Origin of the sequence: Streptomyces sp. NBC_00016 (assembly GCF_045040885.1) — a bacterium.
In the GTDB taxonomy this organism is placed as follows: Bacteria; Actinomycetota; Actinomycetes; order Streptomycetales; family Streptomycetaceae; genus Streptomyces; species Streptomyces coriariae.
The window spans coordinates 1256297-1483922 of the sequence record NZ_CP108304.1; the positions used below are offsets into that span (position 1 = coordinate 1256297).

Here is a 227626-nt window from a genome sequence, read left to right on the forward strand (position 1 = left end):
CGTTCTTCAGCAGCGACCAGTACTTCTTGGCGGTCGTGGTGGTCATGTTGACGCAGCCGTGGGAGCCCGGCGGGTTCCACATGCTCAGACCGACCGAGTGGAAGGCCTGGCCGCCGTCGAAGAACTGGCTGTAGGGCATCGGCACGTTGTAGATGGTCGACACGTGGTCGATGTTCCGCCAGTAGATCTTCTTCAGACCGGTGCGGGTCTCGTACCCGTTGCGGCCGGTACGGACCGGGACGGGCCCGTAGACGAGCTTGCTGCCGTCCTGGATCCAGCTGATCTGGAGGGTGAGGTTGACGCAGGCGATGCGGCCCTTGTTGGTCGGGCACTTGCCGGCCTTGTTGGGCTTGTTGCCGACCGCCTTCTGCTTGTTCATGAGGTCCATCACGCCCCAGGTGACGGGCCCGGCGTAGCCGATGTTCGGGGTGATGCCGTGCTTGGTCTGGAAGGCCCGGATGGCCTTGCAGTCGGTGGTCGACTGCTTGCCGTCGACGGGCCGGCCGAGGAACTTCTCGACCTGCTTCTGGTATGGCCCGGCCGTCGTCGTACAACTGGCGGCCTGCGCCGGCCCGGCGCCCAGCGCCAGCGTCAACGGCGCGACCAGGCCCGTGAGCCCGAGCACGACGGCCCCTCGTCTGCGTATGTCCCCCATGGCTGCCCTCTCCCTGGCACATCAGTGGCGATCTCACCCTCCTAGACAGCTCTCCGGGGGCGTCGGTTGTAGTCCGATCCGGGCTGTGACGAAACAGTGAACTTCGCGTCAGTTCGCCGGACACTCGCGCAGCAGCCGCACCGCGCGGCCGAGCGCCTCCGGGGTGGCCGTGAACGGCAGCCGCAGGTGGTGGACGAGAGTCGTCCCGTCCACGGCGAAATGCGGGCCCGGGGTCACGGCGAGTCCGCGGGCGGCGGCCCGGGTCGCGAGGTCGGCGGCCCGGGTGGCCGTCCCCAGGTGCAGCCACAGGGTCAGTCCGCCGTGCGGGAGCTCGTAGGTCCATCCGGTGCCGTCGAGGAGTTGTGCCAGATGGTCGCGCTGGGCGCGCAGCCGGGCCCTGCGGTCGGCGAGAACGCCGGCGAAGCCGCTGTCGTCGGCCAGCAGCTCGCAGGCGATGAGCTGTTCCAGGGGCGGCGGGGACAGCAAGGTCTGGAGGGGGTTGGCGCACAGGCTCCCCACGAGGTCGGCGCTCGTGCGGATCCAGCCGATGCGCAGGCCGCTCCACACGGTCTTGGCGGCCGAGCCGATCTGGATCACGCCGGGTCCGGCGAGGTACGGCTCGGTGCCGGGCGGGGTGCGCAGGTCGAGGTCGCGCATCGTCTCGTCGGCGAGGACGGTCAGCGGGAGACGGGCGACCCGGGCGCGGGTCGCCCCGGTCATGTGGGCGCCGGTGGGGTTGTGGAAGTCCGGTGTCAGATAGGCGAGCCGGGCGCCCCGGCTGCGTACGGCGTCCTCTAGGCGGTCGGTGTCCCAGCCGTCCGACGCCGAGACGGGCAGCGGCAGCAGCCGGGCGCGGCGGCGGCGCAGCACGGCCAGGGCCCCGGGGTAGGTGGGGCTCTCGACGGCGACCGGGCGGCGGCGGTCGGTGTGCAGCTGGTCGAGGAGCAGGGTGAGCGCGGACTGGGCGCCGGAGGTGACGAGGATCTGCTCCGTGCGGGTGGGCAGCCCGGCCCGGGTGTAGCGGTCGGCGAGAAGTGCGCGCAGTCGGGGCAGCCCCGGGCCGGCCGTGCCCGCGTCGACCAGAAGGGTCCCGGCGCGTTCGGTGGCGCGGGCCAGGGCGGCGAGGTAGGCCTCGTGCGGGGCTGCGGTCACCGCGAGGGTGAGGTCGAGTGCGGTGTCGCCCGCTCCGCCGCGGTCCTGGGACCAGGGGGCGGTGCGTTCGGTGAGGCGGCCGGGCAGCCGCACGGTACTGCCGCTGCCGTGCCGGGTGCGCAGCCAGCCCTCGTCCCGCAGGAGGGCGAGGGCGGCGACGACCGTGCCGCGGCTGAGCGGCAGGGCGCGGGCCAGGTCGCGTTCGGAGGGCAGCCGGGTGCCGGGCGGCAGTCTGCCGTCGACCACCGCCTCGCGCACGGCGTCGGCGAGGGAGCGGGCCAGCGGTCCGGGGCGCTCGCGCCAGGCGCCGAGGGCGGCGGCGAAACCATCGTGCATCGATCCAGTTTCCCTCAGGTGGACCAGTCGCCGCCCGGCGCCCCCGTCCTAGGCTCGCCGTATGCATCGCACTCTCGCCGACGATCTCTCCCGGCTGCCCGACCTCCTCCAGTGCGCCCGTGACTTCGCCGTCCGTGAGGTGACCGGCCTGGCGGAGCGGCCGGTGGTCCGCCTCGACGGGGCGCCCGACCGGGTGGCCCTGCCCGACGAGGGGACCGGGGCCGAGGGCGCTCTCGCGCGGTTCGCCGCGCACTGGGCGCCCGGGTTCTCCGGCTCGGCCGGGCCGCGCTACCTCGGCTTCGTCACGGGCGGGGCGACGCCCGCGTCGGTCGCCGGGGACTGGCTGACCGGCGCGTACGACCAGAACGTCTCCGGGGCGGGCGGCTCGTGGGCGGCGGCGCTGGAGCGGGAGACGGTGGCCTGGCTGCGTGAGCTGTTCGGTCTGGGCGAGGCGCACAGCGGGGCGTTCGTGACGGGCGCGACGGTCTCCAACACCGTCGGGCTCGCCGTCGCCCGTGAGTGGCTGGGCGAGCGGCTGGGGGTGGACGTGTCGCGTGAGGGCGTGGCCGCGCTGGGGCCCGTGGAGGTGCTCTCGGGCAGCCCCCACTCCAGTGTCGCCAAGGCGCTCTCGGTGCTGGGCATCGGCCGGGACCGGCTGCGGCAGGTGCCCGTGCTCGACGGCCGGGAGGCCGTCGACGTCGAGGCGCTCGAGACGGCGCTGGCCGCGCTGGACGGGCGGCCGGCGGTCGTCGTGGCCAACGCGGGCACCGTCAACACCGTCGACTTCGATGATCTGCGGGCGATCGCGGCCCTGAAGGAGCGGTACGACTTCTGGCTGCACGTGGACGCGGCGTTCGGCGGTTTCGCCGCGCTCTCCCCCGCGTACGCGCACCTCGTGGACGGGCTCGACGCGGCCGACTCGGTCTGTGTGGACCTGCACAAGTGGCTCAACGTGCCGTACGACGCGGCCGTGCAGTTCACCCGCCGCCGCGACCTCCAGGTGCGGGTCTTCCACAACGCCTCGCCGTATCTCGGGCTGCCCACCGGCGAGCCCGACTTCGTCCATCTCACACCGGAGAACTCGCGGCGGCTGCGGGCGCTGCCTGCCTGGTTCTCGCTGGTGGCCTACGGGCGGGCCGGGCACCGCGAGATCGTCGAGCGGAGCGTGGACCTCGCGGCCCGGCTCGGTGCGGGGGTCGCCGCGCTGGACGGGCTGCGGCTGCTTGCCCCGGTGCGGCTGAACGTCGTCTGCTTCACCCTCGCCGACGACCCGACGCAGGAGCGGGTCGGCGCGCTCGGGGAGGCCGTGGCCGCGTCCGGGGAGGCGTTCCTGACGCCGACGGTGTACGGCGGGGTGCCGGCGCTGCGGGCGGCGTTCAGCAACTGGCGTACGTCGCCGGCGGACGGGGAGCGGGTGCTGAAGGCGCTCACCGCGGCACTTTCCGGCTGATCGCCGCCGTGCCCCGCTGGTGCGGAAGTTCGCGGCGGGCGCGGACCGGGGAGAGGAAGACGGGCAGGAAGTTCACCGCCAGCAGCGCGCCGCCCACCCAGAGGGTGGCCCGCACTCCGGCCAGTTCGCCGATGAGGCCGGAGACGGCGGCGCCCACGGCCAGCGCCCCGGTCAGGAGGAAGCGGAAGGTGGCGTTCATCCGGCCCAGGAGGGCGTCCGGGGTCATCCGCTGGCGCAGGCTCACGCCGAGGACGTTGTCCACGCCGGTCTTGAGCAGGGTCAGCACCCAGGCCGCCCCCGCGATCCACAGCCAGGGCCCCCGGCCGACCAGGGGTACGAGCAGGGCCGCGGGTGCCAGGGCCAGGCCGGTGAGGCCGAGTGCCCTGCCGTGTCCGAGGCGTGCCGCCAGCGGGCGGGCGCACCACGCGCCGAGCAGCAGCCCGAGCCCGCCCGCTCCCCAGAACAGACCCAACGCGCCTGCGGAGAGGCCGAGTTCACGGACGAACAGGATCGGCAGCATGGTGGTGACGATCTGCGAGCCGAAGTTGCTGAGGGCGGCGGTGAGCGCGAGCGCCCGCAGCTCCCGGTCGCCGAGGACGTGCCGTACGCCCTCCGCGATCTGGGCGCCCAGCCGGCTCTCGGGCGCCGGGCGCGGCGGTTCGTCGCCCGGCCGCAGCGCGCAGAGCTGGAGCGCGGAGACGAGGTAGGCGCCGGCCGCGCAGAGCACGGCCACGGGTGCGGTGAGCAGTTGGACGAGTCCGCCGCCCGCGCCGCGTCCCGCGATGTTGCCCGCGGCCTGGAGGCTCACGACGGCCGTATTGGCCCGCACCAGGGCGGCGCGGTCGACGAGCCGGGGCAGCACGCTCTGCGAGCCGACGTCGAAGAACACGGTCGCGCACCCGTTGAGCAGGACCACCGCGTACAGCTGGGCGAGGGTGAGCGTGCCGGACCACCAGGCGACGGGCACGGAGGAGAACAGCACCGCCCGGCCCAGGTCCGCGCCGATCAGGATGCGGCCGTGCCGCATCCGGTCCACCCAGACCCCGGCCGGCAGCCCGATGAACAGGAACGCGACCGTGCTCAGCGCGGCCAGGGCACCGACCTGTCCGGGACGCGCATCGAGCGCGGTCACCGCGACGAGAGGTACGGCGACGTAACTCACGTTCGTGCCGAGTTGGCTCAGCGCGGTGGCCGAGAACAGGACGCGGAAGTCGCGGACGCGCCAGGGTGAGGCGGTCGGCTCGGTGGGGGTGTGCACGGTTGCACGCTGCCCGACGTTCTCCGGGCGGACAAGTGAAAAGATCTGCACGGGCGGTTAAGCGCCTCTACCACGTCAACAGGACGGAGACCGTGCGGAGATGTCCGCTTTCCTCCAGCAACTTCCCGCTCTCATAGGTGTCGTGGTCGGTGCCCTCGGCTCGTATCTGGCGATCGTGCGCAGCGACGGGGCCCGGTTCCGGCGCGAGACGGCGGCCCGGTGGGAGGAGCGGCGGCTGAGCGTGTACGGCGACTACGCGCGGGCGCTGAAGAAGTCGGTGAACCTGACCTACCGCGTCGCCTCCCACCTCGGCAACGACCCGCACCCGCACCCCCTGTCCCCCGCGCAGGCCGAGCCGCTGCTCGCGGAGGCGACCGACGGACGCGACCCGGCCGGAGAGGCGCTGATCATGCTGGGCAGCCGGGAGGTGGTGGATCGGGCGCGGGTGTGGGTGACCACGGTGATGGACATGGAACGGTTCATGCGCGAGGGGACGCACGACCCGCGGGCCTGGCAGGCGCTGCTGGAGCGGCAGCGGGCCGGCCGGGAGGGCTACTACGCGGCCGTGCGCGAGGATCTCGCCCTGCCGCCGGGGCACCCGGCGCGCTGGGCGACCGCTCCGCTCTCCGGCGCCTGAGCGCTCAGCGGTAGCCGGTGGTGTCCGCCGCCTTCCCTGGGTCCTGCACCTCGACCATGTAGCGCCAGGCGTCCGGGCGGCTGCCGTCGAGGTCGGTGAAGCCGTACACCGGGGCGAGGCCTCCGCTGGACAGGGACCGCCCGTTGAAGCGGGCCACGTCGGGGTCGGCGGCCAGGGCGGCGACCGCCCGGCCGACGTAGCGGGGTGTCTCCGAGATGGCGAAGTGGGGGAAACGGTCCAGGGCGTCCCGCCAGTTGTCCTCGCGCACACCGAAGTTCTCGAGCATCAGCTCCGACCGCAGCCAGCCGGGGGTGAGCGCGAGGGCGGTGGCGCCGCGCGGCCCGAGTTCGTGGCCGAGGGCGAAGGCCATGCGCAGGACGGATGTCTTGGCGAGGTCGTAGAAGAAGTTCACGCGATAGGTGTCGCGGTTGTACTCGGTGGTGCCGTCGGTCATCTCGACGACCAGTCCGCCGGGCCGGCGCAGCAGCAGCGGCAGCGCGTGGTGGCTGGTGATCGCGTGGGTCTCGACGGCGAGCCGGAGCAGCCGGAGCCCGTTGTCCAGGTCGTGCTCCCAGACCGGGGTGTCCCAGGCGAAGAGGTGCTCGGCGCCCCAGATGTCGTTGACGAGGACGTCGAGGCGGTCCTGCTCGTCCGCGACCCGGTCGACGAGGGCGCGGACCTGGGCCGCATCGAGGTGGTCGGTGGGCACGGCGATGCCGTGACCGCCCGCCTCGGTGACCAGGTCGGCGGTGTCCTCGATCGTCTCGGGGCGGTCGCTCTCGGAGCGCCGGGCGCGGGTGGTGCGCCCCGTCACGTAGACGGTGGCACCTGCCGCCCCCAGTTCCACGGCGATGCCGCGTCCCGCACCCCGTGTCGCCCCGGCGACCAGGGCGACCTTGCCTTCCAGCGGACCGGACATGTCCGACCTCCTGCGCGTGTTCCGTCGGTGTCGTCATCGAGGATCGATGGCGTGAACGAGGATCGCGCGGAAGCCGGACATCTCCTGTCGGCTTTTCCCCGCCGGGTCACCCGGTCGGGCGCGGGCCGCGGTCGCTCTCAGTGCCCCCGGGCGATCCACTCCTCCAGATGGGGGGCCTCCGCGCCGATGGTCGTCGTGTCGCCGTGACCGGTCAGCACCTTCGTCTCGGGCGGCAGGGCGAGCAGCCGGTCCTTGATGGAGGTGATGATCGTCGGGAAGTGGGAGTAGGAGCGACCGGTGGCGCCGGGTCCGCCCTGGAAGAGGGTGTCGCCGGTGAAGAGCACCCCGAGGCCGGGGTCGTGGAGGCAGACCGCGCCGGGCGCGTGCCCGGGGGTGTGCAGGACCGTGAGGTCGGTGCCGGCGGCCTCGATGACCTGGCCGTCGGCCAAATGGGCGTCGGGCTCGCGGTCCGGGTGGGTGAGCTTCCACAGCGGCAGGTCGTCGGGGTGCAGCCAGATCGTGGCGCCGGTCGCGTCGGCGAGGGCGGGCGCGGCGTCGATGTGGTCGTTGTGGGCGTGGGTGCACACGATGGCCGTCAGCCGGCGGTCGCCCACGGCGGCCAGGATGGCTTCGGCGTCGTGCGCGGCGTCGATGACGATCGCCTCGTGGTCGTCGCCGACGATCCACACGTTGTTGTCGACGTCCCAGGTGCCGCCGTCGAGGCTGAACCGGCCCGAGGTGACGAGGCGTTCGATGCGCGCGGCCATCACAGCACCACCACCGAGCGAAGGACGTCTCCGTGGTGCATCCGCTCGAACGCCTGCTCCACCTCGTCGAGTCGGATGGTCTCGGTCACGAACGCCCCCAGATCCAGGCGGCCTTGCAGATGCAGGTCGATCAGCATCGGGAAGTCACGGGAGGGCAGACAGTCGCCGTACCAGGAGGACTTCAGTGCCCCGCCGCGCCCGAAGACGTCCAGCAGGGGCAGCTCGAGCTTCATCTCCGGCGTCGGCACGCCGACCAGGACGACCGTGCCGGCCAGGTCACGGCCGTAGAAGGCCTGCTTGTAGGTCTCCGGACGGCCGACGGCCTCGATCACCACGTCCGCGCCGAAGCCGCCGGTCAGCTCACGGATCGCCTCGACGGGGTCGGTCTCCTTGGAGTTGACCGTGTGTGTGGCGCCCATCGTGCGGGCGGTCTCGAGTTTGCGGTCGTCGATGTCGACGGCGATGATCTTCGCCGCGCCGGCCAGGTTCGACCCGGCGATCGCCGCGTCGCCGACACCGCCGCAGCCGATCACCGCGACCGTGTCACCGCGGCCCACGTTGCCGGTGTTGATCGCCGCACCGATACCGGCCATCACCCCGCAGCCCAGGAGCCCCGCCACCGCCGCCGACACCGACGCGTCGACCTTCGTGCACTGCCCGGCCGCCACCAGGGTCTTCTCCGCGAACGCCCCGATGCCGAGCGCCGGGGACAGCTCGGTGCCGTCGGTCAGGGTCATCCGCTGCTTGGCGTTGTGGGTGTCGAAGCAGTACCAGGGCCTGCCGCGCAGACACGCCCGGCACTGCCCGCACACCGCACGCCAGTTCAGGATGACGAAGTCGCCGGGAGCGACGTCGGTGACGCCCTCGCCGACCGACTCCACGACACCCGCCGCCTCATGGCCGAGCAGGAAGGGGAACTCGTCGTTGATCCCGCCCTGCTTGTAGTGCAGGTCGGTATGGCAGACCCCGCAGGCCTGCACCTGCACCACGGCCTCGCCGGGACCGGGGTCGGGGACCACGATCGTCTCCACCCGTACCGGCTCGTTCTTCCCCGGCGCGATCACTGCGCGCACTTCCTGCGGCATGGTGCTGCCCCTTTCGTCGGCGGTCGTCCGTCCCGCTGCCGACCCTACGCGTGACTGATCGGTAAGGGCACGGGCGGCGGGGCCGACGCCCGCCCTGAACACGCCCTTCCCGGCCGCACCGCGCTGCGGCCCACGTAGCCTGAGGCCTGCGACCCGACCTCCCGAGGAGCCCCGTGACCATCGCAGAGACCGCCGGCGACCGGCCCCCGTGGCGGCTGTTGCTCGACTACGTACGGCCACACCGACGGTCCCTCCTGGCGGGTGCGGCGCTGTCCCTCGTCACCGGCGCCACCGGGCTGCTTCTGCCCCTGGTGGCACGGAAGTTGATCGACGACCTGGGCCAGGACCGTTCGATATCCGGCGCGTTGCTCGCGCTGACGGCACTGGTCGTCGCCAACTCGGCGGTGGGCGCGCTGGGTTCGTTCGTGCTGCGGCGCACCGCGGAGTCGGTGGTGCTCGGCGCGCGGCGGGCGCTCTCCTCGTATCTGCTGCGGCTGCGGATCACGGCCGTCGACCGGAGCGAGCCCGGCGATCTCATGGCCCGGATCACCTCCGACACGACGCTGCTGCGCGAGGTGACCACCGACTCGCTGGTGGGCCTCGGCACCGGCGGGCTCACGCTGGCCGCCACGGTCGTGATGATGGGCCTGGTGGACCCGGTGCTGCTGGGGGTCACGCTGGCCGTGATCGTCTGCGCGGGGACGGTCCTGGGCGTGATCGTGCCGCGGATCAACCGGGCGAGCCGCCGGGCGCAGGACGCCGTCGGCGTGATGGGCGCCTCGCTGGAGCGGGTGCTCGGCGCGCTGCGCACGGTGAAGGCGTCGGGCGCCGAGCACCGTGAGGAGGAGACGCTGCACGCGGCGGCCGAGGAGTCCTGGCGGCAGAGCGTGCGGGCCGCCAAGTGGTCGGCGGCCGCGGGGAACACGGCCGGCCTGGCGATGCAGACGGCCTTCATCACCGTCCTCGCGGTGGGCGGGGCGCGGGTCGCGACGGGCGCCATCGAGATCGGCACGCTGGTGGCGTTCCTGCTGTACGTCTTCTATCTCATGTCGCCGATCCAGCAGGTCGTCGGCGCGATCACCCAGTACCAGACGGGTTCGGCGGCCCTGAGCCGCATCCAGGAGGCCCTGCGGCTGCCCGCCGAGCCGGCGTCCCGGCCCGAGCCGCTGCCCTCGCCCGCCGCCGAACCGGCCTCGCTGGGCTTCGACGACGTCCGGTTCCGGTACGCCGACGACCTGCCGTACGTCCACCACGGGGTGACGTTCACCGTGCCGCCCCGGGGCATGACCGCGTTCGTCGGCCCTTCGGGCGCGGGCAAGACCACGGTGTTCTCGCTCATCGAGCGGTTCTACGACCCGGAGTCCGGCACGATCGCCCTCGACGGGCGCGACCTCGCGGACTGGGACCTGTCCCGGCTGCGCTCCTCCATCGGCTATGTCGAGCAGGACGCCCCCGTGCTGTCGGGCTCGCTGCGCGACAACCTGCTGCTGGGGAACCCGTCGGCGGACGACGACGCCGTGCGGGGCGTGCTGAAGACGACCCGGCTGGAGGGTCTGGTGGAACGGCTGCCGCAGGGGCTGGACACCCTGGTCGGGCATCGCGGGACGAAGCTCTCCGGCGGTGAGCGGCAGCGGGTGGCCATCGCCCGCGCGCTGCTGCGCCGCCCGAGGCTCCTCCTCCTGGACGAGGCGACCTCCCAGTTGGACGCGGTGAACGAGGCGGCGCTGCGCGACACCGTCGCCGATGTCGCCCGGACGACCACCGTCCTCGTCGTCGCGCACCGGTTGTCGACGGTCACCATGGCCGACCGGATCGTCGTCATGGACGCGGGCCGGGTCCGCGCGGTGGGGACGCACCGTGAGCTGGTGGCGGGCGACCCGCTCTACGCGGAGCTGGCGGCCACGCAGTTCCTGGCGACGGTCGAGTGAGCGGGCCCGGACGCGCGTAGGGGCCGCCCGGTCGCCGGACGGCCCCCTGGGGGAAGGACGAGACGCTCAGACGTCGATCGCGGGCAGCAGCCCGGCCACAGGAGCGGCGAGGTCGGTGACCTGGTGCAGCTCGCTCAGGTTGTCGAGCTGGTTCACCTTGCCGAGCTCACGCAGTTGCGTGGAGACCGGCGGGAGGTCGGCCCGGTACTCCGCGGGAATCTGGCTCGCGGCGAGCGAGTCCAGCACGGTCATCGGGTTGATTTTGCCGGTGGCCGGGGCTTCGGCCGCGCTCGCCATGGGCGCCGCGAGGCCCGTGACCCCGGCGGCGAGTGCGGCGAGAGCGGCGATGCGTCGAGTGGAGATCATGCCTACAGCAACGCCACCGGTGCCCTCGCGGACACGGGTGGGCGGCGGCGCTCACCCGACAGGCGGAGGTGACCGGCTGCGCTTGCCGAGCCCGGCCTGCCGGAGGAGCCTCGAAGGTGAGGGTCGGGCGGCCCGACCTCCCCACGGCCGCGGCCCTCCGAGGAGGTCACCATGGGCACCGCGGCAGGCTCCGCCTTCGACACCGAGACCCTGCGCAGGAGCGTGGAGGGCAACACCGCGACGGCTTTGCTGTCGCTCTACGCCGACGACGCGGAGATACGCGTCATCGACCACAACTCCCAGCCCAGCCAACCCAAAGTGCTGCACGGCCGGGACGAGATCGGCCGGATGCTGGAGGACGTCTACAGCCGGGACATGACCCACAAGCTCGAGGAGTGCATCGTCCAGGGCGACCGTGCCGCCTTCAGCGAGTCGTGTCGGTACTCGGACGGCGTGCGCGTCCTCGCCGAGTCGATGATCACGCTGCGGGACGGCAAGATCGTCGAGCAGACCATGATCCAGGCATGGGACGAGTAGGCAGGAAGACCGCAGGGGTCCAGGTCACCTCCCGGCTGACCTGGACCTTCTCGGTGCGGGCGGTACGGGGGCGGTCGCGTCCCGCCCGGTCCGCGCTGCCGGTACCGGTCTCCGCGGCGGGTCGGCGCGGGTCCGTGGCTCTGCTGCGGACGGCGCTGCGAGCCGTGCGGTCCCGCCCGCGTCGTGTGACACCGCCGCCCGCCGTTCGAACGCGGTGCGGCCGGCGCCGGTGAGCCGTACCCGCACGCGCCGCAGCTCGCCGCTGTCGTGGGCACGGGCGATCAGCCCGCGCCGCCCGCCGGGGCGGAGCCGACCTCGGACCGCGCCGCCCGCCGCGGTACGGCCGGCCTCAGGCTCGCGCGGACGCGCTTCCCGTGCCGGCCGGGGTGTCCTCGGCGGCAATGCGCCCGAGGCGCCGGATCACCGCGCTCAGCCTCGCCAGTGCCACCGCCGTGCCGGCGCAGACGGGAACGGCGGGCCAGTACGGGAGGATGTTCCCGAAGGCCGCGTCGACGAGGAGCGCGAGCAGCGCCGCCATGCCGACGGCCGCCCCCAGCGCACACGGCCCGAAGCGGTCGTCGCGGCTCGCCCGGACCCGGCCCGTCCTGGCCGCCAGGAAGGCGGCGGCGGACACGGCGAGCGAGATCAGATAGGCCGTCGTCAGCGGGGCCAGCACGATCAGCGTCACGTCCAGCGTCCCGAAGTGCCAGCCGGGCCAGACGTCCTGACCGTCGATCTCCACGACCCGGCCGTGCCACAGGCCGAGCACGACCCGCTTGCCCACCCAGAGGTCGTGCCCGACCTGGTCCGCGACCTTGTCGACCCTCTTCTGCCCTTCGCCCAGGGCGAGTCGGACGGTGTACTCGGTGTGGGTGAAGTACGTGCCGCTGCCGCCGGCCTGGCCGCCGCCCGAGTACCCGGAGACCGTGTGCGAGGTCAGCCCCGTCACGCTCGCCGCGGCGGTGTGCAGGGATCCGTCCGACCGGGCGAGCGCAACGGCCGTCTCCTGGTAGGTGCGTCCGGCGAGCAGCAGGATCAGGGCGGCCATGACGAGGCGGAACACCGCGCGCCGGACGCGCCCGCCCCCGCTCCCGGCCGGCTCGGCCTCGCTGGTGTCCGACATGGTCCCCCCTGGTCCCGCACGTCGACTGGTCCGGCATGTCGACAGACACGGGAAACGCCCGGCCGGTTCCCCGAAACCGGTGCTCGGACGCCTCTGCCCGGGGGGTGGCGGGGCCCCGGCCCGTTGGTCGGGGCCCCGGTCCGCAGGGTCAGGTCAGCGTCCACTTCTGGTTGTCGGCGGTGCCGCAGGTCCAGAGCACGATCGGGGTGCGGTTGGCCGTACCCGCCCCGTTGGCGTCGAGGCACAGCCCCGCGTTGACGTTGGTGATCGTGCCGTCGCTGTTGACGTTCCACTTCTGGTTGTTCTGGCCGTTGCAGTCCCAGATGACGACCTTGGTGCCGTTGGTGGTACCGAGGTTGTAGGCGTCCAGGCACTTGTTCCCGTACACCACGAGTTCCTTGCGGGAGGTGTACGTCCAGGCCTGGTTGGAGCCGCCGTTGCAGTCCCACAGTTCGGCCTGGGTGCCGTTGGTGATCGTGCTGTTGTACAGGTCCAGGCAGCGCCCTGACTGCTTGCCGACGACGAGGGTGCCGTTCGCGCCGGCGAGGGGCTTGACCGTGATGTCGGCGAGGGTCGGGGCGCCCGTGAAGGCGAGCGTGTTGGACGAGCCCTTCGACAGGGCCACCTGGAGGGAGACGGTTCCCTGCGCGGAGCCCGTCGGCGGGAAGGAGACCGTCGTCGCGGTCTGGCCGTTGACCTTCAGCGTCGCGGTACGGGCGGTGGAGGCCGTGTTGGTGTAGGCGACGTCGACGACCTTCAGGCCGGTGTTCCCGGCGACCACACCGGAGAAGCTCGACGTGCCGGTGTAGGTGCTGCCCGACGCCTCGGTGCCGCCGGTGACGGTGAGCATGACGGAGCCGCCCGCCGGGACGCTCGCCGTGTAGCTCGTGGCGTACGAGCCGACGTCGGCGCGGGCCCACAGGTCACGGACGGTGGCGGAGGCGTTGGTCAGACCCAGGTCGGACCAGCGGACGGTGATGTTCTGGGCGGCGGAGGTGCGGTTGAGCAGGACGACGGCACGCTTGCCGCTGCCGGCGAGGACCTTGCCGTACACCTGCGCCCCGGAGGTGTCCTCGGCGACCTTGACGCCCTGGAGGCCGCGCGCGTCCTGGTCGACGGCGATGACCTCGGGGTTCTTGAGGATGTTCGCCGTCTCCGTGGTCATCGTGGTCAGGTCGTTGCCGGCGAGGAGCGGAGCGCCGGAGACCGCCCACAGGTTCATGTGGGTGCGGTTCTGGGCGGCGGTGAAGCCGGTCATGCCGACCATCAGCATGTCCGGGTCGTTGTAGTACCCGGTGTGCTGGGAGGTGGGGTGCAGGCCCTGGTCGAAGTTGGACAGCAGGTTCGTCATCGACGGGTTGTTGCCGTAGTAGATGATGTCGGTGCTGGTCCGGAACATCGGGGCGAGGCCGGGGGCCCAGTTCCAGGTGTTCTGGTAGCCCCAGTTGCAGATGGAGAGGGTGAGCGGGCGGCCGGTTGCGGCCGTCGCCTTCGTGACGGCGCCGCTGATCGCGGTGTACGCCGTCGCCGCGTCGAGGCCCTCGGCGTCACCGCCGCACCAGTCGACCTTCACGAAGTCGAAGCCCCACTGCGAGAACTGGAGCATGTCCTGGTCGTAGTGGCCCTCGCTGCCGCTGCCCGGGGCTGCGGGCCGGCCGGTCGGGTAGTAGTAGCCGCAGCCGTCCTTGCCGGCGTCCGTGTAGATGCCGGCCTTGAGGCCCTTGCTGTGGATGTAGTCGGCGATGGCGCTCATGCCGCCGGGCCACTCGGACTCGTCGACGGTGATGTTGCCCCCGCTGTCGCGGGTGCCCTGCCACCAGCCCTCGTCGATGTTGATGTACTTGTATCCGGCCGCCGGCAGTCCCGCCGCGACGAACGCGTCGACCTGCTGCTTGATGACGTTGTAGTCGATCTTCGCGGCGAAGCTGTTCCAGGACGCCCAGCCCATCGGGGCGGTGGGCACGGCGATCTGCCGCGAGGTCGCGGCCTGGGCCGGGCCGGGCTGGGCGAACACCAGGGCGGCGGTCACCGTCAGCAGCAGGGCGAGTACCCGGGCGGCGGCGGATCTCCAGCGCCGGGCCGGGTGCGCGGGGGGTGGGGGAAACATACGGGCGGCTCCAAGCTTCGAAATATCGAACAAGGGTCGGCAAACCGAACGCGTTGCGCGCCGAAAGTAGAGCCGCCGGAGAGTGAAGTCAACGGCTGCGACAGAAGTGATGTGACCGCTCTCAACGACGAAGTGGCCACTTTCGCAGGGTCGTTCACCACGGACCGCGCACCCGCCCCCATACTGTCCGTCGTGCGAGTGGCGATCATGACAGCGGGCTCCCGGGGTGACGTGGCCCCCTTCACGGGGCTGGGCCATGGGCTGGTGCGGGCGGGACACGAGGTCACCCTGGTCACCCACGCGCGGTTCGCGCCGCTGGTGGCCGGCTCGGGGGTGGGCTTCCACGCGCTGCCGGTGGATCCGCGGGCGGAGCTGGAGTCCGAGCGGGGCCGGGGGCTGCACCGCAGCACCACCGGTCCGGGCAAGCTGCTGCGGGTGGCCCGGATGGCGCGGTCACTGGTGGGGCGGATGACCGACGACCTCCTGACCGCCGCGCACGCGAGCGACGTCCTGCTGCTGTCCGCCTCGGTGGCGCCACTGGGGCACACGATCGCCGCGGGACTGTCCCTGCCGAGCCTCGGCCTCTACCTCCAACCCGTCGCCGCCACCAGGGAGTTCGCGCCACCGTTACTGGGCGGCGGCTCCTGGGGAGCGGTCGGCAACCGGCTCGCCGGGCACGGGGTCGCGATGGCCGTCGAGCAGATCTTCGCGCCGGTCGTACCGGCGCTGCGGGCCCGGCTGGGGCTGCCCGCCCTACGCCGTCCCGGCACCGGTCCGCGGGGCCGGCCCCGGCACGGCTGGCCGGTCCTGCACGGTTTCAGCCCGCTGGTGGTGCCCCGGCCCCGCGACTGGCGGGCGGAGCTGGACGTCACCGGGTACTGGTGGCCGTACGACCGGGAGACCCGACTCCCTCCCGCTCTGCGGGAGTTCCTCGACGCCGGGCCGCCGCCGGTCTTCGTCGGGCTGGGCAGCGCGACCGTGCCCGACCCGCGGCGGCTGAGCGCCGAGATCGTCCGGGCGCTGCGGCGGGCGGGGCTGCGCGGGGTGATCCAGCGCGGCTGGGCGGGCCTCGCGGCCGACGGCGACGACATGCTGACCGTCGACGACGTCCCGCACGCGCTGCTGTTCCCGGAGACGGCCGCGGTGGTGCACCACTGCGGGGCGGGGACGACGGCGGCGGGCGTACGGGCCGGGGTCCCCGCCGTACCGGTGCCGATCCAGTTCGACGAGGCCTTCTGGGCCGCCCGCCTGGTCCACCTCGGCGTGGCGCCGAACCCGGTGCCCCTGCGCCGGCTGACCGCGCAGACCCTGACCGCCGCGCTCCTGCGGGTCACCCGGGAGCCCGGCTTCCGCGAGCGGGCCGGGGAACTGGGGACCCGGGTGCGCGCGGAGGACGGGGTGGGACGGGTGGTGGAGGCCGTGGGGCGGCTGTCGTCCGGCCCGCCCGGCCGGCCGGGCAAATGCGGCTGGGCCGGGAGCGGCTAGGCCGGCTCGGGCGCCCACCCCGGGGGGCGCAGGATCCCCAGCAGTTGGCGCACCAGTTCGTCGACCACCTCGTCCAGGGTCGCGTCCACCCACCCGGCGCTCCAGTCGTGCAGGAGGCCGTTGACACTGCCGATGAAGGCCGTCGCCGCGAGGCGGTAGTCGCGGGGGGCCGCCTCGCCGCGGGCGGCGGCCGCCGACGCCTCGGCGCAGATGAGGTCGACCCAGCGGGCGCGGCGGGCCAGTCGTTGTTCCTCCAGCCGGGGGCTGACCCCGACGATCTCCACGAAGGTGATCCGGATGCGGCGCGGGTCGGAGGTCACGTCGGCCGCGTAGGCGCGGAAGATCGCGGTGACCCGCTCCAGGAGCGGCATGTCCTGGGCGGCGGCGAAGGCGGCCAGGACCGCCTCCTCGGCCCAGTCGTTGACCTGGAGGTGCAGCGCGGCCAGGACGTCCTCGAGGGTGCGGAACTCCTCGTAGAACTGGCGGGTCGACAGACCTGCCGTCTCACTGAGCGACGCGACCGTGGTGCCGCGGTAGCCGGGAATGTCCCCGAACAGCTCCAACGCCGCCGCCAGGAATCTCCCGCGCCGCTCGGCCTGCCGCTGCTCGGCGGTCTTGCCGCCGTAACGGCCGGTCGGCGCCCTGAGCCTGCCCGCCACTGACCCTCCCTCGTCGTTCCGTGCTCCCCCGCCGCCAATTTTGTCGTGTACGGAGTCTTGTGGCGAAGGGCCCCCCTTCCTTACTTTCCAGTAAGTAAAGTCTGAATGCCTCCGTGTTCAGACTGGGCGGACCTGTTCCGCCCTGCCCCCACACCTGCGCCCCCAGAGGAGAGAGCAGCCATGCCTGCCTTCAGATCCAGGCACCTTTGCTCCGTAGCCGCCGCCCTCGTCCTGACCGTCACCGCCCCCGCCACCGCCGCCACCGCCGTCTCCGACGCCCCGACCGCCGCCGCCCTGCGCGAGGTGCTCTTCGTCGGCAACAACTGGGAGGGCACCGCGGACGTCATCAAGTCCGGTGGTGACTTCGCCAAGGTCGGCCGGATCAACGTGATCCCCGACAAGAGCGCCCGGATGGCGGAGATCAACGCCGACCCGATCAAGTGGATCTACTTCCAGGCCATCCGCAACGGTGTCGGCGAGGGCCACGACCAGTTCGTCGACGACATGTACACCACGCCGGACGGCTCCTCGGTGGTCGTCTCCCGGCCCAGCTTCGCCGACGTCGTCTCCATCGACCTGGCCACCGGGAACATCAACTGGCGCTTCCCGGTGTCCGGTTACCGCTCCGACCACATGGCCGTCTCGCCCGACGGCACCCGGGTCGCGGTCTCCGCGTCGATCTCGAACACCGTGCACGTCCTGAACATCGGCACCGGCAGGCAGCTGGGCTCGTTCAAGACCGGCGACAAGCCGCACGAGAACATCTTCACCAAGGACGGCAAGTACATCTACAACATGTCGATCGGAGACGTGAACACCTCGCAGGACGCCCCGTGGCAGGACTTCACCAAGGGCGACCGGCGCATCACCGTCGTCGACGCGACCACGTACCAGCAGGTCAGGGTCATCGACATGCGGCAGCGACTGGACGCGATCGGCCTCACGGACTACTCGGACGCGGTGCGTCCGGCGGTCTTCTCACCGGACGAGTCCAAGCTGTACTTCCAGGTCTCGTTCTTCAACGGCTTCTTCGAGTACGACCTCGCCACGGACCGCATCACCCGGACGAAGACCCTGCCGAAGAACCCGGCGACCAGCGACGACCGCACCACCTTCGTCAACGACTCGCGCCACCACGGCATCTCGATGAGTCCCGACGGCAGCAAGCTGTGCGTGGCGGGCACGATGGACGACTACGCGACGGTCGTCGACCGCGCGACCCTCCAGGAGGGCCCGCTGGTCACCGCCTCCAAGCCCTACTGGGCCACGGTCAGCGGCGACGGCAGGAGCTGTGTCATCTCCGAGAGCGGCGCCGACCAGGTCACGGCGATCGACTTCGCGACCGGGCAGAAGGTCGTGTCGGTGCCGGTGGGCGACCATCCGCAGCGGGTCCGGATCGGCCATGTCGCGGCGAACTGGAGCGGAACAAGCGCCGGCTGACGACTTGTCGGACACGGGGGGGGTGGGTGGCGGTCACCGCCACCCACCCCTGCTGTCGTGCTGTCGTGCCGGTGGGGCTACCCCACCTTCTGGGTCACCCACGCCGACAGCTCCGTGCGGGCGGCGGCCAGCAGGGTCGCGGACGGTGCGGTCGCCCCGTTGGTGACCAGGGCGTAGTGCACGGTGCCCGAGTCCGGCGCGCTGAGCAGCAGGCGCCGGCTGCCCGTGCCGCCCGGTTCGGCGGCCGCGGCGATCTTCGTGGTCGTCGTGTACGCGGGCGGGGCGTACACCGTGCCGAGGTCGGAGACGACGGTCGTCGTGGCGGTCGGGAAGGAGGCCGGCAGGTGCAGTTCGGTGGGTGCCGTGCCGCCGTTCGAACGCCACACCAGCAGCCCGTACTGGCCGGTGCCGACGAGTTGTTTCGTGTTGGGCAGGGAACTGGGGACCGGATTCCAGGTGAGGGTGGTGGAGCCGTCGCGGGAGCGGTCCTCGTAGGTGAAGGCGACGGTGGTGCCGGAGGTGGCGCTCGGGTAGACCCGGTCGAGCAGCCGGGCGTCCTGACGGAGGGTCGCCGTGCCGCTGTCGTCCAGGCGTACGGCGGACATGTCCTCGTCGTTCCAGGCGTCACCGGTCGTGAGCACCTTGTCGGCGTTGCCGTTCATCAGCTCGTGGTGACGGCCGCTGTAGATGTCCCACTGCCACTGCGAACCGGACAGGACCGGACCCGAGGCCGCCGGGGTGGTCCACCAACCGGCGCCCTTCACCCGGGAGTCGAGCGCCTGGTACATCGCCTTCACGACGGTCGGCGCCTTGCCGGCGGTCGTGCCGTTCAGGGGGTGGCCGAACTCGCTGACGATCGCCGTGGTCCCGGCCGCCGACGCCCGGTCGCGGACCGTGCCGAAGTCGGTCACGTACTGGCCGTCCTCCGCGTTGCCCCACATCAGGACCCCGGAGATCGCCTTCTGGTCGTAGAAGTGGGTGTTGAAGACATAGCGGGATCCGAGCGTGCCCGCGTCGAGGAGGCCGCCCTCCTCCTTGCTGACGTTGCCGTTCCAGAAGAGGTTCGGTTCGACGAAGGCCGGCTTGTCGGTCCAGCCGGCCGCGTCCATCCGGGCCCGGAACTTCACGTAGAAGGGCCACAGCAGGTCGCGTTCCCAGGTGCGGCTGTTCTGGCCGGAGTCGTAGGTGCCGGCGTAGGGCTCGTTGTAGGGGTCGAAGCCCAGGACGCCGTTGAACTGCTCGGTGGTGAGGTTCGCCTTGAGGTACGCCATGGTCTTCTGGGCGGTGGCCAGGAAGAAGTCCTGGAGACCGTGATTGTTGTGCCAGAAGTCGTACTGGGCGGCCTTCACCGCGCCGTTGTTGGTGATGTTCTGGCCCCAGAGGAAGCAGATGCCGCAGGACTCGGCGGGGTAGCCGCCCAGTGCCACCGCCCACGCGGGGGCGCCGTCGCCGGTGTACCAGCTGCCCGAGTTGAACAGGTAGCGGGAGTAGAGGTCCTGGTGGAAGTCGGGGTAGACCCGGATGCCCGCGTCCAGGAAGGCACCCATCTGTGCGGTGGCGGCGGCCAGGTAGGTGGTGTCGACCTGGCCGCGCACCGGTTCGGCGTAGGCCCAGGAGAGCAGGAAGCGGACGGAGTTGCCGCCGCCGAGGGCGCGCAGGGCCGTGGCGGACTTCTTGGCGTCGGCGACGGAGGCGAAGGGCAGGCCCTTGTTCTCCGCGAGCTTGGTCTCGCCGGAGACGTTGTAGCCGCGCAGTACGACCTCGCGGCCGCTTGCGTCGAGGAAGCGGCCGCCCGACACGGTGAGCGCCGTGCCGTCGAAGGAGAGGGAGTCGGGGAGCGTGGCCGCGCCGGCGGTCGGGGAGCCCGCCACCGTCAGGAAGCCACAGAGTCCGCAGAGGACCACCAGAACAGCGAGCAGACGTGCCCGGATATTCGGCATGTCCACTACAGTCCGGTGATTTCCGGACACCGTCAATACCTTCTGACCCGCGAGTAAGTTCATTCCCCGTCAACCCAGTTGGCAACCCGGCTCCGCCGCTTCACCAGGTGTCCCGCGCGGTGCGGACCGGCGGGCGGCACAGCGGCGGATTACCGTTCAGGGGAAACGGCCGATTCGGCCGTCGCGGCCGGAAGGAAACCGATCGTGCGCGAGATTCTCCCGGTGCTGAACGGGTGGTACGCGGCCGGTGCGCCGTTCGGGCTCGCCACCGTGGTCGCCGTCAGCCGCAGCACGCCGCGCGATCCGGGCGCGGCGATGGCGGTGGGGCCGGACGACGAGGTCGTGGGCAGCGTGTCCGGGGGCTGCGTGGAGGGCGCGGTGTTCGAGCTGGCCCGGGAGGTGGTGGCCGACGGGGCGGCCCGTCTCGAGACCTTCGGCTACAGCGACGAGGACGCCTTCGCCGTGGGACTGACCTGCGGCGGCGAGATCACGCTGCTCGTCCGCCCCGTCACGCCCGGCCTCGACCCGTCGTTCGGCGCCGTCGCGGAGTCGGTCGCCGCGGGCGAGCCGGTGACGGTGGCCACGGTGACCGACGGACCCGCACCACGCGGGGCCACCCTCGCCGTCTGGCCGGACCGGACCCGCGGCACGCTGGGCACGGAGGGGCTGGACGCCGCCGTCACGGCCGACGCGCGCGGCGAGCTCGCCCTCGGCCTCACCGGCGTCCGGCACTACGGGCCGCGCGGCCAGCGGCGGGAGGACGCCGTCGCGGTGTTCCTGCACTCCTTCGCACCGCCGCCGCGCATGCTGGTGTTCGGCGCGATCGACTACGCGGCCTCCGTGGCCCGGATCGGCGACTTCCTGGGCTACCGGGTCACGGTGTGCGACGCCCGGCCGGTCTTCGCCACCCCGAAGCGTTTCCCGCCGGGCGTCGAGGTGGTCGTCGAGTGGCCGCACCGGTATCTGCGCGACACGGACACCGACGGCCGCACGGCCGTCTGCGTGCTGACCCACGACCCGAAGTTCGACGTGCCGCTGCTGGAGGTGGCGCTGCGCCAGCCGGCCGCGTACATCGGGGCGATGGGCAGCCGCCGCACCCACGACGAACGCCGGGCGCGACTCGTCGAGGCCGGCCTCACGGACGCCGAGCTGGCCCGGCTGCGCTCACCGGTCGGGCTGGACCTGGGGGCCCGTACGCCCGAGGAGGTGGCGGTGTCGGTGGCCGCCGAGATCGTCGCGCTGCGCTGGGGCGGCAGCGGGGCTCCGCTGACGGCGACGGCCGGGGCGATCCACCGCGCGAGGTGAGGTGAGCCGGCCGCCTTTCGCTCCGGTTTACCGCGAGGAGGTGTGAGGCGCGCGCGGACGGGGTACGCGCCCATAACGGACAGGCATGCATGTCCTCTGTCCTTCGTCTCGCGAAGGAAGGAGGTCCGTTGAAGCAACGCACACTCGCAAGTTCCGGGCCGCCCCCGACCCTCTTGGCCGGGCGCGGCCCGGTTCTGTGTCATCGGCGCGGTGGCAGCCGGTGCAGGACGAGGTCCGTGAGCCGTCCGTCGGCCGCGGTGGCGGTCAGGTAGGTGCAGTGCGGCTGACGCCGCCGGTCGGTAGGGGAACCCGGGTTGAGCAGCCGGGGTCCGCCGGGGGCGGTGGTGTCCCAGGGGATGTGGCTGTGGCCGAAGACCAGCACGTCCAGGTCGGGGAAGCGGGCGGCGCAGCGGGCCTCGCGGCCCTGGGCGGGACCCGTCTCGTGGACGACCCCGAAGCGCAGTCCGCCCAGTTCGGCGAAGGCGACCTCGGGCAGCCGGGCGCGCAGCTCGGGCCCGTCGTTGTTGCCGTACACGCCGACGACCCGGCGGCTGCGGCGCTCCAGCAGGTCGAGGGTGTCCGTGTCGACCCAGTCGCCGGCGTGGATCACCACGTCCGCGTGCGGGAGCTCGTCGAGCAGCGGGGCGGGCAGCGCCTTGGCGCGCTTGGGGAGGTGGGTGTCGGACATCATCAGCAGGCGCACGGCGTCAGACTACAAAATCCCCGACTCGGACCAATCCGGACAGGTGGGGCGTCGGCGCCGGGGTTAGCATCGGGCCACGCGCACCCTCCGTCCCGCGCACGGCAGAGCGATCCAGCAAGGGGGCCAGGAGCCCGATGCCGGTCAAGGTCAGCGTCATCGTCCCCGTCTACAACCCCGGTCCCTACATCGAGGACTGTCTCGCCTCGCTGCTCAGGCAGTCGCTCCCGCCGGACGAGTACGAGGTGATCTTCGTCGACGACGGCTCCACCGACGCCACCCCCGCGCTCCTCGACGCGGCCGCCGCGGAGGACCCCCGGATCCGGGTCGTGCACCAGGAGAACTCCGGCTGGGCGGGCAAGCCCCGCAACGTCGGCATCGACGTCTCCCGGGGCGAGTACGTGATGTTCGTCGACAACGACGACCACCTCGGCGACGAGGCCCTGGAGCGGATGTACGCCTACGGGGTCGCGAACGACGCCGACGTCGTCGTCGGCAAGATGGCCGGCAAGGGACGCGGGGTGCCGGTGGAGCTGTTCCGCGTCAACCGCCCGCACGCCACCGTCGACAACGCGCCGCTGATCGACAGTCTCACCCCGCACAAGATGCTCCGCCGGGCCTTCCTGGACCGCACCGGCCTGCGCTTTCCCGAGGGGCGGCGGCGCCTGGAGGACCATGTCTTCGTCACCGAGGCCTATCTGCGCGCGGACAACGTCTCGGTGCTGAGCGACTACGTCTGCTACTACCACGTCCGACGCGACGACGCCGCGAACGCGGGCTTCCAGCGGTTCGACCCGGTGGGGTACTTCAAGAACCTCCGGGAGGCCCTCGACGTCGTCGAGCGGTACACCGAGCCGGGTCCGCTGCGCGACAAGCTGTTCCGGCGGTGGCTGCGCGTGGAGATGGTCGAGCGGCTGCGCGGCAAACGCTTCCTCGGCCTGCCCGAGGACTACCGCAGGGAGCTGTTCGAGGAGATCCACTCGGTCGTCGTCGAGCGGTTCGGGCCGGGGGTGGCGGCACCGCTCCAGCCCACCCAGCGGGTCGTCGCCGCGCTGGCCGCCGACGGACGCTACGACGACGTCGTCGCCTTCGCGGAGTGGGAGGCGGGCGTCGGGCTCGCCGTCGACCCGGAGGACGTCACCTGGCAGGGCGGCGTGCTGCGGATCGCCTTCGCCGCCGAGCTGACGCACGACGGCGGGCCGATGACCTTCCCGTCCGCCGGGGGTTCCCCGCAGTGGCCGCCGCGGGACGTGGCCGAGGCGGTCCGGTGGCTGGGCGCGGACACCGTGGGCCGGTTCGACCGGGCCGCGCCCGACCTGCTGCTGCGGGAGCGGGCCAGCTCGGCGCAGTACTTCCAGCCGGTGGACGTGGTCCGGGAGACGGTCCCGGCCGGCGACGGCAGCCGGGTGCGGCTCGTCCTGCGGGCGACCGCCACCATCGATCCCACCACCGCGCTGAGCGGCGGGCCGGCGGGCGAGGGGCTGTGGGACGTGTTCGTGCGCGTCGGCCTGGGCGGCTGGACGAAGGAGCTGCGGCTGGGCCCGGCGCCCCGCCACGGCCGTCCCGTCCCGCCCGCCGGGGTGGTCGCGGGGCGCGTGGTGCTGCCGTACTGGACCGATCGGTACGCGAGCCTGGCGCTGGACGTCGGGCACGCGGGCCGGCGGCTGGGCCTGGGCCGCGTGGCGGCCGAGGACGTCGCCGTCGCGGAGGACCGTCTGCACGTGGTCCTGCCGCTGCACGTGCCCGAGGCCGCCGATGTGCTGCTGCGGCTGACGGGGGCGAAGTCCGGCGGCTCGCGCGAGGTCTTCGGGACGCTCTCGCCGGGCGGCCGCCTCGCGGCCGTCCTGCCGGTCGGTGATCTGCTGGGCAGGACCTGGCTGACGACGGTCTGCCTCACCCCGGACGCGGAGGGGGCGCGCTTCCACCCGCTGCCCTTCGCCCTGCACGTCGCGTCGGACGGCGTCCTCGTGGTGCCGGCGCCCCAGCCCGCCGGTGTGCGACGGCTGGCCCGCAGGGTGCGACGGGCGCTGTACCGGGCACTGCAGAGCATCACTCCCCGGAGGAAGTGACGACATGCGGCCACTGGACATCGAGGGCGCCTGGGTGCTGGAACCCAAGGTCTTCCCGGACGGGCGGGGCAGCTTCCACGAGTGGTACCGGACGCCGGAGTTCCGGGAGGCCACCGGGTACGACCTGGGGATCGCCCAGGCCAACTGCTCCGTCTCCCGCCGGGGCGTGCTGCGCGGGGTGCATTTCTCGGACGTGCCGCCGGGGCAGGCCAAGTACGTCACCTGTGTCCGCGGGGCGGTGCTCGACGTGGTGGTCGACCTGCGGGTGGGCTCCCCCCGGTTCGGGCGGTGGGAGGCGGTCCGGCTGGACGACGACACCCGGCACGCGGTGTTCCTCGCCGAGGGCCTCGGCCATGCCTTCCTCGCCCTCACCGACGAGGCCACCGTGGTCTACCTCTGCTCGACCGGATACGCGCCCGAGCACGAGCACGGGGTGCACCCGCTCGACCCGGCCCTGGGCATCGACTGGCCGCGGGGCGTGGAGCCGGTGCTGTCGCCGAAGGACGCGCAGGCGCCGTCGCTGGCCCGGGCGGAGGCGTCGGGGCTGCTGCCGTCGTACGCCTCCTGCCGGGCCCGCTACCGGGAACTGAGGGTCAGCGGCTGACGGTCACCCGCTCCAGCGCTCCGCGCAGCGGTTCCCAGCCCCGGGAGCGGTCGAGACCACGGTTGCGGGCCCGTACCAGGGGCTTCCAGAAGCCCGCCCGCAGCAGGGTCTCGGGGCGCACCGCGCGCACCCGTTCCAGGACCGCCTCGGGGACCTTCTGCGGGTCGGGGACGTCGAACTCGGCGATGATCTCGTGGTACTTCTCGCGCAGCACCGGGTTGCGGGGGTCGGCGCCGAAGACGACGAGCTGTCCGGTCGGCTGGGTGTCGACGGGGACGGCCACCAGGTCGGGGCGGTAGCGGGACAGGATCTCGATGAGCTTGTAGACGTCACCGGTCCAGGCGGTGGTGTGCCGGTCGCGGGCGGCCTCGTCGACACCGCGGGGCAGCATGTCGTCGAGGACGATCACGCTCGACCAGTCGGAGTGCCGCTCGACGTTGATGAAGTCGCGCAGCGCGTACTCGAACAGGTGCATGCCGTCGATGAAGGACAGGTCGAGGGTGGTGCGGCGCCAGTGACCGAGGGGGTGGCGAGCCCGGGCGAGGTTGCGCAGCGGGTGGCGGCCGCCCTTGAGGTGGGCGAGGGGGTTGCGGCGCGCGAAGAAGTCGTCGCTGGTGGCCTTCACCAGGTGGACGTCGCAGCGGATCTCCGTGGTCACCTTGAACGCGGGGTCGACCGCGATGCTGGGCACCCGGGACAGCCGCAGGCTGCGGCCGTCGTTGACGCCGATCTCCAGGTAGTTGCGGTTGGCGGTGGCCTTGTGCAGTTCCCGCAGGAACTCATGGCGTTTCACGAAGGGACTCCTTGAGGGACACCGTGTCGAAGGACGCCTTGCGGATGAGGGGAAGTGCCTGCCCCAGGGCGGTGCGCCAGTCCCGTGGCGGCGACAGACCCACCTCCTGCCACCGGCCGTGCGCGAGGACGCTGTAGGCCGGCCGGGGCGCGGGCCGGGGAAAGGCGTCGCCGGTGGTGGGGCGCACCCGGTCCGGGTCGGCGCCGAGCGAGCGGAACACCTCGCGGGCCAGGTCGTACCAGGTGGCCTCGCCGGCCGCGGTGGCGTGGAAGACGCCCGTCGCGCCGCGGCCGGCCTTCGGCCCCAGATCGGCGATACGGGCGGCGACGTCCGCGCTCCAGGTGGGCTGGCCGCGCTGGTCGTCGACGACGTCGACGGTGTCGCGGCGGGCCTGGAGTTCCAGCATGGTGCGGACGAAACTGCGGCCGTGGACGCCGTAGAGCCAGGCGGTGCGCACGATCACGCCGGCGTCGGGGAGCACGGCGCGGACGGCCCGCTCGCCGGCCAGCTTGGTGCGGCCGTAGGCGGTGCGGGGTGACGGTGGACCGTCCTCGCGGTAGGGGGCGCGGGCCGCGCCGTCGAAGACGTAGTCGGTGGAGACATGGACCAGCCGGGCGCCGTGCGCGGCGCAGGCGGCGGCCAGCAGCCGGGGCCCCTCGCCGTTGACCAGCAGCGCGCGGGCCTCGTCGGTCTCGGCGTCGTCGACGGCCGTGTAGGCGGCGCAGTTGACCACCAGGTCGGGCCGGTGCGCGGCGAACGCCCGGGCCACGGATCCGGGCCGGGTGATGTCCAGGCCGGTGCGGTCGAGGCCGGTCACGTCCTCGCCGCGCCGGGCCAGTTCCTCCACCGTGTCCCGGCCGAGCATGCCGCCCGCGCCGGTGACCAGCCATCTCATGGCAACCGCGCGGTGCGTTTGAGGGGTTCCCACCAGTCGCGGTGGTCCCGGTACCAGGCGACGGTCTCGGCGAGACCGGTGGCGAAGTCGTGGCGGGGCCGGTAGCCGAGCTCGGTGCGGGCCTTCGTCCAGTCGACGCAGTAGCGCAGGTCGTGGCCCTTGCGGTCCTCGACGTGCCGGACCCGGTCCCAGTCGGCCCCGCAGGCGTCGAGGAGCAGACCGGTCAACTCGCGGTTGCTCAGCTGGGTGCCGCCGCCGATGTTGTGGACCTCGCCGGGGCGGCCCACGGTACGGACGAGGTCGACGGCCGCGCAGTGGTCCTCGACGTGCAGCCAGTCGCGGACGTTGCGTCCGTCGCCGTAGAGGGGGACCTGCTCGCCGTCCAGGAGGTTCGTGACGAAGAGCGGGATCAGCTTCTCGGGGAACTGGTGCGGGCCGTAGTTGTTGGAGCAGCGGGTGACGCGGACGTCGAGGCCGTGGGTCCGGTGGTAGGAGAGGGCGATCAGGTCGGAGGAGGCCTTCGAGGCGGCGTACGGGGAGTTGGGGCGCAGCGGGTGGTCCTCGGTCCAGGCGCCGGTCTCGATGGAGCCGTACACCTCGTCGGTGGAGACGTGCACGAACGGGCCGACGCCGTGCCGCAGGGCCGCGTCCAGCAGCGTCTGGGTGCCGAGGACGTTGGTGCGGACGAAGGCGCCCGCGCCGTCGATGGACCGGTCGACGTGGGACTCGGCGGCGAAGTGGACGACCTGGTCGGCGGCGGCCGTCAGCTTGTCGACGAGGTCGGCGTCGCAGATGTCGCCGTGCTCGAACTCCAGCCGGGGATGCCCGGCCGGCAGGTTGGTGCGGCTGCCGGCGTAGGTGAGTTTGTCCAGGACCGTGACGCGCACGTCGGGGTCGCGGGCCAGCAGGCCGCGCACATACGTGGAGCCGATGAATCCGGCGGCCCCGGTGACGAGGAGGTTCATGTGTGGATCTGTACCTTGCTGTGGTCGCCGAGAACCAGCCGGTGGGCGCTGGACACACCGGCCGCCGGGGTGACCTCGACGTGCCGGCCGATCAGGGAGTTCTCGATGCGGCCCACCCCGTCGATGGAGGAGTCGCGCAGCACGATGGAGAACTCCAGCTCGCTGTCGGTGATCCGGCAGTTCTCGCCGACGGAGGTGAAGGGGCCGATGTAGGAGTCGCGGACCTCGCTGCCCGCGCCGAGGACGACGGGCCCGACCACGCGCGAGTTCACGACCCGGGCGCCGGCCTCCACGACGACCCGGCCGACCGTCTCGGAGGCCTCGTCGACCTCGCCGTCGATCCGGCGCTCGACGCCCTCCAGCACGGTCCGGTTGACCTCCAGCATGTCGACGACGTTGCCGGTGTCCTTCCAGTAGCCCTTGATGATCGTGGACCGCACCCGGGCGCCGGTGTCGATGAGGCGCTGGACGGCGTCGGTGATCTCCAGCTCGCCGCGCCGGGACGGTCCGATGGCGCGTACGGCGTCGTGGATCGCGGGGGTGAAGAGGTAGACGCCGACCAGGGCGAGGTCGCTCTTGGGGTGCGCGGGCTTCTCCTCGAGGCCCACGACCTGTCCCGCGGGGTCGAGTTCGGCGACTCCGAAGGCGCGGGGGTCGGGGACCCGGGTGAGCAGGATCTGGGCGTCGGGCCGGGTCCTGCGGAACTCGTCGACGAGGTCGGTGATGCCGCCGACGATGAAGTTGTCGCCGAGGTACATCACGAAGTCGTCCTCGCCGAGGAAGTCACGGGCGACGATCACCGCGTGGGCGAGGCCGAGGGGCCTGTCCTGCGGGATGTAGGTGATGTCGAGGCCGAACCGGGAGCCGTCGCCGACGGCCTCCCGGATCTCCTGCGCGGTGTCACCGACGATCACACCGACCTCGGTGACACCCGCGGCGGCGATGGACTCCAGGCCGTAGAACAGCACGGCCTTGTTGGCGACCGGTACGAGCTGCTTGGCGGAGGTATGGGTGATCGGTCGAAGGCGTGTCCCGGCGCCGCCGGACAGCACGAGAGCCTTCATCAGCCTCACTCCAGCCCCGGCCGCCCGGCGGCAACCGATTCATTCGCTCACGCCGACCGTCTGCCGGTCAGTCCTCACCCCTGACAATGTTCCATTCCGGGCCGGACTGCATCCCGGCGACCGGCCCGGGGACGGCCACGGCCGCCAGACAGGTGCGCGGCGCGGACGCCGCGCGGCGCAGCCGACGGGCCGTTGCCCAGCCGGTCTCGGCCCGGCGGGTCGCCGGTTTCTCCTGGACGTACGCGGTCACGACGGTTCATCCCAACGGGGGCGGTGCTGGTCGGCGCTGTCCCGGCTGCCGGTGGGCCGCAGCTCGTGCGGGGTGAGGCGTTCGCTCTCGTCCGTCGCCCGCGGCATCTCGTTGGGCTCGCGGGCGCGGCGCGTCTCGTGGGCCGGGCCGGAGCCGGGCCTGCGGGGCTGTTCGTGCGGCTTGGGAGGCGCGGGCTCGCGGGCCCGGACCTTGATACCGAGCCGGAAGGCCCAGATCAGACCGCCGACGAGCACGATCCCGACGACGATGAAGACGACGGTGGCCAGCACGGACTTTCCGGATGCCGCGAGGACGGCGGAGGCGAAGGTGTCCATGGGCGGCGGGTACCCCGTTCGTGCTCCGGGACACGCGGCCGCGCGGCGGGTCAGTGGTCCAGCGCCAATTCGCTCCACACCTGCTTGCCGCCGCTGACCGGGACCGTCCCCCAGGCGTCGGACATGGCCTCGACGAGGAGGATGCCCCGGCCGCCGGTGGCCTCCCAGCCCAGACTGGTCGGCTTGACGGGGGTGCGGGGCGAGGCGTCGGTGACGGCGACGCGCAGCCGGTGGCCGATCAGGACGAGGTCGAGGCGGACCCGGCCGTCGGTGTGCACCAGCGCGTTGGTCACCAGTTCGGAGACGACGAGCAGGGCGGTGTCCATGGCCTCGGCGGGCACGCCCCAGGTGCGCAGGGTGCGCCGGGTGAAGCGGCGGGCCTGCCGGGCCGCCTCGGGCACCCGCCACACCGTCCAGCCCTCGCGCAGGGGTTTGACGGCCATGCCGTCGTAGCGCATGAGGAGCAGGGCGACGTCGTCGCCGCGGTGGGCGTTGCCGAGCAGGGCGTCGGCGACGAGACCCAGGTGGGCGGGGTCGGACACGGCCAGTTCGTGGGCGAGGCGGTCCAGGCCGGTGTCGATGTCCATGTCGGCGGACTCCACGAGGCCGTCGGTGGTGAGGGCGATGACGGTGCCGGGCAGCAGGCGCAGCGGGGTCATCGGGAACTCGGCCCGGGTCACCACGCCGAGGGGCGGGCCGCCGTCCGTCTCGGCGATGTCGGTCGATCCGTCCGGGTACCGCAGGACGGGTGGCGGGTGTCCGGCCCGTACGCACCAGGCGGTGCCCTCCTCCATGTCGACGTCGACATAGCAGCAGGTGACGAAGAGGTCGGTCTCCAGCTCCATCAGGAGCCGGTTGGAGTGGGAGACCACGACGTCCGGCGGGTGGCCCTCGGCCGCGTAGGCGCGCAGCGCCGTGCGCATCTGGCCCATGAGGGTGGCGGCGCCCGCGCTGTGTCCCTGGACGTCACCGATGACGAGGGCCACGTGGTGGTCGGACAGCGGGATCACGTCGTACCAGTCGCCGCCCACCTCGAGGCCCGCGGTGGCCGGCAGGTAGCGGGCGACGGCGACGGCGCCGGGGAGTTCCGGCAGGCGGCGCGGGAGCAGCTGGCGCTGGAGCATGCCGACGAGTTCGTGTTCGGCGTCGAAGGCGCGGGCGCGCGTCAGGGCCTGGCCTGCGAGGCCGGCGGAGGCGGTGAGCAGGGCGCGTTCGTCGGGGCCGAAGTCGTGCGGCTCGTCCCAGCCGATCAGACACACGCCGGCCATCCGTCCCCCGGCGGACAGCGGCAGGACGGCGAGGCCGCCGGGGCCGACCTCGGCGAGGGCCGGTTCCAGGGCGGTGCCGGCGGGCCAGATCCGGGCGCGGCCCTCGCGCAGGGCGGCGGCGAGGGTGGGCATGGCGCGCACGGGCGCGTCGGGCCACTCGGCGCGCCACTCCAGCTGCCACAGCTCGGGCCAGGACTCGGGTTCGGGCGGGTCGAGGACGGTGACCACGAGCCGGTCGTTCTCCAGTTCGGCGAGCGCGATCCGGTCGGCCCGCAGCGGCTTGCGCAGCGCGGCGACGACGGCCTGGCCGACGTCGCTGACGGTGCCCGCGGTGGCGAGCGCGGCGGCCAGCCGCTGGACGCGGGCGACGTCGGTGACCTCGCCGCGCAGGGTGGAGGCGTCCGTGACGGTGCCGACGAGCCGCGCCGGCCTGCCGTCGCCGGGCAGCAGCCGGCCGCGCAGCCTGAGCCACCTCGGCGGCCCGGTGGGCTGCAGGACGCGGAACTCCAGCTCGCGCTCGCCGATCGACATGTGACCGGCCTCGACGACGGACATCAGCGAGGGCAGGTCCTCGGGGACGGTGAGCCCGAGCAGCGTCTCCACCCGGCCGTCGAACCGGTCCCGGCTCAGCCCGAACAGTTCCAGGAGCGCGTCGCCGACCTCGACCCGGCCGGTGTCCATGGCCAGGCTGAAGGCGTGGGGACGCAGTTCCCCGTCCTCGGCGGGAAGGGCGGGTGCGGGCAGGGCGACGGCTTCGGCGACGAGCTCCAGGCAGGCACGTTCCTCGGCGCCGAAGCCGCCGGGGCGCTCGCTCACCGCGAGCAGGCAGCCGCCCGTGCCGCCGTGCACGGGCAGGACGGCCAGGTGGACGTCGCGGGCGGGCATCCGGCGCGCCTCCGCGCAGTCGGCGAGCTCCGCCGGGCCCAGCCAGATCGGCCGGCCGGCGCGGTGGGCGTCGGCGGCCGGCGAGTGGCCGTCGAGCGGGTAGCTCTCGCGCAGTCCGTACAGCGTCCTCGGCACGCCGGCCGAATCGACCAGCCGGAGCGGGTCGCCGTCCCCGCCGGGTGTGTAGACCGCGGCGAGGACCGCGCCCGCGAAAACGAGTGCCTGTTCGAGCGTGCGCCTCACCCGTTCGGGTGAGATTGGATCGGCTGTGATCGTTTTCAGCGCGATTTCGGCACGCAGGGGCCCCGTTCTGCGCTCCGCGGCACCCTCATCGACCACGTCCGCCATTACAGCGCCAAAGGTGCCCCCGCGCAGCCCCTGCGGCCGCTTCGTGCGGGCGATCCGGGGTAAGGGCGCCGGCCGTGCTCGAAACGGACCGAACATGTCTTTACGCGTGCGTTCCGCACAGGGATGTCGTGACAGGCGTGACTGTCCACGACCCTCGTCCGCTTGCGAGTCTCTTGGCCTGGCCACGAAAAGGGCCACGGAAGGGGACGCATGGACAAGCGGTACGAGGTGTACGCGCTGGCGGACGCGCACTTCTACGAGACACCCGACCGGCTGACCGGCGACGGTCCCGCTCCGCAGTTCGACACGGCATGCCGCCCGGTCCCCGAGGGCTGGGCCTCGGCGCGGACCGGCGACTGGCTGACCCTGACACCGCTCGACGCGGACGGCTCCCCGGCACCGGGCCCCGCCCAGGGCTGGAAGATCCACGCCTCGGCCACCCGGGCGAACGCGGAGCGGATCGCCGCGATCGTGTGGGACTACTGCGTCCCGCGCCGCGTCCCTTTCAAGTTCGTGCCGGGCCCGCACCTGCTGCATCTGCGCAACACCAAGTACGCGGGCCGCGACACCAGCGGCAAGTTCGTCACCGTCTACCCGACCGACGAGGAGCAGCTGCACACGGTGCTGCGCGAGCTGGGCGCGCTGCTGGAGGGCTTCGAGGGCCCGTACATCCTGACCGACCTGCGCTGGTCCGACGGCCCGCTCTACGTCCGCTACGGGGCGTTCGCCCGCGCCTACGTCGTCGACGACCGGGGCTCGCTGGTGCCGGCGGTGCGCGACGGCGCGGGAACCCTGGTCCCGGACCGGCGGGCGCCCTCCTTCCAGGTGCCGGAGTGGGTGACGCTGCCCCCGTTCCTGGAGCCGCACCTGGCGGCCCGCAACACGACGACCGTGGGCGAACTGCCCTACCGCATCGAGAAGGCGCTGCACTTCTCCAACGGCGGCGGGGTCTACGCGGGCACCGACACCCGGGACGGGCGCAAGGTGGTCCTCAAGGAGGGCCGCCCGCACGCGGGGCTGGCCTCGGACGGGGCCGACGCGATCACCCGGCTGGAGCGGGAGAAGCGGGCGCTGGAGGCGGTGGCCGGGACCGGCGTGGTGCCCGAGGTGCGGGACTGGTTCACCCTCGGCGACCACCGCTTCCTGGTCATGGACCTCGTCGAGGGGCGTCCGCTCAACTCCTTCTTCGCGGAGCGGCACCCGCTGCTCTCCCCCGACCCCGATCCGCGGGCCGTCGCCGCGTACACGGCGTGGGCGGTACGGATCCACGGGGCGGTGGAGCGCGCGGTGCGCAAGGTGCACGCGCGCGGGATCGTCTTCAACGACCTGCACGTCTTCAACATCATGGTCGCGCCGGACGAGGAGTCGGTGTACCTGATCGACTTCGAGGCGGCGGCCCCCGCCGGGGAGAACGGCCGCCAGGTCGTGGCGCACCCCGGCTTCTTCGCACCGCCCGACCGCCGGGGCGCCGACGTCGACCGGTACGCGCTGGCCTGCCTGCGGCTGGCCCTGTTCCTGCCCGTCACCACGCTGTTCGTGGTGGACCGGGGCAAGGCGGCCCATCTGGCCGAGGTGATCGCCGAGCAGTTCCCGGACGTACCCGGGGAGTTCCTGGACGGGGCGGTCGCGGAGATCACCCGCGACGTCCGCGCGGACGGGCCCGCCCCGGACGGCGGCGGGTCCGGCGCGCCGGTGCGGGTCGCCGCCCGGGCGCCGTCGGCGCCGGCCTTCCGGGTGGAGCCCGGTGACTGGCCGCACAGCCGTGACTCGATGGTCAAGGCGATCCTCGCGTCGGCGACTCCGGAACGCGACGACCGGCTCTTCCCCGGGGACGTCGCCCAGTTCTCCGACGGCGGCGGTCTCGGGCTCGCGCACGGCGCGGCGGGCGTGCTGTACGCGCTGGCGGTGACCGGCGCCGAACGCCACGACGACGGCGAGCGCTGGCTCCTCGACCACACCGCCCCGGCCCCGACGGGCACCCCGCTCGGCCTGTACGACGGCCTCGCGGGCGTCGCCCACGTGCTGGACCTGCTGGGTCACCGGCAGCGGGCGCTGGACCTCGTCGACGGCATCCTGCGCGAGCGGTGGCAGAACCTCTCCTCGGACCTGCACGGCGGGCTGGCCGGACTGGGGCTCGTCCTCGGCGACCTGGCGCGCCGGACGGGTGAGCCGGGCCTTCGCGAGCGGGCCGCCGAGGCCGCGGACATCGTCGTACGACGACTCGCCGAACCGGTGCCGGACACACCCCGGCGGCGCCGGGCCGGGCTGCTGCGGGGCGCGAGCGGACCCGCGCTGTTCCTGCTCAGGCAGTACGAGCAGACCGGCGAGCGCCGGTTGCTGGAGGCGGCCGGCATCGCCCTGCGCCGGGACCTGGCGGTATGCAGCGAGCGCGAGGGCGGTGCGCTGGAGGTCGACGAGGGGTGGCGGACCCTGCCGTATCTCGGGGACGGGAGCGTCGGGGTGGGGGCCGTGCTCGACGACCACGCGGCCCATGCCGGGGACGCCACGGGGGAGTTCGACCGCGCCCGCGCCGGCATCCTCACCGCGGCCACCTCACGCTTCTACGCGCAGCCCGGCCTGTTCCAGGGCCGCGCCGGGATGATCCTGCACCTCGCCCGCACCAGCACGCCCGGCGCCACCCGGAGCCGGCTCGACGAGCAGATCGCCGCGCTGGGCTGGTTCGCGATGCCCTACCAGGGCCAACTCGCCTTCCCCGGGCACCAGATGATGCGGCTCTCCATGGACCTCGGCACCGGCACGGCGGGCTGTCTGCTCGCCCTCGCCGCCGCCCTCGACCCGGACGGCACGGGCGCCACCGCGCACCTGCCGTTCCTCCCGCCGCCGCACCGGCGGCCCTCATGACGCGGCTCCGCGCAACCTACGGAGTCGTGACGCAACCCGTCCCCACGGGACGTGACATCCCACCGATGAACCGATGAGAGGACACACCATGGCCCTGCTCGACCTTCAGACGATGGAATCCGACGAGCACACCAGCGGCGGCGGCAACAGCACCGTGAGCCTGCTGTCCTGCATCAGCGCGGCCAGCGTTCTGCTCTGTCTCTGACAGCCGCGGCGCGCACGACACACTGACGGCTCCGGGCGGTCCGCTCCCCAGGGAGGGGCCGCCCGGGTCCCGTTTTCCCCCTGTCCTTAACCTCCGAGGAAGCGCGGGAGCAGGATGCCGATGGACCGGACGACCGGTGAGCTGCTCGGCGCGGCCACCCGGCACAGCGGAGCCCGCTGCGTGGCCCTGGCTCTGGTGAGCGTGGCGGCGACCGGCGCCCAACTGCTGCTGCCCGCGGCCCTCGGCCGGGCCCTGGACCTGCTGCTCGCCCATTCCCCCGCGACCCGCTGGGTGCTGTGCTGCGCGGCCCTCGCCCTGCTGCTCACCCTGCTCGACGCCTGCGAGACCGTCCTCGGCGGCACACTCGACGCCCGGACCACCGCCTTCCTGCGTCGCCGGGTCACCGGCCACGTCCTGGCCGTGGGCCCGCGCGCCACGGCCCGTTTCGGCGCCGGGGACCTCGTCGCGCGGGTCGTCGGCAGCGCCGCCCAGGCCGGTACGGCGCCCGGCGCCCGCGCCGCTCTGCTGGCCGCGCCGGCCGGCCCGGTCGGCGCCGTGGCGGCGCTGGCCCTCATCGACCCGTGGCTCGCGGTCGTCTTCCTGACCGGTGCGCCGGTCCTGACCCTGCTGCTGCGGTCCCTCGCCCGGGGCACCTCGGCGTGCGTGGCGGACTACCAGCGGGCGCAGGGGCGGATCGCGGACGCGCTCACGGAGGCGGTCGGCGGAGCCCGCACGATCCGCGCGGCGGGCACCGCGGACCGGGACGCCGCACGGATCCTGCGGCCGCTGCCCGAACTGTCCCGGGCGGGCCGACGCATGTGGCGGGTGCAGGGCCGGGCCGCCGCGCAGGCGACCGCGGTGGCGCCCCTGCTGCACCTCGCGGTCGTCGCCGTCGCGGGCCTGCTGCTCACCCGGCACCGGCTGTCGCCGGGCGACGTCCTCGCCGCGTCGCGCTACGCGGTGCTCGCCACCGGCGTCGGCGTGCTGGTCGGGCAGCTCTCCGGCCTGGTCAGGTCCCGCACGGCGGCCGCCCGCCTCGGCGAGGTCCTGACCGAACCGGCTCCCCCCTACGGCGACCGCCGCCTGCCACGAGGCGGCCCGGGCCGCCTCGAACTGCGCGGCGTGACCGCCCGCCGCGGTGACCGTACGGTGCTGGACGGCGTCGACCTGGTGGTACCGGGCGGAACGACCCTGGCCCTGGTGGGCCGCTCGGGCACCGGCAAGTCACTCCTGGCCGCGCTGGCGGGCAGGCTCACCGACCCCGACGCCGGAGAGGTCCTGCTGGACGGCGTGCCGCTGCCCGCGCTCCCCCGGGCCGAACTGCGGGCCGCGATCGCCCAGGCCTTCGACCGCCCGGCCCTGCTGGGCACGACGATCGAGGACACCGTCTCCCTCGGCCTCGCCTCCCCGGCCCGGGTCCGGGAGGCCGCCCGCACGGCCTGCGCCGACGACTTCGTCCGCCGCCTGCCCGACGGCTGGGCCACGCCCTGCGCGGACGCCCCGCACTCCGGCGGCGAGGCCCAACGTCTCGGCCTGGCCCGCGCGTTCGCCCACGGCGGCCGGCTCCTCATCCTCGACGACGCCCTCTCCAGCCTCGACACGATCACCGAACGCCAGGTCACCCGGTCCGTGTTCGGCCGCACCACGACCGCCACCCGCCTCGTGGTCGCCCACCGCGCCTCCACGGCCGCCCGCGCCGACACGGTGGCCTGGCTGGACGGGGGCCGGGTGCGTGCGGTGGGGACGCATGAACAGCTGTGGCGTACGGCGGGGTATCGGGCGGTGTTCGGGACGGCCGAGGAAGCCGGCGCCGGTGCGCGGGCGGGTACGGCGGCGGGCGCGCGGACGGGTACGCGGACGGCGGCCGAGTCAGGCCCGGAGGCACGGCGGTGAGCCGGGCGGCCGGCGGGGACGGGCTGGGTGCCAGGGGACTCCGCTTTCTGCTGGACCGTCGGCGGGCCCTGGGCCGGCTGACGGGCTGGTCGGTGCTGGAGACCGGGCAGACCTTCCTGCTCGGCTACGCCCTGGCGCGGGCGTTGGACGACGGGTTCCTGGCCGGGCGGGCCGAGGCGGGCCTGCGGTGGCTCGCGGTGGCCGGGCTCGGGGTGCTCGTGGGCGCGTACGGGACCGGGCGGGTGTACGGGGCGGTCGCCGCGCTGGTGGAACCGCTGCGGGACCGGCTGGTCACCCGGGTGGTGCGGCGGGGCGTACGGGAGGCGGACGGCGGGGCGCTGTCCGGGCTCACCCAGCAGGTGGAGATCGCGCGGGACAGCTTCGCGGGCCTGGTGATGGTCTCGCGCTCGTTCGTGTTCACGGCCGCCGGGGCTCTGGTCGGTCTGTGCGCGCTCGCGCCGCAGCTCCTGCTGGTCGTCGTACCGCCGCTCGCCGCCGGCGTGGGCCTGTTCGCGGTGACCCTGCGTCCGCTGGCCCGACGGCAGGAGGCGTTCCTCGCGGCCGACGAGGCTCTGGCGGGGCACCTGGGCGTCGTCTGCCCGGGGCTCAGGGACGTCACGGCGGCCGGCGCCGAGGACCGGATCGCCCTGGACACCGGCGCCCTCGTCGACACCGAGCTGCGCGCGGCCCGCGCCCTGGCCCACTGGGGCGTGGCCCGGGTGGCGTGCCTGGCGCTCGGCGGCCATCTGCCGCTGGTCCTGCTGCTGGCCGGCGCCCCCTGGCTGCTTGACCACGGTGTGACCCCCGGCGCCCTCGTCGGCGCCCTCGCCTATGTCACCCAGTCCCTGCTCCCGGCCCTGACCGCCCTGGTCCACGGCCTGGGCACGAGCGGCTCCCGCCTGACGGTCGTCCTGCGGCGACTGGCACCGCGCGGCGAGGCACCGGTACTCCCGGCCGACCACGAGGACCGGACGGCGACCCGGCACCACCGGCCGCCCGACCCTCACCGGCCGCAAGCCGACCGGCGACCGGCGGACACCGACCCGACCCAGCCCCGGAGCCGGCCCCGCGAAGCGCCGGACCACTGGTACGCCGACCACCGCCCGCGCACCGGCCGCACCCCGCCGACCGGCCACACCGCGCCCACCGACCGTCCCCGGCCGAGCGCGGCCCGGCAGGGTCCTCCCCTTCGGTCCGCCCCGCCGGTGGTCCCTCCGGTGGCGTCGCCGAACCCCGCACCCCCCGCGCTCTCGCTGACCTCCCTCACCTTCGCCTACGGTCCCGCCTCCGCGCCGGTCGTCGACGGCCTCACGCTCACCCTGCCCGCCGGGGCGCAACTGGCCGTCGTGGGTCCGAGCGGGGTCGGGAAGTCCACGCTGACCGGGCTGGTCGCCGGGCTGCTGACGCCGGTGCGCGGGGAGATAAGGATCTGCGGCCGGCCGGTGCCGAGCGGTGACGCGGCCGCTCGGCGCGTGCTCATCCCGCAGGAGGCGTACGTGTTCAGCGACACCCTCGGCGCGAACCTCACGCACCTGCGGCCGGACCCCGTGCCCGAGGAGGAACTGCTCGCGGCGGCCGAGGCGGTCGGTCTGACCCCGCTGCTCGACGCGCTGGGCGGACCGGCGGCGAGGGTGGATCCGGCGGCGCTGTCGGCCGGCGAACGCCAGTTGATCGCCCTCACCCGCGCCTACCTGTCGCCCGCCCCGCTCGCCCTCCTCGACGAGGCGACCAGCCACCTGGACCAGGAGGCGGAGGCCCGGGCCGAGCGCGCCTTCGCCGCCCGGCCGGGCGGCACCCTGGTCGTCGTCGCCCACCGCATCAGCTCGGCCAGGCGCGCCGGCCGGGTGCTGGTCATGGACGGGCCGCGGACCACGTACGGGACCCACGACGAGGTGGTGCGACGCTCGCCCCTGTACCGCGATCTCGTCGGCGGCTGGGAGGAAGGAGGGGCCGTGGCCGGGCAAGGAGGGAAAGCGGGGGGCGGCTCAAAGCCAGCCCTGCCCCTGGGAGATACGGATGGCGTCGACCCGGTTGCGGGCGCCGGTCTTGCGGGTGATCGCCGCCATGTAGTTGCGCACGGTCCCGTGGGACAGGTGCAGGTTCCCGGCGATCTCCGCGATGGAGGCGCCCTCGGCGGCGAGGGTTAACACGCTCAGCTCCCGCCGGGTCAGCGGCATCTCGGCGGCCTTGAGGAAGCCGAAGCCCAGCGAATCATTGACGAAACGTTCCCCCTGGGCGACCTGCCGAATGCCGCGCAGCAACTGCTCCGGCGTGCCCGCCTTGTCGACATAGCCGAGCGCCCCCGCCTCCAGGGCCCGTTTCAGCAGGCCAGGTCGATTCGCACTGGCGAGGACCAGCAAGCGGGGCGGCACCGGACCGCCGCCCCGCCGGCATAAGTCGCCCAGGGGTGGGAGGCCGTAGGCGTCGGAGCAGTCGAGATCCGCCGCGCACACGTCCGGGCGCACCGCCCCGACGCGGCCGGCCGCGCTGCGCCAGGGGACGTCCTCCACCCGAAGATCGGGTTCCCGGGCCAGCCACTGTGCAAGGACCGATCTGACCAGACACGCGTCGTGCACCAGTAGTACGCGGATCACTGCCGCCCCTTCAGCTCTCGCCGTACGCCGGTTCCGTGGTGTTGTCCGTGGTGTCGTTCTTGGTGTTGAACGCGTGCCCATTCTTCGGCCCCGGGACCTTTTCTCAGCGCGAAGATCCGGCCATCGGGATGCGCGGGGGCGCACGCGGGGCGCCCGTACGCCGTCGCGCGCTTCGACCGAGGGGGCATGAGGGTGGTCCGAAGGGGTACGGGGGCAGCCCTCGGCGGGCGCGTCGCTCGCCGTGCGCGCCGGGCCCCCAGGGGGCAGATTTGGACCCTGAGGCTCGCGCGGCGCCGGGCGAGGAGGTGGTCGCCGTGTCGGACGGACAGATGTCGTCCGGTCAGGCACCTGCGACCGAATGGGCGCCGGTCGGTCAACCGCTGCTCTCACTGGCGCTGACGTCGATGATGGACGCCGTCGGTGCGCACTCGGGTGCCGTGTACCTGCGTCCGGGCGACGAGCCGCTGCTGGAGATGGCGGTGATGGCGGGGCTGCCCCGGTCCTTCGCGGCACCCTGGGAGCGGGTGGGGCTGAGCGCGCCGATCCCGGTCGCCGAGGCGGTGCGCGAGCGGCGGCTGGTGTGGGTGGGCGGGGTGGAGGACATGGCCCGCCGCTATCCACGGATCGCCGTCGTGCTGCCCTATCCCTTCGCGCTGGCCGCGCTGCCGGTGCTGACCGCGACCCGGGTGTACGGCGCGGTCTTCGTCACCTGGCCCGGCTCGCACCCGCCGGATCTCTCCGACCGGGAGCGCCAGGAGCTGACGGCGGCCTGTGAGCGGCTCGCGCTGCGGCTGGAACGCGCCGCGTCGAAGAACCGTTCGGTGCGGGCCGAGACCGATCTGCCGGGCATGGGCCCGCTGGGCGGCGTCGCCGACACGCTCGGCACGCTCGAGGCGGCACGGATGGTGTCGCGGCTGCCGTACGGAATGTGCTCGCTCGACGTGAGCGGACGGGTCGGGTTCGCGAACGAGGCGGCCTCCGAACTGCTCGGCGTCCCGGTGGGCGGGCTGCTCGGTTCGCAGCTGTGGGCGACGGTTCCCTGGCTCAACGATCCCCTGTACGAGGAGCGCTACCGGGCCGCGCTGCTCAGCCAGGAGGCCACCTCGTTCGTGGCGCTGCGCCCGCCCTCGCAGTGGCTGTCGTTCCGGCTGTATCCGAGTACCACCGGGATCAGCGTGCGGATCAGCCGGGCCCGGGCGGTGTCGGAGATGAGCCCGAGCGGTCCCCGCTCGGAGGACGCGCCGACCCGGCTGGTGTCGATGTCGCAGGCGCTGAGCATGGCCGGGGCGCTCACCGAGACGGTGAGCGTGCAGGACGTGGTGGGGCTGGTGGCGGACGAGATCGCGCCGGCGGTGGGCAGTCAGGCGCTGGCGCTGCTCGGCGCGCGGGCCGGGCGGCTGCACGTGCTCGGGCACCACGGGTACCCCGACCCGCATGTCGTGGAGCGGTTCGACCGGACGCCGCTGTCCTCCCCCACGCCGGGTGCGCACGCGGCCGCCACTGGCGTCCCGGCGTTCTTCGACTCCCGGCAGGACCTGGAGCGGCTGTACCCGGCCCGGCACTCCACACCCGACGGGTTCGCCGCCTGGGCCTTCCTGCCGTTGATCGCCTCCGGCCGCCCGGTGGGCGCCTGTGTGCTGGCCTACGCCGAACCGCACCCGTTCTCCACGCACGAGCGTGCGGTGCTGACCAGCCTCGCCGGGCTGATCGCACAGGCCCTGGACCGCGCCCTGCTCTACGACGTCAAACACCAGCTGGCGCACGGGCTCCAGGCGGCGCTGCTGCCGCACTCGCTGCCGTCGCTGCCCGGGATCGAGGCGACCGCCCGCTATCTGCCCGCCACCCGGGGCATGGAGATCGGCGGGGACTTCTACGACGTGGTGCCCTCGCACCCGCACGCGGCGGCCGTGATCGGGGACGTGCAGGGGCACAACGTGACCGCGGCCGGGCTGATGGGCCAGATCCGTACCGCCGTCCGCGCGTACACGACGGTGGGGCAGGAGCCTGCGGAGGTCATGCGCAGCACCAACCGGCTGCTGATCGACCTCGGCTCCGACCTGTTCGCGAGCTGTCTCTACCTGCGGCTGGACCCTGCCCGGGGGCGGGCCGTCATGGCCCGGGCGGGGCATCCCCCGCCGCTGCTGCGCCGGGCGGACGGCCGGGTGCGCGTCCTCGACCTCGCGGGCGGTCCGCTGCTGGGCATCGACGCCTCGGCGACCTATCCGACGACGGAGGTCGAGCTCACCGACGGCTGTGTCCTCGCCCTCTACACCGACGGGCTCATCGAGACGCCGGGGGTGGACATCGAGGACGCGGTCGCCGACCTGGGGCGGCGGCTCGGCGAGGCCGGGGACCGTCCGCTGGCGGAGCTGGCCGACGAGCTGGTGGGTGCCTACGCGGCGGCGGACGAGCGGCGGGACGACGTGGCGCTGCTGTTGCTGCGGGCGCGGGGTGACGCGTGAGCACCGCCGCCGGGCACCGACACGAACGGTCCGACCCCCGCCGGAGGGTCGGACCGTTCAGCTGATGCCGGATCAGTGCGACTCGGTCACACCCGAGCCGTCCGCCGCGCCGTTGTCGTTCTGGTCGTGGCCGCCTGCGTTCTCGTCCGCGCCGCCGTCGGCGTTCTCGTCCGCGCCGCCGACGATGGCCTCGCCGGTGTTGTCGTCGATGCCGTCACCGTTCTCGTCCACCGCACCGGCACCGGCCTCTTCGCCGCCGCCCTCGATGGCCTCGCCGGTGTTGTCGTCGATGCCGTCACCGTTCTCGTCCACCGCACCGGCACCGGCTTCCTCGCCACCGCCGACGATGGCCTCGCCGGTGTTGTCGTCGATGCCGTCACCGTTCTCGTCCACGGCGCCCGCGCCGGCTTCCTCGCCGCCGACCGCGTCACCGGCGCCGATGCCGCCGTCGCCGAGGGTCGCGCCGACCGCCTCGAGCGCGGTGGTCACCGGCTGGAAGAAGGTCTCGCCACCGACGGTGCAGTCGCCGCTGCCGCCCGAGGTCAGGCCGATCGCCTGGCCTTCCTGGGTGAAGAGCGAGCCGCCGCTGTCGCCGGGCTCGGCGCAGACGTCCGTCTGGATGAGGCCCGTGACGGTGCCCTCGGGGTAGTTCACGGTGGCGTCGAGGGCGAGGACCTGACCGTCGTTGAGACCGGTGGTGCTGCCCATCCGGAAGACCTGCGTGCCGACCGTCGCCTCGGCGGCCTCGGTGATCGCGAGGGTCTGGTCGCCGAGGTTGACCTCGCTCGCGGCCACGGTGGCGGCGTCGTCGTACTTCACGAGCGCGAAGTCGCCGTCCCCGGGGAAGGTCGCCTGGTCGACGGTGGCGATCGGCTCGCCGTCCTCGGAGTCGGACCACTGCTCGGCCGCCACCCCGCAGTGACCGGCCGTCAGGAAGGCCGGGGAGCCGTCGCCGGCCGTCACGTTGAAGCCGAGGGAACAGCGTGCCCCGCCGCCGAATATCGCGTCGCCTCCGGCGACCTTCGTGGTGAAGGTGCCGGCCGACTTCTGGATCGTCGCCATGCCCGTGCCGAGGGTCTTGACCGTCGACTCGATCTGGTCCCACTTGGTGCCGGTGACCGTGGAGTCGGCGGTGACGAGGATCTTGTTCGTCTTGGGGTCGACGGCCCAGGCGGTGCCCGGGATGGTCGCTTCCTTCTTCAGCGTCTTCGCGGCCGCCTCGAGTTCGGCGGTGCTGTTGTCGACCTGGCGGATCTTGGCGCCCGCCTTCTTGGCCTGCACGATGACCTGGTTCTCGTCGCCGTCGATGTTGATGTCATCGCCCTCGACGTTGATGACGTTGACGACGAGTTGCTTGCCCTCGCTGTCGTAGTACGAGCCGGCGAAGGCGTCACCGAGCAGCTTCTCGAGCTGTGCGGCGAGGTCCGAGGCGTCGCCCGCCTTGAGCGTCTTCACCGTGGCGGCGTTGTCGGAACCGCCGTCCTGGGAGGCGTTGGCCTGGGGAAGCAGGATGGCTGCCGCTCCGAGCGCAGCCACACCGCCTGCGGCGATGATGGCCTTGCGCTTCGTAACTCGCTTGTGACTCAAAAAACTCGACCTCCTGGGGGACGGGGTCTGGCTGCCGGGGTTCGGCAGCTCCGTACAGCGGCGCCTGGTTGGCCATGAGTACGCAGGGGTCGAGGGGTGCGTTCAATCGCGTTTGCCAACTTCCTTTGCTCAAACGTGAATCGGCCATGACCGGAGTCCGACCTCGCGGCCGCGGGAACAAACGCCCATATGGCGATGACGACCGCCGAAGCCGACAAGATCCTTTCGGCCGCCTCCGCGCTCCGGGCGCTCGCTCCGGGCCCGTGGGCCGAAGTCGCCCACGACTCCCGCCGGTTCGGCGTCTCCCCTGGTCAGGGGCGTCGACACGGAAGGGCGGAGGACTGCCGGGGGAGCTGTCGGCGGCGGCCACGGACAGGACTGCCGTGCTCGCCGCCCCGCCCGTCCGAGAGACCCCGGAAGAACGAAGACGGCATGCCGGCCGACTTCGTTCCGGTGGGCGGTGACCGATTCGGATGTCCTGAACCGAGCGGTACCGACGAAGCCCGGCCACCGAAAGCGGTTGCGGATCTGTGCGTCAGCTATGTGCCCCGTCGGCCTGCCGCCGACGGACCCACACGCCCCGCAGTCGAGCGGTGACGCTGCGTTCAGATCCGCGGGCCGAATCCCCGCTTCAGAGAATCTGCACATCGAATGCCCAAGCGGGTCACCGCGAGCAGGGGTTCTGCACAACTGCCCGGCGCCCGCCACGCCTTTGGTGCGGGAGTGTCGGATTCGCCGCGAGACCGCCCCACGCTCATCCGAGCAGATCCCGCCCATGGTGTGAAGAAGTCGCCGACAAGCAGTGGGCGCGCCTGCACCGTTTCACGCTCCCGTGACACAAGTTCCCAGGTGAACGCGGTGATTGATTGGCTGCGCCGACCGCGGACCTGCTTTGATCCAACGCACCGCAGGGTCATCGCGGCCTCCCGGAAACGGGGTGCCCGGTGCCCGTGCTCGCGGCCGTCATCTGTCCCCAGAGGGGGCCGCTCCCCCCTTATGAGATATCCATGTGAAGGGAAGTTCCACCATGAACTCCACCCCCCAGGTTGAGACCGTCGAGATCTCCGACGCCGAGCTGGACAACGTCTCCGGCGGTCTGTCCCTGAACGCCGTCGGCACCGTCACCGGCCTGGTGGACGGCATCGCCCCGGTCTCCGGCCTGGTCAACACGGCCGTCGGCACCGTCGAGGGTGTCACCGGCCTGAACACGGCCCCGGTCACCAACCTGGTCGCCGGTCTCTGATCGCACCTTTCGTGACCCCTTTGAGTCCCGGAGCCGTCACCCGGCTCCGGGACTCATCGGCGCCCTGAAACTCCCTAGGTAGGCCCGTGCAGTTCCGCCAACAGGCCCTCGCCAAGCTCCAGTCGCCGGAGGAACTCGACCTGCCGGTGCGTTTCGCGCGCCCCCAGGGCTGGCTGGTGCTGTCCGTGACCGTGGTCGTCATGGCGGCCGCCTCCGTGTGGGCGGTGACCGGTTCGGTCGCCTCCACGGTGAGCGCGCCCGCCGTCCTCACCCACGGCGAGGGCAGCTACATCCTCCAGAGTCCGGCCGCGGGCCAGGTCACCGCGGTCCTCGCCGAGGAGGGCGAGCGGCTGCCCGCCGGCTCGCCCGTGCTGAAGGTGCGGACGGCGGAGGGCGACGCCGTGGTGCGGACGGTCGCCGCGGGCCGGATCACCGCACTCGCCGCCACCATCGGTCAGATCATCTCCACCGGCGCGAACGTCGCCGCCGTCGAGAAGGTCGCCGACGCCGACGATCCGCTGTACGCCACGGTGTACGTCCCCGCGGAGAACGCGGCCTCCATCCCGTCCGGCGCGGCCGTGGACCTGACCGTGCAGACCGTGCCCTCGCAGGAGTACGGGGTGCTGCGCGGTCATGTGAAGTCGGTGGACCGCGCGGCCCAGTCGGCGCAGGCGATCGCCGCGTTCCTCGGCGACAGCCAGTTGGGCGAGCAGTTCACCGAGGACGGCCGCCCGGTGGCGGTCCTGGTCCGCCTGGACCGGTCCTCGGCGACGAAGAGCGGCTACCGGTGGTCGTCCGCGGACGGGCCGCCGTTCGCCCTCACCTCCATGACCATGGCCACGGGTTCGATCCGGCTGGCCGACCAGCGTCCCGTCGATTGGCTGCTCCCGTGACCACCACCGAGCAGCCGCGGACCCGGCGGCGTGCCGCACCGCCCCGACGCACGGTTCCCAAGAGCCGGACGAAGACCGTCCGCACGCCCACCGTGCTCCAGATGGAGGCCGTGGAGTGCGGGGCGGCCTCGCTCGCCATGGTCCTCGGGCACTACGGCCGGCACATCCCGCTGGAGGAGCTGCGCATCGCCTGCGGTGTCTCCCGTGACGGCTCGCGGGCGAGCAACCTGCTGAAGGCGGCCCGCAGTTACGGCCTCACGGCCAAGGGCATGCAGATGGACCTGGCGGCCCTCGCCGGGGTCAGGTCGCCCGCGATCCTCTTCTGGGAGTTCAACCACTACGTCGTCTACGAGGGCCTCGGCCGTCGCTTCGGCCGCCGGGGCGTGTACATCAACGACCCCGGCAAGGGCCGGCGTTTCGTGCCGATCGAGGACTTCGACGGCAGCTTCACCGGCGTCGTGCTGGTGCTGGAGCCGGGCGAGGACTTCGAGCGGGGCGGACGCAGGCCGGGTGTGCTGGGCGCGATGCCGGCCCGGCTGCGGGGCACCGCGGGCACCCTGCCGGCAGCCGTGCTGGCGAGTCTGCTGCTGGTCCTGGTGGGCGCGGCCGTGCCGGCGCTCAGCCGGACCTACATCGACATGTTCCTGATCGGACGGCAGACCTCGCTGCTGGGCGTGCTGTTCGTCTCGATGGGCACCTGTGTGGCCCTCACGGTGGCTCTGACCTGGCTCCAGCAGGCCAACCTGCACCACGGCCGGATCATCTCCTCGACCCTCTCCAGTGCCCGCTTCCTGCGCCATCTGCTGCGGCTGCCGGTCACCTTCTTCTCCCAGCGCAGCCCGGCCGACCTGGTCCAGCGGCTGCAGTCGAACGACGCGGTCGCCGAGACACTGGCCCGCGACCTGGCGTCGGCGGGCGTGGACGCGATCGTCGTCGTCCTGTACGCCGTCCTCCTCTACACCTACGACCCGCAGCTGACGGCCGTCGGGATCGGCGTGGCGCTGCTGAACATCGTCGCCATGCGGATCGTCATCCGGATGCGCGCGACCCGGACGGCGAAACTGCGCGCGGACAACGCGCGGCTCACCAACACGGCGTACACCGGGCTTCAGTTGATCGAGACGATGAAGGCGACCGGCGGCGAGGAGGGGTACTTCCGCAAGTGGGCCGGGCAGCACGCCACCACGCTGGAGGAGCAGCAGCGGCTCGGGGTGCCGAGTGCCTGGCTGGGCGTGGTCGCGCCGACGCTCGCGACGCTCAACAGCGCGCTGATCCTGTGGATCGGCGGTATGCGGGCGATCGAGGGCCATATCTCGGTGGGTCTGCTGGTCGCCTTCCAGGCTCTGGTCACCCGTTTCACCGCCCCGCTGACCCGCCTCAACGGGGTCGCGGGCCGCATCCAGGACTTCGCGGCGGACGTGGCCCGGCTGAAGGACGTGGAGAACTTCCGCGCCGACCCGCTCTACGACCGCCGCGCCGGCGGGGACTCCACGCGCCGGCTGCACGGTCATGTCGAGCTGGAGAACATCACCTTCGGTTACAGCCCGCTGGACAAGCCGCTGCTGACCGGCTTCGACCTGACCGTCGGACCGGGGCAGCAGGTGGCTCTGGTCGGCGGTTCGGGCAGCGGCAAGTCGACGGTGTCCCGGCTGATCTCGGGTCTGTACGCGCCCTGGGAGGGCGTGATCCGGGTCGACGGGCAGCGCCTGGAGGACATTCCGCGCGGGGCGCTCGCCTCCTCGGTGTCCTTCGTCGACCAGGAGGTGTTCCTCTTCGAGGGCTCGGTGCGGGACAACGTGGCGCTGTGGGACCCGTCGATCCCGGACGACGCCGTCGTCGACGCGCTCAGGGACGCGGCGCTCTACGACACGGTCGTACGGCGGCCCGGCGGCATCCACAGCAAGGTCGAGCAGGACGGCCGCAACTTCTCCGGCGGTCAGCGCCAACGCCTGGAGATCGCACGGGCGTTGGTGCGCCGGCCCAGCATCCTGGTGCTGGACGAGGTGACCAGCGCGCTGGACGCGGAGACCGAGCAGGTGGTGATGGACAACCTGCGCCGACGCGGCTGCGCGTGCGTGGTGATCGCCCACCGGCTCAGCACGGTGCGCGACAGCGACGAGATCGTCGTACTCCAGCACGGCACGGTCGTGGAGCGCGGGCGGCACGAGGAACTGGTGGCACGCGGCGGCTCGTACGCGGCGCTGGTCAGGGAGCGATGAGATGACTGCCGTGTCCGAAGGCGACGTCGTGCTCGCCGCGCTGGGACAGCTGGGCGCGCGGATCGACTGCGCGGGCTTCAGCCGGCTCGACCTGGAAGGGCCGCAGGTGCTGTGGCTGGTCGCGTCGGGCGCACTGGACCTGTTCGCGGTGGATGCCGAACAGCAGGGCCACTGGCACCACTTGGGCCGACTGGAGGCGGGCTCCCTGCTGCTCGGTCCGGTCACCGGACCCCACCACACGCTCGTCGCGCGCCCGTTGCGCGACTGCGTCGTGCACCGCATCGGGCTGCGTGAGCTGTACCAGCCCGCGAACACCCAGACCTGGTCCTACGACGAGTACGGCAACCCCCAGTACGTGCCGCCGACTTCGAGCCCGCTGGAGTACGCGCTCGCCCTCGGCGTGGGCCGCGGTCTGTCGATCCTCTTCCAGGCACCGATGGCCACCGAACGGGCGGCCGAGGTCACGGACGACGACGTGTTCTGGATGCAGGTGCCGCCCGGCAGCGTGCAGTACGGCTCGTTGTACGGCGCGGAGGCGGCCGCCGACCTGCTGATGGACCCTGCGGTGTGGCAGAGCATGGTCGACCAGCAGTACCGGCTGCTGACCACGCTGGACCGCTGGATCGAGCAACTCGAGCACACCCACGAGACCCGCACGGCCGCCGGGATCAAGGCCGGTGAGGCGGTCCGCGCCCAGGCCGACCGGACTCTGCTCGCGTCGATCGGCAAGAGCGGCCGGGGCGACAGGAACGGCAGGGGCACGGACAAGCGCGCCACGGCCGCCGACGCCGACGCCACCTACGCGGCGTGCGGGCTCGTCGCCCGGGCCGCCGGGATCACCCTCGCCGAACCCTCGCAGATGGGCGCCGACAGCGACCGGCTGGACCCGGTGGAGCGGGTCGCCCTCGCCTCGCGGGTGCGCGCCCGGGCCGTACGTCTGGACGGCCACTGGTGGCGGGACGACGTGGGGCCGCTGGTCGGGCACCGGGCCCTGTCCGGGGCGCCGGTCGCGCTGCTGTGGCGGCGCGGCGGCTATGTCGCCGTGCACCCGGCCACCGGGCGGGAGACCCCGGTCGAGAAGGCCAACGCGGCGGAGTTCGAGCCGCGTGCGGTCATGTTCTACCGCCCGCTGCCGGAACAGGGCCTCGGCCCCCTCGGGCTGCTGCGCTTCAGCATGCGGGGCACGGCAGGGGACCTGACGAACCTGCTGCTCAGCGGGCTGGTGACGGTGGTGATCGGGGCGCTGGTGCCGATCGCGACCGGCAAGGTGCTCGGCGAGTACGTGCCGAAGGCCCAGCAGGGGCTGATCGTGCAGGTGTGTCTGGCGGTGATGGTCAGCGGCGTGGTGGCGGCGGCGTTCATGCTGCTGCAGAACCTCACCATGCTGCGGCTGGAGGGCCGGATCGAGGCAACGCTCCAGCCGGCGGTGTGGGACCGGCTGCTCAGGCTGCCGACGAAGTTCTTCGCCGAGCGTTCGACGGGCGAGCTGGCGAGTGCCGCGATGGGCATCAGCGCGATCCGCCGGCTGCTGGCGGGACTCGGTCCCTCGGTCGCGCAGTCCGTCACCATCGGTGCGATGAACCTGGGGCTGCTGCTCTGGTACAGCGTGCCGATGGCCCTCGCCGCGATCGGCATGCTGGTCGTCATCGCGTCCGTGTTCCTGGCGCTCGGGCTGTGGCAGGTGCGCTGGCAGCGACGGCTCGTGGTGCTCTCCAACAAGCTCAACAACCAGGCCTTCCAGACCCTGCGCGGACTGCCGAAGCTGCGGGTGGCGGCCGCCGAGAACTACGCGTACGCGGCCTGGGCGGCGCAGTTCGCGCGCAGCCGGGAGCTCCAGCAGCGCCTCGGCCGGATCAAGAACCTCAACACGGTGCTGGGTTCGGTGTATCTGCCGCTGTGTTCCCTGCTGATGTTCATGCTGCTGGCCGGTCCGGCGCGGGGTGCGCTGTCGGCGGCGGACTTCCTCACCTTCAACACGTCGATGACGATGCTGCTCACCTCGGTGACCTCGTTGACCGGCGCGTTCGTCTCGGCGGTGGCCGCGCTGCCGCTGTTCGAGGAGATCCGGCCGGTGCTGGAGGCGACGCCTGAGGTCCGCACGGCGAACACCCGCCCCGGCCCGCTGACCGGCGCGCTGGAGGCCCGCCGGCTGTCCTTCCGCTACTCCGACGACGGTCCCCTCGTCCTCGACGACGTCTCCTTCGAGGTGCGGCCGGGCGAGTTCGTGGCGATCGTCGGCCCGAGCGGCTGCGGGAAGTCGACGCTGCTCCGGCTGCTCATCGGCTTCGACAAGCCGGTCTCGGGCAGTGTGCTGTACGACGGCCAGGACCTGGCGGCCCTCGACCAGTCGGCGGTCCGCCGGCAGTGCGGGGTGGTGCTCCAGCACGCCCAGCCGTTCACCGGCTCCCTGCTGGACGTCATCTGCGGCACCGAGGCCTACACGCCGGAGGAGGCGATGGCGGCGGCCGAGCTGGCCGGCCTCGCCGAGGACATCAAGCGCATGCCGATGGGACTGCACACGATCGTCTCGGGCAGCGGGTCGGTCTCGGGCGGCCAGCGTCAGCGCCTGATGATCGCCCAGGCGCTGATCCGCCGGCCGCGCATCCTGTTCTTCGACGAGGCGACCAGCGCCCTCGACAACGAGACCCAGCGCACGGTCATCGAGAGCACCCGCAAGCTCAACGCCACCCGGGTCGTCATCGCGCACCGCCTGTCGACGGTGATGGACGCCGACCGGGTCGTGGTGATGGAGAACGGCAAGGTCGCCCAGCAGGGACCGCCCGCCCAGCTTCTCGCGGACACCGGCGGCAGGCTGCACGAGCTGGTGCGACGGCAGTTGGCCTGAGCCCCCGGACCCACCCGTCGGCACCGCGCCCGACGCGGCCGCCACTAACGAAACTTTGCCGTTTCGCAGAAACTGGTCTAACCTCCAGGTGTACGAAACCGTTTCGTTTACGTGTTCTTTGCCCTCACGTCCCTGGAGTGGTTCCCCATGTCTCCGAAGACCCTGACGGACGGCACCCGCACGGGCGCCGACCAGGGGCCGTCCGCAGCGTCCGCCAAGAAGTGGTGGATCCTCGCGGTCGTCGCCCTGGCCCAGCTGATGGTGGTGCTGGACGCCACCATCGTGAACATCGCCCTGCCCTCGGCCCAGGCCGACCTCGGTTTCTCCGACGGCAACCGGCAGTGGATCGTCACCGCGTACGCGCTGGCGTTCGCCTCCCTGCTGCTGCTCGGCGGCCGGATAGCCGACCTCTTCGGCCGCAAGACGGCCTTCCTGATCGGGGTCGTCGGCTTCGCCGCCGTCTCCGCCCTCGGCGGTGCCGCGACCAACTTCGAGATGCTGGTCACCGCCCGCGCACTCCAGGGCGCCTTCGGCGCGCTCCTCGCGCCCGCCGCGCTGTCGCTGCTCAACACCACGTTCACCGACGCCAAGGAACGCGCCAAGGCGTTCAGCGTCTACGGCGCCATCGCCGGCGCGGGCGGCGCGGTGGGCCTGCTGCTCGGCGGCATCCTGACCGACGCGCTCGACTGGCGCTGGACGCTGTACGTCAACGTGGCCATCGCCGTCGTCGCCTTCGCGGGCGGCTGGCTGCTGCTGTCCAACCACCGTGACGCCGAGAACTCCAAGCTGGACGTGCCGGGTACGGTCCTGGTCGCCGCCGGTCTGTTCTCCCTGGTGTACGGCTTCTCCAACGCGGAGACCCACGACTGGGACTCGCCGCAGACCTGGGGCTTCCTGCTCGCGGGCGGGGCGCTGCTCGTGGCCTTCACCTGGTGGCAGACCCGGGCCGCGCACCCGCTGCTGCCGCTGCGCATCCTCCTCGACCGCAACCGGGCGGCCTCGTTCCTGGCCGTGCTGATCTCCGGCGCCGGCATGTTCGGCGTGTTCCTCTTCCTCACCTACTACCTCCAGCTGAACCTGGGCTTCAGCCCGACGAAGACGGGTGTGGCGTTCCTGCCGATGGTGGGGGCGCTCATGGTGGCGGCGCAGATCGGCACCACGACCCTGGTGCCGCGCCTGGGCCCGAAGGCGGTCATCCCGCTGGGCTTCGCGATCGCCGCGGTGGGCATGGCCTGGCTGACCGGGATCGGCGTCGGCTCCCACTACCTGAGCGCGGTGCTGCCGCAGCTGGTCATCACCGGTCTCGGCCTCGGCCTGGTCATGCCGCCCGCCATGCAGATGGCCACCGGCGGAGTCGCCGCCGAGGACGCGGGCGTGGCCTCCGCCACGGTCAACGCCATGCAGCAGGTGGGCGGTTCGATCGGCACGGCCCTGCTGAACACCCTGGCCGCGAGCGCCACCGCCGACTACCTGGTCGGCAAGAACCCGGCGAACAAGCTGGTCCAGGCGCAGGCGACCATCGAGAGCTACACCACCGCCTTCTGGTGGTCGGCCGGCTTCTTCGCCGCGGGCGCGGTCATCGCGTTCCTGCTCTTCCGCCGCGGGGTGCCGCAGCAGGACGCGGGCGCGGCACCGGTGGTCCACATGTGACGGGCCCGCCACCCGCCGCACCAGGGAGACACCAGGGAGAGGGGCCGCCGTCCGCGAGGGACGGCGGCCCCTCCGTGTCATGTCCGCAAGGGCGGGGCTCCCGCAGGTTTGGCCCTGGGTACTCGCGGTCCATGAGAATCAGCGTGCTCGACGTGGGCTCGAACACCGTGCGGCTGGTGGTGGCGGACGCGGCGGGCGGGGTCCCTCTGCCGGTCCACACGGCCAAGTGGCGGTTGCGGCTGGCCGAGCAGGTCGCGCCCGGTGACCCCATCCCGGAAGAGGCCGTGGAACGCCTCGTCCGAGCGGTCGCCGCGGCGGCCCGGACCGCGGACCGCTGGGGTGCGGCGGGCCCGCTCGCCTTCGCGACCGCCGTGGTGCGCGCGGCCCCCAACCGGCGCGAGGTACTGCGCGAGGTCCGGTCCCGGACCGGCGTGGCGCTGTGCACCCTGCCGGGCGAGGTGGAGGCCGAGCTGACGTTCCTCGGGGCCCGCCGCTGGATGGGCTGGCGCTGCGGCCCGCTCGCCCTGCTGGACATCGGCGGCGGCTCCTTCGAAGTGGCCTTCGGCCGGGGCCGGTTGCCGGACTTCGTGGCCTCACTCCCCCTGGGGGCGGGCCGGCTCACCCACGACTTCTTCGCGGACCACGACCCGCCCTCCCCCGAAGCCCTCCGTGCGGCCCGGCGCAGGATCCGCCACCAGCTCAGGGACGTGGCGGCCCGGGTCCGCTGGGAGGGTCCGCGTACGGCGGTGGCCACCTCCCGCACCTTCCAGCAGCTCGGCCGACTGTGCGGGGCCGCACCCGGACGGCACGGCCCCTTCATGGACCGCACCCTGCGCCGCGGCGACCTGCGCGAGGCCATCACCACCCTGGCCGCCCTGCCCGCCGCCGAACGCGCCCGGCTGCCCGGCATCTCCGCGCCGCGCGCCGCGCAGAGCCTGGCCGGCGCGGTGATCGGGCACACGGCGATGAAGCTCACCGGACTGACCTCGGTCACCGTCTGTCCGTGGGCGATCCGCGAGGGCGTCATGCTGCGGCACATGGAGGACGGCCCGGCCTGGTGGGCCGAGGTCAGCCGGCTCATCGACAACGAGGAGGCGGCACCCCTGGAGCCGATGCCCCTGCGCCTCACCCAACACGTCCCCTCCCCTGCCCGGACACCGTCCGGAACCGCCTCGCACCGCCCGCCGGAAGAACCCGCCACAGACCGAGCACGCTGACCCCCACCCCGCCCCCCTGGCGCGAGCCCCAGCCAAGGAAAACCACCGCCCGACGCACTCCGAAGGAGCCGCAGGACGACTGAGCGGGGGGGGCTGAGCCGCCAGGGGGCTGAGCCGAGGGCTGAGCTGGGGGGGGAGCCGGGGGCTGAGCTGGGGGGGGTGAGCCGGGGGGCTGAGCCGGGGGGCTGAGCCGGGGGGCTGAGCCCGGGGCATCCGGTCGGCCGGCCGCTCGGGTGCCGGACAGAGTCACACGTCGGCGGGCTCGGCGCCCGCCCGGTCCCGGCGGCAGTGCCTGGCGCGAGCAGAAGGCGACCTCGACTCGCTCGGGCCGCTCCCAGCGGCCGCCCCGGCCGACGCTCGCGCGGACCCGAGCAGGCGGACGGCCATGGTCCGGTCCGGTCGGGTACCGGCCGCGTGGCCGCCCGAGGGACACTCGGGCGGACCCGGAAGGGTGCCGACAGCCACGGCCAGGTCCGGCCGGTACCAGTCACAGCGGCTGCCCGGCCGACGCTCGGGGTGATCGGGCCAGGTGGGCGCGGATCGACGCAGCCGGGCCGCCCAAGCCAGGTCCGGCCTGCGGGGACCGCAGGACCGCAGGACCGCAGGACCGCGGGACCGCAGGACCGCGGGACCGCAGGACCGCAGGACCGCAGGACCGCAGGACCGCAGGACCGCAGGACCGCAGGACGCCGGGCCGCAGGACCGCGGGAGCGCAGGACGCCGGGCCGCGGGAGCGCAGGACGCCGGGCCGCGGGAGCGCAGGACGCCGGGCCGCAGGACCGCCAGGACCGCAGAACCGCCAGGACCGCCAGGACCGCCGGATGCGGAGTGTCGCTCCGCGTGGTGTGCGGGTCCCGGCGGGTGGTCCGGCGTGCGTGGGGTACCCGGCGCGCATGGCACACGACCCCCATGGACCACAGCTGCCGGCCGCCCGGGGCCCGGTGTCCGCGGCCGTCCGCGGATATCTGGCGGGCGCGGACGCGCTTCCGGCGGCGGAGACGGTCGCGGTCGCGTCCCCGTACGGCGACGACCTCCAGCTGGCCCTGTACCTCTGCTACGAGCTGCACTACCGCGGTTTCGCGGGGGTGACCCCGGACCGGGAGTGGGATCCCGGCCTGCTGCGGGTGCGGGCCGCGCTGGAGCACCGCTTTCTGACCGCCCTGCGCGAGGACACACCGGTCCACGACTCCGTCGAGGACGCGCTCGCGGAGCTTCTCGTCGAGCCCGTCGAGGGCTCGGGTGTCAGTCATTTCCTCGCGGCCGAGGGCGAGTTGTGGCAGCTGCGCGAGTACGCGGCCCAGCGGTCCCTCTACCACCTCAAAGAGGCGGACCCGCACGCGTGGGTGCTGCCGAGGCTGTGGGGCCGGGCCAAGGCGGCGATGGCGGCGGTGGAGTTCGACGAGTGGGGCGGCGGCCGCCCCGACCGCGTCCACGCACGGCTGTTCGCGGACCTGATGACGGACCTGGGCCTGGACACCACCTACGGCCGCTATCTGGACGCCGCCTGCGCCGAGACGCTGGCCACGGTCAACCTGATGTCCCTCTTCGGCCTGCACCGGGCCCTCAGGGGCGCCCTCGTGGGCCACTTCGCGGCGGTCGAGATCACCTCTTCGCCCGGTTCCAGGCGGCTCGCGCAGGCGATGCGCCGCGCGGACGCCGGGCCCGCCGCCGTGCACTTCTACGACGAGCACGTCGAGGCCGACGCCGTGCACGAGCAGGTGGTACGCCATGACGTCATCGGCGGTCTGCTGGACGAGGAACCGCACCTGGCCCCCGACATCACCTTCGGCCTCGACGCCACCGGGCACCTGGAGGACCGCCTCGCCGCCCGCCTGCTCAGCGCCTGGCGCTCGGGAGAGTCCTCCCTGCGCGCTCCACTCCCCGATCAGGAAAAAGCCCATATTTCGTGATTGTCTGGGTACTTGGTCGGCGTGAATCCTCTCGTACTCCCGGGCGTGTACGCCCCGCAGGAGGACACCGCCCTGCTGGCCGGGGCACTGTCCGAAGAGCCGCTGCTCCCGGGCGCCGACGTCCTCGACGTGGGCACCGGCACCGGCGCGCTGGCGCTGGAGGCCGCACGGCGCGGCACGCGGGTCACCGCGGTCGACGTGTCCTGGCGCGCGGTCTACTCCGCCCGCCTCAACGCCTGGCGGGAACGGCTGCCGGTGCGCGTGCACCGCGGCAACCTCTTCGCCCCGGTGCACGGCCAGTCCTTCGACCTGATCCTGACCAACCCGCCGTACGTGCCCGCGCCGGCCGGCCACCGCGTGGGCCGCGGGACGGCCCGGGCCTGGGACGGCGGCGGTGACGGCAGGCTCCTGCTCGACCGGATCTGCCGGGAAGCGCCCCTGCTGCTGCGGCCCGGAGGTGTGCTGCTGATGGTCCACTCGGCGCTCAGCGACCCCGCGAGCACCCTGACGGTCCTGCGCGCGTCCGGGCTGAAGGCGTCCGTGACGCGACGCCGCAGCATTCCCTTCGGCCCCGTCCTGCGCGAGCGCAGGGACTGGCTGCGGGAGCGGGGTCTGCTGTCCGCCGACGACGAGAACGAGGAACTGGTGGTCGTCCGTGCCGAACTCCCCAGCTGACAGGCCCTGTCGGATCACCGTCCAGCGCCGGGGCCCCCTGCTCGTCGAGGGACCGGTCGAGGTGGAACTGGAGGACGGCACCACGGTCGCCTCCGACCGCTTCCGGGTCGCCCTGTGCACCTGCCGGCGCAGCCGCCGCTATCCCTGGTGCGACACCAGCCACCGGGAGCGGTCCTAGGGATTGCGGGGGACCCTCCCGCGCGTCCTTCGTGAAAACGGGTGCACCGGAGGCCGGCGGACAGCCCCACACTGTCCTCCGGCCTCCGGGTACGGAATCACGCTGCTCCCGTGTCAGGGGCTCGCACTCCCCACCTCACGAGCCTCTCTCGGTGTCCACGGGGACCACGCGATCCCGGTCTCAGAACGCGAAGAGGCTGCTCCCGGCAGCGTTCTTCACGCACTCGTTGGAGAAGGCGCGCTCGAAGGAGACGCGCTTGCCCTGCCATACGCCGTCGACGGTGACGACCACCGGGTCGTACTGCCTCGTACAGACGGCGTCGCCCGGTCCCGCCAGGGCGTCCAGATCGCCGCCGGCGGCGCGCAGTTCGGCGCAGGCGCGAGCGGCGGCGGGATGGGTGCCGGAGGGCGTCGGGGCGCAGTTCAGGGTGACGGCCCGGGCCGCGTTGACGGTGGCGGCGGTCTCTCCGTGGCCCACGGTCAGCACGAGGGCCGACGGGGCGTAGAGGGAGGTCGGCGCTGCGGCCGGGGCGGCGAGCGCGGATCCGGTGAGGGATCCGCAGACGGTGGCGGCGGTGAGGCCGAGGGTCGCTGCCCAGCGCGCGGTGTTCCGCATTGTGTGCATCCTTCCGCTCGATTCGGGGGTGTGCCGGTCCGGCTCGGTCGGTGTCGAACGCGGCGAGCGCGAGTCTGCCGAGTCCACCGCCGAATCTCACATCGACCCCATGGGTTTCAGTAACCTTGCGTATTGAATCAGTGGCGTGAAGTAACTGAATTCGAACGTTCCAACGCCGAAAGCAAGCGCTTCATGATCCCTTCGGTCGACTCGATGACCGGTTTCCATAGCTTCGTTAATCGGCCTGAAACATTCCGCCTCCGCCTCCGGATCCCTCCGAGATCCCTCCGCGATCCCTCCGCGCACCCCTCCGTTCCGCTCTCGGCGGACTTCTTCTCGACCACTTGTGTTCATGTACCTGCGGAGTAATCGTCATTACATGATTACGACCGAGCAGAAAGAGAAGCTGAGGGGCTGGTTCGCCGGCCGCCTGCCGGACGACCTCTTCGAGGAACCCGCCGAGGTGACGGTCGACCGCGAGGAGATCACCGTGATCGGCCGCATCCCCGCGCCCCGGCTGGCCGAGGACGTTTCCGCCGCCGAGCGGGAGGCGGCGGTCACCGCCCGGATCCAGGAGTTCCGGGAGCGCACCCGGGAGACCCGGATCGCCGTGGCCCGCGACGCCGAACACCGGTTCCGCCGGAAGGTGTCCTGGGGTGTGGTGTGCGACGGGGAGCGCGCCCTGTTCACCCACGTGGCCGCGCCCGTCATGACCCGGCTGCGGCAGCCCGAACGCCAGGTCCTCGACACCCTGATCGCCGCGGGAGTGGCCCGCAGCCGCAGCGACGCGCTCGCCTGGTGCGTCCGGCTGGTCCAGCGCCACACCGACGACTGGCTCGTCGAGCTGCGCGACTCCCTCGAACAGGTCCAGCGGGTGCGGGCCCAGGGACCGGACGCGGCCCCGGACTCCAACTCCGCCTCCGCCTCCGCCTCCGACCCCGACCCCGATTCCGGCCCCGGTCACGGAGAGGTGGCGGATTCGTCCACTCCCGACGCGGAAGAAGGATGATTCACCCTCTGGTCGGGGTCTTGCCCACGCCGTACGTTCGGCAGACCCCGATCAGTGACGGCACCCGCCCGCGTCGCCCACCCCGCGACCGGACGGCCGTTCACCGTGCCGCGCCACCCCGCGCTCCACCGTCGACCGCCTGTTGCTGGAGCTCCCTTGACCCCGCCGTCCCCCGAACCCGCGCCGTCCGCCTCTCCCCCGTCGCTCACCGAGGTCGAGTCCCACGGTGTGGACCGCATCCCCGACGCCGAGCGCACCGCGACCCCCCTCGACCTGTTCCGGCTCGCCTTCGGCGGCGCGAACACCTTCTCCACCTGCGTGCTCGGCGCCTTCCCGATCCTCTTCGGCCTGTCCTTCTGGCAGGGCCTCGCCGCCACCCTCCTCGGGGTCTTCGTGGGCGCGCTGATCCTGTGCCCGATGGCGGTGTTCGGCCCGGTCAACGGCACCAACAACGCGGTCTCCTCCTCCGCGCACCTCGGAGTGCACGGCCGTGTGGTCGGCTCGTTCCTCTCCCTGCTGACGGCGATCGCCTTCTTCTCCATCTCCGTGTGGAGCTCCGGCGACGCCCTGGTCGGCGGCGCCCACCGCCTCTTCGGCCTCTCCCGCGGCGACCTGACGTACGCCGTCGCCTACGCGGTGTTCGCCGGGCTGGTGCTCGCGGTGTGCGTGTACGGCTTCCGGTTCATGCTGTTCGTCAACAAGGTCGCGGTCGCCTCGGCCACGGTGCTGTTCCTCCTCGGCGCGATCGCCTTCGCCGGCGACTTCGACGCGTCGTACGCGGGCGTCTTCACCGACTCAGCGGACGCGGCCACCGACGCGCTGTTCTGGCCGTCGTTCATCGGCGCGGCGCTGATCGTGCTGTCCAACCCGGTGTCGTTCGGAGCGTTCCTCGGCGACTGGTCCCGCTACATCCCGGCCACCACCCCGCGCCGCAGGGTGGTCGGCGCCGCGTTCCTTTCGCAGATCGCGACCCTGCTGCCGTTCGTCTTCGGCCTGGCGACCGCGAGCATCATCGCGTCGAAGGCCCCGGAGTACGTCGACCCGGCCGCCCCCGACTTCGTGGGCGGGCTGCTGGCGATCTCACCGTCCTGGTTCTTCCTGCCGGTGTGTCTGCTCGCCCTGATCGGCGGGATGTCCACGGGCACGACCTCGCTCTACGGCACCGGTCTGGACTTCTCGTCGGTGTTCCCGCGGCTGTCGCGGGTGCAGGCGACCGTGCTGGTCGGTCTGCTGTCGATCGTGTTCATCTTCGTCGGCCGGTTCGGTCTGGACCTGGTGCAGTCCATCTCGACGTTCGCCACGATGATCATCACGTGTACGACGCCGTGGATGGTCGTGATGATGCTGGGCTTCTTCACCCGGCGCGGCTGGTACGACCCCGAAGCCCTCCAGGTCTTCAACCGCCGTCAGCGTGGCGGGCGTTACTGGTTCGCGCACGGCTGGAACTGGCGCGGCATGACCGCCTGGTGGGTGTCGGCGCTGCTCGGTGTGCTGTTCACGAACATCCCGGGCCAGTTCGTGGGCCCGCTGGGTGATCTGGCGAACGGCATCGACATCGGCCTGCCGCTGTCCCTGGCCGTCGCCGCCGTGCTCTACCTGGCGTTGCTGCGCCTGTTCCCCGAACCCCGGGCGGTGTACGGGCCCGAGGGGCCGCGGCTGGCCAGGACCGTGGAGGTGGCGGTGCCGCCGATCACCGGTCCGGGCACGGACGCCGGCGAACCAGCCGCCGTACCGTCCGGGTCGGCCGTCGACTGAACCGCCGGACCGGCGCGACCGACCCGCCGGTATGGTCGCCCTGCGACGGCGACGACGCCGGACCGCGGGACGGCGAGAGGCGGGACGTACGGATGGCGAAGCACTGGGCGGACTTCCAGTACGAGATCTATCTCAACGGGATGACGGGCGCGGTCCCCCGGCTGCCCACCGACCTGACCCGGCTTGAGGAGCTCACCGAACAGCGCCTCGGGCCGGGGCCGGTCGGCTATGTGGCGGGCAGCGCGGGGGACGGCAGCACGGCGCGGGCGAACCGTGCGGCCCTGGAGCGTCGCCGGATCGTGCCGCGCATGCTGCGGGACGTGCACGAGCGGGACCTGTCGGTCGAGGTGCTGGGCCGTGCCCTGCCCGCGCCGCTCGCCCTCGCGCCCGTCGGCGTGCTGTCGATCATGCATCCGGAGGCCGAGTCCGCTGCGGCCCGGGCGGCGGCCGCGCAGGGGGTGCCGTTCGTCCTGTCGTCGGCGTCGAGCACGCCGATCGAGCAGGTGGCCGAGGCGATGGGGGACGCCGAGCGCTGGTTCCAGCTGTACTGGTCCAAGGACCGCGAGGTGACCCGCAGCTTCCTGCGGCGGGCGCGGACGAGCGGGTTCACGGTGCTCGTCGTCACCCTGGACACCCCGCTGCTGGCGTGGCGGCCCCGCGACCTCGACCAGGCCTATCTGCCGTTCCTGCACGGCGTGGGCACCGCCAACTACTTCACCGACCCGGCCTTCCTGGCAGGCCTGGCCAAGCCGGTGCACGAGGACCCGAACGCGGCCGTACTGCACTTCGTGAGTCTGTTCGCGGACCCCGGCAAGACCTGGCCGGACCTGGCGTTCCTGCGGGAGAACTGGGACGGGCCGATCGTCCTCAAGGGCGTGCTGCACCCCGACGACGCCCGGCTGGCCGCCGACGCCGGGATGGACGGCGTGGTGGTCTCCAACCACGGGGGCCGCCAGGTCGCCGGTTCGGTCGCGGCCGCCGACGCGCTGCCCCGGGTGGCGCGGGCGGTCGGCGACCGGCTGACGGTGCTGTTCGACAGCGGGGTGCGCACCGGCGACGACGTCTTCAAGGCACTCGCCCTCGGCGCGCGTGCGGTACTCCTCGGCCGCCCCTACGTCTACGGCCTCGGCCTGGACGGACAGCCGGGCGTCGAGCACGTGATCCGCTGCCTGCTCGCCGAGTTCGACCTCACCCTGGCACTGTCCGGCCACGCCGGGCCCGGGACCGTGGGCCCGGCGGACCTCGTCGAGGACGCCGGGTGACGGCAGGCGGGTGACGCGGTCGGGTGACGGCGGTCCGGTAGCCGCGGCCACCGGTCACCGCCGTGCCCGCGGGCCCGCCGGGGCGCGCGTACCTCGTGCCTCAGGCGGTGCCGTCCGCCAGGTCGACCGGCTGGGCCGACGCCGGCGCGTCCGTGCCGGTGACCGCGAGCGAACCGGGCGTGGCGGAGGCGACGTCGGTGAGCCAGCGCTGGCCGGTGGAGTGGTCGCGGACCTTCACGACCACGTCCGCGCCCGGCTCCTCACCGGCCGGTGCGAGGGCGAGCGCGTCGTCCCAGCGGGGCAGCAACTCGCCCTGCACGGTGAGGTCGTAGCGGACGTCGTCCCCCCGGGCGTCGGTCTCGTCCACGCACGCACCGAGGATGACCACCCCGGCGTCCGCGTGCGAGTCCACGCACAGGCCGGGCCCGGCGACGCTGCGCAACTGTCCGTCGTCGTCGTACGACCACTGCTGGGTCGCGTCGGAGGAGCAGTCCGCCAGTTCGACGGAGGCGCCCGCCCTCGCCTCGCCCCGGACGTCCAGGCAGAGGTCGGCGGCTGCGTTGCGCAGCCTGGTCTGCCGGGGCGCGGTGGGCAGTTGGGCGGTGTCCGGGGCGGTCGGCGAGGCGGTGGCGGCCTGCGAGTCGATGCCGGGGACGCTGCCGCTGGTGGAGGCGGCCGGGTCGGCGCCGCCGTCGTCGGACCACATGCCGGCGGCGAGCAGGGTGGTCAGCAGACCCGCCGAGGCCAGGCCGACACCGGTGAACAGCGCGCGCGGTGAACGGCTCTCCCCCGACGACCGCCGACGGGGCGAGGGGATGCGCGAGAACAGGTTGCCACCCCTGCCGCGGGTGCCTCGGCCGCCACGGCCGCCGTGCCGTGCGGAGCCCTTGATCCGCACGGTCTGCTGCCTGGCGCGGCCGGGGCGGGTGTCGTGGTAGCGGCGGGCGCCCCAGCCGAGCACCGCCTCGGCGAGCAGCACACCGAGGCCGCTCTCGAAGTGGCCGAGCTGTTCGGCGGCGGCACGGCAGTAGCGGCACTCGTCCAGGTGCTTGCGCACGTCCGGCAGGAGGTCGCCGCCGCGGCGGATCGGGACGTCGAGAAGCCGGTTGTAGAAGCGGCAGTCCTTGCTCGGCGCGAGTTCCCGGTGGGCCCGGACGACTCCCTCACGCAGTTTGTCCCGGGCCTGCTCCAGGACCGCGGTCACGGTATCGGTGTCCATACCGAGCAGACCGGCGGCGACGGTGACGTCTTCGGCCTCGACCTCCACATGCCACAGGACGCACCGGGCGACCGCGGGAAGACCCTGGAACGAGCGTTCCGCCAGCACCCGGTTCTCCGGGATCATGGACTTCGCGGCCCGCATCCCCCGGGCGCCGGCCGGCTTGCGCAGCACCGGCAGCACGCCGGACAGTTCCTCGTCCGCGGACCACAGCCGGGCCATGTCCCGCACGGTCACCAGCAGTCGGGGCCGCAGCGCGGTCCCCGGCTCGCCCAGCTTCAGCCGGTCGAGGACCTGGTGGAAGGCACCCGCGGTGACCATGGACGCGACGCTCCCGGAGGAGGCGAGGCAGATGACCGCGTACTCGTGCACCGGCCGCCAGTGCCGGGCGATCAGCAGAGCGGTGGACTGGGCGACCTCGCTGTCCGCGCCGCCGCGTATACCCGCGGCGAGTGACTCGTCGGATTCTCCGGGACCCCCGCCCTGCGGAGGGTAGGGCGGACGAGGAGGCTGAGGGGTGGGCACTGAGCGCATTCCTTTGGTACGTACCTGTCCGGTGCGGCAGGGAGCGTGAATTCGCCTCCGCCGACGAACGCGGGGGGTTTGGTCATGACCCCCCGCACGGGCGGTTCACCTTTGCACAACTGAGTCGCGCACAACAAGGCGACGGCTGAAGCTGCGCCTTGTTGATAAAAAGTCGATAGGCAGGGCCGGCTCGGACCGGGCATCGCGCCTTTCCACGACCTCTGCCGGCCCGGCCGGAATTCGCCCCTGCGCCCCGTGTGAAACACGCGCACGCGGCAGGGCGCCGCGCACTCTCCCGCCGCACCGGCCCGTGCAGTTGGCTGGAACCGGCCACTTCCTCGGAGGCCCCGCGCAGGACGGCGGCTCTCCTGCGCGAAACGGCCGCCGGCCTTGTTCCTCCCGCCCTCGGCCGGCGGCCCTGAACGCTTTGCGCTTTGCCTATATCTGCCAGGACCGCAGCCGGTCCGCCGCGCCGTAGACGTCCGTCTTGCCGTCCAGCAGATCGCGGGCGAGGTCGACGAGCGCGCCGTACGGCGGATCGATACCGACCCCGCTGGTGAACATGTACGCCACCGCCGTCGCGCAGGCGAAGCGGGCGTTGGCCGAGGGCAGGGGCTTGAGCACGGTGAGGGTGTGCAGCAGCGCGGCGGCCCGCCAGGCGGGGTCGGAGTCCACGCCGAGCTTGGGCGGATCGACCCGGTGCCGGGCGACGGCGGCGACCAGCGCCGAGAAGTCGTTGACGGTGGGCTGCTCCGGCAGAACCTCTTCGTGGCGCTGGAGCAGCCAGGGCACGTCGATGTGGATGACGGAGGTCATCGGTCAGGCGACCCGCCCCTCGCCCCGCACGGAGCGTTCGTCCTCGGGGAAGGCGGCGGCGAACTCGTCCGCGTGCGAGGCGAAGAACCTGCGGAAGGCCTCCGCGCCCTCCTGGAGCGCCCGGTGCCGCGCGATGTCGGCGGCGGCCGCCTCCCGCACGAGTGCCTTCATCGACGTACCGCGTTCCTTGGCGATCTGCCGCAGGTCCTCCAGCTCGCGATCGCTGAATTCCACATTGAGGGCTGGCATGCCCTTCACGGTACCGCGCGGGTACTTACTCGTAAATATCCCCAGGTCAAACTGATGACCGCGCGGTACCGGAAGGTGTTCGACCCTGCACACTGCCGATCAGGCAGGGCCTATTGCCGATCCGTTTGCCGATCCGGTGGCCGATCCGGTTGCCGATCCCGTCCTATCCCTGGTCCGCCACAAAGGAGGCCAGTCGGGCCAGCGCCGCGTTCCAGTTGATCGCGGTCTCGTTCGTGGACCAGGACTGGATGTCGTCGATGTAGCAGAACTGGCCCACGCAGCCCTGGAGCTTGCCCTGCGCGTAGGGGTCCTGAATGCTCGAGTTCGCGCCGCCCGCCAGGGTCCCCCGCGGCGGGTCCGGCAGGTTCGGGTCCAGCTGGCGCGCGTACCAGCGGCTGTGCTGGTGGTGGGCGTTCACCTCGCCGTAGCCGGTGACGTACGACAGGTTGAGCGCGTTGCGCCCGAGCACGTAGTCCATGCTCTGGACGGCCCCCGCCCGGTACTTCGAGGCGCCGGTGAGGTCGTAGGCCGTGGCGATGACCACCGCGTTGTTGAGGACCTGGTGGCTGGAACCCCAGTCGTAGCGGTTGCCGTCGGGGGCGTAGGGCATGCCGTACGGCTGTCCGGCCAGCGTGGCGAGATACGTGTCGGCACCCCGCACGACCGATCCGCGGACCTTGTCGCGGCCGGGCAGCCGGTTCGGGACGGTCGCCAGGTCGAGGCGGCCGGCGGCGGCCGTGCGGGACCAGTCGAAGCCGTTGGGGACGAAGATGTCGGCCGTGTGCACCGGGGAGTTCACCACCTTGTCGGCGAACTGCTTCTCCCCCGTGCTGAGGTACAGCTCGGCGGCCGCCCAGTAGAACTCGTCGGTCGCGTCGTCGTCGTTGTAGGCGCCGCCGCCGATGCCGTCGTTCGGGTCGGCGTACACGTCCGGATGCGCGAGGGCCGCCGCGAAGGCCTTGCGCGCGGCCGTCAGCGCCTTCGCCGCGAAGGCCTTGTCGTAGGGCCGGTACAGGCGGGCCGCCTGGGCGGCCGTGGCGGCCAGGTTGAGGGTCGCGGTGGTGGTCGGCGGGTGCAGTTCGCGCTTCTGCGGATCGTCGCCCGGCAGCAGCGGCAGGCCGGTCCACTGCTCGTCGTGGATCTTGTGGTGGGCCATGCCGGCGAGCGGCTGCCCGTCCGGCACCTGCATCTTCAGCAGGAAGTCGAGCTCCCAGCGGGCCTCGTCGAGGATGTCCGGCACCTTGTTGCCGCTCTCCGGGAGGGCGAGCGTTCCGTCGCCGAGAGCGGCCGGGTCGCCGGTGCGGGCGAGCCGGGAACGCTCGTAGGTGCTCAGCAGCTCCCAGGTGGCGATGCCGCCGTTGACGACGTACTTGCCGTGGTCGCCGGCGTCGTACCAGCCGCCGGTGACGTCGAGGGTGTAGTCGCACACCCCGGGCTGACACGGGACCGCGGAGTCGCCCTGGTTGGGGGCCGCGTTCACGTGACCGGCCGCCCTGCCGTACCCGGGCCGCAGGTCGTCCCGTATCGCGATGCCGCTGCGCTGCGTGTAGTAGTACTTGACCGCGTCCAGCCGCAGCCGGTCGTAGTCGGCCGTGCCGATGTCGAAGGGGCGACTGGTCTCGCCGTCGGCGACCAGCGTGAAGCCCGTCCCACGCGTGCGGTAGCCGCCGAAGTCGATGGAGTGGACGTTCTGTCCGGAGGAGACGTCGAGTCCGCGCGGCACGCTCCAGCCGTGCGCGACCGTCGCCCCGGAGCCGTTCTTGAGCTGCCAGGGCAGCTTCGCGCCGGCGTCGGTGACCAGGGTGGCGTTCTTCGGTCCGGCCGGCAGATAGCCGACCTGGTTGACGCGCACGCGTGGCCCGGTGTCGGGCTGGTACACCTCCGGCGGCACCCCGCCCAGCAGCGACACGTCGTCCAGACAGAACCGCCAGGGATCGGCGCTCCCGCCGACCTGGAAGGCGACCTGGCCCTGGGTGCTGTCGACCGGCGAGGTGAACGTGTACGTGTAGGCGTCTCCCGACTCGTTCAGCACCGGGGTCGCCTCGTACCAGGTGTCGTACGGGGAGGCACCGAGGCCCACGATCGCCCGCACCACATGCCCCTCGGGCACCCCGGAGGCGCTGAAGGAGAAGCGGTACGACGACCCCTTCACCAGGGTGATCGCGTCCTGGCCGATGGCGGAGTCCCAACGGTTGACGGTGCCGCCCGGCACGTCCGCGCACAGCCGGCCGTCGCTGAGACCGGCGGTGACGTTGCTGGTCCACCACGGGTCGGCGGAGGTGCCGAAGCCGCCGTTCCTGACCTGTTCGACCTCCTCGGCACCGGCCTGCTGCGCGGGCAGCGCGGTGAGCGCCGCGCCCAGCAGGGCCGCGAGGGACAGCAGGGTGGTTCTGCGTCGTTTCACGTCCGGGCTCCTCGGGGAGGTGCGGGACGCTCCGTACGGGATGCGGGTGCCATCTCGTGGGAGCGCTCCCAGAGCGGGGTCGCAGGACATGGTTGTTGGAGTCATGACACTCCGTCAACGGTCCGGACGAAATGGCTTCGAGGTCGTCGTCAGTGGCGCGTCCTAATGTGGACCGTCCGAGCACCGATCACCCATGACGAGGAACCGGAGTTCTCCATGACCACCCTGCCCGACCGGCCGAACACCGCCCTGCTCGTGATCGACGTCCAGAAGGGCGTGGTGGCGGGCGCGCCCCGGCGCGACGAGGTGATCGCGAACATCCACACCCTGATCGACGCGGCCCGCGCGCAGGACGTGCCGGTCGTCTGGGTACAGCACTCCGACGACGACCTCGAACGGGGCAGCGAGAACTGGGAGTACGTCGAGGAACTGGTCCGCCTCGACGCCGAGCCGCTCGTCCACAAGACCTACCAGGACTCCTTCGAGGCCACCGAGCTGGAGTCGGTGCTCGCGGAGCGCGGGGTGGGCCGGGTCGTCGTCACCGGGGCGCAGACCGACGCGTGCATCCGCTCGACGCTGCACGGCGCCTTCGTGCGGGGATACGACGTGACGCTGGTCGGCGACGCGCACACGACGGAGGACCTGAGCAAGTACGGCGCTCCGGCGCCGGAGCAGGTGATGGCCCACACCAACCTGTACTGGTCGTGGCAGAGCGCACCCGGGCGTGCCGCGGGCACCGTGGACACGGCGAAGGTGACCTTCGAGGCGGCCGACGCGCGCTGAGGCGTCCTGGGCGCGGGGTGACCGGACGGCACCAGCACCGGCCGGCCCGTACCGCCCGGACTGGTCCGGGCGGTACGGGCCGGCCTCTTCAGCCGGTTCAGCCGGTTGCGCTGCTCCGGCCGGGTCGGCCGGTCAGGATTCCAGCTTGGTGATGCGGACCGCTCCTTGGGGTGTGCCGGGTGCGCTGCTGGTCAGGGTCAGCCGCAGCCTGGAGCCGCGGACCGGGTCGAAGGTGAGAGCCGTCGGCGTGTCCGAGGCGGTGGCCCAGTCGACGGTCGCCCCGGTGACCGGCGTATAGCGGTCGCCGTCCCAGACCTCCGCCTCGACCGTCGCGGGCAGGCTGTGCGTGGCGTCGACGGTGAAGGACACCTCCACCCGGTCGAAGTCCCGGGTGCGCCCGTAGTCCACCGAGACCCAGTCCCGCGGCCTGGCCCCGTTGAAGGCGGGCAGCAGGGCGGTGGCCGACTTGGCGAAGGCGTTGGACCAGCCGGTGGCGGGGTCACCGTCCAGCAGGGCGGCGGGCAGTGTGTCCGGACGGCCGGAGTAACTGGCGTCCGCGTAGGGGTGGTTCACCGGCGCCGGCAGGTCGGGAGTGAAGGCGGCGGGCGGTGTGGTCGCCTTCGAGCGGGCGGGCGTGGTGCGCACGGTGGCGGTGCCCTTGCGCAGCCCCTCCACGCGGGCGGTCACCCTCAGGGCGCCGGCCCCGGTGCCGGAGCGCACGATGGCGAGGGCCTTGCCGTGGAAGGCGGTGCGTGTGCTGGCCTGATAGCGCTCGGCGCTCTCCTCGCGCCCGTTGTCGAGACCGGCGAGAGAGCCGCCGCCGACCTCGAAGGAGATGAGGTGCTCGGCGTCGGGCACCACGGTCCCGTGCGCGTCGACCACGTCGGCGGTGACGAAGACCAGTGACCGCCCGTCCGCGGGAAGGGACGTGCGGTCCGGGGTGAGGCGTACGGCATGCGGGGCGCCGGCCGTGCGCAGCACGTCGGTGGCGACCGTCCTGCCGCCCCGGCGGGCCACCGCCTTCAGCTCGCCCGGCCGGTAGGGCACCCGCCATGTCAGATGCAGCTTGCCCGCGCTGCCGTTCGGGCTGGTGTAACTGCCGGGATAGGGGCCGGTGGTGAAGGTCTTGTCGTCGCCGGTGGCCTCGGTGGTCTCCAGGTAGGAACGGCCGTCGACGGTCTTCTTGGTGTCGAACTTCCTTACGCCCAGGGACTTTCCGTTGAGGTAGAGCTCCACGGTGTCGACGTTGGAATAGGCCCACACCTCGACCGTGTCGCCCGCCTCGTGGTTCCAGGTCGTCGGCAGCAGATGGACCATCGGCTCGTCGACCCACTGGCTCCGGAAGAGGTGGTACATGTCCTTCGGGAACCCGGCCGTGTCGACCGCGCCGAAGAAGGACGCCTTCACCGGGAAGACGTTGTACGGGGTGGGTTCACCGATGTAGTCGATGCCGGACCACAGGAACTGACCCGTGAACCACTTCCGGTCGCGGTCCTTCTTGTGCCCGTACTCGCCGCTCATCGTCCAGGAGGCGAGGTTGTTGTCGTAGGAGGAGGTCGCCCGCCTGCCGGGGGTGTGGTTCTCGCCGGTGTTGAGGTGCTCGGGTTCCTGATAGGCGCCGCGGGTCGAGGTCTCCGAGGACGACTCGGACTCGAAGAGGAAGAGGTGCGGGTAGGTCGCGTGCAGGACGTCCACCGACTTGGCGGTGTTGTAGTTCAGGCCGAGGCCGTCCAGCTTGGCGAGCATCAGGTCGGCGGCGGAGCCCTTGGCGGGCGGGGTGCGGTACTTGTCCGAGCCGATGATGAGCGGACGGGTGTCGTCCGCGGCCCTGATCGCGGTGATGATCCGGTCCGCCATGGCGAGACCGGCGGTGGACGTGGAGTCGGTGATCTCGTTGCCGATGGACCACAGCAGGACGGCGGGCGAGTTGCGGGCCGCGAGCACCATCTCGGTGGCGTCCCGCTCGCACCACTCGTCGAAGAACCGCCCGTAGTCGTACCGCGTCTTGCCGGTCTTCCAGCAGTCGAAGGCCTCCACCAGCATCACGATGCCCAGCTCCTCGCAGATCCGGATCATCTCCGGGGACGGCGGGTTGTGGGAGGTGCGGAAGGCGTTGACGCCCATGGACTTCATGATCGTCATCTGTCTGCGGACGGCGTCGACGCTGATCGCGGCGCCGAGCGCGCCGAGGTCGTGGTGCAGGTCGACGCCCTTGATCTTGGCGTGGCTGCCGTTGAGGTGGAATCCCTCGTCCGGGTCGAAGCGGAAGGTGCGGATGCCGAACGGGGTGCGATAGGTGTCGGTGACCCGGCCGGCGACCCGCAGCTCGGTCTCCAGGGTGTAGCGGCGCGGGGTCTCGAAGTCCCATCGCTGCGGGTCGGTCACGGTGAGTTCCTGGGTCTGCGTGGCCCGGTCGGCGACGGCGACCGTGGAGGAGGCGCGGGCGACGGTGCGGCCGTTCGGGGCGAGGACGCGTGAGACGACCTCGACGTCCGCGCCCGCGCCGGACGCGTTCGCCACGGTGGTCGCGACCCGGACGACGGCCCGTTCGTCGGTGACCTCGGGGGTGGTGACGTACGTGCCCCAGCGCTCCACGTGCACCGGTTCGGTGACCACCAGGCGGGCCTCGCGGTAGATGCCGCTGCCGGAGTACCAGCGGCTGCTCGGGAGCCGGTTCTGCACCTTGACCGCGATCACGTTCTCGGTGGTGCCGTCGGTGTGCAGCAGGTCGGTGAGGTCGAAGGCGAAACCGGTGTAGCCGTAGGGGTGGTGGCCGACCTCGGTGCCGTTGCAGTAGACGTACGAGTCCATGTAGACGCCGTCGAACTCGACCGAGATCCGCCGGCCCGCATGGCCGGGCGGCAGGGTGAAGGCGAGGCGGTACCAGCCCAGGCCACCGGGGAAGAAGCCGGTGCCGCTGGTCGTGCCGTTCTGTGTGGTGGGCGTCTGCTCGATGCTCCAGTCGTGCGGGACCGCCACCGCGCGCCAGGTCGAGTCGTCGTAGCCGGGGGCGGCGGCGTCCGCGTACTGCCCGGTCGGGTCGGTGATCCCGCCCGGGTTGGCCAGCGCGAAGCGCCAGCCGTCACGCAGCGCGACCGTGCGGCGGCCGGATGCGCGCACGGCGTCCGCGGCGGCCTGTGCCGCCGGTGTGCCGAGGAGCGCTCCGGCGGCCGGTGCGGCCGCGGACGCGAGAAGGACCGATCTGCGAGTGACCGTCATGGTCGGCTCTCCCTCATCAGGAACCAGAAGTACTCACAACTGATCGTTAACAAACAGAATCTGACGACGGGCCGCTCCTGCCCGTCAAGGGGCCCGACGCGCCCGCCCGCTCCGGCGGCGGACCGGGGCTCCCTCACCCGGGGATCGCGCAGGGATCGCACGGGATCGGCCGGTTTTAGCTCTTGACCCCGACGGGAACTCGCTGTTCAGCCGAGCCCTGGGGGTTCCCGTCCGCCGGGGAGCGGGACACACTAGGCTGGAACGGAAGTGACGTGCCTGTTCACTGTGAGTGTCCGCGATGGAGTGCCGAGATGAGCCCGGAGTATCCGTTCGACGAGGCCGCGACGGCCCGGGCGGTCGTCGACGACTCCGGCGCGCTGATCGGGTGGAACGAGGGCGCCCGGGCCCTGCTGGGCTGGACCCCGGCGGATGTCCTGGGCCGGCCCGCCACGGAACTGCTGGCCGACGGGACACCCGACTTCACCGGTACCCGCTGGGACGGAACGGTCACTTTGCGCCATCGCGACGGCCGCCCGGTCCGGGTGTGGCTGCTCGCCCACCGTCTCCCCGCCCGGGCCGACGACCCGGGGCAGTGGCTCGTCGTCACCCCGCTCGCCGGGGGCGGCGCCGACCCGTCGGACGCTCTCCTCGCCGCGGCGGGCCTCGTCCAGTCCCCCTGCGCCGTGGCCGTCTACGACGAACGGCTGCGACTGCGGCGGCTCAACGACGCGATGCGCGAGGTCATCGGACTGCCCGAGGAACGGGTCCGGGGGCTCCGGCTCGCAGAGATCGGCGGCGGACCACAGAGCACGGAGCTCGAACAGCACATGCTGCAGGTGCTCACCAGCGGCCGGCCGCAGGACGTGCAGACGTACATCCGCACCGGCGGCGAATCGCGGGCCCACGCCTGGCTGGCCCGGATGGCGCCGGTCGTCGACACCGACGGCCGGGTCCGGGGCGTGTGCCTGTCCGCCCACGACTTCACCGAGAACTACCTCGCACGCGAGCGGCTCCAACTGGTCAACGAGGCCAGCGTGCGCATCGGCAGCACCCTCGACGTCATCCGGACGGCTCAGGAACTGGCGGAGGTCTGCGTGCCCGCGCTCGCCGACTTCGTCAGCGTCGACCTGCTCGACCCGCAGGACGGCGGGGAGCTGCCGAGCCGGTTCAGCCCGCCGGTGGGGCTGCGGCGTGCCGCGCACCACTCGGTGCACGCCGGCAGCCCGGAGGCGGTGGCCAAGCCCGGCGAGGTACAGCAGTACCCGACCGGGTCGCCGCAGGCCGACTCGCTGGTCGCGGGACACACCATCATCGGCTCCCTGGCGGGGGGCGGTCTGGACGCCTGGCTCGCCTGGGACCCGGCGCGCGGCGCCCGGGTGCGCGAGCTCGGCATCCACTCCACGATGTCCGTGCCGATCCAGGCGCGCGGCATGACGCTCGGCGTCGCCGTCCTCACCCGGTTCCGCCGGCCGGACCCGTTCACCCCGGACGACGTGCTGCTGGCCGAGGAGATCACGGCCCGGGCCGCCGTCTGCATCGACAACGCCCGCCGGTTCTCCCGCGAGCGTGAGACGGCCCTCGCCCTCCAGCGCAGCCTGCTGCCTCGCTCCCTGCCCCGCACCGCCGCCGTCGACGCCGCCTCCCGTTATCTGCCCGCCGCCCGCGCCGGGGTCGGCGGCGACTGGTTCGACGTGATCCCGCTGTCCGGGATGCGTGTCGCCATGGTCGTCGGGGACGTCCTCGGGCACGGCATCCAGGCCTCGGCCACCATGGGAAGGCTGCGCACCGCCGTGCGCACCCTCGCCGACATCGACCTCGCCCCCGACGAGCTGCTCACCCACCTGGACGACCTGGTCGTCCGGCTGTCGGAGGAGGCCGGCGGCGACGGCGACCCCGGCGAGGTCGGCGCCAGCTGTCTGTACGCGGTGTACGACCCCGTGTCGCGACGCTGCACGCTGGCCCGGGCCGGGCACCCCCCGCCCGTGGTGCTGCGGCCGAACGGCCCGGCCCGCCGGGTCGAGCTGCCTGCCGGTCCCGCGCTGGGCCTGGGCGGGCTGCCCTTCGAGTCGGCCGAGCTGGAGCTCGCCGAGGGCAGCGTGCTCGCCTTCTACACCGACGGCCTCGTGGAGTCCCGCGAGCGGGAGGTGGACTCCGCTCTCCGGCTGCTGAGCGAGACGCTGGCGGCGTACTCGGACTCCCTGGACGAGACCTGCGACCGGATCCTGCACGCCCTGCTCCCGCCCGGCGGCGCCGCCGACGACGTGGCCCTGCTGCTCGCGCGCACCCGGGGCCTGCCCGCCTCCCAGGTCGCGACCTGGGACATCCCCGCCGACCCCTCGCTGGTCGCGCCGATCCGCAAACAAGCGGTCGACCAGCTCTCCCGCTGGGGACTGAGCGAGGCCTCCTTCACCACCGAGCTGGTGGTGAGCGAACTGGTCACCAACGCCATACGCTACGGCGCCCATCCCATCCGGCTCCGGCTGATCCACGACGCGGCCACGCTGATCTGCGAGGTGTCCGACACCAGCCACACCGCCCCGCACCTGCGCCGGGCGAAGACCTGGGACGAGGGCGGCCGCGGTCTGCTGCTGGTCGCCCAGCTCACCCAGCGCTGGGGCAGTCGGCACACCCCGGAGGGCAAGACGATCTGGGCGGAGCTGAGCCTGCTCGACGAGGAGTGAGGCGGCCACCCGGGCGCTTGGCCGGCGCTTTACCCCCGCGTGTTTTCATGGATGGACACCCGGACCAGTCAGATGGGCGGGCATCACCGCACCCCGCTCCCGGAGACACACATCAACTCCCCGCTCGCCGAAACGCTGTCCGTCGTCCTGCTCGCCGCCGCCCTGGGATGGGCGGTGCTGCGCCCCGCCGGGCGGTCCGAGGCGCTTGTCGCCGTCCCCGCCGCCGCACTGGTGATCGCCCTGGGCGCGGTCTCGCCGGAGCACGCGCTGGCGGAGGCCGAGCGGCTCGGACCGGTCGTCGGCTTCCTCGCGGCGGTGCTGGTGCTGGCGCACCTGTGCGACGTCGAGGGTCTCTTCACGGCGTGCGGGGCGTGGATGGCCCGGAAGTCGGCGGGCAGCCCCCGCCGCCTGCTGGTCGCGGTGTTCGTGCTGGCCTCGGTGATCACCGCCGTGCTCAGTCTGGACGCGACCGTGGTGCTGCTGACGCCGGTGGTGTTCGCCACCGCCGCCCGCATGGGCGTGCGCGCCAGGCCGCACGTGTATGCCTGCGCGCACCTGTCGAACACCGCTTCGCTGCTGCTGCCGGTCTCCAACCTCACCAACCTGCTGGCGTTCGAGGCGAGCGGGCTGAGCTTCACCCGGTTCGCCGCCCTGATGGCCTTGCCCTGGGTGGTCGCGATCGGCGCCGAGTACCTGGTCTTCCGGCGTTTCTTCGCCGACGACCTGCCGGCCGCCGAGCCCGCCGCCGACGACGGCCCGGCGCCCGAGCTGCCGCTGTTCGCGCTGATCACGGTCGCCTGCACGCTCGTCGGGTTCGTGGTGGCGTCCGCCGTCGGGATCGAGCCGGCCTGGGCCGCGTTCGCCGGCGCCCTGGTCATGGCCGGTCGCGCGCTGGTGCGGCGACGGGTGACACCGGTCGCCGTGGTGCGGGCCGCCGCGCCGGGGTTCCTGGCGTTCGTGCTGGCGCTCGGCATCGTGGTGCGCGCGGTCGTCGACAACGGACTCGCCGACGCGCTGCGGCAGGTCCTGCCGGACGGCTCGGGCCTGCTCGCCCTGCTCGCGGTCGCCGCGCTGGCCGCCGTCCTGGCCAACCTGATAAACAACCTGCCCGCGGTGCTGGTCCTGGTGCCGCTCGCCGCCCCGGCCGGGACCGGGGCGGTGCTCGCGGTGCTGCTCGGGGTGAACATCGGCCCGAACCTCACCTACGCCGGATCGCTGGCGACGCTGCTGTGGCGACGCGTGGTGCAGGCGCGTGCGGAGCGTGTCGGGCTCGGGGAGTTCACCCGGCTGGGTCTGCTCACGGTGCCGGCCGCGCTGGTCCCGGCCGTCGTGGCGCTGTGGGCCTCGCTCCAGGTGGTCGGCGTCTGACCGCCCGGGTCAGTTGCGCCCGCCGCCGAACCCGGAGCCCGAGCCGTATCCCCCGGAGCCGCCGCCGTACCCGGAGCCGCCGTAGCCGTACCCCGAGCCGCCGGACGAGCCCGACTGGCCGCCCCAGGAGCAGTAGTAATAGGTGTAGTACGAGCAGGACGTGGTGGTGGAGCCCGAGGAGGAGCCCGTCGGGCTCGTGGTGGTCGGGGTGGCGGACGGCGTGGGCGCCGGGGGCTTCGCGGCCTTGGGCGTCGGGGTCGGCGCCGGGGTGCCCGAGGAGGTGCTGTCGGCGCCCCAGTTGACGAACTGCATCTGCGGGTCGGGCTGCGAGGTGTCGATCACCCAGCGCTGGGCCGCGCTGTCCACCCGGTTCTTCAGGACGAGGGCGCCCGATCCGTCGGTGGCGGCGGGCGCCAGCGCGAGGTTCTGGCCCGAGCGCGGGACGAGCGTGCCCTGGAGCGTGAAGTCGTACCGGACGTTCTTGGGGTCGGGCTGGGAGGCTCCCGCGCACGGGGCCAGCCGCACCGAGAAGCCCAGGTGGGAGTCGAGACACAGATCGGCGTTGGCGGCGCTGCGCACCAGCCCGTCCGGTTCGTACGACCACTGCTGGCCGGCCACCGAGGAGCAGGCGGCGAGTTCGGTCTCGGCGCCGCTGACGGCCTTGGTGCCGACGATGCCTATGCACAGCCCGGAGGCCACGTTGTGCAGCCGGCCGCGCAGGGTGCCCTGGGCGTCCTCACCGACGTCGACCCAGGACGGGTCGGAGGTCGCCGTGTCCGTCCCGGGGGCCGGGGTCTTCGCCGACTCGCTGCCGGCGCCGGGCGCTGCTCCGTCCCCGGAGCCGATGGCGGCCCACACGCCGAGCGGCAGCACGACCAGCCCGCTCACGGTCAGCACGGCGGCGGCGAGATTGCGGCGGCGGGCGCGGCGGGCCGCCTTCTGGGCCGAACGGCTCCCACCGGGGCGGGAGTCGGCGCCGGATCCGGCCCCGGTGCGTGCGGCGGCGCCGACCCGCGATCCGATGCGGGCGATCGCCCCGGCACGCAGCCCGGCGCGGGGGTTCGCTCCTGCGTCGGTGCCGGGCGCCGCGAGGGCGGGGGTCCCGTCGGTGAAGGCCTCGCCCGAGTAGCTCCGGGGCCGCTCCGCGGGGGTCTCACCGGATTCGCCGTCGCCGGCCATCCTGACCTCGACGTAGGCCGCGGCGGCCCAGCCCAGGATGCCCTCGGCCAGGGCGGCGCCGAGCAGACCCTCGAACTGCCGCAGCTGGTCGGCGGTGTGCAGGCAGTGCCGGCAGCGCTCCAGGTGACCGCGCAGATCGGGGTCGAGGTCGGCACCGCCGCGGCGGCAGGTGACGTCCAGCAGCCGGTCGTAGCGGTGGCACTCGTCGTCGGTGGCGAGTTCGCGGTGCACCTGGAGGCACTCCTCGCGCAGCCGCTCGCGGGCCCGGCGCAGTTCGACCCGGGCGCCCTCCTCCTCGAGCCCCAGCAGTCCGGCCGGGACCGCCAGGGGCTCGGCCTCGACCTCGATGTGCCAGAGCAGGCAGCGCGCGGACTGGGGCAGCCGCTGGAACGCCCGGGACAGGATGCGCCGGTTCAGCGGCGGCAGCAGCCGGGCGGCGGCGCGGTCGCCGTCCTCGCCCTCGGAGCGCAGCGCCGGGTGCAGCAGGTCACGACGGCCGTCGGCGTCCCATTCACCGGCGATGCGGCGCACGGTCACCAGCAGATGGGGGCGCCAGGCGGCGGTCGGCCCGTTCTGGCGCAGGCTCTCACCGAACAGCCGGGTGAAGGCGGCCGTGGTGAGCATGCCCGCCGCGCGCTCGCCGTCGGTGCACAGCCGTGCGTAGGCGAAAGCGGCCGCCCAGTGGCGGTCCAGCAGCTCACCGACGGGATGCAGTGCGGGTGACGCCCCCGTCCACTTCTTCAGCTCGGAGCTCAGCTGTTCGTCCGTCGCGTCGAAGCGGCGCGCCGAAGGGGAATTCGACAGGCCTGCGTCATTCACGGTCTGCATTCCTTCCGGGGGCATGCGGCATAAAGTCCATACCATCGGGTATGCGATCCCGCCCACGAAGCGGGATCGGCTCGCACAGGGTTCGGCACCTCTGACGTCCGCGGGGGGTACCGCTCTTTTGAAGCGTGGGGGGTGTGAACGGGAGGTGTCTCGCGCGCATCGGGGAAATCGTTGTCCGAGCGCCGACAGGGCTCACCTTTGCACAGCCGGACCAGGCGGAACAAGGGATCTCGCGGTTTCGTGCATTGCGTGTGGGCCGAATAATTTTGACGAAACGTCAACCGCGTAACCGCTGTGGGGTGGTCACGGTATCGGTGTCCCTTTTGGCGCCCCTTTCGACGTGCCTTTCAGGACGGTAATTGCCGGCCGCATTCCGTCCCGGTACGCGCCCGGCGGAGTGCCGTGGCGGGCGCGGAAGACGCGGCTGAAGTGGAACGCGCTCGCGAAGCCCGAGGCCGACGCCACGCGTTCCACGGACAGGTCGGTGCCCTCCAGCAGCCGGGCGGCATGGCTCAGTCTCGTCTCGAGCAGGTCCCGCATCGGGGAGCGGCCGACCTGCTCCGTGAAGAGATGGGCGAAGCGCGAGGGCGACAGCGCGACCTCCGCGGCGAGCGAGCGGACGGTGTGCGGGGCGCCGGGATCCGCCGCCATCCGCGCCTGTGCCCGGCGCACCCGGTCGTCGAGGCCGGGCGGGGAGGCGGGAGGCCGGGCCGAGGCGGCCGCCACGAGGAGGGCCTCCTCCAGCCCGCACAGGGCGAGTTCGCGGGCCGCGGAGCCCTCGGCCACCACGATCCCCAGGTCACCGGTCGGCAGTTCGGCATCGCCCGGTGCGCCGCGCGCTGTTCGTGGGTGGCCTGGAGAAGCACCGGTCCACCGGGCGTCCGCGTGCAGGCGTCGCCAGGCTCCCGCCATCCGGTCGTGCAACGCGGCCGGGACGGGGCCGACGGCGTACAGACCGTCCGGGCCGTCGCCGGTGGCGTAGGGGCGGAGCCAGGGTGTCCAGGAGGGCCGGGCCTGGCAGTGCGCCCACCAGAACCGCCAGTGCCGGGAGCCGGGTTCGACGGCATAGGTGTGCGGGACGCCCGGCGCGAGCACCACCAGGTCTCCGGCGCCGGCCCGTACCTCGCTCCCGCCCTGCCGCAGCCGGCCGCGTCCGCCCGTCGTCCAGGTGAACAGCCAACTGTCCGAGCCCTGGGGACGGTTGACGCCGTACCCGGCGTCCTCGTCGAAGTGTCCGACCACCACCAGGCCGGGTGGCGGGGACGGGTCGGCGGGCCCGGCAGTCCTGGGCAGGTCGTCAGCACGCATGGGCATCCTCCCGGGGGGTGCGTCGGCCTAGCGTGGCGGTCGAGACCAGTGGACCGAGGAGGGCAAGTATGACCGTCACGGACACCGGCGCCGCCGGGGCACCCGTCCTGACCCGCGCGGGGCTGCGGCAGTACCGGGAGGACGGCTTCACCGTCGTACGCGGGCTGTTCGGGTACGACGAGGTCGAGCGGCTGTGTGCCGAGTTCACGGAGCTGCACGCGGCCGGGCGGCCGGTGCCCGGGCACTTCGAACCGCGCCCCGGCACCGCCGACCCGCTGCACGCGTACCCGAGGGTGATGCACCCGCACGAGATCAGCTCCCTCGCCCGGCAGGTGCTGCTGGACGCGCGGCTGCGGAACGTGCTGGAGGAACTGCTCGGCGAGGAGGTGCTGGCCGCGCAGAGCATGTTCTATTTCAAACCGCCGGGCGCCCGGGGCCAGGCGCTGCACCAGGACAACTTCTATCTGCGGGTCGAGCCGGGCACCTGTGTGGCGGCCTGGCTGGCCTGTGACGTGATCGACCGGGACAACGGCGGGCTGGAGGTCGTGCCCGGCACCCACCGGATGGGGCTGTTCTGCCCCGAGGAGGCGGACGCGGAGGTGTCGTTCGCGCGCGAGTACGTGCCGCCGCCGCCCGGGCTCGCCGCGGTGCCGGTCGACATGGCGCCGGGTGACGTGCTGTTCTTCAACGGCAGCCTGGTGCACGGGTCGGGGCCCAACGCCGGCGGAGACCGGTTCCGGCGGTCGTTCATCGGGCACTACGCGGGGCAGTCGGCGGAGCGCATTGGGCAGTACTACCGGACGGTGTCGATGGGTGGTGAGCGAGTGCCACTGGCGGTCAGCGAGGGGGCGGGGCCCTGCGGTACCGAGTTCGCACCGCAAGGCCCGCACTAGCGCTCCGCTCGCCGGGTGGCTCTTCGGCTGCCGGTGCGCGGGGGGCTGGTCGCGCGGTTCCCCGCGCCCTGACGGGGCGCTTTCAGTGGCCGGCGATCGGGTGGGGCCGGTAGGGCTCCTCCAGTTCCGCCAACTCCTTTTCGGTCAGGACCAGTTCGGTGGCGGCCACCGCGTCCTCGAGGTGGTGGGGCTTCGCGGCTCCGATGATCGGGGCGGTCACCGTGGGCTGGTGGAGGAGCCAGGCGAGGGCGATCCGGGCGCGGGGGACGCCCCGGTCGGCCGCGATGCGGGTGACCGCCTCGACGGTGCCGCGGTCGTCCTCCGGGTAGAGGGAGCCGCCGAAGCCGTCCGTGGAACTGCGGCCGGTCTCGGTGCCCCAGTCACGGGTGAGGCGGCCGCGGGCCAGCGGGCTCCACGGCAGTACACCGACACCCTGGTCCGCGCAGAGCGGCAGCATCTCGCGCTCCTCCTCGCGGTAGAGGAGGTTGTAGTGGTTCTGCATCGACACGAACCTGGTCCAGCCGTGCCGCTCGGCGGTGTACTGCATCTTGGAGAACTGCCAGGCGTACATCGAACTCGCCCCGATGTAACGGACCTTGCCCGCCTTCACCAGGTCGTGCAGTGCCTCCATCGTCTCCTCGACCGGGGTGTGCGGGTCGAAGCGGTGGATCTGGTAGAGGTCGACGTAGTCGGTGCCGAGGCGGCGCAGACTGTGGTCGATCTCGGACAGGATCGCCTTGCGGGAGAGTCCGGCGCCGTTGGGTCCGGGCCGCATCCGGCCGTTCACCTTCGTCGCGAGCACGATCTCGTCGCGGCGGGCGAAGTCGCGCAGGGCCCTGCCGACGATCTCCTCGCTGGTGCCGTCGGAGTAGACGTTCGCGGTGTCGAAGAAGGTGACACCCGCGTCCAGGGCCTGCCTGATGAGCGGGCGCGACGCCGCCTCGTCGAGGGTCCACTCGTGCGCGCCCCGGTCGGGGAGTCCGTAGGTCATGCAGCCCAGACAGATCCTGGACACGTCCAGACCCGTCGAACCGAGCTTCACGTACTGCATCGCGGCCGCTCCTGACATCGGTGTGGGTTCAGAAGTGGAGCGTACGTCGGCCCGTCCGGACGGGCTGGACCGGCTGATCCCGTCGTCCCGGCCGCTCCGCCTTGATTGAATGGCGGTGCTTCGCACAATCTGCCGACGGCCTTCACATCCGGGCCTCCTCGAAGGGCGTTGGTGTGATCCTCATAGGTCGTGGACCGGAGCGGGAGCGGCTCGACGCTCTGGTCGCCGGAGTGCGTGACGGGCTGAGCGAGGCGATGCTGCTGCGCGGTGACGCCGGGATCGGCAAGACCGCGCTCCTCGACCACGCGGCCCGTGCGGCCGGCGATCTGCGCGTGCTCCGGGTGGCCGGGGTCGACGCGGAGTCCGCTTTCCCGTTCGCCGCGCTGCACCGGCTGCTCGTACCGCTCCTCGGGCACCTGAAGGAACCCGGCGCGCTGCCCGGGCCGCAGCACACCGCGCTGCGGGTCGCCTGCGGCCTGGCCGAGGGGCCCGCGGCCGACCGTTTTCTGGTGGGTCTCGCCACGCTCACCCTGTTGGCGGAGACCGCGAAGCGCCGTCCGGTGCTGGTGTGCGTGGACGACCTCCAGTGGGTCGACGACGAGTCCCTGGGCGCGCTCGCGTTCGTCGCGCGCCGGGTGCACGCGGAGGGCGTCGGCCTGCTGTTCGCGGCCCGCACCGGCTTCGAGGTGCCCGCGGGGATCACCGTCTCGGACGTGACCGGTCTTGCGGAGCCGTTCGCGCTGGAGCTGCTGCGCGAGGCGGCCGGCAGGCCGCTGGACGCGCGCGTGGCGGCACGGATCGTGGCGGCGACGGCCGGGAATCCGCTCGCCCTGGCCGATCTCGGCTCGGAGTTGTCCGCCGAGCAGCTCTCGGGCGGACTGGCTCTGCCCGAGCCACTGCCCGTGGGCAGCCGGCTCGAGGCGCACTACCTCCGGCAGGTCCGCGAACTGCCCGCGGCCACCCAGGAGTGGCTGTTGCTCGCCGCCACCGAGCCGGCGGGCGACCTGGGGTACCTCACGCACGCGGCCCGGCTGCTCGGCTTCGGTCCCGAGGCGTCGGGCCCGGCCGAGGCCGCGCGGCTCGTGACGCTGCGGGCCCGGGCTGCCTTCCGGCACCCGCTGGTGCGGTCCGCGGTGTACGGCGGCGCGACGAGCGTGCAGCGCAGACGGACGCACGGGGTACTGGCCCGGGTAACCGACCGTCCCGCCGACGTCGATGTGCGGGCCTGGCACCGGGCCGCCGCCGCGCTCGGCCCGGACGCCCGGGTCGCCGAGGAGGTGGAACGGGCGGCCGACCGGGCGGGGGCCCGGGGCGGCTACGCGGCCCGCGCCGCGTTCCTGACCCGGGCGGCCGAACTGACGCCCGAGGCCGGGACGCGAACCGGACGGCTGGTCGGCGCTGCCGAGGCCGCCCTGGCGGCGGGCGCGCCGTTGCAGGCGGAGTCGCTGCTGGACCTGGTCGAGGTCGATCTCCTCGACGGCGTGGGGCGGGGCCGGGCACTGCTCGTCCGAGCGCACGCGATCAGCCTGCTCGGCGACACGGGGGCCTTCGCCCGCGCACCCGCGCTCTGCCTGTACGCGGCGCGCGCCTTCGGCGACGAGGCGCCTGAGTCGGCCGGCCGGGCGCTGCTGCGGGCGGTGGACCGGGCGTTCACCGCGGAGCATCTGATGCGGGACATCACCATGGCCGACATCGCCCGGGCCGTGGACGAACTGGTTCCCCGCGAGGGGCCCGTCACCGGCGTCGGGCTGGTGCTGCGGGCGTTCGCCGTGCTGGTCACCGACGGCTACGAGCGCGCGGTGCCGCACATGCGGGCGGCCCACGCGCACGTGCTGGAGCCGGACACACCGGACGAGGAGGTGCTGCTGACCTTTCTGCCCGCCATCACCTTGTCGATGATGCTGTGGGACGAGGAGGCCCAGCGCGCGGTGACCCGGCGGGCGGCGGACGCGGCCCGCGCCGCGGGCGCCCTGATGCAGCTGGACACCGCCCTGTACTGCGCGGTGATGCTCGAGACCAGTCTCGGCCGGCTCGCGGTCGCCGACGGGCTGCACGCCGAGGGCAACGAGATCCGTGCCGCGATCGGCGCCACCGACGAGATGTGGGCGATGTACCGGCACCCCGAACTCCTCGCCTGGCACGCCGAGGTCGACGGCCTCGACGCGCTGCTGACCGGATCGATGCAGGCCGGCACCTGGCTCGGCAACGGCGCCGTCGAGTCGATCGCCCGCATCGGCATGGCGGTCCTCGCCCTCGGCGGCGGCGACTACGCCCGGGCTCGCACCATCACCCGTGAACTGGTCGGCCACGACGCGCTCGGCTACCACTCCCGTCTCCTCCCCCACCTGGTCGAGGCGGCCGTCCGCTGTGGCGACCGGGTGGGGGCCACGGTGACCCTGCGCACCCTGACCGCCCGCGCCGAGGCCACCGGCACCCCGTGGGCGCTGGGCCTGCTGGCGCGATGCCGGGCCCTGCTCGCGCCGGCGGACGAGGCCGAGCCGCTCTACCGTGAGGCGCTGTCGCTGCTCGCCGGTACCGACGCCCGCGCCGATCTGGCCGTGGCACACCTGCTGTACGGGGAGTGGCTGCGCCGCCGCAAGCGCCGCCGGGACGCCCGGGAGCAGTTGCGCGAAGCGCTGCGGACGTTCGACCGGATGGGCGCGCGGCGTTACGCGGCCCGTGCCGCCCAGGAACTGGCGGCGACCGGGGAGAATCCGCGGCGCGGACCGGCCGACGCCGCGGGCGCCCTCACTCCGCAGGAGCTGACCGTGGCCCGGCTCGCCAGGGCCGGTGCGACCAACGCGGAGATCGCCGCCCAGCTGTTCATCAGCGCGAGCACCGTCGACTACCACCTCCGCAAGATCTACCGGAAGCTCGACGTCACCTCCCGCCGTCAGCTGGCCCGGACCCCGGAACTCTGATCCGGGCCGGTCACGACTACGTGCTCCACGGGATACGGGCCCCGCCGCCGCCGGACAGGATCGGGGCGTCGGACAAGCCCACAGACGGGAGCACCCGCATGCCGTACGTCACCACGGCCGACGGCGCAGAGATCTTCTACAAGGACTGGGGCACCGGCCCCCCGGTCGTCCTCAGCCACGGCTGGCCGCTGAACTCCGACAGCTGGGAGGCGCAGGCGCTGTTCCTCGCCTCGCACGGCCACCGCGTGATCGCCCATGACCGGCGCGGCCACGGCCGCTCCACCCCGACCTGGCACGGCAACGAGATGAACACCTACGCCGACGACCTGGCCACCCTGATCGACACCCTCGACCTGCGTGACGTGACCCTCGTCGGGTTCTCCACGGGCGGCGGCGAGGTCGCCCGCTACGTGGGCCGGCACGGCACCGCCCGGGTCGCGCGGCTCGCGCTCGTCTCCGCCGTGCCGCCCTTCATGCTGCGTACCGACGACAACCCGGGCGGGGTGCCGGCCGAAGGGTTCGACGCGATCCGCGCGGGGTCGCTCGCCGACCGGTCGCAGCTGTACCGGGACCTGGCCGACGGGCCGTTCTTCGGGCACAACCGGCCGGGCGCGAACGTCTCGCAGGGCATCCGGGACGCCTTCTGGCTCCAGGGTCTCCAGGCCGCGCACCGCAGTGCCTACGAGTGTGTCGCCGCGTTCTCCGCCACCGACTTCCGGGCCGACCTGGACGCCTTCGACGTGCCGACGCTGGTGATCCACGGCGACGACGACCAGGTCGTCCCGTTCGAGGTGGGCGGAAAGGCGTCGGCGGCCCGGCTCAAGAACGCGACCCTCAAGGTCTATCCGGGCGCCCCGCACGGCATCACGGACACGCACAAGGAGCAACTGAGCACCGACCTGCTGGACTTCCTCAACTCCTGAGCTCCCGAAGGAGATCTCCGCGATGGTTCCCGAAGTCCCCTCCCGCCGCCTCGTGCTGGGCGGCATGCTCGCCGCCGGAGCGGCCACCCTCGGTTCCGGCACCCCGGCGTCCGCGAGCGGCGCCCGGCCCACCGTCGTCCTCGTCCACGGCGTCTTCGCCGACGCGTCCGGCTGGAGCGCCGTGACCGCGTCGCTGCTGGACGCCGGCTACCAGGTGATCGCCCCCGCCAATCCGCTGCGCGATCTCGCGGGCGACTCGGCGTACGTGTCCGGCGTGATCGGCACGATCACCGGGCCGGTCATCCTCGTCGGGCACTCCTACGGCGGCGAGGTGATCACCAACGCCGGGGCCGGGCACGACCACGTCAGGGCGCTGGTGTACGCGGCGGCGTTCGCGCCGGACGCGGGCGAGAGCGCGCTCCAGCTGGCCGGGAGGTTCCCCGGCAGCCGGTTGGAGTCCGCCCTTGTCGGCCGGCCCTATCCGATCCCCGGTGCGGAACCGGGTCTGGACGGCTACATCGATCCGGCGAAGTTCCACGACGTGTTCGCCCAGGACCTGCCCCGGTCCACCACGAGAGTCATGGCGACCGCCCAACGGCCCGGCAGTATCGGCGGGTTGGCGGGACCCAGTGGGGTGCCGGCCTGGCGGACCGTGCCGTCCTGGTACGTCGTCGCGGGCGCCGACCGGGTCATCCCGCCCGCCGCGCAGCGGTTCATGGCGGAGCGGGCCGGCAGCCGGACCGTCGAGGTCGAGGGCGCCTCGCACGTGGTGATGATGTCGCACCCGCAGGCCGTGGTCCGGCAGATCCGCGCCGCCGACCGCGCCACCCGCTGACCCCTCCTCCCTCCCGGGCGACCGGACAACCTACGGAGCAGTCATGTCCGCACCGGACACCATCGTCCTGATCCACGGCTTCTGGGTGACACCCCGCAGTTGGGAGCACTGGATCGCCCACTACGAGAAGCGCGGTCTGCGGGTGCTGGCGCCCGCGTACCCCGGCTTCGAGGCGGAGGTCGAGTCCCTCAACGCCGACACCACACCGATCGAACAGGTCACTGTCCCGCAGATCGTCGAGCGGCTGGAGACCTTGGTCCGCGGCCTGGACCGGCCGCCGGTACTCGTCGGCCACTCGGCCGGCGGGGTGTTCGTGCAGCTGCTGCTCGACCACGGCTTCGGAGCGGCGGGCGTCGCGATCAACTCGGCGCCCACGGAAGGCGTCGCGGTGCTGCCGCTGACGCAGATCAAGGCCGCCTTCCCGGTCCTGAAGAACCCGGCCAACCGGCACCGGGCGGTCGGTCTCACCTTCGACCAGTGGCACTACGCCTTCACCAACACCCTGCCGGAGGAGGAGTCGAGGGCGCTGTACGAGCGGTACGCCGTCCCCGCGTCCGGCAGCATCTTCTTCGACAGCGCCCTGGCCACCCTGCGGCCCGGCCGTCAAAGCACCTACGTCGACTACCACAACGACGACCGGGCACCGCTGCTGTTCGTCTCCGGCGAGGAGGACCACCTGATGCCGCCGAAGGTGCAGCAGTCCAACGCCAGGCACTACAGGTCGAACACGGTCACCGAGGTCAGGGAGTTCGCCGGGCGCCCGCACCTGCTGCCGGCCGCCCCCGGCTGGGAGGAGGTCGCGGACTTCGCCCTCGACTGGGCGCTGGCGCACGCGAAGTAGCCGTACGTCCGGGGCGGCCGCGCGGCCGCCCCGGACCTGCCGGAAGGGACCGGTGCATGACCGAGGTCCGCATCACCCACATCGGCGGCCCGACCACGCTCCTCGAGGTCGGCGACCGACGGCTGCTCACCGACCCGACGTTCGACCCGCCCGGCCGCCGCTACGCCTTCGGTCGGGGCACCTCGTCCCGCAAGACCTCGGGTCCGGCCCTGGACGTCGGTGAACTCCCCCCGATCGATGCCGTGCTGCTCACCCACGACCAGCACGCCGACAACCTGGACACCGCCGGACGGGCCCTGCTGCCGGGGGCCGGGATCGTCCTCACGACACCCTCGGGAGCCCGCCGGCTCGGCGGCAACACGCGCGGGCTCGCCCCCTGGACGACCTGGCGGCTCGACTCCCCCGGCGGGCCGGCGATCGAGGTGACCGCCACCCCGGCCCGCCACGGCCCGCCCCTGTCGCACCCGCTGGTCGGCGAGGTGAGCGGCTTCGCCCTGCGCTGGGAGGGGCAGCGGCACGGGGTTCTGTGGATCTCGGGGGACACGGTCCTGTTCGGCGGGGTGCGCGAGGTTTCCCGTCGGCTCGACGTGGGCACGGCCCTGCTGCACCTGGGCGGGGTCGGCTTCCCGCTGACCGGGCCCGTCCGCTACACGCTGACGGCGCCTCGGGCGGTGGACCTGTGCCGTGCGCTACGCCCGCACACGGTGCTGCCGGTGCACTACGAGGGCTGGTCGCACTTCCGGGAGGGCCGGCGCGTCGTCGAGGCCGAGTTGGCGAAGCCCTCCTCCGGGGAGCTGCGCGAACGGTTCCGGTGGCTGCCCCCCGGCACGGCGACGGACGTCACCGTGTGACTCATTCGATCAGGTCCAGCGCCCGCTCCCAGTCGAACTCCTCGCCCCGGTCACGGTCGTAGGGGTACCCGAACCGGACGCCCGCGCCGCGCAGCCGTATCAGGCTGTCCTGGTAGGCGGGGTGGCTCGCGAGGGTCTCGTTCACACAGGGCAGGACCCCGACCGGGACGCCCAGCCCGGACACCTCGCACAGGGTGCCCAGGGCGAGGGTGTCGGCGATGCCCGCCGCCCATTTGTTGATGGTGTTGAAGGTGGCCGGGGCGACGACGACCGCGTCGGGATCGGGGAAGGGCCGCGGGTCGCCGGGGCGCCGCCAGGCGGAGCGGATCGGGCGCCCGGTCTGTGCCTCGACGGCGGCGGTGTCGAAGAAGCCGTTCATGGCGTGGGGCGTCGCGATGACGCCCACGTGCCACTCCCGTTCCTGGGCGGCGGCGATCAGCCTGCCGACGTCCGCGGCGATGCCGGCGGCGCAGACGACGACATAGAGAAAGGGCGGCTGTTCGTCCTGTTCGGTCACCCGCGCACCCTACTGAAGCGGGAAGGACAGCCCTCGTTCGGCCTCGGGGCGCGGCCCGTGGATTCGGCGGTCCGCCTCCTCGATCGGCACGTCGTCGATGCTCGCCTCCCGGCGGGTCATCAGCCCGCGCTCGTCGAACTCCCACAGTTCGTTGCCGTAGCTGCGCCAGCACTGTCCGGTCGCGTCGCGCGACTCGTACTGGAAGCGGACGGCGATGCGATGGCCGTCGTGGGCCCAGAGGTCCTTGCGGAGCGCGTACTCGTGCTCGCGGGCCCACTTGGCGGTGAGGAACTCGACGATCGCGGCGCGGCCGGTGAGGAAGGTGTCGCGGTTGCGCCAGACCGAGTCCTCGGAGTAGGCGAGGGCGACCTTGTGCGGGTCACGGGTGTTCCAGGCGTCCTCGGCGGCCTGGACCTTGCGGGCCGCGGTCTCCCGGGTGAAGGGCGGCAGGGGTGGACGGGCGTCCGACATGGCGTCTCCTGAGCTCGCGAGATGTGGAGAACGTGCGTTCTCCGGCTTGACTGCTAACGTAGAGAACGCACGTTCTCCCGTCAAGGAACCAGCAACCCGAGGAACGGTGGTCGCCCGTGGACAGCGCAACGGCCCGTGAACAGGCGCTCGACGCCGCGGAGAAGCTGTTCTACGGGCGCGGCGTGCAGTCCGTCGGGATGGACGACCTCCGGGGCGCCTCGGGGGTGTCGCTCAAGCGCCTTTACCAGCTGTTCCCGGCCAAGGAGCAGTTGGTGGAGGCCTACCTGGAGCGGCGCGACGTGCGCTGGCGCGGGCTGCTCGCGGAGTCCGTCGCACGGCGGGAGGACCCCCGGGAGCGGATCCTGGCGGTGTTCGACTGGCTGGCGGAGTGGTTCGGCGAGCCGGACTTCCGCGGCTGCGCGTGGATCAACGCGTACGGCGAGCTGGGCGCGACCTCGGAGCGGGTGGCACGCCAAGTACGGGCCCACAAACAGGCGTTCCGCGAGTACCTCGGCGGGCTCGTGGCCGACGCGGGGCTGCCCGACGCGCTCACCGGGCCGCTGTTCCTGCTGGCCGAGGGTGCGATGGTGACCGCCGGGATCAGCGGCGGCGCCGCCCCCGCGGCGGAGGCACGCGAGGCGGCGCGGCTGCTGCTGGGCCGCACGCGGTCCTCGGGTCAGGCCGGGACCGGCTGACCGCCGGCCCGGCAGCCGAGGAAGGACGCGTCGGGGCGGAGGGTCCCGGCCTCCCTGGCGAACGCGCGCTCCCGGGCGTCATCCCCCCACCCGCGAAGACGCCCGCCTCGGCCGCCGAGGCAGGTGTCCTCCCACCCGCCGCGCCGGCGACCGCCCCGTCGAAGATCCCCCGGCCGTCCTCGGCGCCCCGGTGCACGAGGGCGTCGTCCGTGAACCGTTCCGGGGACGCCTCGCGCAGGGCCGCCGCGGCCCGCTCCACGTCGGCCGCACCCGGGCCCGGGCCTCATCCGGCCGACTCGGACACCTTGATCGCGCCGACCGGGCAGGCCCGCGCGGCCTCCCGGACCATCGGGTCACCACCGCCGCCCTCCCGGCCGGGCAGCAGGGCGCTGAAGCCGTCGTCGTCCTGGGTGAAGACGCCCGGGGCGGCCAGCGCGCACTGGCCGGCGCCGATACAGACGTCCGTGTCGATGTGAATGTCCGTCACACGTGCCCCCTACCAGGTCACGGGGAGTTCCAGCATCCCCTGGATGGTGTCGCCGGGCTTCCAGCGGACCTCCTCGGCGGGCACGGCCAACCGCAGACCGGGGAGCCGCTCCAAGAGGGTGCCCAGGGCGATCTCCAGCTCCGCGCGGGCCAGGTTCTGGCCGAGGCACTGATGGATACCGAAGCCGAACGCCACATGGTGGCGGGCGGAGCGGTGCCAGTCGAGGGTGTCGGGTGCCGGGTAGGCGCCCTCGTCCCGGTTGATGACGGACGTCGCGAAGACCACGCCCTCCCCCGCCCGGATCGTCGTCCCGGCCACCTCGATGTCCTCGGTGGCCTGCCGCAGCAGCCCGTCCGCGATGGACAGCAGCCGCATCAGCTCCTCGACGGCCGCCGGCAGCCGCGACGGCTCGGCGCGCAGCTCGGCCAGCCGCTCGGGGTGCCGGAGCAGGGTGTAGGTGCCCAGCGAGATCATGTTGGCGGTCGTCTCGTGGCCCGCGACCAGCAGGATCGTGGCCAGCGCGATCGCCTCCTCCCGGTCCACGGTGCCTTCGCGCACCTGCTCGTGGACCAGGGCGTCGAGGACGCCGTCGCCGGACGGCTCCGCCAGCTTCCGGTCGATCAGCGCGCCGAGGTAGGCGTCGAGCCGGTCGCGCGCCTGGCGCACCTCCTCCGGCACCCGGCTGCGCAGCAGCCGTCGCGACTGCTCCTCGAAGAACTCGTGGTCGGCGTACGGGACGCCGAGCAGTTCGCAGATCACCGTGGACGGCACGGGCAGCGCGAACGCGTTCACGAGTTCCGCGGGCGGCCCCTGCGCGAGCATCGCGTCGATGCGCTCGTCGACGATCCGCCGGATGGCAGGGCGCAGGGCGGTGGCGCGTTTGAGGGTGAAGTTCGCGACCAGCAGGCGGCGCTGGACGTGGTGCTCGGGGTCGTCGACGTTGAGCAGGGCCGTCCGGCGGTCGCGCAGCGCCTTGAAGCGGGGCGAGGTCGCCGGGTAGCCGGGGCTGGTGCGGTCGGTCGACAGGCGGGGGTCGGCGAGCAGGTCGCGGGCCGCCTCGTGCCCGGTGACCAGCCAGGCGACCCGGCCGTCGTAGAGGGTGACGCGGGCCAGCGGACGTGAGTCCCGCAGGGGGTCGTAGGCGGCGGGCGGCTGATAGGGGCAGGTGCGGTCCTGCGGGAAGGCGACAGGAGCCGGCTCGCGCCTCGCATCCGTCGGGCCCGTGGTGTCCGTGGTGCCGGTCGCGTCCGTGGTGTCCGTCGTATCCGTGTCCGTCGTATCCGTGGTGTCGGTCGTGTCCGTCATGGGTGACCTCGCAGACGAAGAGTGCGTCATGCCGATCTTCATTAGATGCCTCGGGCACCTATAGGGCGACGCGCAGTTCGGCCAGATCGACCAATGGGGCGATTCGGCCGGAACCATTCGCTCCGAAGCGCCACTCCCGGGGCGGCGCCGGGAAAATCGATTGCCGCCGCCCCGCCTTCACCCGCAGGATCCGGCCATGTCCACTTTCGACGCCCTCCTGCCGCTGACGCCCGCCACCGCCCTTCCGGCGTGCGGCCGACAGCAGCCCGGCCGTCCCCGGAGGCCCGATACCGCGCGACCGTGACGGCCGCGCTCGTCGCGGGCCTGGTCGCGGGCTACGGCATCGCCGTACCCGTCGGCGCGGTCGCGACCTACCTCGTCTCCCTCACCGCCCGCACCTCCCTGCGCACCGGCGTGTGCGCCGCGCTCGGCGTCGCCCTCGCGGACGGCCTCTACGCCCTGGTCGCCACGGTCGGTGGCGCCACCGTCGCCGCCGTACTGCGACCGGTGATGACGCCGCTGCGCTGGGCTTCGGCGCTGGTCCTGCTGGCGCTGGCGGCACGCGGCGCGCTGGCGGCCGTACGCCAGTACCGGGCCCGGCGGCTCAGCACCCGGTCCGGTCCCCCTCCGCCGAGCCCGGCCCGGGCCTGTCTGAGCCTGTTCGGCATCACCCTCCTCAACCCGACGACCGTGATCTACTTCGCCGCCCTGGTTCTCGGCACCGGCACCACCGCATCCGTACGGCCCCTGGAACAGGGCGTGTTCGTACTGGCGGCCTTTCTCGCGTCGGCGAGCTGGCAGGTGTCGCTCGCCGGCGGCGGCGCGCTGCTGGGCCGCGTGCTGACCGGGCACCGGGGACGGCTGGTGACGGCGCTCGTGTCGAGCGCGGTGATGACGGTGCTGGCCGTGCGGATGATGACCTAGGAGGCCCCGGGGCGGATGAATCTCGCGGTCACCGGTGTTGAATCGGGGTGCGAGTCGGACGTACGTGGCGCGAACGACGCGGCGCGATGACGAAGGGGACGGATACCATGCCTCTCGAAGGCGAGTACGAAGCCAGCCCGACGCAGTGGGTGCGTGAGCAGGTGGAGCAGTACGAGCGCTCCGGCGGCACCGAGGGGACGACGCTGCGGGACACGGGACTGCCCGTCATCCTGCTGACGACCCGGGGCGCGAAGAGCGGGAAGCTCCGCAAGACGCCGCTGATGCGGGTCGAGCACGACGGCCGGTACGCCCTGGTCGCCTCGCAGGGCGGGGCACCCAAGCACCCGGTCTGGTACCACAACCTCAAGGCCGACACCCAGGTGGAGCTCCAGGACGGCCCCCTGAAGCAGGACATGACGGCCCGTGAGGTCACCGGTACGGAGAAGGCCGAGTGGTGGGAACGCGCCGTCGCCGCGTTTCCGCCGTACGCGGACTACCAGAAGAAGACCGACCGGGAGATCCCGGTGTTCGTCGTGGAGCCCGCCGCCGGCAGCTGAGCCGGCCTCCGCCCGGGTGCGGAAGGTGTCCCTCCGGGCGCCGTTCGAGCGATCCTCGAGGACTCCTCGACGAGGTCGTAGAAAAATCTGTCTCGGAAACGCATGACGGTGCTCCCACCGGGCACCCGACTGTCAGGCCCCGCCGCGTTCCCCCGTCGCGGCGGGGCTTTCCCCTGCCTCGCGCGCGCCGCGGTCGGTCACATCGAGGAAGATCTGGTCCGCCTCGGGCACCGTCGCCGCGATCGAGCGCTTGATGCGCACGGCGACCTCCTCGACCCGCTCGCTGTCCAGGCCCGGCATGAGGTCGACGCGGGCCGCCACCAGCGCCGCGTCGAGGCCCATCTTCATCGTGAACAGCGCTTCCACGCTGTCGATCTCGGGCTGGGCGTCGAGCAGCGCACGGATCCGCGCCCCGGTCTCCGGGTCGGCGGCCTCGCCGATGAGCTGGTCGCGGGCCTCGCGCCCCAGCCGGTAGGCGACGTAGACGAGCAGCGCGCCGATCGCGAGCGAGGCGGAGGCCTCCCACACGACCTGCCCGGTCACCATGTGCAGTGCCATGCCGATCGCGGCCAGGGTGACGCCGAGCACGGCGGTGCCGTCCTCGGCGACGACCGTGCGCAGGGCCGGGTCGCGCAGGCCCGCGAGTCCGCCGCCCTGCTTGCGCACCTGGTGCAGGGCCCGCAGCAGTGAGGCGCCCTCGGCGAGGAAGGCGACGCCGAGCACGACCAGGCCGGCCACATAGCCGCTGAGCGTTTCGTCGACGCCGGACCGCAGGGCCTCGATGCCCTGGAAGAAGGAGAAGCAGCCGCCCATGACGAAGATCCCCACGGCGGCCAGCAGCGACCAGAAGAAGCGTTCCTTGCCGTAGCCGAAGGGGTGCCGTGCGTCGGCCGGGCGTCGGCTGCGGCGCAGTGCGGCGAGGAGGAAGACCTCGTTCAGACTGTCGGCCACGGAGTGCGCGGCCTCCGACAGCAGCGCGGGCGAGCCCGCGAACAGACCGCCCACGGCCTTGGCCACGGCGATCACCAGGTTGGCGGCGAGCGCGACGAGGACGGTGACGCGGGTCCTGCGGTCGGCGTTCGACGACGCGGCGCGGTCTCCTCTCCCTCGCGCCTTCTCCTCGGCCGCCCTTGCGGTGTTCGTTTCGACGTTCGTTTCGGCGTTCCGTTCGGCGGTCCGTTCGGCGGTCCGTGCGGTCCGGCGCTCTGAAGATGTCCCTGTCACCTCCGCCGACTGCCCAGGCAGGTCGGGCTCATACCGTGCCGTCGGCGGAAATCGGGGAACGCGTTCAGCAGGACATGCACGGGCACAGGACGTGCACGAGAGCACGGAAGCCAGCGGGAGGAACCATGAGCGGCGGGGGCGACGGCAACAGCGCGTACGGCCACAAGGCGTTCCGGCGGTCCAAGAGTCACTTCACCGACCGGATCACCGCGGACGGCCGGGACGGCTGGCCCGTGACGGCGGGCCGTTACCGTCTGGTGGTCAGCCGTGCCTGCCCGTGGGCGAGCCGGGCGGTGATCTCCCGGCGCCTCCTCGGCCTGGAGGACGCCCTGCCGATGGCGATCGCCGACCCCATCCAGGACGACCGCAGCTGGCGCTTCACCCTCGACCCGGACGGCCGCGACCCGGTCCTCGGCATCCGCTATCTCAGCGAGGCGTACGACCGCCGGGAGCGCAACCACGGGGACGGCGTCAGCGTGCCGGCGATCGTGGACGTGCCCAGCGGCGAACTGGTGACGAACGACTACCAGCAGCTCACCCTGGACCTCGCCACCGAGTGGACGGCGCTGCACCGTCCGGGTGCCCCCGACCTCTACCCCGACGGGCTGCGCGACGAGATCGACGCGGTCATGGCCGACGTGTACGAGGACGTCAACAACGGGGTGTACCGGGCGGGTTTCGCCAGTGAGCAGGGCGAGTACGAGCAGGCGTGCGCGGGGGTGTTCCGGCGGCTGGAGCTGCTGGCGTCCCGGCTGGCCCGGCAGCGCTACCTGGTGGGGGACACGATCACCGAGGCGGACATCCGGCTGTTCACCACACTGGTGCGTTTCGACGCCGTCTATCACGGCCACTTCAAGTGCAACCGCTGGAAGCTGACGGAGAATCCGGTCCTGTGGGCGTACGTCCGGGATCTCTTCCAGACGCCCGGCTTCGGCGACACCGTCGACTTCGATCACATCAAGCGGCACTACTACCGGGTGCACACCGGCATCAACCCGACCCGGATCGTCCCCCTCGGCCCGGATCTGGCCGACTGGCACGCCTCCCCTCACCGCGAGGAACTCGGCGGCCGTCCGTTCGGCACCGGGACACCGCCCGATCCGGTCCGCGTCGACGAAGAGGTTCCGGCGCGGGGACGACCCTGAGACCCCCATCCACGCAACACCGGAAGAAGGAGTGAGACACACGTGGCCAAGAAGAGGAAACTCCCCCTTGTCTACAAGCCCGTCGGTTTCGTGCTCGGCTGGGCGAGCGGCGCCCTGGCGGGAGCCGCGTTCCGCAAGGCGTGGAAGGCGATACGACACGAGGACGACGCACCGGACGCCCTCGACCGGGACCGCGGCTGGGGCGAGATCCTGCTGGCCGCGGCGGTCCAGGGCGCGATCTTCGCAGCGGTCCGCAGCGCCGCCGACCGCACCGGCGCCAAGGCGATCGAACGGTCCACGGGCGTGTGGCCGGCCCAGGACAAGGGCGGCCGGGACTGAGCGGCCCCACCGCGGCCCGGCCCTCTCCGGCATCGTCCGGGTGAGGGCCGGGCCGCTCCCGTACCCGGCTCAGCCCTGCTTCGGTGCCGTGGGGGGCTCGAGGCGGATGGTGAAGGAGTGGCCGGACGGGTCGGAGTAGCCGCGCTCCTCGTGCGGGCCGGGGGCACCCTTGGTCTCCAGGGGGCGGCCCCCCAGGCCCACGACCCTGCGTTCCACCTCGTCGAGGTCGTCGACGAGGAAGTCCAGGTGGGCCTGAAAGGAGTTCTCGGGGCGGGGCCAGCTCGGCGGGGTCGCGTTCACGTCGCGCCGGAAGGCCAGCCGGGTCCCGTCGGCGCCCCTGATCTCCACGCGGTTGGCGGACGCGACGATCTCCTCGGCGTCCAGCAGCCCCTTGTAGAACTCGGCGAGCTTCTCGGGCTCGGCACAGTCGAGCACCACAACGCCCGCTTTCACCAATGCCATGTCGTCGTCTCCTCCGCGAGATCCGGCCCGGGGCGGGCGAGTCCCGCCCCCCGGACCTTGCGGATACCCCGGTTTCAGTCGGCCACCAGCCAGGTCCCGTCCCGCATCAGCTCCCGCCCCTGGATCTCGTTGGCCGCCCGCCAGGCCTGGATCCGGCCGGGGAGGACCCGGAAGTACAGGTAGGGCGCGGCCAGTTCGCGCGGGTCGAAGCCGGTCTTGCCCGCGAAGATCTCGGCGTCCTCCTCCGCCAGTTCCAGCGGCGGCACGGCCACGGCGGTGCCCTCGATCATCACGACGTCCTGGGTCGGGCCGACGGCGATGCGCGCGACACCGGTGGCCAGCAGGTTGCGGCCGGTGGGGCTGGTGGCGGGCGTGGCGAAGAGCAGGGTCGCGCCGTCCCAGACGAAGGAGAGGGGGACCAGATAGGGGGCCGAACCGCCCTCGGCTGCCGTGGCGACCCACGCGTCTACGTCGTGTTCCAGCCGGTGGAGGGTGTCGAGCTTGCGCTGCTTCGCGGGGCGTGCGGGTGCTGGCGTCATGGTTTCAGTCTGGCCGCCGCCGCCCGTTTCGCATCAAGAGCCCCACGCCGGGAGGCACGATTCCCACCGGCGATCGACTTCTTGGACAGGTGTCCCGTTATAGTGGACACCTGTCCAAGAAATTGAGGGAGACCATGGAGATCCTGGCGAACGTGCTGGTCGTTCTGGTGGCCGCACTGCATCTCTACATCCTGGTGATGGAGATGTTCCTGTGGCAGAAGAAGCCGGGGATGTCGTTCCACGGCCTGGACGCCGAGATGGCGAAGCGGACCGCGGCGATGGCCGCCAACCAGGGGCTCTACAACGGTTTCCTCGCGGCGGGCCTGGTGTGGGGGCTGATCGCGGCCGACCCGACCGGCTTCCGGGCGCAGGTGTTCTTCCTGTCCTGTGTGATCGTGGCCGGCGTGTACGGCGCGGCCACGGCGAACCGCCGGATCCTGGTCGCGCAGGCCCTGCCCGGTGCGCTCGCCCTGGCCGCCGTCCTGATCGCCCGGTGAGCCGCGGCGAGCCCGAGGACCCGCGCGCGGCCCGCACCCGGGCGCGGCTGCGTTCCGCGTTGCTGGCGGAATGCGCCGAGCGGCCGCTGGAAGAGGTCGGCGTCGCCGCGCTGGTGCGGCGGGCGGGGGTCGGCCGGGCCACCTTCTACGTGCACTATCCCGACCTGGAGGCGCTCGCGGTCGACGCCTGCGCGGACGTCGTACGCGAGGCCGTGGAGGCGCTGCACGCCTGGCAGGGGCGGCCCGACCCGGTACGGGCGCCCGCCGCGCTGCCGGAGTTCTTCGGCTCCCTGGCGCCGCACGCCGCGCTGTACCGCACCCTGCTCGCGCCGGGCGGCGGCGGACCGCTCGGCCGCGTGCTGCACCGGGACCTGCGGGCCTACAGCCTGCGGGAACGGGAGCGGGCGGGTGCGGCCGACGCGCCCCTGGTCGCCTCGGCCGTCGCCGCGACCTTCGCGGGGGTGCTGGCGGACTGGCTGCACGGCGACCTCGAGGGCACGCCCGGCGAGATCGCCGACCAGGTGTGGCAGCTGCTGGTCGCGCTGCACGCCAGCCGCTGACCGGCGGTCACATGCACGCCACCGTGTCCTTCGCCAGGGGCCAGGCCTCGACGCCGTCGGAGGTGCGGACGTACGCCGTCGAGGCGTCGTCCGTCAGCCACAACCGCCAGTCGCCGTAGCGGTACCCGGTGTCGTGGGCGCCGGACGGCAGGGCGGCGTCGCCGTCGTACGGCGAGGTCAGCAGGTCCCCTTCGATCACGCCGTCGGGGTCGCGCACGTACTGGCGGTGGTCCTCGCCCCGGCCCATCCCCAGGAAGTGCGCCGTCTGCCAGTCGCAGTGCTCGGCACCGGGGTAGCTGCTCAGGGTCGTGGTCGCGACCCGCTCACCGTGCCGGTCGGTCCAGATCTCCTCGTCGCCGGAGTCGGTGACGCTCGCGGGAAGTTCGGCCGGATCGCAGGAGGCGTGGGTCTCCGGACCCCAGTCCGGCCTCTCCTTCTGGTCCCGGGCGACGACCACCGCGACCTTCGTCCGCCCGGCCACGTCGTACGAGAACAGCACCCGGTCCGTCTCCTCGCGCTCCACCCGGAAGCCGGAGTGCGGACCCGTCGGCTCGAACATGTCGAAGTAGAGCCGCAGCCCCTCCTGCGGCGTGTCACCGCCGTCGCCCTCGCTCCAGCCGTCCGGCCCGCCGCCCGAGGAGATCTCCCCGTCGCACTCCAGCGCCCGGCCCGCGGCGCCGGACGCGGTGCGCAAGGCCTCCGGCGTGCTCTCGTCCAGCTCCTTCGTGGCGATGTCCAGCGGACCGGCGTACGGCGTCGCCGGTGGCGTCCCCTCGACGACCACGTCCGTCTCGTCCCCGGCACCGCATCCCACGGCCGCCAGTACCACCAGCAGCCCCGACGCCACGAACCGTGCGCGCATACCCGCCCCCCGTTTCTCTCCCAGGGCCGCCCGTTCGCGCCCGCTCCTGTGACGCGGCAGGGATCCGGAACGTTCAGCGGGCCGTCTGGAACGTCCTGCGGTACGCCTGGGGGGAGACGCCGATGGCCGCGTGCAGGTGCTGGCGCAGTGAGGCGCCGGTGGCGAAGCCGACCCGGCCGGCGATCTGGTCGACGGAGAGATCACTGGCCTCCAGCAGGTGCCGGGCGTGCACCACGCGCTGCTGGATCAGCCAGCGGCCGGGGCTGATGCCCACCTCGTCGTGGAAGCGGCGGGCGAAGGTGCGCGGGCTCATCCGGGCGTGGGCGGCGAGGTCGGCGAGGGCGAGGGGCTCGTCCAGGCGTCCCATGGCCCAGGCGCGGGTGGCCGCCGTGCTCGCCGGGCCGGTCTCGGGAACGGGCTGTTCGATGTACTGCGCCTGGCCGCCGTCGCGGAACGGCGGGACCACGCAGCGGCGGGCCACCTTGTTGGCGAGTTCGCTGCCGTGGTCCTTGCGGACGAGGTGCAGACAGATGTCGACCCCGGAGGCGGCGCCCGCCGAGGTCAGCACGCGGTCGTCGTCGACGAAGAGGACGTCCGGGTCGAGGTCGACCTGCGGGTACATCCGGCCGAACGCCTCGGCGACCTGCCAGTGGGTGGTGGCCCGGCGGCCGTCCAGCAGGCCGGCGGCGGCGAGGACGAACGCGGCGGTGCAGATGGAGACGATGCGCGCGTCGGGGCGGATCCGGGCGAGCGCCTCGGCGACCCCGTCCGGCAGTTCGGCGCTGACCCGGTCGGACGCCACCGGGGCGACGACGACCGTGTCGGCCGTGGCCAGCGCCTCAGGGCCGTGCTGCACGCCGACCGTGAAATCGGCATTGGTCTGGACAGGACCGCCGTCGACCGAGCAGGTCAGGATCTCGTAGTGGCCGTCGGCCGCGCCGAGGATCCGGCTGGGGATGCCGAGTTCGAAGGGGTAGACGCCGTCGAGGGCGAGGACGACCACCCGGTGCTTGCGTTGCTGTGCCTGCATGGCACGATCCTATCGAAGCTTGGCAATCTTGCCATTTCCCGGTCGGGCGCGGCCCGGCAGGCTGGTTCACCATGAGCACTGTGAACACCATGCGCGTCATCGACCAGCACGTCCTCGGCGGTCCCGAGGTCCTGACGGAGAGGGAAGTGGAGCGGCCCGCGCCGCGTCCGAACGAGGTACTGGTCCGGGTGCGCGCCGCCGGCGTCAACCCGACCGACTGGAAGCACCGCGCGACGGGCGGGTTCCTGGGCGAGCCGCCCTTCGTGCTGGGCTGGGACCTCTCCGGGACCGTCGAGGCGGTCGGCATCGGCGTGGCGGCCTTCGTCCCCGGCGACGAGGTCTTCGGCATGCTGCCGTACCCCTACGGCCACGGCTCGCACGCCGAGTACGCCATCGCCCCGGTCCGCGCTCTGTGGCACAAGCCGGCCGGGATCGACCACGTCCAGGCGGCCGCGCTGCCGCTGGTCTCGCTGACCGCCTGGCAGGCGCTGGTCGAGAACGCCGGCCTCGAGGCCGGGCAGCGGGTACTGATCCACGCGGCCGCGGGCGGTGTGGGGCATGTCGCCGTGCAGATCGCCAAGGCGCGCGGCGCGTATGTGATCGGTACGGCCAGCGCGGGCAAGCACGACTTCCTGCGGGAGCTCGGCGTCGACGAGGTGATCGACTACCGGGAGAACGACGTCACCGAGGCCGTCAAGGACGTCGACGTGGTCCTGGACACGCTGGGCGGGGACACCTCCGTGCGGTCCCTGCGCGTGCTGCGGCCGGGCGGCATCGTGGTGTCGATCCTGCCGGTGGGGTCGAACGAGTTCTACGAGGAGGCGGAGCGGCTCGGCGTCCGAGCGGTGCGGATGCTCGTGGACGCCGACCGGGCCGGGATGCGGACGATCGCCGAACTGGTCGGGACGGGGAAGCTGCGCGCCACGATCGCGGGGACGTTCGCGCTGGCCGATGCCGCCGAGGCACACACGCTCGGCGACACCGGCCGGACCACCGGCAAGCTGGTCCTGACGGTCGACTGACGAGCCGTCAGAACAGCAGCACGGGCTTGATGGTCCTGCCCGCGGTCATGTCCCGCACCGCCTGGTCGATGTCCGCGAACGGATAGGTGGCGATCAGGCGGTCCAGCGGGAGCCGCCCCGCCTTGACCAGTTCGACCAGGGCGGGGATGAAGGACTGCGTCTCGCTGTCGCCGAGGGTGAGCCCGACGACCCGCTTGCCGCCCAGCAGCCCGTTGACGTCGAGGGCGACCTCACTGCCGAAGGGCGGTGCGCCCACGACGACGAGGGTGCCGCGGGCGGCGAGCGCGTCGACGCCCTGGCGCAGCACGGCCGTGCTGCCCGTGGTCTCCACGATGCCGTCGGCGCCCTGCCCGCCGGTGATCTCGGCGACCGCCTCGACCGGCGTGACCGCGCTCGCGTCGACGGTGTGCGTGGCGCCCAGTTCCTTGGCCAGTTGGAGGCGTTCGGCGACCCGGTCGACCGCGATGATCGTGGTGGCCGGGGTGAGGGCGGCCGCCATGACCGCCGACAGGCCGACGGCGCCCGCGCCGAGGACGACGATCGTGCTGCCGGTCGCCGGCTTCAGCACGTTCCAGACGGCGCCGACGCCGGTCTGGACCCCGCAGCCCAGCGGGGCGATCGACGCCAGGGGTACCCCGGGGTCGACCTTGACGAGGCTGCGCTCGTCGACCAGGGCCCGCTCGGCGAAGCTGGACTGGCCGAAGAAGTGGCCGCCGAGGGGCTCGCCGTCCCGGCTGATGGTGCTGGTGCCGTCGGCGCGGCGGCCGCCGATGAGGTTCAGCGGCAGCCAGGTGGCGCAGTAGGCGGGGTGGCCGCCGTGGCAGTTGCGGCAGTCGCCGCAGGAGGTGAAGGACAGCACGACATGGTCGCCGGGTGCCACCCCGGTGACGGCCGAGCCGACCGACTCCACGACGCCCGCGCCCTCGTGGCCGAGGACACCGGGCAGCGGGAAGGGCAGTCCGCCGCTCGCCACGCCGAGGTCGGTGTGACAGAGTCCGGCCGCCACCAGACGGACGACCGCCTCGTGCGGGGCGGGGTCGTCGAGGACGACGTCGGACAGGGTGAAGGGGGCTCCGCCGGACTCGACGACGGCGGCGCGGGTGGTGATGGACATCGGTTGAACTCCCTCTGTTTCGCGGCGCGTTCAGTCGAGCGAGACGACGACGGACTTGACCTTGGTGTAGGCGCTGAGCGCCTCGGGGCCGTACTCGCGGCCGAATCCGGAGTCCTTGACACCGCCGAAGGGGACGGCCGGGTCGAGCATCGCCCAGTCGTTCACCCAGACGATGCCCGCCTGGAGGCGGTCGGCGACTCGGTGCGCGCGGGCCAGGTTGCCGGTCTGGACGCCCGAAGCCAGGCCGTACGGCGTGGAGTTGGCCAGCGTGACGGCCTCGTCCTCGTCGTCGAAGGGCTGGACGGTGAGGACCGGACCGAAGATCTCCTCCTGGACGACACGGGAGTCGTTCGCGAGGTCGGCGATCACGGTGGGCTTGTAGTAGTAGCCGCCGTCGAGGTCGAGCCGCTCGCCGCCGCAGACGATGCGGGCACCCTCCTTGCGGGCGAGCTCGACGTATTCCTCCACCTTGCGCAGGTGCTTCTCCCCGGCCATCGGGCCGACGACCGTCTCCACCTTCCGCGGGTCGCCGACCGGCACCCCGGGCACCGCCTCGGCGAGGATGTTGAGGAGGGTGCGGTAGACCGGGCGGGCCACCAGCAGCCGCGGGCCGCCCATGCAGAACTGGCCGGTGTTGAAGACGAAGCCCTTGATGACGGCGCCGACGGCCTTCTCCAGGTCGGCGTCCTCGAAGACGATGTGCGCGGCGTTGCCGCCGAGTTCCATGGTGACCGGCTTGAGGTTCTCGCCGGCGACGCTCGCGGCGTGCCGCCCGATCGCGGTGGAGCCGGTGAAGGCGATCTTGTCCACGCCGGGGTGCCGCAGCAGCGCCTCACCGGCGACCGGACCGGCACCGGTGACGACGTTGACGACCCCGTCGGGGACACCGGCCCGCTGGAACAGTCCCGCCATGTACAGGGCGCTGAGCGGGGTCTCGTCGGCGGGCTTGTGAACGACCGTGTTGCCGGCGGCCAGCGCCGGGGCGATCTTCGAACCGGCGAGGATCAACGGGAAGTTGAACGGGGTGATCGCGGCGACCACACCGAGCGGGCCGCGCCTGGTGTAGGCGAGGGCGTTCATCGGGGTGTCGCGGGTCGCGCCGTCCAGGGAGAAGGCGAGGGAGGCGAAGTACTCGTAGTCGTTGGCCGCGTTCGTGACGTCGACCGCGTGCGCCAGGGTGATCGGCTTGCCGACGTCCAGGCTCTCCAGCCGGGCGATCTCGTCGGCCTCCGCACGGATCAGCTCCGCCACCCGGAGCAGGACGCGGCCGCGCTCCCGGCCGCTGAGGCCGGACCACCGCCCGGCGTCGAAGGCCGCCCGCGCGGCCTTCACGGCGGCGTCGACATCGGCGGCGCCCGCCTCCGCGACGGTGGTGACGACCGTGCCCCGGGACGGGTCGACCACCTCGGTCCGCGCTCCGTCCGCGGCCTCGCGCCACTGTCCCCCGATGAACAGTCGACCGGGGTCGATCTCGAAGGTGGTCATCACCACTCCTCAGCATCGTCGCCAAGATTTCAACAAACAGGATTCCTGTTGGTCCGCAGTCTCATTACAGACAGGTTTCCTGTCAATGGTCTACGCTCGGTCCCATGGCCGGCACCCAGACAACCAAGGCAGCGTCCGCACCTCAGCCCCACCGGACACCCCCGTCCCTGCTCTACATGGTGAAGCAGGTGGAGCTGGTCGTGCGATCCCACCTGGACGAGCTGGTCAAGCCGTCGGGGATCACGGCCCTGCAGTACACGGCGCTCACCGTGCTGGAACGGCACGACGGCCTGTCCGCCGCCCAGCTGGCCCGGGACTCCTTCGTGACGGCCCAGTCCATCGCCGATCTGGTGCGCTCCCTCGAGACGCGCGGCCTCATCCGCCGCGAACGCAATCCGCGCAACCGGCGCGAGCTGCTGATCCTGCTCACCACGCAGGGGCGCGAGCTGCTCGACCGGCACGCCGGGCCGGTGCGGGAGCTGGAGGAACGCATGGTGGCGGAGCTCACCGCACACCAGGCGGAGCAGTTGCGCACAGCGCTCTCCAAGGCCTGGCACGCACTGTCGTAACACCCGACGCGCCCCTTCACAGCACGGCGTGCGCCCCTTCGCTCACGGCGCGAAAAAACTCCGACAGAGTCGGTTGCATTTCGAAGACATATGTCAATCGAACATGCTGGAATTCACTCGATCGGGGGTAACTTGCTGGGGCGGGGAACTGCTGTCTGCTCCCCGGCCGTTGGAGGCTCCCGACCGGTGGAGCGGGTTGGAGGCGATGTCGTCGTGCTGGAGAAACCCGCAGCGGACACCCCGCATCTGCGCGTCCGCGAGGACCGGGGGTACACGGTGCTGGAGTTCCGCGGCGAGATCGACATCGTCGCGGCGACCGAGATCACCCCGCACCTCGACGACGCGACCGGCGGCCCGGCGCCCCGGATCGTGATCGACCTGAGCCGGATCGAGTTCTTCGACTGCTCCGGGCTGCGCCTGCTGTACCGGGCCCGCCGCCGCGTCCTCGACCACGGCGGGCATCTGCACCTCGTCTGCACCCATCGGCTCACCCTGCGGATCCTGCGGGCCACGGGGCTGTACCGGCTGCTGCCGCCCGCCACGACGCTGGACGCGGCCCTGGAACAGCCCGAGGCCACCTCCGGGACGTTATGACGGCGCTCGAAGCGCTCCTCCCGATCCTGTAATCCCCCCGGTCCCGCTCCCGGTCCCCGGCTATTGGCCGCGCGCCGCGTCGAACAGGGCGCTGACGGACTCACCGTTGTGAATACGGCGCACCGCCTCCGCGAGGGCGGGCGCGATGGACAGGATCCGCAGCTTCTCGGTGTGCTCCTCGGCGGGCACCGGCACGGTGTTGGTGCACACGATCTCCAGCACGTCGCTCTGCTCGCTGAGCCGCTTGAGGGCACCGGCCGCGAACAGCCCGTGCGTGCACGCCACCCGTATCGACCTCGGTTCCAACTCCCTCAGCCGGTCCAGCAGTTCCAGGACCGTGCTGCCCTTGGCGATCTCGTCGTCGAGGACGATCACGTCCCGCCCGGCCACCTCGCCGATCACCGCGCTGATACTGACCCGGTCGTCGGCGTACCGCTGTTTGGCGCCGGCCGCCACCTGGGCGCCGATCATCCGGGCGAAGGCGGCGGCCTCCTTGGCGTTGCCGAGATCGGGCGAGACCACGGTCGTGCGGGTGAGGTCGTAGCGGCGGAAGTGGGCGGCCAGCTCCCGGTGGGCGTGCAGGTGGTCCACGGGCATCGAGAAGAAGCCGTGCACCTGGGGCGAGTGCAGGGTCATGGCGAGGACCCGGTGGACGCCGGCCGCCGCCATCAGGTCCGCTACCAGGCGTCCGCCCAGGGAGATGCGGGGCGCGTCCTTCTTGTCGGAGCGGGCGTAGGAGTAGTGCGGCATGACGACGGTGATCCGGCCCGCCGACGCCCCGCGGGCCGCGTCGCACATCAGCAGCAGCTCGACGAGATGCTCCTGCACGGGCCGGACCAGGGGCTGGACCAGGAAGACGTCCCGTTCCCGGCAGTTCGCCTGGAGCTGGACCTCCAGGCAGTCGTTGGCGAACCTGCTGAGTCGGGTGGGGCTCAGGGGCACGCCGAGGTGGGCACAGACCTCGGCGGCCAGCTCGGGGTGGGCACTGCCGCTGAACACGGAGATGTCTCGCACGATCGGCTCCTCGCTGATCATGTCCGGCTGGGGCGGGAGCTCTCATGCTACGGACCGGGTCCGTTTTGCCCACCCTCAGGAGTGCGTGGGAGTCCCGCCCGGTCACTCGACGTCACTCGCGGTCCCTCCGCCCCCGGGGAAACCGGTCGTCGCCCGCCGCGGGGCCCCGGACCGCTCCACGCGGCCAACCGGGTGGAACCGCCGGGACCGCGCCGGTCGCGGCGGCGCACGTCGTCGGCCCGGTGACCCGGTGGCCCGGTGGCCCGGCCCGGCGACCGGGCCGACGGGGTGGGGTCCTCCCCCCGGCGTCCCGGGGTGACCTCGCGGCACGCACCGGCCCGCCCGCCTGAGCGGCAGGCCATCCGTGCCCTCACTGTCACAGGTTGTCAACAGCACGGTCTGACAGGGGATTTGACGGGCATCCGGACAGGAGGAAGGAGGGCCGTCGCATGACGACTGACACCAAGCCCGAGAAGCCCACCACACGCCTCCCCCGGCGCATGCCCGGCTGGGCCAAGGTGCTCACCGCCGTCGTGGTCGTACTCGTCGTGATGTTCGCCGGGATCCGGCTGAGCCTGCTGCCGGGACTGCGCGACTTCTTCGGCACCGAGACCCACGACCGCTCGGGCCCCGCCCTGCTGGAATCCATCCAGGACATGAGCCGCTACGACGCCGCCTCCGGGAACTTCCAGGTCGTCGTCGACCTGGAGAAGGACGCCAAATATCTCCCCGACGCGATCCGCGGCACCCGCACCCTGTATGTCGGGGCGGGCACCGTGGACGCCTACGTCGACCTCGGCAAGGTCGGCGACAAGGACGTGACGGTCGACGACGACCGCACCTCGGCCACGCTCCGGCTGCCGCACGCCCTGCTCGGCACACCGGCGCTCGACCCCGACCGCTCCTACGCGGTCTCCAAGCAGCGCGGGCTGTTCGACCGCCTCGGTGACCTCTTCTCGGACAACCCGAGCGGTGAGCAGGCCGTGCAGAAGCTGGCGGTCAAGCACATCGGCGAGGCGGCGAAGGAGAGCGAGCTGATCGCGCGCGCCGAGACCAACACCACCGACATGCTCCAGGGGCTGCTGCGCTCCCTCGGCTTCACGGAGGTGAAGGTGACGTACCACGCCTGACCGGCCACCCGGGGTGCCCGTCCCGGCGCGTCGCTCGTTCACGGCGTGCGCGACGACGCGGGCGAGAGCGGGGCCCGGCGTCCTGCCCGGCTCGCCGGTGCGCGCGTACAGCAGCCGATGCTCATGAGCATCGCGTGGGCGCTGCGCGAGTCGGCCACCCCGAAGTCGACGCCGGCCACGGCGAGGCGGAACCGCATCCCTCGGCCGTTCGGGGGTAATCGCCCTATCACGCAGGGAAGTTGCCGACTGGAGGACCGAATGGCCCGTGCAGCTCTACGTCCGCTTGCCGTGTTCCGCCCACGCGCCACCAGGACGGAGGAGCCCGCCCCGCCGAAGAACGGGGCCGGGAAGTCGGCTCCGAAGCGCGGTTTCCCCTTCTGGACGCGCTCGAAATCCGGCCCGAAGTCAGTTCCGAAGGCCGTCCCGAAGCCCAGCTCGAAGTCAGGCTCGAAGGCGGGCTCGAAGGCGGGCTCGTCGAAGAAGGCGGCACGCGCCGAGCGTCGGCCGTTGCCGCTCCCGCTCCGGCTGCTGGCGATGCTGTTCGCCTTCGCGTTCATGGTGGCGTTCGCCGTCGTGCTCGCCCGGCTGACCCTGGAACCGTCACCCGCCTCCGCGGCACTGGTGCACTCCAACCTGCGTCCGGGCGACTCCCTGCGTGCCTACCTCGACCAGCCCGAACTCCGCGACGCGGTGAAGCAGATCGGCGGGAACATACTGCTCGGCGTGCCCTTCGGCGTCCTGGTGCCGGTGGTCGCGCCCCGGGCGCGCGGGCTGCTGCGGGTGCTGCTGCTGACCGCGACCGTCATGCTGATGGTGGAGTTCGCCCAGGGCGCGGTGGTGACCGGACGCGCCTTCGACATCGACGACGTCATCCTCAACACCACGGGCGCCCTGATCGGTTACCTGCTCGTGGGCCGCCGGATGAGCCGCGCGGTGCACGCACGGGAACGGCACCTGCGTCGGGGCGCCCGCAAGGAGGCCTGACCGCCGTCAGCGCGGCGTCCAGGTGTACCGGTCCCCGCCCACCCAACGCACGACGTCGGGGTCGTCGAGGTCGTGAACCGTGATTCCGTAGGCGGCGGCGATCTCGAGGACGTCGGTCACGTCCCTCGCCTCGCCGACCACCTCGGAGTCGATTTCCACGATGCGGAACGGCGACAGGCCCGGTTGGACCCCGAGCACCATGATCCGCGGGTGGGAGATACGGAGGCTCGCGATTTCGGTCATGCCATAGAGGATAAAACGGAACCAGCCTGTGCGAATCATCCGATTTCCTGGTGCGGGCGGCGCGCGGGTGGGGAACTCTGGAGCCAGGAGGTGGCGATGGATCCCGTCGAAGCCCTGGACAGGATCGCCTTCCTGCTGGAACGGTCCCTGGCGCCGACCTATCGCGTGAAGGCCTTCCGCACGGCGGCCCGGGTCCTGTCGCGGCTGCCCGCGGAGGAGGTCCGCGAGCGGGCCGGGGCCGGGACCCTGGAGACGCTGAAGGGCGTGGGTCCGAAGACCGCCCAGGTGGCACGCGAGGCGCTCGCCGGGGAGACGCCGTCCTATCTGCGCACGCTGGAGGACGAGGCGGGCAAGCCACTCACGGACGGCGCCGGCGAACGGCTGCGGGAGCTGCTGCGCGGGGACTGCCATCTGCACTCCGACTGGTCGGACGGCGGCAGCCCCATCGACGAGATGGGCCGGGCCGCGGCCGCGCTCGGCCACGAGTGGGCCGTGCTGACCGACCACTCACCGCGCCTGACGGTGGCCCGCGGGCTCTCGCCCGAGCGGCTGCGCCGGCAGCTGGAGGTGGTCGAGGAGCTCAACGCCGCCTGGGCGCCGTTCCGGCTGCTGACCGGTATCGAGTGCGACATCCTCGACGACGGGTCGCTGGACCAGGAGCCGGAGCTGCTGGAGCGGCTCGACGTGGTGGTCGTGTCCGTGCACTCCAAGCTGCGCATGGAGTCCCGCGCGATGACGCGCCGCATGGTGAACGCCGTGCGCGACCCGCACGCCGACATCCTCGGCCACTGCACCGGGCGGCTGGTGACCGGGCGGGGACGGCCGGAGTCGGAGTTCGACGCGGACGCGGTGTTCGCCGCGTGCGCGGAGTCCGGTACGGCCGTCGAGATCAACAGCCGGCCCGAGCGGCTCGACCCGCCACGCCGGCTGCTGCGCCGGGCCGTGGAGGCGGGCGTGCTGTTCTCGGTCGACACCGACGCGCACGCGCCCGGCCAGCTGGACTGGCAGATCCTGGGCTGTGCGCGGGCCGAGGAGTGCGAGGTGCCGGAGGAACGGATCGTGAACGCCTGGCCGCTGGCGGACCTGCTGGCCTGGACGCGGGAGCGGCGGGTACCGGCGGGCGTGACGGGTTCCTGAGGTGGTACCCGGGGGGCGAGAGAAAGGACCCGTGATGACACGCGCCGCCGTTTTCGACGTCGACGGCACCCTGGTCGACACCAACCACCTGCACGTCACCACCTGGTGGGAGGCCTTCCGGCAGGCAGGCCACCGGGTCCCGATGCACGCGGTGCACCGGGCGGTCGGACTGGGCTCCGACGATCTCATCGCCCACCTGCTCGGCGACGACCGGGACCAGGACGAGGACGCCCGGATCAGCGCCGCCCACAAGACCCTCTACGGGCAGTACTTCGACCGGCTGCCGGCGCTGCGGGACGCCGGTCCGCTGCTGCGCAGGCTGCACGACGACGGCTGGACGGTCGTACTCGCCACCTCCGCGAGCGGGGCCGAGCTGTCCGCCCTGCGGCGCGCCATCGACGCCGACGAGGTCATCGCCGCGACCTCGAGCGCGGACGACGTCGAGGAGGGCAAGCCCGCTCCGGAACCCGTCGAACACGCGCTGGAGCTGGCCGGGGCGCCCGCCGAAACGGCGGTGTTCGTCGGGGACACCGTGTGGGACATGCGGGCCGGCCGCCGGGCCGGGGTGCGCTGCGTGGGCGTCCTGTGCGGCGGCATCCCGCGCGCCGACCTGCTGGAGGCGGGCGCGGAAGCGGTGTACGCCGATCCCGCCGAGCTCCTGGCCTCCCTGAAGGACAGCCCGCTGGCCTGAGGGTCGGTGATCCGCGCGGGTACCCCGGGGCGGGTGACGCGCATCACCGCGCGTGGCCGCGGACCCGGGGAACACCCATAGGAAGTTCTCCGTTGAACCACTCGTGGGTGCGGATGGGACAGTGTCCCCGGGCCTCACCTTTTGCCCACAGGGACGATCGTTCGGCTGAAGCCCTGTGGAGCCTTTCGCCGACAGGCGACCGCCGTCCGCGCCCACGCTCAGACCGCCCCGACCGTGATTCCCCCGTCCGGTCGGGGCTTTCCCCTGTCCCCGACTTCGAGCGTTCGACGTCGAGCACTCGACCTCGGGCGCTTGACTTCGAGTGCACTCCAATCCGTAGCGTTCCGGACATGAGCGACACCGCACAGCACAAGATCGGCTCGGGCTTCGGCGCCACGAGCACCGCCGACGACGTCCTGCGGGGCATCGACCTCACCGGGAAGCTGGCCGTCGTCACCGGCGGATACTCCGGCCTCGGACTGGAGACCACGCGCGCGCTGGCCAAGGCCGGCGCCCGGGTCGTCGTGCCCGCGCGCCGCCCGGACATTGCCCACGAGAACCTCGCCGGCCTCGGCGGTGTCGAGACGGACACCCTCGACCTCGGCGACCTGGAGAGCGTGCGCGCCTTCGCCGACGGCTTCCTCGCGTCCGGCCGGACCATCGATCTCGTCATCGACAGCGCCGGGATCATGGCCTGCCCGCAGACCCGCGTCGGCCCCGGCTGGGAGGCCCAGTTCGCCACGAACCACCTCGGCCACTTCGCCCTCGTCAACCGGCTCTGGCCGGCGATCGAGCCCGGCGGCGCCCGGATCGTCTCGGTGTCCTCGCGCGGCCACCACTTCTCGGGGATGCGCTGGGACGACGTCCACTGGCACGACGGCTACGACAAGTGGGAGGCGTACGGGCAGGCCAAGACCGCGAACGTGCTGTTCGCCGGCCACCTCGACCGGCTGGCCCGGGACCGGGGCGTCCGCGCGTTCTCCCTCCACCCCGGTGGCATCATCACGCCGCTCCAACGGCATCTGCCGAAGCAGGAGATGGTGGACCGCGGCTGGATCGACGAGGACGGAAACGTGCTCGACCCGGAGGGCTTCAAGACCCCGGAGCAGGGCGCGGCCACCCAGGTGTGGGCGGCTGCCTCGCCGCAGCTGGCCGGTATGGGCGGCGTCTACCTCGAGGACTGCGACATCGCCGAGCCCGCCCCGGCGGACGGCGAGCGGGTGGGCGTCAAGGACTGGGCGACGGACCCCGAGCAGGCGGCCCGGCTGTGGGAGCTGTCGGCGCGGCTGACCGGTGTGAACGCGTTCGCGTAGCGGGACACCGGGTCAGCCGCCGGCCGCGAACTTCCGCAGATCCGCGGTGAGGCGGTCGGCGTGGGTGGCGAAGAGGCCGTGCCCGGCGTTCTCGTACACCTCGAGGGTGGAGTTCGGGGCGAGGCGCGCGGCACGGCGGCCGGTCAGCTCGATGGGCCCGGAGGTGTCGTGGGTGCCGTGGACGACGAGCACGGGCAGGTCGAGCGCGGCCAGTTCGGGGGCGACGTCGAGTTCGGCGATCAGCTCGCCGAGGGCGACGCCGGCCCGTGCCGTGGAGCCGTGGCAGCGCCGGATCATCGACTCGACGTACGCCTCGGACAGGTCGTTGCCCGGCCGGTCCAGCGCGAAGAAGGCGCGTGCGCCGTCGGCGAAGAAGGCGGAGCGGTCGCGCCGGAAGGCCTCGGTGCCCGCCCGTACGAGCGCCGGATCGATTCCCTCGGGGTGGTTCGCCGACCGGGCGGGACCGGGCGCCATGCCGGCGACCAGCGCCACCCGGGCCACGCGGTCGACGCCGTGCCGGGTCAGGCAGCGGACGATCTCGGCGGTTCCGAGGGAGTGGCCCACGAGGGTGACCCCGCGCAGGTCGAGACCGTCGAGGAGGCCCTGCACGTCGTCGGCGAGACTGTCCAGGTCGAAGCCGCCCCACACGTCGTCGGAACGTCCGTGGCCGCGCCGGTCGAAGCCCACGCAGCGGTGGCCCTCCCGGGCCAGCGGCAGCATCTGGTACTCCCACATCTCGGTACCGAAGTACAGGCTGTTCACGAAGACGATCACGGGCCCGTCGGCGGGCCCGTAGTCGACGCAGTGCAGCCGTGCGCCGTCGACGGGGCTCGTGAAGTACGGCATGGGTCGTTCTCCTGACGTGCGGGGACGCGGTGGCCGGGTGCGCCCTCCATGCTTCCGGCCGGGCCCCCGGGCGTCGATTACCTCCCGGGTCATGCCCGCGTCCGCCGCTCGTCAAGTCGTCGCCGCTGCGGCACCACCGTGCGGTTCGGGTCCCGTGGCGGCGCTTCCACGGCCGGTGCGGTCGGTGCCGGTGAGCCGACGGTGGACAGGCGACGAGCGGATACGGTCGGCCATACCCATGCCGGCTCCTCAGTCGGCCGGCTCTTCGGGCACGGGCTGGTCGGACTGACCGCTGCCCGCGCTGGGCGCGCCCTGCCGGCCGGTACCCGCCTCGTCGGTGTCGGGAACGTCGGAGGCGTCCTCCCCGGACCCGTCGGACTGTCCGGACGGGACGGACGGCTCGGGGTCGCCGATGTCCCAGGGGTCCTCTCCCCCGTCGGCCTGCTGGTCCGGCGGGTCGCGCGGTATCGGCGTGCCGTTCTCGCCGGGGCCTTCGGGGCGCTGTGCGGCCACGACGTCCTCCCTTCACCGTCGCGCCGCGCCGGGCGCGGGCGACTTTCCCGGGCGGCGATCGTCCGGGCGAGGAGGCGAGTACCTCCACGGTGATCAGCGAAACGTGGCGGCGCGGCCGGGTGCACGCAGGCGGGGCCGGACGTCCTGCGCACCGGTCGAGGCGGTGGCGACACGGTCTCGACACGAGACGCGGCCACCGTCGGCCGAAACGAACCCGGCGCGGGGCGGCCGGCGCCGGCTCCACGCAAGGCCCGGTCGGCACGGGCTCACCGTGGGGCGCGTTCCTCCAGGACCGTGCGCCAGGCGGGGGCCGGGCCGGCGGGGGTGGGCTCGGGGCGTCGGCCGCCCCGGGCGAAGAAGTCGGCGAGCGGGAGGATCGCCGCGCCGACGGTGACCGCGTCGGGGCCGAGCCGCCCGAGCTCCACGGTGACCTTCTGCGCGGGGTGACGCAGCGCGTACGCGGTCGCGTGGCGGCGTACGGCGGGCAGGAAGCGGGCGCCGAGCTGGAGTCCGGCCCAGCCGCCGATGAGGATGCGCTCGGGCTGGAAGAGGTTGATCAGGTCGGAGAGGCCGGCGCCGAGGTACTCGGCCGTCTCCTCCAGCACCTCGAGCGCCACGGGGTCGGGCGCCTCCGCGCTCCCGAGGGGGTAGGCGGCGCTGAGCATCGCGGTCAGCGCGCTCTCCTCGTCCGCGCCCTCCGGCGGCCGGCCCCCGTGTTCCCGCCAGCGTTCCAGCAGCGCCTCGGCGCCCGCGTACGCCTCCAGACAGCCGAGGGCGCCGCACCGGCAGCGGCGGCCCCGCACCCGTACGGTCAGATGCCCCCACTCGACGGCCCGGCCGTGCTCCACCTCGGGCGTGACGAGACAGGCGCCGACACCCGAGCCGAAGAGGACGACGACCGCGTTGTGCGCGCCGCGTCCGCCGCCGAACCACATCTCGGCCTGGCCGAGGGTCTTGGCGCCGTTGTCGATGAAGTACGGCACGCTCTCGGGGAGGAGGGAGCTCTCGCGCAGCAGCGCCTCCAGCGGGACGGCGTCCCAGCCGATGGTCTGGCCGTGCACGACGGCGCCCCGCTCCGGGGTGTGCTCGATGATGCCCGGGACGCCGATACCAACCCCGAGCAGTTGTTCCGGGCCGATGCCGGCGGCGCCCAGCACCTCGGCGATGCCGTCCCCGATGTGCCCGACGATCCCATCGACCTCGTACCGCCGCTGCTCCAACGGCCTTTCCACCCGCGCGAGTTCGGTGAGGGTGAGGTCGAACAGCTCGATCCGCACCCGGGTCTCGCCGACGTCCACGCCGATCATGTGCCCGCTGGCGGGGACGACGCGCAGCAGGATGCGCGGGCGGCCGCCGTCGGAGTCGACGCTGCCGGCCTCCTCGACCAGTCCGTCGGCGACCAGGTCGGCGACGACATTGCTCACCGAGCCGGAGCTCAGGCCGGTGGTCGGGCCGAGTTCGAAGCGGCTGAGGGGCCCGTCGAAGTAGAGCCGTTGCAGCACAGCCGTACGGTTGGCCCGCCTCAGGTCGCGTACCGTGCGCCCGTTCCGCCCCGTCATGTCGCTCCCCTTCGCCCCCTGCCCGACCTGCAACATACCCCTGCGGGCAGCCTCACGCGACATTCCTCCAACCCTTAGTTCACGATGTGAGCTAAGAGACGCCCGCGGACTCGATCTCGTCCAGTGCCGCGAGGAGCTCCGGCGCGACCGTCTCGCGCAGCCAGCGGTCGTGATCCGTGCCGTATGCCCGCGGGACCGTCTCGATGAGCATGATCAGGTAGAGGTAGGCGCGGTACAGGGCGAGCCGCAGCCGCTCTGACCTGTCGAACACGGCATGCCCTCCGGCCCCGCGATACCCCTCCAGGAACGGCTCGTCCTTCCGGATGTCCCCGAGCAGCGCCGCCGAGACGAAGTCCGCGAGGGGATCTCCCCAGAACATGCGCTCGCCGTCGATGAGGCCCCCGATCCGGGGTGTCGCGCCGGCCCGGTCGACCAGGATGTTGCCCGGCCACAGGTCGAAGTGGACGAGGCGGGCGACGGTCACCTCGTCCAGGGCGTCGTACGCGGCCCGCGCGACGGCGGCCACCTCGTCGGCGGGACGGGGCAGCCAGGCGCCGTGGCTGCGGGCGTCGGCGAGGAGGGCGTCGAACATCCCCGTGAACGCCGTGCGCCAGTCGGGGGCGAGCGGGCCGAAGGCGCCGGAAGGGTAGCCGAAGCCCGGCCCGGTCACCCGGTGCAGTCGGGCCATCTGACTCCCCAACTCCCTGCGTAGATCGGCCCGTTCGGTGGGAGCCAGTGATCCGTTCCAGGGGTCGCCCGGGCACACCGTCATCAGCAGCCACTGCCCGTCGAGGGCCACCACCCGCGGCGCAGGCACGTCGGCCAGGGCCGCCCCGCGGCAGAACTCCGCCTCCGCGGACAGCAGTCGAATCTCGTGGCTCAGGCCCGGCGCCGTGGGCGCGACCTTCAGTACGTAGTGGCCGCCGTCCGTCAGACGGAGCTCCTCGACGGTGTTGTACGTGCCGCCGCCGAGCGGCCCCACATGGGCCAGCCGGTCGGGCGGGATGCCCGCCGCCGCCAGGACGCTCCGGGCACGCTCCCAGGAATCCGCCACCCCGCCCGCTCCTTCCTCCCGGTCACCCGGCCGCGTAGACGTCCTCCACATAACGGCCGTCCGCGATCAGCCCGTCGAGCCACGCCTCGGCGGCCGTGTCACCGGCCCCGGGCGTGCGGTCCCGGTACAGCGTACGGAACGCCTCCCGGACGCCCGGCGCCATCCGTGAACCGTCGCCGCACACGTACACGCGGGCACCGGCGGCCAGCAGCCGCCACACCTCGTCGGACTCGGCGGCGATGCGGTGCTGGACGAACATCGCCCCGTTCTCCGGAGCCGCGCTGAAGGCCGGGCGCAGCGAGACCGCTCCGGCGGCCTCGGCGGCGCGCAGCTCCGCCGCGTGCAGGAAGTCCGCGTCGGGGGCATCGCAGCCGAAGTAGCAGAGTGCGGGCGGGAGTTGGGCGCCCGAGGCGAGGGCTGCCGTGCGGTCGGCGACGGCGCCCCGGAACGGGGCGAGACCGGTGCCGGCCGCCACCATCACCACGGGCGCCGAGTCGTCGACACGCAAGGCCTCACGGCAGGACCGGACCCGGGCGTACACCGTGTCGCCCGCCGCCAGCCCGGCGAGATACCCGGAGCCGGTGCCCCGGTGGAGGCCCCGGCCCGATCGCGCGGGCGCCTCCAGCAGCGAGACCATCAGGTCCGCGTGCCCCGGGTCGACCGCGGGCGAGGAGGAGATGGAGTAGTGGCGGGGCCGCAGCGGGGTGAGGAGATCGAGGAGCCGCGGCCAGTCCAGGGCGCCGCGCAGTGCCGGGTGGTCCTCGATCACCTCGACGAGGGTGCGCGGGTCGCCGTCGGGGAGGGCGGCGAGGGCCGCGCGTTCGGGCGGGCAGGGATGGGCGGCGGCCAGCAGGGAGAGCTGGGACGCGCTCGGGCGCTCTCCCAGCTCGACGTGGTGGGTGAGCAGACGGCGGGCCGTCATGGGCCGGTCCACGGCGAGTCCGGCGCGGCTCGGGCGGGTGGCACGGATGTCCAGGACGGTGTCGAGGCCGACGCCGAGTGCCGTGGCGGCGCGTTCGACGAGAACACCGTCGTTCGCCGGGAGCACGGTGAGGTGGTCGGCCGTGCGGTAGGCGGTCCCCTCGGGCAGGGCGAGGCGGAGGAACCGCTTGCGTCGGGGGTGGCCGGGAGCGGTGAGGTCGTACGCCTCGGTGACCTTCATCGGCACCAGCCCGTGTCGCGCGGCGAGGGCGTCGAGCGGGCCGCCGGTCAGGGTACGGACCTCGTAGGCGGCCGGGGACGGGTCGGCGGGGGCGCCGGACCCGACGGCGTCGGGGTCGCCGTACCGCTCCAGCAGTGCGGTGCGCAGCCGGGAGGTGAACTCCCGTACGGCGCCGGTCAGATCGCCGGAGGCGTCGGCGGCGGCGCGGTCGGTGAGCCGGGTGGCGCCGAGGTCGGCGAGGCGCTCGTCGACGCGGGTCGGGACGTGCTGGTAGGTGGCGGCCCAGTTGCGGTCACCGACGCCGAGGACGGCGTACGTCACGCCGGAGAGGTCGTGGGTCTCCTCGAGCCGGGCGGCGAACGCGGTGGCGTCGTCGGTGGGACGGCCGTTGTAGGAGGCGGCGGTGATGACCACGGGACGGTCGGTGGGCAGGCCGTCCGCGTAGTCGTCCAGTGGCGCCACCCGGGTGGCGCAGCCGATCTCCGCGGCCTCGTCGGCGAGTCGGTCGGCGAACTCGCGGCAGGTGCCGTAGTTGCTGCCGTGCAGGAAGAGGGCGGAGGTGCCGGCCCGGACGCGAGCGGGAAGGTCGCTCGCCTCGACCGTCGGTGCGGTCTCGGTCCGGACGGCGCCCGGCAGGTCCGGGTGGACCCGGTCGGCGGGGGTTCGCGGGGAGAGAGTGAGGGTGAGGCCCTCGGGCTTGAGCGTGAGGGTCTCCTTCACCGCGAGCCGGTAGTCGGCGTGGTCGTGCGGCCGGTAGCGGTGGACGAGCATCGCCAGCAGCATGGTCGCCTCATGGAGGGCGAACTGCCGTCCGATACAGGCACGTTCACCGGTTCCGAACGGCTTGAAGGCGTGCACGGGGCGGGCCGCCTCCGCCTCCGGAGTGAAGCGGGAGGGGTCGAACAGCTCGGGGTTGTCGCCCCAGACGGGCTGCCGGTGCAGCATCGGCGCGAGGACGACCACGGACTGTCCCGCCTTCAGCGGAACGCGTCCGCCGAGCACGGTGTCCACCAGCGCCTGCCGGCTGAACGCGGCCGCCGTGGGCCACAGCCGCAGCGCCTCGTTGAGCACCTGGCGGGTGTAGGTCAGCCGGCCGACCTCGTCGTACGTCGGCTCGGGGTCGGGCGTGTCGCCCCACAGGGCGTCGACCTCGCGCTGGACGAGCTGGAGCGCGGTGGGGTGCTTGGCGAGGTGGTACAGCGCGAACGACATCGCGCCCGAGGTGGTCTCGTGGCCCGCGATCAGGAAGGTGATGACCTGGTTGCGGATGTTGGTGGTGTCGAGCGTGGTGCCGTCGGCGGGATGCCGGGCGGTGAGCATCAGCCCGAGGAGGTCGTCGTCGCCGGCGCCACCGCCGGTGCCCGAGGTGCGGGCGGCGATGACGTCGTCGACGACCTGGGCGAGATGGTCGGCGTCGGCCCGGAAGGCCGCGTCGGCGGCGGTGTGGTCCTGGCCGGGGACGCGGGCCGGCCGGGTCATGCTCCACTCCAGGCAGCGCACCATCGACTCGACGAACGGGTGCGGCTCGTCCCGTTCGAACGACCCGAAGTCGTAGCCGAATCCGGCGAGTCCGATGGTGTCGAGGGTCATCCGGGTCATGTCGTCGGGCACGTTCACGGGCTGCCCGGCGCGGGCGGCACGGTCCCAGGTGCCGATGAGCCTGCGGGCCACCGTCAGCATCGCCGGGTGGTAGGAGCGCATCGAGCCGAGCGCGAAGGCCGGCATGAGGATGTCGTGCGCCTTCACCCAGTTGGGCTCGTCGTTGTAGGCGGTGAACAGACCGTCGGAGGCGAACTCCCGGACGTTCTCCAGGGCGGGACCGACGTGCTTGGCGAAGCGCCGCTCGTCGGCGAGGTCGGCGACCAGGTCGAGGTCGGCGACGAAGAGCGTGTCCCGCCCGTGCAACCGCCGCACGAACAGCGGCCCGTGCTCCCGCATCAGTTGCATGGCCTGCTGGACGGGGGTCCGGCCGGGGCCGGTGGCGGTGATGTCGACGAGGGGGATGTCGGTGGGGGTGTCGGGGCCGACGTCAGTGGAGGTGTCGGAGCCGACGTCAGTGGGGGTGTCGGAGCCGGTGTCGGTGGTGTGCGGGCGCAGCGCGGTGGGGGGCATGGCGCGACAACTGCCTTTCGCTGAACGGACGTACCGCACTCCAGCGTGGTCCACCCGGTTGCCGGGGCCGTGCCGCCGGACTACATGTTCGTGCAGCGGAAAGGGCACGTGAGGGGTTGCGGAGGTGCCCTGCGACGGTTATTAGGCTGGGCCGATGGCCTTCATCCCGACCGTGCTGTCCATCGCCCTGGACGAGACCTCGGACCCTGCGCTGCGCCCGCTGCCCGGGGAGGTGGCGGCGCTCCTGGACGAGGTCGGTGCGCCGCCCCGGCTGGTCGCTCATCTGCGGGCCGTCCACGACGTCGCGGCCCGGCTCGTCGACTGGGTCGGACGGCACTGCCCGGCGCTGGCCGTGGACCGGGAGGCGGTGCTGTTCGGCGCGGCCACGCACGACATCGGCAAGACCCTGCACCCCGACGAGCTGTCCGGCCCCGGTGCCCGGCACGAGGCGGCCGGACGGGAGCTGCTGCTGGCCCACGGGGTGCGCCCCGAGGCGGCGCGGTTCGCCGGGACGCACGCCTCCTGGGGGACGCCGGGCGTGGCCGTGGAGGATCTGCTGGTGAGCCTGGCCGACAAGGTGTGGAAGAACAAGCGGGTGGCCGACCTGGAGGACCTGGTGGTGGCCGAGCTGTCGCGAGCGGGCGGCCGGCCCGTGTGGCAGGAGTTCCTGGACCTCGACGCGTTCCTCACCGCGCTCGGTGAGGGCGCGGACCTGCGGCTGGCCTGGCAGGCGGCGCATCCCGTCCATGGGTGAGCGGGCCGAGCGGGACGCCGTGGTGTGGCGCAACCGCGCGCTGCTGCTCTTCGACCGGGTGTCGGTGCCGGTGGCGGTGTGCGATGTGTACGGCGCCGTGCTGCTGGCCAATCCGGCGATGGCGGCGGAGTGCGGGACGAGTCCGGGGCGGCTGCGCGGGCGGGAGGTGCTGGAGCTGTTCCGGCCGCAGGAGGCGACCCAGGTGGAGCGGATCGCCGAGGCGCTGCGGCTGCGGCACCGCTCGCGCTATCAGGTGTCGGTGTGCTGGCAGCCGCCCGGAGCAGTGGAGCGGTACGGGGAGCTGACGGCGGACCCGGTGAGCGACAGCGTCGAGGCGACTCCCGCGCTGCTGGTGATGCTGCGCGTCCTCGGTGAACGCGCGCCGCGCACCGAGGCGCCCCCGGTCCGCGTCACGCCGGTCGAGGCGCGGATCCTCGCGCTGCTCGCGGGCGGCGCGACGACGGCCCGCGCCGCCCGCGAGACCGGTCTCACCCGGGACGGCGTGACCTATCACCTGCGGCGCCTGTCCACGCGCTGGGGCGCGGCCAACCGTACGGAACTGGTCGCCCGCGCCTATGCGCTGGGAGTGCTGGTGGCAGGGGCGTGGCCGCCCACGCCGGCCGGCGAGGCGTAGGCGGGACCGCCCGCCGCTACGCGGCCCCCTTCAGTTCGCGCGCGGGGACCAGCGCGGGTCGCGGCCGAGGAAGGCCAGCAGCGTCGCCGACCGGTCGTGGCCGTCCGGGGTCTCCCGCGCCGGGGCGAAGACCTGGTACGAGTCGCGCAGGTGGTCCACGAGGTGTTCCGCCGCCGGCCCGATCCCTTCGGCCGTCCCGGCCGGCAGGGGGCGGTCCTGGCCGGTGGCCACGGCGATGTCCCAGGCGTGCACGGCCGCGTCCATCGCGGCGGCGCCGATGGCGAGGGGCAGCGGCAGCGGGCCCAGCGGCGTCGGCACCTGCCCGGTGTCCGCGGGCAGCCCGGCGTACGCCCCGGCCACCGCGTCCAGCACCTTCGCCAGCTCGGCCGCCGGATCGCCGTCGAGCGCGTCGGCCGGGTGGAACGGGTCGCTGTCGGGCCGGCCTCCGGTGAGCGCGAGGCCGTAGCCCTGCTGGTCGATGCGGGCGTGGTTGAGCACCTGGCGTACCGTCCACGCGTCGCACGGGGTCGCAGCCCCCCACTGCCCGTCGCCGACCGCCGCGACCACCTCCCGCAGGTAGGCGTGCGCCCTGGTGAGGACGTCGATGTCCGGCGTGCCCGCCCCGTCGGCCCGGTCGGCCGTGACCGCTTCTTCCGACCCGGCTGCCTTGTCCGCCATGGAGCTTCCCCCTCCGTTTTGCCTGCCCGGTGTCTTCCCCGGCTGATGAGATCAATCTAGGCTCACTTGCGGACAGTGACGGTCCTCAATGCGGCCGATCGAGGCCGCCGGTCGCCCCTCGCGTGCCGCGAGGTGGTGAGGAAACGTTCGAGGCCGCGGGGGAAGGGGAACTGGACTGTCGATGCAAGAAGAAGTACGTGAGCGAGCGGCACCGCTCGTGCGATTGGTACAGCGCCACCGGGAACCCGTCGTCGTCCAGGCAGTGCGGTCCGCCACCGCGGCGACGATCGCCTATGTCATCGCGCTGCGCCTGAGCCCCGAGGCGCTGCCCCTCACCGCGCCGCTGACCGCGCTGCTCGTCGTCCAGGTCACCCTGTACGCGACGCTCACCAACGGCATCCGCCGGGTGAACGCCGTGGTGGCCGGCGTGCTCGTGGCCATCGCCTTCAGCCTCCTGGTGGGTCTGACCTGGTGGAGCCTCGCGCTGCTGATCGTGTCCTCGCTGGCGGTGGGGCATCTGGTGCGGGTCGACGAGTACGTCCCCGAAGTGGCGATCAGCGCCATGCTGGTGCTGGGCGTGACCACCGTCGGGGACACGGCGTGGGCGCGCGTGGTGGAGACGCTGATCGGCGCGTTCGTCGGGCTCGGCTGCAATCTGCTGCTGCCGCCTCCGGTGTGGGTGGAGGAGGCGGGCGAGTCGATCGAGGGGCTGGCCCGCCGGCTGCGCCAGCTGATGCTGCGCATCGGCGAGGAGGCCTCGGGCCGTACCCCGGTGGAGCAGGCGGCCGCCCGGCTGCACGAGGCGCGCCGCCTGGACCACGACATCGTCCAGGTGGACGCGGCCCTGCGGCAGGCCGAGGACAGCCTGCGGTTCAATCCACGCGTGCGTGAGGGGCTGCTGCACCGGGTGGTGCTGCGCACCGGTCTGGACACGCTGGAGATCTGCACGGTGGTACTGCGGGTGCTCGCCCGCAGCCTCACCGATCTCGCCAAGGAGCGCGAGCCGCAGCCGCTGTTCCCGGACGGGACCGGCGAGGTCGTGGAGCGGCTGCTGTCCGAGATCGCCGACGCGGTGGTCAGCTTCGCGGTGCTGGTGACCACGAGCGTCAGCCTCAACGCGGACGCCGCCGAGGAGCGGCTCACCGCCGAGCTGCGGCAGGCCGCGGCCACCCGCGACAAGCTCGCCCAGCTGCTGCTGGAGCAGCTCCAGCACGACGCGCGCCAGTGGCAGCTGCACGGCGCGGTGCTGACCGAGGCCACCCGCATCATCGACGAGCTCGACACCGAGCACCGCTCCCGCCGTCTCCTGGAGGAGCTGGACCGCAACAGCCGTGAGCAGCGGGAGCGGATGCCCCGGCTGAACCGGCTGCGCGAGCGCCTGGGCGTGCAGGACCAGCTGTGGCGGAACCGTACGGGGTTCGGCCGGCGTTCTTCCTGAGTCGGCCCCGGACGGGGTCGGCGTGGGGTCCCGTCCGGTGCCCTGGACCCGTTGCGGCCGCCTCCCCGCTCCGCAGCACCCGCGGGACGCCCGGGGAAACCGGTGCCGTTCGGCCACGAGGGCCGAGCCCCAGCGCCCGCCCGGCGCACCCGGCCGCCCGCCCGATCCCCGGCACCCGTACAGGCGGCGGCTCGTGGAGGCCGCGCGGGCAACGGGCTGCGACACCCCGGAGGCCGCCCGATGACATCGCTGCTCAGGGCGGTCGGCCCGAACCGCACCTTCCGGCTGCCGCGCGCCTCGCTGTTCGCGCCCGCCGTCCGCCGCGTCGTGGGGTCCGCTTTTGCGTTCGACGGCCCGGCCGGGTCAAGGTGGCTGTCACGGCGGAGGCGTACGACGACCTGAGGTGCGGGCATGGGCAGTGGGACGGAAGCGGCGCGCCGGGGGTCCCCCGGCGCCGGGCCAGGCCGAGAGCTCGGCGGAGGCTGGAGCAGGCGCGGCTTCGTCGGGATGCTCGGCGGCGCGGCCGCCGCGTCGGCCCTCGCCGGGTGCGGCAGTGGCGGCGACGGCGACGGTGGCCCGGCGAAGAGCCAGGACTCGCCGCAGGCCGCGCCGCCCGGGCAGCCGTCGGCGTCGGCGTCCGCCGCCCCGGATCCCTCGCGGAGTTCCACCGGCCCCCGCCCGCTCTACCTGGGTACCTACACCTCGGCCGAGGGCGGCGGGAAGGGCATCGGCATCGCCTCGTACGACGCCGCCTCGGGGCGGATCACCGGGCGGGGCACGATCACGGGTGTCCAGGACCCGTCGTATCTCGCGGTGCACCCGGACGGCGGAACGCTGTACGCGGTGAACGAACGTGAGCGGGGCGCGGTGACCGCCGTGCGGCTGTCCGACGGGAAGGTGCTGGGCGGCCGGCCGACGGGCGGGGCGCACACCTGCCACCTGTCGGTCCATCCGGGCGGGCGGTGGCTGCTGAGCGCGGACTACGGCTCGGGCAGCGTGGCCGTGCACCCGATCGCCGCCTCGGGGGCGCTCGGCGAGCACACCGACCGGGTGACGCACAGCCGTCCGGCACCCCGGTCGGGCCAACAGGGGCCGCACGCACACCAGTTCATCACGGCTCCGGACGGCGGCCATGTCCTCGCCGTCGACTTCGGCACGGACACGGTGTACAGCTACCGCCTGGACGAGCAGGCCGGCACGCTCACTGAGGTCGCGCAGGCGCACACCCGGGCGGGCGCCGGTCCACGGCACCTCACGTTCCATCCCGGCGGCCGGTACGCCTATCTCGCCGACGAGGCGGACGACTCGGTCGCGGTCTGCGCGTACGAGCCGTCGAGCGGCCGGCTGACGATCGGGAGGCCGCAGTCCACGGGCGCGAAGGCGGACACCAACTACCCGGCGCAGCTGGCGGTCACGCCGGACGGCGGGTACGCCTTCCTCGCCAACCGCGGCGACAACACGCTCGCCCGCTACGCGGTGGAGGCGGACGGGGCCCGGCTGCGGCTGCTCGGCACGGTGCCGGTGGAAGGCGACTTCCCCCGGCAGATCGCCCTCTCCCCCGACGGCGGCCTGCTGTTCGCGGCCAACCAGCGCTCCGGCACGGTCAGCGTCTTCCGGGTGGACGGCACCGACGGTGAACTGCGCCTCACGGGCGAGCCGTTCGCGTCACCCGTCGCCGTCTGTGCGCTGCCGCTGTAGGGCTCGGGGACAGGCGGCGGCGGCCGCCTGGGTGAGCAGGACGTGCATGCGCTCGGTGAGCTGGCCGACGTCGTCGGCGGGCGCGTGGAAGGGCAGGCGTACGTCGCCGTGGGCGCGGGCGCGCTCGATGCGCAGCGTCAGTCCGTGCCGGTCGACGGCGAGCGGCTGGACCCGGACGGCGCCGTGCAGGCAGTCCCGCTGGACGAGCCGGGTGAGGCGCTCCACGGCGTCGGGGTGGGCGTCGGCGAGATGCGTGAGCAGGTGCGCCTCGGCGGTGGCGAGCGGGTCGGGCTCGGCGTCGGCGAACTCCTCGAGGTCGACGACGACCGCACCGGAGGGCTCTTTCAGCACGACACGGGTGGCGTGGAAGGCGAGGTGGCCGTCCTCGGGGGTGAACCAGCCGGCCAGCCAGAGCCGAGCGCGGATACGGCCGCGGACCGGGACGGGCGCCACGTCCGCGAACTCCAGCACGGCGGACGGCTCCCCGCGGGGCGCGCAGATCGCGGCCGTCAGCAGGGCGCTGTCCTCGGGCACGTGCAGGATCACCCGGCCGTCCTCGTCGACGGTGTGCGCACCGACGAACTCCTCGCGCCCGCCGTCCGCGGTCACCGCGCAGGACCATGAGGCCGCGAGTACCGAACGGGCCCGCTCGGCGGCGGCAGGCACGGCCGCCCAGCTTTGGCTGTCACCCATCCCAAATCCTCCTTAGGTAAGCCTTGCCTAACCTATCGGAGATCCGGGGGTTCGCCAACCATGACCGCACCATGTTCGACCGGGACACCGGCCGCCCGACCTCGGCAACGAAGGCGCAGGACCCTCCGGCCGATGATCACGCCGGGCCCGCGATGACCCCCAGCAGCGCCCGCGCGCACAACTCCCCCACCTGTTCCCGGGACAGGTCCGACCCCCGCAGCCACTCCAGGCAGACCGCCGTCGTGAACGCCAGCCAGCCGCGCACCGCCAGCCGTACGTCGGGGCGCTCCTCGAAGACCGGGCCGAACTCCGGGTCGGCGCCGAGCGCCGCCAGGATCTGCCGCTCCTGCGCCGCGAGCGCCTGCCGGTAGACCCGGCGCACGGCCTGGTCACCGGAGGCGTCGGCGCGGTGGAAGGCCCGGTAGCCGTGGGCGTGGGCCGCCACGTACGCCAGGTAGGTGTCGAGGCCGGACGCCAGCTGTTCGCGCACCGGGACACCGGGAACCGCCGCCGTCATGCGCAGCATCCGCCGGCTCTCGCGCTCCACGACCGCCGCGAAGAAGTCCCGCTTGGTGGGGAAGTAGTGGTACAGCAGGCCCCGGGAGACCCCGGCGATCTCGGCGACCTGCTCGATCCACACGTCGTCGTACGGGCTCTCGGAGAACAGCCGCGCGCCGACCGACAGCAGTTGCTCCCTGCGCTCCTCGGTACTGAGTCGGCGCCGGGTGCGCTCCCCCTGGTTCGCGGCCATCCCCGCACTTTACTTGACGTCGGTTCAACAGCGGCAGCAGACTGAGCCCGCTATTGAACCCACGTACAACATGCTCAACCTGCCGCTGCATCAAGGGAGATCGCGTCATGGCGGAGACGACGGGGACGACGGGTGGACCGGCCACGACAGGGACGACGGGGCCAGCGTCGGGGCCCGCGTCGGGGGAGGTCCTGCCGAAGGGGTTCCGCAGCGCGGAGCTCGGCTGGCCCGAGCTGGAGCGCATACCGCATCCGCCGCGTCGGCTCCCCCTGCTCGGCGATGTGCTGGGCGCGAGCCGGCGCACGCCCCTCCAGGACTCCCTGCGGTACGCCGGGCAGCTGGGGCCGATCTTCCGCCGCAAGGCGTTCAACCGGGAGTTCGTGTTCGTCTGGGGCGCCGGCCTGGCCGCCGACATGGCCGACGAGACGCGGTTCGCCAAGCATGTGGGGCTGGGCATCGCCAATCTGCGGCCCGTCGTCGGGGACGCCCTGTTCACGGCGTACAACCACGAACCCAACTGGCAGCTGGCCCACGACGTCCTGGCTCCGGGGTTCAGCCGGGAGGCGATGGCGGCCTACCACCCGATGATGCTGGACGTGGCGGAGCGGCTCACCGGCCACTGGGACCGCGAGCTGGCCGCGGGCCGGGCGGTGGACGTACCCGGCGACATGACCAAACTGACCCTGGAGACGATCGCCCGCACCGGCTTCGGGCACGACTTCGCGTCCTTCGAGCGCGCCCGGCCGCACCCCTTCGTGACGGCGATGGTGGGCACCCTCACCTACGCACAGCGCCTCAACACCGTGCCCTCCCCCGCCCTGCTGCGCCGGGCCGCGCGCCGCAACGAGGCCGACATCGCCCATCTGAACCGCACGGTCGACGAGCTGGTGCGGGCGCGCCGCGACGGCGGTGGCGGGGACGGCGACCTGCTCGACCGGATGCTCGACACCGCCCACCCGGAGACGGGCGAGCGGCTGTCGGCGCAGAACGTGCGCCGTCAGGTCGTCACCTTCCTGGTCGCCGGCCACGAGACCACCTCGGGCGCGCTCTCCTTCGCCCTGCACTATCTGTCCCGCCATCCCGAGATCGCGGCCCGCGCCCGCGCCGAGGTGGACCGGGTGTGGGGGGACGCCGCCGTGCCGGGGTACGAGCAGGTCGCGAAGCTGCGATACGTCCGCCGGGTCCTCGACGAGGCGCTGCGGCTGTGGCCGACAGCGCCCGCGTTCGCGCGCGAGGCCCGGGAGGACACCGTGCTGGGCGGGGAGCACCCGATGCGGCGGGGCGGCTGGGCGCTGATCCTGACGGCCATGCTGCACCGGGACCCCGAGGCCTGGGGGCCGGACGCCGACCGGTTCGACCCGGACCGCTTCGACGCGGCGGCCGTACGCGCGCGTGCCGCGCACACCTTCAAGCCCTTCGGCACCGGGGCGCGGGCCTGCATCGGACGGCAGTTCGCGCTGCACGAGGCCACACTGGTGCTCGGGCTGCTGCTGCGCCGCTACGAGCTGCGGCCCGACCCGGCATACCGGCTGCGGGTCACGGAACGGCTGACGCTGATGCCGGACGGGCTGCGGATGCACCTGGACCGGCGCACTCCGACGCCCGCACCGACACCGACGCCGTCCGGCGGGACGGTCGGCGAGGCGCGCGCGGCGACGGCGCCCTCAGAGCCCCGCTGTCCAGTGCACGGGGCGGGTGACTGACTCCGGCAGCCTGGTGCCCGCGCTCCCCCGGGCCGCGTTCAGCTGCGGCTGGGTCAGGAAGAAGACGCCGGTCAGGTCGGCGTCGGCGAGGCCGGTGTCGCGCAGGTCCGCGCCGATCAGATCCGCTCCGCGCAGATCCGCGCCGGTGAGGTCGGCGGCGATCAGACAGGCGCCGCGCAGGTTCGCGCCCCGCAGGTCGGCGCCCCGCAGACGGGCGCCCATCAGGTCGGCGCCCCGGCGCTCCTTCTTGCGCCCGCGGATACCCGCCCGGGCCAGCTCACTGGTCTTCAGCAGCAGCACGTTGACGTCCTGACGGTGCGCCGGGACGTCGAGGGCGAGCAGCTCGTCCGGGGACAGCCGGGTGAGTTCCTCGGTCCTCGCCAGGGTCCGGCGCAGCTCGCCGTGGATCGGGCGGGCGGCGGGCAGACCGAGCGCCTCGGTGAGATACCACAGGAGTTCGTGGAGCTGCCGGACGACCGGGAACACCTCGGACATCCGGCGGGCGTCCTCGGGTGCGGCCGTACGCCGGTCCCGGCCGCCGAAGGTGAGCTGCGAGACCTTCTGCCCGGCGCCGAAGCAGTCGTAGACCGTACAGCCGGTGAAGCCGCTCTGCCGCAGTCGCGCGTGGATCCCGCAGCGATGGTCCTCGCCGAGGTTGGGGCAGTCCCTGCCCGCGGGCTTGTCGATCGCGAAGTCCGCGGAGCGGGCGAAGGGCAGGGCCACGCAGCACAGGCCGAAACAGTTCTCGCAGTCGCCGCGCAGTCCGGTCCGGTCCACCGTCTTGTCTTGCATGCCGTCCAGCCTACGCATGCGATACGGGCCGACCTGCCCGGTTACCGGCCGAACAGCTCGAACGCCACCGCCGGGCGGCCGCCGAACCGTTCGCCCACCGACTTCGCCACCCCGGTCAGGAAGCCCCGTACATAGCTTTCCGGCTCCTCGTCGGTCAGCGCCTCGATATAGGCGCGGTGTTCGAGCAGCGAGCCCACCGCCCGCTCCAGTCCCGCCGACGCGTCCACGGCGTGGGTGGGCGTCGCGGAGCCGGCCACCGCGACCCAGCGCACGCCGTTCCAGGGCTCCAGGCCCTGCTCGAGAAGTTCCGGGAAGATCCAGCGGTTCCCCGCGTCCCCGGCCGCGTCCAGGGTGGCGCGGCCGACCGCGACATGGTCGGGGGTGTTCCAGGCGACCCCGCCCCAGGTGTCACGGTGATTGAGGGTGATCACCAGTTCGGGGCGGTGCCGGCGGATCGCGGCGGCGATGTCGCGGCGCAGGGCGGGACCGTACTCGACGACGCCGTCCCGGTGGTCCAGGAACTCGACCGTCGACACACCCACCACGGCGGCACTGGCCCGCTGCTCCCGCTCGCGCAGCGGTCCGCACTCGGCGGGCGCGAGGGTGTCGATGCCCGCCTCGCCCCGCGTCGCCAGCACATAGGCGACCTCGCGGCCGGCGTCGGTCCAGGCGGCGACCGCCGCGGAGCACCCGTACTCGAGATCGTCCGGGTGCGCCACCACGGCGAGGGCCCGCCGCCAGTCCTCGGGCATGGGCTGGAGCTGGGTGATCGTCGGCTCGGTCATGCCCGCAGACTAACCGGTGACGAGGGGGTCACGCCTCGTCACGGGCGAGGGCGAGCAGCCGGTCCAGGACGCGGGGGCCGCCGGCCCGGACGCCGTCGTGTTCGAACTCGTCGGTGACCCAGGTGCGCAGGCCGCGGATGGCGCGGGCGGTGCGCAGGGAGTGGGCGGTGTCGACGTACAGGTCGTCGTGGTAGATCGCCGCCGCGACCGGGACCTCGTTGGCGGCGAGGCGCGCGGAGTCGTACAGGGGCGGCCAGTCGGTGCGGGCGGCGAGGAGCTCGGCGGTCTCGCGGAGCGGGCGCAGCGCGGGGTCGGTGTCGAACATCCAGGGGTGGACCGTCTCGCCGGTGAGCAGCAGCGGTCCGTCGCCGGTGAGCGCCTTCGCCGCGTCGAACTGCGGGAACTCGGCGCGCACCCGGTCGGCGGCCCAGGCGGTGGGGCGGCCGTCCTGGCCGTAGATCGCCTCGTGGACCAGGGCGTAGAGAGGGTGTCCGGCGTAGGAGAGCTGGCTCTGCATCTCCTCCTGGAAGGCGTCGGACAGCGCCGGGCCGTGCGGGGTGGGGACGAAGGCCTCTTCGAGGAGGTGGTGCAGGCGGTGGCTGCCCTCGCCGCCGCCGAGGAGGATGCCGAGCGTCTGGAAGGCCGGGGCGGTGAGGCGGTAGCCGTTCGGGAGGGTCACCTCGTGGTGGAGGAGGTGGTCGGCGATCCGGCGGACGCGGTCGACGTCCTGCGGGTAGCGGGCGTAGTGCGCGGCGACCTTGCGTTCCATGCGCGGGTAGGCGGCGCGGTACACGTCGTCGGCGTGCGCGTCCAGAGCGGGCAGACCGCCGGTGATCAGGGCGGCGGCGAGGCCCTCCGGCGCGAGGGAGAGGTAGGTGACCGTGCAGAAGCCGCCGAAGCTCTGGCCGAGCACGGTCCAGGGGGCGCCGCCGGTGACCTCGCGACGGATCAGCTCGGCGTCGCGGACGATGGAGTCGGCGCGGAAGTGCGCCAGGTAGTCGGCCTGTTCGGCCGGGCCGCCGCGCAGCGGGAGCGTCTGGCGGTTGGCCGGGGTGGAGTGGCCGGTGCCCCGCTGGTCGAGGAGGAGGACGCGGTACTCCTTCAGCGCCCGCCCGAGCCAGGCCGGCCTGCCGACGAAGCGGTTGGCGCCGAAGCCGGGACCGCCCTGGAGGTAGAGCAGCCAGGGCAGGTCCTGGTCCGCCTTCTCGCTCGCGACGACCTCGCGGGCGTAGAGCCCGATCGTCTCCCCGCCCGGGTCGGCGTGATCGAGGGGGACGGTGAAGCGACGGTCGGTGAGGACGACGCCGGGCTGGCGGTAGCTGACGGACAACGGAGGCTCCCGGGACGATCGGTGTAAGGGCCGCGTCCCAGTTCAGCACATGTCCGGGCCGTGCAGGAGCCCGGGGGATCATGAACAGCTACTGAACGGGCACTCAGCACGGTTACTGAACCGTCGCTCAGCGCGCCGACAGGCTGGACCTGCGCACCACCAGCTCCGGCTGGAGCACCACCCGCCGGTGTTCGTGCCGGCCGGCGCCCACGCCTCCTGCTCCTCCCGCCCCTCCTGCTCCTCCTTCTTCGGTCTCCTCCAGCAGCATCTCGGCGGCCAGCGCGCCCATGGTGACGGCGGGCTGCCGGACCGAGGTGAGGGGGACGGCCGCGGCGGCCGCGAACTCGATGTCGTCGTAGCCGACGATGGCCAGGTCCTCCGGTACCTTCACCCCCGCCGAGTACATCGCCTGGAGCACGCCGAGGGCGAGCAGGTCGTTGGCGCAGAACACGGCGGTCGGGCGGCGGTCGCCGAGGCCCAGCAGGCGGGCGCCCGCGTCCCGCCCGGCGGCCACGTCGAGCCGTTCGGTGGGCAGCTCACGCAGGCATTCGGGGCCGAGGCCCGCCTCGGCGAGCGCGTTCAGGGCTCCGGTACGGCGGTCGCGGACCTGGGTGAAACCGGGCGGGCCGCTGACATAGGCGATCGAACGGTGACCGGCGTCGACCAGATGCCGTACGGCGAGCGCGCCGCCCGCCACGTCGTCCACCGAGACCGAGCACTCGGTGGTGCCCTCGGAGACGCGGTCCACGAGGACGAAGGGGATGCCGTGCCGGCGGAAGGAGGCGATGTTGCGGCCGGTCGCGTCGGCCGGGGTGAGCAGCACGCCCCGCACCCGCTGCTCGGCGAAGAGCGACAGGTACTCGGCCTCCTCGCCGGCGCTCTCGGCGCTGTTGCAGACCATCACACCGAGCCCGGCGTCGCGGGCGGCCCGCTCGGCGCCGCGGGCGACGTCCACGAAGAAGGGGTTGCCCATGTCGAGGACGAGCAGCCCCATGATCCGGCTGCGTCCCGCGCGCAGCTGCCGGGCGGACTCGCTGCGCACGTAGCCGAGCCGGTCTATCGCCGACAGCACGCGCGCCCGGGTCTCGGTGGCGACGGTGTCCGGGCGGTTGATGACGTTCGACACCGTGCCGACGGAGACTCCGGCGGCACGGGCGACGTCCTTGATTCCCACCGGCTGGGCCATCAGGCGGGGACCTCCAGGTGAACGGGATACGGCGGGACGGCCTTCACATTACCGTCACCCCGCCGCACCCCTGTCCGAGTACGGATTCGGGTCATGCGGGCAGTGCGAAGTCCACGACGTGGAGCGCCGAGGGGGTCGTCCCGCTCGACTTCTCCTGGTACATGAAGGACAGCACGTTGTCGGCCTTGACGCGCAGTTCGTCGATCACGACCTCGCCGAAGGCGTTGAGGCCGCTGCCGTCGAAGAGCACGGTCCAGTCCGTGTAGCCGGAGGCCTTGGAGGCACCGGCGATCCGGCCGAAGGGGAAGATCGCGTACGCGTTGTCGTACTTGTCCAGGACCAGCTTGGTGCGCTGGCTGGAGCCGAGGACGACGGGTATCTCCGTCTTCTGCCAGCTCCCGGAGGAGTTCTTGCGCAGATGGAAGGCGCGGCCGTTGGCGGTGCGGTCGCTGACGTAGTTGGTGGTGCACTGGCCGAAGCGGCCGGGGACGTAGCTGATGATCGCGTGCGGAAGGCCGGTGGAGCCGGTGGCCTGGCTCTCCTGGTTCATCAGGGAGTGGTCCGGGTTGAGCGCGTCCACGACGAGTCCGGCGTCCGTGACGGCGACCTTGTCGGAGCCGCCCGTGGTGCCGACGACGGTGCCCGCGTTGTTCAGCCAGGTGCGGCCGCGGTCGGTGGAGTAGACGTAGCCGGTGTCGTGGTTGGTGATGCCGCCGCTGGAGCACATCACGGCGCCGTTCTGCTCGCGCCAGGTGAAGAAGGAGTGCAGCCGGCCGTTGACGTCGTAGTCCATGCCGTGCAGGTACATGTTGCGGACGGTCGAGGAGCCGTGCTCGCTGGTGTAGGTGCCGGTCGAGCTGGACCACTCGCCGAGGTTCGTCCAGGTCGAACCGTCGTACTCCGCGAGGGCGTTGCGGCCGTTGCCGGAGATGCCGACCCGGTAGCTGAGCTGGAGCCTGCCCTCGGGGGTGGCGATGAACTGCGGGTAGGTGAACTGGGTGGTGAGCGCGAGGCCGTCCAGGGTGGTCTGGACGGCGCCGAAGACGGACGTCGTCCAGGAGGTGGCCGCCGGGTTGTCCAGGAGTCCGGCAGCCGACTTCACGTAGAAGAAGCCGTCGCTGTGGGAGTCCATGTTGAGGTGCAGACGGCCGTCGACCTTCGAGACGCCCATGGAGATGACGTTGTGCGAGTCGCTGGCCTTGAGCTGGTGCGAGAGGGTGACGGTGGACCAGGTGGTGCCGCCGAGGACGCGACGGGCGACGACCGCGTTCCTGGTCGAGGTGTACCAGGCGGCGTACTGGTAGCCCTTGTAGGTCAACAGGCCGTTCTTCTGGAACGAGTTGTTGTTGACCAGGCCGTCGTAGGACACGAAGAACACGGCCGTGGCGTCGAGTTGGGTGGTGGCCTTCTTGGTGACCGAGGGGCCGGGGTCGGCGGCGCGGGCGGTGCCGGCGGCGAGGACGGGGGACGCCGCGGCACTGAGGAGAGCGCCGGCCAGCAGGGTGCGTCGTCTCATCTCGGGGGACTCCATCGTCTGCGAGAGCGGGAATCAGAACAGCGAGGAACAGCGAGGAACAGCCGGGAACAGCGGGGAGGGGACGGGGGTGTCAGGCGAGGTGGAACACTTCGGTGAGAGGCTTCATCGCCTCGTCGGGCCGGGCTCCGTCGAGCGACTCGAAGAACGGGGCCATCTCCGCCTGCCAACGGGCGTTGACGTCGGCGGCCTCCATGCCGGCCTGGGCGGCGGCGAAGTCCTCGGTCTCCAGATAGCCGACGAGCAGGCCGTCGTCTCTCAGGAACAGGGAGTAGTTGTGCCAGCCGGTGGCCGAGAGAGCTTCGAGCATCTCCGGCCACACGGCGGCATGGCGTTCGCGGTACTCGGCGAGCCGGTCCTGTCGGACCTTGAGCAGGAAACAGACGCGCTGCATGAAGTACCGCTCCTCCGTGGGGGGTTGAGGTGTCCGGCGACTAGAAGTTGAACTGGTCGATGTTCTTGGCGTCGAACACGGTCGGCTTGCCGAGGCTGATCACGCCGTCCTTGCCGATGGTGTACGTGGTGCCGCCCGCCTTGAAGGTCTCGCCCTCCGCGCCGGTGATCTGGCCCGAGACCAGCGCCACCGCCGTCTGGGCGGCCAGCGCGCCGAGCTTCGAGGGGTCCCACAGCTCGAAGGCGTCGACGGTGCCGTTCTTGACGTAGGTGCGCATGTCGTTCGGGGTACCGAGGCCGGTCAGCTTGACCTTGCCCTTGTACTTGGAGCCCGACAGGTACTGGGCGGCCGCCTTGATGCCGACGGTGGTCGGGGAGATGATCCCCTTCAGGTTCGGGTACTCCTGGAGCAGGCCCTGGGTCTGCTGGAAGGACTTCTGGGCGTCGTCGTCGCCGTACGCGACCTTGACGAGCTTGATGTCCTTGTACTTGGCGTCCTTCAGCTCGTCCTTCATGAAGTCGATCCAGGTGTTCTGGTTCGTCGCGGTCTGCGCGGCGGACAGAATCGCGATCTCGCCCTTGTAGCCGATCTGTTCGGCGAGCAGCTGCACCTCGGTACGGCCCAGGTCCTCGGCGGACGCCTGCGAGACGAAGGCGTTGCGGCACTCGGGGTTGGTGTCCGAGTCGTAGGTGACGACCTTGATCTTGTTGCTCATGGCCTGCTTGAGCGCGGTGCACAGGGCGCCCGGGTCCTGGGCGGACACGGCTATCGCGTCGACCTGCTGCTGGGTCAGCGTGTTGACGTAGGAGACCTGGCCGGAGGTGTCGGTGCCGCTGTTGGTGCCGACCTCCTTGTAGCTGGAGCCCAGCTCCTTCAGCGCCGCCTCGCCGCCCTTGTCGGAACTGGTGAAGTAGGGGTTGTTGACCTGCTTGGGCAGGAAGCCGACGGTCAGGCCCTTCTTGGTGGCCGCGTTCGGGTCGGCCTTGCCGGCCGAGGCGGCAGCACCGGTGCTCTCGTTCTTCACGTCCTCCTTGGTCGTGCCGCCGCAGGCGGTGGCGGCGAGCGCGAGGGAGGAGACGGCGGCGAGGGCCGCACAGGCACGACGGAGGGATGACTTGCGCATCACGGGGTTCCTTTACGAGGTGAGCGAAGCGGGGTTAAGCCGTCGGAGTCGGGGCCGTGGCTCTGCGGCCCGCCCGTGCGACGGAGATCTGCCGTGCGACCCGGGGGCCGAGCACGGAGACGACGAGCAGGACGCCGGTGACGACGATCTGCGACTGTGCGGAGACGTCCTGGAGGCTCATCACGTTCTGCGCGGCGCCGAGCAGGAAGACTCCCGCGATCGCGCCGCCGAGCGTGCCCTTGCCGCCGTCGAAGTCGATACCGCCGAGCAGGACGGCCGCGATGACGGAGAGTTCGAGGCCGGTGGCGTTGTCGTAGCGGGCGCTGGCGTAGTGCAGGGCCCAGAAGATGCCGGTGAGGGAGGCCAGCAGGCCGGTCACCGTGAACAGGATCAGCTTGTGCCGCCTGACCCGGATGCCGGCGAACCGGGCGGCCTCCTCGCTGGCGCCGATCGCGAACAGCGAGCGGCCGAACGGAGTGGCGTGCAGGACGACCACGGCGATCGCGAGCAGGACGACGAAGGGCAGGAGGGCCTGCGGGAGGAAGGTGTCCCCGAGCCGGCCGGCCGCGAAGTCCAGGTACTGGGTGGGGAAGTCGGTGACCGCGTCGGAGCCGAGCACGATCTGCGCGATGCCCCGGTAGGCGGCCATGGTGCCGATGGTGACGGCAAGCGACGGGAGCCCGAGGCGGGTCACGAGCAGGCCGTTGACCAGTCCGCACACCACACCGAGCAGCAGGCAGATCGGGATGATCGCCTCGATCGTGAGGCCCTGGTTCCACAGGGCGCCCATCACCGCGCCGGACAGCCCGGCGGTGGAGGCGACGGACAGGTCGATCTCGCCGGAGACGACGAGCAGGGTCATCGGCAGCGCGATGAGCGCGATGGGCAGGGTGTTGCCGATCAGGAACGACAGGTTGAGGGCGTTGCCGAAGCCGTCCACGAAGGAGAACGAGAACAGCAGCAGGACGATCAGGAGGGCGCCGACGACCGTGTCCCAGCGGACGGCGCGGGTGAGCGACTCAGGCATGGCCGGCGTCTCCCTTCTTGACGGTGGTCTTCTCGGCGGCGGTGGTGGTCCTGGCCGCGGCCGACTTCTTCTTCAGCGCGGACGCCACCCGCAGGGCGACGACCCGGTCGACCGCGATGGCCAGCAGGAGCAGCACGCCGTTGATGGCGAGCACCCAGACCGAGCTGACGCCGAGCGCGGGCAGGACGCTGTTGATGGAGGTGAGCAGCAGCGCGCCGAGGGCCGCGCCGTAGACGCTGCCCGAGCCGCCGGTGAACACGACACCGCCGACCACGACCGCGCTGACGACGGTGAGTTCGTAGCCGTTGCCGGTCCCGGAGTCGACGTTGCCGAACCGGGCCAGGTACATGGCTCCCGCGAGGCCGGCGAGGCCGCCGCAGAAGGTGTACGCGGCGAGGATCCGCTTGCGGACCGGGATGCCGGCGAGCCGGGCGGCCTCCGGGTTGGAGCCGAGCGCGTACAGCTCGCGGCCGCTGCCGAAGTGCTTGAGGTAGTACGCGGTGGCGATGAGGACGGCGAGCGCGATGAGCGCCAGCCACGGCACCGCGGACAGACCGCCGGAGCCGAAGTCCACGAAGGAGTCGGGCAGGTCGGCGGCGGTGATCTGGCGGGAGCCGACCCAGATGGAGTCGATACCGCGGATGATGTACAGCGTGCCGAGGGTGACGACGAGGGCGGGCACCTGACCGAGGCTGACCAGCAGGCCGTTGAGAAGCCCGAAGCCGATGCCCAGCAGGATCGCCAGCACGATCGCGATCACCGGGTTGCCGCCGCCCTGCAGATACGTACCGGCGGCGAAGGCGCTGATGCCCAGGGTGGAGCCGACCGACAGATCGACGTTGCGGGTGATGACGACCAGGGACTGGCCGGTGGCGACGAGCACCAGGATGGTCGCGTTCAGCAGCAGGTCCTTGATGCCCTGCTCGGACAGGAACTCGCTGTTGCCGGCCTGGGTGACCGCGATCATCACCAGGAAGACGACCAGGATGGCGAGTTCGCGCATCTTGAAGACGCGGTCGACCAGCCGGGTGCCGCTGGACTTCGGCGCCTCGGCGACGGGGGCCTCGTGGGAGGTGGTCACCGTCATACGGCTGCCCTCCCGGTGGCTGCGGCCATCACGGTTTCCTCGGTGGCTTCGGTGCGGGGGATCTCGGCGGCGAGCCGGCCCTCGTGCATCACCAGCACGCGGTCGGCCATGCCGAGGATCTCGGGCAGGTCGGAGGAGATCATCAGGACGGCGACCCCGTCGGCGGCCAACTCGCTGAGCAGCCGGTGCACTTCGGCCTTGGTGCCGACGTCGATGCCACGGGTCGGCTCGTCGACGATGAGCACCTTGGGGCCGGTGGCCAGCCACTTGGCGAGGACGACCTTCTGCTGGTTCCCGCCGGACAGTGTGTTGACGGTGTCGGCGATCCGGGCGTACTTCACCTGGAGCTTGACCGCCCAGTCGAGGGAGCGGCTGCGCTCGGCGCCGCGGTCCATCAGGCCGGCCCTCACGGTCGTGCGCAGGCCGGTCAGACCGATGTTGCGCTCGATGGACATGTCCATCACGAGGCCCTGGGCCCGCCGGTCCTCGGGGACCAGCGCGAGGCCGGCCGCCATCGCGGTGGAGGGGGCGCCGTTGGTCAGCGTGCGGCCGTCCACGGCGACCTCCCCGGCGTCCCAGCGGTCGATGCCGAAGACCGCCCGGGCGACCTCCGTACGGCCGGCGCCGACGAGTCCGGCGAGGCCGACGATCTCGCCGCGCCGGACCTCGAAGGAGACGTCGGTGAAGACACCCTCGCGGGTCAGCCGGCGGACGCTGAGGGCGACCTCGCCCGGCGTCACGTCCTGCTTGGGGTAGAGCTCGTCGAGGTCGCGGCCGACCATCCGGCGGACCAGGTCGTCCTCGGTCATGTCCGCCAGCGGCTCGCTGGCGATCCAGGCTCCGTCGCGCAGGGTGGTCACCCGCTGGCAGATCTCGAAGATCTCCTCCAGCCGGTGCGAGATGAACAGCACCGCCGCGCCCTGCTCACGCAGGGTGCGCACGACGCCGAACAGCCGGGCGACCTCGCTGCCGGTGAGAGCGGCGGTCGGCTCGTCCATGATCAGGACCCGGGCGTCGAAGGAGAGCGCCTTGGCGATCTCGACGATCTGCTGGTCCGCGATGGACAGGCCGCGCGCCGGACGGTCGGGGTCGAGCTCGACGCCGAGGCGCCGCATCAGGGCGGCGGTGGCCGCGTGGGTGGCCTTGTGGTCGATGCGGCCGAGGGCCCGCCGGGGCTGGCGGCCCATGAAGATGTTCTCGGCGATCGACAGGTCGGGGAAGAGCGTGGGCTCCTGGTAGATCACGGCGATGCCGGCGTCGCGGGCGTCGCCGGGACCGTGGAAGGTGACGGGCTCACCGTCGAGCAGCACCCGACCCGCGTCGGGTCGGTGCACTCCCGCGAGGGCCTTGATGAGCGTGGACTTGCCCGCGCCGTTCTCGCCGGCGAGGGCGTGCACCTCGCCGGGGAACAGCTCCAGGGAGACGCCCCGCAGGGCGCGAACGGCACCGAAGGACTTGGTCACGTCCTTCAACGCCAGCACCGGGGCCGGTCCCGCGTCGGACGGGTAGGTCATGGATGGCTCCTCGACGACGCCCGGGACGTGCCCTCACGGCGTCGTGAAAGGTTTCAACTGGATTGCCGGGACGTTAGGCATCCGGGCCATGTCACGTCAATGGGTACGTCTCGAAAAGTTTTCGATAGCCGAAGGTCACGCGGCGGTCACGGAGAACGAAGCAGGCCGGAGGGCTTGACACTCTCCCCGCAGCCTCATAGCTTCCCGTTCTGAATCGTTTCATCCGGGAGTTGTTCCGGACCGATGTCACAGGAGCCCGAAGTGACCGACCTCGCCGCGGTGAAGGCCGCGCTGAAGACCCAGGCCGTCGAGACGCCGTCGTGGGCGTACGGGAACTCAGGCACCCGTTTCAAGGTGTTCGCCCAGGAGGGCGTCCCGCGCACCCCGCAGGAGAAGCTGGACGACGCGGCACAGGTGCATCGCTTCACCGGCGCCGCCCCGACCGTGGCCCTGCACATCCCGTGGGACAAGGTGGAGGACTACTCCGCACTTGCGAAACATGCCGAGGATCGCGGGGTGAAACTGGGGGCGATCAACTCCAACACCTTCCAGGACGACGCCTACAAGCTGGGCAGCATCTGCCACCCGGACGCGGCGGTGCGGCGCAAGGCTCTCGATCATCTGCTCGAATGCGTCGACATCATGGACGCGACCGGCTCCGCCGATCTGAAGCTGTGGTTCGCCGACGGCACGAACTATCCCGGCCAGGACGACCTGCGGGAGCGGCAGGACCGGCTCGCCGAGGGCCTCTCCGCGGTGTACGAGCGGCTCGGGGACGGGCAGCGGATGCTGCTGGAGTACAAGTTCTTCGAGCCCGCCTTCTACTCCACGGACGTGCCGGACTGGGGCACGGCGTACGCGCACTGCCTGAAGCTCGGGCCGAAGGCGCAGGTCGTGGTGGACACCGGGCACCACGCGCCCGGCACCAACATCGAGTTCATCGTCGCCACGCTGCTGCGCGAGGGGAAGCTCGGCGGGTTCGACTTCAACTCGCGGTTCTACGCGGACGACGACCTCATGGTGGGTGCCGCCGACCCGTTCCAGCTGTTCCGGATCATGTACGAGGTCGTGCGCGGCGGCGGGTTCACGTCCGATGTGGCGTTCATGCTCGACCAGTGCCACAACATCGAGGCGAAGATCCCGGCGATCATCCGGTCCGTGATGAACGTGCAGGAGGCCACGGCGAAGGCGCTGCTGGTCGACCGGTCGGCGCTGGCCGCCGCGCAGGCGTCCGGCGATGTGCTGGAGGCGAACGCGGTGGTGATGGACGCGTACAACACGGACGTGCGTCCGCTGCTGCGGGAGGTGCGGGAGGAGACGGGGCTGGACCCCGACCCCATGGCCGCGTACCGGGCGTCCGGGTACGCCGAGAAGATCGTCGCCTCGCGGGTCGGTGGGGAGCAGGCGGGGTGGGGGGCGTAAGCGTCCGCCGTCACCCGTCCGTCGCGGACTGCGGGCCCGTTGTGGCTGGTCGCGCCCGCGCGGCGGGAGCCGCACATCGATACAGCCCCGCGCCCCTTTGGGACACGCTCCGTCGCCCGCGTTCGAGAAGTAAGGAATCCGCATGACCACCCACCCCGAAGCCGCCGCCCTCCTCGGTCGGTCCCATCGGCTCGGCGCCGATCCCCGTAACACCAACTACGCCGGCGGCAACACCTCCGCCAAGGGCACCGACACCGACCCCGTGACCGGCGGGGACGTCGAGCTGATGTGGGTGAAGGGGTCCGGTGGGGACCTGGGCACCCTGACCGGGGCCGGGCTCGCCGTGCTGCGGCTGGACCGGCTGCGGGGGCTCGTCGACGTCTACCCGGGCGTCGAGCGCGAGGACGAGATGGTCGCCGCGTTCGACTACTGCCTGCACGGCAAGGGCGGGGCGGCGCCCTCGATCGACACCGCCATGCACGGACTCGTCGACGCCGCACACGTCGATCACCTGCACCCCGACTCCGGGATCGCGCTGGCCTGTGCCGCCGACGGGGAGAAGCTGACGGCCGAGTGCTTCGGCGACACCGTCGCGTGGGTGCCCTGGCGGCGGCCCGGCTTCCAGCTGGGGCTGGACATCGCCGCCATCAAGGCGGCGAACCCGCAGGCGATCGGTGTGGTCCTCGGCGGGCACGGGATCACCGCCTGGGGCGACACCTCCGAGGAGTGCGAGCGCAACTCGCTGCACATCATCCGGACCGCCGAGGCCTTCCTCGCGGAGAGGGGGAAGGCCGATCCGTTCGGGCCGGTCCTCGACGGCTTCGCTGCGCTGCCCGAGGACGAGCGACGCGAGCGGGCCGCCGCGCTCGCGCCCTACGTGCGGGCCATCGCCTCCCAGGACCGGCCCCAGGTCGGGCACTTCACCGACTCCGACGCCGTCCTCGACTTCGTGGCCCGGGCCGAGCACCCGCGACTCGCCGCTCTCGGCACCTCCTGCCCCGACCACTTCCTGCGGACCAAGGTGCGGCCGCTGGTCCTGGACCTGCCGCCCACCGTCACGGTGGAGGACGCGATCGCGCGGCTCAAGGAGCTGCACGCCGAGTACCGCGAGGAGTACGCCGCCTACTACCGGCGGCACGCCGACGCCGACTCGCCCGCCATGCGCGGCGCCGACCCGGCGATCGTGCTGGTCCCGGGCGTGGGCATGTTCTCCTTCGGCAAGGACAAGCAGACCGCGCGCGTGGCCGGCGAGTTCTACGTCAACGCGATCAACGTGATGCGTGGCGCGGAGGCGGTGTCCTCGTACGCGCCGATCGAGGAGTCGGAGAAGTTCCGCATCGAGTACTGGGCCCTGGAGGAGGCCAAGCTCCAGCGGATGCCCGCGCCGAAGCCGCTGGCCACCCGGGTGGCCCTGGTCACGGGAGCCGGCAGCGGGATCGGCAAGGCCATCGCCCAGCGGCTGGCCGCCGAGGGCGCGTGTGTCGTCGTCGCCGATCTGAACGCCGAGAACGCGGGCGCCGTCGCCGAAGAGCTCGGCGGGCCCGACAAGGCGGTCGCCGTCACCGTGGACGTGACCTCCGAGGAGCAGATCGCCGGTGCCTTCCGGGACGCCGTGCTGGCCTTCGGCGGCGTCGACCTCGTCGTCAACAACGCCGGGATCTCCATCTCCAAGCCGCTGCTGGAGACGTCGGCACGCGACTGGGACCTGCAGCACGACATCATGGCCCGCGGGTCGTTCCTCGTCTCGCGCGAGGCGGCGCGGGTGATGATCGCGCAGGAGCTGGGCGGCGACATCGTCTACATCGCGTCGAAGAACGCCGTCTTCGCCGGCCCGAACAACATCGCCTACTCCGCCACCAAGGCCGACCAGGCCCACCAGGTGCGCCTGCTGGCCGCCGAGCTGGGCGAGCACGGCATCCGCGTCAACGGCGTCAACCCGGACGGCGTGGTGCGCGGGTCGGGCATCTTCGCGGGCGGCTGGGGCGCGCAGCGGGCCGCGACCTACGGCATCGACGAGGAGAAGCTCGGCGAGTTCTACGCCCAGCGGACCATCCTCAAGCGTGAGGTGCTGCCGGACCACGTCGCGAACGCGGTGTTCGCGCTCACCGGCGGCGAACTCACCCACACCACCGGACTGCACGTCCCCGTCGACGCGGGTGTGGCGGCCGCGTTCCTCCGGTGACGGCCGTGCGGTCGTACGCGGCGGTCGACCTCGGCGCGTCCAGCGGGCGCGTCATGGTCGGCCGGGTGGGCCCGGACTCGCTGGAGCTGGCGGAGGCGCACCGCTTCCCCAACCGGCCGGTCCGGGTCCCCGAGGGACTGCGCTGGGATGTGCTGTCCCTCTACGCGGGAGTTCTTCAGGGCCTGCGGGCGGCCGGCCAGGTGGACTCGGTCGGCATCGACAGCTGGGCCGTGGACTACGGCCTGCTCGACGCCGACGGGACCCTGCTCGGCAACCCGGTGCACTACCGGGACGCCCGTACCGAGGGGGTCGCCGAGAAGGTGTGGGCGACCGTGCCGCCGGCCGAGCTCTACGCGGCCACCGGACTCCAGTACGCGCCCTTCAACACCCTCTACCAGCTGGCGGCGGCGAGCGGGACCCGGCAACTGGCACACGCCCGGCGCCTGTTGCTCATCCCCGACCTGCTGGCGTACTGGCTGACGGGTGAGCAGGGCACCGAGCTCACCAACGCCTCCACCACCCAGCTGATCGATCCCGCGACGGGTGACTGGTCGTACGACGTCGCCGACCGGCTCGGCATCGACCTGGAGCTGTTCGCGCCGCTGCGGCGGCCCGGCGACCCGGCGGGGCTGCTGCGGGCGGAGGTGCTGGAGGAGACGGGGCTGACCGGGCCGGTGCCGGTGACGACGGTCGGCTCGCACGACACCGCCTCCGCCGTGGCGGCGGTGCCGGCGACCGGGGAACGGTTCGCCTACATCTGCACCGGCACCTGGTCGCTGGCCGGCCTGGAGCTGACGCAGCCCGTGCTCACCGAGGAGAGCCGGGCCGCCAACTTCACCAACGAGCTCGGGCTGGACGGCACGGTCCGCTACCTGCGCAACATCATGGGACTGTGGCTCCTCCAGGAGTGCCTGCGGGCCTGGGGCGACCCGGACCTGGGCGGACTGCTGCGGGAAGCGGCCGCCGTGCCCGCGCTGCGCTCGGTCGTGGACGCCGGGGACGCCGCCTTCCTGGCGCCCGGGCGGATGCCGGAGCGGATCGCCGAGGCGTGCCGCGCGTCCGGGCAGCCGGTGCCCGGCACGCCCGCGGAGATCACACGGTGCATCCTCGACTCGCTCGCCCTGGCCCACCGGCGGGCCGTCGACGAGGCGCAGCGGCTCGCCGACCATCCCGTGGACGTCGTGCACATCGTCGGGGGCGGCACCCGTAACGCGCTGCTCTGCCAGCTCACCGCCGACGCCTGCGGGCTGCCGGTGGTGGCCGGTCCGACGGAGGCCGCGGCCCTCGGCAACGTGCTCGTCCAGGCACGGGCGCACGGACTGGTCGGCGACCGCGCCGACATGCGCCGACTGCTCGCCCGTACGCAGCCCCTGACGCGCTACGAGCCGCAGGGCGACGCCGAGCGGTGGCGCGAGGCGGAGGCCCGGCTCGCCACGCGGTGAGCCGGGGCCTCCCCCGGGCCCCGGCACCGGGCTTCCCCCACTACGCTGCACGCGTGTGGGTGGTGCCCCCAGCACTCATCCGATGACCTACCCGCAAGGAGCCGCGATGCGTGTCGCACTGTTCCTGACCTGTGTCAACGACACGCTCTATCCCGAGACCGGCCGTGCCGTGGTAAAACTCCTGACCAGGCTGGGCGTCGAGGTCGACTTCCCGATGGCCCAGACCTGCTGCGGCCAGGCCCACTACAACACCGGCTACCGCCATGAGGCCGAGCCGCTCGCCCGGCATTTCTCCGATGTCTTCGGGGAGTACGAGGCGATCGTGACGCCCTCCGGGTCGTGCGGGGCGATGGTGCGGGAACTGTATCCGCGGATGGGCGAGCGGGCCCGGGCCGAGGGGCGCGGGGACACCCTGGCCGCCGCTCTGGCGCCGGTGGTCCCGAAGACGTACGAGCTCACCGAGTTCCTGGTGGACGTGCTCGGGGTGACGGACGTCGGCGCGTACTACCCGCACAGGGTGACCTATCACCCGACCTGTCACGGGCTGCGGGGACTGGGCCTCGGGGAGCGGCCCCGGCGGCTGCTCCAGGCGGTCGGGGGACTGGAGCTGGTGGAGCTGCCGGGGGCCGACGAGTGCTGCGGCTTCGGCGGTACCTTCGCGCTCAAGAACGCCGACGTCTCGGCGGCGATGGGCGCCGACAAGGTGCGCAACGCCGAGTCGACGGGCGCCGAGGTGCTGTGCGCGGCGGACAACTCCTGCCTGATGCACATCGGCGGGACCATGACCCGGCTGGAGACCGGCATGCGGCCCGTGCACATCGCGGAGATCCTGGCGAGCACGGAGGAGGAACCGGCCGTATGAGCGGAACGTTCGTAGGAATGCCGGCCTTCCCGAAGGCCGCGCACGAGGCGGTCGGCAACCAGACCCTGCGCGCGAATCTGCGGCATGCCACCCACACCATCCGGGCCAAACGGGCGAACGCCGTGGCCGAGGTGTCCGACTGGGCGGAGCTGCGGGAGGCGGGCAAGCGGATCAAGGACCACACGCTGCGTCATCTCGACCGGTATCTGGTGCAGTTGGAGGAGTCGGTGACGGCGGCGGGCGGCATCGTCCACTGGGCCGCCGACGCGGACGAGGCCAACCGGATCGTGGCCGACCTGGTCAAGGAGACCGGCGAGTCGGAGGTCGTCAAGGTCAAGTCCATGGCCACGCAGGAGATCGGGCTCAACGAGGCGCTGGAGGCGGAGGGCATCCGCGCCTACGAGACCGACCTCGCCGAGCTGATCGTGCAGTTGGGCAAGGACCGGCCGTCGCACATCCTGGTCCCCGCGATCCACCGCAACCGGGGTGAGATCCGGGACATCTTCACCCGTGAGATGAGCGAGTGGGGCCGCCCCGCACCCGAGGGCCTGACCGACACCCCCGCCGAACTCGCCGACGCGGCCCGGCTGCACCTGCGCGAGAAGTTCCTGCGCGCCAAGGTCGGCGTCTCCGGCGCCAACTTCATGGTCGCCGAGACCGGCACCCTGGTGGTCGTCGAGTCCGAGGGCAACGGGCGGATGTGCCTGACCCTCCCCGAGACGCTGATCTCCGTCGTCGGCATCGAGAAGATCGTGCCGACCTGGCGGGACCTGGAGGTCTTCCTGCAGACGCTCCCCCGTTCCTCGACGGCCGAGCGCATGAACCCGTACACGTCGACCTGGACGGGCACGACGGACGGCGACGGCCCCCGCACCTTCCATCTGGTGCTGCTGGACAACGGCCGCACCGACACGCTCGCCGACGAGGTCGGCCGCCAGGCCCTGCGCTGCATCCGCTGCTCCGCCTGTCTGAACGTGTGCCCGGTGTACGAGCGGGCCGGCGGCCATGCCTACGGCTCGGTGTACCCCGGCCCGATCGGCGCGATCCTCAGTCCCCAGCTCCGGGGCACCGGGAGCGAGATCGACGCCTCGCTGCCGTACGCCTCGTCGCTGTGCGGGGCCTGCTACGAGGTGTGCCCGGTGGCCATCGACATCCCGGAGGTGCTGGTGCACCTGCGGGAACGGGTCGTCCAGGGCGGCCCGGTGACGCGCGAGGGCAACAAGGTGGTGCTGAAGCCGGCCAAGGGCCATGCCGCCGAGCGGGCCGCGATGCGGGCGGCGCGCTGGGCGTTCGGCCGGCCCGGCGCCCTGCGCGCCGGGCAGCGGCTGGCGTCCCGGACACGCCGGCTGCATCCTCGTACGCTGCCCGGCCCCGGCAAGGCGTGGAGCGCTACGCGGGATCTGCCGCCGGTGCCCGCGGAGCCGTTCCGCGACTGGTGGCAGCGTACGAACGGCGGGACCACCGAGGGGACGGCGAAGTGAGCAGCAGGGAGCGGATTCTGGGCCGGGTGCGGCGCGCGCTGGCGGATGTGCCGCAGGACGACCCTTCGTACGGGGAAGCCGTCGCGCGCGACTATCTGCGCGAGCACGGCGCCCGGTCCACCGAGGAGACGGTCGAGCTGCTGGCGGAGAACCTGGCGGACTACCGGGCCGTCGTGCACCGGTGCGGCGCGGACGAACTCCCGTCCGTGCTGGCCCGGTTGCTCGCGGAGCGGAAGGCGGTGACCGTGCTCGTGCCGCCGGGCCTCGACGAGGCGTGGCTGGCGGAGGCGGACACCGCCCGGGTGGCGGACCGGGTGGAGAGCGGCGCGCACGAACTCGACCGGGTGGACAGCGTGGTCACGGCGTGCGCGGTGGCGGTCGCCGAGACCGGGACGATCGTGCTGGACGGCGGTCCCGACCAGGGGCGGCGCCGGATCACCCTGGTCCCGGACCACCACATCTGCGTGGTGCGCGTCCCCGGGCAGGTGGTGTCGTCCGTGCCGCAGGCCCTCGAACGGCTCGATCCGGCCCGCCCGTTGACGTGGATCTCCGGTCCGTCGGCGACCAGTGACATCGAGCTGGACCGGGTGGAAGGGGTGCACGGCCCGCGCACCCTGGAGGTGATCCTGGTCGGCTGAACGCCCCCGAGTGCCCGGCCCGGAGATCGCGAGGATCCCCGGGCCGGCTCATGCTCCGCGGTCGTACCCCTCCCGGGCCTGCGCCACCTTGGGCAGGTTGCCGGTGGCCCAGTCCGCGAGGTGGGCGAAGAGCGGGGCCAGGCTGAGGCCGAGTTCGCTGATCTCGTACTCGACGCGCGGCGGCACCTCCGGGTGGTAGGTGCGCACCACCAGGCCGTCGCGCTCCAGCTGGCGCAGCCGCTGGGTCAGCACCTTGGGCGTGATGTTCGTGATCGCGCGTTCCAGCTCGCCGAACCGCTGACGGCCCCGCGCGTGCAGCGTCCACAGGATCGGTGTGGTCCAGCGGCTGAAGACGATGTCCACCACGGGGGCGATGGGGCAGGCGAGTTCTGGATCGGTCGGGTCACCGGTCATGCGTACCCCTCGGGGAAGTCACTTTCCTCTGGGTACCTACTATACCGGCGGTGTTAGCGTCGTTCCGCAAGGTCAACAACCCATTCGGAACAAGGAGTTACCCATGATCGTGGTGACGGGGGCGACCGGGAACGTCGGCCGTGAACTGGTCCGTTCTCTGGCGACTGCGGGCGAGCGGGTGACCGCCACGTCCCGGCACATCTCGGAGAGTGAAGTCCCGGACAACGTGAGGACGTCGCGGTCGGACCTCACCGACGCGGAGAGCCTGCGGCCGGTGCTCGACGGGGCCGAGGCGCTGTTCCTCCAGAACGGTGGCACCAGCGCCCATCTGATCAACCCGCGGGACCTCCTCGACGTGGCCAAGTCCGCCGGGGTCGGCCGGGTGGTCCTGCTGTCGTCCCAAGGGGTGGCGACCCGGCCGGAGTCGCAGTCGCACGGCGCCCTGGCGGGCGCGATCGAGGACGCCGTCCGGGAGTCCGGCCTGGAGTGGACGGTCCTGCGGCCGGGCGGCTTCCATTCCAACGCCTACGCCTGGGCGGAGCCGGTCCGTACCCACCGCACCGTCGCGGCCCCCTTCGGCGACGTCGCGCTGCCCACCGTCGACCCGGCCGACATCGCGGAGGTCGCCGCGGTGGCCCTGCGGCAGGAGGGACACCACGGCCGGGTCCACGAGTTGACCGGGCCCGCCCCCACGACACCCCGCGAGCGGGCGGAGGCCATCGGCAGGGCGATCGGGGAGCCGGTCCGGTTCGTCGAGCAGACACGGGAGGAGGCGCGCGAGCAGATGCTGGCGTTCATGCCGGAGCCGGTCGTCGAGACCACCCTGTCCATCCTCGGCGAACCGACGCCCGCCGAGCGGCTCGTCAGCCCCGACGTGGAACGCGTCCTGGGCCGCGCGCCGCACACCTTCGAGGACTGGGCCCGGCGCAACGCGGCCGCGTTCCGGTGAGCTCAGCAGTAGGTCATCGGGCAGCCGTGCCGTAGCGAGTACTGGGCGGCGCGCAGGTAGAGCGCCGTGTAGAACGCCGTGGCCAGGTCGTCGGCCCAGGGGCCCGGCCGGGTGGCGGCGGCCTTCTCCGCCTCGCCTTCCAGGAACCAGAAGGTCAGTTCGAGGTTGCCGAAGGTCGCCGGTACCAGGTCCAGCGGCAGGCCGAGGGCCACGGCGAGCCGCTCGGCGAGCGCGTGGACGTGCGGCGCACCGACGATCAGGGTCTCGTCCGTGTACGCGGAGCCGACGGGCAGCAGGACGCCGTCGTCCAGCGCGAACGGGACCAGCACCGTCCAGTCGAGGAGGGTGTGCCGCTCCTCGGGGGTCAGCCGCGCCCGGCACAGCTCGTCGAAGCCGGCCATGGAGGGGCTGATCTTCTCCTCGAACCAGCCCGGCGCGTCCCGCACCGCCTTTCGCGGCTCGTACGGGGGCAGCCCGCGCCGCCCCAACTCCGTGTTCAGCGCGGCCGCGACGTCCGCGTAGCCGTCCTCGCCGGGCTCCGACCAGTCCTGCGCGGTGACGCTCACCAGATACACACCCATGATCGCAACGTACCGCCCGCCACCGACAACCCCTCCGGCCGCTGATGGCAATGGGTGACAACGGGGGTGAACAAGCGCTTAGATAGGTGATCGAACACTCGCCGAGACCGCGACCGATCCGCCCGGAGGCCCCGTTGTTCACGTCCGTCGACGATGTCTCCGCCCGGCTCGCCGAGAGCGGTTACCTGGCCTCCCCCGCCGTCGCCACGACCGTCTTCCTCGCCGACCGGCTCGGCAAGCCACTGCTCGTGGAGGGCCCGGCCGGCGTCGGCAAGACGGAACTCGCCAAGGCCGTGGCCCAGGTGGCGGGGGCCCGGCTGGTCCGGCTCCAGTGCTACGAGGGCGTCGACGAGTCCCGGGCGCTGTACGAGTGGAACCACGCCAAGCAGCTGCTGCGCATCAGCGCGGGCCGGGACGAGACCTGGGACGAGACCCGCACGGACATCTTCAGCGAGGAGTTCCTCCTCCCCCGGCCGCTGCTGACCGCCATCCGCGGCGACGAACCGACCGTCCTGCTGATCGACGAGACCGACAAGGCCGACGTCGAGGTGGAGGGACTGCTCCTCGAAGTGCTCAGCGACTTCCAGGTCACCGTCCCGGAACTCGGCACGATCACCGCCACGCGCCGCCCCTTCGTGGTCCTCACCTCCAACGCGAGCCGAGAACTGTCGGAAGCGCTGCGCCGGCGCTGTCTGTTCCTCCACATCGACTTCCCCGAGGAGGAGCTGGAGCGGCGGATCGTCCGGCTGAAGGTGCCGGGCATCGAAGCGGCGCTGGCCGAGTCGGTGGTCCGGGTGATCGGCGCGCTGCGCGCGATGGACCTGCGCAAGGCGCCCTCCGTCGCCGAGACCATCGACTGGGCGCGCACCCTGCTCGCGCTCGGCGCCACCACCCTCGACGAGAACGTCGTACGCGACAGCCTGGGCGTGATCCTCAAGCACCAGGACGACATCCTCAAGGCCGGTGCGAAGCTCGACCTGGACGCCGTGTGAGCGCCGAGGTCGCCGACCGCCTGGTCGGCTTCGTCGCCGCGCTGCGCGCGCACGGCCTGCGCGTCGGCACCGGCGAGTCGGTGGACGCCGCCGAGGCCGCGGCGGCACTGGGGTTCGCGGACCGCGGACTGCTGCGCGAGGGGCTGGCCGCGACGCTGCTGCACTCGACGGACCAGCGGCGGGTGTTCGACACCGTGTTCGACCTGTACTTCCCGCGCGGCGTCGGCGCGCCCCGGGGCGAGCCCGGCGACCGTGACGATCTGCGTGACCGGCTGGCCGCCGCACTCGCCGCCGACGACGAGACGATGCTGGCCCGGTTGGCGATCGAGGCCGTCGACGGGCTGGGCGGATACGGGAGTTCACCGGGCGCGGACGGCTGGTCGTCGTACCAGACGCTGGAACGCCTGCGTCCGCAGACGCTGTTGGCGCGGGTGCGGGACGACGTCCGGGCCCGGGGCGGTGACGTCGGGTTCACCGACCGGCTCCTCGAGGACGAGATCCGGCGCCGCATCGAGGCCTTCCGCGCACTGGTGGCCGGGGAGGCGCGGCGCCGGGTGGCGGAGCGGCGGGGGCGGGACGAGATCGCCCGGCGGGCGGTGGCGCCGACCGCCGACCGGGTCGACTTCCTGTACGCGGGCAAGGACCGGCTGGCCGAACTGCGGCGGACGGTACAGCCGTTGGCCCGCAGGCTGGCGACCCGGATGGCCGCGCGGCGCCGCCGGGCCGCCCGGGGCACCATCGACCTGCGGCGGACCCTGCGCGGCTCGCTCTCGACGGGCGGGGTGCCGATGCGGCCCGTGCTGCGCCGTCGGCGTCCGGCCCGCCCCGAACTGGTGCTGCTGTGCGATGTGTCGGGGTCGGTGTCCGGCTTCTCCGACTTCACGATGCTGCTGGTGCAGGCGCTGCACGACCAGTTCAGCAAGGTGCGGGTGTTCGCCTTCGTCAACCGGATCGACGAGGTGACCGGCCTCCTCGAACACGGCGCGGCCGACCCGGAGGGCCTCGGCGCCCGCATCCGGGCGGAGGCGAACCTGACGGGATATCACGGCAGCAGCGACTACGGCGTGGCCCTCGGCGAGTTCACCGAGCGGTACGGCGCGGCGGTCGGCCCGCGCACCACGGTGTTCGTGCTCGGCGACGCGCGGACGAACATGAGCGACCCGAACCTGCCGGCGGTCCGGCAGATCGCCGAACAGGCCCGTCACGCCCACTGGCTGAACCCGGAGCCCCGCTCCCTGTGGGGCACGGGCGACTCGGCCGCCCCCGAGTACGCCGGGTCGATCGCGATGCACGAATGCCGCAACGCCCACCAACTCGGCGCCCTGGTGAGCCGGTTGCTCCCGGTCTAGCCGTATCCGGCGCCGTCCTACTGCGCCTTCGCGTAGTCCTTGGCCATCGCCCCGGCGAAGTCGTACACCACGCACTGTTCGTCGCCCACGACCCACGCGTCATGGCCCGGCGACACCACGAAGACGTCGCCCGGGCCCAGTTCGCCCTCGCCGCCCTCGTCCATGGTGATGTGCATACGACCCTGGACCACGTATCCATTGTGGTGGATCTGGCAGGTGTCGGTGCCCGCCAGCGACGCGAGCGACTCGGACCAGCGCCATCCCGGTTCGAAGGTCGCCACGGCGAAGTCGAGCCCTGTCATATGGACCGCCTCGAGGTGACCCCGGGGGAAATCGCGCCGCTCGTCCGGCTTTTCGAGCGCCTTCACTTCCATCATGACGCTTCTCCTTCCGGCCGCGCCTCACCACGGCCGGGGCCGGTCTCCCCGGCGGCCCTGGGCGTCGCCGGTCGGGGCCGAGCCCCACCCTCCATCCTCCGCCCGTCGCGCGGGGGGCGCCAATCGGTGGTACCGGCCCCTCAGAGGCCGCCGCACAGCTCGGCGAAGCGGCCGGTGTCGATGTTGCCGCCGGAGACGATCACGCCGACGCGCCGGGGCAGGGCGCCGGCCCGCCCGGCGAGGAGGGCGGCGAGCGGGGTGGCGCCGCTCGGCTCCACGACGATCTTCAGGCGTTCGAAGGCGAACCGCATGGCCGCGCGGATCTCGTCGTCGCCGACCAGGGCGATGTCGTCCACGAGCCGCCGGTTCACCGAGAAGGTCAGCTCCCCCGGTGTGTGCAGGGCCTGGCCGTCGGCGATGGTGCGCGGCACCGGGATCTCGACCCGTCGGCCCGCCTCGAGCGACCGTTTGGTGTCGTCCCCGGCCTCCGGTTCCACACCGACGATCCGGGTGCCCGGCCGCAGCCCCTTGACCGCGGTCGCGCTGCCGGCGATCAGCCCGCCGCCCCCGACCGGCACCAGCAGGGCGTCCAGTTCACCCGCCTCCTCCAGGAGTTCCAGCGCGGCGGTCCCCTGGCCCGCCATGACGTGCGGGTGCTCGTAGGGCGGGATGAGCGCGAGTCCCCGGTCGGCGGCCAGCGCCTCGGCGATGGCCACCCGGTCTTCGGTGTAGCGGTCGTAGGTCACGATCTCGGCCCCGTAGCCCTCCGTCGCGGCCCGCTTGGAGCCGGGCGCGTCCTCGGGCATGACGATCACCGCGGTGGTGCCGAGCTCCCGCGCGGCCAGGGCGACGGCCTGGGCGTGGTTGCCCGAGGAGTACGCGGCGATGCCCCGGGCGAGCTGCTCGGGGGCCAGCCGGGAGGCCGCGTTGTAGGCGCCGCGGAACTTGAACGCGCCGACGCGCTGGAAGTTCTCGCACTTCAGCAGGACCTCGGCGCCGACCAGCGCGTCCAGGGTGCGGGAGCGGAGTACGGGCGTACGGTGCGCGACGCCCTTCAGCCGGGCGGCCGCGTCGCGCACGTCGTCCAGGGTGATCGTCGGGGGTGTGGTCGTCACGGGTGTGCTCCCTCGGGGTTGTCGTCGTCGGTGCCTGCGGTGCCGGTGCCTGCCGTGCCGGTGCCTGGGGTGCCGTCTGCTCCGGTGCCGTCGGCTCCGGTCCCGTCCGTGGCTCTGGCCTGGGAGAGATAGCTGTAGGCGGAGGCACGGGAGATGCCGAGGCGGGCGGCGACCTGCTCGATCGCGCGGCGCACGGCGAACACGCCGCGTTCGTCCAGGCCGCGGAACAGCGTCAGGCGCCGCGACCGGTCGAGACCTGCCCAGGTCTGCCCCTGGCGCCGCAGACGGTCGTCGAGGAGGGCGTCGACGACGGAGTCGATGTCGTCGCCGAACGTGGTCACGGGCGCCTCGGCCCGGCCGCCCGCCGCTCCCGCGAGCGCCGCCAGCAGTCCCTGCACCCGGTCCACCTCGGTGACGTCCACGTTGACGCACAGCGCGCCGAACACCGCGCCCGTGGAGTCGCGCAGCACCATCGTGGACGACTTCACCAGCCGTCCGGCGCCGGTGCGGGTGACGTAGTTCAGCTCGTCGACGGCGTCGTCGCCGCGGGCGAGGACCCGCATGCCGATCTCGCTCATCGCCCCGCCGACCGTCCGCCCGGTCACCGATCCGGCGACGGCGACGACGGACCGCTCCGGCCGCCGGTAGTCGTGCAGCACCACCTCGCACACCGGACCGAACGTGGCCGCGATCCCGTCGACGACGGGGGTGAGCGCACGCAGGATCACGTCCTGCTCGGTCTCCCGGGATTCCATGAGTGAAATTAGACCACACGTCCAGCCTCTGGACCAGCAGTCCAGAACAGGCCCTCGCGTCGACACCTTCAGGGGAACCGTCGATCAAGGGGGTGGTTCGCCAATTACCGGTTCCCTAGGATGTGTTGTCGACCGCGCCAGTCCGTGGTGCGGCGGCGTTCTGGGGGAAGAGATGCAGCCTGGCAAGCAGCTGTCCACGTCGATCGATGCGGCCGTCCCCACAGCCGCACGCATGTACGACCACTACCTGGGCGGCAAGGACAACTACGCGGCCGACCGGGCGGCCTGCGAGGAGCTCGACAAGGTCGTCCCGAGCACCCGCGCCCTCGCGCTGAACAACCGGCGCTTCCTCCAACGGGTCGTGAAGACCCTGACGCAGGAGTTCGGGATCCGGCAGTTCCTGGACCACGGCTCCGGCCTGCCCACCCAGGACAACGTGCACCAGGTCGCCCAGCGCGTCGACCCGACCGCGCACGTCGTCTACGTCGACAACGACCCCATGGTGCTCGTGCACGGCCGGGCCCTGCTGGAGCAGGACGAGCGCACCACCGTCATCCACGCCGACCTGCGGGAGACCGAGGCGATCTTCACGCACGAGGACACCCTGCGGCTGATCGACTTCTCGCAGCCGGTGGCCGTGCTGTTCAACTCGGTCTTCCACTGCATCCCCGACAGTGACACCGAGGGCCCGCAGGCGGTGGTCCGCCGGGTGACCGAACGCCTCGCGCCCGGCAGCTTCCTGGTGATGTGCCAGCTGGTCAGCGAGGACCCCGAGGTCAGGGCGTTCGTCACCGACTTCATGGACAAGGCCACGCAGGGCCACTGGGGCCGGGTGCGTCAGGAGAAGGACGTCGCCTCGTTCTTCGAGGGCACGGAGATCCTCGACCCGGGACTGGTGGAGGTCTCCACCTGGCGGCCCGACACCGAGGTAGCGCCCCGCCAACTCACCCAGGAGTGGATCGAGTTCGGCGGAGTGGGCCGCCTGGGCTGAGCCGCCTCACCTCACGGAGCGGCGGCATAACGCCGCTCCGCCGTCTCCTTCAGCAGCGCCATCGAGGCACGCGGATCGAGGGCCTCGTCCGCGAGCCGGTCCAGCGCGACCCGGTACTCCTCCGTCTCGTCCCGGTCCTCCAGGAAGGTCGCGCTCCTGATCTGCTCCAGATAGACGACGTCGGGCAGATCGACGCCGCCGAACCGCAGATAGGTGACCGGTATGGCCGGCGCGGAGGCGTGCGTGACGTCCAACGGGACCACCTGGACCGTGACATGGGGCAGCCCGGCCAGCTCCACGAGGTGGGTGAGCTGCTCGCGCATCACGTCCTGGCCGCCCAGCACCCGCAGCAGCACCGACTCGTCGAGGACCGCCCACACCCGCGGGGCGTCCGGTCTCCGCAGCAGTTCGGTGCGCCGCGTCCGCAGCTCCACCCGGCGCTCGACCTCCCGGGAGGTCGCCGAAGGCAGCCCACGCTCGACGACGGCACGTGCGTACGCGGGGGTCTGCAACAGGCCCGGCACGTACTGGATCTCGAAGGTACGGATCGCGGTGGCCGCCTCCTGGAGGCCGACCAGCCGGTCGAACCACTCGGGCATGAGCCGCTTGTCGTAGCGCTGCCACCAGCCGGGCTCGCCCGCCTGCCGCAGCAACCGGATCAGTACGGAGGCCTCGTGGTCGTCGGTCTCGTACAGCGACAGCAGCGCACGGACGTCCGCCTCGACGGGCGGCCTGCGGCCCTTGCCCGCCTCGATGCGCGACAGCTTCGCCGGACTGAACCCGACGGCCTTCGCGGCCTGGTCCTGGGAGAGTCCCGCGTCCTCCCGGATACCCGCCAACTGGACACCGACCAGCATTTTCAGCAAGGTCGGGGCGGGCTCGGCCCGGTTCAGATACGGTTCGAGGCGGGACACTCGAGGCGACTCGACAGACATCCTGACTCCCCGTGGACCGGCAGACGACAGACCGCAGTATCGCACCCGAAGGCCTCCGACCGCACGCGGCAGGGGAATTGAGCCTCCACACACCCCCCCTCGGGTCAGCTGCCGGGCCGGCTGCCCGGCCGGGGGCCGGAACCACGTGCCGGCCCAGGCGTCAGACGAGGTGGTCGAACTCCCCGTCCTTCGCCCCGGCCACGAACGCGGCCACCTCGGCCGGTGTGTACACCAGCGCCGGGCCGTCGGGATCACGGGAGTTGCGCACCGCGACGCCTCCCCCGACCAGGGCCGCGACCTCCACGCAGTTGCCCTCGGCGTTGCTGTGACTGCTCTTGATCCAGCGGACGCCCAGCGAACTCGCCCGCACTCCGTTCGACACTGACGACACTGCACTCTCCTCGCTTCGTACGCGCAATTTCTCGTGAAATTGCACGAGGACCTCGTCAGCGTGGATAATAGCCATGCCGTCAACCGCACTTCCAACCCGACGTCCTGACGCCGCCTCAGGGAGATGCCCCGTGTCATCACCTGCGCAGTTCCGGAGCCACGAGTCCGTCTCCGTCCGCGAATCCCCGAGAACCGCCGCCCTGTACCTCGCGGGCAGCCGGGAGGGATTCGCCCAGGCACGGGAGTTCACCCAGCGCACCCTCGACTGCTGGTCCCTGGAGCGCTGCACCGACGACGCGGTCACCGTCGTCACGGAACTGGCCGCCAACGCCGTCCTGCACGCGCTCCCGCACACCTCGACGGACGAGTTCCACGTACGGCTCCGGCTCACCCTGCGCCGCGCGCATCTGGTGTGCGCGGTCACCGATCCGAGCGACAGCCTGCCCGTCCACTCGCGCACCGCGGACGACCTCCTGGAACACGGCCGCGGACTGCACATCATCGAGGCCCTCTCCGAACACTGGGGCTGGACCCGGCGTCCTCCCGTGGGCAAGACCGTCTGGGCGATGCTGCCGACCCACTCCCGTCCCGACCCCTACCCGATACTTGACACCTGACATGACTGCGACGAAGAGACCCGCACCGCTCAAGGACCTGGGACACGTGCCGTGGCCCGAGATCAAGGACTCCACCGGCTCCGCGGCGGGCATCCCCTTCCTGCTCACCACGCTCGCCCGCGGCGACGCCGACAGCGCCGGCACGGCACTCGGCCAACTACGCCGCCGGATCTGCCAGTTCGGCTTCGTGGTCGACGAGGCGACGGCGGCCACGGTGCCCTTCCTCTGGGAACTGGTCCGGCTCCCCCAGGTCACCTGCCGCGCGGAGATCCTGGGCCTGCTGAAGAGCATCGCCGACACCCGCCAGTGGGAGACCACCGCCGCCGCCTACCCCAAGCTGCTGCACCATCCCGACAACTACGTGGCCTGGGAACGCGCGGCCCGGCACGCCGTCCACGCCCAGCGCGACGTCCTGCGTCAACTGCTCGCCGAGCGGGACACCGACCTCGTGCGGGCCACCACGGAACTCGCCGCGACCCTGGCCGACTGAAGCCGCCGCCGGGGGCCACGCCCCGGCTCGCGCCGCCCGTTCTGCGCACCGTCGCACCCGACCGCTAGGTTGGCCGCATGAGCAACCTTGACCGCGCGCCCGTTCCGAGTGTTTGCGGCGGCCGTGGATTCGTCGTAGCCGAACCCGTCCGTGAACTGCTGAGCCCCCGGCAGGTGAAGCTCGGCGGGTCGACCGAGGTGCGCCGGCTGCTGCCGAACCTCGGACGGCGCATGATCGGCGCCTGGGCGTTCGTCGACCACTACGGCCCCGACGACATCGCCGACGAGCCCGGTATGCAGGTCCCGCCGCATCCGCACATGGGGCTGCAGACCGTCAGCTGGCTGCACGAGGGCGAGGTGCTGCACCGCGACTCGACCGGCAGCCTCCAGACCATCCGGCCCAGGGAACTCGGGCTGATGACCTCGGGGCGGGCGATCAGCCACTCCGAGGAGAGCCCGCGGTCGCACGCCCGCTACCTGCACGGCGCCCAGCTGTGGGTCGCGCTGCCGGACGCCCACCGGCACACCGACCCCCGCTTCGAGCACCACGCCGACCTGCCCACGGTCACCGCGCCCGGCCTCAGCGCCACCGTGCTCCTCGGCGCCCTCGACGGCGCCGCCTCCCCCGGCACCACGTACACCCCCCTCGTCGGCGCCGACCTGGCACTCGCCCGGGGCGCCGACGTCCGGCTGCCGCTGGACCCCGACTTCGAGTACGGCGTGCTGTCGATGTCCGGCGAGGCACACGTGGACGGGGTGCCCGTACTGCCGGGCTCGATGCTCTACCTCGGCTGCGGCCGCACCGAACTGTCCCTGCGGGCCGAGTCCGACGCGGGCCTGATGCTCCTCGGCGGCGAGCCGTTCGAGGAGGAGCTCATCATGTGGTGGAACTTCGTCGGCCGCTCCCAGGAGGAGATCACCCAGGCCCGCGAGGACTGGACGACGGGCACCCGCTTCGGCGAGGTGAAGGGCTACGACGGCGCACCACTGCGCGCCCCGGAACTGCCGCCGACGCCGCTGAAACCGCGGGGAAGGGTGCGCTGACCCGGGAGGACCGGACCGCCGGGCCGGAGCGTCCGAGGCCGGTCCAGGGCCGTCGGCCTGCGCCTGCCGGTCCGGGGCCGCCTGCCGGTCGGCCGCAGCCGTGGATGCGCCGGTGACCTGCGGTGACGCTGGGCGAACGGCAGTCACCCGGTGGGGAAGCGGCCGGTGATCTATCGTGAGTCGGGAGTGCCGAGACGCGTACGCATCCGGGTGTCGTCGCGGCGACGAGTCCGCCGGCGCCCACCGGTCCACCTCCCCACCGAGTCGATCCCACCGGGAGACACGACATGGGCCTCATCCACATCGAGCTGTTCGCGACCCTCGACCTCGTCGGGCAGGCGCCCGGTGGTCCGGAGGAGGACCCGGCGGGGTTCCCGTTCGGCGGCTGGCAGGCGCCCCTGCTGGACGAGGTCGCCGGGGCGCAGGTCATGGCCGCGTACGAGGGGACGGACGCCCTGCTGCTCGGCCGGCGGACGTACGACATCTTCGCCGCCTACTGGCCGCACCAGGAGGGCGGCGAGGACAACGAGATCGCCACGCTCTTCAACAGTGTCCCGAAGTACGTGGCCTCCCGGGGCGGGCCCGACCTCGCGTGGGCCGGGTCGACGCAGCTCGGGCCGGATCTGGCCGGCGCGGTGCGCGAGATCCGGGACCGGCACGAGCACGTGAAGGTCGTCGGGAGCCTGAACCTCGTGCAGACCCTCCTGCGCGAGCGGCTCTTCGACCGTCTCGACCTCTGGGTGCACCCGATCGTGCTCGGCGTCGGGAAGAAGGTGTTCGACGGTGGCGCGGTGCCCACGAACGTCACCCTCCTCGAACCGCCGGCAGCGGGCCCGAAGGGCACCGTGTACCTGCGCTACGGGCTCGCCGAAGGCACACCCGGGACGGGGGACATGAGCGCACCCGATCGCGGTGCAGGGCGCGGCGACTGAGCGCGTCCCGCGGCGGGCGGGCCCGGGTCGTCGGCGTGGTCGGAGTCCGTCACGAGATGGCCCGGAGTCGGCCGTGGGGCCGTTGGCGGAGTTGTTCGACGGCCCGCACCGTCGCGTCGTCGGCGGGAAGGAAGACGACGAGTTGCTGGGCGTCCGAGGAGAGTTCGAGCGTCTCGCGGCGCAGCCTGAGTTCGCGGCCGGAGGGGTGGTTGAGCCGGAGGACGCCTCGGCGTGGAACCACGTGGCGGTTCCGGCGGCGGGTGAAGTCGGGTCCGGCGACGGTCGCGAGTTGCGCGGTGAGCCACTCCGCGTTCTCGGCGGACGGTCCGAGCCACAGGTCGAACGCCTGCTCGTCGGCGATGTCGTCCCAGTCGGCGAAGAACGTGCGGGCGCGGGCGTCGGTGAAGACATAGCGGGTGAGATTCGGAGCGTCGGCGTCGAGCAGTCCGGCCGCACCGGTCACGGACTCGTATGCGCCGGTGTGGGCGAGGATGTCGCCCAGCCGGTTGGTGACCACGGCGATGCCCGGTTCGAGGAGGCGGAGCGTTTCGAGCACCGCCGGTCGCACGTTCCGGCGCGGTGGTGCGGGCTGGGTGTGCGCGGAGCATTCCCCGCCGGTGATCTTCGCCAGGTAACGCAGGTGGTCGCGCTCCGAGGCGTCGAGGCTGAGCGCGTCGGCGAGCGCGTGGATCACCGCCGGCGAGGGGCGGCGGTCACGGCCCTGCTCGATGCGGGTCAGGTACTCGACGCTGATGCCGGCTCGGGCGGCGAGATCCAGGCGCCGCAGGCCCGGTGACCTGCGGCGGCCACGATCGGGAAGCCCCAACGACTGCGGCTGGATGCTGTCGCGCTTGGCCCGGACGAAATCCCCCAACGGCGTGCCCATGCGACGAGGATAGGCCGCTGCCCGCTGCCCGCGCAGGGCTCAGCGTGGCCCTGTGGGGGCCAGCCTGAGCACGGTCTGGCTGCGGCCGCGGTGCGGCCCGATCGTGGTCGGCATGGACAACGACAAGCACAAGCTGGTGATCATCGTCGGGAGCGTCCGGGAGGGACGGTTCGGCCCGGTCGTGACCTCGTGGATCGCCGAACAGGCGCGCCTGCACGCCGGTTTCGACGTGGACGTCGTCGATCTGGCCGAGATCGACATCCCGCTCACCCTGCCCGCGGCTTCACCGAAGTACGCCGGCGACGACTACCCCCGGCCGGCCGGGATGACGAGGCTGACGTCGGCGCTGGAGAGCGCCGACGCGTTCATCGTGGTCACGCCGGAGTACAACCACAGCTACCCCGCCTCGTTGAAGGCTGCCATCGACTGGCACTTCACCCAGTGGACGGCCAAGCCCGTCGCCTTCGTCAGCTACGGCGGCGCGGCAGGCGGCCGGCACGCGGTGCTGCACCTGGAGAACGTACTGACCGAGCTGCACGCGGTGACCATCCGCGACGGCCTGGCCTTCCCCAACTACTACACCGCGTGGCAGGACGGCCGTCCGCTCGACCCCCAGATCGCCGGGTACGCCAAGACCCTGTTCGATCAACTGGCCTGGTGGGCAGGCGCGTTGCGCACGGCACGCGAAACCACCCCCTATCCGGCGTGACGACGGGCGACGCCGTGACGGACGAGTCCACCGGAGGTTGACCCTGTCGTCGGCGCCGGGTCTACGCGGAGAGGCCGCTCGACGCCGGAAGTTGACGGAGATGCCGACTCTCTGCCGGACGCCGTCGGAACCCGGTTCTCCTAGCCTCGGCATCACCGGGACGACGTTTCGGCGGACCGGAGTCGAGAACGGCCGGCACGGCCGGCCACGGGGGAACACCATGAACGCTGTTGTCTGCAAGAACCGCAGGACGCCCAGGAGCCCCAAGGGCTGGAAGACCTGCGCCGCCGGCGTCGCGGCGATCGGCGCGCTGCTCGCGTCCACCGCCTGCGAGCCGGGTGAGGCCGGCGGCGCGGGCTCCACCGCCTCGGACCGGCCGAGCGCGACCGGCCCGACGGAGCCGGGTGCGACAGGCTCGCCCGGCTCGACGGGTTCGGCCACACCGAGCGGCGGTTCGGGTGCCACCGCTGGCGACAGCACGGGGGGCGCCACCGGTGGCGGGAGCGGGGGCGGCAGCGGTGCCGTCCCCGCCTGCGCCGCGGCGGACCTCTCGTTCGGCACCACGCTCGAGGACGGGAAGGGCGAGGTCCCCAAGCATCTCCTCATCACCGTCACCAACGCGGGCGACAAGAAGTGCAGCGTCTTCCACTACCCGCACCTCTTCCTCGGTGAGTACGCCGAGGCCCGGTATCCGATCGACGTGTACGAGGACAGCGACCCGAAGGCGGGGCCCGTCACGCTCGCTCCGGGTGACGAGGCGTACGCGGCGCTGCTCGCCTCCGGTGTCCCCATGGACCAGTACGAGACGAACACGATCACCCTCCTCCTCCACGGCCGCGAGCTCGGCAGCGACGGGAGCAAGCCGATCGGCGTCGATCTGCCCCGCACGGTGGCGTTCGACGACGGTGCCCGCGTCACCTACTGGACGACCGCTTCCGGCTACGCCCTGGACTTCATCATGTCCTCCTGACCGACCTCGACCGGGACCGGCTCCCGTCACCGGCCTTCGCCCGCCCTGCCGGGAACGTCCTCCGGCAGGGCAGGCGGTCCCCGGCAACTCCTGTAGGAGGCGGATCAGTTGAGAACCGTCGTCTACCATGTCCGGATGCCCGCGACGGAGGCCTTCCGGCCGCGCCCGGCCAACGTCGCCCTCGCCGTCGGTTTCGCCCTCGCGGGCTGCCTGGCCGGCGCCTTCTACCATCCGGCGCCCTGGCGGCCGTTCGACCTGTGGGCGCATCTGCTCACCTTGCTGATCGCCCTGGCACTCGCACTGCGGGAGAACCGGCCGTTCGGCGTGCTCGTGGTCACGGCGGCGGGCTTCGCCGGATATCTGCTGCTCGGCTATCAGCCCTCGCTCAACTTCTGGGTTCCGGCGGTCGCGTTCATCTCCGTCGCCGCCCGGGAAGGGCGCGCCCGCATCGGGGGCGGTACCGCGCTGCTCGCGGCGGTCATCGCCCTCAGCGGGGTGTGCGGCCGGCTGCCCTGGCCCGTCGTGGCCGTGCAGGCCCTGATCGTGCCGGCCGTCGCCTGCACCGTCGGGCTCACCCAGCGCCGGCTCGCCGAACGCAACGCCGAGTTGCGGCGACTGACCGCCCTGCTCGATCAGCAGCAGCGCCGGGAGGCCCGCCGGGCCGTCCTCGACGAGCGCTTCCGCATCGCGCGCGAGCTGCACGACACGATCTCGCAGCACATGACGATCGTCACCCTTCAGGCCGGGCTGGCCGAGTACGTGTTCTTCACCGATCCGCCCTCCGCCCGCAAGGCGCTCGGTACCGCCGCCGCGGCCGGACGGGAGTCGCTGGAGGAGCTCCGCCGCCTCCTGGTCGTACTGCGCACCTACGATCTCGGCGACCCTTCCGGCCCGGAGAATCCGGCCGACCCGGTCCCCGACGACCTCCTGGCCGGCGTCGGCCGCATTCCTGAGCTCGCCGAGCGGCTGGAGGCGGCCGGCCTGCACGTCGAGGTCCGGTTCGCGGGAGAGCGCAGGCCCCTGCACCCGGGAGTCGAACTGTGCGCGTACCGCGTCGTCCAGGAGGCCCTCACCAACGTCGTGAAGCACTCCGGGTCGGCCACGGCCGAAGTGACCGTCCGATACCTGGACGACGAACTGCAAGTCACTGTTCTCGACCGGGGTGGCCCACTTTCGGCCACATCCACCGCCGGGTCCGGACACGGCTTGATCGGCATGCGGGAACGGGCCAAGATTTGGCACGGCTCGCTGACAGCCGGTACGCGCCCGGAGGGTGGATTCCAGGTACGACTCGGTCTTCCCCTGGGGCAGACCGCGACGGCGGCCGATCCGTGACGTGAGCATCTCCGAGGAGCGCTGTGGCCCGCATCCTGGTCGTGGACGATCAGCACCTCATCCGCTCCGGCATCGTCACGCTGCTGCGCACGGTGGAAGGGCTCGGCTTGGTCGTGGAGGCATCGGACGGCGTGGAGGCCGTCGCCGCGGCACGCGAGCACCGCCCGGATCTGATCCTGATGGACATCAAGATGCCCCGGCTCAGCGGGCTCGCGGCCGCGGAGCGCATTCTCGCCCTCGGTCTCGACCCGGCTCCGCGCATCGTCGTCCTCACCACCTTCGACGACGACGAGTTCGTCTACGCGGCCCTGCGCGCCGGATGCAGCGGCTTCCTGCTGAAGGACATGCCGCCGCAACAGCTGCTCAGCGCCGTCACGGCGACCCTCTCCGCCGACCTGCTGGTGGCTCCGGCCCACGTCCGGCGGCTCATCGAGCGGCACGCCGTCCACGCGCAGCAGTCCCAGGCCGAGGCCGCGTCGACGAGCATGCTCACGGGCCGCGAGGTCGAGGTGCTCGGGTACGTCGCCCAGGGTCTCGGCAACGAGGAGATCGCCGAGCACATGAGTGTCAGCGAGTCCACCGTCAAGACACACCTGCACCGGGTGATGACCAAGCTCGATCTGCACAGCCGCGCCCAGGCGGTGGTGTTCGCCTACGAGACGGGCATCGCGCAGGTCGGCGGGGAGCGTCGGTGAGCCCGCCGACGAACCGTCCGTCCAACTCAGCGCCATAGTTCGGGTGTTGTGGCAGTATCGGCTGGCATGTCGCCGTTGGCCGTGTGGTCGCCCATGCCCGTTCGTCGTCTGTTCGTCGTGCTGCTCGTGCTGCTCACGGCGGCCGGCGCCGGTGTGCACGAGGCCGCCGCGGCAGCCGGGCCGGGGGTGTCCGGGGCCGCGGCGACGCCCGATCGCGCGCGCTACGACGTGACCCTGCGCTCCGACGCCGACGGCAGCCACTGGACCGGACGGCAGCGGGTGTCGTTCCGCAACGCGTCCGACCGGCCGCTGCGTGAGGTGTACCTGCGGTTGTGGGGCAACGGCGAGGACACGTGCGGCACACCCGGCGCGCCGGCCCCCGTCGTCGTGTCGAGCGTGGCGGGAGGCACGCCGGGACTTCCCGCCGTGGAGTGCACGGCCCTGCGCATCGCCCTGCCGAAGCCGCTCGCGCGCGGCGCGCGGACGGCCGTCGCCTTCGATGTCTCCATCACGGTGCCCGAACGCAATGCCCGCTTCGGCCGCGAAGGCGCCTACCGCTTTCTCGGCAACGCGTTGCCGGTGCTCGCCGTCCACGACGCGAAGGGGTGGCACCTCGACCCGTACGTGGCGCTCGGTGAGAGCTTCTACGCCCTGACGAGCGACTTCCGCGTCCGTCTCGACCACCCGTCGGCCCTGAAGGTGCCGACGACCGGTCACACCCGCACGCTCCCCGGCGTCCCCGGCCGTACGGTCACCGTCGCTGTCGCGGACCGGGTGCGGGACTTCGCGTGGGCCGCGGGCCCGTTCCGCACGGCGGCGCAGACCACGCCCGGGGGCGTGCGCGTGAAGTCGTACTGGGCGGCCGACACCCCCGCCGCGGGAGTACGCCTCACCCGCGCGGACGCCGTCGCCGCGATCGACCGGTTCGGCCGGGAGTTCGGCCGCTATCCGTACGGCGAGATCGACCTCGTGATGACCCCCGGGTTCGGCGGCGGCATGGAGTACCCCGGCCTCGTCCTCCTCGGCACCACCGAGGAAGGCGGCGCCGTCGTCCACGAGCTGGCGCACCAGTGGTGGTACGGCATCGTCGGCAACGACGAGTACACCTCACCGTGGCTGGACGAGAGCTTCGCCCAGTACGCCAACGCCCGTTTCTACGGCTGGGAGACCGGCGACTGCTGGTCCGACGTCTACTGGCCCGACGACAGCGCCGCGCTGACCTCCTCGATGGCCTACTGGTCGCAGCACCGCGGCACGTACCACCTCGTCTACACGGCCGGGCCCTGCGCCCTGGCCGACCTGGAACGCGTCCTCGGCGCCGACACCATGGCACGGCTCCTGGAGCGGTACGCCCGGGACCACTGGTACGGCGTCTCCACCACCGCCGACTTCAAGAAGGCCGCCCAGTCCATGACGGACGAGGACCTGCGCCCCTTCTGGGAGACCCACCGCATCCGGTGACGGTGCAACGACCGCTGAGCGGAGGGGACTTACCGCCGCGCCCGGTGCGGGTGGTGCTGGTGCGGGGTGGGTCAGCGAGGGCCGTCGAGGGCGATGCGGGCGGTGATGCGTTTGCCGACCGGGTCCTGCTCGACGAAGAGGTCTTCCGTCACGGCCTTGACGATCTCCAGGCCGTGCTGGCCGATCCGGCCGGGATCGCTCGCCCGCGCTGCGGGCACCGTCGGGTCGCTGTCCCACACGACGACTTCCACCGCGTGGGCCGTGAGGCGCAGTTCCATCAGCACGGGGCCGGGGGCGTATTTGCGGGCGTTGGTGACCAGCTCGCTCACCACCAGCTGCGTGAGGTCGCGCGCGCGGGCGGGATCGGGCAGGCGATGGTGGTCATGGGCCTGGTCGAGGAAGTCGACGGCATGGTGGCGGGCGTCCGCGATGCTGCCGTCGTCCGCGCCCAGGGAGTAGCCGGCGCGCATCAGGTGGCCGTCCAGCCCGGTACGGCCGTCGCCTCCGGCGTGGGATTCCACGTGTCCTCGCCCTCACTCCCCCGGTCACGTGCGCCGGTACCCGCGATCGCGCCATGCATGCCACGGGATGCCGCTCGGCACGGCCGCCCGGCTGCGTCCCGCCGCGGTGGTGGGCAGAATCTTCCGCGCACGCCCTCACCCGGGGGCCAGCCTAGACGCAGTCGAGGAGACGGTGACCGACATCGGGAAAGCGGACCGGCCGAGGAGCCTGTCCGTCGAACAGCGCGTGGTCGACGGGGTCCGCGTCGTGACCGTGCGGGGCGAGATCGACCACGACGTCAAGGACGTCCTCGGCGAAGCCCTGTTCCGCGCGGACGGAGCGGTGCCGCCCCCGCGGGTCGTGGCAGACCTCGGCGGCGTGACCTTCATGGACTCCAGCGGCATCAACGTCTTCCTCGCCGCCCACCGGCAGGTGAGCGGCGCGCGGGGCTGGTTGCGCATCGCCGCCGCGCAGGAGCCCGTCCTGCAGGTCCTGCGACTGGTCGGCGTCGACGCCCTCGTCTCCTGTCACGCCACCACCGAGCAGGCCCTGAACCCCTGAGGCCGATGCGCTCCGACCCGACGTGCTCCGGCCTTGACCTCAAGTGCGGTCGAGGGCCGACGCTTCAGCCATGACCACTACGACCACGCAGACGGATCACACCGAGATCAGCATGCTCGTCAGCCGATTCTTCCGAGCTCTGGACGAGCGGAAGTTCGAGGGCGACTGGGCCCGTGGCTATGTCACCGACGACGTCCGGACGACGACCCCGATCGGCGCGGCCGACGGCGTCGAAGCGATGGCACACGCCAGGAAGGCACTCGAGAGGTACGCCCGCACCCAGCACATCACCTCCGACCTCGTGATCGACGTCGAACCGGCCTCGGGGAGGGCCACGGCGTCCTGGAACGCGTTGATGACGCACGTTCACCACGACACCACGCTTCGGCAGCGCGGCGAGGACGCCGACCCTCTCTTCACGGTGGGCGGCTACTGGGAGGCCGAACTGCGGCGCGAGCGCGAGGGCTGGCGCATCAGCCGTATGTCCGTCCAGGCGTTGTGGACCACAGGTCAGCCGCCCGAGCTGGACCCGGAGATCCGGCCGGCACCGGTTGCGTGACGCACCGCTGCGGTCGGCCCGCGGTGCGCGCGGCTACTGCTCCGTGGGCGTGGATCCGGGCCGGAAGGCATCAGCGAGGACCGCGTACCTGGTGGCGGTCTCCAGGTGCTCGTCATTGCGGCGGCGCAGGTGTTCGTACGACGCGAGCCAGTACCGGGCCTGATGCAGACAGTGGGCCCTGACCTGCTCGTCGTTCATGCCGTGGATCTCGAGCCCGGCCAACGGCGGAAGGATGTGCGCCGGTTCGGGCTGCCCGGAGGGCTCGGATTCGGGACTGCGGTTCCAGGGACGGTCCTTGGACATGGTCATCCTCGCTTACGTGGAAGTGAAAGTGGAATCGAAGAGGGAGAGGACACGGACGGGGAGGCGGAGACGGCGCAGCCACGCCGAGCCGGGCTTGCGGGAAGGAAGCCAACGGTAGCGGCAGCGGGGAGGACGCCTCCTGCCTGACCGCCCGACCGGAACGCAGTACCGGATACGGCACGAGGTGGGCGGGGCCGATCTCGCAGCCGAGTCACCTCGTCCGGCACGCGGAGACCACGTGGTGGCTGAAGGCGGGGAGGAAGCGCGACTACGGCGTTTCCCGCCCTCGGCGCATTCCAAGCATGCCGTACGCGTGTTCCACCTCACCAGCCGAATGGCCGAGGTGATCCACCGCGCCGGAGGACCGCCCCGTAGGCTGGCCGGTGCAGCTGGTTCGCCCCGTCCGCCAGGCGGGATGCGTCGCAAGAGGGAACCCGGTGGAAATCCGGGACTGCCCCGCAGCGGTGAACGGGAACGACCGCCGTCATACGCACTGGACCCACGAACAGGGTCTGGGAAGCGACGGCCAGTAGGTGTCTCGTACGCACTCCGTACGACGAGACGTGCCCGTGAGTCCGAAGACCTGCCCGTTGCCCGCGCACGAAAGGACTCGTGCGCGGAAATCCCGGTGACCTCGTGGGCGGGTCGGCGTACATATCAGGCGAACGACCGCGCCGCGCCGCGCGGGATCGGTCCGCCCGGTTCGTCACCCCTTCGCGCTCGCGTCCCGTCCCGGGATCCCAGGGAGATATCTCGCGAAGGAGATTTCCGTGACAGCGAAGTCCGCAGCCGCGGCAGCTCGGGCCACCGTGTACGGCTACCCCCGTCAGGGCCCGAACCGGGAACTGAAGAAGGCCGTCGAGGGCTACTGGAAGGGCCGCGTCACCGCCGACACCCTCCGGACCACCGCCGCCGAACTGCGCACCGCCAACTGGCGGCAGCTCGCCGACGCCGGCATCCACGAGGTCCCGACCGGCGACTTCTCGTACTACGACCACGTCCTGGACACCACCGTCATGGTCGGCGCGGTCCCCGCCCGCCACCGCGACGCCGTCGACACCGATCCGCTCGACGGCTACTTCGCCATGGCACGCGGCACCCAGGATGTCGCGCCGCTCGAGATGACCAAGTGGTTCGACACCAACTACCACTATCTGGTGCCCGAGTTGGGCCCGGACACCGTCTTCACGGCCGATCCGGCCAAGCAGGTCGCCGAGCTCGGGGAGGCCCTCGCCCTCGGGTTGAGCGCCCGCCCGGTACTGGTCGGCCCGGTCACCTACCTGCTGCTCGCCAAGCCCGCCCCGGGCGTGCCCGCGGACTTCGAGCCGCTCACCCTGCTGGACCGGCTGCTGCCGGTGTACGCCGAGGTCCTCGCCGACCTGCGCGCAGCCGGCGCCGAGTGGGTACAGCTGGACGAGCCCGCCCTCGTGCAGGACCGCACCCCGGCCGAACTGGACGCCGCCGCCCGCGCCTACCGCGCTCTCGGCTCCCTGACCGACCGGCCCAAGCTCCTGGTCGCCTCCTACTTCGACCGGCTCGGCGACGCCCTGCCGGTCCTGGCCAAGGCCCCTGTCGACGGACTCGCCCTCGACTTCACCGACGCCGCGGCCGCCAACCTCGACGCCCTCGCGGCCGTGGGCGGTCTGCCCGGCAAGCGGCTGGTCGCCGGTGTCGTCAACGGCCGCAACGTCTGGATCAACGATCTGGAGAAGTCCCTCGCCACCCTCGGCACCCTGCTCGGGCTGGCCGACCGGGTCGACGTGGCCGCCTCCTGCTCGCTGCTCCACGTGCCCCTCGACACGGCCCTGGAGCGGGACATCGAGCCGCAGATCCGGCGCTGGCTGGCCTTCGCCCGCCAGAAGACCGTCGAAGTCGTCACCCTCGCCAGGGGCCTGGCCCTCGGCACCGACGCGATCACCGGCGAACTGGCCGCGAACCGGGCCGACCTGGCCGCCCGGGCCACCTCCCCCCTCACCCACGACCCGGCCGTCCGCGCCCGCGCCGCCGCCGTCAGGGACACCGACGCCCGCCGCTCCCAGCCGTACGCGGAGCGGGCCGCGGCCCAGCGCGCCCACCTCCGCCTGCCGATCCTGCCGACCACCACCATCGGATCCTTCCCGCAGACCGGCGAACTGCGCACCGCCCGCGCCGACCTGCGCACCGGCCGGATCGACACCGCCGGCTACGAGGAGCGCATCAGGGCCGAGATCCAGGACGTCGTCTCCTTCCAGGAGAAGGCGGGCCTGGACGTCCTCGTGCACGGCGAGCCCGAACGCAACGACATGGTGCAGTACTTCGCCGAGCAGCTCACCGGGTACCTGGCCACGGAGCAAGGCTGGGTGCAGTCGTACGGCACCCGTTACGTCCGCCCGCCGATCCTGGCCGGCGACATCTCCCGCCCCGAACCGATGACCGTGCGCTGGACGACGTACGCCCAGTCCCTCACCGACCGCCCGGTCAAGGGCATGCTCACCGGCCCCGTCACCATGCTGGCCTGGTCCTTCGTCCGCGACGACCAGCCCCTCGGCGACACCGCCCGCCAGGTCGCCCTCGCCCTGCGCGACGAGGTCGACGATCTGGAGGCGGGCGGGACTTCGGTGATCCAGGTGGACGAACCCGCGCTGCGCGAGACCCTGCCGCTGCGGACCGTCGACCGCCCGGCCTACCTGGCCTGGGCCACCGAGGCGTTCCGGCTCAGCACCGGCGCAGTGCGTCCGGACACGCAGATCCACACCCACATGTGCTACGCCGAGTTCGGCGACATCGTCCAGGCCATCGACGATCTCGACGCCGACGTCATCAGCCTCGAAGCCGCCCGCTCGCACATGCAGGTGGCCCGTGAACTCGCCGCGCACGGCTACCCGCGCGAGGCCGGGCCGGGTGTCTACGACATCCACTCCCCCCGCGTCCCGAGCACCGAGGAGGCCGCCGAGCTGCTCCGTACCGGGCTCAGGGCCATTCCCGCCGAGCGGCTCTGGGTCAACCCCGACTGCGGCCTGAAGACCCGCGGCTGGCCCGAGACCCGGGCCTCGCTGGAGAACCTGGTCGCCGCCGCCCGCGCCGTGCGCGAGGAACTCTCCGCGTCCTGACGGCAGGCCGCGCGGCCGAGCGGGCCGGGGGAGGAAGCAGTCGTCGTCCTCCCCCGGCCCCCGGCCCCGGCATCGGCATCGGCATCGGCAGGGCGGGAGCGCTCTTCCCGAGATCGGCCCGGCCACCCTGGCGGCGGAACTGTACGCCGCGCGCAGCGGGGCCGCCGACTACATCCGCACCCACGATGTCGCCGCCCTCCGCGACGCGCTCACCGTTTTCGAAGCCCTGGAACTGGCCAAGGAGGGTGGGTGGTGACGGAGGGAAAGGGAGCACGGGCTGTTCGGAGCCTTGCAGGGTAGGTGGGGTGGAAGCGGTTTTGCGGAAGGTCGCCGCCCGGAGGGACCGGCCGGCGCACGCAGAACGGAGGATGCGATGTCCGAGTCACGCCCGTCCTCGGCCGGCCGTGTCGTCGTGGGGGTGAGCGGCTCGCTGGGGAGTCTCACCGCCCTGGTCCGGGCCGCCGACGAGGCGCGGCGCCGGGGTGCCGAGCTCTGGCCGGTGCTGGCCTGGGAGCCGCCGGGCGGGGAGCTCGCCGCCCGCAGGACGACGGCCGCGGCCGTTCTGGTCGAGGACTGGGAGCGGCTGGCGCGTGAGCGGCTGCTCGGTGCCCTGCGTGAGGTGTTCGGCGGTGACGGCCAGGGTTTGCGTACCCGCCCCCTCATCGCGCGCGGCACCCCGGGTCCGGCGCTGGTCGGCACCGCCGACCGGGAGGGCGACCTCCTCGTGGTCGGCGCCGGACGGCGTGGCCTGCTGCACCGTGCGCTGTGGCCGTCGACCAGCCGTTACTGCCTCGCCCATGCCGGCTGCCCGGTCCTGGCGGTGCCGCCGTCACCTCTTGAGGCCACCCTCGCGGCTGCGCAACGCCGGAACGCGTGGCGGCTGCGACTGGACACCGGGCATGTGGCGAGGGAGTTCGAAACCGTGCCGCCCGACGCCTGAGGGGATCGAGTCGTTGGGCGCCTCCCCCATGAAGGCCGTCGTTACTGCTCGTTGACCGCGCGGTCGGCCGCGGGCGCGGCTGCCTGGGCCTGTTCCGGCCGGGTGGCCAGGGACGACCTCAGCGTCTCGAAGGCGGCAGCCGTCGGGCCCGCCGGTTCTGCTTGGTAGACCACCAGTTGCTGGTGCGGGGCCCCGTTGACGGTGAAAGCCGCGAATTCGATGTACAGGTCCCCGACCTGGGGGTGTTTGAGCTGCTTGCATTCCTGGGACTTGCTCTTGACCTCGTGCAGCCGCCAGATCGCGGCGAACTCGTCGCTCTGTGCGGACAGTTCCGCCACGACTTCGGCGATACGGGCCGATGCCGGGTCATGGCCGTGGGCGGCCCTGATCTCGGCGACACAGGAGTGGGCGGCTCGCTCCCATTCCTGGTAGAAATCGCGTCCTGCCGGGTCGACGAACACCATCCGGGCGAGGTTGTCGAACCGGTCGAACCCGCTGTGCAGCGCCGTGGCGAGGGAGTTGGCCGCCATGATGTCGAGGGCCGGGCCGACGACGAAGGCCGGAGTGTGCTCCCATCCGTCCATCAGCCGCAGCAACTGCCCGCTGACGTCCGTCTCGCCCCGGTCGCGCGGGCGTTGCGAGGGGGTGAGACAGAGGCGGTTGAGATGGTCGGTGGCTTCCGCGTCCAGTCTCAGCGCCTGCGCCACGGCATCGAGGACCTGCGGGGACGGGCTGTTCTCGCGCCCCTGTTCCAGCCTGATGTAGTAGTCGGAGCTGACGCCGGCGAGCAGCGCGACTTCCTCTCTGCGCAGTCCCGGCACCCTGCGTCGCCCGTATGCGGGAAGACCGACGTCGTGTGGCTTCAAGGCTTCTCGGCGGGCTCTGAGGAAATCGCCCAAAGGCGTCCCATTGGTCACACGGAAAGACTAGACGGCTTGCTGCCGACGAGAGGTACCGGTCGCGCAATGTAGTGCCGGGTACCGAGTTCTTCACACAGGGTGATCGGCATGCACACCGTCTAAGCTCCGGAGCATGGACGTATGGATCTTGGAGGACGAACCCGAGCCGGGGACGGTCGTCGCTGCTCAGCTGCGGGGCGCGGGGTTCGCGACGGCCCCCGCGCGGACCATGGCCGTCGCGGATCTCAAGATGGGCGCATGAACACTCTGCGCAAGCCCCGGCTGCTGGTCGGCACCGCCGCGGGACTCGGCACCCTGCTCCTCGCCGCGACCCTGCACGGCCTGCCCTTCGGCGACGACAACGGGCCTGCCTCGACCGAGGTGGCCATCCGGGTCGACCAGGTCGGCTACGTACGGGGCGAGGCGAAGCAGGCCTACGTCATGGGGCCCTCGGCGGCCCTCGCCGGAGCGCGCTTCAAGGTCGTCGACGCCGAGGGCGACGTCGTCACGGCGGGGCGGCTCGGTGCCTCCACCGGCCGCTGGAACACCAAGTACCCGTCGGTGCGTACCGTCGACCTCTCCACGCTCGACACCCCCGGCACCTACCGCATCGTCCTGACCGGCACCGCGGCCGGCCGCTCGCCCGCGTTCCGGATCGCGGGTGCCCGCGAGCTGATGACCCCGCTCGTCCGGGACAACGTCCGCTTCCTGCAGGCACAGCGCGACGGAGCCGACGTGCTGCCCGGCGCCCTGCGGCGCGGCCCTTCACATCTGGCCGACCAGGACGCGACCGTCTACGCCGACCCGGACTACGACGAGGAGGGCAACGAGCTGCTCGACGAGCAGCTGACCCCGACCGGCGACCGGGTCGATGTCTCGGGCGGCTGGTTCGACGCGGGGGACTTCCTCAAGTTCACCGGCACCACCTCCTACTCGGTCGCCGAACTCCTGCTGGCCCAGCGCGACTTGCCCGGCCTGACCGAGTTGTCCGCCGAGGCCTCGCACGGGCTGGCCTGGCTGGACAGGATGTGGGACGAGGACAGCGAGACGCTCTACGCGCAGGTCGGCATCGGCGCGGGCAACGACGCCGTAGTGACGGACCACGACGTGTGGCGGCTGCCGGAGGCCGACGACCGGCTCGACGTGTCCCCCGGTGACCCGGACTACACGATCAAGCACCGGCCGGTCTTCCGCGCGGCCGCACCGGGCGAGCCGATCAGCCCCAATCTGGCGGGACGGGTGGCCGCGGCCTTCGCCCTCGCCGCACAGCGCACCGCCGCCACGGAGCCGGAGGAGGCCCGGGACTGGCTGGACAAGGCGGCCGCCGTGTACGACCTGGCCGACGCCGACCACGAACCCGACGAGCAGCTCGTCACCGCGTTCCCGGGCGCCTTCTATCCCGAGGACTCATGGCAGGACGACATGGAGTTCGGCGGCACCGAACTGGCCCTGGCCGCACGGGAACTCGGGGACGACCGGGAGAGCGACTGGGCCGACGCCGCCGCCGGATGGGCCGGGGACTACCTGGAATCCGACGTCAAGGGCACGCTCAACGTCGCGGACGTCAGCGCCCTGGCCCACGTCGACCTGGCCACGGTGCTGGACGGCACCCGGACGAACGGCATCGGGGCCGAGGAGCTGTACGCGGACCTGCGCCGCCAGTTGGACGACGGTGTCGCCCGCGCCGGGCACGACCCGTTCGGAGCCGGCGCCGTCTACGACGACTTCGACGCCGTACCGCACACCTTCGGGCTGGTGGCCACCGCCCGCCTGTACGCCAAGGCCACCGGGGACACCCGTTACGCGGCCTTCGCCGGCCGGCAGCGAGGCTGGGCCCTCGGCGCCAACGCCTGGGGAACCAGCTTCGTGATCGGTGCCGGTGAGGTATACCCGCACTGCCCGGAACACCAGCTCGCCAACCTCCGGGGCAGCCGTGACGGAACGGGCGCCATCCTGCGGGGCGCCGTGGTCAACGGCCCCAACGCCGCTTCGAGGCTGGAGGAGTTGAACGGCTTTCCGACCATGAGGAAGTGCACGGCCGCCCCGCCGAGCGGAGCATGGACCGACTTCGACGGGAAGGGCGCACGGTACGTCGACGACGTGGGCGCCTGGCAGACGGTGGAGCCCGCACTGGACTTCACCACGACGGCACTGCTGGCCTTCGCCCTGACCGCACAGGGCGGCAGCGAACAACCGAGCCTCTGAGCCTGCTCAAGTCGCTTGGCACGCACGGAACATGACCGTCAGGCTGCTGCCCATGACAGGAATCACGGGACTGAGCAAGAAGAACAACTTCGTGCTGGCCATCCGGGACGCGGACCTGGTCGCGGCGGCTCTGCGTCGGGCGCTGGCCGAGGCCTCGCCGCAGGAGCGCCCGGGCCTGGAACGCGCCGCCGCACTCGTCGAGTCCACCGCCGCCGCCACCGAAACCCAGCTGCGTGCCCGCTGGGTCCGCTCCCGGCTGGCCGCCGTCGGTTTCACGGGCGACATCGCCTCGGTCGCGGCGGTGAAGGCGCTGCGCCAGGCGGAACGGAAGCTGAGCCTGCTGGCCGCGGTGCAACTGCAGAAGGACGCGGTGGCCCATCCGGAGTGATCCGGGGTGATCCGGAGTGATCCGGGGTGATCCGGGGTGATCCGGGGTGATCCTGGATCAGACAGCAGCTCAGACGGCAGCTCAGACAGCCGGGGTGTTCAGCACATACTCGCGCGAGGCGTGCACCTCGCCGCGCAGGGCGGCCAGGTCGGCGTCGAGAACGCGTCCGTCCCACTTGCGGGGCTCGCCGTTGACGAGGACGGCGCTGATGTTGCGGGCGTCGGAGCCCAGCACGATCGTGCCGATCGGGTCGTTGAGCGGCATGTTGTTGAGGTCCTCGGCCTGGATGACCAGCAGGTCGGCCTTCTTGCCCGGGGTGAGGGAGCCGGTGACGGCGGCCAGGCCGTTGCTGCGGGCGCCCTGGAGGGTGGCGAAGTCGAGGACGTCGTGGGCGGTGATGCGGGAGGGCTGCCGGTCGGTGCCGTAGGCGGCGTTGACGGCCCGCATCCGCTGGATGGCGTGCAGGGCCCGCATCTGCGTGAACATGTCGCTGGCGAGGGCGACTTCGACGTCGATGCTCAGTCCGGGGCGGATGCCGACGGACAGGGCCTCGTCGACGGCGGGGATCGCGGTCTCCAGGCCGATCTGCGCGTCCGAGGTCGGGGCGAGGGCCACGGTGGTGCCGGTCTCCCCCATCGCCTTCCATGCCTCGGGAGTCAGTCCGGTGGAGTGGATGAGGGTGACGTCGGGGCCGAGGACGCCGTCCTCGGCCCACCGCAGGACCGCCGCGGAGGAGGACGTGCCGAAGACGGCGTCCACGCTCACTCCGATCCCCAACTCGGCTGCGACACGTGCGAGTTCCGGGCCGTAGGCGAGCGTCGGTCCGGCGATCTCATCGGTGGCCAGGGCCGCCAGGCGCAGCGTGAGCAACTGGTCGTCGCTGCTGAAGTACCGGCCCTTGAGGCGGGTCAGGTCGCCGGGCCACTGCCGGTCCCACTGCCCGAAGTGCGGGCCCATGGAGGCGTGCACACCGCGGATGCCGGTGTCGACGAGGGCCTCGATGGCGGCGTCGGAGTGCTCGCGGGTGCGGGAGTTGTGGGAGAAGTCGAGCATGGTCGTGATGCCGCTGTCGATCGCGGTCAGGGCGGCCAGCCGGGTGCCGATGTACATGTCCTCGGGCCGGTAGACCGTGGCGTAGCCGGCCAGGGTGGCCATGACGTAGCCGCCGAGGTCGTCGACGTCCGGCATGATCCGGCGCAGCTGGGTCTCCCAGGCGTGCCGGTGGGTGTCGACGAAGCCGGGGGTGAGGAGCGTGCCGGTGGCGTCGACGACCACGGCATCGCCCGCGGCGAGATCGCGCCCGACGGCGGTGATCGTGTCGCCCTCGACGAGCAGGTCACCGCCGTCGACGACACCGAGGTCGGGGTCCATGGTGACGACGGTCGCGCCCGTGAACAGGATGCGCCGCCGGTCGGCCGGCCTGCGCCGGAGCTCTTCGAGCACGGCGGCGCCGGTGGTGTCGTGGACGTTCATGAGAGGTCTTCTTTCGGTACGGCGGAGTCGGCCGCCCTGGAACTCTCCGTGGGCCCAGAAGCCGAGGTCGCGTCGGCGGCCACGGTGACCGCCCGACCAACAGGTTCGTGGCGCGGGGGAGCCGGAACCAGGCCGCCCTGTCCCTAGGTGTCGGGCACCCAGGGTCCGTCCCGTCGCGTACGACGGAGGGGCATGGGGAGGTCCCGGACGGCGCCCTGACGGCGCCCGCGCCGTCGCCGTCCCCCGTCGCCGTCCCCCAGGGAGGCCCCCGTCGCTCGCGATGCTGGGTGTGCGGCACCCAGGAAGCTCTCACCTGGGGAGACGGCGGCCTGGTAGACACCGGCCGCCGGGGTGATCGTGGAGCCATGACCAGCAACGACACGCCCCGCGACCCGCACCCGTACGTCGGGATGTGGGTGACCGCGGACGGCTTCATCCGCCAGGAACTGCTGCCGAACGGCCGCTACGACGAGGCCCGCGGCAACCGCCGCAGCGCCTACACCGGCAGCTACACCGTCACCGGCAGCCACATCGACTACGCCGACGACACCGGCTTCACCGCCACCGGCGACGTCCGCGACGGCGTTCTCTTCCACGAGCACCTGGTCCTCCACCGCGAGGGCGAAGAGCACACCCGGCAGCGAGCCTGACCACGGGCCGACCACGGCTCCGCGCCGACCGAATCCGGGCAGATTAAGTAGCCATGGACATAGTAGCCATGTACTCTATTGTTCATGAGTGAGCGCAAGGGCCCCGAAGGGGCGACGCCCGGTTTTCTGGTGTGGCGACTGTCGACGAAGTGGCGGGTGGCCGTGGACCGGGCGGTGGCCCCGCTCGGCCTGACCCACGCCCAGTACTCGCTGGTCGCCTCGCTGTACGGGATGCAGCGCGCCGGGGAACGGCCCAGCCAGCGCCGGCTCGCCGACCACACCGGCCTCGAGCCGCTCTACGTCTCCAAGCTGGCGCGCGCCCTGGAGTCCGCCGGCCTCATCGAGCGCACCCGCGATCCCCGCGACCCGCGCGCCGTACAGCTCGCTCTGACCGAGCGGGGCCAGGACGTGACACAACGGGCCGTCAAGGTCGTCCAGGGGCTGCTGGAACAGCTGCTGGAACCGCTCGGCGGCCTGAAGAGCCCGCGAACGCGCGCGTTCACCGGCGAACTGGCCCTTCTGCTCGACGTACCGCTCGACCTCACCGACGAGAGAACGCAGGAGTGACGATGACCGACACCGCACCGCCCGTCGGCGGCCGCACGATAGGACTGGCCCACTACGCAGGCCGCGCCGTCCTGGAGCGCGTCCTGGCACGGCACGGCGCCACCTTCCAGCAGCAGATCACCCTGCGGGCGGCCGTCACCGCCGACGGACCGCTGGAGCGCGGCGCGCTCGTCGAGCAGGTGACCGGCGCACTCAAGACCGAAGCGGCGGACGTACACGCCACCGTCGACGGGCTGCTCGCCGCAGGGCTGCTGGCGGCCGACGGCTCTCTGATCCGGCCCACGGACGCCGGGCGCGAGCTGTTCGCCGTCGTCGGCGCCGAGACGGGCGAGATCTCGGCCCGGATCTACGCCGGGATCCCGGCGGAGGATCTGGCGGCCACCGGCCGCGTCCTGGCCCGCGTCACCGAGCGGGCCGAGGCGGAGCTGGCGGAGCTGACCCGCGCGGCTCGGTAGCGCGGCGCACCCCCTCCAGATAGTGGAATATTCAACCACCATGCCCGGTTGTCGGCCTCGAAGGAGGCACCAGTGGACACCACATACGAGACGACCGACAACACCGCCTACTACGCCCACGGAACGCCGGCCGAGCGGTGGGAGCGGGCGGGGCTGTTCTTCGCCGCGAAGGAGTACGCCGCCGCCGCGCGGGTGCTGGTCGGGCTGGTCGAGGAGGTGCCGGAGCAGACCGGACCGCGGCTGCTGCTGGCCCGCTCCTACTACCACTCCGCCCAACTGCTGCGCGCCGAGACCCAGTTGCGGCTGATCGTCGAGCGGGACCCGGTGGAGCACTACGCCCGGCTGATGCTGGGCCGGACCCTGGAGCGACAGGGGCGGCACGCCGAGGCGGGACCGCACCTGCGGCTCGCCGCGGCGCTGGCCGGGGACTTCCCCGAGGCCTGAGCCCGCAACAGCGAGCGGCCCGGCGGTGACTTCCACCGCCGGGCCGCCGCCGCGCACGGCCCCGCTCAGACAGCCGCCCGCCGCCCCCGCCGGTGCGCGATCTCACCCAGGACGACGTCCACGACCAGGAAGACGGCGAGCGGGATGCCGAGGAGCGGCACGAAGTAGGCGATCACGGCGACCGCCGCCATCAGCGGGACGAGGACGTACGGCGGGACCTGCGCCCAGGCCCCGCGCGGGACGGGCCGGCCGAAGGCGGACCTGCGGCCGCGCTGCCACCACATGCGGTAGCCCCACACGATCAGCAGGATCAGGGACCCCGCGAGAGCCATCAGCGCGAGCTGGTTGACCAGGCCGAACAGGACGCCGGTGTGCAGGTCGATGCCCCAGCGGGTCAGCTTGGCGAGCAGCGGGTGGTCGTCGAACCGCAGCACGTCGGTGACCTCGCCGGTGGCCGGGTCGATCGCCACCGCGTCCTGCTTCTCGGGCCAGCTGCGCTGCACCTGCTTGACCACGTACGCGGAGGAGGCGTCCGCGGGCGGGACGATCTCGACCGGGTCGCCCAGCCCCTCGGCCCGCGCCGCGGCCAGGACCCTGTCGAGGCCGACGCCGTGCTCGGCGTCCCCGCCCGCGCCGGAGGCCGTGTCGTGACCGGCGTGGTCGCCGCCGCTCGCGGCCGCCGAGACCGACGGGGTGGCCTGGCCGAGCGAGGTGCGCAGGACGTCGATGTTGGCGCCCGCGTAGGTGGACCAGGTCAGTCCGGTCGCGGACAGGAAGATGAAGCCGACGGCGGCCCACACGCCGACGGTGCCGTGCAGACCCAGCGTGCGGCGCCGTCCGGTGGTGCCGCGGACCTTGCGCAGGGCGCGCCGCCGGGAGAACCAGAGCACCAGACCGCCGCCCGCGATCACCCACAGCCAGCTGGCGGCGAGTTCGCTGTAGAGACGGCCGTTCTCGCCGAGGTGCAGATCGCGGTGGAACTCGTCGATCCAGGTGCGCAACGGCAGCGCGCCGGTGGAGCCGTACTGCTCCAGGGCGCCGCGTACCTTGCCCGTGTACGGGTCGACGAACACGGCGAGGGTGTGGGTGGCGTCGACGCCCTCGACGCCGGACAGCATCACCCGGGTCGTGGCGTCGTCCTCCGGCGAGGGGCGGACGGCCGAAACCGTACCCTCGGGGTAGGCCTTGCGGGCGGCGTCCACCTGCTCGGATATCGGCAGCGACGCGTCGCCGGCCGGCACGGTCAACTCGTGGGAGTACACGAGCTTCTCGGCCTGGAACGCGGCGGCGTACAGGAACCCGGTGGTGGCGGCGACCAGCAGGAACGGCGCCACGAACACGCCGGCGTAGAAGTGCAGACGCAATATCAGCGGGCGCAGCGGGGCCCACGGACCGTGGGACTTCGGCGCGGGGGCCGCTGCTTGCGGGGCCTCGTCCGATCCCCCGGCTCGAGCGGAGCCGGGAGTGGGGGAGGTCGAGGGAGCGGTGGACATCGTGGCGCTTCTCCGGGGGCAGGAGGAGTGGGTCGGGGACAGCGGCCCGGGGGACGCTTTTCAGCCGTGACGCACCAGTAGTCGGCGGCGGACGGCACCGAGTTCCCGCCAGTTCGAGTGACGTGCGTCACATGCCATGCGGCCGTGGCATGCTGGCCCGATGGCATCTCCCAGTCCCCGCGCACCCCTTGCCGAACGGATCGAGGAACTCCTCGCCCCCGGTGGCCCGTTGCCCATCGTCGCTGCCGGAGACCCGGTCCTGCGGACGGGCACGACACGCTACGAGGGCCAGCTCGACCCCGCCCTGCTGGCCCGGTTCGTCGAGGCCCTGCGCGTCACCATGCACGCGGCACCGGGCGTCGGCCTCGCCGCCCCTCAGGTCGGTGTGGAACTGCGGATCGCCGTCATCGAGGACCCGGCGCCGGTGCCGGAGGAGGTGCGGCTGGCCCGCGGCCGGGTGCCCCAGCCGTTCCGGGTCCTGGTCAACCCCGAGTACGAGCCGGTCGGTTCGGCCCGTGCCGCCTTCTTCGAGGGCTGCCTGAGCGTGCCGGGCTACCAGGCGGTGGTGGCCCGGCACGCCGAGGTGCGGCTCACGGGCGCCGACGAGCACGGCCGGCCGCTGGACGAGATGTTCGCCGGCTGGCCCGCCCGTATCGTCCAGCACGAGACGGACCACCTCGACGGTCTGCTCTACCTCGACCGGGCCGAACCGCGCTCGCTCTCGGCCAACCAGGCCGTGCTCGAACGCTGGACGCAGCCGACGGCGGAGCCGGCCGCGAGGGCGCTGGGGTTCGAACTCCCCTGAGCGGCGGGCCGGTCGGCCCGGTTCCCTCAGTTGTCCCGGTAGGCCTCCAGCAGCCGCAGCCACACCTCGCTGAGCGTCGGGTAGGACGGGACGGCGTGCCACAGCCGGGCGAGCGGGACCTGTCCGGCGACCGCGACGGTCGCCGAGTGGATCAGCTCGCCGACACCGGGGCCGACGAAGGTGACGCCGCGCAGGATCTCTCGCTCCAGGTCGACGACCATCCGGGCGCGGCCCTTGTATCCCTCGGCGTACAGGCCCGCTCCGGCCACGGACGACATGTCGACGTCGACGGCCCGCACCGGGTGTCCGGCCTGTTCCGCCTCGGCGAGCGAGAGGCCGACGGCGGCCGCCTCCGGGTCGGTGAAGACCACCTGGGGGACGGACTCGTGGTCGGCCGTGGCGGCGTGGGCGCTCCACGGGTCGCTCTCCGGCAGGTCGGTACCGGCCGCGCGGGCGGCGATGGCGGCGCCCGCGATCCGTGCCTGGTACTTGCCCTGGTGGGTGAGGAGGGCCCGGTGGTTGACGTCGCCCACCCCGTAGAGCCAGTCGGTGCCGGTGACGCGCAGACTGTCGTCGACGGTGAGCCAGGAGCCGGGTGCCAGGCCGACCGTGTCCAGGCCGATGTCGTCGGTGCGCGGGGCGCGGCCGACGGCGAAGAGGATCTCGTCGGCCTCGATGCGCTCGCCGGTGTCGGTGACGACCACGACGGTGCCGTCGGAGCGGGTCACCGACGCCACCGAGGTGCCCGTGCGCACGTCCGCGCCGGCCTCGGTGAGCGCCTCGGCGACCAGTTCGCCCGCGAACGGCTCCATCCGGTCGAGCAGGCCCTTGCCCCGCACGAGGAGGGTGACCTGTGAGCCGAGCGCCTGCCAGGCGGTGGCCATCTCGGTGGCGACGACTCCCCCGCCGACCACGACGAGCCGGCCGGGCGCCGACTGGGCGCTGGTCGCCTCCCGGCTCGTCCAGGGCCTGACCTCGGCGAGGCCCGGCAGGTCGGGCAGCGCCGCGCGGGTGCCGGTGGCGACGACGACCGCGTGGCGGGCCGTGAGCACCTTGTCCCCCACCGTCACCGTGCGCGGGCCGGTCAGTCTCCCGTGGCCGCGGTAGAGGTCCGCGCCGATGCTCGTGATCCAGTCGACCTGGCCGTCGTCCGTCCAGTCGCCGGTGAACCAGTTGCGGCGGGCGAGGACCGCCGCCGTGTCCAGGGGGCCTTGCACCGCGTCGCGCAGGCCGGGCAGTCTGCGGGCGTCCGCGCGGGCGATCACCGGGCGCAGCAGTGCCTTGCTGGGCATGCACGCCCAGTACGAGCACTCGCCGCCGACCAGCTCGCTCTCCACGACCGCGGTGGTGAGGCCGGCCGCACGGGTGCGGTCGGCGACGTTCTCCCCCACGGGCCCGGCTCCGAGCACAACCACGTCGTACAGGTTGGTTTCCGTTTCCGTCATGGGGTCAGTCTGGTGGGTGGTGTGCGGGGTGGCCACACGGGTAGGGGCGCGGAATACGCGCCGGGCCGGCCGTGTTGTGGCGGACGGCTTCACCCCATGTCAGGAGACCCCTGGCAGGAAGCACCGGGAAGAGGAATCACGCCATGAGCAGCACCGTGGAGCTCACCAAGGAGAACTTCGACCAGACGGTCACCGACAACGACTTCGTCCTGATCGACTTCTGGGCGTCCTGGTGCGGCCCGTGCCGTCAGTTCGCCCCGGTCTACGACAAGGCCGCGCAGGAGAACCCGGACCTGGTGTTCGGCAAGGTGGACACCGAGGCGCAGCCTGAGCTGGCCGCGGCCTTCGGCATCCAGTCCATCCCGACGCTGATGATCGTGCGGGACCGGGTCGCCGTGTTCGCGCAGCCGGGCGCCCTGCCCGAGGCCGCCCTCACGGACGTCATCGGACAGGCACGCAAGCTGGACATGGACGAGGTCCGCAAGTCGATCGAGGAAGAGCAGGCCAAGGCCGGGGCCGACGGCTCCCCGGCCGCTCAGGCCGAGTAGGCCCGGGAGTCCACCGACACCCGGGAATCCCTAGAAGGGGTACGGCGCCACGTCCGCGCGGACCGTCGTCCAGCGGACGTCTGTGAAGGCCTCGAGGTTGGCCTCGCCGCCGAAGCGGGCGCCGGTGCCGGAGGCGGCGACCCCGCCGAAGGGGGCGACGGCCTCGTCGTTCACCGTCTGGTCGTTGATGTGCACGATGCCGGTCGGGATCCGTTCGGCGAGGTCCAGACCGCGGGCGGCGTCCCGGGTGACGATGCCCAACGAGAGGCCGTAGGAGCTGCGCGCGGCCAGGGCCGCCGCCTCGTCCGGGGTGCCGAAGGAGCGGACGGGGGCCACCGGGCCGAAGACCTCCTCCGCGTAGGCGGGGGTGTCGTCGTCGACGCCCGCGAGGACGGTCGGCCGGTAGAAGAGGTCCTCGTGCCTGCCGCCCGCGGCGAGCTTGGCGCCGGCCGCGGTGCTGGCCTCCACCAGGCCGTGCACCTTGGTGAGCTGGCCGCCGTCGATGAGCGGGCCGAGGTGGACCTGCGCGCGGTGCGGGTCGCCGACGGCGAGGGCGTCGGCCTTCGCCGCGAGCCGCTCCACGTACTCCTCGTAGAGGGAGGCGTGCACCAGGTGGCGGCCGGTGGTCATGCAGATCTGGCCCTGGTGGAAGAAGGAGCCCCAGGCCGCGGTGGAGATCACCGCGTCCAGGTCGGCGTCCTCCAGCACGATCAGGGCGGAGTTGCCGCCGAGCTCCAGGTGGGCCCGCTTGAGGTGGCGGCCGGCGGCCTCGCCGACCGCCCGGCCGGCCCCGGTGGAGCCGGTGAAGGAGATCACCGGCACCTGCGGGTCGGCCACCAGGGCCGCGCCGGTCTCGGCGCCGCCCGGGAGGATGTGCAGGAGGTTCTCGGGCAGGCCCGCCTCCGCGAAGACCGCGGCCAGGGCCAGTCCGCCGCACACCGCCGTCCGCGGGTCCGGCTTGAGGACGACCGCGTTGCCGAGCGCGAGGGCGGGCGCGACGGACCGGATCGACAGGATCAGCGGGGCGTTGAACGGGGAGATCACGCCCACGACGCCGACGGGCACCCGCCGGGTGTACGACAGCCGGGGTGCCTCGCTGGGCAGGACCTGTCCGGCCGGGCGGGAGGCGAGTGCGGCGGCCTCGTAGCACTCCTGGGCGGCGACATGCAGCTCGAAGTCGGCCTTGCCGGGGATGGATCCGGACTCGCGGACGATCCACTCGCGCAGTTCGTCGGCGTGGGCGGCGAACAGGTCGCCGGCCCTGCGCAGCACACCGGCGCGCACGAAGTGGGGCAGCCGGGCCCACTCGGTCTGCGCGGCCCGGGCGGCCTCGGCGGCCGGACCGACGTCCGCGGCGCCCGCCAGGTCGACGGTGCCCAGCGGGTCGCCGGTGGCGGGCTCGGTGACGGTGTACCGGGGGCCCGACAAGGTGCGGGACTGCCAGTTCTGGGGGTCGAGCAGCGGCATGAAGGCTCTCCGATCGGTGACCCGCGGGACTCGCGGCTCTCACAAGGTGAGGGGAAGTCCCGTGTAGTTGGCCGCCAGTTCGGCGGCGGCGTGGCGGGATGCGGTGATCCGACGCAGCCGGGCGAGCTGCAGCCGATGGTCGAACGCATCTCCATCTGGTTGAGCGTGCAACATCCTAGTCATGTCGTCGGAAAAGCGGGTCGCCTGCCACACACGTCGCAGACAAAGATCCGAGTACCCGTCCAACAGCCGCGTGGACCCGGTGGCGCGCAGTTCGGCGAAGGCGCTGCCGAGCAGCCGTACGTCCGAGACGGCGAGGTTGAGCCCCTTGGCACCGGTCGGCGGGACGATGTGGGCCGCGTCCCCGGCGAGCAGGAGCCGGCCGTGGCGCATCGGCTCGTGGACGAGACTGCGCATCGGCGTCACGGACCTGCTGATGATCGGGCCGGGGCGCAGCGTCCAGTCGGCGTCGACGGCGAAGCGGGCGGCGAGTTCGTCCCAGATCCGGTCGTCGGGCCACTCCCGCAGGACGGTTCCGTTGGGGACCTGGAGGTAGAGCCGGGAGATGCGCGGCGAACGCATGCTGTGCAGGGCGAAGCCGCGTTCGTGGCGTGCGTAGATCAACTCCTCGCAGGAGGGCGGCACTTCGGCGAGGACGCCGAGCCATGAGTAGGGGTAGTCGTGCGTGTACGTCCGGCCCGCGGCCGCCGGGAAGGCACCGCGGGCGACGCCGTGCGAGCCGTCGCAGCCGACGACCCAGTCGCAGGAGAGGGTCTGTTCGCGCCCCTCGTACCGGAACCGCACGACGGGCGACCCGCTCAGCGGCTTCTCCACGGCGAGCGCCGCCGCCTCGAACAACAGGGGCGGCCCGTCGGCGAGTTGAAGCGCGACGAGATCCTTCACGATCTCCGTCTGGGCGTAGATCGTGACCGTGCGGCCGCCGGTGAGGACGGGGAAGTCGAGATGGTGGCGTTCACGGTCGAAACGCAGCTCGATGCCGTGGTGCACCAGGCCCTCGGTGTCGAGCCGGTCGGCGGCGCCCGCCGCGCGCAGGGCCTCGACCGTGCCCTGCTCCAGCATTCCGGCACGCTGGCGCCGCTCCACGTACTGCCTGGCCCTGCTCTCCAGGACCACGCAGTCGACTCCCGCGCGGTGCAGCAGCCGGGCGAGCAGCAGTCCCGCGGGGCCGCCGCCGATGATGCCGACCGTCGCACGCATGGCACGCCTCCCCTGCGACCGTAGTTCAGCTGGAGTCGCGCTGCACCACGGTGACTCCGAACGGCTCGTGCGCCTCGGGCGCGGCCACGGGGCTGCGCACCGCCCGGTCGACCAGCGAGGCGAGGTCGCGGCCGGAGGGCAGCGCGATCCGCACGGTGCTGAGCCGGGGCCGCAGCAGCCGCCCGAGCATCAGATCGTCGGCACCGATGACGGCGACGTCCTCGGGGACGCGCACGCCCGCGTCCTGAAGGGCGCGCATCAGCAGCATCGCGTACTCGTCGTTGTAGGCGAAGACGGCGTCCAGGCCGAGGGCGGGCCAGCGGGCCGCGAGGGCGGCCGCGGACTCCTCCGTGTAGGCCAGGGACAGTTCGGTGACGGTGGCGTCCGTGCCGTGCAGCGCCTCGCGGGAGCCGGCCAGGCGGGGCGCGGAGAACATCTCCATGCCGCGCTCGGCCGGGACGACCACCCCGATCCGGCGGCGGCCGCGGGCGTACAGGTGCGCGGCGGCGCTGCGGCCGACGTCGGCGTGGTCCAGGAGCAGCGCGCGGGCACCCTCGACCGCCTCGGGACCGAGGGTCACCACGGCCCGGGCGCCGGACCTCTTCAGTACGGCGACCCCCTCCGGGCCGACGCCGGGGCTCGGCACCAGGACGGCGACGGGCCTCAGTTCGGCCCAGGCCCGGGCCGCGTCGTCACCGCGCAGACCGGTGGCGCCGTACTGGACGACGGTGTAGTCGAGTCGGCTCAGCGCCCCCTGGAAGTCGTGCACGAACTGGGAGTAGAGGGGGCCCGCCGGGACGGGCAGGGTGGGCATCAGGACCATGCGGCTGTGGCCGGCCCGCAGGGTACGGGCGGCCGCGTGCGGCACGTACCCGAGTTCCTTGGCGGCCGCGTGCACGCGGCGGCGGGTTGGCTCGCTGATGCGTACGGCACTGGCGTTGTTCAGGACGTAGGAGACGGTCGCGCGCGAGACGCCGGCCAGGCGGGCCACGTCGGCGCTCGTGGGCACGGGGCGCGGCACCGGCGACTTCGTCGGCGCGGGCGTGTTCTGTATCTGCACCATGACGTACGGCATCTTGGCAGAAGCTGTGAGCGACCTTCCGGGCGGGGGACACCGAAATCCGATGAGCCGTCAACGAACATGTTCGTGACGTACTTGTTCGCAACGAACATGTTCGGTACGGTGAAGACATGACAGCACGCCCCGACACCCCGCGCAGTCGCCGTGAGCGCCCGGCCAAGCCCGCTCTGACCAGGGAGGGCATCGTGGCCGCCGCCTTCGCGGTGCTGCGCGCCGAAGGCCTGCGGAAGCTGACCATGCGGCGCCTGGCCGAGGAACTCGACACCGGCCCGGCCTCCCTGTACGTCTACGTCCGCAACACGGCGGAGCTGCACGCGGCGGTGCTCGACGAACTGCTGGGCACGGCCCTGCCCGCGCCGGCCGCGGGGAGCTGGCGCGAGCGGCTGGAGGGCGTGCTCACCTCGTACACCGCGATGCTGTTGGCCTATCCCGACCTCGCCCGCTCCGCGATCACCGCCCGGCCCAGCGGCCCGCACTACCTGAACCTGATCGAGACCCTGCTCGCCCTGCTCGACGAGGGCGGGGTGCCGCCCACGCAGGCCGCGTGGGGCGTCGACCTGCTGCTCCAGCACGCCACCGCGACGGCCGCCGAGCACACGGACGAGGCTTCCCCGCAGGACTGGGACGCCCTGCTGCACGCGGTGCGCGAGGCGTCGGAGCGGACCCATCCGCACATCGCCGGCCTCGCCGGACCGCTGCTCTCGGGATCGCCCGAATCCCGCCTCTCCTGGGGACTCCAGACACTGATCAGCGGCATCGAGCGGACCGCCGTACCCGAATGACGACCACAGGAGGAACCGTGCACCACCCCGTAGCGATCATCGGCGCCGGACTCGGCGGCCTCACCCTCGCCCGTGTGCTGCACGTGCACGGCATCGAGGCGGCCGTCCTCGACCTGGACGCCTCGCCCGGCGCCCGCACCCAGGGCGGCATGCTCGACATCCATCTGGACTCCGGCCAGGAGGCGCTGCGCGCCGCCGGACTGCACGAGAAGTTCCGCACGCTCGTCCTGCCCGGCGGCCAGGCCACCCGGGTCCTCGACAAGGACGCGGTCATCCGCTTCGAGGGGGCCGACGACGGGACCGGCGAGCGCCCCGAGGTCGACCGGGGCGCCCTGCGCGACCTGCTGCTGAACGCGTTGCCCGAGGGAACGGTCCGCTGGGGCGCGAAGGTCACCGGTGCGCGTCCGCTCGGCGACGGAAGGCACGAGGTGCGTCTCGAGGACGGCTCCGCCCTCACCACGGACCTGCTGGTCGGCGCCGACGGAGCCTGGTCACGGATCCGACCGCTGCTCTCCGACGCCCGGCCCGCGTACACGGGCGTGTCGTTCGTCGAGACGGACCTGCTGGAGGCGGACGCACGCCATCCGGTGAGCGCCGGCGTGGTCGGCGGCGGGTTCCTCCTCGCGCTCGGCGCCGGCAAGGGCTTCCTCGCGCACCGCGAACCCGACGGCAGCCTGCACGTCTACACCGCCCTGCGGGTCGGCGAGGACTGGGCGGACCGCGTCGACTTCGGCGACGCCGAGGCGGCCAAGGAGCACGTCCTGGAGCACTTCGCGGACTGGGACAAGAGCCTGCGGGCGCTGGTCGCCGACGCCGACGGACCACTGGTGCCGCGCCTGATCCACGCCCTGCCGGTCGGCCACCGCTGGGACCGGATCCCCGGCGTCACCCTGCTCGGCGACGCCGCCCATCTGATGTCGCCGTTCGCGGGCGAGGGCGCCAACCTCGCGATGCTGGACGGCGCCGAGCTGGGCCAGGCCCTGGCCGCGCACCCGGGCGAGCGCGAGGCCGCGCTGGCCGCCTACGAGGAGAAGCTGTTCCCGCGCAGCGAGGCGGCCGCGGCCGCCTCCGCCCACAGCAGCGTGGCCCTGTTCGCCGAGGACGCCCCGCAGGCCGTCGTCGACCTCTTCACCGCGGGGCCCTGACCGGCACCCCGCTCGGCACCCCGCTGGTCACCCGGTCGACCAGTTCGCCCCAGCCCGCCTCCAGGCGCGCCGCCGGCATGCCGCACTGCCGGGTGAGGTGGTGGACGAGGACTGGGCTGAGGTAGCCCATCAGCGTGTGGGCCAGCAGTTCGGCGTCCGCGTCGGGCAGGGCCTGGCGCAGCAGCAGTACCAGGTGGCTGTGGTGGACACGGCGCGGCGGCACCGAGTACCGGCGGTCCGGTCCGGGCTCGGCCGCCAGCTGGAGGTCCAGTTCGTCCACGGCCCGCCTGAGCATGGCGACGCCGAACGCCCGCAGTCGCTCCACGGGCTCCGCGCCCGGACCCAGCGGCGGGGGACCGGTCAGGAACGCGGCCTGGAAGTTGCGCTCCGAGTGGTCCAGGAGCGCGGTCAGCAGCCCGGTGCGGTCGCCGAAGCGCCGGAACACCGTGCCCTTGCCCACGTTCGCCGCGCTCGCCACCGCCTCCATCGTGACCCCGGCCGCGCCGTGCTCGGCGATCAGCCGGGCGGCGGCGTCCAGCAGCCTGGCCCGGTTGCGGGCCGCGTCGGCGCGCAGACACGGCTCGTCCCCGGCCGGCCCCAGGTGCAGCAGCTCGGGCTCGGTCAGGCTCTCCTCGGGCTCCGGACAGGGAGGAAGAACGGCGGACATGAACTCAGCGTAAAGCATCGGGAATGAAACTGGACCGCGGTCCGGTTAGGATGCTAGAACATTAAACGGACCTCGGTCCGGATTCGTAACGGCAATGTTTCAGCCTCTGGGAGTACCCATGTCTGTCCGCATCCTCGCGCTCGTCGGCAGCCTTCGCGCCGGTTCGACCAACCGCCAGCTCGCCGAGGCGGCCGCCAAGGTCGCTCCCGAGGGCGCCACCGTCGACCTCTTCGAGGGCCTGGCCGAGATCCCCTTCTACAACGAGGACCTCGACGTCGAGGGCAGCGTCCCGGCCGCCGCCGCCAAGCTGCGTGCGGCCGCCCAGGCCGCCGATGCCTTCCTGCTCTTCTCCCCCGAGTACAACGGCACCATCCCGGCCGTCCTGAAGAACGCCATCGACTGGCTGTCGCGCCCGTACGGCGCCGGCGCCTTCGGCGGCAAGCCCGTCGCCGTGGTCGGTACCGCGTTCGGCCAGTTCGGTGGCGTGTGGGCGCAGGACGAGGCCCGCAAGGCCGTGGGCATCGCCGGCGGCAAGGTCATCGAGGACCTCAAGCTCTCCATCCCGGGCTCGCTGACCCGCTTCGCCGAGACCCACCCGGTGGACGACGCCGAGGTCGCCGCCCAGCTGACCGAGGTCGTGGCCCGTCTGCACGGCCACGCGGGCGAGGTCGCGGCCGCCTGACCGGCAGCACCGTGACGTAGCAGGACGCGAGGACGCAGGGGTCCGGAACTCTTTCCGGACCCCTTTCCTCGTACGCGGGCTCCCGCGCCCCGCACCCCCGGTCCGGTCAGTCCAGCTCGGCCAGCCGCACCACGGCCGGGGCCGCGAAACGCTCGATCCAGCCCGCCGTCTCGCCCAGGCGCGGCGCGAGGATCACCGTGTCGATGCCGAGCTTGGTGTAGCCGTTGAGGTCGCTCAGGAGGCCGTCCAGATCGCCCTCGTCGGCGGCGTCGCCGGAGTAGGTGATCGTCTTCAGGACGGTGTCGTAGTCGCGCCGCTCCGCCTCGCAGTGCCCGCGCAGGACGTCCAGCTTGTGCCGGACCTCCTCCGGGGTCGAGGCGAACAGATTGCACGCGTCCGCGTACCGGGCGACCAGCCGCAGCGTCTTGCGCTCGCCTCCGCCGCCGATCAGGATCTCCGGGCGCGGCGAGCTGACCGGCGCGGGCACGCACAGGGTCTCGGCCAGCCGGTAGTGCTCGCCCTCGAACGGCCCGTTGTCGTCCGGGTCCCACATCCGCAGGCAGATGCGCAGGGTCTCCTCCAGCCGCTCGAACCGCTCCGCCGTCGGCGGGAACGCCACCCCGAGCCCTTCGTGCTCACGGTCGTACCAGGCCGCCCCGATACCCAGCGAGGCCCGTCCGCCGGACAGCACGTCGAGCGTGGTGGCGATCTTGGCGAGCAGTCCGGGATGCCGGTAGGTCACACCGGTGACCAGGGTGCCCAGTCTGACCGTGGAGGTGTGGGCCGCAAGGAACGCCAGCGTCGAGTAGGCCTCCAGCATGGGGGCCTCGGCGCCGCCGTTGAACTCCATCTGGAAGTAGTGGTCCATCACCGACAGCCGGCTCACCCCGGCCGCCTCCGCGGCGGCACCGGCCGCGGCCAGCTCGGCGCCCAGCGCGGGCGCGCCTCCCGCCTCGCCGAACCGATTGATGTGCACGCCCACACGCATGTCCGTCTCCGATCGTCCGGTCCCGCGGTCCTCTCGCCGTTCACCGGCCCCGGCGACGCTAGACCTTGAAGTGCTCTCGAAGTCAAGGGAGACCGGCCGGACCGGCCCGCGCGTCTTCGTCCGGTCATCCGATCGGCGAATCTCGTTCAAGCCGAGGACCGCCTCCCGTCGCGTCTGATAGGGCTGGGCAGATGCAGACCCTCTATCGACGACTGCTCGGCCTGATGCCCCGTATCGGCGTCCAGGTGACCGACCTCGGACCGGGGACGGCGGTGGTCTCGCGGCGCGGCGGCGCGTACCGCGTGACCGGCGCGGACAAGGACACCTGGGTGCTGCGGCGGACCCGGGACAAGGCCCGTTCCGAGGTCACCGAGGGCGGTGCCGTGCGGCTGGGCGACACCGGCGCGCTGCTCCTGATGGAGACCCCGGGCGGCCAGGACGAGCGCAGACTCCAGCTGGCGGCCGCCGAGTACCTCTGCACCCAGCACGTGGCCGCCATGCTGGAGCTCTACGGCGTGAACTGCGTCTTCGACGTCGGCGCCAACAACGGCCAGTACGCCAGGCGGCTGCGGAAACTCGGCTACACCGGCCGGATCGCGTCCTTCGAGCCCACCTCGGAGACGTTCGCCCGGCTCGAGAAGGCCGCGGCGGACGACCCCGACTGGCAGGTGTACCGGTGCGGACTGGGCCGTGAGGAGACGACGGCCGAGATCCACGTCGGCTGGAAGACGATGAACTCCCTGCTGCCCGCCAGCGACTACGGCAAGGGCCGCTACAGCAGGTTCGCGAAGGCCGACACCGAGGAGATCCGGGTCCGCCGGCTGGACGAGGTCATGGCCGAGGCACTGGACGGTCTCGCCGATCCGCGCCCCTACCTGAAGATGGACACCCAGGGCTACGACCTCGAGGTGTTCGCCGGTGCCGGGGAGCGGATCGCACAGTTCGTGGGGATGCAGTCCGAGGTCGCGGTGCTGAAGCTGTACGAGGGCAGTCCCGGCATGGGCGAGGCCGTCGCGGTGTACGAGGCCGCCGGGTTCGGCATCACCGGCATGTACCCCGTGACGCGCGAGGCGACCACGGGGCGGGTGATCGAGTTCGACTGCGTGATGATGCGCGCGGACGCCGCGCCTACACCGTAGAGCCGTCCCGCGCCGTCCCCTCCGGCCGCTCCTCTCGCCCCTCTCGCCCTTGCTGCTCCTGTCGCTCTTGCTGCTCGTGTCGCTCCTGTCGGGCGGAGGCCCGCAGGCTGGTGACGGTGGTGACCGCCAGGACGAGCACGATGAAGCCGAGCGAGAAGGGGATGCCGATCTCGGGCACGTGCACCCCGGACTCGTGCAGCGCGTGCAGCACCAGCTTGACGCCGATGAAACCGAGGATGACCGACAGGCCGTAGCTGAGGTGGACCAGCTTCTTCAGCAGGCCGCCGATGAGGAAGTACAGCTGCCTGAGGCCCATCAGCGCGAAGGCGTTGGCGGTGAACACGATGTACGGGTCCTCGGTCAGCCCGTAGATGGCGGGGATCGAGTCGAGCGCGAAGAGCACGTCGGTGGAGCCGATCGCGAGCATCACGACCAGCATCGGGGTCATGACCCGCTTGCCGTTCTGCTCGATCCACAGCTTCGTGCCGTGATAGCGGTCGGCCACGCCGAACCGCTTCTCCACGGCCTTGAGCAGCTTGTTCTCCTCGAACTCCTCCTCGTGCCCGCCCTTCTTGGCATCCTGGATCAGCTTCCAGGCCGTCCAGATCAGGAAGGCGCCGAAGAGGTAGAACACCCAGGAGAACGTCGAGATGATCGCCGCGCCCGCCGCGATGAACAGCGCGCGCAGCACGAGGGCCACCAGCACGCCCACCATCAGCACCCGCTGCTGGTACTGCGAGGGCACCGCGAACTTGCCCATGATCAGGACGAACACGAACAGGTTGTCCACGCTCAGCGACTTCTCGGTGATGTAGCCCGCGAAGAACTCCCCCGTCGGCCTGCCGCCCCCGAAGAGGAACACGCCGAGGCCGAACAGACAGGCCAGGACGACCCAGACGACGGTCCAGGTCCCGGCCTCGCGGACCGAGACGTCGTGCGGTTTTCGGCCGATGAAGAAGTCGACGGCGACGAGCGCGCACAGCGCCGCGACGGTCAGCAGCCAGACGAAGAGCGAGACGTTCACCGGGGTCACTCCTGATACCTGTGTGGGGGTGAAAATCGTTGTCGTCCGCGGCTGCTTCTTTCCACCCCACTCTGGTGAACAGCAGGTCATGACCTGGCAAGCTCTGGAGCGGGGCAGGGCTGTCACCCGCCGAACGGCGGGCAGCTCCCGCCGTACGGCGGCGCCCTGGCGGGCGGCGGGTGCGCCGATCATGGGCCGCACGAGCCGCCGCGCAACCGCGCTCCGCGTGAGGAGAAGCCCATGACGTCCGCACCGCCGCCCTTCGACCCCGAACTCGGCGCCGCCCTGGAACTCATCCGGGAGATGATCCAGCCGGGGCTGACCGCCGAGGACATCGAAACCGTCCGCCAGGGGCCGGGGATCGCCCTGCTGGCAGAACTGGACCTGACGCTGGGCGGTGCCTTCGAGGTCGAGGACCGGACCGTGCCGGGCCCCCGGGGCGCCCCCGGGATCTCGCTGCTGATCTGCCGGCCCACTGCGCCGGCTCCGGCACGCCCGCGTCCGGTCGTCTATCACGTGCACGGCGGCGGCATGGTCCTCGGCAACAACCGGGTCGGCGTGGACGTGGCCCTGGACTGGGCGCGGGAACTCGACATGGTCGTGGTCTCCGTGGAGTACCGGCTGGCGCCCGAGCACCCGCATCCGGCGCCGGTCGAGGACGTGTACGCCGGTCTGCTGTGGACGGCGGAGCACGCCGCGGAACTGGGCGCGGACCCCGAGCGGATCGTGCTCGCCGGGGCCAGCGCGGGCGGCGGCCTCGGCGCCGCGCTCGCCCTGCTGCTGCGCGACCGTCAAGGGCCCCGGCCGCTCGGCCAGTTGCTGATGTGCCCGATGCTGGACGACCGCAACGACACCCCCTCCAGCCACCAGATGGCGGGCCTGGGCGTCTGGGACCGCACGGCCAACGAGACCGGGTGGACGGCCCTGCTCGGCGAGCGGCGCGGCGGCCCGGACGTCTCCCCGTACGCGGCGCCCGCCCGGGCCGAGGACCTGTCCGGGCTGCCGCCGGCCTTTCTCGACGTGGGCTCCGCCGAGACGTTCCGGGACGAGGTGGTCGCCTACGCCTCCCGGATCTGGCAGGCCGGCGGGATCGCGGAGCTGCATGTCTGGCCGGGCGGTTTCCACGGCTTCGACGGCTTCGCGCCGCAGGCCGCGCTGTCCAGGTCGGCCCGCGCGGCCCACCTGGACTGGCTGCGACGGCTGCTCGCCGAATGACGCCCACGGGCGGCGACCCGGTGGCGGGGCGGCTCGGCGGCGCTTGAACTCCACGGGGCCCGCGTTCATCTCCGCGGTCCCGTCCGTGTGCGGGACCGGCCGGCGATCGGCTCCGCCCGCACCGGCGCGGCCCCCGGCGCCGTGTTCCCGCCCTTGCCGCGCTCCGCCATCCCGCCCGCCCCGCCGTCCGTCAGTCTTTCGCCACTGTGTCGCAGGGCGCTCGGAACCCACCGTCGAGGCCGGTTCCGAGCGGAAGCGGTGGCCGCACCCCTCCTCGTCGGCGCTCGCGTGGCGCATCATGGCCGTATGAAAGAGCTGGCCGGGCGCCTGACCGCACTGGACCCGGACGCCGGCGCCGCCGTGCGGGTCATCGCCTACTTCGACCGGCTGGCCGAGTCCCGGGCCGGGGTCGAGGCGCTGATGCGCGGGGCCGCGGTGCTCGCCGGGGTGCCCGCGCGGCTCGTCGACGCGGACCGGCGGGTGCGGGTCCGGGTGGAGCCCGACGGCACGCGCCGGGACACGGAGCTGCCGCCGGACCCGGACTGGCCGTGCACGGCGCTGACGCCCGACGGACCGCCCGCGTTGTGGCTGGAACGCGCCGGTGCGATGCCCAGCGTCGTGGACGCCGTGATCCTGGAACGGGCGGCCGGCGCGGCCCGCGCCGTGCTCGACCGCACCCGGGGGCGGGCGCCGCTCGACGACCCCGCCCTGGTCGAGACGCTCCTCGACGCCACGGCCGCCGAACCGGCCCGGCTGCACGCGGCCCGCCGCCTCGGCCTGGGCCCCACCGCCCCGGCCCGCGCCCTGGCCACGCCCGGCGGCCGGCCCAGGGTGCTGCCCGCCGACGCCCGGGACGCCGTTCCGGCCGGCCGGGTGGGGGTCGGGCCCGCCGTGCCCGTGACGGACCTGCCGCGCTCCTGGGCCGAGGCCCGCACCGCGCTCCGCTTCACCGCGGACGGCACCGCGCAGGACCCGGGCCCCCAGGTCGTGTACGCCGACGAGCTGGGCGGCATCGCCCTGCTGGCCGACCTCGTCGCACCGGGGGCCGAACCCCCGGCGGACGTCCTAGCGGTCGAGGCGGCGGCCGCGGACGCACCCTGGCTGCTCACCACCCTGCACGCCGTCACCGCCACCGCGAGCCTGCGGTCGGCGGCGGCCGAGGCGAACGTCCACCACTCCACCCTCCAGGACCGGCTGGCCCACGCGGAGCAGCTGCTGGGGTGGCCGGTGCGCACGCCCCAGGGCCGGCTGCGGCTGCACCTCGCGCTGACGATGCGGCGGCTGGCACGGCCGTGACGGCGCTCCCGCGCGGCCGCGCTCCTCGGGGAGGGGGCGTTCAACCGATCGGTTGAACGGGGATTCCACCGCACGCGCGTCGTCCGCTCCGTCCGGACGACGCGGGCCGACCGCCGGGCGCAGCAGAATCGACCTCGACCGTGGCGCCCGGTCCCCCACCCCCCTCAGCGTTCGAAAGAGGTCTCCCGTCATGCCCAGCTTCCCCAGCAGAAGGCGCCTGCTCACCACCGGTGCCGGTGCCGCCCTCGGCCTCGGCGCGCTCGGCGCCGCCACCACCCCGGCATCCGCCTCCCCGGCGTCGGCCGCTCCCGCGCGGGCCTCCGGCGCCGAGGAGACCAGGTCCCTCGACGAGCTCTACCGGGCCGCGCTCGCGGAAGGCGGCAGGCTCGTCGTCTACGCCGGCGGTGACACGCCGACCCAGCAGGACGGCACCAAGGCCGCGTTCCTGAAGCGCTTCCCGGACATCGACCTGAAGCTGATCGTCGACTACAGCAAGTACCACGACGTACGCGTCGACAACCAGCTCGCCACCGGCACCCTCGTGCCCGACGTCGTCCAGCTCCAGACCCTCCAGGACTTCGACCGCTGGAAGGCCCAGGGCCGCCTGCTGTCGTACCGGCCGGCCGGGTTCTCGAAGGTGCACGACAGGTTCAAGGACCCGCAGGGCGCCTGGGTGGCGATCGCGGCGATCGGCTTCGGCTTCATGTACGGGACGGACGCGGTGGGCACGGGCGCGCCGCGCACCCCGCTGGACCTGCTCGACCCGAAGTGGAAGGGAAGGATCGCCTCGTCGTTCCCGCACGACGACGACGCGGTGCTCTACCTGTACTCGCTCTACGTCGAGCACTACGGCTGGGACTGGGCGGCCCGGCTGGCCGCACAGGACGTCCGGTTCGCGCGCGGCAGCAACTCCCCCGGTGACGCGGTACGCGCCGGGCAGTACGCGATCGGCGTCGGCGGCTCCGGCGCACCGCTCGGCACCGGCCCGGTGAAGTGGGTCCTGCCGGACAGCGCCCCGTTCATGGCGTGGGGGCAGCGGGCGGCGATTCTCAAGCAGGCCGCCCACCGCACGGCCGCCAAGCTCTACCTCAACTGGCAGCTGTCCACGGCCACCCAGCAGGCGTCCTTCAACGGCTGGTCGGTGCGCACCGACATCGCTCCCCCGGCCGGCCTGAAGCCGGTCTGGGAGTACCGCAACGCCAACCTCGACGGCTTCCCCCGTTTCATGTCCGACCGGGCCGGGGTGGAGCGGCTGAAGCAGACGTTCGCGCTGTACTTCGGCGAGGTCGTGGGCGACCCGACGCCGGGCTTCCTCGGGCTGCGTCCGGGCGCCTGATGCGACCCGGCCGTCCTCACACGATCCCTACAGCTGCCGGATAGACTCGGACCCCCTGTTCGAACGGATCATCGTCCAAGGGGATCTGCCGTGTCCGACCGCGCTCCCGTCCACACCTCCGCGAGGGCGGCCCGCGGAAGCCGGCCGAGCGCCGACCTCCTCGCCCATCTCACCTTCTTCGTCGTCGTGGCCGCCGGTCTGGTCCGGCTGGTGCAGCTGAGGATCGGGCTGTGCTGGGACATCGTGAGCGTCAGCGGGCTGCTGGCGCTGGTGTACGCGGGCGGGCTCGCGGCCGGTGAGCGGCTGGGCCGGATCGGCCGGCACCTGTGGGTCGTGGCGCTGCTGGCGCTGTGGACCACGCTGGTGCTCCTCGCGCCCGCGTCGCTCACCGCCGCCTACGTGTGGTGCGCGCTGCCGCTGGCCTGCGCGGCCCTGCGGGTGCTCGGCCGGCGGGCGGCCGGGGCGGCGGTCGGCGCCCTCTCGATCGTCCTCGCCGGTCAACTCGTGCGCAGCGCGGGGCAGTTCGATCCCGAGCTGGTGCTGATCCCGGTGGCGGCCGTGTGGGGCACCGTCGCCCTCTACCGCGCCCAGCAGCGCGACGCGGCCGAACGGCTGCGGCTGGTCGAGGAGTTGCGGGGCACCCGGGACGTACTGGCCCGGCAGCAGCGGCAGGCCGGGGTGCTGGCCGAGCGGGCCCGGATCGCCCGGGACCTGCACGACACGCTGGCCCAGGAGCTCTCGGGCGGGGTGATGCTGCTCCAGGCCGCCGACCGCGACTGGGACGCGACGCCGGAGGTGGCCCGGACCCGGATGCGGGCGGTCGCCGACGCACTGCACGCCAATCTCGCCGAGACCCGCAGGATCATCCGCGATCTGACGCCGTCCGCCGTGGACGAGGCCGGTCTGGAGGGCGCGCTGCGGCTGCTGTGCGCGCGGGCGGAGGCGGAGGGCGCGGCGGCCCGGGTGCGGTTCCTCTCGGCGGGCGAGCGCCGTCCGGTCCTGGACGGGCCCACGGCGGCGGCCCTGTTCCGGGTGGCACAGAGCACGCTGGCCAATGTCCGCGAACACGCGCGCGCGGTGAACGTCCTGGTCACGCTGCACGGGTACGCGGACCGGACGGAGCTCGAAGTGCGCGACGACGGCGCGGGGTTCGAGACCGGCCGGGTCGGCGTCCCCGCAAGGGCAGTCCGGGGGCTCGGCATCCCGGCCGCCCGGGCGCGGCTGCGGGAGTGCGGCGGGGATCTCGTGGTGGGCAGCGTGCCGGGGCGCGGCACCTGCGTCCGGGCGACGGTGCCGGCCCTGGCGAAGAGCCGCCCGGCGGCTCAGGTGGCCGCCCGGTGAGCGGTGCGCCGTTGCGTCTGCTGGTGGCGGACGACCACGCCGTCGTCAGGGCGGGGCTGCGCGCGCTGCTGGAGGGCGAGCCGGATCTCGAGGTGGCCGCCGAGGCGGGGTCCGGGGAGGACGCCGTACGGCTCGCGGCGCGATTGCTGCCGGACCTGGTGCTGATGGACCTGCGGTTCGGGAGCGGCGCCGGCATCGACGGGATCGAGGCGGTGCGCAGGCTCGCGGCCGAGGCGCCGGGGATCCCGGTGGTGATGCTGACGAGCTACTCGGGCCGGGCCGACGTGGTGCGCGCGCTGGAGGCGGGTGCCCGGGGCTATGTGCTGAAGGCGGGGCCACCGCAGGAGCTGTTCCGGGCGGTACGGGGTGCCGCGGCCGGTGCGCTCGGGCTGGCGTCGGAGGTGGTGGGCGAGCTGGTCGCCCAGCACCCGGATCCACAGCGGGAGTTGAGCGGGCGGGAGGTGGAGGTGGTGCGGCTGCTCGCGGAGGGGCTGAGCAACCGGGCGATCGCCGAGGCGCTGTTCCTGAGCGAGGCGACCGTCAAGACGCATCTGGTGCGGGTCTACCGCAAGCTGGGTGCGGACAACCGGGCGGCGGCGGTGTCCGAGGCGGTACGCAGGGGGCTGCTGGACCTGGCGTAGCGCGGGGGCGGCACGCAGCGGAGGTGGCACGGAGGGGGGCGACCTGCCGCGGTCGCCCCCCTCCGGTGTCTCAGACCCTGGCCTGCTCGGGCGCGGCGCTCTGGTCGGTCGCGTCCTCGCCGGCCGCCGCGGCGCGGGCGGCGGGGATGACGGCGGCGATGGCCGCGGAGATCAGGGCGAGGGCGCCGCCGACCAGGAGCGCGGTGCGGAAGCCGTCCTCGGAGGCGAAGGTGTAGCCGCCCATGGTCGTGGTCATCTGGGAGAGGATCACGCCGATGACGGCGGAGCCGATCGAGGTGCCGAGCGAACGCATGAGGGTGTTGAAGCCGTTGGCGGCGGCGGTCTCGGTGAGCGGGACCGAGCTCATGATCAGGGCGGGCATGGCGCCGTAGGCGAGGCCCACACCACCGCTGGTGATGAGCGTGACCACCATGACGCCCCAGGCGGACCCCATCAGCGCCAGGGAGACGAAGTAGCCGGCGGCCAGCACCAGGGCACCGCAGACCAGGGTGAACTTCGGACCGCGGGCGTTGGTGAGCTTTCCGCCGAGCGGGGAGATCAGCATCATCATCAGGCCGCCGGGCGCCATCCACAGGCCGGCCGCGAGCATCGACTGGCCGAGGCCGTAGCCGGTGGCCTCCGGGAACTGGAGCAGCTGCGGCATCACCAGCATGCTCGCGTACATGCCGAAGCCGATGAAGACCGAGGCGAGGTTGGTGAGGAGCACCCGGGGACGGGCCGTGGTGCGCAGGTCGATCAGCGGGTCGGTGGTGCGCACCTCCCACACGCCCCAGCCGACGAGGGCCACGACGGCGGCGGCGAACAGACCGAGCGTGGTGCCCGAGGCCCAGCCCCAGTCGGCGCCCTTGGAGACCGCGAGCAGCAGCGAGACGAGGCCGACGCCGAGGCCGATCGCGCCGGGCAGGTCGAACCGCTGACCCTTGGCGCCGGCCGGGACGTCCGGGACGAGCATGAAGATCAGGACGGCGACGACGGCGGCCAGGGCGGCGGAGCCCCAGAACAGCACGCGCCAGTTCGCGTACTGGGCGACGGCGGCGGCCAGCGGCAGGCCGATGGCGCCGCCGATGCCCATGGAGGCGCTGACCAGCGCGATGGAGCCGCTGAGCTTCTCGGCCGGTACGACGTCCCGCAGCAGCGCGATGCCGAGGGGCACCATGCCCATGCCCATGCCCTGGAGACCGCGCCCCACGATCATCGTCACGACGTCGGAGGCGAACGCGCACACCACCGAGCCCACGATCAGCGGCACGGAACAGGCGAGCAGCATCCGGCGCTTGCCCAGCAGATCGCCGAGGCGGCCGACGACGGGCACGCACACGGCGGCCACCAGCAGGGTGACCGTGATCACCCAGGCCGCGTTCGAGGACGAGGTGTCCAGGATCTGCGGCAGCTCGGCGATGAGCGGGGTGACCAGCGTCTGCATGATCGCCGCGGTGGTGCCGGCGAAGGCCAGCGTGGCGATCACGGCACCTGAGCGGGCCGTGGGCTGGAGAGCGGGGGCGCCCATGGGGGACTCCTCGACTTGGGATGTGCGGTGAAGGTCCGCGGGAAGGGTCTGCGCGCAGCACGCGAAGGATGTGCATCGTACATGTCGTGTGTATCAAGCACATGCTGTGGCCCGTGCACAGCGATGTGCCAGGATGGTGCGGGCGCACGGAAGCAGGAGGTCGGGCACATGGACACGCCGACGCACGAGGTCGAGTACGAGCAGATGCTGCTCAGCCGCCACACGTTCCTGAACCAGCGGGGCGGTCGCCGCAAGAACAGCCTCTTGGAGCGCAGCGCCTACATCCTGCTCAGCCGGATCCGGGTCCAGGGACCCATGTCGATCGGGGAACTCAGCGAGGCCTTCGGACTGGACGCCTCCACCCTGAACCGGCAGACCGCGGCGGCCATGCGGGCGGGGCTCATCGAGCGGATCCCCGACCCGGAGGGCGGGATGGCCCGCAAGTTCCGGCTCACCGACGAGGGCACACGCCTGCTGGACTCGGAGCGCGAGGGGATCGTGGACATCCTGGACCAGGTGATGACCGACTGGCCGGACGAGGACATCGCCGCCTTCGCGGGCTATCTACGGCGCTTCAACTACGGCATCGAGGCCATCGGCGGCCGCCCCTGGCCACGCCCGTGACGGCGTGGCCGCCCCTGGCCGGATGACTTCGTCGCCGTCGCCGAGCCGGCCTTGGCCGCAGGCGGCGGTGCTACGACGCGCCGGGCGCCGCGCTCGGGCCCGTGGAGCCCAGCTGCCGGATGGTCCCGCCGAGCATGGGCCGCAACCGCGTCAGTGTCTTCGGCTGCGCGCTGACGACCCAGCGGGAACCCACGAGGTACTGGCCCCCGTAGATGCTCGCGGACTCGAGCCATGTCTCCTTGTACTGCTCCTCGGGGAAGGTGGTGATGAGGTAGTCGGATTCCTCGGTGTGGCAGACGCCCTGGCGCAGCTCGTCCGCGTCGATGCGGATCTTGGCCGTGCAGCCGGTCAGTCCGGCGATCACCTCGACCTTCGCCGGTGCCACGACGCCGGCCGCGGGAGCGGCGGTGACCGCGGTCGGCGCGGGGGTGCCCTTCTCGGCGGTGGCCTCGCTCCCGGCGCCGCCGCACGCGGTGGCGAAGGAGAGCAGGGCCAGGCTGCCTGCCAGTGCGGCACCGCGCACGAGGCGGGCCGTGGGCTGCTGAAGCACGTACAACTCCGTGGTCGGCGCTCTTCCCGTCACCTCCCGTGGACGCGCCTGCCGACGGGCCCGTGGACGGGCGTTCGGCAAGGGGTACGGGTGGACACCGGCGCCCGTTCAGCCGCGCGTCCGGGACCGGCGTGCTCCCCGGCCGGCATCACCACCCGCCCGGGCCGGGGACCTGTCTAAAGTACAGAGAGATCACCACCTGCGCGGGAGTTCCCATGACCGGTCCCCGTCGGACGCGCCCCACCGACGCCCTCGAAGCCATCGAGCCCCCGGGCAACGCCGAGACGGTCGTCGGTGTGCTGTCGGTGACGGTCCTGGTGGAGGTGCTCGGCGTCCTGTCCGGATCCGAGGTGTGGCTCCTCGGGCTGCTGGTCTTCCTGCCGGGTACGGCGTCGGCGCTGTGCACGGTCCAGCAGACGAAGTTCGTCGCCGCCTGGACCACTCTGTTCGTCACCCTCACCCTGCTCGTACGGGCCGACGACAACGGCCGGTGGCTCGACCGGGCGCTGCTGGTGCTGCTCACCCTCGCCCTGGGAGCCGCCTCCGTCTACGCCTGCCACCGGCGCATCGCGCGCGAGCACGAGATGCTGCGGCTGCGCTCCACCGCCGCCGCCATGCAGCGGCACATCCTGCACCCCCTGCCCCTGCTCACCGACGACGTGCTGGTCAACGGCGTCTACGAACCCGTGCAGGAGGACCGGCTCGTCGGCGGCGACATCTACGACGTCGTGGCCTCGCCCTTCGGCACGCGCGTGCTGATCGGGGACGTGCAGGGCAAGGGGCTGGCCGCGGTGGGCGCCGCGTTCGCCGTCATCGGCGCCTTCCGTGAGGCGGCCCACCGGGAGCCCACGCTCACCGCCCTCGTCGACGCCCTGGACGCCGCGGTCGTCCGGCACAACTCCTACGCCGAACAGACCGGCGACGACGAGCGGTTCGTCACCGCCCTGATCATCGGCGTCGACGCGGGCACGGAGGCGCAGGTCGTCAACTGCGGGCACATTCCGCCCCGGTTGGTGCACGACGGCGCCGTCACCACACCGGCGGTGGACACCGGCGTCCCGCTCGGGCTCGCGGACCTGGCCGCCGAACCCACCACGGTCGGGTGGTTCGCGTTCCCGGCCGGTTCCACGCTGGTGCTGACCACCGACGGCCTCACCGAGACCCGCGCCCACGACGGCACCTTCTACCCGGTCGACGAGCGTCTGATGAAACACCTCGACCTCTCCCCCACCGAGCTGCCCCTGGCCCTGCACGAGGACGCCCGCGCGTACGCCGGGTACGACCGCCGGCACGACGACGTCGCCGTGCTGACCGTCCGCCGGTCGCCGCGTCACTGAACACGGCCGCCGCCGACCGGGCGGCCGGTCCGTCCCTGCCTCGTCCGCCCCCTGCCTCGTCCCTCCCATGGCGCGCGCTCAGCTCGCGCACATGCTCCTCATGGTGAACGGAGAGAGGGTCGAGCCATGTCTGGCGTCCCCGGTACCCGTACAGGCACGGTTCGCGTGCTGATAGTCGACGACGAGCCCGAGCTCACCGAGCTGCTGTCCGCCGCCGTGACCGAGGCGGGGTGGCGGTCCTTCGCGGCCGCCGACGGACGCAGCGCGCTGCGCATCGCGCGCGACTGCGCCCCGCACGTCGTCGTCCTCGACGGCATGCTGCCCGACGTCGACGGGGTCGAGGTACTGCGCAGGCTGCGCAGCGAGAACACCCGGCTGCCCGTGCTGATGCTCACCGCACGGGATGCCCTGGAGCACCGCATCGACGGGCTGTCGGCCGGCGCGGACGACTATGTGACCAAGCCGTTCTCCCTGGAAGAGGTCGTGTTGCGGCTGCGCGGTCTGCTGCGCAGGTCCGGCCCCGGCGACAGCGCCGACCAGGGTCCCGTGCGGGTGCTGGGCGATCTCGTGCTGGCCGAGAGCACCCGCGAGGTGCGGCGCGGCGGAGTGCCGGTCCCGCTCACCACCAAGGAGTTCGACCTCCTCCGGTTCCTCATGAGCCACCCGCACCAGGTCCTCAGCAAGGCCCAGATCCTCGACCACGTCTGGAACGCCTCCTTCGACGGCGAGGGGAACCTGGTCGAGGTCTACATCTACGGACTGCGCGCCAAGATCGACAAAGGGCGGGCGCCGATGATCCGTACCGTGCGCGGCGCGGGGTACGCGATCAGAGCCGCGGACGAAGGGGCATGACGGTCCTGTCGGGCCGGCGGCGCGGGGCGAACCCGTCCGGCACCGGTCTGGGCCGGCGGTCCCTGCGGGTGCGCCTCGTGCTCTTCGTCTCCGTGACCCTGGTCGCCGTGTGCGCGGTCATGGCGCTCAGCACCGTCCTCGTCCAACGCGTCTATCTGCTCGGGGACCTGGACCAGCGTGTCACCGACGCCGCCGAGCGCAGCCAGGGCGGATTGCAGCGCCGGACGGGCGGTGCGACGGATCTGGGGTTCCTCAACGAGCGCGGGCAGCCGGCCGGCACCCTGGCGGCCCGGTTCGCCGACGGGGAGATCATCGCCGCCGAGGTGGTGACCGAGGACGGCCGTCAGGGGGTCCTCACCACCGCTCAGCGTGCCGCCCTGCAGGGGATCACCGCGGACGGGTCGCTGCACACCCGCGACCTTCCCGGCCTCGGCACGTACCGGGTGACCGCGCTCGGCGGCGACGGGGTGCCCGTCCTGGCCGGGCTCCCGATGGCCGACGTGCAGCAGGTGATCGACCGTCTCGTCGTCGTCGAGGCGGCGATCGCCGCCGTCGGACTGGCCACCGCCGCCTGCGCCTCCGCCGTCGTCATACGGCGGCAGCTGCGCCCGCTGGGCCGGGTCGCGGCCACCGCCGCCGAGGTCGCCCGGGTGCCGCTGGACCGCGGCGAGGTCGCCGTCCTCGCCCGTGTCGCCGCGCGGGACACCGACCCCGGCACCGAGGCCGGCCAGGTCGGCGTCGTGCTCAACCAGCTGATCGACCACGTGGAGGCCTCGCTCGCCGAACGCCGGCGCACCGAGGAACGCATGCGCCGGTTCCTCGCCGACGCCAGTCATGAACTGCGCACACCGCTCGCCTCGATCGCGGGGTACGCCGAGTACATGAACGGCGGCAACCGGACGATCGCGCCGGAGCTGGCCTGGCGTCGTGTCTCCGCCCAGTCGGCCCGGATGACCGGTCTGGTGGAGGATCTGCTGCTGCTCGCCCGCCTCGACGAGGGGCGGCCGCTCCGGCGGACCGAGGTGAACCTCGCGACGCTGGTGGCGGAGGCCGTCTGGGACGCGCAGGCCGCGGGAGGCGAGCACGACTGGCAGCTCGCGCTGCGCCTCGACGGGCCGGTGACGGTCGTCGCCGACCCGTCCCGGCTCCATCAGGTGGTGGCCAACCTGCTGGCCAACGCCCGTGTGCACACGCCGGCCGGCACCAAGGTCACCGTCGTCGTGGAGTCGCTGGAGACCTCCCGATGCGTGATTCGCGTACGGGACGACGGTCCGGGCATCCCGCCCGGCCTGCTCCCCTCGATCTTCGAGCGGTTCACCCGGGCCGACGGCTCCCGCTCCCGCATGCCCGGCGAGGAGGGCGGCACGGGCCTGGGCCTGGCCATCGCGGCGGCCCTCACCCAGACGCACGGCGGCCGGATCGACGTGGAGAGCGAACCGGGGCGAACCGAGTTCTCGGTGACGCTTCCGACGGCCGGCCGCTCCGCCGCCCCGTCCTCCCCGCAACTCTAAGGACTCTCACAGAACCGCAGTTCGGACCGTGTGCAAAGGCTCCGCGCGCACCGATTGCGACGGCCGCCCGGGCACCGCTTCAGGCCTGCCTCAGCCTGCTCCTCCAGAGTGATCACCCGGCGGCCGTTCAGCGGGGACGTGCCCCTGACGAAGGGAATCAGCGACGATGACCGAGCTCGACTCCGGTGAACCGACGGCCCACGAGACACAGTCCGAAGCCGGCCGCCGTGCCCACGCGAGCCGCCGCAACTTCATGCGCAAGGTCTTCTTCGCCAGCGGTGCCACGGCCGTCGCGACGATGGGCGGGGCCGGCGCCTGGGCGGCGCTGGCCGACGACGCCACCACCACTGCCTCCGCCGATCCGAGCGCGGTGCCGAGCGGCGCGCCCAGCGGGGGTCCGGGCGGCGGTGCCGGAGGCCCCGGCAACCAGTCGATCACCGAGGACTTCTTCGGCCTCACCACCGACGGCAAGCGGGTCGACGACCTGTTCACGATCCACTCCACGGGCGTGAAGACCGCCCCGGTGATCGCCGCCGCGAACGCCTTCCTGGCCGGGCTCAGCGACACCCAGAAGACCTCGACGCAGTTCACGGTCCACTCGACCGAGTGGCGGCTGTGGAGCAACGTCGACTCCTACGCCCGCCAGGGCGTGTCCCTCGCCGACCTGAGCGACGAACAGAATGCCCTGGGTACGGCTCTGTTGAAGTCGGCGCTCAGCGCCGACGGCCTGGAGACCACCGAGAAGATCCGGAAGATCAACCAGGCGGCCGGCGAGGCCATCGGCAACACCGACTCTTTCAACGAGGACGCCTACTACTGGACCGTGATGGGCACCCCGTCGGCGACCGAGCCCTGGGGCTTCCAGCTCGACGGCCACCATCTGGTCATCAACTACTTCGTCCTCGGCGACCAGGTCGTGATGAGCCCCTGCTTCTGGGGTTCGGAACCGACCTCGATGGAGATCGACGGCGAGACGGTGACGGTCTGCCACGAGGAGGTCGTCGCCGGCCTCGCCTTCATCAACTCCCTGAGCGCGGCGCAGCAGGCGGTCGCCATCGAGTCGTCCACCAAGTCCAACGAGTCGATGACAGCGGGCGCGTTCTCCGACAACGCGGTCCAGGAGTACACCGGCATCCGCGGCAACGCCCTGACCGCCGCCCAGAGGACCAAGCTCCTCGGCATCGTGCAGGCCTTCACCGGGCGGGCCAAGGCCGACGTGGCGAAGGTGACGCTGGCCGAGGTCCGCAAGCACGTCGACGACACCTACGTCACCTGGGCCGGCGGCACCGGCGACGACGACGCCTTCTACGTCCGCGTCCACAGCCCCGTCGTCTGGATCGAGGTCGACTGCCAGGCCCCGGGCCCCCTCGCGGGCGCGTACGGCGCCACCCAGGGCAGCGGCGCCACCCAGAAGCACGTCCACTCCATCGTTCGTACCCCCAACGGCAACGACTACGGCAAGGAGCTCCTCAGGCAGCACTACCTGACGTCGCCGCACCACCGGTGAGGTCGTACCGGTGAGCCACCGGGCCGGGGCCCCGTCATCCCGGCCCGGTCCACCGGCTCAGGCCCAGGCGGTCGCCGCCACGAAGGAGCTGTCCTGACGGAACAGGTCGGTGCCGTCGGGCTGTTCGACCCGGAGCTGGTAGTTGTAGTGGCGCAGGTAGTACCCGGGGTAGTTGTACGACTCGAAGCGGACCGAACCGCTCGCCGAGCCCGTCCGGGCGATGAAGGTGGCGTCCTTCGCGAAGGACGCCGTGCCGTCGTTGGCGTCGAAGCGGCCCCGGAAGGAGTAGTGGCGCAGGTAGTTTCCGGCGGCGTCGCGGAAGGAGTAGGCGTTCGCGTCGGCGAGGCCCGCCACCACGGTGAAGGTGGACGCCTGCTTCTCGGCGGTGGTGCTGGAGCTGGTCACCACGGGCAGGTTGAGCAGCGCGGACTGCTCCTGCCAGTAGCGGGTGGTGTAGTTGCCGGACCGGAAGGAGCGGGTGGCGTTCTTCGTGAGGGTGGGGCCACCGGTCACCGTCTCCTTGATGACCGTGAAGTGGCGTGCCGTACCGGAGATGCCGGGCAGCGCCTTGGGCGCGCTCCAGGTGGCGAAGGAGTCGTAGCTGTCGCTGTAGTAGTAGTTGCCGTCGCCGTAGCCGTCGAAGAAGATCCGCCAGGCGCCGTTGTCGAGCTGGATGACGGACGGGCCCTCGCGGTAGCTGCCCCAGCCCGCCCAGTCGCCGGTCCTGGTGATCGTGTAGGGGCCGGCCAGACTCGACGCCGTGCCGTACTCGATGTACTTCGCCGTCTCGTTCTTCGTGAACGCGTGGTAGGTCGAGCCGACCTTCACGATGTAGGTGTCGATGTGATTCGACCCGATTCCGGACAGGGCGACCGGTGAACTCCAGGCGGTGAGCGCGGAGTTGGTGGCCTTGAGCAGATACGGGGTGAAGATCCACTCGTCGCTGGTCACGGAGCAGGACACGATGACGTTGACGCTGCCGTCGCTGTCGACGAACCACTCCGGCGCCCAGGCGCGGGACAGGTTGGTGATCGGGACCGTGTAGTCGTACAGGAACGTCCAGTTGACCCGGTCGGAGCTGCGGGCGAAGCCGATGGTGGTGCTGGCGTCCTGCCAGGTGTGGGTCGTGTAGGTGACGTAGTAGTAGCCGTTGGTGTGCTTGAAGACGCTCGCGTCGCGGATGCGGTTGCTCGGCGGGGTGTAGGCGGAGGACTGCAGCAGCCGGAAGTCGGTGGCGTCGTCGGACTGGTAGACGTTCACCGTTCCGTCGTTGCTGTTGAGGAACGGCACGATCGTGTAGCGGGTGGCCGAACCGGCGGCCGGCGCGGCGGCCAGGGCCGTGCCGAGCAGGCCGGGCGCCTCGCCGAGCACGAGTGCCGTGGCGGGCAGGACGGCCATCGCGCGCAGCAGGGCACGGCGGGACGGGGCGGGGGGACGGGTCGTCATGGCGGCTCTCCTACGGCTCAAGGCACGTCCAGCGGTTCGACATCCCGAACAAAGTTCGGAAAGTCGATCAGAAGGTAGGGGTGAGGCAGGAACACGTCAATCCTTTGCGCAGGAACGGACGATGCCTGTGGGACGTCTGTGGCGGGGCGGCCGCCGCCCTTGTGGCGGACGGGCAAACCCCTTCCGCCCGCGTGCCGTTCCACCGCCGGGCCGCCAGACGTTACCGTGCGGTAGACATCGTCGTCCCGGAGGTGCCCGCATGACGCCCGACCGTGCCGCAGGCCTGACCGCCACCGCCCGCGCGCTGGCCGAGGGCGAGGTGTCCTCCCGCACACTCGTCGAGCACGCCCTCGCCCGGATCGAGGCGAGCCAGGGCACCCTCAACGCCTTCCGGATCGTGCGGGCCGAGGCCGCGCTCGCCGAAGCCGACGCGGCCGACCGGGAGTTGGCGGCCGGGGGCCGGCGGCCGCTGCTCGGCGTCCCCGTCGCCGTCAAGGACGACATGGACGTGGCGGGCGAGCCGACCGCCTTCGGCTGTCAGGGCGTGCACCCCGCGGTCACCGAGGACGGCGAGGCGGTCCGCCGGCTGCGCGCGGCCGGCGCCGTGATCGTCGGCAAGACCAACACCTGCGAGCTGGGCCAGTGGCCGTTCACCGAGGGCCCGGCCTTCGGCGCGACCCGTAACCCGTGGAGCACCGAGCACACCCCGGGCGGCTCCTCCGGCGGTTCGGCGGCCGCGGTGGCGGCGGGTCTGGTGCCGGCCGCGCTCGGCTCGGACGGGGCCGGCTCGGTCCGCATCCCCGCCTCCTGGACCCATCTGGTCGGCATCAAGCCGCAGCGCGGCCGGGTCTCGACCTGGCCGCGCGGCGAGTCCTTCCACGGCATCACGGTCAACGGCACGCTGGCCCGTACGGTCGCGGACGCGGCGCTGCTGCTCGACGCGGCGAGCGGCAACCACGCGCACGATCCGCACCGACCGCCCGCCGTCGACGCCTCGGCGGCGGTGGGGCGCGACCCCGGCCGGCTGCGGATCGCGCTGTCGCTGAAACCCCCGTTCACCGCCGTACCCGCCCGGCTGCGACCCGAGGTGCGCGCCCGCGTCCTCGAAGTCGCCGAGCGGCTGGCGGGCCTCGGGCACACCGTCGAGGAGGCCGACCCGCCGTACGGGCAGATCGGCCTCACCTTCGTGCCCAGGGCGACCGCGGGCATCGCCGAGCGGGTCGCCGAGGCCCCGTTCCCCGCGCTTCTCGACCGGCGCACCCGGGGCGCCGCCCGGCTGGGCCGGCTGCTGGGCGGGGTCCCGCTGCGGGCGGCCCGGCGGGCGGAGGCCGTCCTGCACCGCCGTATCGGCGGCTTCTTCGAGAAGTACGACGTGATCCTCGCGCCGACGACGGCCGCTCCCCCGCCCCGCATCGGGGCCATGCTGCACCTGAGCGGCTTCGCCACCGACCGCGCGATGATCGCCGCCTGCCCCTACGCCTGGCCGTGGAACGTGCTGGGCTGGCCCGGCGTCAACGTCCCCGCGGGCTTCGCGCCCGGCGGGCTGCCGGTCGGGGCACAGCTGCTCGGCCCGGCGAACAGCGAGCCCCTGCTGATCTCGCTCGCCGCCCAACTGGAGGCGGAGCTGCGCTGGCACGAGCACTGGCCGCGGGAAGCGGTCGCGGACTCGCCGGCCGGATGAGCGGGTTCCGCCCGTACCCTGTGACCATGGACGATGCGTCGATGGTCGGGCTCATGGGGCGGGTCACCGGGACGATCGGGCCCGGGCTCGTCGGCGAGGTGATCGTCCGGGTGCGCGGCGGGGCCGAACACTTCCTCGCGCACCCGGCGGACGGCACGGGCCGCATCGAGTCCGGCACGGTGGTGATGGTGGTGGAGCACCTGCCGCCCAGGACGGTCTACGTCACCCGGGCGTACGACAGTTGAGCCCGTCCCGGCGCAGGTGAGAGCGGTTCTGTACGTCTTCGGGAACGTAAGCGTCAAGATTGCAACAAGGATTCGCCGACGTCTTCAACCCTGACCCGGGCAGGCGCAGACTCCCTTCGTTCGGTGCCGAAAGGGCACCATCAAAAGGGGGCGTATGCCGATGGTTGTCGGCGTCGTTGCGGGGGTGGCGGTTGTCGCCGTCCTCGGTCTGATCGGTCTGTTCAAGATGATGTGGCGCGTCGCGGAACCCAACGAGGCACTCGTCATCTCCGGCTCCAACCACCGCACGGAGGGCCTCGAGGCGGGCATGGGTTTCCGCATCGTCACGGGGCGCGGGACGATGGTGATGCCCGGGGTCCAGGTGGTGCGCAAGCTGTCGCTCGACCTGAACGAGACCGAACTGCACGTGGACTGCGTGACGCACCAGGGCATCCCGCTCAAGGTGCGGGGCGTGGTCATCTTCAAGGTCGGCGACGACTTCGTGTCGATCGCCAACGCGGCCCGGCGATTCCTCGACCAGCAGAAGCTGATGTCGGAGCGGGTGCACAACGTCTTCGCCGGTCATCTGCGGTCCATCGTGGGCGGGTTGACGGTCGAGGACATGATCCGCGACCGGGAGAAGCTCACCGGGCAGACCCGTGCCGCCTGCGGTACGGAGATGGAGAAACTGGGCCTGATCGTGGACTCGCTGCAGATCCACGAGATCGAGGACCCGACCGGCTACATCAAGAACATGGCGATGCCGCACGCGGCGGCCGTACAGCGGGACGCGCGGATCGCGCAGGCGGAGGCGAACCGTCTCGCCACGGAGGCGGAACAGGCCTCGTTCGCCCGGATGGCGGAGGCCACCCGGGACAGCGAGATCCTCCAGGCCGGCTACCAGGCCGAGCGCGACAAGGCGGGCGCGCGGGCCCGTCAGGCGGGACCTCTCGCGGACGCCGCCTCCCGGCAGGAGGTCGTCGTCCAGGAGACGCGGGTCGCCGAACTCGAGGCGCAGCGGCGCGAACAGCAGCTCCAGGCGGACGTCCGCAAGCCCGCGGACGCGCAGGCCTACGAGAAGCGCACGCTGGCCGAGGCGGAGCGCGACGCGCGGATCTCGGCGGCGCAGGCCAAGGCGAAGGAGACGGAGCTCGCGGCCGCCGCCGAGGCGACCCGGGTCAAGGCCGCCGCCGGCGCCGAGGCCGAGGCGACCAGGACCCGGGGCGAGGCCACCGCGGCCGCCACCCGGGCCACCGGTGAGGCCGAGGCGGCCTCCGCACAGGCCAGGGGTCTGGCGGCGGCCGAGGCGGCGAAGGCGCAGGGCCTCGCGGAGGCGGAGGCCATCAAGGCGCGGGCCGCCGCGCTGGCCGAGAACCAGGAGGCGGTCGTCGCCCAGCAACTCGCCGAGAACTGGCCGGAGATCGTCAAGGCGGGCGCGTCCGCCTTCGGCAACGTGGACAACATGGTGCTGCTCAACGGCGCCGACGGTATGGCGGACGTGTTCGCCAAGGCGCTCACCATGGGCGGCACGGGGCTCGGTCTGGCCCGTCAGCTGCTCGCTTCGATGAACCAGAACGGGCATGCCGCGAACGGGACTTCGCCGCTCAACGGGGTGGCGAGCCCGCCTGCGCAGCGGGTGCCGGTCGAGGAGAAGTGACCCGCTGACGACCTGGTCACGGGGGCACCCTTAGGGTGCCCCCGTGACCGCGTTTACCGATGAAGACGTCCCGGGCCGCTCCGGCCCCTCCGCCACCACCGAGGCCGACCCCCGTGAGGTCGGCCGGGTGCGCACCGAGTACTCCCCCGCGCACGACGGCGACCCGGACCCCGGCGAGATCGTGTGGACCTGGGTGCCCTTCGAGGAGAACGACGGCCGGGGCAAGGACCGCCCGGTGCTCGTCGTCGCCCGGGAGGCGGGCGGGACCTTCCTCGCCGTACAGCTGTCGAGCAAGCGGCACGAAGGCGACCGCGAGTGGGTGCCGATCGGCAGCGGGCCCTGGGACCGGTCCGGGCGGGACTCCTGGGTGGACGTCGACCGCGTCCTGCGGCTCCACGAGGACGGCATGCGCCGTGAGGCCTGCGCGCTGGACCGGATGCGGTTCAACCTGGTCCGGCACCGCCTGCACGAGCGCTACGGCTGGACCTGAGGGGCCTTCTGATCGAACACCCGCTCGAAAGCGGCCGGCGCCGCGCTTCCCGGCGCCCGGTCCAGCACCCCGAACACCACATGCTCGAACGTCCGCTCGAACCGCCCGCCGGGTCCGAGCAGCGCCCGGAACGCCCCCGCCACCTGCGCGGGGTCGTTGCGGAACACCCCGCAGCCCCACGCGCCCAGCACCAGGCGCCGGTAGCCGTGCGCGGCGGCCGTCTCCAGGACCCGCCCGGCACGGACGGCCGGCGCGCCCGTCAACTCGGGCGCGCGCCGGCCGGCCCCTCCGGGACCGGTCCCGGGACCGGTCCCGCCGTCCGCGCCCTCGCCCGGGCGGCCTCGATCGCCGTGGAGAGGGACGCCTCGCGCCCGCCGGACGCGCCGTAGCGACCCGCCGCGACGATCCCCTCCGTCTCCCGCGCGATGTCGCGCAGCCGCGCACTCATGGCGCCACCCCCGTGGACTCCATGGCCGCGCGCCGCGCGGTCTCCCGCGCCCCACCCGTCTCCCCCGTCGTGCTCATACACGCATCGTGAGCGATCCTGGACATCGCGTGCAACAGGGTTTCCCGGGCCGGGAAACGCTCCGCGGACCGGTCGGGAACGCCTGGAGAACAGCTCGAACTCGGTCCCGAATGTACGGTTGTGTACCCTTGTGCGGATCCGTTCGAGGGTTTTGGGTGGGACGAGCGATGCCTGTCCGGCCGCACCGAGGCCGGACCGGTGGCATGGTGGAATCTCAGGAGGATCCCGACATGTCCGACTCAGTCAGCGACTGTACCGACGAGACCCCGACCCGCAGCGCCCTCACCGAAGCCGAGGTGGAGGCCCTGGTCAGGGGCATCTGTTTCAAGACCGGACCACCCCGCACCGTCGGGGTCGAGGTGGAATGGCTCGTTCACGAGCTGCGCGAGCCGCGGCTCCCCGTCACACCCGAACGGCTCGAAGCGGCCTACGCCGCACTGCGCACCCTGCCGTTGAGCTCACCGCTCACCGTCGAACCCGGCGGCCAGCTGGAACTGAGCTCGCCGCCCGCCGCCTCCCTGATGGAGTGCGTGGGCATCGTCTCCGCCGATCTGACCGCCGTCCGCGCGGTCCTGGCCGAGCAGGGTCTCGCCCTCTCCGGCCACGGCACGGACCCCTGGCGCACACCCCGCCGGTTCCTCCACGAGCCCCGATACGACGCCATGGAGGCATGCCTCGACCGTACGGGCCCGGCCGGCCGCGCCATGATGTGCACCTCGGCCTCCGTGCAGGTCTGCCTGGACGCCGGGTACGAGGAGCCCGGTCCCCTGGGGCACGGGCGGCGCTGGTTGCTGTCGCACACCCTGGGCGCCGTCCTGGTGGCGGCCTTCGCCAACTCCCCGCTGCTCGGCGGCGCGCCCACCGGCTGGCGTTCCACCCGGCAGCTGCTGTGGACGGAGATCGGCGCCGGCCGGGCGGGCGGACCCCCGCTCGACGGCGATCCGCGCGCGGCCTGGGCCCGGCACGTGCTGGACGCGCCGGTGATGTGCGTCCGACGCGACAGCGGGCCGTGGGAGGTGCCCGACCGGCTCACCTTCCGGCAGTGGACCCGGACGGGAGCACCGACCCGGGAGGACCTCGACTACCACCTCACCACGCTGTTCCCACCGGTCAGACCGCGCGGCCACCTGGAACTGCGCATGATCGACGCGCAGCCCGGCGACGACGGCTGGATCGTGCCGCTCGCCGTGACGACGGCGCTCTTCGACGACCCGGAGGCCGCCGAGAACGTCTATCGCGCGGTGAAGCCGCTGGCCGAGCGGGCCCAGCCGCTGCCGGCCCCGCACAATCCGCTGTGGATCGACGCGGCCCGGTACGGACTGACCGACCCGGAGCTGCACGAGGTCGCCGTCACCTGCTTCACCACGGCTCTGCGGGCGCTGCCCCGCCTCGGCGCCACCGAGGCGGTGACGGACGCCGTGTCGGACTACCTCGAGCGGTACGTCCTCCCGGGCCGCACCCCCGCCGACGACCTGCTCGACCGCCTGCGCGGCACGGACACCCGCGCGTACGGGAAGGACCTCCGCACATGACCGACCCCGCCCTGGACACCGGGCAGGCGCTGGACGCCGTTCCCGATCCGGTCGACGGCCCCGGCCTGGACGCGGACACCCTCCGCACCCGGGTGCTGGCCTCCCTCACCACGGCCCGGGAGCGCACCACGCTCCTGACGAGCTGCGTCGAGGAGCCCGACCTCACCGCCCAGCACTCCCCCCTGATGTCCCCCCTGGTGTGGGACCTCGCGCACATCGGGAACCAGGAGGAGTTGTGGCTGCTGCGCACGGTGGCCGGCCGTGAGGCGATGCGCCCCGAGATCGACGGCCTGTACGACGCCTTCGAGCACTCGCGTGCCGAACGGCCCTCGCTGCCGCTGCTGCCGCCGGGCGAGGCCCGCCGGTACGCCGCGGAGGTGCGCGGCCGGGTGATGGACGTCCTGGAGTCCGCCGACTTCGGCGGCACCCGGCTGACGGAGGCCGGTTTCGCCTTCGGGATGATCGCGCAGCACGAACAGCAGCACGACGAGACCATGCTGATCACCCATCAGCTCCGGGCCGGCCCGCAGGCCCTCACCGCGCCCGACCCGGATCCGGTGCCGCTGTTCACCGGCCCGGCCGAAGTCCTCGTGCCCGGCGGCCCGTTCACCATGGGCACCTCCGGTGAGCCCTGGGCGCTGGACAACGAACGGCCGGCGCACCGGCGCGAGGTGGCCCCCTTCCACATCGACACCACCCCGGTGACGAACGGCGCCTACCAGGCCTTCATCGAGGACGGCGGCTACGACGAAGAGCGCTGGTGGACGAAGGAGGGCTGGTCGCACGTCCGCAGCAGTGGCATCCACGCGCCGCTGTTCTGGCACCGGGACGGCGGGCAGTGGCTGCGCCGCCGCTTCGGGGTCACCGAGGTCGTACCGCCCGACGAGCCGGTACTGCACGTGTGCTGGTACGAGGCCGACGCCTATGCCCGCTGGGCCGGACGCCGGCTGCCCACCGAGGCGGAATGGGAGAAGGCGGCCCGCTTCGACCCGGCGACCGGCGGCTCGATGCGCTACCCGTGGGGCGACGCCGAACCCGCTCCCGAACACGCCAACCTGGGCCAGCGCCACCTGCGGCCGGCCCCGGCGGGCAGCTACCCGGCCGGTGCGTCCCCGCTCGGGGTGCGGCAGTTGATCGGCGACGTCTGGGAGTGGACGTCCAGCGACTTCCTTCCCTACCCCGGCTTCCGCATGTTCCCGTACAAGGAGTACTCGGAGGTCTTCTTCGGCCCCGAGTACAAGGTGCTGCGCGGCGGTTCGTTCGCGGTGGACCCGGTGGCCTGCCGGGGCACCTTCCGCAACTGGGACCATCCGATCCGGCGGCAGATCTTCTCCGGGTTCCGCACGGCCCGCTCGGGGGCCGTCTGATGTGCCGTCACCTCGCTTACCTGGGGCACGGGGAGCCGCTCGGGCGGCTCCTCGTGGAGCCCGGGCACAGTCTGTACCGGCAGTCGTGGGCGCCCCGGCGGCAACGGTACGGGACCGTCAACGCCGACGGTTTCGGGGTGGGTTGGTACGCCGAAGGGGATCCGGTGCCGGCCCGCTACCGCCGGGCCGGACCCATCTGGGCCGACCTGTCCTTCGCCGACCTGGCCCGGGTCGTCCGCAGCCGGGCGCTGCTGGCCGCCGTACGGGACGCGACGCTGGCCGGTGCCGACGCGGAGGCCGCGGCGGCGCCGTACGCGGCCGGGACCTGGCTGTTCAGCCACAACGGGGCGGTCACGGGCTGGCCGGGCTCACTGGAGTCGCTGACCGGTTCGCTGCCCGCCGCGGACCTGCTGTCGATGGAGGCGCGCAACGACTCCGCGTTCGTCTGGGCGCTGGTCCTCGCCCGGCTGCGCGCCGGCGACACGGGGAGCCAGGCGATGGCGGACACGGTGCTCGAGGTCGCCGCGGCGGCTCCCGGCTCGCGCCTCAACCTGCTCCTCACCGACGGGGAGTCCATCACCGCCACCGCCTGGGGCGACACCCTCTGGTACCTGGCGGAGCCCGGCCGGGGCACGGTCGTGGCCTCCGAACCGTACGACGACGATCCGCGCTGGCAGGAGGTCCCCGACCGCACCCTGCTCGCGGCGAGCCGCGCCGACGTCCTGCTCACCCCGCTCAAGGAACCGAGCACCGACACGGCATCCGCACCAACCGAGGAGACCGGCACGTGAGCCCGTTCCACATCACCCGCACCCTCCCCGAGGACGCCACGGACGCCGCGCTGCGCGCCGATGTCCAGCGCGGCCTCACCGACACCCCGAAGACGCTGCCGCCGAAGTGGTTCTACGACGCGCACGGCAGTGAGCTGTTCGAGCAGATCACCGAACTGCCCGAGTACTACCCGACGCGCGCCGAGCGCGAGATCCTCGTGGACCGGGCCGACGAGATCGCCGCGGCGGCCGGTGCCCGCACGCTCGTCGAACTCGGCTCCGGCTCCTCGGAGAAGACCCGCTATCTGATCGACGCGCTGACCGGCCTGGACACGTATGTGCCCGTCGACGTCAGCGAGAGCGCCCTCACCCAGGCCGGGCAGGGCCTGATCGCCGAGCGGCCGGAACTGAACGTGCACGCCCTGATCGCCGACTTCACGACGGCACTGGCACTGCCCGACACCCCGGGGCCTCGCCTGGTGGCCTTCCTCGGCGGCACGATCGGCAACCTGCTGCCGGCCGAGCGCGCGCTGTTCCTCGCCTCGGTGCGCGCGCTGCTCGCGCCGGGCGACGCGCTGCTGCTGGGCACCGACCTCGTCAAGGACGAGCGGGTGCTGGTGCGGGCGTACGACGACGCGGCCGGTGTGACAGCCGCGCTATGTGGGTCGTTCATCCTGTCCGTTGTCCGCACTGCAACGCCCACCTGTGTGCCCAAGCCCAGGCAGAGAAGCCGGATCGGTTACGGAAGGACTCGGCCTGCGCCCCGGTCCCGTCGGTCATCCCGGGCGCCCAGCCGCCCGGTGATGGGGAGGGTGCCCGCTGCTGCCGGCGTTGCGCGCTCGACAAGGAAACTGCGATCCCGGCACTCCGCCGATGTGGCGTCGACCGAAGAGAGGCACGCATGAACGAGAACCGGGCCTATGGCTACACCGACACTCTCGAGGCCGAGCACTACGCCAAGGCACTGCGCGCCGACATCAGCGACGGGCTGACCCGCACCCCGAAGTCCACGGCGCCCACGTGGTTCTACGACGCCCGGGGCAGCGAACTCTTCGAGGAGATCACCCAGCTCCCGGAATACCCCTTGTGGCGAGCGGAACTGGGATTGCTCCAACTCCATGCCCAGGACATCGGCGTGCGGACGGGAGCCCGCAGCCTTGTCGAGCTCGGGTCCGGGAGCTCAACGAAGTCCAAGCTGATCATCGAGGCACTGGGGCCGAGCAGTCTGCACTACGTCCCTGTCGACGTCAGCGCGGACGCGCTCCATCAGGCCAGCGCCCAACTCGTCCAGGACTACCCGGGGATCCGTCTGCACGCCCTGCGCGCCGACTTCACGACTCCCCTCGTCCTGCCGGCGCTGCCCGAGAACGGCCCACGACTCATTGCCTTCCTCGGCAGCACGCTTGGGAATTTCCGGCGACCCGCCCGTGGCCCGTTCCTCCGCGGGCTCCGAGACATCATGCGTCCCGAGGACTTCCTTCTGATCGGCGCCGACCTGGTCAAGACCGAGCAGGAAATGACTGCCGCCTACGATGACGCTCAAGGCGTCACGGCTGCGTTCGACAAGAATCTGTTGCACGTCTTGAACCGCGAACTGAACGCCGACTTCGACCCGGACGCCTTCGACCACGTATCGGTGTGGAACGGCACGGAAAGCCACATCGAAATGAGGCTGCGCAGCCGAGCAGAACAGCTCGTCAAGATTCGAGACCTCGACCTGGCAGTGCACTTCGCACGCGGAGAAGAATGGATCACCGAGCGGAGCGCGAAATTCACGCAGGACGGACTCCAGGAAGAAATGACTGGAGCGGGTCTCCGTACGAATCAGCTCTGGGCCGACACCAACGCCGGCTTTGCACTCATTCTCGCCACCGCTCGCTGAACAAGCTGGTGCACGATTCTCTATGAATCCAGATCGCTGCTCTGCTGACGGGACAGCAGAGCAGCGACTGCTGGTAAGACGCGTGCTCGCGACCCCAACTTCAACGGCCACATCGACCGGCAGGATCCTGCCATTCGGTGGCTGATGATCGGCGCACGGCGCGGTCTCTCACCGCCAACTACGCACGAGTGCGGCAACCCGTCGTTCGAATTCATCTTCGAACGCGGCGTCAGGGGATCACCCGTATGGGGATTCCCGGGACAACGGAGCAGGTCTTCGGATGATCCTTAAATCGGATCCGATCCTTGCCCGGCCCCCTGGTTTACGGCGGGGGCTCCGCTGTGCGTGATTGCCGCACGAAAGGTGTTGCCCATGCCTGCACTCTTCTCTGACGGCAGTGAACCACCCCAGCCTCCCACCGTGTCACCGACGGCGGTTGCCTTCCGGGCCGCTGACGGCCGGACGCACACCTTCAGGCTGGCCGAACTACCGTGCCCCGCCCTGCACTTGGAGATGGCTAAGGGCCTGGCCGGGGTACTGAAGTCGGTAGGCGCACTGCCCACGGCTCAGGCGTACTTCTCCACCGTACGGCGCTTCCTGGCTTTCCTGGACTCATTGGGCGAACCACTGGATTCGCTGTCGTCCCTGCGCGAACGGCATCTTGGGCAATACGTAACCATCCGGAGGACAATGACTTCCGCGGGCGCCTGCTACCAAGACATGACTTCGCTGTGCAGGCTCCTGCGGAACGCACCATACGGCAGCCTGTCTCCGGAGGTCGGAACTCTAATTACCACCCGGGGTCGCCTTCCCTTCACTCGACCGGGCTCGAGACTGCCTACGCACCTCTTGCGGCCAGCCCTGGAACAACCCGTTTCTTACCTCACTCGCAACGAGTTCGAGCAACTCATGGGCGCGGCCGCAGGTGACGCTGTCGCCGTGCGCGACCGAATTGACCGAGGCGACAGCCTGCTGGCGGCGTACCGGGCCGACCCGCCCAGTTCGGCCTGCACCGACGTGGAGATCGAAAGTCTCGACCTCCACGTCCTCGATCTCTTCGACCGGACCGACAGCCCGGCCAAGAGAGCCGACGTCGCCCGAGGTCTGTTCCTGACCAGGGAAGACTTGGCACCACTGCTTGTACTGGGAACCGGGCTGTCCGGGCTCCGCCCCTCCGAGCTCCTGAATCTTCCCGCCTCACACCAGCATGACACCGTCCGGGGCACCGTAACCATCAGAGTTCCGGACCGCCGACACGGAGGCCACGCCAACCTTCGATGGGAGCTTCGGGCGTCCGACGATCAGCCCTTGGGCCCCGGGGACCTCTACCTGATGGTGCACCGGCTCACCGAACGCGCACGCCGGGCGTCGGGCTCTGACCGGCTGTGGTGCCTGTGGTCCCTCACGGGTCCCGGCACCATGCCACCGCGTTCGGTAGCCCCGCTGTTGAAGGCGTGGGCCCACCGCCACCGCCTGTCCGACGACGCCGGTCTGCCGCTGGAACCGATCCTGCTCCAGGTGCGGCGCGCGTACGCTTCGCTACTGGCCAGCAGCGTCTGATCCCCGGTTTCAGAAGCAGCCCGATCCACCGATCCTTCCCAACCGCTGCGACAGGCATCATGAGTGACACACGATGGCGGGTCTTTCACACCCTCCGCGGCCTGCCCCGTCCCCAAAGCGGGGACCCGCTGCTCGACACGCTGTGGGACCTGGACGAGTGGCTTGACAACCACGACATCCTGGACCGGCAACCGTACTTGATCAGCCCCGACGGCCGGTACGACATCCAGCTCAACCACATTTTCGACAGCATGCTCAAAGCCGCGCCGGTTAACACCAGCCAGGCGATGGCCTACGACCTGGTGCTTTGGCTCACGTTCTTGTGGGTCAGCCGGGGCCGTCGCGACTGGCGCGAGGCCACGGCAGTGGATCGGGCGGCCTACAAACAGTGGAGGACGACAGATCCCCGCGGACCGCATGTCGCCTCGACGACGTGGGACCGGGAAGTGGCCGACGTCAACACCTTCTACAACTGGGCGGTGTATCACGGCTATACGCGCGTGAACCCGATCGTCCAGCGCGAGAGCCGCATCCGCGACCCTCACCGCCGCGGTGCCGGCACCACCACTCCCGCCGAGGCATCCCGGCAAGGCCCTCTCAACGATGTCGAGTGGATGACTGCGGCCATGTACCGGTTGTGGCGGGACGTAGGCCTGCGCGGTCTTACCGCATCGGGGCTGCCCAACCCGTCCTTCCGGGGCAGGTTCGCTTCCCGCAACGCCACCTATAGCGACCTCTTGATCCGCACCGGACTGAGGCTGTGCGAGCAGACCGCACTCTCGCTGTTCGACATCCCCACGCTGGTGCCCGGAGTGGACAACGCCCGCGCCTGGCTGCCTGAAGCGATCGCGAAGGGCGGCTCGGCCCGCTGGGTCTACTACCCTGCCTCGGTCCTTCAGGCGCTCTGGGACTACGCCGAGATGGAACGGCTGGACGCCATCGAGTACGCCCGCGACAAGGGGTTGTACGAGCAGGTCCGCGATCCGTTGATCGTCGTCGATCGGCGTGACCCCGTCGTCTTCGTCGGCGGGAATCGGATCACCGTGGACAAGCTCGACAGCCAAGAGCGGCAACGGTTGTTCATCGTCACTCCCGACGGCTTGGAGCCAGCCGCGCTGTGGCTCAATGAATCGGGCCTGCCCAGCGGAAAGTCCTGCTGGCAGGAGGTATTCAGAGCGGGCAACCGGCGCTGCCGCCGGGCGGGGGTGGACTTGTCCTCGCACCCTCACAAGCTGAGGCATTCCTTCGCCGTGATCACCCTTGAGCAGCTCTGGCGAGGCCATCTCCATGACCTCGCCGAGTCCAACCCCGGGCACCGCCAGACCTACCAGATGGTCTTCGGTGACCCCCTGAACTGGGTTCGCATCAGACTCGGCCACCGGTCGGTCACCACGACCGTGAAATACCTGCACACCCTCCAGGAACTGGAGATGCAAACCCGCATGGCCCTGATCCCTGACAGTTGGGAACCCGTCGCCGCTGCGGCAGCCCAGCCCGCCTCCGAGAACACGGCAGACTCCGAGGGCGCGGCATGAGCGAGCAGGTCTCCCACCAGCCCCGCCTGGCCCCTACCGGGCCTGGCCGTAGCTCCGCGATGCCCTCGGGGCCGTACGAATCCGTACCAGTCAAGCACAGCGAGCAGGGTGCGCTGACGGTGCCGTTCACCGGCGAGGATGGTCGCACAAAGGAGTACGACTTCACTCGGCTGCCATTGCCGCGTATGCACAGGGACCTCGCGATCGCGTTCGCGGCCCGGACCGGGCCGACTGGCACTCTTCGGACCAAGTCCAGCGCCAACAGCGCCTATCTGGGAATCCGCCGGCTGCTCGCCTTCCTCGAGTCCCTCCACACACGGCCCACTACCCTCGGGGAACTCACGCCCCGACACCTGGAGCGCTATCGCCTCGAGCGCTTGAAGACCGTGAAGGTCGGCCCCGTGGGCATCGAGTTGGCCCTCCTGCGCATGGTGCTTGCGTCAGTCACCCATGACACAGAGTTGTCGCCTCAACTCCGCGAGTTCCTGCGGCAACCCGGTCACCAGCGAAACGGTGCCAAGGCCGTCGGCAGGCCCGGCTACTCGGACCGAGAGTTCCGAGCACTGGTCACAGCCGCTCGCAGGGACGTGGTGGGCATCCGGGAACGTATTCGGGTCGGCGAAGACCTCTTGCAGACCTTCCGGAATGCCCCTGAAGACCTCGGCCCCGAGGACCGCATCTTGGCTGCCCATCTCGACGAGATGGACCAAACCGGCCGTATCCCCGACGTTACCTGGACCACCCGCCTCACACAGCGGGTACAGCACCGCTTCGCGCGCGTCGCCCTCGCACGGCATCTCTACCTCACCCAGGACGACCTGGCGCCCTTATTGCTGCTGGGAGTCGCGTTGACTGGCCGCAACAGCGAAACGATCAAGGAGCTCCCGGCGCAGCACCGGGTGCTTGAAGGGCGCGCGGTAGCTGTCGCCCTCACCAAGCGCCGACGAGGCAAATCACAGAGTCGCGAGAGCGTGCATTGGGAGATCGGCACCAGCGAGAGTCGCCAGTTGCACACCCCCGGCGGCTTCTACTTGCTCCTACACGATCTGATGCGCCGCGGCCGCCGTTTCTCAGGTGACACGCGGGTGTGGAGTATCTGGGCCGGCATCGCCGGGCGCCCGGCCGCTGACCCCGCCGGGCAAGGCAAATATTCCTCGCTCGGCCACATCGATCCATATGCCCTCAATTTGACCCGCGACTTGAAACTGGGCAGATGGGGAGCAGCACATGGACTGACCGACGACGACGGAAATCCGTTGGAGATCAACCTTAACCGCCTCAAGACAACCGTCGAAGTACGCCGGACGCGGGCAGTGGGCGGCCACCTACCCTCCGCCTCACGCACCAACACCATGGACGTCTCCTTCGTCCACTATCTCCAAGGCGACCCTCGGATCCGTGATTGGGCTGACCAGGTACTTACCACAGCCATTAACGAAGCGGAGGCCAACACTCGGGCATTTCGCCCACGCATCCTGACGGCTGACAGTGAGGTCGCCCCGAAAAGCAGCACGCAAACAATGGCGGACGATCTCGGCATCAGCCCGGAAATCCTAGGCCGTGCGGTCCGTGGCGAACTCGACACCCTCGCGAGTGCTTGCCTGGCCATCCATAACAACCCATTCACCGATGCGGACGTCTGCAACGTTTCCTTCTTGACCTGCCTGCGCTGTCCGAACGCACTGATCACCGAACACCACCTGCCAGCCTTGCTTTCCGTCCGCGATCTCTTGGAGACAGCCCGAGGCACCCTGCCACTAGACGATTGGGTCGAGGAACACGGACGGACCTGGCTCGCGCTCACCCAATTGATTCTTCCAAAATTCAGCGAAGCGCAGCAAGCCAAGGCCGCTGCGAAGAAACCTGCCTCCCTTCACCTCAGTTTCCTCAGCGGCCCCCAGGAACCTCGATGACCTCTCTCGCCCTACCCAAGTCCGACTTGGCGGCCATCCCTCCGACAGCGTTCGTCCTGCGCTCCCGTCCTCTGCGTGATCACATTGAGCTGGTAACAACCTCACGCTTCAGCGACAACATATGGGTGCTCACGCCAGCCGTACACCAGGTCCACAAGCGCCAAATATCCCTGCACTTCCTCGACGTTCCCATACAGTTCCGGCAGACCGTCAAGGAACTGTTCTTCGCCCTCCTGGTCATCGATCTTCCCCCAGGACACAAGGAAAGCCGAGTCGTCACCATTTACGCCCGGTTCCTCAAGATCAAGAAGTTCTTGGTGTGGGTCGCCCAAAGAGGTGGGACGGCGCTAGATGCTCTGACACCACAGGACCTCTTGGACTTCCGAGCGCATATCAAGAGCGAGCGCAATTCCCGCGGCAACGATCTGGCCAAACTTGCCTCGGTACGGCTCTTGTGGCAGTTCCGCAGCAAACTGACCTCCGGCACCTTGCCGCTGGACCCACATCCGCTCTGGTTCGACGCCACCGTCCACGGCCGCCGCCAGATGTCCCAGGCCCGCGAGAATCGGACACCGAGGATCCCCGAGCAGGTCCTGGCGCCGCTGATGACGTGGGCTCTGCGCTGGGTGGAGGACTTCGCCGACGACGTTCTGCAGGCCCGGAGCGATTGGGCCGATCTGCAGGCCACTGTGCCTGATGTCGATCGAACTCGCGGCGTCACGACGCGACGGCTGAGCGCCCTTCTGTCCGAGTACCGTGCTGACAGACGTCCCCTTCCCCGCGTCGGCAGAACGCCGAAACCGATCCGGGGCCGCGCCCCGGTTAACCTCAACCATCTCGCCCGCGAGGCGGGCGTGCACCAGGAAACCATCAGACAACAGCACAGGTACTGGCACCTCATCCAGGAAGCCCTGGACGACGTAGGACTGGACAACGCCACGTACCTTCGCACGCCTATCCGCGCCTCCCTGGACAGCGAACCATGGCTACGGGCCGTCGCCACTGACGACATCGGAACGCTGCTACGACGGCTGCAGTCCGCCTGCTACATCGTCATTGCCTACCTGTCTGGAATGCGCGACGCCGAGATCAAGCACTTGGAACGGGGTTGCCTGCAACGGTGGTGCGACGAGGATGGGGAACCCATCAGGTACAAACTGACCAGCCAAGCTTTCAAGGGGGAGAACACCCCTCTCGGTGTCCAGGCCACTTGGGTCGTCAACGCGACGGTGGCCCGAGCCGTCGACGTACTCGAGCGGCTGGTGCCCGTGCCCCAGCGTCTTCTCTTCGCGTCGCCTCCCGTACCGAAGCGCACCAGGGGCAAGCCCAAGGAATCACACGCCACGGTCAACGACATCAACGCATTCTCTGCCTGGGTCAATGACTACTGCGCCGAGCGTCGGCGAAGCGATGGAATTCCCACAGTCGACGGGCGCCCGTGGAGGTTCACCACACGTCAGTTCAGGCGGACACTGGCCTGGTCCATCGCCCGACAGCCAGGCAGGTCGATCGCAGGCGCCATTCAGTACCGCCACCACAGCGTCCAGATGTTCGAGGGCTACGCCGGCACATCATCCTCCGGATTCCGTCAGGAAGTGGAAGCCGAACAGGCATTCACCCGTGGCGATCAGCTCTGCGATCTCGTCCTCGATGCCACCCCCGGGCGGCTCGCCGGACCCGCAGGCGAGGAAGCCGAAGCACGGCTGAAGGCCATCGCGAGGGATGTGCAGTTTCCCGGAAAGGTGATCGCGGACCGCAAGCGCCTCCAGCGCCACATCACACGGCACGACCCACATGTCTACCCCGGAGAATTCGTGACCTGCGTCTACAACCCCGACCGGGCGCTGTGCCGCCGCGCCGAAACCGACGGCCCGTCGCTCCAGCACTGCCAACCCCTCGCCTGCCGAAACGTCGCTCTCACCACCAGCAACATCGACGCCTTCCGTCGCTGGCTGGTCCAAATGGAGGAACGTCTAGGCGACCCCACGATGGCCCCGTACCTCCGAGGCCGGCTCGCACAACGACGGGACGAGGTCGCACAGTTCCTCGCTGACAACGACATCCCCAAGGGGGCCAACGGTGGCGCGGCCAACGATCACGGATGACGAAGTTCGTACTGCTATGCACATCGTCCTGCGCGAGGCGGCCGACGCCGACCGGCATGCGACCATCACCGCCGTCGAGCGACGCCTGGGCATCGCCCACCCGACCTTTTACCGCAACTTCCCGCACTTGATCACCTGGTTCCGGCAACAACGCGCCGCTTCACAACGAACCGAAGAAGAACGAGCCGTTCCTACCAGCAGGCCTCCGACAGATAAGATCGCGGACCTCCGCCGGGAGAACAGGAACCTTCGAGCCACAGTAAAGGTGTACGCAGAGGCCCTCCGGCAACTCACTCTGGATTACGCCGAGTTGGAATCAAGGTTGGAGCTCAGATTGGGAGTGATCAACCTGGCCTCCCGCCGAAGCGAACACGACTGACAGGCAGCGGCCGGATCCAAAGTCGTCCCGAGAGCCGTCGACGGGACCTCGCGAATGGGGACGCCGTTCGCGGAACATTTCCCAGTCCCACCTCGGCGTCGCAGACAGCGGTGGCATCATACGTCGATGAGGTGCAAGATCCGCATGTCCGCGTCTGGGGTTCACCTGTTCGACCGCGTCTCCGGGGTGAACGTGCTGCTCGACGAGGTGCGTGTTCCCGCTGGGCGATTCTCCCGCGCTCCACGGTACCTGTCCGTAGCGCTGACGAACGCGTGCGAACTCCGCTGCGCCTACTGTTACGCGCCCAAGCATGCCGCTGCGCTCGACAGAGAGCGTGTGCTGGCGTGGGCGGTGGAACTCGACGCCGCCGGATGCCTCGGTGTCGGTTTCGGAGGCGGGGAGCCAACCGCGTACCGACGCTTCGCCCAGCTCTGTTCGGAGATCGCCCAGTCCACGTCCATTGCGGTGACTTTCACGACGCACGGGCACCGGCTCACACCAGAACTCGTCAGTTCCCTGCGCGGGGCCGTGCACTTCGTGCGTCTGTCAGTCGACGGGGTCGGCACCACCTACGAGCGGCTCCGCGGCCGGCCGTTCGCAGCCGTAGTCCAGGCGGCCGGATTGCTCAGCTCGCTCGCTCCGTTCGGCATCAACGCGGTCATCAACGCCGACACAGTCGGCGAACTTGACGACCTCGCCGCGTTCGCTGACGAGGTCGGTGCGTCCGAACTGCTGCTCCTGCCGGAGCAGCCCACCACGGCTACCCCCGGCATCAGCGACGCCGACGCACAGCGCCTCGTCGAATGGGCCGCAACCGCACGAACCGAGGTCCGACTCGCGATTTCCCGTACCGGTCTCGAAGCAGCACTGCCCACCGCAGAGGCCATCCCCGGCGAACTTCCCCTCGACGCGCACATGCATCTCGACGCGACCGGCGTCCTCCGCCCTCACGCCTACGCAAGCACGGGACTGCCAGTCGAGGGCTCCATCATGGACGTCGTGCAGACGCTGAAGGAGACGGGATGAGGATCTGGAACGGCTACGGCTCGGAGCACTCGATGAACCTCGTTCTGATCGGCCGTTTCGAGACGGTCGCCGGTGCGCAAGCAGCAGAGGAGCGGATGGAGGCACTGCAGGCCCTCGCTGAGGCGGCGTGGTCCGACGACGACTGGCGGAGTCCCGAGGAACGCATGCCTCGCGAACTCGGCGAAGCGCTGAGCCAGATGAAGCTGTATGACGTGGGGCGATCCGACGTCGATGCTTTCGCTCTCGATCACAATGTCACCCGTGAGGCGCAGACGGTCCGGATCTGGACCGACGAGTCCGACGTCCAGGGATTCCTGAAGGTGCTCCTCCACCACGGTGCGAAAGTCGAGGTGTTCTCGCGCCACACGTGGGACGAGGACGCCGTCACCCGGTCCGATGCGACAGACGCGAGCAACAGCCGGAGCGACGGTGGATCTGACTGAGCTGGCACGCCTACCCGGCGCGGCCGACCAGAACTTCGAAGCGCTCACGCGGGCCATCGTCTCCCGCCGGTACGGCGCGCTGGGCACGATGCGAGAGCGCCGCAACCAGCCCGGCGTCGAGTTCTACATGCACGTCGACCACGCTGGCGACCTGGGCGATCCCGACCGGATCTGGGGGTGGTCGTGCAAATGGTTCATCCTCAACAGCAAGAACGAGCTCAGCGCAGGCCAGCGCACGCAGATCGAGGACTCCCTCGCCAAGGCGATCAAACACGTCGTAGGACTGACCGACTTCGTGCTCTGCCTGCCACAGAGGCCCGCCAAGGGTGACGAGGAGTGGATCAACGGCCTCAGTCGGCCAGATGTCCGCGTCAAACTGTGGTCCACCGAGAATTACGACGCCGAACTGGCCGGACACGACGAGCTCCGCTCCACCTTCTTCGGCGAACTCGCCCTCACCCCGGAGAAGCTCGCGCGAACCCACGAGCAATCTGTGGCACCGGTTGCGGCCCGGTGGGCCCCGCAGCTGCACACCGCCCACCACGTGGAGCACCGCATCAACCGGGCCTTGTTGCGTCCGGCGTCGTTCGAGTGGCTGCAGCAGCGCACCGACGACGTCACAGCACGGCTCCAGGCACTGCGCGCAGCCCTGGGCGGCCTCGACACCGATACCCGTGCCGGTGCCGAGGAGATTGCCGACGATCTGGAGGGGTTCGTCGACGGTCTGCGCGCCGTCATCGACGCCGGGAGGGGCCTTCGGCCCTGGGAAGTACGCGAGCGCCTCGCCGACCATCAGCCTCCGGGAACCTCTCCCCGAACGCTGCGACGCCTGGTGTTGAAGCTCAGGCAGCGTCGCCTTCCCGAGGCGCCGCTCGTCACCGGTCTCGGAGCGGAGATCCGCGACATCGTTCGGTGGCTGACCGAGACACGAGCGGACGCCGAAGCCCCGCTGCTCGCTGTTGTCGCCGCTGCCGGGCAAGGCAAAACCCACCTCGCAGCGCAGATGACCTCGCCGAAGGACCGGCCGACAGCCGGGGTGTTCATCCAGGGGGCAAGCCTGCACACCGGCGACACCCTCGACGACCTCGCGCGACAGATCCCCGGACTCAGGGTCGACCGCCTCGAGGACCTCCTGGAAGCGCTCAACTCGGCCGGAGCTCGTGCCGGCTGCCGGATACCACTGATCATTGACGGTCTGAACGAGGCCGAGCGCCCCCTGAAGTGGCGGCCCCTGCTCGCCGGACTGGTACCGGCCCTGGGCAGCTATCCCCACGTCGCGGTGATCGTTACCCTCCGCGAGGTGCTCGCCTACCAGACCCTCCCGCAAGACACCATGACCCTGGAATTGGAGTGGCAGCACGCGGAAGTCGACGACATCCTGCGCGTCTACTTCGACCACTACCTCATCAACCCGGCCGACGCGTGGCTTCCGGTCGACACTTTCCACAACCCCTTGTTCGTCCGCATGTACTGCGAGGCCGCGAACCACGACCGCCTGGTGCCGGTGGGCGCGGAGGCGCTCCCGCAGTCCCTCATCGGCGTCTTCGAGCTGTACCGCGATGGTGTGACCGAGAGGCTGGCCCTGGACCCGGCCCGCATTTCGTTGCCGGCCGACCAGATCAAGCGCCGCCTCGCCACCATGGCGAGACACCTTTGGGAGCACAACGTCCGCCGGCTCCCGTTCGACGAAGCGCGAAGAATCCTCGACGCCGACCAGCCGAACTGGGACGAAAGCCTGCTCCGGCGCCTCGTAGAGGAAGGAGTGATCTTCCGCGAGGAGATCAGGGATTCCGACGACACCGAGTGCGGCTTCGTTTTTGACCGCCTCGCCGGATACCTCATCGCCGACGCGATCCTGGTGCGCATGCCCTACGCGGACGTCAATGAGCAGCTCGCGGAGACAACTCTCTGGCAGTCCCTCGTGGGGAACGACGCGCACCCCCTCGGCGAGGACACCCTCATCGGTCTGATCTCACTATTGCCGCGCCGCTTCACCGGGCACCACCTGTGGCGCGTCGCCCCAGATGAGCACCGTTCGACCGCGCTCGCCCAGGAACTCACCACCGAGTCGGGCTTTCTCGACGACGATACTGTCGAAGCGCTCGCAACCGCGCTTGTCACCGCACGCCCAAGCAACAGGAAGGGCCGGCCCGCATTCGACCGTCTGTGGGAGATCCGCAGGTCCGCCTCGCACCGCCTGAACGCCACCTTCCTCGACCAGGTCCTGCGCCAACTGCCCCTTTCCCAACGCGACCTGCGCTGGACCGAATGGGCTCGAGGCCGGACTCGCCGGCTCACCACAGACCTGAACCGAGCGATCGACAGGTGGACCGAGAGCAGCAGTCGCGCCGAGAGCGACGACCTGGACGCCCTGGCCATCGCCTGGCTGCTGACCTCCACGAACACGGGCATGCGGGACCTGGCGACGAAAGCCCTCCAGCGTTACGGCCGGCCGGAGCCCAAGCGGCTGTTCGACCTCGCTGCCCGGATGTTCGATGTCGACGACCCGTACGTCGTCGAACGGCTCGTCGCCGCCGCGTTCGGCGCCGTCAGCACCCACCAGATGCCCGATCCCGGCGGACCGCTGGAACAAGCGCTGCGGGACTGGCTGGTGCGACTGCGTGACAGCTTCCTCGACGGTGGGACCACTCCCACCTCCCACGAGCAGCTGCGCGGCTACGTACGGGCCGTCTACGAGTTCGCCGGCACCCTCCACCCCGCTGCCGTCCCCGACGGTGTCGACGCCTTTGCACCGAGGTTCGCCGCCGTGACGCCCGCCGAAGTGATGGAGGATGACGACCCCAACGCCGAGGAGTGCGACCGCACCTTCGGCATGGACTTCGAGAACTACGTCATCGGAACTGCCATCAACGGCCGGGACAACTACGACTTCGACCATGCCGGCTACCGCAGGGCCCGCGCCGAGGTCATGGCCCGCGTCTGGCAACTAGGCTGGCGCGAGGCAGAGTTCGGCAGTGTCGACCAGGCCATCGCAACGAGTACCGACCGGCCTGCCAGCACCCACGAGAACGTGGAGCGCTACGGGAAGAAGTACGGCTGGATCGGGTATCACGAAATGGTCGGCCGCCTCGTGGACGCCGGCCGTGCACCAGCTCGGTTCGGGACCGCGGAACGTTTGATGCCCGACATCGACCCAACCTTCCCCGACACGCCCCCGGTGGTGCCCATGCCCCTTCCGCCGTGGGCGCCCGCGGAGGCCACGGACAATCGGACGTGGGTCACGTCCGGGACAGTCACCATCCCGGACCAACTGTGGTCACCCGAGGAAATCCACGGAGTCGACGGCGGCTGGCTTCTGGTCGAGGGGTATCTGAGTCACCGCCGCGAGGGCCGGACGGTGTTCGGGTTCTTCCGCACCCTCCTCCTGGACCCGAAGGATGCGGAATCCGCACACCAGCTCGCCAGCGAGCGCCCCTACCTGGGTAACGACTTCTTCCCCTCGCTGCCGTCGGTCCGTGACGTGCTGGCCGCGGAGATGCCGTGGAGCCCCAGGTTCAAGCTGACCTTCGGCTACGACGTGCCAGACGCGGTCCCGCCCCCGGCGCTGCGCTGCCACTGGCAGGACAACGGCATCAAGCTCCACCAGGTCGCTATAGATTTCTCCTCCGAAAACACTTCGGAGACCGGGCTCGGCGGGGCTTATGACGTGCCGTCGTACGAGTTCGCCGCCCGGTTCGGCCTGCGCCAACTGCCTGGCACCTTGGACCTCGTGGGCCTAGACGGCCGGCGCGCCTCCGCGGCTTTCCGCGCGGATGAGCCCTGGCGCGGCCACCTGCTCTTCCTGCGTCGCGATCTCGTCGAGGACTTCGCCGGCGATCAACGGATAATGCAGGCGGCCTGGGGCGAACGCGAAGTGACCGTCGACTGGCGCTCTGTTCCTTCCTGGGTACGCGAGGCTCAGCGCAGCCACGCGAACGTGTGGCGCCACATCCGGATGCTCGGGGCGGCTCAGCGCAACCCCGAAAGCTGACGGGCCGTACGCTGCTCCGACCTGATCGCGGGCGCCGCACTGGTGCTCGCGGCAGCCGCCGCCTGGTGGTGCATCTCCCGCCAGGGCTGATCACAACCTGACGCCGATGTGATCATGGGGAGCGGTGCGGGGCAGACAGCTACCCGTCCGCTGGATATGGTGTAAAGAACGCGTCAAGAGCTGGCGCGCGGTGTGCCGGGAAGTCTGGTCGGCGTCCTGGGGGCAGTGTGCCCTCTTTCGCTGACACACCCGGAGGCCCCTGCCATGGCCGGCACCCGCTCCCCCTTCCTCGGTTTGCTACCGCTGCCCGAACGGCAGGCAATCACCCGAGCCCTGCGCACTGAGACCGTCGGCGGCCTGGTCCTCCTCGGCGCAGCCGTCCTCGCGCTGATCTGGGCGAACAGTCCCTGGAGCGCGGCGTACGCGTCCATACGCGACTTCCATTTCGGGATACCGGCTCTCGGCCTGGACCTCTCCGTGGGGCACTGGACGGCCGACGGGCTGCTGGCCGTGTTCTTCCTCGTCGCCGGGATCGAGCTGAAACGCGAGCTCGTCGTCGGTGAACTGCGCACCCCGGCCACCGCCGCGCTGCCCGTCGTCGCCGCGGTGTGCGGTATGGCCGTGCCCGCCGCCCTCTACCTGGCCACGGTCTGGGCGGGCGGCGGCAGCAGTTCGGGCTGGGCGGTCCCGATGGCCACAGACATCGCCTTCGCGTTGGCGGTCCTGGCGGTGCTGTCCACGCACCTGCCGGCCGCGCTGCGCGCCTTCCTCCTCACCCTGGCCGTGGTCGACGACCTGGGCGCGATCCTGATCATCGCGGTGTTCTTCACCTCCGACCTGAACCCGTGGGCGCTCGCCGGAGCCTTCGCGGGCCTGGTGCTCTTCTACCTGCTCCAGCGGCTGCGGGTGCGCGGCTGGTGGTGGTATGCGCCCCTCGGGGTGACGATCTGGGCGCTGATGTACAACGGCGGCGTCCACGCCACCGTCGCCGGCGTCGCCATGGGCCTGATTTTGCGCACCACCCGCGACCCGGGCGAGAAGGTCTCGTCGGCCTCGCGGGTCGCACACCTGGTCCACCCGCTCTCCGCCGGTGTCGCGGTGCCGCTGTTCGCGCTGTTCGCCGCGGGGGTGAGCATCTCCGGCTCTGCCCTGGGCGCGGTGTTCACCAGCCCCGAACCCCTCGGCGTGGTGATCGGCCTGGTGATCGGCAAGACGTTGGGGATCTTCGCCGGGACCTACCTGGCCGCCCGCTTCACCCGC

Annotated in this window: 202 protein-coding genes, 3 pseudogenes and 1 riboswitch (2 of these 206 cut by a window edge); of the genes and pseudogenes, 119 read left to right on the top strand and 86 right to left on the bottom strand. The window is 72.1% G+C overall.

The window, feature by feature from the left end:
• Together OG933_RS05650 and OG933_RS05655 are read right to left on the bottom strand one after the other, a co-directional pair.
• Positions 1-655, bottom strand: the 5' portion of a protein-coding gene (locus tag OG933_RS05650) for a L,D-transpeptidase family protein (protein ID WP_142267478.1). The gene continues 41 nt to the left of window position 1, outside the view; 655 of the gene's 696 nt are visible here — the first part of the coding sequence; its start codon is at positions 653-655; its stop codon lies beyond the left edge, outside the window.
• A 108-nt stretch (positions 656-763) separates the two neighbouring features.
• The gene (locus tag OG933_RS05655; protein WP_405625706.1) at positions 764-2143 is read right to left on the bottom strand and encodes a PLP-dependent aminotransferase family protein; all 1380 of its coding nucleotides are present in this window, start codon (positions 2141-2143) and stop codon (positions 764-766) included.
• A gap of 61 nt (positions 2144-2204) precedes the next feature.
• On the opposite strand from OG933_RS05655, the gene OG933_RS05660 reads away from it, so the two are divergent.
• Positions 2205-3593, top strand: coding sequence for a pyridoxal-dependent decarboxylase (locus OG933_RS05660; protein WP_362519735.1), 1389 nt, complete (start codon positions 2205-2207; stop codon positions 3591-3593).
• Here the strand turns inward: OG933_RS05660 and OG933_RS05665 are convergent.
• Positions 3571-4851 (bottom strand): MFS transporter, encoded by a 1281-nt coding sequence (locus OG933_RS05665; RefSeq protein WP_405625708.1) that lies wholly within the window; start codon positions 4849-4851, stop codon positions 3571-3573. The genes OG933_RS05660 and OG933_RS05665 overlap by 23 nt on opposite strands.
• 100 nt (positions 4852-4951) lie before the next feature.
• Here OG933_RS05665 and OG933_RS05670 point away from each other — a divergent pair, with 100 nt between their 5' ends.
• Positions 4952-5488 carry a hypothetical protein gene (locus OG933_RS05670; protein ID WP_405625710.1) on the top strand — a complete coding sequence of 179 codons (537 nt, stop codon included), beginning with the start codon at positions 4952-4954 and terminating at the stop codon, positions 5486-5488.
• A gap of 4 nt (positions 5489-5492) precedes the next feature.
• On the opposite strand, the gene OG933_RS05675 is transcribed toward OG933_RS05670, so the two are convergent.
• The 3 genes from OG933_RS05675 to OG933_RS05685 form a co-directional block, all read right to left on the bottom strand.
• A complete protein-coding gene (locus OG933_RS05675; protein ID WP_405625711.1) occupies positions 5493-6407 on the bottom strand; it encodes an SDR family oxidoreductase in 915 nt (304 codons plus the stop codon).
• A gap of 137 nt (positions 6408-6544) precedes the next feature.
• Complete coding sequence (locus tag OG933_RS05680) at positions 6545-7174, bottom strand: MBL fold metallo-hydrolase (protein WP_362519722.1); 630 nt, start codon at positions 7172-7174, stop codon at positions 6545-6547.
• Positions 7174-8259 carry an S-(hydroxymethyl)mycothiol dehydrogenase gene (locus OG933_RS05685; protein WP_362519719.1) on the bottom strand — a complete coding sequence of 362 codons (1086 nt, stop codon included), beginning with the start codon at positions 8257-8259 and terminating at the stop codon, positions 7174-7176. The genes OG933_RS05680 and OG933_RS05685 overlap by 1 nt, the downstream gene beginning before the upstream one ends.
• A 173-nt stretch (positions 8260-8432) precedes the next feature.
• Between OG933_RS05685 and OG933_RS05690 the strand changes: the two genes are divergently transcribed.
• On the top strand, positions 8433-10187 hold the full coding sequence (locus OG933_RS05690) for an ABC transporter ATP-binding protein (protein WP_362519716.1): 1755 nt from the start codon (positions 8433-8435) through the stop codon (positions 10185-10187).
• Positions 10188-10253: 66 nt separating this feature from the next.
• Here the strand turns inward: OG933_RS05690 and OG933_RS05695 are convergent, their stop codons facing one another.
• Positions 10254-10553: a hypothetical protein gene (locus OG933_RS05695; protein ID WP_362519713.1), complete on the bottom strand. Its 300-nt coding sequence runs from the start codon at positions 10551-10553 to the stop codon at positions 10254-10256.
• A 171-nt stretch (positions 10554-10724) separates the two neighbouring features.
• On the opposite strand from OG933_RS05695, the gene OG933_RS05700 reads away from it, so the two are divergent.
• Positions 10725-11090 carry a nuclear transport factor 2 family protein gene (locus OG933_RS05700; RefSeq protein ID WP_020129008.1) on the top strand — a complete coding sequence of 122 codons (366 nt, stop codon included), beginning with the start codon at positions 10725-10727 and terminating at the stop codon, positions 11088-11090.
• Positions 11091-11439: 349 nt separating this feature from the next.
• On the opposite strand, the gene OG933_RS05705 is transcribed toward OG933_RS05700, so the two are convergent.
• Together OG933_RS05705 and OG933_RS05710 are read right to left on the bottom strand one after the other, a co-directional pair.
• Positions 11440-12213 (bottom strand): hypothetical protein, encoded by a 774-nt coding sequence (locus OG933_RS05705; RefSeq protein WP_362519709.1) that lies wholly within the window; start codon positions 12211-12213, stop codon positions 11440-11442.
• A 148-nt stretch (positions 12214-12361) separates the two neighbouring features.
• On the bottom strand, positions 12362-14320 hold the full coding sequence (locus OG933_RS05710) for a ricin-type beta-trefoil lectin domain protein (RefSeq protein WP_362519706.1): 1959 nt from the start codon (positions 14318-14320) through the stop codon (positions 12362-12364).
• A gap of 207 nt (positions 14321-14527) precedes the next feature.
• On the opposite strand from OG933_RS05710, the gene OG933_RS05715 reads away from it, so the two are divergent.
• Positions 14528-15805 carry a glycosyltransferase gene (locus tag OG933_RS05715; protein WP_405633250.1) on the top strand — a complete coding sequence of 426 codons (1278 nt, stop codon included), beginning with the start codon at positions 14528-14530 and terminating at the stop codon, positions 15803-15805.
• On the opposite strand, the gene OG933_RS05720 is transcribed toward OG933_RS05715, so the two are convergent.
• Entirely contained in the window at positions 15802-16464 is a 663-nt protein-coding gene (locus OG933_RS05720; protein WP_362519703.1) for a TetR/AcrR family transcriptional regulator, read from the bottom strand. The two genes, OG933_RS05715 and OG933_RS05720, sit on opposite strands and share 4 nt — an antisense overlap.
• Before the next feature lie 180 nt (positions 16465-16644).
• Here OG933_RS05720 and OG933_RS05725 point away from each other — a divergent pair, with 180 nt between their 5' ends.
• Positions 16645-17904: a YncE family protein gene (locus OG933_RS05725; RefSeq protein WP_362519700.1), complete on the top strand. Its 1260-nt coding sequence runs from the start codon at positions 16645-16647 to the stop codon at positions 17902-17904.
• A 77-nt stretch (positions 17905-17981) separates the two neighbouring features.
• On the opposite strand, the gene OG933_RS05730 is transcribed toward OG933_RS05725, so the two are convergent.
• Entirely contained in the window at positions 17982-19844 is a 1863-nt protein-coding gene (locus tag OG933_RS05730; protein ID WP_362519697.1) for an endoglycosylceramidase, read from the bottom strand.
• Positions 19845-20048: 204 nt separating this feature from the next.
• Here OG933_RS05730 and OG933_RS05735 point away from each other — a divergent pair, with 204 nt between their 5' ends.
• A complete protein-coding gene (locus tag OG933_RS05735; RefSeq protein WP_405625714.1) occupies positions 20049-21149 on the top strand; it encodes an XdhC family protein in 1101 nt (366 codons plus the stop codon).
• Between the two features lie 199 nt (positions 21150-21348).
• Here the strand turns inward: OG933_RS05735 and OG933_RS05740 are convergent, their stop codons facing one another.
• On the bottom strand, positions 21349-21852 hold the full coding sequence (locus OG933_RS05740; protein WP_362266676.1) for a metallophosphoesterase: 504 nt from the start codon (positions 21850-21852) through the stop codon (positions 21349-21351).
• A gap of 134 nt (positions 21853-21986) precedes the next feature.
• Between OG933_RS05740 and OG933_RS05745 the strand changes: the two genes are divergently transcribed.
• A complete protein-coding gene (locus OG933_RS05745) occupies positions 21987-23918 on the top strand; it encodes a glycosyltransferase family 2 protein (RefSeq protein ID WP_405625716.1) in 1932 nt (643 codons plus the stop codon).
• Positions 23919-23922: 4 nt separating this feature from the next.
• Positions 23923-24522 (top strand): dTDP-4-dehydrorhamnose 3,5-epimerase, encoded by a 600-nt coding sequence (rfbC, locus tag OG933_RS05750; protein WP_267023041.1) that lies wholly within the window; start codon positions 23923-23925, stop codon positions 24520-24522.
• Here the strand turns inward: rfbC and OG933_RS05755 are convergent.
• The 7 genes from OG933_RS05755 to OG933_RS05785 all read right to left on the bottom strand — a co-directional run bounded on the left by OG933_RS05755 (position 24512) and on the right by OG933_RS05785 (position 31325).
• Positions 24512-25315 carry a class I SAM-dependent methyltransferase gene (locus OG933_RS05755; RefSeq protein ID WP_405625719.1) on the bottom strand — a complete coding sequence of 268 codons (804 nt, stop codon included), beginning with the start codon at positions 25313-25315 and terminating at the stop codon, positions 24512-24514. The two genes, rfbC and OG933_RS05755, sit on opposite strands and share 11 nt — an antisense overlap.
• On the bottom strand, positions 25302-26210 hold the full coding sequence (gene rfbD / locus OG933_RS05760; RefSeq protein WP_362519682.1) for a dTDP-4-dehydrorhamnose reductase: 909 nt from the start codon (positions 26208-26210) through the stop codon (positions 25302-25304). The genes OG933_RS05755 and rfbD overlap by 14 nt, the downstream gene beginning before the upstream one ends.
• Positions 26207-27175 (bottom strand): dTDP-glucose 4,6-dehydratase, encoded by a 969-nt coding sequence (rfbB, locus tag OG933_RS05765; RefSeq protein WP_405625721.1) that lies wholly within the window; start codon positions 27173-27175, stop codon positions 26207-26209. Before rfbB ends, rfbD begins: the two co-directional genes overlap by 4 nt.
• Positions 27172-28239, bottom strand: a complete 1068-nt coding sequence (locus tag OG933_RS05770; RefSeq protein ID WP_385249999.1) for a glucose-1-phosphate thymidylyltransferase — start codon at positions 28237-28239, stop codon at positions 27172-27174. Before OG933_RS05770 ends, rfbB begins: the two co-directional genes overlap by 4 nt.
• A 67-nt stretch (positions 28240-28306) precedes the next feature.
• Positions 28307-28489 (bottom strand): hypothetical protein, encoded by a 183-nt coding sequence (locus OG933_RS05775; protein ID WP_362519673.1) that lies wholly within the window; start codon positions 28487-28489, stop codon positions 28307-28309.
• Positions 28486-28824, bottom strand: coding sequence for a DUF6479 family protein (locus tag OG933_RS05780; RefSeq protein ID WP_362519670.1), 339 nt, complete (start codon positions 28822-28824; stop codon positions 28486-28488). The genes OG933_RS05775 and OG933_RS05780 overlap by 4 nt, the downstream gene beginning before the upstream one ends.
• A gap of 50 nt (positions 28825-28874) precedes the next feature.
• Positions 28875-31325 carry a SpoIIE family protein phosphatase gene (locus OG933_RS05785; protein ID WP_362519667.1) on the bottom strand — a complete coding sequence of 817 codons (2451 nt, stop codon included), beginning with the start codon at positions 31323-31325 and terminating at the stop codon, positions 28875-28877.
• A 210-nt stretch (positions 31326-31535) separates the two neighbouring features.
• Between OG933_RS05785 and lanKC the strand changes: the two genes are divergently transcribed.
• The 4 genes from lanKC to OG933_RS05805 all read left to right on the top strand — a co-directional run bounded on the left by lanKC (position 31536) and on the right by OG933_RS05805 (position 38432).
• On the top strand, positions 31536-34187 hold the full coding sequence (gene lanKC / locus OG933_RS05790) for a class III lanthionine synthetase LanKC (protein ID WP_405625724.1): 2652 nt from the start codon (positions 31536-31538) through the stop codon (positions 34185-34187).
• An 88-nt stretch (positions 34188-34275) separates the two neighbouring features.
• Complete coding sequence (locus OG933_RS05795; RefSeq protein ID WP_020128989.1) at positions 34276-34392, top strand: SapB/AmfS family lanthipeptide; 117 nt, start codon at positions 34276-34278, stop codon at positions 34390-34392.
• 114 nt (positions 34393-34506) lie between these two features.
• The gene (locus OG933_RS05800) at positions 34507-36285 is read left to right on the top strand and encodes an ABC transporter ATP-binding protein (protein ID WP_362519661.1); all 1779 of its coding nucleotides are present in this window, start codon (positions 34507-34509) and stop codon (positions 36283-36285) included.
• Entirely contained in the window at positions 36282-38432 is a 2151-nt protein-coding gene (locus tag OG933_RS05805; protein WP_405625726.1) for an ATP-binding cassette domain-containing protein, read from the top strand. Before OG933_RS05800 ends, OG933_RS05805 begins: the two co-directional genes overlap by 4 nt.
• On the opposite strand, the pseudogene OG933_RS05810 reads toward OG933_RS05805, so the two are convergent.
• Positions 38355-38960 (bottom strand): annotated as a pseudogene (locus tag OG933_RS05810) (LuxR C-terminal-related transcriptional regulator); the annotation flags it as partial. The gene OG933_RS05805 and the pseudogene OG933_RS05810 overlap by 78 nt on opposite strands.
• Positions 38961-39184: 224 nt before the next feature.
• Between OG933_RS05810 and OG933_RS05815 the strand changes: the two are divergent.
• A complete protein-coding gene (locus OG933_RS05815) occupies positions 39185-41341 on the top strand; it encodes a SpoIIE family protein phosphatase (RefSeq protein WP_405633252.1) in 2157 nt (718 codons plus the stop codon).
• Between the two features lie 72 nt (positions 41342-41413).
• Here the strand turns inward: OG933_RS05815 and OG933_RS05820 are convergent, their stop codons facing one another.
• Positions 41414-42928 carry a S1 family peptidase gene (locus tag OG933_RS05820; protein WP_362519654.1) on the bottom strand — a complete coding sequence of 505 codons (1515 nt, stop codon included), beginning with the start codon at positions 42926-42928 and terminating at the stop codon, positions 41414-41416.
• 1027 nt (positions 42929-43955) lie between these two features.
• Between OG933_RS05820 and OG933_RS05825 the strand changes: the two genes are divergently transcribed.
• From OG933_RS05825 to OG933_RS05865, 9 genes are all read left to right on the top strand, one after another.
• Complete coding sequence (locus tag OG933_RS05825) at positions 43956-44171, top strand: hypothetical protein (protein WP_020128984.1); 216 nt, start codon at positions 43956-43958, stop codon at positions 44169-44171.
• Positions 44172-44257: 86 nt separating this feature from the next.
• Positions 44258-45064: an HlyD family efflux transporter periplasmic adaptor subunit gene (locus OG933_RS05830; protein WP_362519651.1), complete on the top strand. Its 807-nt coding sequence runs from the start codon at positions 44258-44260 to the stop codon at positions 45062-45064.
• Complete coding sequence (locus OG933_RS05835) at positions 45061-47283, top strand: NHLP family bacteriocin export ABC transporter peptidase/permease/ATPase subunit (protein WP_362519648.1); 2223 nt, start codon at positions 45061-45063, stop codon at positions 47281-47283. The genes OG933_RS05830 and OG933_RS05835 overlap by 4 nt, the downstream gene beginning before the upstream one ends.
• A 1-nt stretch (position 47284) precedes the next feature.
• Positions 47285-50128 carry an NHLP bacteriocin export ABC transporter permease/ATPase subunit gene (locus OG933_RS05840; RefSeq protein ID WP_405625727.1) on the top strand — a complete coding sequence of 948 codons (2844 nt, stop codon included), beginning with the start codon at positions 47285-47287 and terminating at the stop codon, positions 50126-50128.
• Positions 50129-50275: 147 nt separating this feature from the next.
• A complete protein-coding gene (locus OG933_RS05845) occupies positions 50276-51778 on the top strand; it encodes an MFS transporter (protein WP_405625728.1) in 1503 nt (500 codons plus the stop codon).
• A gap of 131 nt (positions 51779-51909) precedes the next feature.
• A complete protein-coding gene (locus OG933_RS05850; protein WP_362519640.1) occupies positions 51910-52995 on the top strand; it encodes a Ppx/GppA family phosphatase in 1086 nt (361 codons plus the stop codon).
• An 893-nt stretch (positions 52996-53888) separates the two neighbouring features.
• The gene (locus OG933_RS05855; protein ID WP_405625730.1) at positions 53889-54905 is read left to right on the top strand and encodes an iron-containing redox enzyme family protein; all 1017 of its coding nucleotides are present in this window, start codon (positions 53889-53891) and stop codon (positions 54903-54905) included.
• A gap of 12 nt (positions 54906-54917) precedes the next feature.
• Positions 54918-55580 (top strand): HemK2/MTQ2 family protein methyltransferase, encoded by a 663-nt coding sequence (locus OG933_RS05860; RefSeq protein ID WP_405633254.1) that lies wholly within the window; start codon positions 54918-54920, stop codon positions 55578-55580.
• Positions 55561-55758 carry a CDGSH iron-sulfur domain-containing protein gene (locus OG933_RS05865; RefSeq protein ID WP_054241065.1) on the top strand — a complete coding sequence of 66 codons (198 nt, stop codon included), beginning with the start codon at positions 55561-55563 and terminating at the stop codon, positions 55756-55758. Before OG933_RS05860 ends, OG933_RS05865 begins: the two co-directional genes overlap by 20 nt.
• Before the next feature lie 180 nt (positions 55759-55938).
• Here the strand turns inward: OG933_RS05865 and OG933_RS05870 are convergent, their stop codons facing one another.
• On the bottom strand, positions 55939-56373 hold the full coding sequence (locus OG933_RS05870; protein ID WP_267023059.1) for a protease inhibitor: 435 nt from the start codon (positions 56371-56373) through the stop codon (positions 55939-55941).
• A gap of 379 nt (positions 56374-56752) precedes the next feature.
• Here OG933_RS05870 and OG933_RS05875 point away from each other — a divergent pair, with 379 nt between their 5' ends.
• The 3 genes from OG933_RS05875 (at position 56753) to OG933_RS05885 (ending at position 60399) form a co-directional block, all read left to right on the top strand.
• Positions 56753-57382 (top strand): hypothetical protein, encoded by a 630-nt coding sequence (locus tag OG933_RS05875; protein WP_405625731.1) that lies wholly within the window; start codon positions 56753-56755, stop codon positions 57380-57382.
• Between the two features lie 156 nt (positions 57383-57538).
• Entirely contained in the window at positions 57539-59137 is a 1599-nt protein-coding gene (locus OG933_RS05880) for a purine-cytosine permease family protein (RefSeq protein WP_405625733.1), read from the top strand.
• A gap of 92 nt (positions 59138-59229) precedes the next feature.
• Positions 59230-60399, top strand: coding sequence for a lactate 2-monooxygenase (locus OG933_RS05885; protein WP_362519627.1), 1170 nt, complete (start codon positions 59230-59232; stop codon positions 60397-60399).
• 100 nt (positions 60400-60499) lie between these two features.
• Here OG933_RS05885 and OG933_RS05890 read toward each other — a convergent pair whose 3' ends face one another.
• The 4 genes from OG933_RS05890 to OG933_RS05905 all read right to left on the bottom strand — a co-directional run bounded on the left by OG933_RS05890 (position 60500) and on the right by OG933_RS05905 (position 65612).
• Positions 60500-62143, bottom strand: a complete 1644-nt coding sequence (locus OG933_RS05890) for an RICIN domain-containing protein (protein ID WP_405625735.1) — start codon at positions 62141-62143, stop codon at positions 60500-60502.
• A gap of 438 nt (positions 62144-62581) precedes the next feature.
• Positions 62582-62959 carry a hypothetical protein gene (locus OG933_RS05895; RefSeq protein WP_020128970.1) on the bottom strand — a complete coding sequence of 126 codons (378 nt, stop codon included), beginning with the start codon at positions 62957-62959 and terminating at the stop codon, positions 62582-62584.
• Positions 62960-62962: 3 nt separating this feature from the next.
• Positions 62963-63208 (bottom strand): hypothetical protein, encoded by a 246-nt coding sequence (locus OG933_RS05900; protein ID WP_037735240.1) that lies wholly within the window; start codon positions 63206-63208, stop codon positions 62963-62965.
• Positions 63209-63371: 163 nt separating this feature from the next.
• A complete protein-coding gene (locus tag OG933_RS05905) occupies positions 63372-65612 on the bottom strand; it encodes a glycoside hydrolase family 9 protein (RefSeq protein WP_405625738.1) in 2241 nt (746 codons plus the stop codon).
• A 216-nt stretch (positions 65613-65828) separates the two neighbouring features.
• Between OG933_RS05905 and OG933_RS05910 the strand changes: the two genes are divergently transcribed.
• Positions 65829-66395, top strand: a complete 567-nt coding sequence (locus tag OG933_RS05910; RefSeq protein ID WP_362519618.1) for a cysteine hydrolase family protein — start codon at positions 65829-65831, stop codon at positions 66393-66395.
• Between the two features lie 132 nt (positions 66396-66527).
• On the opposite strand, the gene OG933_RS05915 is transcribed toward OG933_RS05910, so the two are convergent.
• The gene (locus OG933_RS05915; RefSeq protein WP_405625739.1) at positions 66528-69614 is read right to left on the bottom strand and encodes a glycoside hydrolase family 2 TIM barrel-domain containing protein; all 3087 of its coding nucleotides are present in this window, start codon (positions 69612-69614) and stop codon (positions 66528-66530) included.
• Positions 69615-69925: 311 nt separating this feature from the next.
• On the opposite strand from OG933_RS05915, the gene OG933_RS05920 reads away from it, so the two are divergent.
• Both OG933_RS05920 and OG933_RS05925 read left to right on the top strand, forming a co-directional pair.
• Positions 69926-72295, top strand: coding sequence for a SpoIIE family protein phosphatase (locus OG933_RS05920; protein ID WP_362519612.1), 2370 nt, complete (start codon positions 69926-69928; stop codon positions 72293-72295).
• 72 nt (positions 72296-72367) lie between these two features.
• Complete coding sequence (locus OG933_RS05925) at positions 72368-73663, top strand: arsenic transporter (RefSeq protein WP_362520094.1); 1296 nt, start codon at positions 72368-72370, stop codon at positions 73661-73663.
• Between the two features lie 9 nt (positions 73664-73672).
• Here OG933_RS05925 and OG933_RS05930 read toward each other — a convergent pair whose 3' ends face one another.
• Together OG933_RS05930 and OG933_RS05935 are read right to left on the bottom strand one after the other, a co-directional pair.
• The gene (locus OG933_RS05930) at positions 73673-75670 is read right to left on the bottom strand and encodes an RICIN domain-containing protein (RefSeq protein WP_362520091.1); all 1998 of its coding nucleotides are present in this window, start codon (positions 75668-75670) and stop codon (positions 73673-73675) included.
• A 303-nt stretch (positions 75671-75973) separates the two neighbouring features.
• A complete protein-coding gene (locus tag OG933_RS05935) occupies positions 75974-76978 on the bottom strand; it encodes a helix-turn-helix domain-containing protein (protein WP_405625740.1) in 1005 nt (334 codons plus the stop codon).
• Between the two features lie 68 nt (positions 76979-77046).
• Between OG933_RS05935 and OG933_RS05940 the strand changes: the two genes are divergently transcribed.
• Positions 77047-77871: a phytanoyl-CoA dioxygenase family protein gene (locus OG933_RS05940; protein ID WP_405625742.1), complete on the top strand. Its 825-nt coding sequence runs from the start codon at positions 77047-77049 to the stop codon at positions 77869-77871.
• Between the two features lie 82 nt (positions 77872-77953).
• Here the strand turns inward: OG933_RS05940 and OG933_RS05945 are convergent, their stop codons facing one another.
• A complete protein-coding gene (locus tag OG933_RS05945) occupies positions 77954-78922 on the bottom strand; it encodes an aldo/keto reductase (RefSeq protein ID WP_405625744.1) in 969 nt (322 codons plus the stop codon).
• Positions 78923-79095: 173 nt separating this feature from the next.
• Here OG933_RS05945 and OG933_RS05950 point away from each other — a divergent pair, with 173 nt between their 5' ends.
• The 5 genes from OG933_RS05950 to OG933_RS05970 all read left to right on the top strand — a co-directional run bounded on the left by OG933_RS05950 (position 79096) and on the right by OG933_RS05970 (position 85293).
• A complete protein-coding gene (locus OG933_RS05950) occupies positions 79096-81843 on the top strand; it encodes an AAA family ATPase (RefSeq protein ID WP_362519599.1) in 2748 nt (915 codons plus the stop codon).
• A gap of 98 nt (positions 81844-81941) precedes the next feature.
• Entirely contained in the window at positions 81942-82766 is an 825-nt protein-coding gene (locus OG933_RS05955; protein ID WP_362519596.1) for an alpha/beta hydrolase, read from the top strand.
• Between the two features lie 22 nt (positions 82767-82788).
• Entirely contained in the window at positions 82789-83601 is an 813-nt protein-coding gene (locus OG933_RS05960) for an alpha/beta fold hydrolase (RefSeq protein WP_405625745.1), read from the top strand.
• 43 nt (positions 83602-83644) lie between these two features.
• On the top strand, positions 83645-84442 hold the full coding sequence (locus OG933_RS05965; RefSeq protein WP_362519591.1) for an alpha/beta fold hydrolase: 798 nt from the start codon (positions 83645-83647) through the stop codon (positions 84440-84442).
• Between the two features lie 56 nt (positions 84443-84498).
• Positions 84499-85293: an MBL fold metallo-hydrolase gene (locus OG933_RS05970; protein ID WP_405625747.1), complete on the top strand. Its 795-nt coding sequence runs from the start codon at positions 84499-84501 to the stop codon at positions 85291-85293.
• Position 85294: 1 nt separating this feature from the next.
• Here the strand turns inward: OG933_RS05970 and OG933_RS05975 are convergent, their stop codons facing one another.
• Positions 85295-85810 carry a flavoprotein gene (locus tag OG933_RS05975; RefSeq protein WP_405625749.1) on the bottom strand — a complete coding sequence of 172 codons (516 nt, stop codon included), beginning with the start codon at positions 85808-85810 and terminating at the stop codon, positions 85295-85297.
• A 9-nt stretch (positions 85811-85819) separates the two neighbouring features.
• Positions 85820-86281: a nuclear transport factor 2 family protein gene (locus OG933_RS05980; protein WP_142267429.1), complete on the bottom strand. Its 462-nt coding sequence runs from the start codon at positions 86279-86281 to the stop codon at positions 85820-85822.
• 116 nt (positions 86282-86397) lie between these two features.
• Between OG933_RS05980 and OG933_RS05985 the strand changes: the two genes are divergently transcribed.
• Positions 86398-86976: a TetR/AcrR family transcriptional regulator gene (locus OG933_RS05985; RefSeq protein WP_405625750.1), complete on the top strand. Its 579-nt coding sequence runs from the start codon at positions 86398-86400 to the stop codon at positions 86974-86976.
• 283 nt (positions 86977-87259) lie between these two features.
• Here the strand turns inward: OG933_RS05985 and OG933_RS05990 are convergent, their stop codons facing one another.
• Entirely contained in the window at positions 87260-87463 is a 204-nt protein-coding gene (locus tag OG933_RS05990) for a ferredoxin (protein ID WP_054241080.1), read from the bottom strand.
• 9 nt (positions 87464-87472) lie between these two features.
• The gene (locus OG933_RS05995) at positions 87473-88768 is read right to left on the bottom strand and encodes a cytochrome P450 (protein WP_405625751.1); all 1296 of its coding nucleotides are present in this window, start codon (positions 88766-88768) and stop codon (positions 87473-87475) included.
• Between the two features lie 300 nt (positions 88769-89068).
• Between OG933_RS05995 and OG933_RS06000 the strand changes: the two genes are divergently transcribed.
• Complete coding sequence (locus OG933_RS06000) at positions 89069-89692, top strand: LysE/ArgO family amino acid transporter (protein ID WP_405625752.1); 624 nt, start codon at positions 89069-89071, stop codon at positions 89690-89692.
• Between the two features lie 107 nt (positions 89693-89799).
• On the top strand, positions 89800-90249 hold the full coding sequence (locus tag OG933_RS06005; protein ID WP_267023088.1) for a nitroreductase family deazaflavin-dependent oxidoreductase: 450 nt from the start codon (positions 89800-89802) through the stop codon (positions 90247-90249).
• 132 nt (positions 90250-90381) lie between these two features.
• Here OG933_RS06005 and OG933_RS06010 read toward each other — a convergent pair whose 3' ends face one another.
• Positions 90382-91473: a cation diffusion facilitator family transporter gene (locus OG933_RS06010; RefSeq protein WP_405625753.1), complete on the bottom strand. Its 1092-nt coding sequence runs from the start codon at positions 91471-91473 to the stop codon at positions 90382-90384.
• 125 nt (positions 91474-91598) lie between these two features.
• On the opposite strand from OG933_RS06010, the gene OG933_RS06015 reads away from it, so the two are divergent.
• Together OG933_RS06015 and OG933_RS06020 are read left to right on the top strand one after the other, a co-directional pair.
• A complete protein-coding gene (locus OG933_RS06015) occupies positions 91599-92618 on the top strand; it encodes a glutathione S-transferase family protein (RefSeq protein WP_405625755.1) in 1020 nt (339 codons plus the stop codon).
• Positions 92619-92660: 42 nt separating this feature from the next.
• Positions 92661-92957, top strand: coding sequence for a DUF4235 domain-containing protein (locus OG933_RS06020; protein ID WP_020127674.1), 297 nt, complete (start codon positions 92661-92663; stop codon positions 92955-92957).
• A 69-nt stretch (positions 92958-93026) separates the two neighbouring features.
• Here the strand turns inward: OG933_RS06020 and OG933_RS06025 are convergent, their stop codons facing one another.
• Both OG933_RS06025 and OG933_RS06030 read right to left on the bottom strand, forming a co-directional pair.
• Entirely contained in the window at positions 93027-93419 is a 393-nt protein-coding gene (locus OG933_RS06025) for a VOC family protein (RefSeq protein WP_054241084.1), read from the bottom strand.
• Positions 93420-93493: 74 nt separating this feature from the next.
• Complete coding sequence (locus OG933_RS06030) at positions 93494-93958, bottom strand: pyridoxamine 5'-phosphate oxidase family protein (RefSeq protein WP_362519563.1); 465 nt, start codon at positions 93956-93958, stop codon at positions 93494-93496.
• Positions 93959-94092: 134 nt separating this feature from the next.
• Here OG933_RS06030 and OG933_RS06035 point away from each other — a divergent pair, with 134 nt between their 5' ends.
• Both OG933_RS06035 and OG933_RS06040 read left to right on the top strand, forming a co-directional pair.
• Entirely contained in the window at positions 94093-94455 is a 363-nt protein-coding gene (locus OG933_RS06035) for a DUF1304 domain-containing protein (RefSeq protein WP_362266573.1), read from the top strand.
• On the top strand, positions 94452-95015 hold the full coding sequence (locus OG933_RS06040) for a TetR/AcrR family transcriptional regulator (RefSeq protein WP_405625758.1): 564 nt from the start codon (positions 94452-94454) through the stop codon (positions 95013-95015). Before OG933_RS06035 ends, OG933_RS06040 begins: the two co-directional genes overlap by 4 nt.
• Before the next feature lie 7 nt (positions 95016-95022).
• Here the strand turns inward: OG933_RS06040 and OG933_RS06045 are convergent, their stop codons facing one another.
• Both OG933_RS06045 and OG933_RS06050 read right to left on the bottom strand, forming a co-directional pair.
• Positions 95023-95877: a hypothetical protein gene (locus OG933_RS06045; RefSeq protein ID WP_405625759.1), complete on the bottom strand. Its 855-nt coding sequence runs from the start codon at positions 95875-95877 to the stop codon at positions 95023-95025.
• Positions 95878-95950: 73 nt separating this feature from the next.
• Positions 95951-96907: a GlxA family transcriptional regulator gene (locus OG933_RS06050; RefSeq protein ID WP_267023096.1), complete on the bottom strand. Its 957-nt coding sequence runs from the start codon at positions 96905-96907 to the stop codon at positions 95951-95953.
• A gap of 71 nt (positions 96908-96978) precedes the next feature.
• Here OG933_RS06050 and OG933_RS06055 point away from each other — a divergent pair, with 71 nt between their 5' ends.
• A complete protein-coding gene (locus OG933_RS06055; protein ID WP_405625761.1) occupies positions 96979-97929 on the top strand; it encodes an NADP-dependent oxidoreductase in 951 nt (316 codons plus the stop codon).
• A gap of 7 nt (positions 97930-97936) precedes the next feature.
• On the opposite strand, the gene OG933_RS06060 is transcribed toward OG933_RS06055, so the two are convergent.
• Positions 97937-99043 (bottom strand): NAD(P)-dependent alcohol dehydrogenase, encoded by a 1107-nt coding sequence (locus OG933_RS06060; RefSeq protein WP_362519548.1) that lies wholly within the window; start codon positions 99041-99043, stop codon positions 97937-97939.
• Between the two features lie 30 nt (positions 99044-99073).
• Complete coding sequence (locus OG933_RS06065; RefSeq protein ID WP_405625762.1) at positions 99074-100528, bottom strand: aldehyde dehydrogenase family protein; 1455 nt, start codon at positions 100526-100528, stop codon at positions 99074-99076.
• A gap of 104 nt (positions 100529-100632) precedes the next feature.
• On the opposite strand from OG933_RS06065, the gene OG933_RS06070 reads away from it, so the two are divergent.
• The gene (locus OG933_RS06070; protein ID WP_405625764.1) at positions 100633-101097 is read left to right on the top strand and encodes a MarR family winged helix-turn-helix transcriptional regulator; all 465 of its coding nucleotides are present in this window, start codon (positions 100633-100635) and stop codon (positions 101095-101097) included.
• A 186-nt stretch (positions 101098-101283) separates the two neighbouring features.
• Positions 101284-101691 (top strand): anti-sigma factor antagonist, encoded by a 408-nt coding sequence (locus tag OG933_RS06075; protein WP_082412745.1) that lies wholly within the window; start codon positions 101284-101286, stop codon positions 101689-101691.
• 60 nt (positions 101692-101751) lie between these two features.
• On the opposite strand, the gene OG933_RS06080 is transcribed toward OG933_RS06075, so the two are convergent.
• Positions 101752-102705, bottom strand: coding sequence for a ribose-phosphate pyrophosphokinase (locus OG933_RS06080; protein WP_054241647.1), 954 nt, complete (start codon positions 102703-102705; stop codon positions 101752-101754).
• 449 nt (positions 102706-103154) lie between these two features.
• On the opposite strand from OG933_RS06080, the gene OG933_RS06085 reads away from it, so the two are divergent.
• Both OG933_RS06085 and OG933_RS06090 read left to right on the top strand, forming a co-directional pair.
• The gene (locus tag OG933_RS06085) at positions 103155-103835 is read left to right on the top strand and encodes a DUF4230 domain-containing protein (protein ID WP_020127661.1); all 681 of its coding nucleotides are present in this window, start codon (positions 103155-103157) and stop codon (positions 103833-103835) included.
• Positions 103836-104342: 507 nt separating this feature from the next.
• On the top strand, positions 104343-104819 hold the full coding sequence (locus tag OG933_RS06090; RefSeq protein WP_362520088.1) for a VanZ family protein: 477 nt from the start codon (positions 104343-104345) through the stop codon (positions 104817-104819).
• A 6-nt stretch (positions 104820-104825) separates the two neighbouring features.
• On the opposite strand, the gene OG933_RS06095 is transcribed toward OG933_RS06090, so the two are convergent.
• Positions 104826-105062, bottom strand: a complete 237-nt coding sequence (locus OG933_RS06095) for a hypothetical protein (protein WP_362519539.1) — start codon at positions 105060-105062, stop codon at positions 104826-104828.
• Between the two features lie 96 nt (positions 105063-105158).
• Here OG933_RS06095 and OG933_RS06100 point away from each other — a divergent pair, with 96 nt between their 5' ends.
• The 3 genes from OG933_RS06100 (at position 105159) to OG933_RS06110 (ending at position 108203) form a co-directional block, all read left to right on the top strand.
• Positions 105159-106199: a PHP domain-containing protein gene (locus tag OG933_RS06100; protein WP_405625766.1), complete on the top strand. Its 1041-nt coding sequence runs from the start codon at positions 105159-105161 to the stop codon at positions 106197-106199.
• 34 nt (positions 106200-106233) lie between these two features.
• Positions 106234-106890: an HAD family hydrolase gene (locus OG933_RS06105; protein WP_362519533.1), complete on the top strand. Its 657-nt coding sequence runs from the start codon at positions 106234-106236 to the stop codon at positions 106888-106890.
• Positions 106891-107240: 350 nt separating this feature from the next.
• Positions 107241-108203, top strand: coding sequence for an SDR family NAD(P)-dependent oxidoreductase (locus OG933_RS06110; protein WP_405625767.1), 963 nt, complete (start codon positions 107241-107243; stop codon positions 108201-108203).
• 12 nt (positions 108204-108215) lie between these two features.
• Here OG933_RS06110 and OG933_RS06115 read toward each other — a convergent pair whose 3' ends face one another.
• From OG933_RS06115 to OG933_RS06135, 5 genes are all read right to left on the bottom strand, one after another.
• On the bottom strand, positions 108216-109049 hold the full coding sequence (locus OG933_RS06115) for an alpha/beta fold hydrolase (RefSeq protein ID WP_405625769.1): 834 nt from the start codon (positions 109047-109049) through the stop codon (positions 108216-108218).
• A 249-nt stretch (positions 109050-109298) separates the two neighbouring features.
• The gene (locus tag OG933_RS06120; protein ID WP_362519524.1) at positions 109299-109562 is read right to left on the bottom strand and encodes a hypothetical protein; all 264 of its coding nucleotides are present in this window, start codon (positions 109560-109562) and stop codon (positions 109299-109301) included.
• Between the two features lie 266 nt (positions 109563-109828).
• On the bottom strand, positions 109829-111121 hold the full coding sequence (locus OG933_RS06125; RefSeq protein WP_362519521.1) for an ROK family protein: 1293 nt from the start codon (positions 111119-111121) through the stop codon (positions 109829-109831).
• A 91-nt stretch (positions 111122-111212) separates the two neighbouring features.
• A complete protein-coding gene (locus tag OG933_RS06130) occupies positions 111213-112175 on the bottom strand; it encodes an aminoglycoside phosphotransferase family protein (protein WP_362519518.1) in 963 nt (320 codons plus the stop codon).
• A gap of 22 nt (positions 112176-112197) precedes the next feature.
• Positions 112198-115449, bottom strand: a complete 3252-nt coding sequence (locus OG933_RS06135; RefSeq protein ID WP_405625770.1) for a cytochrome P450 — start codon at positions 115447-115449, stop codon at positions 112198-112200.
• A gap of 154 nt (positions 115450-115603) precedes the next feature.
• On the opposite strand from OG933_RS06135, the gene OG933_RS06140 reads away from it, so the two are divergent.
• Entirely contained in the window at positions 115604-116203 is a 600-nt protein-coding gene (locus OG933_RS06140; RefSeq protein ID WP_405625771.1) for an HD domain-containing protein, read from the top strand.
• A complete protein-coding gene (locus OG933_RS06145; protein WP_405625772.1) occupies positions 116196-116837 on the top strand; it encodes a PAS domain-containing protein in 642 nt (213 codons plus the stop codon). Before OG933_RS06140 ends, OG933_RS06145 begins: the two co-directional genes overlap by 8 nt.
• 30 nt (positions 116838-116867) lie before the next feature.
• Here the strand turns inward: OG933_RS06145 and OG933_RS06150 are convergent, their stop codons facing one another.
• Complete coding sequence (locus OG933_RS06150) at positions 116868-117515, bottom strand: TIGR03086 family metal-binding protein (RefSeq protein ID WP_405625775.1); 648 nt, start codon at positions 117513-117515, stop codon at positions 116868-116870.
• A 181-nt stretch (positions 117516-117696) separates the two neighbouring features.
• On the opposite strand from OG933_RS06150, the gene OG933_RS06155 reads away from it, so the two are divergent.
• Both OG933_RS06155 and OG933_RS06160 read left to right on the top strand, forming a co-directional pair.
• Complete coding sequence (locus tag OG933_RS06155) at positions 117697-118953, top strand: FUSC family protein (RefSeq protein WP_362519502.1); 1257 nt, start codon at positions 117697-117699, stop codon at positions 118951-118953.
• A gap of 507 nt (positions 118954-119460) precedes the next feature.
• Positions 119461-120651, top strand: coding sequence for a lactonase family protein (locus OG933_RS06160; RefSeq protein WP_405633256.1), 1191 nt, complete (start codon positions 119461-119463; stop codon positions 120649-120651).
• Here OG933_RS06160 and OG933_RS06165 read toward each other — a convergent pair.
• Both OG933_RS06165 and OG933_RS06170 read right to left on the bottom strand, forming a co-directional pair.
• Positions 120619-121344: a DUF2470 domain-containing protein gene (locus OG933_RS06165; RefSeq protein ID WP_362266523.1), complete on the bottom strand. Its 726-nt coding sequence runs from the start codon at positions 121342-121344 to the stop codon at positions 120619-120621. The genes OG933_RS06160 and OG933_RS06165 overlap by 33 nt on opposite strands.
• A 136-nt stretch (positions 121345-121480) precedes the next feature.
• Positions 121481-122095 carry a TetR/AcrR family transcriptional regulator gene (locus OG933_RS06170; RefSeq protein ID WP_142267405.1) on the bottom strand — a complete coding sequence of 205 codons (615 nt, stop codon included), beginning with the start codon at positions 122093-122095 and terminating at the stop codon, positions 121481-121483.
• A 107-nt stretch (positions 122096-122202) separates the two neighbouring features.
• Between OG933_RS06170 and OG933_RS06175 the strand changes: the two genes are divergently transcribed.
• Complete coding sequence (locus tag OG933_RS06175) at positions 122203-123798, top strand: cytochrome P450 (RefSeq protein WP_405625776.1); 1596 nt, start codon at positions 122203-122205, stop codon at positions 123796-123798.
• Here the strand turns inward: OG933_RS06175 and OG933_RS06180 are convergent.
• The 10 genes from OG933_RS06180 to OG933_RS06225 form a co-directional block, all read right to left on the bottom strand.
• Positions 123760-124590, bottom strand: a complete 831-nt coding sequence (locus tag OG933_RS06180; RefSeq protein ID WP_362519495.1) for a pentapeptide repeat-containing protein — start codon at positions 124588-124590, stop codon at positions 123760-123762. The genes OG933_RS06175 and OG933_RS06180 overlap by 39 nt on opposite strands.
• A gap of 41 nt (positions 124591-124631) precedes the next feature.
• On the bottom strand, positions 124632-125375 hold the full coding sequence (locus OG933_RS06185; RefSeq protein ID WP_267023117.1) for a PIG-L deacetylase family protein: 744 nt from the start codon (positions 125373-125375) through the stop codon (positions 124632-124634).
• A gap of 28 nt (positions 125376-125403) precedes the next feature.
• Entirely contained in the window at positions 125404-126705 is a 1302-nt protein-coding gene (locus OG933_RS06190) for an alpha/beta fold hydrolase (RefSeq protein WP_405625778.1), read from the bottom strand.
• A 127-nt stretch (positions 126706-126832) separates the two neighbouring features.
• Entirely contained in the window at positions 126833-127891 is a 1059-nt protein-coding gene (locus tag OG933_RS06195) for a LacI family DNA-binding transcriptional regulator (RefSeq protein WP_405625780.1), read from the bottom strand.
• Positions 127892-127982: 91 nt separating this feature from the next.
• On the bottom strand, positions 127983-129407 hold the full coding sequence (locus OG933_RS06200; protein ID WP_405625781.1) for a BNR repeat-containing protein: 1425 nt from the start codon (positions 129405-129407) through the stop codon (positions 127983-127985).
• A 91-nt stretch (positions 129408-129498) separates the two neighbouring features.
• Complete coding sequence (locus OG933_RS06205; protein WP_020127639.1) at positions 129499-129819, bottom strand: L-rhamnose mutarotase; 321 nt, start codon at positions 129817-129819, stop codon at positions 129499-129501.
• Between the two features lie 40 nt (positions 129820-129859).
• The gene (gene rhaS, locus OG933_RS06210; protein ID WP_054241113.1) at positions 129860-130942 is read right to left on the bottom strand and encodes a rhamnose ABC transporter substrate-binding protein; all 1083 of its coding nucleotides are present in this window, start codon (positions 130940-130942) and stop codon (positions 129860-129862) included.
• A gap of 34 nt (positions 130943-130976) precedes the next feature.
• On the bottom strand, positions 130977-131969 hold the full coding sequence (locus OG933_RS06215) for an ABC transporter permease (protein WP_020127637.1): 993 nt from the start codon (positions 131967-131969) through the stop codon (positions 130977-130979).
• On the bottom strand, positions 131962-133056 hold the full coding sequence (locus OG933_RS06220; RefSeq protein ID WP_405625783.1) for an ABC transporter permease: 1095 nt from the start codon (positions 133054-133056) through the stop codon (positions 131962-131964). Before OG933_RS06220 ends, OG933_RS06215 begins: the two co-directional genes overlap by 8 nt.
• The gene (locus OG933_RS06225; protein ID WP_405625784.1) at positions 133053-134570 is read right to left on the bottom strand and encodes a sugar ABC transporter ATP-binding protein; all 1518 of its coding nucleotides are present in this window, start codon (positions 134568-134570) and stop codon (positions 133053-133055) included. The genes OG933_RS06220 and OG933_RS06225 overlap by 4 nt, the downstream gene beginning before the upstream one ends.
• A gap of 261 nt (positions 134571-134831) precedes the next feature.
• On the opposite strand from OG933_RS06225, the gene rhaI reads away from it, so the two are divergent.
• From rhaI to OG933_RS06255, 6 genes are all read left to right on the top strand, one after another.
• Positions 134832-135992, top strand: a complete 1161-nt coding sequence (rhaI, locus tag OG933_RS06230) for an L-rhamnose isomerase (RefSeq protein WP_142267396.1) — start codon at positions 134832-134834, stop codon at positions 135990-135992.
• Between the two features lie 142 nt (positions 135993-136134).
• A complete protein-coding gene (locus OG933_RS06235) occupies positions 136135-138174 on the top strand; it encodes a bifunctional aldolase/short-chain dehydrogenase (protein ID WP_405625785.1) in 2040 nt (679 codons plus the stop codon).
• Between the two features lie 5 nt (positions 138175-138179).
• Complete coding sequence (locus OG933_RS06240) at positions 138180-139616, top strand: rhamnulokinase family protein (protein WP_405633258.1); 1437 nt, start codon at positions 138180-138182, stop codon at positions 139614-139616.
• A 106-nt stretch (positions 139617-139722) separates the two neighbouring features.
• On the top strand, positions 139723-140478 hold the full coding sequence (locus OG933_RS06245) for a (Fe-S)-binding protein (RefSeq protein ID WP_362519471.1): 756 nt from the start codon (positions 139723-139725) through the stop codon (positions 140476-140478).
• Entirely contained in the window at positions 140475-141959 is a 1485-nt protein-coding gene (locus OG933_RS06250; protein ID WP_405625786.1) for a LutB/LldF family L-lactate oxidation iron-sulfur protein, read from the top strand. Before OG933_RS06245 ends, OG933_RS06250 begins: the two co-directional genes overlap by 4 nt.
• Positions 141956-142597 (top strand): lactate utilization protein C, encoded by a 642-nt coding sequence (locus OG933_RS06255; protein ID WP_405625789.1) that lies wholly within the window; start codon positions 141956-141958, stop codon positions 142595-142597. The genes OG933_RS06250 and OG933_RS06255 overlap by 4 nt, the downstream gene beginning before the upstream one ends.
• A gap of 48 nt (positions 142598-142645) precedes the next feature.
• Here OG933_RS06255 and OG933_RS06260 read toward each other — a convergent pair whose 3' ends face one another.
• Positions 142646-143011 carry a helix-turn-helix domain-containing protein gene (locus OG933_RS06260; RefSeq protein ID WP_327186546.1) on the bottom strand — a complete coding sequence of 122 codons (366 nt, stop codon included), beginning with the start codon at positions 143009-143011 and terminating at the stop codon, positions 142646-142648.
• A 103-nt stretch (positions 143012-143114) separates the two neighbouring features.
• On the opposite strand from OG933_RS06260, the gene OG933_RS06265 reads away from it, so the two are divergent.
• Positions 143115-143960, top strand: coding sequence for an NAD(P)H-binding protein (locus OG933_RS06265; protein WP_405625791.1), 846 nt, complete (start codon positions 143115-143117; stop codon positions 143958-143960).
• A 2-nt stretch (positions 143961-143962) separates the two neighbouring features.
• Here OG933_RS06265 and OG933_RS06270 read toward each other — a convergent pair whose 3' ends face one another.
• Positions 143963-144541, bottom strand: a complete 579-nt coding sequence (locus tag OG933_RS06270; protein WP_405625793.1) for a hypothetical protein — start codon at positions 144539-144541, stop codon at positions 143963-143965.
• A gap of 134 nt (positions 144542-144675) precedes the next feature.
• Between OG933_RS06270 and OG933_RS06275 the strand changes: the two genes are divergently transcribed.
• Together OG933_RS06275 and OG933_RS06280 are read left to right on the top strand one after the other, a co-directional pair.
• Positions 144676-145533, top strand: coding sequence for a MoxR family ATPase (locus tag OG933_RS06275; protein WP_362266476.1), 858 nt, complete (start codon positions 144676-144678; stop codon positions 145531-145533).
• Positions 145530-146882: a vWA domain-containing protein gene (locus OG933_RS06280; protein ID WP_405625795.1), complete on the top strand. Its 1353-nt coding sequence runs from the start codon at positions 145530-145532 to the stop codon at positions 146880-146882. Before OG933_RS06275 ends, OG933_RS06280 begins: the two co-directional genes overlap by 4 nt.
• 17 nt (positions 146883-146899) lie before the next feature.
• Here OG933_RS06280 and OG933_RS06285 read toward each other — a convergent pair whose 3' ends face one another.
• From OG933_RS06285 to OG933_RS06295, 3 genes are all read right to left on the bottom strand, one after another.
• Positions 146900-147259 (bottom strand): cupin domain-containing protein, encoded by a 360-nt coding sequence (locus OG933_RS06285; protein WP_054241124.1) that lies wholly within the window; start codon positions 147257-147259, stop codon positions 146900-146902.
• 140 nt (positions 147260-147399) lie between these two features.
• The gene (locus OG933_RS06290) at positions 147400-148374 is read right to left on the bottom strand and encodes a threo-3-hydroxy-L-aspartate ammonia-lyase (protein ID WP_405625798.1); all 975 of its coding nucleotides are present in this window, start codon (positions 148372-148374) and stop codon (positions 147400-147402) included.
• The gene (locus OG933_RS06295; RefSeq protein ID WP_405625801.1) at positions 148371-149129 is read right to left on the bottom strand and encodes a transcriptional regulator; all 759 of its coding nucleotides are present in this window, start codon (positions 149127-149129) and stop codon (positions 148371-148373) included. The genes OG933_RS06290 and OG933_RS06295 overlap by 4 nt, the downstream gene beginning before the upstream one ends.
• A gap of 172 nt (positions 149130-149301) precedes the next feature.
• Here OG933_RS06295 and OG933_RS06300 point away from each other — a divergent pair, with 172 nt between their 5' ends.
• Positions 149302-150120, top strand: coding sequence for an SAM-dependent methyltransferase (locus OG933_RS06300; RefSeq protein ID WP_362519446.1), 819 nt, complete (start codon positions 149302-149304; stop codon positions 150118-150120).
• An 11-nt stretch (positions 150121-150131) separates the two neighbouring features.
• On the opposite strand, the gene OG933_RS06305 is transcribed toward OG933_RS06300, so the two are convergent.
• Both OG933_RS06305 and OG933_RS06310 read right to left on the bottom strand, forming a co-directional pair.
• On the bottom strand, positions 150132-151055 hold the full coding sequence (locus tag OG933_RS06305; RefSeq protein WP_362519443.1) for a helix-turn-helix transcriptional regulator: 924 nt from the start codon (positions 151053-151055) through the stop codon (positions 150132-150134).
• Positions 151056-151215: 160 nt separating this feature from the next.
• Positions 151216-151446, bottom strand: coding sequence for a DUF397 domain-containing protein (locus tag OG933_RS06310; RefSeq protein WP_107095593.1), 231 nt, complete (start codon positions 151444-151446; stop codon positions 151216-151218).
• A gap of 130 nt (positions 151447-151576) precedes the next feature.
• Here OG933_RS06310 and OG933_RS06315 point away from each other — a divergent pair, with 130 nt between their 5' ends.
• The 4 genes from OG933_RS06315 (at position 151577) to OG933_RS06330 (ending at position 154527) form a co-directional block, all read left to right on the top strand.
• A complete protein-coding gene (locus OG933_RS06315; RefSeq protein ID WP_362519440.1) occupies positions 151577-152062 on the top strand; it encodes an ATP-binding protein in 486 nt (161 codons plus the stop codon).
• Position 152063: 1 nt separating this feature from the next.
• Complete coding sequence (locus tag OG933_RS06320; RefSeq protein ID WP_362266462.1) at positions 152064-152552, top strand: hypothetical protein; 489 nt, start codon at positions 152064-152066, stop codon at positions 152550-152552.
• 77 nt (positions 152553-152629) lie between these two features.
• On the top strand, positions 152630-153595 hold the full coding sequence (locus OG933_RS06325; protein ID WP_405625804.1) for a pirin family protein: 966 nt from the start codon (positions 152630-152632) through the stop codon (positions 153593-153595).
• Positions 153596-153882: 287 nt separating this feature from the next.
• On the top strand, positions 153883-154527 hold the full coding sequence (locus OG933_RS06330) for a dihydrofolate reductase family protein (RefSeq protein WP_405625807.1): 645 nt from the start codon (positions 153883-153885) through the stop codon (positions 154525-154527).
• Positions 154528-154576: 49 nt separating this feature from the next.
• Here OG933_RS06330 and OG933_RS06335 read toward each other — a convergent pair whose 3' ends face one another.
• The gene (locus OG933_RS06335; RefSeq protein WP_362519428.1) at positions 154577-155413 is read right to left on the bottom strand and encodes a helix-turn-helix transcriptional regulator; all 837 of its coding nucleotides are present in this window, start codon (positions 155411-155413) and stop codon (positions 154577-154579) included.
• A gap of 112 nt (positions 155414-155525) precedes the next feature.
• Here OG933_RS06335 and OG933_RS06340 point away from each other — a divergent pair, with 112 nt between their 5' ends.
• The 5 genes from OG933_RS06340 (at position 155526) to OG933_RS06360 (ending at position 160583) form a co-directional block, all read left to right on the top strand.
• Positions 155526-156122: an NAD(P)H-dependent oxidoreductase gene (locus tag OG933_RS06340; RefSeq protein ID WP_362520079.1), complete on the top strand. Its 597-nt coding sequence runs from the start codon at positions 155526-155528 to the stop codon at positions 156120-156122.
• A gap of 220 nt (positions 156123-156342) precedes the next feature.
• The gene (locus tag OG933_RS06345) at positions 156343-157092 is read left to right on the top strand and encodes a DUF4232 domain-containing protein (RefSeq protein WP_405625809.1); all 750 of its coding nucleotides are present in this window, start codon (positions 156343-156345) and stop codon (positions 157090-157092) included.
• A 135-nt stretch (positions 157093-157227) separates the two neighbouring features.
• Complete coding sequence (locus tag OG933_RS06350; RefSeq protein WP_362519422.1) at positions 157228-158427, top strand: sensor histidine kinase; 1200 nt, start codon at positions 157228-157230, stop codon at positions 158425-158427.
• Between the two features lie 23 nt (positions 158428-158450).
• Positions 158451-159122, top strand: coding sequence for a response regulator (locus OG933_RS06355; RefSeq protein WP_405625811.1), 672 nt, complete (start codon positions 158451-158453; stop codon positions 159120-159122).
• A gap of 93 nt (positions 159123-159215) precedes the next feature.
• Positions 159216-160583, top strand: coding sequence for a M1 family metallopeptidase (locus tag OG933_RS06360; protein WP_405625813.1), 1368 nt, complete (start codon positions 159216-159218; stop codon positions 160581-160583).
• Between the two features lie 71 nt (positions 160584-160654).
• On the opposite strand, the gene OG933_RS06365 is transcribed toward OG933_RS06360, so the two are convergent.
• Entirely contained in the window at positions 160655-161104 is a 450-nt protein-coding gene (locus tag OG933_RS06365; protein WP_362519414.1) for an ATP-binding protein, read from the bottom strand.
• A gap of 172 nt (positions 161105-161276) precedes the next feature.
• On the opposite strand from OG933_RS06365, the gene OG933_RS06370 reads away from it, so the two are divergent.
• Positions 161277-161645, top strand: a complete 369-nt coding sequence (locus OG933_RS06370) for an STAS domain-containing protein (protein WP_362519411.1) — start codon at positions 161277-161279, stop codon at positions 161643-161645.
• Positions 161646-161715: 70 nt separating this feature from the next.
• Positions 161716-162204, top strand: coding sequence for a nuclear transport factor 2 family protein (locus tag OG933_RS06375; protein ID WP_405625814.1), 489 nt, complete (start codon positions 161716-161718; stop codon positions 162202-162204).
• A 33-nt stretch (positions 162205-162237) separates the two neighbouring features.
• Here the strand turns inward: OG933_RS06375 and OG933_RS06380 are convergent, their stop codons facing one another.
• On the bottom strand, positions 162238-162507 hold the full coding sequence (locus OG933_RS06380; RefSeq protein WP_362519405.1) for a hypothetical protein: 270 nt from the start codon (positions 162505-162507) through the stop codon (positions 162238-162240).
• A 373-nt stretch (positions 162508-162880) separates the two neighbouring features.
• Positions 162881-163113, top strand: a riboswitch (cobalamin riboswitch).
• A 164-nt stretch (positions 163114-163277) separates the two neighbouring features.
• Between OG933_RS06380 and metE the strand changes: the two genes are divergently transcribed.
• On the top strand, positions 163278-165596 hold the full coding sequence (gene metE / locus OG933_RS06385) for a 5-methyltetrahydropteroyltriglutamate--homocysteine S-methyltransferase (RefSeq protein WP_405625816.1): 2319 nt from the start codon (positions 163278-163280) through the stop codon (positions 165594-165596).
• A gap of 373 nt (positions 165597-165969) precedes the next feature.
• A complete protein-coding gene (locus OG933_RS06390) occupies positions 165970-166536 on the top strand; it encodes a universal stress protein (protein WP_362519400.1) in 567 nt (188 codons plus the stop codon).
• 41 nt (positions 166537-166577) lie between these two features.
• Here OG933_RS06390 and OG933_RS06395 read toward each other — a convergent pair whose 3' ends face one another.
• Positions 166578-167435, bottom strand: coding sequence for a helix-turn-helix transcriptional regulator (locus tag OG933_RS06395; protein WP_405633261.1), 858 nt, complete (start codon positions 167433-167435; stop codon positions 166578-166580).
• A gap of 133 nt (positions 167436-167568) precedes the next feature.
• Between OG933_RS06395 and OG933_RS06400 the strand changes: the two genes are divergently transcribed.
• The 3 genes from OG933_RS06400 to OG933_RS06410 are packed head-to-tail and all read left to right on the top strand — an operon-like array spanning position 167569 to position 170028.
• A complete protein-coding gene (locus OG933_RS06400; protein WP_362519398.1) occupies positions 167569-167697 on the top strand; it encodes a hypothetical protein in 129 nt (42 codons plus the stop codon).
• Positions 167694-169640, top strand: coding sequence for a glycoside hydrolase family 9 protein (locus OG933_RS06405; protein ID WP_405625819.1), 1947 nt, complete (start codon positions 167694-167696; stop codon positions 169638-169640). Before OG933_RS06400 ends, OG933_RS06405 begins: the two co-directional genes overlap by 4 nt.
• Before the next feature lie 52 nt (positions 169641-169692).
• Complete coding sequence (locus tag OG933_RS06410; protein WP_362519392.1) at positions 169693-170028, top strand: hypothetical protein; 336 nt, start codon at positions 169693-169695, stop codon at positions 170026-170028.
• Between the two features lie 81 nt (positions 170029-170109).
• On the opposite strand, the gene OG933_RS06415 is transcribed toward OG933_RS06410, so the two are convergent.
• The gene (locus tag OG933_RS06415; protein ID WP_405625821.1) at positions 170110-171501 is read right to left on the bottom strand and encodes an amidohydrolase family protein; all 1392 of its coding nucleotides are present in this window, start codon (positions 171499-171501) and stop codon (positions 170110-170112) included.
• 365 nt (positions 171502-171866) lie between these two features.
• Here OG933_RS06415 and OG933_RS06420 point away from each other — a divergent pair, with 365 nt between their 5' ends.
• The 4 genes from OG933_RS06420 (at position 171867) to OG933_RS06435 (ending at position 173617) form a co-directional block, all read left to right on the top strand.
• A complete protein-coding gene (locus OG933_RS06420) occupies positions 171867-172151 on the top strand; it encodes an Atu4866 domain-containing protein (RefSeq protein ID WP_362519386.1) in 285 nt (94 codons plus the stop codon).
• 84 nt (positions 172152-172235) lie between these two features.
• Positions 172236-172718 (top strand): MarR family transcriptional regulator, encoded by a 483-nt coding sequence (locus tag OG933_RS06425; RefSeq protein WP_362266432.1) that lies wholly within the window; start codon positions 172236-172238, stop codon positions 172716-172718.
• A 2-nt stretch (positions 172719-172720) separates the two neighbouring features.
• Complete coding sequence (locus OG933_RS06430; protein WP_362519380.1) at positions 172721-173173, top strand: MarR family transcriptional regulator; 453 nt, start codon at positions 172721-172723, stop codon at positions 173171-173173.
• Between the two features lie 72 nt (positions 173174-173245).
• Entirely contained in the window at positions 173246-173617 is a 372-nt protein-coding gene (locus tag OG933_RS06435; RefSeq protein WP_362519377.1) for a tetratricopeptide repeat protein, read from the top strand.
• Positions 173618-173682: 65 nt separating this feature from the next.
• On the opposite strand, the gene OG933_RS06440 is transcribed toward OG933_RS06435, so the two are convergent.
• Positions 173683-175110, bottom strand: coding sequence for a PepSY-associated TM helix domain-containing protein (locus OG933_RS06440; protein ID WP_405625826.1), 1428 nt, complete (start codon positions 175108-175110; stop codon positions 173683-173685).
• Positions 175111-175270: 160 nt separating this feature from the next.
• On the opposite strand from OG933_RS06440, the gene OG933_RS06445 reads away from it, so the two are divergent.
• Entirely contained in the window at positions 175271-175915 is a 645-nt protein-coding gene (locus tag OG933_RS06445) for a peptide deformylase (protein ID WP_362519371.1), read from the top strand.
• A gap of 26 nt (positions 175916-175941) precedes the next feature.
• Here OG933_RS06445 and OG933_RS06450 read toward each other — a convergent pair whose 3' ends face one another.
• Positions 175942-177360 carry a dihydrolipoyl dehydrogenase family protein gene (locus tag OG933_RS06450; protein ID WP_405625829.1) on the bottom strand — a complete coding sequence of 473 codons (1419 nt, stop codon included), beginning with the start codon at positions 177358-177360 and terminating at the stop codon, positions 175942-175944.
• A 143-nt stretch (positions 177361-177503) separates the two neighbouring features.
• Here OG933_RS06450 and trxA point away from each other — a divergent pair, with 143 nt between their 5' ends.
• A complete protein-coding gene (gene trxA, locus OG933_RS06455) occupies positions 177504-177908 on the top strand; it encodes a thioredoxin (RefSeq protein ID WP_171400995.1) in 405 nt (134 codons plus the stop codon).
• Positions 177909-177938: 30 nt separating this feature from the next.
• On the opposite strand, the gene OG933_RS06460 is transcribed toward trxA, so the two are convergent.
• From OG933_RS06460 to OG933_RS06470, 3 genes are read right to left on the bottom strand one after another with little or no spacing between them, the layout of a single operon-like run.
• Complete coding sequence (locus OG933_RS06460; protein WP_362519364.1) at positions 177939-179375, bottom strand: aldehyde dehydrogenase family protein; 1437 nt, start codon at positions 179373-179375, stop codon at positions 177939-177941.
• A gap of 39 nt (positions 179376-179414) precedes the next feature.
• On the bottom strand, positions 179415-180593 hold the full coding sequence (locus OG933_RS06465; protein ID WP_362519361.1) for a 4-hydroxybenzoate 3-monooxygenase: 1179 nt from the start codon (positions 180591-180593) through the stop codon (positions 179415-179417).
• Positions 180594-180618: 25 nt separating this feature from the next.
• Positions 180619-181668 (bottom strand): LacI family DNA-binding transcriptional regulator, encoded by a 1050-nt coding sequence (locus OG933_RS06470; protein ID WP_362519358.1) that lies wholly within the window; start codon positions 181666-181668, stop codon positions 180619-180621.
• A 116-nt stretch (positions 181669-181784) separates the two neighbouring features.
• Between OG933_RS06470 and OG933_RS06475 the strand changes: the two genes are divergently transcribed.
• Entirely contained in the window at positions 181785-182456 is a 672-nt protein-coding gene (locus tag OG933_RS06475; protein ID WP_405625832.1) for a TetR/AcrR family transcriptional regulator, read from the top strand.
• Positions 182453-183601 carry an FAD-dependent oxidoreductase gene (locus OG933_RS06480; RefSeq protein WP_405625834.1) on the top strand — a complete coding sequence of 383 codons (1149 nt, stop codon included), beginning with the start codon at positions 182453-182455 and terminating at the stop codon, positions 183599-183601. Before OG933_RS06475 ends, OG933_RS06480 begins: the two co-directional genes overlap by 4 nt.
• Here OG933_RS06480 and OG933_RS06485 read toward each other — a convergent pair.
• Positions 183585-184286 (bottom strand): TetR/AcrR family transcriptional regulator, encoded by a 702-nt coding sequence (locus OG933_RS06485; protein WP_405625836.1) that lies wholly within the window; start codon positions 184284-184286, stop codon positions 183585-183587. The genes OG933_RS06480 and OG933_RS06485 overlap by 17 nt on opposite strands.
• A 100-nt stretch (positions 184287-184386) precedes the next feature.
• Between OG933_RS06485 and OG933_RS06490 the strand changes: the two genes are divergently transcribed.
• A complete protein-coding gene (locus OG933_RS06490) occupies positions 184387-184950 on the top strand; it encodes an NAD(P)H-dependent oxidoreductase (RefSeq protein ID WP_362519347.1) in 564 nt (187 codons plus the stop codon).
• Between the two features lie 106 nt (positions 184951-185056).
• Here the strand turns inward: OG933_RS06490 and OG933_RS06495 are convergent, their stop codons facing one another.
• Positions 185057-185938 (bottom strand): LLM class F420-dependent oxidoreductase, encoded by an 882-nt coding sequence (locus OG933_RS06495; protein WP_405625837.1) that lies wholly within the window; start codon positions 185936-185938, stop codon positions 185057-185059.
• Positions 185939-186129: 191 nt separating this feature from the next.
• Here OG933_RS06495 and OG933_RS06500 point away from each other — a divergent pair, with 191 nt between their 5' ends.
• Positions 186130-187077 carry an FkbM family methyltransferase gene (locus tag OG933_RS06500; protein ID WP_405625839.1) on the top strand — a complete coding sequence of 316 codons (948 nt, stop codon included), beginning with the start codon at positions 186130-186132 and terminating at the stop codon, positions 187075-187077.
• On the opposite strand, the gene OG933_RS06505 is transcribed toward OG933_RS06500, so the two are convergent.
• Positions 187067-188101 (bottom strand): TerC family protein, encoded by a 1035-nt coding sequence (locus OG933_RS06505; RefSeq protein WP_405625841.1) that lies wholly within the window; start codon positions 188099-188101, stop codon positions 187067-187069. The genes OG933_RS06500 and OG933_RS06505 overlap by 11 nt on opposite strands.
• A gap of 240 nt (positions 188102-188341) precedes the next feature.
• On the opposite strand from OG933_RS06505, the gene OG933_RS06510 reads away from it, so the two are divergent.
• The 5 genes from OG933_RS06510 to OG933_RS06530 all read left to right on the top strand — a co-directional run bounded on the left by OG933_RS06510 (position 188342) and on the right by OG933_RS06530 (position 193930).
• A complete protein-coding gene (locus tag OG933_RS06510) occupies positions 188342-189316 on the top strand; it encodes an alpha/beta hydrolase (protein WP_362519335.1) in 975 nt (324 codons plus the stop codon).
• A 306-nt stretch (positions 189317-189622) separates the two neighbouring features.
• Positions 189623-190612 (top strand): helix-turn-helix domain-containing protein, encoded by a 990-nt coding sequence (locus OG933_RS06515; protein ID WP_362519333.1) that lies wholly within the window; start codon positions 189623-189625, stop codon positions 190610-190612.
• Between the two features lie 190 nt (positions 190613-190802).
• Complete coding sequence (locus OG933_RS06520; protein WP_405625842.1) at positions 190803-191948, top strand: ABC transporter substrate-binding protein; 1146 nt, start codon at positions 190803-190805, stop codon at positions 191946-191948.
• Between the two features lie 90 nt (positions 191949-192038).
• Entirely contained in the window at positions 192039-193289 is a 1251-nt protein-coding gene (locus tag OG933_RS06525) for a sensor histidine kinase (RefSeq protein WP_405625843.1), read from the top strand.
• Entirely contained in the window at positions 193286-193930 is a 645-nt protein-coding gene (locus OG933_RS06530; RefSeq protein ID WP_405625844.1) for a response regulator, read from the top strand. Before OG933_RS06525 ends, OG933_RS06530 begins: the two co-directional genes overlap by 4 nt.
• Positions 193931-194000: 70 nt before the next feature.
• Here OG933_RS06530 and OG933_RS06535 read toward each other — a convergent pair whose 3' ends face one another.
• On the bottom strand, positions 194001-195458 hold the full coding sequence (locus tag OG933_RS06535) for an MFS transporter (RefSeq protein ID WP_405625847.1): 1458 nt from the start codon (positions 195456-195458) through the stop codon (positions 194001-194003).
• Positions 195459-195626: 168 nt separating this feature from the next.
• Between OG933_RS06535 and OG933_RS06540 the strand changes: the two genes are divergently transcribed.
• Positions 195627-196082, top strand: a complete 456-nt coding sequence (locus tag OG933_RS06540) for a MarR family transcriptional regulator (RefSeq protein WP_362519319.1) — start codon at positions 195627-195629, stop codon at positions 196080-196082.
• A gap of 70 nt (positions 196083-196152) precedes the next feature.
• Here the strand turns inward: OG933_RS06540 and OG933_RS06545 are convergent, their stop codons facing one another.
• Positions 196153-196632 (bottom strand): hypothetical protein, encoded by a 480-nt coding sequence (locus OG933_RS06545; protein ID WP_405625848.1) that lies wholly within the window; start codon positions 196630-196632, stop codon positions 196153-196155.
• Positions 196633-196847: 215 nt separating this feature from the next.
• Between OG933_RS06545 and OG933_RS06550 the strand changes: the two genes are divergently transcribed.
• The 4 genes from OG933_RS06550 (at position 196848) to OG933_RS06565 (ending at position 201839) form a co-directional block, all read left to right on the top strand.
• Positions 196848-197969: a PP2C family protein-serine/threonine phosphatase gene (locus OG933_RS06550; protein WP_362519313.1), complete on the top strand. Its 1122-nt coding sequence runs from the start codon at positions 196848-196850 to the stop codon at positions 197967-197969.
• Between the two features lie 126 nt (positions 197970-198095).
• Positions 198096-198821 (top strand): response regulator transcription factor, encoded by a 726-nt coding sequence (locus tag OG933_RS06555; RefSeq protein WP_405625849.1) that lies wholly within the window; start codon positions 198096-198098, stop codon positions 198819-198821.
• Positions 198818-200332, top strand: coding sequence for a sensor histidine kinase (locus tag OG933_RS06560; RefSeq protein WP_405625850.1), 1515 nt, complete (start codon positions 198818-198820; stop codon positions 200330-200332). Before OG933_RS06555 ends, OG933_RS06560 begins: the two co-directional genes overlap by 4 nt.
• A gap of 166 nt (positions 200333-200498) precedes the next feature.
• The gene (locus OG933_RS06565; protein ID WP_405625852.1) at positions 200499-201839 is read left to right on the top strand and encodes a DUF3500 domain-containing protein; all 1341 of its coding nucleotides are present in this window, start codon (positions 200499-200501) and stop codon (positions 201837-201839) included.
• Between the two features lie 57 nt (positions 201840-201896).
• On the opposite strand, the gene OG933_RS06570 is transcribed toward OG933_RS06565, so the two are convergent.
• Entirely contained in the window at positions 201897-203285 is a 1389-nt protein-coding gene (locus tag OG933_RS06570) for a glycoside hydrolase family 43 protein (RefSeq protein WP_389504145.1), read from the bottom strand.
• Between the two features lie 259 nt (positions 203286-203544).
• Here OG933_RS06570 and OG933_RS06575 point away from each other — a divergent pair, with 259 nt between their 5' ends.
• The 4 genes from OG933_RS06575 (at position 203545) to OG933_RS06590 (ending at position 207337) form a co-directional block, all read left to right on the top strand.
• Complete coding sequence (locus tag OG933_RS06575) at positions 203545-204966, top strand: amidase (protein ID WP_405625854.1); 1422 nt, start codon at positions 203545-203547, stop codon at positions 204964-204966.
• A gap of 26 nt (positions 204967-204992) precedes the next feature.
• The gene (locus OG933_RS06580) at positions 204993-205211 is read left to right on the top strand and encodes a hypothetical protein (RefSeq protein WP_020127564.1); all 219 of its coding nucleotides are present in this window, start codon (positions 204993-204995) and stop codon (positions 205209-205211) included.
• 154 nt (positions 205212-205365) lie between these two features.
• The gene (locus OG933_RS06585) at positions 205366-206847 is read left to right on the top strand and encodes an SPFH domain-containing protein (RefSeq protein WP_362519293.1); all 1482 of its coding nucleotides are present in this window, start codon (positions 205366-205368) and stop codon (positions 206845-206847) included.
• Positions 206848-206890: 43 nt separating this feature from the next.
• Positions 206891-207337, top strand: coding sequence for a type II toxin-antitoxin system PemK/MazF family toxin (locus OG933_RS06590; RefSeq protein WP_362519290.1), 447 nt, complete (start codon positions 206891-206893; stop codon positions 207335-207337).
• On the opposite strand, the pseudogene OG933_RS06595 reads toward OG933_RS06590, so the two are convergent.
• Together OG933_RS06595 and OG933_RS06600 are read right to left on the bottom strand one after the other, a co-directional pair.
• Positions 207322-207612 (bottom strand): annotated as a pseudogene (locus tag OG933_RS06595) (TIGR02452 family protein); the annotation flags it as partial. The gene OG933_RS06590 and the pseudogene OG933_RS06595 sit on opposite strands and share 16 nt — an antisense overlap.
• Positions 207597-207785 (bottom strand): hypothetical protein, encoded by a 189-nt coding sequence (locus OG933_RS06600; protein WP_405633716.1) that lies wholly within the window; start codon positions 207783-207785, stop codon positions 207597-207599. The pseudogene OG933_RS06595 and the gene OG933_RS06600, both read right to left, overlap by 16 nt.
• Before the next feature lie 308 nt (positions 207786-208093).
• Here OG933_RS06600 and egtA point away from each other — a divergent pair, with 308 nt between their 5' ends.
• The 14 genes and pseudogenes from egtA to nhaA form a co-directional block, all read left to right on the top strand.
• Positions 208094-209395 (top strand): ergothioneine biosynthesis glutamate--cysteine ligase EgtA, encoded by a 1302-nt coding sequence (egtA, locus tag OG933_RS06605; protein WP_362519287.1) that lies wholly within the window; start codon positions 208094-208096, stop codon positions 209393-209395.
• The gene (gene egtB / locus OG933_RS06610; protein WP_362519284.1) at positions 209392-210762 is read left to right on the top strand and encodes an ergothioneine biosynthesis protein EgtB; all 1371 of its coding nucleotides are present in this window, start codon (positions 209392-209394) and stop codon (positions 210760-210762) included. Before egtA ends, egtB begins: the two co-directional genes overlap by 4 nt.
• A complete protein-coding gene (egtC, locus tag OG933_RS06615; RefSeq protein WP_362519281.1) occupies positions 210762-211553 on the top strand; it encodes an ergothioneine biosynthesis protein EgtC in 792 nt (263 codons plus the stop codon). The genes egtB and egtC overlap by 1 nt, the downstream gene beginning before the upstream one ends.
• Positions 211523-212218: pseudogene (locus OG933_RS06620) on the top strand (L-histidine N(alpha)-methyltransferase); the annotation flags it as partial. The gene egtC and the pseudogene OG933_RS06620, both read left to right, overlap by 31 nt.
• Positions 212219-212433: 215 nt before the next feature.
• Positions 212434-213414 (top strand): L-histidine N(alpha)-methyltransferase, encoded by a 981-nt coding sequence (gene egtD / locus OG933_RS06625; protein ID WP_405625855.1) that lies wholly within the window; start codon positions 212434-212436, stop codon positions 213412-213414.
• A 939-nt stretch (positions 213415-214353) separates the two neighbouring features.
• Positions 214354-214974 (top strand): hypothetical protein, encoded by a 621-nt coding sequence (locus OG933_RS06630; RefSeq protein WP_405625856.1) that lies wholly within the window; start codon positions 214354-214356, stop codon positions 214972-214974.
• A 59-nt stretch (positions 214975-215033) separates the two neighbouring features.
• A complete protein-coding gene (locus OG933_RS06635) occupies positions 215034-216509 on the top strand; it encodes a tyrosine-type recombinase/integrase (RefSeq protein ID WP_405625857.1) in 1476 nt (491 codons plus the stop codon).
• A 119-nt stretch (positions 216510-216628) separates the two neighbouring features.
• The gene (locus OG933_RS06640; protein ID WP_405625859.1) at positions 216629-218422 is read left to right on the top strand and encodes a hypothetical protein; all 1794 of its coding nucleotides are present in this window, start codon (positions 216629-216631) and stop codon (positions 218420-218422) included.
• Positions 218419-220527: a hypothetical protein gene (locus OG933_RS06645; protein WP_405625860.1), complete on the top strand. Its 2109-nt coding sequence runs from the start codon at positions 218419-218421 to the stop codon at positions 220525-220527. The genes OG933_RS06640 and OG933_RS06645 overlap by 4 nt, the downstream gene beginning before the upstream one ends.
• A gap of 16 nt (positions 220528-220543) precedes the next feature.
• Positions 220544-220906 carry a hypothetical protein gene (locus tag OG933_RS06650; RefSeq protein ID WP_405625861.1) on the top strand — a complete coding sequence of 121 codons (363 nt, stop codon included), beginning with the start codon at positions 220544-220546 and terminating at the stop codon, positions 220904-220906.
• Between the two features lie 126 nt (positions 220907-221032).
• On the top strand, positions 221033-221932 hold the full coding sequence (locus OG933_RS06655) for a radical SAM protein (RefSeq protein ID WP_405625863.1): 900 nt from the start codon (positions 221033-221035) through the stop codon (positions 221930-221932).
• 32 nt (positions 221933-221964) lie between these two features.
• Complete coding sequence (locus OG933_RS06660; RefSeq protein WP_405625865.1) at positions 221965-222375, top strand: DUF6375 family protein; 411 nt, start codon at positions 221965-221967, stop codon at positions 222373-222375.
• Positions 222362-226366, top strand: a complete 4005-nt coding sequence (locus OG933_RS06665; protein WP_405625867.1) for a hypothetical protein — start codon at positions 222362-222364, stop codon at positions 226364-226366. The genes OG933_RS06660 and OG933_RS06665 overlap by 14 nt, the downstream gene beginning before the upstream one ends.
• Before the next feature lie 264 nt (positions 226367-226630).
• Positions 226631-227626, top strand: the 5' portion of a protein-coding gene (gene nhaA, locus OG933_RS06670; RefSeq protein WP_327186475.1) for a Na+/H+ antiporter NhaA. Its footprint extends 324 nt past the window's final position; the window shows 996 of its 1320 coding nt (coding positions 1-996); its start codon is at positions 226631-226633; its stop codon lies beyond the right edge, outside the window.

Coding starts and splice junctions, on each gene's coding strand:
- OG933_RS05655 (WP_405625706.1), bottom strand. CDS start 2,143: ATGCACGATGGTTTCGCCGCCGCCCTCGGCGCCTGGCGCGAGCGCCCC.
- OG933_RS05660 (WP_362519735.1), top strand. CDS start 2,205: ATGCATCGCACTCTCGCCGACGATCTCTCCCGGCTGCCCGACCTCCTC.
- OG933_RS05670 (WP_405625710.1), top strand. CDS start 4,952: ATGTCCGCTTTCCTCCAGCAACTTCCCGCTCTCATAGGTGTCGTGGTC.
- OG933_RS05675 (WP_405625711.1), bottom strand. CDS start 6,407: ATGTCCGGTCCGCTGGAAGGCAAGGTCGCCCTGGTCGCCGGGGCGACA.
- OG933_RS05680 (WP_362519722.1), bottom strand. CDS start 7,174: ATGGCCGCGCGCATCGAACGCCTCGTCACCTCGGGCCGGTTCAGCCTC.
- OG933_RS05685 (WP_362519719.1), bottom strand. CDS start 8,259: ATGCCGCAGGAAGTGCGCGCAGTGATCGCGCCGGGGAAGAACGAGCCG.
- OG933_RS05695 (WP_362519713.1), bottom strand. CDS start 10,553: ATGATCTCCACTCGACGCATCGCCGCTCTCGCCGCACTCGCCGCCGGG.
- OG933_RS05700 (WP_020129008.1), top strand. CDS start 10,725: ATGGGCACCGCGGCAGGCTCCGCCTTCGACACCGAGACCCTGCGCAGG.
- OG933_RS05705 (WP_362519709.1), bottom strand. CDS start 12,213: ATGTCGGACACCAGCGAGGCCGAGCCGGCCGGGAGCGGGGGCGGGCGC.
- OG933_RS05710 (WP_362519706.1), bottom strand. CDS start 14,320: ATGTTTCCCCCACCCCCCGCGCACCCGGCCCGGCGCTGGAGATCCGCC.
- OG933_RS05715 (WP_405633250.1), top strand. CDS start 14,528: ATGACAGCGGGCTCCCGGGGTGACGTGGCCCCCTTCACGGGGCTGGGC.
- OG933_RS05725 (WP_362519700.1), top strand. CDS start 16,645: ATGCCTGCCTTCAGATCCAGGCACCTTTGCTCCGTAGCCGCCGCCCTC.
- OG933_RS05730 (WP_362519697.1), bottom strand. CDS start 19,844: ATGCCGAATATCCGGGCACGTCTGCTCGCTGTTCTGGTGGTCCTCTGC.
- OG933_RS05745 (WP_405625716.1), top strand. CDS start 21,987: ATGCCGGTCAAGGTCAGCGTCATCGTCCCCGTCTACAACCCCGGTCCC.
- rfbC (WP_267023041.1), top strand. CDS start 23,923: ATGCGGCCACTGGACATCGAGGGCGCCTGGGTGCTGGAACCCAAGGTC.
- rfbD (WP_362519682.1), bottom strand. CDS start 26,210: ATGAGATGGCTGGTCACCGGCGCGGGCGGCATGCTCGGCCGGGACACG.
- rfbB (WP_405625721.1), bottom strand. CDS start 27,175: ATGAACCTCCTCGTCACCGGGGCCGCCGGATTCATCGGCTCCACGTAT.
- OG933_RS05770 (WP_385249999.1), bottom strand. CDS start 28,239: ATGAAGGCTCTCGTGCTGTCCGGCGGCGCCGGGACACGCCTTCGACCG.
- OG933_RS05780 (WP_362519670.1), bottom strand. CDS start 28,824: ATGGACACCTTCGCCTCCGCCGTCCTCGCGGCATCCGGAAAGTCCGTG.
- OG933_RS05785 (WP_362519667.1), bottom strand. CDS start 31,325: ATGGCGGACGTGGTCGATGAGGGTGCCGCGGAGCGCAGAACGGGGCCC.
- lanKC (WP_405625724.1), top strand. CDS start 31,536: ATGGACAAGCGGTACGAGGTGTACGCGCTGGCGGACGCGCACTTCTAC.
- OG933_RS05795 (WP_020128989.1), top strand. CDS start 34,276: ATGGCCCTGCTCGACCTTCAGACGATGGAATCCGACGAGCACACCAGC.
- OG933_RS05800 (WP_362519661.1), top strand. CDS start 34,507: ATGCCGATGGACCGGACGACCGGTGAGCTGCTCGGCGCGGCCACCCGG.
- OG933_RS05825 (WP_020128984.1), top strand. CDS start 43,956: ATGAACTCCACCCCCCAGGTTGAGACCGTCGAGATCTCCGACGCCGAG.
- OG933_RS05840 (WP_405625727.1), top strand. CDS start 47,285: ATGACTGCCGTGTCCGAAGGCGACGTCGTGCTCGCCGCGCTGGGACAG.
- OG933_RS05845 (WP_405625728.1), top strand. CDS start 50,276: ATGTCTCCGAAGACCCTGACGGACGGCACCCGCACGGGCGCCGACCAG.
- OG933_RS05850 (WP_362519640.1), top strand. CDS start 51,910: ATGAGAATCAGCGTGCTCGACGTGGGCTCGAACACCGTGCGGCTGGTG.
- OG933_RS05855 (WP_405625730.1), top strand. CDS start 53,889: ATGGCACACGACCCCCATGGACCACAGCTGCCGGCCGCCCGGGGCCCG.
- OG933_RS05870 (WP_267023059.1), bottom strand. CDS start 56,373: ATGCGGAACACCGCGCGCTGGGCAGCGACCCTCGGCCTCACCGCCGCC.
- OG933_RS05875 (WP_405625731.1), top strand. CDS start 56,753: ATGATTACGACCGAGCAGAAAGAGAAGCTGAGGGGCTGGTTCGCCGGC.
- OG933_RS05885 (WP_362519627.1), top strand. CDS start 59,230: ATGGCGAAGCACTGGGCGGACTTCCAGTACGAGATCTATCTCAACGGG.
- OG933_RS05895 (WP_020128970.1), bottom strand. CDS start 62,959: ATGACCTCCGTCATCCACATCGACGTGCCCTGGCTGCTCCAGCGCCAC.
- OG933_RS05900 (WP_037735240.1), bottom strand. CDS start 63,208: ATGCCAGCCCTCAATGTGGAATTCAGCGATCGCGAGCTGGAGGACCTG.
- OG933_RS05910 (WP_362519618.1), top strand. CDS start 65,829: ATGACCACCCTGCCCGACCGGCCGAACACCGCCCTGCTCGTGATCGAC.
- OG933_RS05915 (WP_405625739.1), bottom strand. CDS start 69,614: ATGACGGTCACTCGCAGATCGGTCCTTCTCGCGTCCGCGGCCGCACCG.
- OG933_RS05920 (WP_362519612.1), top strand. CDS start 69,926: ATGAGCCCGGAGTATCCGTTCGACGAGGCCGCGACGGCCCGGGCGGTC.
- OG933_RS05925 (WP_362520094.1), top strand. CDS start 72,368: ATGGGCGGGCATCACCGCACCCCGCTCCCGGAGACACACATCAACTCC.
- OG933_RS05930 (WP_362520091.1), bottom strand. CDS start 75,670: ATGCAGACCGTGAATGACGCAGGCCTGTCGAATTCCCCTTCGGCGCGC.
- OG933_RS05935 (WP_405625740.1), bottom strand. CDS start 76,978: ATGCGTGCTGACGACCTGCCCAGGACTGCCGGGCCCGCCGACCCGTCC.
- OG933_RS05940 (WP_405625742.1), top strand. CDS start 77,047: ATGACCGTCACGGACACCGGCGCCGCCGGGGCACCCGTCCTGACCCGC.
- OG933_RS05945 (WP_405625744.1), bottom strand. CDS start 78,922: ATGCAGTACGTGAAGCTCGGTTCGACGGGTCTGGACGTGTCCAGGATC.
- OG933_RS05955 (WP_362519596.1), top strand. CDS start 81,942: ATGCCGTACGTCACCACGGCCGACGGCGCAGAGATCTTCTACAAGGAC.
- OG933_RS05960 (WP_405625745.1), top strand. CDS start 82,789: ATGGTTCCCGAAGTCCCCTCCCGCCGCCTCGTGCTGGGCGGCATGCTC.
- OG933_RS05965 (WP_362519591.1), top strand. CDS start 83,645: ATGTCCGCACCGGACACCATCGTCCTGATCCACGGCTTCTGGGTGACA.
- OG933_RS05970 (WP_405625747.1), top strand. CDS start 84,499: ATGACCGAGGTCCGCATCACCCACATCGGCGGCCCGACCACGCTCCTC.
- OG933_RS05980 (WP_142267429.1), bottom strand. CDS start 86,281: ATGTCGGACGCCCGTCCACCCCTGCCGCCCTTCACCCGGGAGACCGCG.
- OG933_RS05995 (WP_405625751.1), bottom strand. CDS start 88,768: ATGACGGACACGACCGACACCACGGATACGACGGACACGGATACGACG.
- OG933_RS06005 (WP_267023088.1), top strand. CDS start 89,800: ATGCCTCTCGAAGGCGAGTACGAAGCCAGCCCGACGCAGTGGGTGCGT.
- OG933_RS06015 (WP_405625755.1), top strand. CDS start 91,599: ATGAGCGGCGGGGGCGACGGCAACAGCGCGTACGGCCACAAGGCGTTC.
- OG933_RS06025 (WP_054241084.1), bottom strand. CDS start 93,419: ATGGCATTGGTGAAAGCGGGCGTTGTGGTGCTCGACTGTGCCGAGCCC.
- OG933_RS06030 (WP_362519563.1), bottom strand. CDS start 93,958: ATGACGCCAGCACCCGCACGCCCCGCGAAGCAGCGCAAGCTCGACACC.
- OG933_RS06035 (WP_362266573.1), top strand. CDS start 94,093: ATGGAGATCCTGGCGAACGTGCTGGTCGTTCTGGTGGCCGCACTGCAT.
- OG933_RS06045 (WP_405625759.1), bottom strand. CDS start 95,877: ATGCGCGCACGGTTCGTGGCGTCGGGGCTGCTGGTGGTACTGGCGGCC.
- OG933_RS06050 (WP_267023096.1), bottom strand. CDS start 96,907: ATGCAGGCACAGCAACGCAAGCACCGGGTGGTCGTCCTCGCCCTCGAC.
- OG933_RS06055 (WP_405625761.1), top strand. CDS start 96,979: ATGAGCACTGTGAACACCATGCGCGTCATCGACCAGCACGTCCTCGGC.
- OG933_RS06060 (WP_362519548.1), bottom strand. CDS start 99,043: ATGTCCATCACCACCCGCGCCGCCGTCGTCGAGTCCGGCGGAGCCCCC.
- OG933_RS06065 (WP_405625762.1), bottom strand. CDS start 100,528: ATGACCACCTTCGAGATCGACCCCGGTCGACTGTTCATCGGGGGACAG.
- OG933_RS06070 (WP_405625764.1), top strand. CDS start 100,633: ATGGCCGGCACCCAGACAACCAAGGCAGCGTCCGCACCTCAGCCCCAC.
- OG933_RS06085 (WP_020127661.1), top strand. CDS start 103,155: ATGACGACTGACACCAAGCCCGAGAAGCCCACCACACGCCTCCCCCGG.
- OG933_RS06095 (WP_362519539.1), bottom strand. CDS start 105,062: ATGACCGAAATCGCGAGCCTCCGTATCTCCCACCCGCGGATCATGGTG.
- OG933_RS06100 (WP_405625766.1), top strand. CDS start 105,159: ATGGATCCCGTCGAAGCCCTGGACAGGATCGCCTTCCTGCTGGAACGG.
- OG933_RS06105 (WP_362519533.1), top strand. CDS start 106,234: ATGACACGCGCCGCCGTTTTCGACGTCGACGGCACCCTGGTCGACACC.
- OG933_RS06110 (WP_405625767.1), top strand. CDS start 107,241: ATGAGCGACACCGCACAGCACAAGATCGGCTCGGGCTTCGGCGCCACG.
- OG933_RS06115 (WP_405625769.1), bottom strand. CDS start 109,049: ATGCCGTACTTCACGAGCCCCGTCGACGGCGCACGGCTGCACTGCGTC.
- OG933_RS06125 (WP_362519521.1), bottom strand. CDS start 111,121: ATGACGGGGCGGAACGGGCGCACGGTACGCGACCTGAGGCGGGCCAAC.
- OG933_RS06135 (WP_405625770.1), bottom strand. CDS start 115,449: ATGCCCCCCACCGCGCTGCGCCCGCACACCACCGACACCGGCTCCGAC.
- OG933_RS06140 (WP_405625771.1), top strand. CDS start 115,604: ATGGCCTTCATCCCGACCGTGCTGTCCATCGCCCTGGACGAGACCTCG.
- OG933_RS06145 (WP_405625772.1), top strand. CDS start 116,196: ATGGGTGAGCGGGCCGAGCGGGACGCCGTGGTGTGGCGCAACCGCGCG.
- OG933_RS06150 (WP_405625775.1), bottom strand. CDS start 117,515: ATGGCGGACAAGGCAGCCGGGTCGGAAGAAGCGGTCACGGCCGACCGG.
- OG933_RS06155 (WP_362519502.1), top strand. CDS start 117,697: ATGCAAGAAGAAGTACGTGAGCGAGCGGCACCGCTCGTGCGATTGGTA.
- OG933_RS06160 (WP_405633256.1), top strand. CDS start 119,461: ATGCTCGGCGGCGCGGCCGCCGCGTCGGCCCTCGCCGGGTGCGGCAGT.
- OG933_RS06165 (WP_362266523.1), bottom strand. CDS start 121,344: ATGGGTGACAGCCAAAGCTGGGCGGCCGTGCCTGCCGCCGCCGAGCGG.
- OG933_RS06170 (WP_142267405.1), bottom strand. CDS start 122,095: ATGGCCGCGAACCAGGGGGAGCGCACCCGGCGCCGACTCAGTACCGAG.
- OG933_RS06175 (WP_405625776.1), top strand. CDS start 122,203: ATGGCGGAGACGACGGGGACGACGGGTGGACCGGCCACGACAGGGACG.
- OG933_RS06180 (WP_362519495.1), bottom strand. CDS start 124,590: ATGCAAGACAAGACGGTGGACCGGACCGGACTGCGCGGCGACTGCGAG.
- OG933_RS06185 (WP_267023117.1), bottom strand. CDS start 125,375: ATGACCGAGCCGACGATCACCCAGCTCCAGCCCATGCCCGAGGACTGG.
- OG933_RS06195 (WP_405625780.1), bottom strand. CDS start 127,891: ATGGCCCAGCCGGTGGGAATCAAGGACGTCGCCCGTGCCGCCGGAGTC.
- OG933_RS06200 (WP_405625781.1), bottom strand. CDS start 129,407: ATGAGACGACGCACCCTGCTGGCCGGCGCTCTCCTCAGTGCCGCGGCG.
- OG933_RS06205 (WP_020127639.1), bottom strand. CDS start 129,819: ATGCAGCGCGTCTGTTTCCTGCTCAAGGTCCGACAGGACCGGCTCGCC.
- rhaS (WP_054241113.1), bottom strand. CDS start 130,942: ATGCGCAAGTCATCCCTCCGTCGTGCCTGTGCGGCCCTCGCCGCCGTC.
- OG933_RS06215 (WP_020127637.1), bottom strand. CDS start 131,969: ATGCCTGAGTCGCTCACCCGCGCCGTCCGCTGGGACACGGTCGTCGGC.
- OG933_RS06220 (WP_405625783.1), bottom strand. CDS start 133,056: ATGACGGTGACCACCTCCCACGAGGCCCCCGTCGCCGAGGCGCCGAAG.
- OG933_RS06225 (WP_405625784.1), bottom strand. CDS start 134,570: ATGACCTACCCGTCCGACGCGGGACCGGCCCCGGTGCTGGCGTTGAAG.
- OG933_RS06235 (WP_405625785.1), top strand. CDS start 136,135: ATGACCACCCACCCCGAAGCCGCCGCCCTCCTCGGTCGGTCCCATCGG.
- OG933_RS06245 (WP_362519471.1), top strand. CDS start 139,723: ATGCGTGTCGCACTGTTCCTGACCTGTGTCAACGACACGCTCTATCCC.
- OG933_RS06250 (WP_405625786.1), top strand. CDS start 140,475: ATGAGCGGAACGTTCGTAGGAATGCCGGCCTTCCCGAAGGCCGCGCAC.
- OG933_RS06260 (WP_327186546.1), bottom strand. CDS start 143,011: ATGACCGGTGACCCGACCGATCCAGAACTCGCCTGCCCCATCGCCCCC.
- OG933_RS06265 (WP_405625791.1), top strand. CDS start 143,115: ATGATCGTGGTGACGGGGGCGACCGGGAACGTCGGCCGTGAACTGGTC.
- OG933_RS06270 (WP_405625793.1), bottom strand. CDS start 144,541: ATGGGTGTGTATCTGGTGAGCGTCACCGCGCAGGACTGGTCGGAGCCC.
- OG933_RS06285 (WP_054241124.1), bottom strand. CDS start 147,259: ATGATGGAAGTGAAGGCGCTCGAAAAGCCGGACGAGCGGCGCGATTTC.
- OG933_RS06295 (WP_405625801.1), bottom strand. CDS start 149,129: ATGGAATCCCGGGAGACCGAGCAGGACGTGATCCTGCGTGCGCTCACC.
- OG933_RS06300 (WP_362519446.1), top strand. CDS start 149,302: ATGCAGCCTGGCAAGCAGCTGTCCACGTCGATCGATGCGGCCGTCCCC.
- OG933_RS06305 (WP_362519443.1), bottom strand. CDS start 151,055: ATGTCTGTCGAGTCGCCTCGAGTGTCCCGCCTCGAACCGTATCTGAAC.
- OG933_RS06320 (WP_362266462.1), top strand. CDS start 152,064: ATGACTGCGACGAAGAGACCCGCACCGCTCAAGGACCTGGGACACGTG.
- OG933_RS06325 (WP_405625804.1), top strand. CDS start 152,630: ATGAGCAACCTTGACCGCGCGCCCGTTCCGAGTGTTTGCGGCGGCCGT.
- OG933_RS06330 (WP_405625807.1), top strand. CDS start 153,883: ATGGGCCTCATCCACATCGAGCTGTTCGCGACCCTCGACCTCGTCGGG.
- OG933_RS06335 (WP_362519428.1), bottom strand. CDS start 155,413: ATGGGCACGCCGTTGGGGGATTTCGTCCGGGCCAAGCGCGACAGCATC.
- OG933_RS06340 (WP_362520079.1), top strand. CDS start 155,526: ATGGACAACGACAAGCACAAGCTGGTGATCATCGTCGGGAGCGTCCGG.
- OG933_RS06345 (WP_405625809.1), top strand. CDS start 156,343: ATGAACGCTGTTGTCTGCAAGAACCGCAGGACGCCCAGGAGCCCCAAG.
- OG933_RS06350 (WP_362519422.1), top strand. CDS start 157,228: ATGCCCGCGACGGAGGCCTTCCGGCCGCGCCCGGCCAACGTCGCCCTC.
- OG933_RS06360 (WP_405625813.1), top strand. CDS start 159,216: ATGCCCGTTCGTCGTCTGTTCGTCGTGCTGCTCGTGCTGCTCACGGCG.
- OG933_RS06375 (WP_405625814.1), top strand. CDS start 161,716: ATGACCACTACGACCACGCAGACGGATCACACCGAGATCAGCATGCTC.
- OG933_RS06380 (WP_362519405.1), bottom strand. CDS start 162,507: ATGTCCAAGGACCGTCCCTGGAACCGCAGTCCCGAATCCGAGCCCTCC.
- OG933_RS06390 (WP_362519400.1), top strand. CDS start 165,970: ATGTCCGAGTCACGCCCGTCCTCGGCCGGCCGTGTCGTCGTGGGGGTG.
- OG933_RS06400 (WP_362519398.1), top strand. CDS start 167,569: ATGGACGTATGGATCTTGGAGGACGAACCCGAGCCGGGGACGGTCGTC.
- OG933_RS06405 (WP_405625819.1), top strand. CDS start 167,694: ATGAACACTCTGCGCAAGCCCCGGCTGCTGGTCGGCACCGCCGCGGGA.
- OG933_RS06410 (WP_362519392.1), top strand. CDS start 169,693: ATGACAGGAATCACGGGACTGAGCAAGAAGAACAACTTCGTGCTGGCC.
- OG933_RS06415 (WP_405625821.1), bottom strand. CDS start 171,501: ATGAACGTCCACGACACCACCGGCGCCGCCGTGCTCGAAGAGCTCCGG.
- OG933_RS06420 (WP_362519386.1), top strand. CDS start 171,867: ATGACCAGCAACGACACGCCCCGCGACCCGCACCCGTACGTCGGGATG.
- OG933_RS06425 (WP_362266432.1), top strand. CDS start 172,236: ATGAGTGAGCGCAAGGGCCCCGAAGGGGCGACGCCCGGTTTTCTGGTG.
- OG933_RS06430 (WP_362519380.1), top strand. CDS start 172,721: ATGACCGACACCGCACCGCCCGTCGGCGGCCGCACGATAGGACTGGCC.
- OG933_RS06440 (WP_405625826.1), bottom strand. CDS start 175,110: ATGTCCACCGCTCCCTCGACCTCCCCCACTCCCGGCTCCGCTCGAGCC.
- OG933_RS06445 (WP_362519371.1), top strand. CDS start 175,271: ATGGCATCTCCCAGTCCCCGCGCACCCCTTGCCGAACGGATCGAGGAA.
- OG933_RS06450 (WP_405625829.1), bottom strand. CDS start 177,360: ATGACGGAAACGGAAACCAACCTGTACGACGTGGTTGTGCTCGGAGCC.
- trxA (WP_171400995.1), top strand. CDS start 177,504: ATGAGCAGCACCGTGGAGCTCACCAAGGAGAACTTCGACCAGACGGTC.
- OG933_RS06460 (WP_362519364.1), bottom strand. CDS start 179,375: ATGCCGCTGCTCGACCCCCAGAACTGGCAGTCCCGCACCTTGTCGGGC.
- OG933_RS06465 (WP_362519361.1), bottom strand. CDS start 180,593: ATGCGTGCGACGGTCGGCATCATCGGCGGCGGCCCCGCGGGACTGCTG.
- OG933_RS06470 (WP_362519358.1), bottom strand. CDS start 181,668: ATGCCGTACGTCATGGTGCAGATACAGAACACGCCCGCGCCGACGAAG.
- OG933_RS06475 (WP_405625832.1), top strand. CDS start 181,785: ATGACAGCACGCCCCGACACCCCGCGCAGTCGCCGTGAGCGCCCGGCC.
- OG933_RS06480 (WP_405625834.1), top strand. CDS start 182,453: ATGACGACCACAGGAGGAACCGTGCACCACCCCGTAGCGATCATCGGC.
- OG933_RS06485 (WP_405625836.1), bottom strand. CDS start 184,286: ATGCTTTACGCTGAGTTCATGTCCGCCGTTCTTCCTCCCTGTCCGGAG.
- OG933_RS06490 (WP_362519347.1), top strand. CDS start 184,387: ATGTCTGTCCGCATCCTCGCGCTCGTCGGCAGCCTTCGCGCCGGTTCG.
- OG933_RS06495 (WP_405625837.1), bottom strand. CDS start 185,938: ATGCGTGTGGGCGTGCACATCAATCGGTTCGGCGAGGCGGGAGGCGCG.
- OG933_RS06500 (WP_405625839.1), top strand. CDS start 186,130: ATGCAGACCCTCTATCGACGACTGCTCGGCCTGATGCCCCGTATCGGC.
- OG933_RS06510 (WP_362519335.1), top strand. CDS start 188,342: ATGACGTCCGCACCGCCGCCCTTCGACCCCGAACTCGGCGCCGCCCTG.
- OG933_RS06515 (WP_362519333.1), top strand. CDS start 189,623: ATGAAAGAGCTGGCCGGGCGCCTGACCGCACTGGACCCGGACGCCGGC.
- OG933_RS06520 (WP_405625842.1), top strand. CDS start 190,803: ATGCCCAGCTTCCCCAGCAGAAGGCGCCTGCTCACCACCGGTGCCGGT.
- OG933_RS06535 (WP_405625847.1), bottom strand. CDS start 195,458: ATGGGCGCCCCCGCTCTCCAGCCCACGGCCCGCTCAGGTGCCGTGATC.
- OG933_RS06540 (WP_362519319.1), top strand. CDS start 195,627: ATGGACACGCCGACGCACGAGGTCGAGTACGAGCAGATGCTGCTCAGC.
- OG933_RS06550 (WP_362519313.1), top strand. CDS start 196,848: ATGACCGGTCCCCGTCGGACGCGCCCCACCGACGCCCTCGAAGCCATC.
- OG933_RS06555 (WP_405625849.1), top strand. CDS start 198,096: ATGTCTGGCGTCCCCGGTACCCGTACAGGCACGGTTCGCGTGCTGATA.
- OG933_RS06560 (WP_405625850.1), top strand. CDS start 198,818: ATGACGGTCCTGTCGGGCCGGCGGCGCGGGGCGAACCCGTCCGGCACC.
- OG933_RS06565 (WP_405625852.1), top strand. CDS start 200,499: ATGACCGAGCTCGACTCCGGTGAACCGACGGCCCACGAGACACAGTCC.
- OG933_RS06570 (WP_389504145.1), bottom strand. CDS start 203,285: ATGACGACCCGTCCCCCCGCCCCGTCCCGCCGTGCCCTGCTGCGCGCG.
- OG933_RS06575 (WP_405625854.1), top strand. CDS start 203,545: ATGACGCCCGACCGTGCCGCAGGCCTGACCGCCACCGCCCGCGCGCTG.
- OG933_RS06580 (WP_020127564.1), top strand. CDS start 204,993: ATGGACGATGCGTCGATGGTCGGGCTCATGGGGCGGGTCACCGGGACG.
- OG933_RS06585 (WP_362519293.1), top strand. CDS start 205,366: ATGCCGATGGTTGTCGGCGTCGTTGCGGGGGTGGCGGTTGTCGCCGTC.
- OG933_RS06600 (WP_405633716.1), bottom strand. CDS start 207,785: ATGAGTGCGCGGCTGCGCGACATCGCGCGGGAGACGGAGGGGATCGTC.
- egtA (WP_362519287.1), top strand. CDS start 208,094: ATGTCCGACTCAGTCAGCGACTGTACCGACGAGACCCCGACCCGCAGC.
- egtB (WP_362519284.1), top strand. CDS start 209,392: ATGACCGACCCCGCCCTGGACACCGGGCAGGCGCTGGACGCCGTTCCC.
- egtC (WP_362519281.1), top strand. CDS start 210,762: ATGTGCCGTCACCTCGCTTACCTGGGGCACGGGGAGCCGCTCGGGCGG.
- egtD (WP_405625855.1), top strand. CDS start 212,434: ATGAACGAGAACCGGGCCTATGGCTACACCGACACTCTCGAGGCCGAG.
- OG933_RS06635 (WP_405625857.1), top strand. CDS start 215,034: ATGAGTGACACACGATGGCGGGTCTTTCACACCCTCCGCGGCCTGCCC.
- OG933_RS06645 (WP_405625860.1), top strand. CDS start 218,419: ATGACCTCTCTCGCCCTACCCAAGTCCGACTTGGCGGCCATCCCTCCG.
- OG933_RS06650 (WP_405625861.1), top strand. CDS start 220,544: ATGCACATCGTCCTGCGCGAGGCGGCCGACGCCGACCGGCATGCGACC.
- OG933_RS06655 (WP_405625863.1), top strand. CDS start 221,033: ATGAGGTGCAAGATCCGCATGTCCGCGTCTGGGGTTCACCTGTTCGAC.
- OG933_RS06660 (WP_405625865.1), top strand. CDS start 221,965: ATGAACCTCGTTCTGATCGGCCGTTTCGAGACGGTCGCCGGTGCGCAA.